Annotated in this window: 218 protein-coding genes, 2 tRNA genes and 1 riboswitch (1 of these 221 only partly in view); of the genes, 171 read left to right on the forward strand and 49 right to left on the reverse strand. The window is 67.7% G+C overall.

Annotated elements, in window-relative coordinates; genetic code table 11:
• Positions 1–187 precede the first annotated feature (187 nt).
• The 5 genes from ABV606_RS07665 (at position 188) to ABV606_RS07685 (ending at position 4,590) form a co-directional block, all read left to right on the forward strand.
• Positions 188–1,348, forward strand: coding sequence for an ABC transporter substrate-binding protein (locus ABV606_RS07665; RefSeq protein WP_353987281.1), 1,161 nt, complete (start codon positions 188–190; stop codon positions 1,346–1,348).
• A gap of 74 nt (positions 1,349–1,422) precedes the next feature.
• The gene (locus ABV606_RS07670; RefSeq protein WP_353987282.1) at positions 1,423–2,217 is read left to right on the forward strand and encodes an ABC transporter permease; all 795 of its coding nucleotides are present in this window, start codon (positions 1,423–1,425) and stop codon (positions 2,215–2,217) included.
• Positions 2,214–3,035 carry an ABC transporter permease gene (locus ABV606_RS07675; RefSeq protein ID WP_353987283.1) on the forward strand — a complete coding sequence of 274 codons (822 nt, stop codon included), beginning with the start codon at positions 2,214–2,216 and terminating at the stop codon, positions 3,033–3,035. The genes ABV606_RS07670 and ABV606_RS07675 overlap by 4 nt, the downstream gene beginning before the upstream one ends.
• A complete protein-coding gene (locus tag ABV606_RS07680; protein WP_353987284.1) occupies positions 3,014–3,838 on the forward strand; it encodes an ABC transporter ATP-binding protein in 825 nt (274 codons plus the stop codon). Before ABV606_RS07675 ends, ABV606_RS07680 begins: the two co-directional genes overlap by 22 nt.
• On the forward strand, positions 3,835–4,590 hold the full coding sequence (locus ABV606_RS07685; protein WP_353987285.1) for an SDR family NAD(P)-dependent oxidoreductase: 756 nt from the start codon (positions 3,835–3,837) through the stop codon (positions 4,588–4,590). Before ABV606_RS07680 ends, ABV606_RS07685 begins: the two co-directional genes overlap by 4 nt.
• A 104-nt stretch (positions 4,591–4,694) precedes the next feature.
• Here the strand turns inward: ABV606_RS07685 and ABV606_RS07690 are convergent, their stop codons facing one another.
• Together ABV606_RS07690 and ABV606_RS07695 are read right to left on the reverse strand one after the other, a co-directional pair.
• On the reverse strand, positions 4,695–6,032 hold the full coding sequence (locus ABV606_RS07690; RefSeq protein WP_353987286.1) for an alcohol dehydrogenase catalytic domain-containing protein: 1,338 nt from the start codon (positions 6,030–6,032) through the stop codon (positions 4,695–4,697).
• Positions 6,033–6,275: 243 nt separating this feature from the next.
• Positions 6,276–7,691: an MFS transporter gene (locus tag ABV606_RS07695; RefSeq protein ID WP_353987287.1), complete on the reverse strand. Its 1,416-nt coding sequence runs from the start codon at positions 7,689–7,691 to the stop codon at positions 6,276–6,278.
• A 400-nt stretch (positions 7,692–8,091) separates the two neighbouring features.
• Here ABV606_RS07695 and ABV606_RS07700 point away from each other — a divergent pair, with 400 nt between their 5' ends.
• The 57 genes from ABV606_RS07700 to rplQ all read left to right on the forward strand — a co-directional run bounded on the left by ABV606_RS07700 (position 8,092) and on the right by rplQ (position 61,167).
• Complete coding sequence (locus ABV606_RS07700) at positions 8,092–8,388, forward strand: WXG100 family type VII secretion target (RefSeq protein ID WP_353987288.1); 297 nt, start codon at positions 8,092–8,094, stop codon at positions 8,386–8,388.
• A gap of 70 nt (positions 8,389–8,458) precedes the next feature.
• Entirely contained in the window at positions 8,459–8,785 is a 327-nt protein-coding gene (locus ABV606_RS07705; protein WP_353987289.1) for a hypothetical protein, read from the forward strand.
• Positions 8,786–8,837: 52 nt separating this feature from the next.
• Entirely contained in the window at positions 8,838–10,154 is a 1,317-nt protein-coding gene (locus ABV606_RS07710) for a hypothetical protein (protein ID WP_353987290.1), read from the forward strand.
• The gene (locus ABV606_RS07715; protein WP_353987291.1) at positions 10,151–10,783 is read left to right on the forward strand and encodes a hypothetical protein; all 633 of its coding nucleotides are present in this window, start codon (positions 10,151–10,153) and stop codon (positions 10,781–10,783) included. The genes ABV606_RS07710 and ABV606_RS07715 overlap by 4 nt, the downstream gene beginning before the upstream one ends.
• Positions 10,780–11,433 (forward strand): hypothetical protein, encoded by a 654-nt coding sequence (locus ABV606_RS07720; protein ID WP_353987292.1) that lies wholly within the window; start codon positions 10,780–10,782, stop codon positions 11,431–11,433. The genes ABV606_RS07715 and ABV606_RS07720 overlap by 4 nt, the downstream gene beginning before the upstream one ends.
• Positions 11,430–12,326 carry a hypothetical protein gene (locus tag ABV606_RS07725; RefSeq protein ID WP_353987293.1) on the forward strand — a complete coding sequence of 299 codons (897 nt, stop codon included), beginning with the start codon at positions 11,430–11,432 and terminating at the stop codon, positions 12,324–12,326. Before ABV606_RS07720 ends, ABV606_RS07725 begins: the two co-directional genes overlap by 4 nt.
• A 219-nt stretch (positions 12,327–12,545) precedes the next feature.
• The gene (locus tag ABV606_RS07730; protein ID WP_353987294.1) at positions 12,546–13,679 is read left to right on the forward strand and encodes a serine/threonine-protein kinase; all 1,134 of its coding nucleotides are present in this window, start codon (positions 12,546–12,548) and stop codon (positions 13,677–13,679) included.
• A complete protein-coding gene (locus tag ABV606_RS07735) occupies positions 13,676–19,924 on the forward strand; it encodes an Ig-like domain-containing protein (RefSeq protein WP_353987295.1) in 6,249 nt (2,082 codons plus the stop codon). Before ABV606_RS07730 ends, ABV606_RS07735 begins: the two co-directional genes overlap by 4 nt.
• 103 nt (positions 19,925–20,027) lie before the next feature.
• Positions 20,028–20,993 carry an AAA family ATPase gene (locus ABV606_RS07740; protein ID WP_281488596.1) on the forward strand — a complete coding sequence of 322 codons (966 nt, stop codon included), beginning with the start codon at positions 20,028–20,030 and terminating at the stop codon, positions 20,991–20,993.
• The gene (locus ABV606_RS07745) at positions 20,990–22,372 is read left to right on the forward strand and encodes a DUF58 domain-containing protein (RefSeq protein WP_281488330.1); all 1,383 of its coding nucleotides are present in this window, start codon (positions 20,990–20,992) and stop codon (positions 22,370–22,372) included. The genes ABV606_RS07740 and ABV606_RS07745 overlap by 4 nt, the downstream gene beginning before the upstream one ends.
• The gene (locus ABV606_RS07750; protein WP_353987296.1) at positions 22,369–25,062 is read left to right on the forward strand and encodes a transglutaminase-like domain-containing protein; all 2,694 of its coding nucleotides are present in this window, start codon (positions 22,369–22,371) and stop codon (positions 25,060–25,062) included. The genes ABV606_RS07745 and ABV606_RS07750 overlap by 4 nt, the downstream gene beginning before the upstream one ends.
• A 36-nt stretch (positions 25,063–25,098) precedes the next feature.
• Positions 25,099–26,358, forward strand: a complete 1,260-nt coding sequence (locus tag ABV606_RS07755; protein ID WP_353987297.1) for a DUF5684 domain-containing protein — start codon at positions 25,099–25,101, stop codon at positions 26,356–26,358.
• 189 nt (positions 26,359–26,547) lie between these two features.
• Entirely contained in the window at positions 26,548–28,212 is a 1,665-nt protein-coding gene (locus ABV606_RS07760) for a GspE/PulE family protein (protein ID WP_353987298.1), read from the forward strand.
• Positions 28,213–28,648: 436 nt separating this feature from the next.
• On the forward strand, positions 28,649–29,872 hold the full coding sequence (locus ABV606_RS07765; protein WP_353987299.1) for a type IV pilus twitching motility protein PilT: 1,224 nt from the start codon (positions 28,649–28,651) through the stop codon (positions 29,870–29,872).
• A gap of 1 nt (position 29,873) precedes the next feature.
• Positions 29,874–31,103, forward strand: a complete 1,230-nt coding sequence (locus tag ABV606_RS07770; protein WP_281488335.1) for a type II secretion system F family protein — start codon at positions 29,874–29,876, stop codon at positions 31,101–31,103.
• A 136-nt stretch (positions 31,104–31,239) separates the two neighbouring features.
• Positions 31,240–31,653: a type IV pilin protein gene (locus tag ABV606_RS07775; protein WP_281488336.1), complete on the forward strand. Its 414-nt coding sequence runs from the start codon at positions 31,240–31,242 to the stop codon at positions 31,651–31,653.
• Positions 31,654–31,758: 105 nt separating this feature from the next.
• A complete protein-coding gene (locus ABV606_RS07780; protein WP_353987300.1) occupies positions 31,759–32,172 on the forward strand; it encodes a hypothetical protein in 414 nt (137 codons plus the stop codon).
• Complete coding sequence (locus ABV606_RS07785; protein ID WP_353987301.1) at positions 32,172–32,828, forward strand: PilW family protein; 657 nt, start codon at positions 32,172–32,174, stop codon at positions 32,826–32,828. Before ABV606_RS07780 ends, ABV606_RS07785 begins: the two co-directional genes overlap by 1 nt.
• Complete coding sequence (locus ABV606_RS07790) at positions 32,819–34,294, forward strand: hypothetical protein (RefSeq protein ID WP_353987302.1); 1,476 nt, start codon at positions 32,819–32,821, stop codon at positions 34,292–34,294. The genes ABV606_RS07785 and ABV606_RS07790 overlap by 10 nt, the downstream gene beginning before the upstream one ends.
• A complete protein-coding gene (locus tag ABV606_RS07795; protein WP_353987303.1) occupies positions 34,294–35,097 on the forward strand; it encodes a prepilin peptidase in 804 nt (267 codons plus the stop codon). Before ABV606_RS07790 ends, ABV606_RS07795 begins: the two co-directional genes overlap by 1 nt.
• A 95-nt stretch (positions 35,098–35,192) precedes the next feature.
• Positions 35,193–36,239 carry a type IV pilus assembly protein PilM gene (pilM, locus tag ABV606_RS07800; RefSeq protein WP_353987304.1) on the forward strand — a complete coding sequence of 349 codons (1,047 nt, stop codon included), beginning with the start codon at positions 35,193–35,195 and terminating at the stop codon, positions 36,237–36,239.
• Positions 36,239–36,907 carry a hypothetical protein gene (locus ABV606_RS07805; RefSeq protein WP_353987305.1) on the forward strand — a complete coding sequence of 223 codons (669 nt, stop codon included), beginning with the start codon at positions 36,239–36,241 and terminating at the stop codon, positions 36,905–36,907. The genes pilM and ABV606_RS07805 overlap by 1 nt, the downstream gene beginning before the upstream one ends.
• A complete protein-coding gene (locus ABV606_RS07810; protein ID WP_281488343.1) occupies positions 36,904–37,602 on the forward strand; it encodes a hypothetical protein in 699 nt (232 codons plus the stop codon). Before ABV606_RS07805 ends, ABV606_RS07810 begins: the two co-directional genes overlap by 4 nt.
• A gap of 171 nt (positions 37,603–37,773) precedes the next feature.
• Positions 37,774–39,039, forward strand: coding sequence for a hypothetical protein (locus tag ABV606_RS07815; protein WP_353987306.1), 1,266 nt, complete (start codon positions 37,774–37,776; stop codon positions 39,037–39,039).
• Positions 39,040–39,449: 410 nt separating this feature from the next.
• Complete coding sequence (rpsL, locus tag ABV606_RS07820) at positions 39,450–39,824, forward strand: 30S ribosomal protein S12 (protein ID WP_353987307.1); 375 nt, start codon at positions 39,450–39,452, stop codon at positions 39,822–39,824.
• Positions 39,824–40,294: a 30S ribosomal protein S7 gene (rpsG, locus tag ABV606_RS07825; protein ID WP_281488346.1), complete on the forward strand. Its 471-nt coding sequence runs from the start codon at positions 39,824–39,826 to the stop codon at positions 40,292–40,294. The genes rpsL and rpsG overlap by 1 nt, the downstream gene beginning before the upstream one ends.
• A gap of 90 nt (positions 40,295–40,384) precedes the next feature.
• A complete protein-coding gene (gene fusA / locus ABV606_RS07830) occupies positions 40,385–42,499 on the forward strand; it encodes an elongation factor G (protein WP_353987308.1) in 2,115 nt (704 codons plus the stop codon).
• A gap of 113 nt (positions 42,500–42,612) precedes the next feature.
• Positions 42,613–43,806 (forward strand): elongation factor Tu, encoded by a 1,194-nt coding sequence (gene tuf / locus ABV606_RS07835; protein WP_353987309.1) that lies wholly within the window; start codon positions 42,613–42,615, stop codon positions 43,804–43,806.
• A gap of 1,647 nt (positions 43,807–45,453) precedes the next feature.
• Positions 45,454–45,762 carry a 30S ribosomal protein S10 gene (rpsJ, locus tag ABV606_RS07840; RefSeq protein WP_027479364.1) on the forward strand — a complete coding sequence of 103 codons (309 nt, stop codon included), beginning with the start codon at positions 45,454–45,456 and terminating at the stop codon, positions 45,760–45,762.
• A 10-nt stretch (positions 45,763–45,772) separates the two neighbouring features.
• Positions 45,773–46,426: a 50S ribosomal protein L3 gene (rplC, locus tag ABV606_RS07845; RefSeq protein ID WP_281488349.1), complete on the forward strand. Its 654-nt coding sequence runs from the start codon at positions 45,773–45,775 to the stop codon at positions 46,424–46,426.
• 5 nt (positions 46,427–46,431) lie between these two features.
• Positions 46,432–47,079, forward strand: a complete 648-nt coding sequence (rplD, locus tag ABV606_RS07850) for a 50S ribosomal protein L4 (RefSeq protein WP_281488350.1) — start codon at positions 46,432–46,434, stop codon at positions 47,077–47,079.
• A complete protein-coding gene (rplW, locus tag ABV606_RS07855; RefSeq protein ID WP_281488351.1) occupies positions 47,079–47,378 on the forward strand; it encodes a 50S ribosomal protein L23 in 300 nt (99 codons plus the stop codon). Before rplD ends, rplW begins: the two co-directional genes overlap by 1 nt.
• Positions 47,379–47,397: 19 nt before the next feature.
• Complete coding sequence (gene rplB / locus ABV606_RS07860; RefSeq protein ID WP_281488352.1) at positions 47,398–48,237, forward strand: 50S ribosomal protein L2; 840 nt, start codon at positions 47,398–47,400, stop codon at positions 48,235–48,237.
• Between the two features lie 12 nt (positions 48,238–48,249).
• Complete coding sequence (gene rpsS / locus ABV606_RS07865) at positions 48,250–48,531, forward strand: 30S ribosomal protein S19 (protein ID WP_281488353.1); 282 nt, start codon at positions 48,250–48,252, stop codon at positions 48,529–48,531.
• A gap of 26 nt (positions 48,532–48,557) precedes the next feature.
• The gene (rplV, locus tag ABV606_RS07870; RefSeq protein ID WP_281488354.1) at positions 48,558–48,923 is read left to right on the forward strand and encodes a 50S ribosomal protein L22; all 366 of its coding nucleotides are present in this window, start codon (positions 48,558–48,560) and stop codon (positions 48,921–48,923) included.
• Positions 48,924–49,673, forward strand: coding sequence for a 30S ribosomal protein S3 (gene rpsC / locus ABV606_RS07875; RefSeq protein ID WP_281488355.1), 750 nt, complete (start codon positions 48,924–48,926; stop codon positions 49,671–49,673).
• Positions 49,674–49,675: 2 nt separating this feature from the next.
• On the forward strand, positions 49,676–50,095 hold the full coding sequence (gene rplP / locus ABV606_RS07880; RefSeq protein ID WP_281488356.1) for a 50S ribosomal protein L16: 420 nt from the start codon (positions 49,676–49,678) through the stop codon (positions 50,093–50,095).
• Entirely contained in the window at positions 50,095–50,424 is a 330-nt protein-coding gene (gene rpmC, locus ABV606_RS07885) for a 50S ribosomal protein L29 (RefSeq protein WP_281488357.1), read from the forward strand. Before rplP ends, rpmC begins: the two co-directional genes overlap by 1 nt.
• The gene (rpsQ, locus tag ABV606_RS07890) at positions 50,424–50,714 is read left to right on the forward strand and encodes a 30S ribosomal protein S17 (protein WP_281488358.1); all 291 of its coding nucleotides are present in this window, start codon (positions 50,424–50,426) and stop codon (positions 50,712–50,714) included. The genes rpmC and rpsQ overlap by 1 nt, the downstream gene beginning before the upstream one ends.
• A 34-nt stretch (positions 50,715–50,748) precedes the next feature.
• Positions 50,749–51,117: a 50S ribosomal protein L14 gene (gene rplN, locus ABV606_RS07895; RefSeq protein ID WP_281488359.1), complete on the forward strand. Its 369-nt coding sequence runs from the start codon at positions 50,749–50,751 to the stop codon at positions 51,115–51,117.
• Between the two features lie 2 nt (positions 51,118–51,119).
• Entirely contained in the window at positions 51,120–51,479 is a 360-nt protein-coding gene (gene rplX / locus ABV606_RS07900) for a 50S ribosomal protein L24 (protein ID WP_281488360.1), read from the forward strand.
• Positions 51,479–52,063 (forward strand): 50S ribosomal protein L5, encoded by a 585-nt coding sequence (rplE, locus tag ABV606_RS07905; RefSeq protein ID WP_281488361.1) that lies wholly within the window; start codon positions 51,479–51,481, stop codon positions 52,061–52,063. The genes rplX and rplE overlap by 1 nt, the downstream gene beginning before the upstream one ends.
• A gap of 83 nt (positions 52,064–52,146) precedes the next feature.
• Positions 52,147–52,545 carry a 30S ribosomal protein S8 gene (gene rpsH, locus ABV606_RS07910; protein ID WP_281488362.1) on the forward strand — a complete coding sequence of 133 codons (399 nt, stop codon included), beginning with the start codon at positions 52,147–52,149 and terminating at the stop codon, positions 52,543–52,545.
• A gap of 6 nt (positions 52,546–52,551) precedes the next feature.
• The gene (gene rplF / locus ABV606_RS07915) at positions 52,552–53,088 is read left to right on the forward strand and encodes a 50S ribosomal protein L6 (RefSeq protein WP_281488363.1); all 537 of its coding nucleotides are present in this window, start codon (positions 52,552–52,554) and stop codon (positions 53,086–53,088) included.
• Complete coding sequence (gene rplR / locus ABV606_RS07920; protein ID WP_281488364.1) at positions 53,088–53,459, forward strand: 50S ribosomal protein L18; 372 nt, start codon at positions 53,088–53,090, stop codon at positions 53,457–53,459. The genes rplF and rplR overlap by 1 nt, the downstream gene beginning before the upstream one ends.
• Complete coding sequence (rpsE, locus tag ABV606_RS07925; RefSeq protein ID WP_281488365.1) at positions 53,456–54,127, forward strand: 30S ribosomal protein S5; 672 nt, start codon at positions 53,456–53,458, stop codon at positions 54,125–54,127. The genes rplR and rpsE overlap by 4 nt, the downstream gene beginning before the upstream one ends.
• Complete coding sequence (rpmD, locus tag ABV606_RS07930; protein WP_281488366.1) at positions 54,127–54,312, forward strand: 50S ribosomal protein L30; 186 nt, start codon at positions 54,127–54,129, stop codon at positions 54,310–54,312. The genes rpsE and rpmD overlap by 1 nt, the downstream gene beginning before the upstream one ends.
• A complete protein-coding gene (gene rplO / locus ABV606_RS07935; RefSeq protein ID WP_281488367.1) occupies positions 54,312–54,926 on the forward strand; it encodes a 50S ribosomal protein L15 in 615 nt (204 codons plus the stop codon). The genes rpmD and rplO overlap by 1 nt, the downstream gene beginning before the upstream one ends.
• Positions 54,927–54,992: 66 nt before the next feature.
• Complete coding sequence (gene secY / locus ABV606_RS07940) at positions 54,993–56,315, forward strand: preprotein translocase subunit SecY (protein WP_281488368.1); 1,323 nt, start codon at positions 54,993–54,995, stop codon at positions 56,313–56,315.
• Positions 56,312–56,929 carry an adenylate kinase gene (locus ABV606_RS07945; protein ID WP_281488369.1) on the forward strand — a complete coding sequence of 206 codons (618 nt, stop codon included), beginning with the start codon at positions 56,312–56,314 and terminating at the stop codon, positions 56,927–56,929. Before secY ends, ABV606_RS07945 begins: the two co-directional genes overlap by 4 nt.
• A complete protein-coding gene (map, locus tag ABV606_RS07950) occupies positions 56,929–57,765 on the forward strand; it encodes a type I methionyl aminopeptidase (protein ID WP_353987310.1) in 837 nt (278 codons plus the stop codon). Before ABV606_RS07945 ends, map begins: the two co-directional genes overlap by 1 nt.
• A gap of 186 nt (positions 57,766–57,951) precedes the next feature.
• A complete protein-coding gene (gene infA, locus ABV606_RS07955) occupies positions 57,952–58,173 on the forward strand; it encodes a translation initiation factor IF-1 (RefSeq protein WP_017885509.1) in 222 nt (73 codons plus the stop codon).
• A gap of 67 nt (positions 58,174–58,240) precedes the next feature.
• On the forward strand, positions 58,241–58,354 hold the full coding sequence (rpmJ, locus tag ABV606_RS07960; RefSeq protein WP_047561540.1) for a 50S ribosomal protein L36: 114 nt from the start codon (positions 58,241–58,243) through the stop codon (positions 58,352–58,354).
• A 201-nt stretch (positions 58,355–58,555) separates the two neighbouring features.
• Positions 58,556–58,930 carry a 30S ribosomal protein S13 gene (rpsM, locus tag ABV606_RS07965; protein ID WP_281488371.1) on the forward strand — a complete coding sequence of 125 codons (375 nt, stop codon included), beginning with the start codon at positions 58,556–58,558 and terminating at the stop codon, positions 58,928–58,930.
• Between the two features lie 43 nt (positions 58,931–58,973).
• Positions 58,974–59,372: a 30S ribosomal protein S11 gene (rpsK, locus tag ABV606_RS07970; RefSeq protein ID WP_281488372.1), complete on the forward strand. Its 399-nt coding sequence runs from the start codon at positions 58,974–58,976 to the stop codon at positions 59,370–59,372.
• Between the two features lie 153 nt (positions 59,373–59,525).
• Positions 59,526–60,515 (forward strand): DNA-directed RNA polymerase subunit alpha, encoded by a 990-nt coding sequence (locus ABV606_RS07975; RefSeq protein WP_281488373.1) that lies wholly within the window; start codon positions 59,526–59,528, stop codon positions 60,513–60,515.
• Positions 60,516–60,564: 49 nt separating this feature from the next.
• Positions 60,565–61,167: a 50S ribosomal protein L17 gene (gene rplQ / locus ABV606_RS07980; protein ID WP_353987311.1), complete on the forward strand. Its 603-nt coding sequence runs from the start codon at positions 60,565–60,567 to the stop codon at positions 61,165–61,167.
• Between the two features lie 128 nt (positions 61,168–61,295).
• Here the strand turns inward: rplQ and ABV606_RS07985 are convergent, their stop codons facing one another.
• Entirely contained in the window at positions 61,296–63,263 is a 1,968-nt protein-coding gene (locus ABV606_RS07985; RefSeq protein WP_353987312.1) for an acyltransferase family protein, read from the reverse strand.
• A gap of 92 nt (positions 63,264–63,355) precedes the next feature.
• Here ABV606_RS07985 and truA point away from each other — a divergent pair, with 92 nt between their 5' ends.
• The 5 genes from truA (at position 63,356) to ABV606_RS08010 (ending at position 67,235) form a co-directional block, all read left to right on the forward strand.
• On the forward strand, positions 63,356–64,252 hold the full coding sequence (truA, locus tag ABV606_RS07990; protein ID WP_353987313.1) for a tRNA pseudouridine(38-40) synthase TruA: 897 nt from the start codon (positions 63,356–63,358) through the stop codon (positions 64,250–64,252).
• A gap of 244 nt (positions 64,253–64,496) precedes the next feature.
• On the forward strand, positions 64,497–64,943 hold the full coding sequence (gene rplM / locus ABV606_RS07995) for a 50S ribosomal protein L13 (RefSeq protein WP_281488377.1): 447 nt from the start codon (positions 64,497–64,499) through the stop codon (positions 64,941–64,943).
• Between the two features lie 29 nt (positions 64,944–64,972).
• Positions 64,973–65,458: a 30S ribosomal protein S9 gene (gene rpsI, locus ABV606_RS08000; protein WP_281488378.1), complete on the forward strand. Its 486-nt coding sequence runs from the start codon at positions 64,973–64,975 to the stop codon at positions 65,456–65,458.
• Between the two features lie 24 nt (positions 65,459–65,482).
• Complete coding sequence (glmM, locus tag ABV606_RS08005; RefSeq protein WP_281488379.1) at positions 65,483–66,844, forward strand: phosphoglucosamine mutase; 1,362 nt, start codon at positions 65,483–65,485, stop codon at positions 66,842–66,844.
• Between the two features lie 94 nt (positions 66,845–66,938).
• Positions 66,939–67,235 (forward strand): 4a-hydroxytetrahydrobiopterin dehydratase, encoded by a 297-nt coding sequence (locus ABV606_RS08010; protein WP_281488380.1) that lies wholly within the window; start codon positions 66,939–66,941, stop codon positions 67,233–67,235.
• 101 nt (positions 67,236–67,336) lie between these two features.
• Here ABV606_RS08010 and ABV606_RS08015 read toward each other — a convergent pair whose 3' ends face one another.
• Positions 67,337–68,371, reverse strand: coding sequence for an alcohol dehydrogenase catalytic domain-containing protein (locus ABV606_RS08015; protein WP_281488381.1), 1,035 nt, complete (start codon positions 68,369–68,371; stop codon positions 67,337–67,339).
• Positions 68,368–68,769, reverse strand: coding sequence for a VOC family protein (locus ABV606_RS08020; RefSeq protein ID WP_281488382.1), 402 nt, complete (start codon positions 68,767–68,769; stop codon positions 68,368–68,370). Before ABV606_RS08020 ends, ABV606_RS08015 begins: the two co-directional genes overlap by 4 nt.
• Before the next feature lie 148 nt (positions 68,770–68,917).
• On the opposite strand from ABV606_RS08020, the gene ABV606_RS08025 reads away from it, so the two are divergent.
• The 16 genes from ABV606_RS08025 to ABV606_RS08100 all read left to right on the forward strand — a co-directional run bounded on the left by ABV606_RS08025 (position 68,918) and on the right by ABV606_RS08100 (position 84,566).
• Positions 68,918–69,340, forward strand: coding sequence for a hypothetical protein (locus ABV606_RS08025; RefSeq protein WP_353987314.1), 423 nt, complete (start codon positions 68,918–68,920; stop codon positions 69,338–69,340).
• Between the two features lie 135 nt (positions 69,341–69,475).
• The gene (gene pldA / locus ABV606_RS08030) at positions 69,476–70,234 is read left to right on the forward strand and encodes a 4-pyridoxolactonase (protein WP_353987315.1); all 759 of its coding nucleotides are present in this window, start codon (positions 69,476–69,478) and stop codon (positions 70,232–70,234) included.
• Between the two features lie 65 nt (positions 70,235–70,299).
• The gene (pldH, locus tag ABV606_RS08035; RefSeq protein WP_281488385.1) at positions 70,300–71,043 is read left to right on the forward strand and encodes a pyridoxal 4-dehydrogenase, SDR-type; all 744 of its coding nucleotides are present in this window, start codon (positions 70,300–70,302) and stop codon (positions 71,041–71,043) included.
• 185 nt (positions 71,044–71,228) lie between these two features.
• Positions 71,229–72,356: an NAD(P)/FAD-dependent oxidoreductase gene (locus ABV606_RS08040; RefSeq protein WP_353987316.1), complete on the forward strand. Its 1,128-nt coding sequence runs from the start codon at positions 71,229–71,231 to the stop codon at positions 72,354–72,356.
• On the forward strand, positions 72,346–72,939 hold the full coding sequence (locus ABV606_RS08045) for an amino acid synthesis family protein (protein ID WP_281488387.1): 594 nt from the start codon (positions 72,346–72,348) through the stop codon (positions 72,937–72,939). Before ABV606_RS08040 ends, ABV606_RS08045 begins: the two co-directional genes overlap by 11 nt.
• A 44-nt stretch (positions 72,940–72,983) precedes the next feature.
• On the forward strand, positions 72,984–73,733 hold the full coding sequence (locus tag ABV606_RS08050; RefSeq protein ID WP_281488388.1) for a class II aldolase/adducin family protein: 750 nt from the start codon (positions 72,984–72,986) through the stop codon (positions 73,731–73,733).
• Positions 73,734–73,771: 38 nt separating this feature from the next.
• Entirely contained in the window at positions 73,772–74,713 is a 942-nt protein-coding gene (locus tag ABV606_RS08055; protein WP_281488389.1) for a 3-hydroxyacyl-CoA dehydrogenase NAD-binding domain-containing protein, read from the forward strand.
• Positions 74,714–74,720: 7 nt separating this feature from the next.
• The gene (locus tag ABV606_RS08060; protein ID WP_281488390.1) at positions 74,721–75,584 is read left to right on the forward strand and encodes an alpha/beta fold hydrolase; all 864 of its coding nucleotides are present in this window, start codon (positions 74,721–74,723) and stop codon (positions 75,582–75,584) included.
• A gap of 22 nt (positions 75,585–75,606) precedes the next feature.
• Positions 75,607–76,062, forward strand: a complete 456-nt coding sequence (locus ABV606_RS08065; protein ID WP_281488391.1) for a YbhB/YbcL family Raf kinase inhibitor-like protein — start codon at positions 75,607–75,609, stop codon at positions 76,060–76,062.
• 55 nt (positions 76,063–76,117) lie between these two features.
• Positions 76,118–76,939, forward strand: a complete 822-nt coding sequence (locus ABV606_RS08070; protein WP_353987317.1) for an IclR family transcriptional regulator — start codon at positions 76,118–76,120, stop codon at positions 76,937–76,939.
• Positions 76,940–77,274: 335 nt separating this feature from the next.
• A complete protein-coding gene (locus ABV606_RS08075) occupies positions 77,275–78,366 on the forward strand; it encodes a putative B6 ABC transporter substrate-binding protein (RefSeq protein WP_353987318.1) in 1,092 nt (363 codons plus the stop codon).
• 188 nt (positions 78,367–78,554) lie between these two features.
• A complete protein-coding gene (locus ABV606_RS08080) occupies positions 78,555–80,189 on the forward strand; it encodes a putative B6 ABC transporter ATP-binding protein (protein ID WP_353987319.1) in 1,635 nt (544 codons plus the stop codon).
• A gap of 21 nt (positions 80,190–80,210) precedes the next feature.
• The gene (locus ABV606_RS08085; RefSeq protein ID WP_353987320.1) at positions 80,211–81,389 is read left to right on the forward strand and encodes a putative B6 ABC transporter permease subunit 2; all 1,179 of its coding nucleotides are present in this window, start codon (positions 80,211–80,213) and stop codon (positions 81,387–81,389) included.
• Entirely contained in the window at positions 81,386–82,309 is a 924-nt protein-coding gene (locus tag ABV606_RS08090) for an ABC transporter permease (protein ID WP_281488396.1), read from the forward strand. The genes ABV606_RS08085 and ABV606_RS08090 overlap by 4 nt, the downstream gene beginning before the upstream one ends.
• 38 nt (positions 82,310–82,347) lie before the next feature.
• Positions 82,348–83,526 carry a pyridoxal-phosphate-dependent aminotransferase family protein gene (locus tag ABV606_RS08095; protein ID WP_353987321.1) on the forward strand — a complete coding sequence of 393 codons (1,179 nt, stop codon included), beginning with the start codon at positions 82,348–82,350 and terminating at the stop codon, positions 83,524–83,526.
• A 227-nt stretch (positions 83,527–83,753) separates the two neighbouring features.
• A complete protein-coding gene (locus ABV606_RS08100) occupies positions 83,754–84,566 on the forward strand; it encodes an HpcH/HpaI aldolase/citrate lyase family protein (protein ID WP_353987322.1) in 813 nt (270 codons plus the stop codon).
• A gap of 18 nt (positions 84,567–84,584) precedes the next feature.
• Here the strand turns inward: ABV606_RS08100 and coaA are convergent, their stop codons facing one another.
• A complete protein-coding gene (coaA, locus tag ABV606_RS08105) occupies positions 84,585–85,532 on the reverse strand; it encodes a type I pantothenate kinase (protein WP_281488399.1) in 948 nt (315 codons plus the stop codon).
• A 175-nt stretch (positions 85,533–85,707) separates the two neighbouring features.
• Between coaA and glmS the strand changes: the two genes are divergently transcribed.
• From glmS to ABV606_RS08155, 10 genes are all read left to right on the forward strand, one after another.
• Positions 85,708–87,555 (forward strand): glutamine--fructose-6-phosphate transaminase (isomerizing), encoded by a 1,848-nt coding sequence (glmS, locus tag ABV606_RS08110; protein WP_281488400.1) that lies wholly within the window; start codon positions 85,708–85,710, stop codon positions 87,553–87,555.
• A 93-nt stretch (positions 87,556–87,648) separates the two neighbouring features.
• The gene (locus ABV606_RS08115; protein WP_281488597.1) at positions 87,649–87,999 is read left to right on the forward strand and encodes a holo-ACP synthase; all 351 of its coding nucleotides are present in this window, start codon (positions 87,649–87,651) and stop codon (positions 87,997–87,999) included.
• Positions 87,996–89,102 carry an alanine racemase gene (gene alr, locus ABV606_RS08120; protein ID WP_281488401.1) on the forward strand — a complete coding sequence of 369 codons (1,107 nt, stop codon included), beginning with the start codon at positions 87,996–87,998 and terminating at the stop codon, positions 89,100–89,102. Before ABV606_RS08115 ends, alr begins: the two co-directional genes overlap by 4 nt.
• Positions 89,099–89,845: a tRNA (adenosine(37)-N6)-threonylcarbamoyltransferase complex ATPase subunit type 1 TsaE gene (gene tsaE, locus ABV606_RS12145; protein WP_435414869.1), complete on the forward strand. Its 747-nt coding sequence runs from the start codon at positions 89,099–89,101 to the stop codon at positions 89,843–89,845. Before alr ends, tsaE begins: the two co-directional genes overlap by 4 nt.
• 10 nt (positions 89,846–89,855) lie before the next feature.
• Positions 89,856–90,491: a tRNA (adenosine(37)-N6)-threonylcarbamoyltransferase complex dimerization subunit type 1 TsaB gene (gene tsaB / locus ABV606_RS08130; RefSeq protein WP_353987323.1), complete on the forward strand. Its 636-nt coding sequence runs from the start codon at positions 89,856–89,858 to the stop codon at positions 90,489–90,491.
• A complete protein-coding gene (locus ABV606_RS08135) occupies positions 90,488–91,135 on the forward strand; it encodes a GNAT family N-acetyltransferase (protein WP_353987324.1) in 648 nt (215 codons plus the stop codon). Before tsaB ends, ABV606_RS08135 begins: the two co-directional genes overlap by 4 nt.
• Positions 91,132–92,196 carry a tRNA (adenosine(37)-N6)-threonylcarbamoyltransferase complex transferase subunit TsaD gene (gene tsaD / locus ABV606_RS08140; protein ID WP_353987325.1) on the forward strand — a complete coding sequence of 355 codons (1,065 nt, stop codon included), beginning with the start codon at positions 91,132–91,134 and terminating at the stop codon, positions 92,194–92,196. Before ABV606_RS08135 ends, tsaD begins: the two co-directional genes overlap by 4 nt.
• A gap of 462 nt (positions 92,197–92,658) precedes the next feature.
• Positions 92,659–93,660, forward strand: a complete 1,002-nt coding sequence (locus tag ABV606_RS08145; protein WP_353987326.1) for a hypothetical protein — start codon at positions 92,659–92,661, stop codon at positions 93,658–93,660.
• 309 nt (positions 93,661–93,969) lie between these two features.
• Positions 93,970–94,260: a DUF4190 domain-containing protein gene (locus ABV606_RS08150; RefSeq protein WP_353987327.1), complete on the forward strand. Its 291-nt coding sequence runs from the start codon at positions 93,970–93,972 to the stop codon at positions 94,258–94,260.
• A gap of 25 nt (positions 94,261–94,285) precedes the next feature.
• Complete coding sequence (locus tag ABV606_RS08155; protein ID WP_353987328.1) at positions 94,286–94,915, forward strand: DUF4190 domain-containing protein; 630 nt, start codon at positions 94,286–94,288, stop codon at positions 94,913–94,915.
• Positions 94,916–95,070: 155 nt separating this feature from the next.
• Here ABV606_RS08155 and ABV606_RS08160 read toward each other — a convergent pair whose 3' ends face one another.
• The gene (locus tag ABV606_RS08160; RefSeq protein ID WP_353987329.1) at positions 95,071–96,249 is read right to left on the reverse strand and encodes a class I SAM-dependent methyltransferase; all 1,179 of its coding nucleotides are present in this window, start codon (positions 96,247–96,249) and stop codon (positions 95,071–95,073) included.
• Between the two features lie 166 nt (positions 96,250–96,415).
• Here ABV606_RS08160 and groES point away from each other — a divergent pair, with 166 nt between their 5' ends.
• The 8 genes from groES to guaA all read left to right on the forward strand — a co-directional run bounded on the left by groES (position 96,416) and on the right by guaA (position 105,884).
• A complete protein-coding gene (gene groES / locus ABV606_RS08165; protein ID WP_173183376.1) occupies positions 96,416–96,712 on the forward strand; it encodes a co-chaperone GroES in 297 nt (98 codons plus the stop codon).
• 345 nt (positions 96,713–97,057) lie between these two features.
• Positions 97,058–97,714 carry a hypothetical protein gene (locus tag ABV606_RS08170; RefSeq protein WP_353987330.1) on the forward strand — a complete coding sequence of 219 codons (657 nt, stop codon included), beginning with the start codon at positions 97,058–97,060 and terminating at the stop codon, positions 97,712–97,714.
• A gap of 139 nt (positions 97,715–97,853) precedes the next feature.
• On the forward strand, positions 97,854–99,356 hold the full coding sequence (gene guaB / locus ABV606_RS08175; RefSeq protein WP_353987331.1) for an IMP dehydrogenase: 1,503 nt from the start codon (positions 97,854–97,856) through the stop codon (positions 99,354–99,356).
• Between the two features lie 222 nt (positions 99,357–99,578).
• Positions 99,579–100,697, forward strand: coding sequence for a GuaB3 family IMP dehydrogenase-related protein (locus tag ABV606_RS08180; RefSeq protein ID WP_353987332.1), 1,119 nt, complete (start codon positions 99,579–99,581; stop codon positions 100,695–100,697).
• A gap of 66 nt (positions 100,698–100,763) precedes the next feature.
• Positions 100,764–102,494, forward strand: coding sequence for a glycerol-3-phosphate dehydrogenase/oxidase (locus ABV606_RS08185; RefSeq protein ID WP_281488412.1), 1,731 nt, complete (start codon positions 100,764–100,766; stop codon positions 102,492–102,494).
• A gap of 333 nt (positions 102,495–102,827) precedes the next feature.
• Entirely contained in the window at positions 102,828–103,694 is an 867-nt protein-coding gene (locus ABV606_RS08190) for an SURF1 family cytochrome oxidase biogenesis protein (RefSeq protein WP_353987333.1), read from the forward strand.
• A gap of 5 nt (positions 103,695–103,699) precedes the next feature.
• Positions 103,700–104,131 (forward strand): DUF3817 domain-containing protein, encoded by a 432-nt coding sequence (locus tag ABV606_RS08195; protein WP_281488414.1) that lies wholly within the window; start codon positions 103,700–103,702, stop codon positions 104,129–104,131.
• Between the two features lie 202 nt (positions 104,132–104,333).
• Entirely contained in the window at positions 104,334–105,884 is a 1,551-nt protein-coding gene (gene guaA / locus ABV606_RS08200; protein WP_353988799.1) for a glutamine-hydrolyzing GMP synthase, read from the forward strand.
• A gap of 416 nt (positions 105,885–106,300) precedes the next feature.
• On the opposite strand, the gene ABV606_RS08205 is transcribed toward guaA, so the two are convergent.
• From ABV606_RS08205 to ABV606_RS08215, 3 genes are all read right to left on the reverse strand, one after another.
• The gene (locus ABV606_RS08205) at positions 106,301–106,594 is read right to left on the reverse strand and encodes a cupin domain-containing protein (protein WP_281488415.1); all 294 of its coding nucleotides are present in this window, start codon (positions 106,592–106,594) and stop codon (positions 106,301–106,303) included.
• Between the two features lie 196 nt (positions 106,595–106,790).
• A complete protein-coding gene (locus tag ABV606_RS08210) occupies positions 106,791–107,621 on the reverse strand; it encodes a Bax inhibitor-1/YccA family protein (RefSeq protein WP_353987334.1) in 831 nt (276 codons plus the stop codon).
• A 44-nt stretch (positions 107,622–107,665) separates the two neighbouring features.
• Complete coding sequence (locus ABV606_RS08215) at positions 107,666–108,166, reverse strand: hypothetical protein (RefSeq protein WP_281488417.1); 501 nt, start codon at positions 108,164–108,166, stop codon at positions 107,666–107,668.
• Positions 108,167–108,321: 155 nt separating this feature from the next.
• Here ABV606_RS08215 and ABV606_RS08220 point away from each other — a divergent pair, with 155 nt between their 5' ends.
• The 9 genes from ABV606_RS08220 (at position 108,322) to ABV606_RS08260 (ending at position 121,913) form a co-directional block, all read left to right on the forward strand.
• Positions 108,322–109,449, forward strand: coding sequence for a glycerophosphodiester phosphodiesterase family protein (locus ABV606_RS08220; RefSeq protein ID WP_353987335.1), 1,128 nt, complete (start codon positions 108,322–108,324; stop codon positions 109,447–109,449).
• 117 nt (positions 109,450–109,566) lie between these two features.
• Positions 109,567–111,939 (forward strand): ATP-dependent helicase, encoded by a 2,373-nt coding sequence (locus tag ABV606_RS08225; RefSeq protein ID WP_353987336.1) that lies wholly within the window; start codon positions 109,567–109,569, stop codon positions 111,937–111,939.
• Positions 111,940–112,110: 171 nt separating this feature from the next.
• Positions 112,111–113,280: an ADP-forming succinate--CoA ligase subunit beta gene (gene sucC / locus ABV606_RS08230; RefSeq protein WP_353987337.1), complete on the forward strand. Its 1,170-nt coding sequence runs from the start codon at positions 112,111–112,113 to the stop codon at positions 113,278–113,280.
• Between the two features lie 22 nt (positions 113,281–113,302).
• The gene (gene sucD, locus ABV606_RS08235; protein WP_353987338.1) at positions 113,303–114,190 is read left to right on the forward strand and encodes a succinate--CoA ligase subunit alpha; all 888 of its coding nucleotides are present in this window, start codon (positions 113,303–113,305) and stop codon (positions 114,188–114,190) included.
• 268 nt (positions 114,191–114,458) lie between these two features.
• Positions 114,459–115,691, forward strand: coding sequence for a cell division protein PerM (locus tag ABV606_RS08240; protein ID WP_353987339.1), 1,233 nt, complete (start codon positions 114,459–114,461; stop codon positions 115,689–115,691).
• A gap of 4 nt (positions 115,692–115,695) precedes the next feature.
• Entirely contained in the window at positions 115,696–116,289 is a 594-nt protein-coding gene (gene purN / locus ABV606_RS08245; RefSeq protein ID WP_353987340.1) for a phosphoribosylglycinamide formyltransferase, read from the forward strand.
• Entirely contained in the window at positions 116,286–117,938 is a 1,653-nt protein-coding gene (gene purH / locus ABV606_RS08250; RefSeq protein ID WP_353987341.1) for a bifunctional phosphoribosylaminoimidazolecarboxamide formyltransferase/IMP cyclohydrolase, read from the forward strand. The genes purN and purH overlap by 4 nt, the downstream gene beginning before the upstream one ends.
• A 325-nt stretch (positions 117,939–118,263) precedes the next feature.
• Positions 118,264–120,111: an ABC transporter ATP-binding protein gene (locus ABV606_RS08255; RefSeq protein WP_435415546.1), complete on the forward strand. Its 1,848-nt coding sequence runs from the start codon at positions 118,264–118,266 to the stop codon at positions 120,109–120,111.
• On the forward strand, positions 120,108–121,913 hold the full coding sequence (locus ABV606_RS08260) for an ABC transporter ATP-binding protein (protein ID WP_353987343.1): 1,806 nt from the start codon (positions 120,108–120,110) through the stop codon (positions 121,911–121,913). Before ABV606_RS08255 ends, ABV606_RS08260 begins: the two co-directional genes overlap by 4 nt.
• Positions 121,914–122,004: 91 nt before the next feature.
• On the opposite strand, the gene fgd is transcribed toward ABV606_RS08260, so the two are convergent.
• The 4 genes from fgd to ABV606_RS08280 all read right to left on the reverse strand — a co-directional run bounded on the left by fgd (position 122,005) and on the right by ABV606_RS08280 (position 124,775).
• Positions 122,005–123,009, reverse strand: a complete 1,005-nt coding sequence (gene fgd, locus ABV606_RS08265) for a glucose-6-phosphate dehydrogenase (coenzyme-F420) (RefSeq protein ID WP_281488427.1) — start codon at positions 123,007–123,009, stop codon at positions 122,005–122,007.
• A gap of 198 nt (positions 123,010–123,207) precedes the next feature.
• Complete coding sequence (locus tag ABV606_RS08270) at positions 123,208–123,570, reverse strand: MGMT family protein (protein ID WP_353987344.1); 363 nt, start codon at positions 123,568–123,570, stop codon at positions 123,208–123,210.
• Positions 123,539–124,306 (reverse strand): hypothetical protein, encoded by a 768-nt coding sequence (locus ABV606_RS08275; protein WP_353987345.1) that lies wholly within the window; start codon positions 124,304–124,306, stop codon positions 123,539–123,541. Before ABV606_RS08275 ends, ABV606_RS08270 begins: the two co-directional genes overlap by 32 nt.
• 13 nt (positions 124,307–124,319) lie before the next feature.
• On the reverse strand, positions 124,320–124,775 hold the full coding sequence (locus ABV606_RS08280) for a GNAT family N-acetyltransferase (RefSeq protein WP_281488437.1): 456 nt from the start codon (positions 124,773–124,775) through the stop codon (positions 124,320–124,322).
• A gap of 151 nt (positions 124,776–124,926) precedes the next feature.
• On the opposite strand from ABV606_RS08280, the gene ABV606_RS08285 reads away from it, so the two are divergent.
• Together ABV606_RS08285 and ABV606_RS08290 are read left to right on the forward strand one after the other, a co-directional pair.
• Positions 124,927–126,141 (forward strand): NADP-dependent isocitrate dehydrogenase, encoded by a 1,215-nt coding sequence (locus ABV606_RS08285; RefSeq protein WP_353987346.1) that lies wholly within the window; start codon positions 124,927–124,929, stop codon positions 126,139–126,141.
• A 145-nt stretch (positions 126,142–126,286) separates the two neighbouring features.
• Positions 126,287–128,218, forward strand: coding sequence for a heavy metal translocating P-type ATPase (locus ABV606_RS08290; protein ID WP_353987347.1), 1,932 nt, complete (start codon positions 126,287–126,289; stop codon positions 128,216–128,218).
• On the opposite strand, the gene ABV606_RS08295 is transcribed toward ABV606_RS08290, so the two are convergent.
• Positions 128,215–130,839 carry a cation-translocating P-type ATPase gene (locus ABV606_RS08295; protein ID WP_353987348.1) on the reverse strand — a complete coding sequence of 875 codons (2,625 nt, stop codon included), beginning with the start codon at positions 130,837–130,839 and terminating at the stop codon, positions 128,215–128,217. The two genes, ABV606_RS08290 and ABV606_RS08295, sit on opposite strands and share 4 nt — an antisense overlap.
• A 200-nt stretch (positions 130,840–131,039) precedes the next feature.
• On the opposite strand from ABV606_RS08295, the gene ABV606_RS08300 reads away from it, so the two are divergent.
• Together ABV606_RS08300 and ABV606_RS08305 are read left to right on the forward strand one after the other, a co-directional pair.
• Positions 131,040–132,773 (forward strand): ABC transporter ATP-binding protein, encoded by a 1,734-nt coding sequence (locus tag ABV606_RS08300; RefSeq protein WP_353987349.1) that lies wholly within the window; start codon positions 131,040–131,042, stop codon positions 132,771–132,773.
• A gap of 145 nt (positions 132,774–132,918) precedes the next feature.
• Entirely contained in the window at positions 132,919–134,877 is a 1,959-nt protein-coding gene (locus ABV606_RS08305; protein WP_353988800.1) for an ABC transporter ATP-binding protein, read from the forward strand.
• Between the two features lie 78 nt (positions 134,878–134,955).
• Here the strand turns inward: ABV606_RS08305 and purU are convergent, their stop codons facing one another.
• A complete protein-coding gene (purU, locus tag ABV606_RS08310; protein ID WP_435414881.1) occupies positions 134,956–135,846 on the reverse strand; it encodes a formyltetrahydrofolate deformylase in 891 nt (296 codons plus the stop codon).
• Between the two features lie 171 nt (positions 135,847–136,017).
• On the opposite strand from purU, the gene ABV606_RS08315 reads away from it, so the two are divergent.
• The 6 genes from ABV606_RS08315 to ABV606_RS08340 are packed head-to-tail and all read left to right on the forward strand — an operon-like array spanning position 136,018 to position 141,400.
• Positions 136,018–136,371 carry a cupin domain-containing protein gene (locus tag ABV606_RS08315; protein WP_353987350.1) on the forward strand — a complete coding sequence of 118 codons (354 nt, stop codon included), beginning with the start codon at positions 136,018–136,020 and terminating at the stop codon, positions 136,369–136,371.
• Entirely contained in the window at positions 136,368–137,081 is a 714-nt protein-coding gene (locus tag ABV606_RS08320; protein ID WP_353987351.1) for a glycosyltransferase family A protein, read from the forward strand. Before ABV606_RS08315 ends, ABV606_RS08320 begins: the two co-directional genes overlap by 4 nt.
• Positions 137,065–138,417 carry a hypothetical protein gene (locus tag ABV606_RS08325; RefSeq protein WP_353987352.1) on the forward strand — a complete coding sequence of 451 codons (1,353 nt, stop codon included), beginning with the start codon at positions 137,065–137,067 and terminating at the stop codon, positions 138,415–138,417. Before ABV606_RS08320 ends, ABV606_RS08325 begins: the two co-directional genes overlap by 17 nt.
• The gene (locus ABV606_RS08330; RefSeq protein WP_353987353.1) at positions 138,414–139,730 is read left to right on the forward strand and encodes an aspartate aminotransferase family protein; all 1,317 of its coding nucleotides are present in this window, start codon (positions 138,414–138,416) and stop codon (positions 139,728–139,730) included. The genes ABV606_RS08325 and ABV606_RS08330 overlap by 4 nt, the downstream gene beginning before the upstream one ends.
• Positions 139,727–140,605, forward strand: a complete 879-nt coding sequence (locus ABV606_RS08335) for an NAD(P)-dependent oxidoreductase (protein WP_353987354.1) — start codon at positions 139,727–139,729, stop codon at positions 140,603–140,605. The genes ABV606_RS08330 and ABV606_RS08335 overlap by 4 nt, the downstream gene beginning before the upstream one ends.
• Before the next feature lie 24 nt (positions 140,606–140,629).
• Positions 140,630–141,400 carry an HAD family hydrolase gene (locus ABV606_RS08340; RefSeq protein WP_353987355.1) on the forward strand — a complete coding sequence of 257 codons (771 nt, stop codon included), beginning with the start codon at positions 140,630–140,632 and terminating at the stop codon, positions 141,398–141,400.
• A 14-nt stretch (positions 141,401–141,414) separates the two neighbouring features.
• On the opposite strand, the gene ABV606_RS08345 is transcribed toward ABV606_RS08340, so the two are convergent.
• On the reverse strand, positions 141,415–142,290 hold the full coding sequence (locus ABV606_RS08345; RefSeq protein WP_281488448.1) for a MurR/RpiR family transcriptional regulator: 876 nt from the start codon (positions 142,288–142,290) through the stop codon (positions 141,415–141,417).
• Complete coding sequence (locus ABV606_RS08350) at positions 142,287–144,005, reverse strand: ABC transporter ATP-binding protein (protein WP_353987356.1); 1,719 nt, start codon at positions 144,003–144,005, stop codon at positions 142,287–142,289. Before ABV606_RS08350 ends, ABV606_RS08345 begins: the two co-directional genes overlap by 4 nt.
• A gap of 192 nt (positions 144,006–144,197) precedes the next feature.
• On the opposite strand from ABV606_RS08350, the gene ABV606_RS08355 reads away from it, so the two are divergent.
• The 10 genes from ABV606_RS08355 (at position 144,198) to ABV606_RS08400 (ending at position 157,462) form a co-directional block, all read left to right on the forward strand.
• Entirely contained in the window at positions 144,198–145,751 is a 1,554-nt protein-coding gene (locus ABV606_RS08355) for an ABC transporter substrate-binding protein (RefSeq protein ID WP_281488450.1), read from the forward strand.
• Positions 145,752–145,821: 70 nt separating this feature from the next.
• Positions 145,822–146,790, forward strand: a complete 969-nt coding sequence (locus tag ABV606_RS08360; protein ID WP_281488451.1) for an ABC transporter permease — start codon at positions 145,822–145,824, stop codon at positions 146,788–146,790.
• On the forward strand, positions 146,787–147,680 hold the full coding sequence (locus ABV606_RS08365) for an ABC transporter permease (protein WP_281488452.1): 894 nt from the start codon (positions 146,787–146,789) through the stop codon (positions 147,678–147,680). Before ABV606_RS08360 ends, ABV606_RS08365 begins: the two co-directional genes overlap by 4 nt.
• Positions 147,677–148,603, forward strand: coding sequence for an N-acetylmuramic acid 6-phosphate etherase (gene murQ / locus ABV606_RS08370; protein ID WP_353987357.1), 927 nt, complete (start codon positions 147,677–147,679; stop codon positions 148,601–148,603). The genes ABV606_RS08365 and murQ overlap by 4 nt, the downstream gene beginning before the upstream one ends.
• Positions 148,600–149,766, forward strand: coding sequence for an anhydro-N-acetylmuramic acid kinase (locus tag ABV606_RS08375; protein WP_353987358.1), 1,167 nt, complete (start codon positions 148,600–148,602; stop codon positions 149,764–149,766). The genes murQ and ABV606_RS08375 overlap by 4 nt, the downstream gene beginning before the upstream one ends.
• Positions 149,767–149,831: 65 nt before the next feature.
• Positions 149,832–150,950, forward strand: a complete 1,119-nt coding sequence (locus ABV606_RS08380; protein ID WP_353987359.1) for a serine hydrolase domain-containing protein — start codon at positions 149,832–149,834, stop codon at positions 150,948–150,950.
• Positions 150,947–152,290 carry a hypothetical protein gene (locus ABV606_RS08385; protein ID WP_353987360.1) on the forward strand — a complete coding sequence of 448 codons (1,344 nt, stop codon included), beginning with the start codon at positions 150,947–150,949 and terminating at the stop codon, positions 152,288–152,290. The genes ABV606_RS08380 and ABV606_RS08385 overlap by 4 nt, the downstream gene beginning before the upstream one ends.
• Positions 152,287–155,316 carry an FAD-binding and (Fe-S)-binding domain-containing protein gene (locus ABV606_RS08390; protein ID WP_353987361.1) on the forward strand — a complete coding sequence of 1,010 codons (3,030 nt, stop codon included), beginning with the start codon at positions 152,287–152,289 and terminating at the stop codon, positions 155,314–155,316. The genes ABV606_RS08385 and ABV606_RS08390 overlap by 4 nt, the downstream gene beginning before the upstream one ends.
• A gap of 6 nt (positions 155,317–155,322) precedes the next feature.
• Positions 155,323–156,114: a glucosamine-6-phosphate deaminase gene (gene nagB / locus ABV606_RS08395; RefSeq protein WP_353987362.1), complete on the forward strand. Its 792-nt coding sequence runs from the start codon at positions 155,323–155,325 to the stop codon at positions 156,112–156,114.
• A gap of 151 nt (positions 156,115–156,265) precedes the next feature.
• Positions 156,266–157,462 carry an MFS transporter gene (locus tag ABV606_RS08400; protein ID WP_353987363.1) on the forward strand — a complete coding sequence of 399 codons (1,197 nt, stop codon included), beginning with the start codon at positions 156,266–156,268 and terminating at the stop codon, positions 157,460–157,462.
• 69 nt (positions 157,463–157,531) lie between these two features.
• Here ABV606_RS08400 and nagA read toward each other — a convergent pair whose 3' ends face one another.
• Positions 157,532–158,689 carry an N-acetylglucosamine-6-phosphate deacetylase gene (nagA, locus tag ABV606_RS08405; RefSeq protein ID WP_353987364.1) on the reverse strand — a complete coding sequence of 386 codons (1,158 nt, stop codon included), beginning with the start codon at positions 158,687–158,689 and terminating at the stop codon, positions 157,532–157,534.
• Positions 158,690–158,737: 48 nt separating this feature from the next.
• Positions 158,738–158,818, forward strand: a riboswitch (ZMP/ZTP riboswitch).
• Between the two features lie 14 nt (positions 158,819–158,832).
• Here nagA and glyA point away from each other — a divergent pair.
• Positions 158,833–160,137 (forward strand): serine hydroxymethyltransferase, encoded by a 1,305-nt coding sequence (glyA, locus tag ABV606_RS08410; RefSeq protein WP_353987365.1) that lies wholly within the window; start codon positions 158,833–158,835, stop codon positions 160,135–160,137.
• A gap of 22 nt (positions 160,138–160,159) precedes the next feature.
• Positions 160,160–161,047, forward strand: coding sequence for a bifunctional methylenetetrahydrofolate dehydrogenase/methenyltetrahydrofolate cyclohydrolase (locus ABV606_RS08415; protein ID WP_353987366.1), 888 nt, complete (start codon positions 160,160–160,162; stop codon positions 161,045–161,047).
• A 285-nt stretch (positions 161,048–161,332) separates the two neighbouring features.
• On the opposite strand, the gene ABV606_RS08420 is transcribed toward ABV606_RS08415, so the two are convergent.
• From ABV606_RS08420 to ABV606_RS08430, 3 genes are read right to left on the reverse strand one after another with little or no spacing between them, the layout of a single operon-like run.
• Complete coding sequence (locus ABV606_RS08420; protein WP_353987367.1) at positions 161,333–162,019, reverse strand: GntR family transcriptional regulator; 687 nt, start codon at positions 162,017–162,019, stop codon at positions 161,333–161,335.
• Positions 162,016–163,299 (reverse strand): M20/M25/M40 family metallo-hydrolase, encoded by a 1,284-nt coding sequence (locus ABV606_RS08425; RefSeq protein WP_353987368.1) that lies wholly within the window; start codon positions 163,297–163,299, stop codon positions 162,016–162,018. Before ABV606_RS08425 ends, ABV606_RS08420 begins: the two co-directional genes overlap by 4 nt.
• Complete coding sequence (locus tag ABV606_RS08430; protein ID WP_353987369.1) at positions 163,296–164,738, reverse strand: gamma-glutamyltransferase; 1,443 nt, start codon at positions 164,736–164,738, stop codon at positions 163,296–163,298. The genes ABV606_RS08425 and ABV606_RS08430 overlap by 4 nt, the downstream gene beginning before the upstream one ends.
• A 137-nt stretch (positions 164,739–164,875) precedes the next feature.
• Here ABV606_RS08430 and ABV606_RS08435 point away from each other — a divergent pair, with 137 nt between their 5' ends.
• The 14 genes from ABV606_RS08435 (at position 164,876) to ABV606_RS08500 (ending at position 175,986) form a co-directional block, all read left to right on the forward strand.
• Positions 164,876–165,814, forward strand: a complete 939-nt coding sequence (locus tag ABV606_RS08435) for a substrate-binding periplasmic protein (protein ID WP_353987370.1) — start codon at positions 164,876–164,878, stop codon at positions 165,812–165,814.
• 13 nt (positions 165,815–165,827) lie between these two features.
• Entirely contained in the window at positions 165,828–166,496 is a 669-nt protein-coding gene (locus ABV606_RS08440; RefSeq protein WP_353987371.1) for an amino acid ABC transporter permease, read from the forward strand.
• A complete protein-coding gene (locus ABV606_RS08445) occupies positions 166,489–167,286 on the forward strand; it encodes an amino acid ABC transporter ATP-binding protein (RefSeq protein WP_353987372.1) in 798 nt (265 codons plus the stop codon). Before ABV606_RS08440 ends, ABV606_RS08445 begins: the two co-directional genes overlap by 8 nt.
• 80 nt (positions 167,287–167,366) lie before the next feature.
• A complete protein-coding gene (locus tag ABV606_RS08450; protein WP_353987373.1) occupies positions 167,367–168,374 on the forward strand; it encodes a thiamine pyrophosphate-dependent dehydrogenase E1 component subunit alpha in 1,008 nt (335 codons plus the stop codon).
• Positions 168,371–169,393, forward strand: coding sequence for an alpha-ketoacid dehydrogenase subunit beta (locus ABV606_RS08455; protein WP_353987374.1), 1,023 nt, complete (start codon positions 168,371–168,373; stop codon positions 169,391–169,393). The genes ABV606_RS08450 and ABV606_RS08455 overlap by 4 nt, the downstream gene beginning before the upstream one ends.
• A gap of 11 nt (positions 169,394–169,404) precedes the next feature.
• On the forward strand, positions 169,405–169,632 hold the full coding sequence (locus ABV606_RS08460) for a lipoyl domain-containing protein (protein WP_353987375.1): 228 nt from the start codon (positions 169,405–169,407) through the stop codon (positions 169,630–169,632).
• Positions 169,629–170,099 (forward strand): GlcG/HbpS family heme-binding protein, encoded by a 471-nt coding sequence (locus ABV606_RS08465; RefSeq protein ID WP_353987376.1) that lies wholly within the window; start codon positions 169,629–169,631, stop codon positions 170,097–170,099. The genes ABV606_RS08460 and ABV606_RS08465 overlap by 4 nt, the downstream gene beginning before the upstream one ends.
• Positions 170,096–170,839, forward strand: coding sequence for an SDR family NAD(P)-dependent oxidoreductase (locus ABV606_RS08470; protein ID WP_353987377.1), 744 nt, complete (start codon positions 170,096–170,098; stop codon positions 170,837–170,839). The genes ABV606_RS08465 and ABV606_RS08470 overlap by 4 nt, the downstream gene beginning before the upstream one ends.
• Positions 170,840–170,895: 56 nt before the next feature.
• On the forward strand, positions 170,896–172,071 hold the full coding sequence (locus ABV606_RS08475) for a diaminopropionate ammonia-lyase (RefSeq protein ID WP_353987378.1): 1,176 nt from the start codon (positions 170,896–170,898) through the stop codon (positions 172,069–172,071).
• Between the two features lie 75 nt (positions 172,072–172,146).
• Positions 172,147–173,568, forward strand: a complete 1,422-nt coding sequence (locus tag ABV606_RS08480) for a purine-cytosine permease family protein (RefSeq protein WP_353987379.1) — start codon at positions 172,147–172,149, stop codon at positions 173,566–173,568.
• Positions 173,565–174,422 (forward strand): N-acyl homoserine lactonase family protein, encoded by an 858-nt coding sequence (locus ABV606_RS08485; RefSeq protein WP_353987380.1) that lies wholly within the window; start codon positions 173,565–173,567, stop codon positions 174,420–174,422. The genes ABV606_RS08480 and ABV606_RS08485 overlap by 4 nt, the downstream gene beginning before the upstream one ends.
• On the forward strand, positions 174,419–175,219 hold the full coding sequence (locus ABV606_RS08490) for an SDR family NAD(P)-dependent oxidoreductase (protein ID WP_353987381.1): 801 nt from the start codon (positions 174,419–174,421) through the stop codon (positions 175,217–175,219). Before ABV606_RS08485 ends, ABV606_RS08490 begins: the two co-directional genes overlap by 4 nt.
• 75 nt (positions 175,220–175,294) lie before the next feature.
• Positions 175,295–175,675, forward strand: a complete 381-nt coding sequence (locus tag ABV606_RS08495; RefSeq protein WP_353987382.1) for a DMT family transporter — start codon at positions 175,295–175,297, stop codon at positions 175,673–175,675.
• A complete protein-coding gene (locus tag ABV606_RS08500) occupies positions 175,672–175,986 on the forward strand; it encodes a DMT family transporter (protein ID WP_353987383.1) in 315 nt (104 codons plus the stop codon). Before ABV606_RS08495 ends, ABV606_RS08500 begins: the two co-directional genes overlap by 4 nt.
• A 33-nt stretch (positions 175,987–176,019) precedes the next feature.
• On the opposite strand, the gene ABV606_RS08505 is transcribed toward ABV606_RS08500, so the two are convergent.
• Positions 176,020–176,826: a TetR/AcrR family transcriptional regulator gene (locus ABV606_RS08505; RefSeq protein ID WP_353987384.1), complete on the reverse strand. Its 807-nt coding sequence runs from the start codon at positions 176,824–176,826 to the stop codon at positions 176,020–176,022.
• An 87-nt stretch (positions 176,827–176,913) separates the two neighbouring features.
• Between ABV606_RS08505 and ABV606_RS08510 the strand changes: the two genes are divergently transcribed.
• On the forward strand, positions 176,914–177,903 hold the full coding sequence (locus tag ABV606_RS08510) for an ABC transporter ATP-binding protein (protein ID WP_353987385.1): 990 nt from the start codon (positions 176,914–176,916) through the stop codon (positions 177,901–177,903).
• Positions 177,896–178,693: an ABC transporter permease gene (locus ABV606_RS08515; RefSeq protein WP_353987386.1), complete on the forward strand. Its 798-nt coding sequence runs from the start codon at positions 177,896–177,898 to the stop codon at positions 178,691–178,693. Before ABV606_RS08510 ends, ABV606_RS08515 begins: the two co-directional genes overlap by 8 nt.
• A gap of 62 nt (positions 178,694–178,755) precedes the next feature.
• On the opposite strand, the gene ABV606_RS08520 is transcribed toward ABV606_RS08515, so the two are convergent.
• A complete protein-coding gene (locus ABV606_RS08520; protein ID WP_353987387.1) occupies positions 178,756–179,136 on the reverse strand; it encodes an RNA-binding S4 domain-containing protein in 381 nt (126 codons plus the stop codon).
• Between the two features lie 128 nt (positions 179,137–179,264).
• Between ABV606_RS08520 and ABV606_RS08525 the strand changes: the two genes are divergently transcribed.
• Positions 179,265–179,903 (forward strand): DNA alkylation repair protein, encoded by a 639-nt coding sequence (locus tag ABV606_RS08525; protein WP_353988802.1) that lies wholly within the window; start codon positions 179,265–179,267, stop codon positions 179,901–179,903.
• A 338-nt stretch (positions 179,904–180,241) separates the two neighbouring features.
• Here ABV606_RS08525 and ABV606_RS08530 read toward each other — a convergent pair.
• Positions 180,242–180,317, reverse strand: a tRNA-Lys gene (locus tag ABV606_RS08530).
• Between the two features lie 149 nt (positions 180,318–180,466).
• Between ABV606_RS08530 and ABV606_RS08535 the strand changes: the two genes are divergently transcribed.
• Entirely contained in the window at positions 180,467–180,838 is a 372-nt protein-coding gene (locus tag ABV606_RS08535) for a PH domain-containing protein (RefSeq protein WP_353987388.1), read from the forward strand.
• 50 nt (positions 180,839–180,888) lie between these two features.
• A complete protein-coding gene (locus tag ABV606_RS08540; RefSeq protein ID WP_353987389.1) occupies positions 180,889–181,518 on the forward strand; it encodes a DNA-directed RNA polymerase subunit beta in 630 nt (209 codons plus the stop codon).
• Positions 181,519–181,957: 439 nt separating this feature from the next.
• Here the strand turns inward: ABV606_RS08540 and pstB are convergent, their stop codons facing one another.
• From pstB to ABV606_RS08570, 6 genes are all read right to left on the reverse strand, one after another.
• Positions 181,958–182,737: a phosphate ABC transporter ATP-binding protein PstB gene (pstB, locus tag ABV606_RS08545; protein WP_281488493.1), complete on the reverse strand. Its 780-nt coding sequence runs from the start codon at positions 182,735–182,737 to the stop codon at positions 181,958–181,960.
• A gap of 63 nt (positions 182,738–182,800) precedes the next feature.
• Complete coding sequence (pstA, locus tag ABV606_RS08550; protein ID WP_422785371.1) at positions 182,801–183,913, reverse strand: phosphate ABC transporter permease PstA; 1,113 nt, start codon at positions 183,911–183,913, stop codon at positions 182,801–182,803.
• Entirely contained in the window at positions 183,910–184,863 is a 954-nt protein-coding gene (gene pstC, locus ABV606_RS08555) for a phosphate ABC transporter permease subunit PstC (RefSeq protein WP_281488495.1), read from the reverse strand. The genes pstA and pstC overlap by 4 nt, the downstream gene beginning before the upstream one ends.
• A gap of 139 nt (positions 184,864–185,002) precedes the next feature.
• A complete protein-coding gene (locus ABV606_RS08560; RefSeq protein WP_353987390.1) occupies positions 185,003–186,103 on the reverse strand; it encodes a phosphate ABC transporter substrate-binding protein PstS in 1,101 nt (366 codons plus the stop codon).
• A 314-nt stretch (positions 186,104–186,417) separates the two neighbouring features.
• A complete protein-coding gene (locus ABV606_RS08565) occupies positions 186,418–187,491 on the reverse strand; it encodes a phosphate ABC transporter substrate-binding protein PstS (RefSeq protein WP_353987391.1) in 1,074 nt (357 codons plus the stop codon).
• A gap of 10 nt (positions 187,492–187,501) precedes the next feature.
• The gene (locus ABV606_RS08570) at positions 187,502–188,302 is read right to left on the reverse strand and encodes an IclR family transcriptional regulator (protein WP_353987392.1); all 801 of its coding nucleotides are present in this window, start codon (positions 188,300–188,302) and stop codon (positions 187,502–187,504) included.
• A 119-nt stretch (positions 188,303–188,421) separates the two neighbouring features.
• On the opposite strand from ABV606_RS08570, the gene hutH reads away from it, so the two are divergent.
• From hutH to hutI, 3 genes are read left to right on the forward strand one after another with little or no spacing between them, the layout of a single operon-like run.
• A complete protein-coding gene (gene hutH, locus ABV606_RS08575; RefSeq protein ID WP_353987393.1) occupies positions 188,422–190,002 on the forward strand; it encodes a histidine ammonia-lyase in 1,581 nt (526 codons plus the stop codon).
• Positions 189,999–191,723 carry a urocanate hydratase gene (hutU, locus tag ABV606_RS08580; protein ID WP_353987394.1) on the forward strand — a complete coding sequence of 575 codons (1,725 nt, stop codon included), beginning with the start codon at positions 189,999–190,001 and terminating at the stop codon, positions 191,721–191,723. Before hutH ends, hutU begins: the two co-directional genes overlap by 4 nt.
• Positions 191,716–192,987: an imidazolonepropionase gene (gene hutI, locus ABV606_RS08585; RefSeq protein WP_353987395.1), complete on the forward strand. Its 1,272-nt coding sequence runs from the start codon at positions 191,716–191,718 to the stop codon at positions 192,985–192,987. Before hutU ends, hutI begins: the two co-directional genes overlap by 8 nt.
• A gap of 34 nt (positions 192,988–193,021) precedes the next feature.
• Here hutI and ABV606_RS08590 read toward each other — a convergent pair whose 3' ends face one another.
• From ABV606_RS08590 to ABV606_RS08620, 7 genes are all read right to left on the reverse strand, one after another.
• Complete coding sequence (locus ABV606_RS08590; protein ID WP_353988803.1) at positions 193,022–193,972, reverse strand: arginase family protein; 951 nt, start codon at positions 193,970–193,972, stop codon at positions 193,022–193,024.
• Between the two features lie 69 nt (positions 193,973–194,041).
• Positions 194,042–195,751: an ABC transporter ATP-binding protein gene (locus tag ABV606_RS08595; RefSeq protein ID WP_281488503.1), complete on the reverse strand. Its 1,710-nt coding sequence runs from the start codon at positions 195,749–195,751 to the stop codon at positions 194,042–194,044.
• A 5-nt stretch (positions 195,752–195,756) separates the two neighbouring features.
• Positions 195,757–196,551 carry an ABC transporter permease gene (locus ABV606_RS08600; RefSeq protein WP_281488504.1) on the reverse strand — a complete coding sequence of 265 codons (795 nt, stop codon included), beginning with the start codon at positions 196,549–196,551 and terminating at the stop codon, positions 195,757–195,759.
• A 14-nt stretch (positions 196,552–196,565) separates the two neighbouring features.
• Complete coding sequence (locus ABV606_RS08605; protein WP_281488505.1) at positions 196,566–197,570, reverse strand: ABC transporter permease; 1,005 nt, start codon at positions 197,568–197,570, stop codon at positions 196,566–196,568.
• A 5-nt stretch (positions 197,571–197,575) separates the two neighbouring features.
• On the reverse strand, positions 197,576–199,138 hold the full coding sequence (locus ABV606_RS08610; protein WP_281488506.1) for an ABC transporter substrate-binding protein: 1,563 nt from the start codon (positions 199,136–199,138) through the stop codon (positions 197,576–197,578).
• Between the two features lie 93 nt (positions 199,139–199,231).
• Positions 199,232–199,660 (reverse strand): hypothetical protein, encoded by a 429-nt coding sequence (locus ABV606_RS08615; RefSeq protein ID WP_281488507.1) that lies wholly within the window; start codon positions 199,658–199,660, stop codon positions 199,232–199,234.
• 40 nt (positions 199,661–199,700) lie between these two features.
• A complete protein-coding gene (locus ABV606_RS08620; protein WP_281488508.1) occupies positions 199,701–200,264 on the reverse strand; it encodes a hypothetical protein in 564 nt (187 codons plus the stop codon).
• A gap of 98 nt (positions 200,265–200,362) precedes the next feature.
• Here ABV606_RS08620 and ABV606_RS08625 point away from each other — a divergent pair, with 98 nt between their 5' ends.
• Positions 200,363–201,031: an IclR family transcriptional regulator gene (locus tag ABV606_RS08625; protein WP_353987396.1), complete on the forward strand. Its 669-nt coding sequence runs from the start codon at positions 200,363–200,365 to the stop codon at positions 201,029–201,031.
• 56 nt (positions 201,032–201,087) lie between these two features.
• On the opposite strand, the gene ABV606_RS08630 is transcribed toward ABV606_RS08625, so the two are convergent.
• The 5 genes from ABV606_RS08630 to ABV606_RS08650 are packed head-to-tail and all read right to left on the reverse strand — an operon-like array spanning position 201,088 to position 206,556.
• The gene (locus ABV606_RS08630; RefSeq protein WP_281488510.1) at positions 201,088–202,068 is read right to left on the reverse strand and encodes an NUDIX hydrolase; all 981 of its coding nucleotides are present in this window, start codon (positions 202,066–202,068) and stop codon (positions 201,088–201,090) included.
• Positions 202,065–204,272, reverse strand: a complete 2,208-nt coding sequence (locus ABV606_RS08635) for an RNA degradosome polyphosphate kinase (RefSeq protein ID WP_353987397.1) — start codon at positions 204,270–204,272, stop codon at positions 202,065–202,067. Before ABV606_RS08635 ends, ABV606_RS08630 begins: the two co-directional genes overlap by 4 nt.
• A 47-nt stretch (positions 204,273–204,319) precedes the next feature.
• Positions 204,320–205,237, reverse strand: a complete 918-nt coding sequence (mshD, locus tag ABV606_RS08640) for a mycothiol synthase (protein ID WP_353987398.1) — start codon at positions 205,235–205,237, stop codon at positions 204,320–204,322.
• A complete protein-coding gene (locus tag ABV606_RS08645; RefSeq protein WP_281488513.1) occupies positions 205,218–205,910 on the reverse strand; it encodes a winged helix-turn-helix domain-containing protein in 693 nt (230 codons plus the stop codon). The genes mshD and ABV606_RS08645 overlap by 20 nt, the downstream gene beginning before the upstream one ends.
• 31 nt (positions 205,911–205,941) lie before the next feature.
• Positions 205,942–206,556, reverse strand: a complete 615-nt coding sequence (locus ABV606_RS08650) for a TetR/AcrR family transcriptional regulator (protein ID WP_353987399.1) — start codon at positions 206,554–206,556, stop codon at positions 205,942–205,944.
• 207 nt (positions 206,557–206,763) lie between these two features.
• Between ABV606_RS08650 and ABV606_RS08655 the strand changes: the two genes are divergently transcribed.
• The 5 genes from ABV606_RS08655 (at position 206,764) to ABV606_RS08675 (ending at position 211,246) form a co-directional block, all read left to right on the forward strand.
• Positions 206,764–208,329 carry an MFS transporter gene (locus tag ABV606_RS08655; protein WP_353987400.1) on the forward strand — a complete coding sequence of 522 codons (1,566 nt, stop codon included), beginning with the start codon at positions 206,764–206,766 and terminating at the stop codon, positions 208,327–208,329.
• A gap of 23 nt (positions 208,330–208,352) precedes the next feature.
• Positions 208,353–208,619 (forward strand): hypothetical protein, encoded by a 267-nt coding sequence (locus ABV606_RS08660; RefSeq protein ID WP_281488516.1) that lies wholly within the window; start codon positions 208,353–208,355, stop codon positions 208,617–208,619.
• 127 nt (positions 208,620–208,746) lie between these two features.
• Complete coding sequence (locus ABV606_RS08665; RefSeq protein WP_353987401.1) at positions 208,747–209,343, forward strand: FABP family protein; 597 nt, start codon at positions 208,747–208,749, stop codon at positions 209,341–209,343.
• 5 nt (positions 209,344–209,348) lie between these two features.
• On the forward strand, positions 209,349–210,389 hold the full coding sequence (locus ABV606_RS08670) for a CAF17-like 4Fe-4S cluster assembly/insertion protein YgfZ (RefSeq protein ID WP_353987402.1): 1,041 nt from the start codon (positions 209,349–209,351) through the stop codon (positions 210,387–210,389).
• Positions 210,390–210,502: 113 nt separating this feature from the next.
• A complete protein-coding gene (locus ABV606_RS08675) occupies positions 210,503–211,246 on the forward strand; it encodes a phosphoglyceromutase (protein WP_281488519.1) in 744 nt (247 codons plus the stop codon).
• An 85-nt stretch (positions 211,247–211,331) separates the two neighbouring features.
• Here the strand turns inward: ABV606_RS08675 and phoU are convergent, their stop codons facing one another.
• Positions 211,332–211,991: a phosphate signaling complex protein PhoU gene (gene phoU / locus ABV606_RS08680; protein WP_281488520.1), complete on the reverse strand. Its 660-nt coding sequence runs from the start codon at positions 211,989–211,991 to the stop codon at positions 211,332–211,334.
• A 165-nt stretch (positions 211,992–212,156) separates the two neighbouring features.
• Here phoU and ABV606_RS08685 point away from each other — a divergent pair, with 165 nt between their 5' ends.
• Positions 212,157–213,314 carry a sensor histidine kinase gene (locus ABV606_RS08685; RefSeq protein ID WP_353987403.1) on the forward strand — a complete coding sequence of 386 codons (1,158 nt, stop codon included), beginning with the start codon at positions 212,157–212,159 and terminating at the stop codon, positions 213,312–213,314.
• Positions 213,311–213,994, forward strand: coding sequence for a response regulator transcription factor (locus tag ABV606_RS08690; protein ID WP_353987404.1), 684 nt, complete (start codon positions 213,311–213,313; stop codon positions 213,992–213,994). The genes ABV606_RS08685 and ABV606_RS08690 overlap by 4 nt, the downstream gene beginning before the upstream one ends.
• 114 nt (positions 213,995–214,108) lie before the next feature.
• Here ABV606_RS08690 and ABV606_RS08695 read toward each other — a convergent pair whose 3' ends face one another.
• Positions 214,109–214,597 carry a hypothetical protein gene (locus ABV606_RS08695; protein ID WP_353987405.1) on the reverse strand — a complete coding sequence of 163 codons (489 nt, stop codon included), beginning with the start codon at positions 214,595–214,597 and terminating at the stop codon, positions 214,109–214,111.
• A 143-nt stretch (positions 214,598–214,740) separates the two neighbouring features.
• Between ABV606_RS08695 and ABV606_RS08700 the strand changes: the two genes are divergently transcribed.
• From ABV606_RS08700 to rlmB, 4 genes are all read left to right on the forward strand, one after another.
• Complete coding sequence (locus ABV606_RS08700; protein WP_281488524.1) at positions 214,741–215,223, forward strand: CarD family transcriptional regulator; 483 nt, start codon at positions 214,741–214,743, stop codon at positions 215,221–215,223.
• 83 nt (positions 215,224–215,306) lie between these two features.
• On the forward strand, positions 215,307–216,527 hold the full coding sequence (gene ispD, locus ABV606_RS08705; RefSeq protein WP_353987406.1) for a 2-C-methyl-D-erythritol 4-phosphate cytidylyltransferase: 1,221 nt from the start codon (positions 215,307–215,309) through the stop codon (positions 216,525–216,527).
• Between the two features lie 146 nt (positions 216,528–216,673).
• Entirely contained in the window at positions 216,674–218,092 is a 1,419-nt protein-coding gene (gene cysS / locus ABV606_RS08710; protein ID WP_353987407.1) for a cysteine--tRNA ligase, read from the forward strand.
• Positions 218,085–219,080: a 23S rRNA (guanosine(2251)-2'-O)-methyltransferase RlmB gene (rlmB, locus tag ABV606_RS08715; RefSeq protein WP_353987408.1), complete on the forward strand. Its 996-nt coding sequence runs from the start codon at positions 218,085–218,087 to the stop codon at positions 219,078–219,080. Before cysS ends, rlmB begins: the two co-directional genes overlap by 8 nt.
• Positions 219,081–219,168: 88 nt before the next feature.
• Here rlmB and ABV606_RS08720 read toward each other — a convergent pair whose 3' ends face one another.
• Both ABV606_RS08720 and ABV606_RS08725 read right to left on the reverse strand, forming a co-directional pair.
• Positions 219,169–220,452: a DUF4032 domain-containing protein gene (locus ABV606_RS08720; RefSeq protein WP_353987409.1), complete on the reverse strand. Its 1,284-nt coding sequence runs from the start codon at positions 220,450–220,452 to the stop codon at positions 219,169–219,171.
• Positions 220,453–220,506: 54 nt separating this feature from the next.
• A complete protein-coding gene (locus ABV606_RS08725; protein WP_281488529.1) occupies positions 220,507–221,598 on the reverse strand; it encodes an ABC transporter ATP-binding protein in 1,092 nt (363 codons plus the stop codon).
• A gap of 295 nt (positions 221,599–221,893) precedes the next feature.
• Here ABV606_RS08725 and ABV606_RS08730 point away from each other — a divergent pair, with 295 nt between their 5' ends.
• On the forward strand, positions 221,894–222,805 hold the full coding sequence (locus tag ABV606_RS08730; protein ID WP_281488530.1) for a DsbA family protein: 912 nt from the start codon (positions 221,894–221,896) through the stop codon (positions 222,803–222,805).
• A gap of 76 nt (positions 222,806–222,881) precedes the next feature.
• Here the strand turns inward: ABV606_RS08730 and ABV606_RS08735 are convergent.
• Positions 222,882–222,955 (reverse strand) — tRNA-Thr (locus ABV606_RS08735).
• A 138-nt stretch (positions 222,956–223,093) separates the two neighbouring features.
• On the opposite strand from ABV606_RS08735, the gene ABV606_RS08740 reads away from it, so the two are divergent.
• Positions 223,094–224,050 carry a DMT family transporter gene (locus tag ABV606_RS08740; RefSeq protein ID WP_281488531.1) on the forward strand — a complete coding sequence of 319 codons (957 nt, stop codon included), beginning with the start codon at positions 223,094–223,096 and terminating at the stop codon, positions 224,048–224,050.
• A 79-nt stretch (positions 224,051–224,129) separates the two neighbouring features.
• On the opposite strand, the gene msrB is transcribed toward ABV606_RS08740, so the two are convergent.
• Positions 224,130–224,531: a peptide-methionine (R)-S-oxide reductase MsrB gene (gene msrB, locus ABV606_RS08745; RefSeq protein ID WP_281488532.1), complete on the reverse strand. Its 402-nt coding sequence runs from the start codon at positions 224,529–224,531 to the stop codon at positions 224,130–224,132.
• Between the two features lie 230 nt (positions 224,532–224,761).
• Between msrB and ABV606_RS08750 the strand changes: the two genes are divergently transcribed.
• The 3 genes from ABV606_RS08750 to ABV606_RS08760 form a co-directional block, all read left to right on the forward strand.
• A complete protein-coding gene (locus tag ABV606_RS08750; protein ID WP_353987410.1) occupies positions 224,762–227,386 on the forward strand; it encodes an HtaA domain-containing protein in 2,625 nt (874 codons plus the stop codon).
• Positions 227,387–227,473: 87 nt separating this feature from the next.
• A complete protein-coding gene (locus ABV606_RS08755) occupies positions 227,474–228,667 on the forward strand; it encodes a heme/hemin ABC transporter substrate-binding protein (protein WP_281488534.1) in 1,194 nt (397 codons plus the stop codon).
• A 49-nt stretch (positions 228,668–228,716) separates the two neighbouring features.
• A protein-coding gene (locus ABV606_RS08760) for a DUF3263 domain-containing protein (RefSeq protein ID WP_340309591.1) crosses the window boundary here: on the forward strand, positions 228,717–228,910 show its 5' portion. Its footprint extends 94 nt past the window's final position; 194 of the gene's 288 nt are visible here — the first part of the coding sequence; the start codon lies at positions 228,717–228,719; its stop codon lies beyond the right edge, outside the window.

Raw genomic sequence — 228,910 nt, forward strand, 5'->3', positions numbered from 1 at the left:
GTGCAGCCTGTCGCGCGTGGCGACGTTGAGATCGTCCCTTTGCGCATTCCCACGGATCCTACTCGATCGTGCTTTTCGCATGGCCTCGGTGACCCGGCCGAGTTCTGCCGGTCAGCCAGGTCCAGTGAATGGCTCCGTACGGAATCGCTCTGGTCGCTTCGGTGACCCGCACACGTGAGACTGCGCAGTGTCGTACCTGTCTTCGGCCGGGACCATTGCCTTGCGCGCGCGGGTTGGGGTGTTCTTGTTGCGCGGTCTCCAGTACGGAGAGCGACAGGAGTGTCTACAGCTGGTTCGGTTCCAAGCCGAACCGATTGCCCCAAAGGAGTGGCTGATGCGAAAGAAGAGTGTCTTTCGGTCCGGATCGATCGCTGCGGCGACGGTAGCTGCGTTGTTTCTCAGCGCATGCGCGCAGAGCGGGCCGGCAAATGATCCCCCGGGCGCGGAGGGGGAGCCGGCAGCGGTCGGCGATCCCACGGCACCTGAGCAGTCAGAGGTTCTCGCGTCCATTTACGCGGGAACGATCGCAGCAGCAGTGTCGGAAGCGAAGCCGGTCGCGGCTGATGAATACGGTCTAGAGCTCACCACGGAATGGATCACCGACCCGGTCGCCGCTCGATCGCAGCTTGTAGCGGGCGGAATCACATTCCTTGCGAGCAACGGCGCAGCAGTCTATGACCTGCATCAGGGCGGCGTTGACGTTCGCATCGTTGCAGGGTCGCATTACCAAACTGACGGAACCGTCACGCTCGAGGTGCTTGACGACCTTGATCTTGCCAGTCTCACCGGTAAGAAGGTCGGCTCTGTCACGATCACCGGCATGTACATCAACCGCATGAAGCTCGCCATCGATGAGGCAGGCGGCGACCACACGCAGGTCGAGTTCATCCAGCTGCCATACGGCGAGCTCGCTGCAGCGCTGCAGAACGGCATTGTGGATGCCGCGCTCGTTCAGGGCCTTTCCCAAGCCCAGGCGAAGGACCTCGGGTCAACGACGATCTTCGATATCGGAGGGGGAAAATTCTCGGAGCGCCTTGAAAACGCGTGGCTCGCCACAGCCGACTTCGTGAAGAATAATCCGAACACGGTGGCAGCGTTCCAGTGCGCGCTCGAGCAGGGCGCAAAGACGGCGTCGGATCGCAAGGTCGTCGAAGCCTTCCTCAGCGATGCGCTGGGCTGGAGCGACGAAGTGATCGACTCTTCACCGTCGGTGACGTTCGACACCGGAACCGTTGACCCAGCCGCGTTGGACTTGGACCACGGTGACCGTGTAACGACGGGTGAACTGCCTGAGGGCTCCGAGATCAACTTCGCGGACTTCATCGTTCCCATGCCCAACTCCTGCTGAACGGCTTCGCACAGACCATGACGATTCAGAGTCGTACCGACGCCTCGGGGACCGCCGTGTCCCTGAGGCGTCGGGTGAAGAAAAAGCCCTCCCTGCGCCGCCGGCGCGTGCAGGATGCCGTGTTACCAGTGGTCGGCATTGCTGCGCTCGCCGTCACGCTAGAGGTGGTGAGTACCTCAGGTGTAGTGGACTCCCGATTCCTGCCATCGTTCAGCCAGACCGTAGCCGCTTCGGTCCAGCTGCTCTTTGACCCGGTCTTTCTCGTTGACTTAGGGACGACGGTGGCCACCTTCGTCCTCGGCCTGCTGCTTGCATGCGTAGTGGGTATCGGCGTCGGAGTGCTGGTCGGGCTCTCCGAAACCGCGTACCGTGCAATGCGCCCGGTTGTCGAACTCGTGCGCCCGGTCCCGCCGGTCGCCCTGATCCCGTTGGCGATTCTCGTGCTGGGAGTCGACCTAGAGATGAAGGTCGCAGTCGCGCTGTTCGCGGCGGTGTGGCCGGTGCTTTTCAACACCATGTACGGCGTGCACGGCGTCGATCCGCTCTCCCGCGATATGGCTTTGAGCTTCGGGCGCAGCAATGCCGACATCATTCGAACCGTGGTCATCCCGGCGGCGGGTCCGCAGATCTGGACGGGCGTCCGGATGTCGACGACCATCTCGCTGCTGGTGATCATCACGCTGGAGTTGATCGCCGGGTCGAACTCGGGCATCGGCGCGTTCATCGCCGAGGCACGGTCTGCCAGTGAAACGCACGCAGTTTATGCGGCCTTAGTGGTGTCCGGGTTCCTCGGGCTCGCGATCAACCAGTTGATGATGCTCCTGGAGCGGGTGCTGTTCCGCTGGAGCCTGACGGAGGAGCGTGGATGAGCGCCGTGACATCGACTAGGTCTCGCACCAAGACGGGCGGGATCGTCAGAAACGCGGGCATCAACTACGGGTTGCTCATTGCTCTGCTGGTGGCGTGGCAGATCGTGACCATGGCTGCACCATCCCCGTTCTTCCCTACCCCCTTGACGATCGCCGAACGATTTTGGGCGATGTTCATGGTGGCGCCAACTGGGGAGGTGCTGCTCACGCAGCCGGTGACACAAGATCTCATCCCGACTGTGGTTCGGATGCTCCTCGGCTTTCTAGTTGGATCGTTCGTCGGCGTCCTGATGGGCGTCTGGTCAGGGATGTCACGGGTATTCCGCGGTCTCACCAACTGGATCGTCGAGTTCGTGCGTGCTATCCCAGCGACCGCCACGCTGCCGTTGTTCATCCTGTTAGTGGGGGGCACGGACGGCATGAAAGTGGCCTTCATCGCTTACGGCATCACCTGGTATGTGATGCTCAACACCGCGCAAGGCGTACGCGCAATCGAGCCAACGATGCTCCTCATGGGCAGGGCCTATCGCAAGACCCGGAGTCAGCAAATGCTCACGATCGTGCTCCCCGCGACACTGCCGCACATCTTTACGAGTCTCCGGCTGGCGACCGCGGGCAGCATCATCCTCGCTATCGCGTCAGAGTTCCTCGCCTCGACGAACGGCATTGGATACCAGCTGCAGATTCAGACAGCTCTCTTCAATATGCCCGCTATGTGGAGCTGGATGGTCTTTCTTGCTCTCTTCGGGCTCATGGTCAATGTCCTACTTGAACTTCTGGAAAGGAAACTCCTCGCATGGCACAGAATGTCTCACTAGAAGTGCCCGAGACCGTGCAGCTCGACGCGACCCCGCAGTTGCGCGTTTCTGCCGTCGAGCACACGTACGGCGAAGGCGAGAAGGCGCATCGCGCTATCCGTGACTTGAGCTTTGACATCGGTGCCGGGCAATTCGTTTCGATCGTCGGTCCCTCTGGGGCCGGCAAGACGACGCTGCTGCGCATCCTCTCGGGCCTCCTCCAGCCCACCAAGGGGCAGGTGGAATTCGAAGGGACGCCAATCAGCGGTGTGCCATCGGGCATGGCGATGGTGTTCCAGGACTACAGCCGTTCGCTTCTGCCCTGGCTCACGGCGGAGAAGAACGTCGCGTATGTCTTGCGCGGCAAGGTTAAGGACCGCGACGAAGTACACCGAATCGTTGATGAGAGTTTGACCGCGGTCGGACTCGAAGGCCGCGGCAGCCGGTACCCGTGGCAGATGTCCGGAGGCATGCAGCAGCGCGTCGCAATCGCGCGTGCACTGGCCTACCGGCCCAAGCTCCTGCTGATGGACGAGCCGTTTGCCTCTGTCGATGCCCAGACCCGGTCTGATCTGGAAGACCTCGTACTGCAGTTGCGACAGCGGTACGCGATGACCACCGTATTCGTGACCCACGACATCGATGAGAGCGTGTATCTCTCCGATCGAGTTCTCGTTCTTTCAAGTGCACCCGCCACGCTCGTGGAAGACGTGGCTGTAGACCTCGGCACCGAGCGCGATCAGATCACCACGAAGGAGTGTGAGGAGTTTGTGCATCTTCGCAGCCGTGTCGCTCGCTTGATCAAGAATGTGGAGGCGAAGTGACGAGCCTTGAGGGGCGCGTAGCGCTGGTGACGGGAGCGGCCCGAGGTATCGGGGCCGCGCACGTGAGGGCGCTGCACGATGCCGGTGCCAACGTGATGATCGCCGACATCCTCGAGGAAGAAGGCAATCGCCTCGCGGATGAGCTTGGTCGAGATCGAACAGCCTTCCTCCGGCTGGACGCGGCGTCATGGGAGCAGTGGCAGCAGGCCATTGCCCAAGTGAAGTCGCTGTGGGGTCGCCTCGACATCCTCGTCAACAACGCTGGCATCACCCGGCCCAAGCTCATCAGCGAAATGTCGCCCGACGAGTGGTCCCAGATCATGTCTGTGAATCTGGACGGCACATTCATGGGCATCAAGGCGGCGGCGGGGCTGATGGTCGAGTCTGGTGGCGGGGCCATCGTCAATACGTCGTCGATGATGGCGCACCAGCCGGCCGACGGCATGGGCCCGTACTCAGCCTCGAAGTCAGGTGTCATCGCTCTGACCCGGGTGGCGGCGCTCGAACTTGCACGGCACGGCATTCGAGTGAACTCGCTGCACCCCGGGATGATCGAGACGCCCATGACGGCCGGATCCGATCGCGATGAAGTTCATCCACGGATTCCGATGAGACGATACGGAACGCCGGAGGAAGTCGCTGCGACGATGCTCTTCATCGTGCGTGACGCGACCTACGCGACGGGCTCGGAGTTCCACGTCAACGGAGGCATCCTCGCCGGCCGAGAACGGTCTCTATCTCCCGCGCAATGACAGGCATGTCTACCGGCAAGATTTGCCCGTGATATTCAAATCACCGGAACGGCGCCTCCACGATCGTGGGAGGCGCCGTTCTTCGCCTGGTTGGGTGCCTGGGCTCAGAGCGCCAGCGTCACGGAGATGACACGACGAGACAGTGCCGTTCGCGCAGCGTCGGGAACCTGATCCAAAGTGAACACTGTGGGTTCCAGAATGCTGAGGTCGAACACCCCTCGTTCCGCGACGGTGTGGTAGCGATACATATCCTGGAGAATGTTCACGCCGCCAGCTTGGGCCGCGTGCACCGTGCGGCCGAGGATGGCAAACGCTGTCGCTGGGAACGAGACGTCCCCCTGCTGGTTGATACCCAGCGTGATGACATGCCCCCCGGCCCGACACATCTCCCATGCCTGTCGTAGCGGGAGGATTCCGGTGGGGTCCGGGCCGGTCACCGTATCGGGCGCAACCACGTCGCCGCCGACCGCCTCGATCACTACGTCGGCCCCGCGGTTCAACGCCGTGAGCGGCCCCCAGTCGCGCCCACCGGAACGGCGGTCATCGTTCGGTCCCTTGCACAGTTCTTTGATCGCATTCACGAGCTCATCGGAGGGCATGCCCCTCATCCCTCCGTCGCCGCGAGCGTACGTATTGGGATCCAGAACGACATGGGCGCCCGCCTTCAGTGCGAGCTCCTTGCGATACGCGATCGGCTCGACCGAGATGATCTGGCCGGCCCCGCTTGCCCGCGCGCTCTGGATCGCGCCCAGCCCGACCGGCCCGGCGCCGAGCACGACCACGTTGTCGCCGATCTGCACTCGATGAGGCTTGTCAGCGGCGGCGAACCCTAGTCCCGCTGTGTCGGCCACGAGAATCACGTCGCTGTCGGAAAGGCTCGTGTGGAGCGGCTGCACGTAGTCCTCGTGGAGAATCATCTTTTCGGCCGTTCCACCGAGTCCCGCTTCTGAATACACGGGGGTGCCGTCGCTGAGTTCAGCGATCGGCAGCCTGGCGCCGAGGGCCATCGGCAGCATTTCGCACCACTCCGCTCGTCCTCGAACGCAGTTGTAGCAGGTGCCGCACTGTGGCGTTCCATTGCCGAGTACCCGGTCGCCGACCTTGCAGCGGCGGACTTCACTCCCGATCTCTTCCACTATGCCGACGCCGACATGGCCGGGAATCTCGGCCTCTGCGAAGTCGCGAGGAGCGAGCACCCGCTTGGACGTCGTGTAGCACATCGAGGTGGTGGTGAGTTTGATCACGACTTCATTGGGGCGAATCGGAAGCTGCTTGACCGTTTGGACTCCGGCCTGGTCTCCTTGACGCACGAACGCACGGAACGTCGACGTAGCTGACGGCGGACGTCGCGCGCCGCTCGTCGCTGTAGCCGGCTGTCCATCCTCGGAATTGCGCAGGGGGTGAACCGACAGGTCCGCTGGCGATTCGTGGTTGAGGTGCAAGATGATCTCCTTACGGCAGTTGTGTGATCCGTCGATGCCGGAGACCGCGCCGGCGTTCCCTCGAGTGCGCTCCTCAGCGGTAGCGGTAGCGGTAGCGGGAACGGGAAGTGTGTCAGGCCCCGGCGTATTGCAGGTATCGCAGGTTGTTCTTTCGGTCACGCTAGCGACGTCCGGGTGGGGTCTACAGGGCAGAACCACCTATACGCCTACCCACATCCGGCATGGTGGAACACATCGTCCTGGCTAGCGATCGATGCTGCGCTTACGTGGAATGCTCAGCGCTAGAGCTCCCCCGATCAGCATCGCGAGACCCGACACCACATACGCCAGTTCTAGCCCGGAGCGGTCGGGCTGCACTGTTCCGTTGAACACCAACGTGAACGTCGACAGGATGACGCCGTAGACCGCCGATCCGGTCGCGCTGCCGACGGAGCGAACCAACGAGTTGAGCCCGTTTGCGGCTGCGGTATGTGACGGGGGAACTGCGCTCATGATCAGCGTAGGGATGGCGCCGAAAGTGAACCCGAATCCGATACCGAGGGTCAAGCTCACCAGGCCGAGGAGAATCAGGGAGTCCATCGCCACCGGCGCAGCGAGATATCCGGCGGCGATGACTGTCGACCCCGCGGCGAGGCTCCATTTGGCGCCGAATCGGAGAGAAACTCGCGCACCGATTGGTGAGAATGTCAGCATCATCAGCCCCGCGGGCATCAGACATAAGCCCGCGATGATGACAGATGCGCCGAGCCCGACGCCGCTCTCGGGTGGGAGCTGCACCACGATCGGCGTGATCACCTGAAACCCGAAAACGGAGAACCCCAGAGCTGCGCCGGCGAGATTGGTGAGCAGGACGGTTGGGCGAACCGAGAGCCGGATGTCGACAAGAGGTGATCTGTGTCGCAGCTCCCAGAACAGCCACGCGATAAGAAGGATGATCCCAGTCCCGAGGCAGGTCATTGTGATGGGCGAGATCAGCCCCCACTCGGGGCCACGTGAGATGGCCAGCAGGATGCAGACAACGCTGAGTGATAGGACGAGGGCGCCGAGGTAATCGAATGACCCGTGCGCAGTGATCGCGGTCGCCGGGATGATGAAGTACAGCGCCGCCAGCAGAACGATCATCAAGATGACCGCGGTCCAATAGAGCGCCTGCCAACCGAGGTGCTGGTAGATGACCGCTGACAGCGGAAAGCCCAGCGCACCACCCACTCCGAGTGACGAGCTGACCAACCCGACCGCCCCGGTGAGCCGGTCTCGCGGAAGGATGTCACGCAAAATGCTGATTCCGAGGGGTATGACACCCACAAGCGCGCCTTGCAGGGCACGGCCGACGATCATGATCGAGAGGTTCGGTGAAAGCGCCGCGACAACCGAACCCGCAAGCACTGTCGTCACGATCAGTAGGAGCACCCGACGTTTGCCGTACAGGTCTCCGAGTCTCCCGGCGACCGGCGTGACAATCGCACCACTGACAAGCGTTGCGGTGAGAATCCACGACGATTCCCCCTGGGTGACCGAAAAGATGGTCGGAATGTCGGCGAGGAGAGGGATGACGAGGGATTGAAGGAACGACGCGAACGTCGCACCGATCGCCAACGTGCCGATGACGACACCCTGCGGCGCGCGTGAGAGAGGGGAGTAGCGTCGCGCAGATGGCACGGCTCGCGAGCGCGTTCTGAGGGTCGGCACCTTCAGTCGCGCCCGCATGAGCCGTCGGTTACCAACGCAGTCACGGTAGTCGGAATCGTCATGGCTCTCCCTGGCAATACTGCACGGCGCAACAGGCGCGCATCTTCGCGAGCGGTGCTGAGCGCTCTCAGCCTAGGTTTGGTGTTTCGGGCGGCGTAGCGTAGTCCCACCCCAACGGCTACTTGCGTCTGCGTGCGGTGCGAATGGCGCTCGTGAACGACGACCTCTTTGCCCCCTGCGAGGCAGCGGACTCTGATGGCTGACTACAGCCCATGGGGAGTCCTCCCCATGGGCTGTTTACCGCAACGCCGCTAGCGTGGAGGACGATCGGCCGGGTCAGGGGGCCTGCCGCGAAGCGAAGGAGTCGCATATGGCGAACATGAATGTCACCTACTCGGAGATGAACGACGCCGCTGGTCGCCTCACCACCGGCAAGGAAGAGCTCACCTCGAAGCTCAACGAGCTGCAGGTGCTCATCAACAACCTCGTGAACGCCGGCTTCGTGACCGATGCCGCGTCGGGCGCGTTCCAGAGCTCGTACGAGCAGTTCACCAAGGGCGCGACCGAGACCGTCAGCGGGCTCGACGGCATGTCGCAGTTCCTCATCAAGGCCGCCGAGGCGCTCAAGAACGTCGACGAGGAGCTCGGCCGCGCCATCAGCGGCTGACCGGCCAGTCTCGCGTAGCGGTCCCGGTCAGCGCACCGGGGCCGGCGTGCTGTCACACGAAGGGAGAGCCATGGCCGATCTGCAGGTGCAGACCACCTTGCTGCAGCAGCTTGAAGACGATCTGCTCGCCATCGCGACCGAGTATGAGAGCGCCGACGACTTCAGCGCGGCCGTGGCGAACGCGGTCGGCGACGACGCGCTTGAAGACCGAGTGCGCGAGTTCTCCACGAAGTGGAACGACCGGCGCAAGAACATGACCGAGCAGGTCGAGGCGCTCTATGAGCAGGTGAAGGCGATCCGCGAGAACCTCGACGCGGTCGACCAGGAACTCGTGCGAGCGCTCGAGGAGGCCGCGGCCGACACTGCGGCGAATGCGCCGCACGCCGTGCCGGTGTGAGCAGGCAGGCGACAATGGAATGCGGCGCGAGGGGCGCGCGAGAGGCGGGGGAGTGAGCAACAGAGACTACGAGGGCCAGCCGCTGACCGGCGACGCCGCCCTCGTGCGCACCAAAGCGCAGCACTACCAGGAGATCGGCCACGCGATCACTCGGTCGCTCAACACGATCGACCGACTGGCAGACGCCGACGACCAGCGAAGCAAGGCCGTCGAGGCGCTGCGCGGCTCGCTCAGCGATGTATCGCGCGACATCGGCAAAGCACAGCAGCGCTATGCCCTCACCGCAACCGCCCTGCTCGACTACTCCACCAAGCTCAAGCAGGCCCAAGACGACGCCGACACGGCCATCTCCGAGATCAACGCCGCGCGCTCAGCGCTCGACACCGCCGAGTCGACGCAGCGCCGTGCCGACCGGGCCGCCGACGAGCCCGACGCGGATGCCGCGGCGCAGACCGCCGCTCAGACCGCCGCCGACGAGGTCAGTCGCAAGCGCACCGCCGTCAGCACCGCGGTGCAGAAGTGGCACGCCGCGAAGGGCGACAAAGACAGCGCGGCGCAGGCCGCGAGCCGAGACATCAACGATGTCGTCAACGGCAAGGTCGGCGACCAGCTCAATGACAGCTGGTGGGACGACATCGGCAAGATCCGCGACGTGCTCAAGATCATCTGCGAGATCGCCGGGGTGCTTGCGATCTTCCTCTCGTGGGTGCCGATCCTGGGCGCCGTGCTCGTGGGGCTCGCGATCCTCGGCGCGATCATGGCGATGATCGACGCGGTCGTGAAACTCACACGCGGTGAGGGCGGCATCATGGATGTCGTGTTCGCAGCCGTCGGTCTGGTGCTCGCCGCATTCGGCGGCAAGATCTTCAGCTACCTCGGCAAGCTGGCGAAGTTCAAGGCCATGAACAAGGTCATGACGAAGGGCGACGACTTCTTGAACTCGAAGGCGTTCAAGAAGGTCTTCGGCGCCTCGAAGAACTCGTTCAAGAGCGGCGAGTACCGCAACCTGTTCAAGAACGGCAACAGCTTCAAGACGTTCCTCAGCGATGGGCTCAACCCCTTCAAGCTCGGGCTCGGCAAGGGCAGCACGTTCAGCGCTCGCTTCTCTGACGGATTCGCCACCGGCTGGCAGAACTTCCGCGGCAACCCGCTCGGCCTGAAGACCCTCGATCTCGACCTGACCGGCGACGCGTGGAAGGCCCTGTCGCGAGGCGGCCAGGTCACGCTCATGCTCGTCGACGGACGCAAGGTGCTGGGCACAGGGCAGACCCTCATCAACACGCTCACGCCGCTCGAGGTCTCGCTCAAGCCCGACTCGATCCTCAAGGACATCAGCGTCGGCATCGAGAACCGGATCACAGAACGGTGACCCCCGGCCGCCTCGAGATCCTCGACTTCGACTTCGATGTGCCGGAGGACTATTACCCGATCCCGCTGTTCGGTCACGACGACCTTGACTCCGAGCGCTGGGCGCGCGCGGTCATCGACGATGTGCGCGAGCGGGCGGATGCCGGGGCCACAGGCCAGATCATCGAGTCGCTCGCCGAGCTCCGCGACCGGCTGCTGAGCCGCGCGAACCCGCTGTTCACGGCCGTCGTTTCGGTGCGACCGCAGTTCACCATGACGATCGGGTGCCTCATCACGGTGCAGCAGCTCGAACTCGAACCGGATGACGGGCCTGACGAGCTGGAGCGTGCGCTCGCCGAGTCGGTCGAGACCATGCCGCTCGGCACGCGTTCGCGCGAGGCCGACTTCTGGCGCCTGCGCGGTGATAATCGCGAGGTGGTGGGCATGCTGCAGCGCCTCGAATACCTCGAGCCCGGTCAGGCGGAAGGGCATCTCGAGCAGCGCACGGTCTTCGGCGTCTTCCCCGACGGCGCCTCAGACATGCTTCACTTCACGTTCACCGTCTCCGACCTCGCGACGTTCGGCGACATGCGCGCCGAGACGCAGGCGATCGTCGACACGGTGACCTTCCGGCTCGGGGCGCTCGAATGACGCGAGCGGTGACGGTGGGGCAAGCCGATTTCACGATCGTGCTGCCCGGCACCTGGGTGAGCATTCCCCTCCACGACGCCGAGGCGGCCGATCGCGCGGTCGTCGCGCTCGTGAAGCAACGGGTCGGCCGCGACGATCGTCTCGCCACGGCGAGGAGACACGCTCGCGACCAGTTGCGCGACGTCGTGCAGCGGGCCCGCGCCGACGGTGCGATGCAGCTGGCACTGTCGCTCGAGATCCTGCCCGATGTGCCGTTCCCGGCATCCATGATCATGAAGTTCGTCCCGTGGTCGGATGCCGTCTCACCCGACGACCGGGTGAGCGATGCGCTGCGCAAGCAACTGCCGGGCGCCGAGGTGCTCGAACTCGAGCCCGGCCCGACTGCGCGCACCTGGCGTTCGGTGCAATTGCGCCCCGGCTCGGAGCCCGTGCCCGACCTCAAGCTCGAGTACCTGCTGCCCACTGCCGACGGCACGCAGTTGCTGCAGTTGGTCGCCGATGTGCCGGTCGAGTGCGACCCAGAACTGCTCGTGGCGCTCTTCGACGCCATCGTCGACTCGATCCGCTGGTACCGAGCGGATGCCGCGCCCAGTTCAGCGCCCGGCCGAAACGCCGCGCCCGAAGCCCAGCCCGAACCGGTCGAACGATGAGCGAGGCCAAGCGCCGTCGCGAGCAGATCGAGGCACGGTCGAAGCAGGCGCAACGTCGCAAGCAGCGAAGCGGTGCCGCGACCCTGCCGAAGCCAGGCCCGTTCATCTGGGGTGGGATCGCACTGCTGGCACTCGGAACGGTGGCCCTCATCATCGCGGCATTCGCCGGACTCCGAGGCGATGCGCTCACCACCGGCGATGCGTCGAAGCTCCTCAACAACGCCATCGCACTGCCCGGCGTGCTCTTCCTGCTGGGCGGAGTGCTGCTGTTCCTCGGCATCATGTTCCGTCGCGCCGCGTGGCAACTGCACCTCGAGCGAGGTTTCTTCGAAGGCGGCTCAGTGTCGTTCGAGTTGCGTCCGGTTCCGCTGACCGTGCACCTCGTCGGGCTCATCGTGCCGGTCGGCGTGTGGTCGCTCGTCGTGCTCGCGCCGGTGCTGGGCGCGCTCGCCGACGGCGGGCCGGCGGCGTGGGTGGCCGACGCCTCAGACGACTTCTGGGTGCTCTCCGCGTTCTACGGCTTCGTCGCAGCCGGATCACTCGGCGTCATGCTGGCATCGCTGCTGAAGAAGCTCGGATACGCCCTGTTCGCGCGGGACCGTTCGCCGCGTCAGCACGCAACGCCCGATCGACCGGCATCCGCTCAGCGATTCTGGCGGCTCGTGTCGGCACAATTCCGAGCCGAGAGCTGGCTGGGCTTCGCGGGGCTCGGGTTCGCAGGTGCGCTCCCGTTGCTCTGGCGCGACGCGGATGCCTCGGGTCAGCCGCTCGACGACACCGCCGTGCTCGTGTTCGCCCTCGTCGCGGTGCTCGCGACCGTCGCTGCCGCGATCGTCGCGCTCAACTCGTGGCGCTCCGGCGCCGAGCTCGGTTACGCCGAGTCCGTCGCCTGAGCATCTGGCACGGCGCACGCCTGTACCCCGCATTGGGGGACCGGCGCTCTCCACCTCCCCCTGCCGCCTCAGGCAGCGAAAGTTAGGCTCGAACAAGGCCGAATTCGCCACGCAGTCAGCGCGCGATCAGCACCCGTGCCGGCGCTCGAGTGGCATCGAACCGCAACGCACACCGCAGACGGTCGACGAGTATTTCCGGGGGGTCTCGTGGCGAGTCGTATGCCGTCGGCGCCGCCCGTGCTCTCCGGCTTCAGCTACGTGCGGCCGCTCGGCACCGGCGGCTTCGCCGACGTGTTCCTGTTCGAGCAGAACATGCCCAGGCGATCGGTCGCGGTCAAGGTGCTGTTGCGCGAAGTGGTCGATGACGACGTCATCCGCATGTTCAACTCCGAGGCGGATGTGATGGCGCGGCTCAGCGCTCACCCCTCGATCGTCACGGTGCACGCGGCGAGCATCTCAGCCGACGGTCGTCCGTACCTGGTCATGGAGTACTGCCCCGGTTCCGCCGCAGCCCGGTACCGCCAGGAACGGATGCCGCCGGCTGCCGCGCTGCATCTCGGCGTGAAGATCGCGAGCGCGCTCGAGACCGCTCACCGGGCCGGGCTGCTGCACCGCGATATCAAGCCGTCGAACATCCTCACCACGGAGTTCGGCGCCCCCGTGCTCGCCGACTTCGGCATCGCCACGTCGCTCGCCGGCGGGCGATCGGAGCAGCTCATCGCCATGTCGCTCCCGTGGAGCGCACCAGAGGTCGTCGACGAGCGCACGAGCGGCACCGTCGCGAGCGAGGTCTGGGGTTTCGGGGCGACCCTGTACTCGCTCATCGCCGGGCGGACGCCATTCGAAGCCCCCGGGGTCAAGCTGTCGCGCGATCAGCTTCGGGCGCGCATCCTCCGCGCGCGGTACCAACCGATCGACGGGGCCGCTGTCCCCGAGTCGCTCGACGCCCTGCTGCGCCGGATGCTTCAGCGAGACGCAGCAGCCCGGCCCGGAAGCATGTTGGAGGTCGCGCACGCCCTGCAGCTCGTGCAGTACGAGCTCGGCATCGCACCGACTCCTCTCGAGATCGCATCCGAGCAGTGGGCTGCGACCGCGGCACCCATTGATTTCGATGACACCGTGATGCGCGGCGCGACCATCTCCGAGGTCGAAGTCGATTCGGCGCGACGGCCCCGGTCGCAGCGGGCGTCGGCGCGGCGTGATCGCGGAGACGTCGACGAGAGCGGCACCGGCGGTGAGCCCGGTCGCAGTGGCCGACGCCGACGCGCGACGGTGGCGGGCTACGCCGCAGCCGGGCTGCTGCTCGCGGGAGCGGTCGGCACCGGCATCGCCCTCGTCACCGGGGGCGGATGATGCCCGGAGACCGTCTTCCGCCTGGGGGCGGAGCTCGTCTGGGCGGCGCCCCTCCCCGCCGCGGTGCCCTCGGTCGGCTCCTGCGACACCGCCTCACCGCGCCGGTCGCCGCCGCCACGGCCGTGCTCGTCGCCACGGGCGCAGCGGTGTTCGCGACCGGCTACGACGTGAAGAAGACCCCGCTCGAAGACGGCAGCGTGTGGGTGCTGCAGAGCGGTGACGGCAACCGCTACGCGCGAGTCAACACGGCGCTCGGCGAGCTCGATGCGGTGAAGACGGCGCCACGGCCGACAGCGCTCGCCCAGCATGCCGGTGCGGCGCTGCTCTTCGCCCAGAACAACGAACGCGTGGCGCGCATCGACCCGGCCAGGCCGGCCGATCTCAACGACGACGACGCCGCCTTCGCCGGCACACCGTCCGGCACGACGTCCATCAGCGCCGAGGGCGAATGGATCGGATACCTCACCGCTGAGGGTCAGGTCTTCGCCGGCCGCATCGATGGATCGGCGGATGCTGCGGCATCCGTCGACCCGGGCACAGGGATCGCGGCCACCGACGAACCGCAGCAGCCGACGGAGCAGTACCGCGCCGCAGCGATCGCCGTGACCGAGAACGGCAGGCTGTTCAGCTACTCGCCCGGTTCCGGCGCCGTGCTCGAGTACGACATCGCCGAGGAGCGGGTCGTCGCCGAGCACGCGGTGCCCGACGCTCCGGGGGCGATCCCCGGGTCCGACGCGGCTGAAGGCACGGACGACGGAGGTGCCGCAGACCCGACGGGCCAGAGCGGCTTGCAGCTCTCTGTAGCGGGCGACCGGTGGTTGCTGCTCGACAGTGCGACCGCCAGGCTGTGGGCGTCGACGTTGCCTCAACCGATCGAGACCGGCCTCGGCGTCGGTGCGATGCTGCAAGACGCCTCGCCCGATCGAGCACGGGCGCTTGTCGCCGACACCGCCTCGCTCCTCGAAGTGCAACTCGACAGCGGCACCCTGACGACCGTGTTCGGCGGCGCTGGGCGCCTGGGCGCCCCTGCTGCCCCCATCGTGGTCGGGGCCGAGCGGTATGCGGCATGGCTGCCCATGGCAGGCGCCGGCGGTGTCCTCTGGTCGAGCGTCGCCGGCCCGAGCACAGGCGACACGCAAGGCCGGCCCACTGCGAGCGAGGGTGGAACGGGAGCCGAACGGCGGCTCGACTACGCGGGTGCCACCCCGCCCCTCGAGCCGACGCCGGTGTTCCAGCGGAACGGCGGCACCGTCGTGCTCAACGATGTGCGCTCCGGCTGGACTTGGACCGTTCCAGACGGAAGGCTCGTCGCCGGTTCGCAGCGCTGGTCGCTCGACAACGATCAGCGTGAGGAGCGCGCCGACGACGCCGAGCAGGTCGCCGAGATCACCGATCCGCGACCGCCCGTCGCAGAGCCCGATGTCTTCGGGGCGCGACCGGGGCGTCTGACGCTGCTCCCGGTCCTCCTCAACGATCACGACGCCAACGGCGATGTGCTCGCCATCGCCGCCGACTCGCTCACCGGATTGCCCGCCGAGTTCGGCGAAGTGAGCCTCGTGGCCGACCAGCAGGCTGTGGCCCTCAGGCTCGCACCAGGCGCTCAGGGGAGTGCGACGTTCAGCTACTCCGTCACCGACGGCACGCGCGCCGATGGCCTTCGATCGGAGCCGGCCACTGTCACGGTGCACGCGCGCGGCGACGAGGAGAACGGCGCTCCGCAGTGGTGCGGAGTCGACGGCGCATCGGCCGAGGCATCGGGTGCAGCGGGAGTCGCGGAGTGCCTGCTCGACTGGCCTGAGCCGCAACTCCGCGCCGGGGGCACCGTGCGCGTTCCCGTACTGCACGGCTGGGTCGACCCCGACGGCGACCCGGTGTACCTGCACTCCGCGGTGAACCAGAGCGGGGTCGGCTCGGTGACGACGACCCCGGATGGGCGCGTCGTCTATCAGCATCCTGACCCTTCGGCATCCGACCCGATCTCGGTGACCATCGTCGTGCGGGTGTCCGACTCGCGAGGAGCGATCGCCGAGCGGCCGCTCGTGATGCAGGTGAGCCCGGTGCCCGAGCTGACGGCCGAGCCCTTCGCCCTCGCCTCGGTGGTCGGTCGCACCCTCACCGTCGACCCCATGCCCCACATCAGCGGAGAGTCCGGTCCGGTGGCGATCGCTTCCGCGAGCGTGCCCGACAGCGCTGCCGCGGCGGCATCCGTCACCGTCAACAGGGGCAGCCGCACCTTCGACTTCACCGCCCGCGAACCAGGCTCGTACCTGGTGAGCTACGTGGTCGGCGACGGCGTGAGCGAACTGGTCGCGCAGGCCCGGATCACGGTCGATGCGGATGCCGGTGCCCTCACGACGGCGCCCGTCACCGTCTTCGTGCGCCCGAAGACCGACACGAGCGTCGATGTGTTCTCCGCAGTGTCGAACCCCGCCGGGCGCGTGCTGCTGCTCAGCCAGGCGGTCACCGAAACCGCGTCCGGGGCGTCCCTCGATGTCGACGTGGTCGGCCAAGCGATGCTGCGCGTGCGAGGCAGCACCGCCGACGGTCAGCCGGGGCTGCTCGGCGTCGTGCGCTATACCGTCTCCGACGGGTCAGGTGACGCAGCGTTCACGACTGAGGGCGAGGCGACCGTCGTGCTGCTGCCGGCTCCGGTGCCACAGGCCCCCATCGCGGTCGAAGACGCCGTCACCGTGCGTGCGGGTGCCCAGGTCGATATCCGAGTGCTCGCGAATGACGTCGCGCCCGACGGAAACGTGCTGGTGCTGCACCCCGAGTCGATCGAGCGCGTCGGGGCAGACGGTTCCGGCAGCAGTGGCTCGGGCGATCCGGAATCGGCGGGGCTCGCCTTCGCCGCCGGCGAGACGCTGCGGTACCTGGCCCCTTCCGAGCCCGGCACCTACACCTTGCGATATGGCGTCTCTGTCGCCGGAGCCCCGCACCTCGCCGACACCGCCGATGTCACCGTGACGGTGCTGCCGCATGGCGAGAACCGCGCACCACGGCCGCGCACGCTGGTCGGCCGAGTGCTGGCCGGCGAGACCGTCGAGCTGCCGTTCTCGGCGTTCGGCGTCGACCCCGACGGCGACTCGGTGAAGCTCGATCGCATCATCTCCCAGCCGGATGCCGGCACAGCCACCATCTCTCCGACCGCGACCTCGATCAGGTACACGAGCGTGCGGGGCCAGCGCGGCGAGGTGCAGTTCGAGTACCGGGTGCGCGACCGGCACGGGGCGACCGGCGTGGCCGTCGCCCGCATCGGCGTGCTCGACGAGCAATCCGACCCGAGCCCGGTCACATTCAGCGACTACTACGAAGTCGTTGCGGGCGAGGGCAACCGGGTCGTCGTCGAACCCACGGCGAACGACCTCGACCCGACGGGTGGAGAGCTCACGCTGCTCAGCGTCGTCCCAGATGCGGCGATGGGCACCGACGAGTATCAGCAGGCGCTCGCGCAACTCGGGACGATCGACGAGGGCCGCGTCGAGCTGCTCGCGGGCGAGACGCCCGGCATCCGCAGTTTCGTCTACACCGCCGAGAACGAGCGGGGCGATGTGGCTGCTGGGCTCATCGTGCTGCGCGCGGTGCGTGAGGCGGTGCCCCAGTACCCGATCGTGGCCGACACGGTGGTCTCCTTCGAGCAGCGAGGCGATTTCGCCGGCGGCATCGATGTCGTGAGCGGCAAGGTGTCGTGGTCGGCGGGTGGCCTGACCGAACTGCGGCTGCGAGTGCTCGACACCGCCGCGGGCGACGCGGCCGGTGTCGCAGTCGACGGCTGGCGAATCAGCGGCACGGCACCCGACGAGGGCCTGCTGCTGCCGTTCGCCGTCACCGGCACGGCCTTCGACGGCACCGAGATGACGACGTACGGGTTCCTGCGCATCGCCGCCACCTCGGAGATCGTGCTGGCGCTCAAGTCAGACTTCGCCCCGCTCACGGTCGACGAGGGCGAATCGCTCGTCTTCGACATGGCCGATCTCGTCGCCTACCCGGCTGGCGAGCGGCTGGAGCTCGCGCGCGACGGCGTGCGCCCGTCAGGGCAGCGAGCCGGCGCGAGGTGTGCGGGGAGCAGCGGCACGCGTGTGGAGTACCGAGCCGGCCAAGGCGCTCCCTGGAGCGACAGCTGCACGGTGCCGGTGCGGCTCGACGGGCAGACCGAGTACACCGACCTGGTCGTGCCGCTCGCGGTCGTCCCGCCCGAGCCGCAGCCCGAGCTTCGACCCGCGTCGCTCACGCACAGCCCCGCCGCAACCCCGATCGAGTACGACCTGCGGCAGATGGTGGAGTGGAACGGGCGCGAGGACTGGCAATCGCTGCGGTTCATCGCCGAGTACTCGGGCGACCAGTTCACTGTCGAGCAGCGCGGGGCGACACTCGTGCTCTCGGCGCTCGACACGGCGTCGCCCGGTCGTGAGAACACCGTCGCGGTGCGGCTGCCGAGTCATCCGGCCGCGGCGCCCGCACTCATCACGCTCAAGGTCGGGCCGGCACCCACAGAGCTCCCCAAGGGCGGGACGACTGCCCGTGAGTGCAGGGCCTCGGAGGGCACGAGTTGCCTCATCGACGTCATCGGCGCCCCGGGCGAGGCGAACCTCTACCGCTCGACGCCGCTGCAGCTCGCGTCGGTGGAACCCGGCACATGCCCCGGCGTCACCTTCTCGGTCGCCGACAGCCGCCGGGTGAAGGCGACGTGGATGCCGGGAGCCCCGGGCGCGACCTGCGAGACGTCGTTCGTCGTGCGCGACGCACAGGGCAAGGTGAGCGCTGGCGAGCGGAACGGCTCGGTCACAGTCGACCTGCTCGGCTACCCGAAGGCACCGGCATCCGTCAGCCAGGTCGGGTTCGATGCCTCGACCGTGACACTCGCTGTCGCGCCGGGCGAAGCGTCTGCCGCGTACCCGGCTCTGCAGGGCTTCGCGATCTACAACGGATCGCGTCAGGTGGGCACCTGCAGCACCTCGGGCAATTGCGATCCGATTCCCGGCGAGCGGTACGACAACAGGCAGCGCTACACGGCCCGTGCAGTGAACGCGATCGGTGAGTCGCAGGCGACGGGCGCGATCGAAGCCTGGACGTATGTCGCACCCGCGGTCGGCGCGGTCGCTGCCGAATCCCGCTACGACTCCTCGGCGACCACGGCGTCGTCGGGCGCGGTCGAGCTCAGGATCGGCCAATCGGAGCCGCGCGCTGACCGCTACGCCATCAGTGGTGCGGCGGGCGCCCCTGCCGAAGTGCGCGCCGAGCGCCGCGGCGAGACGACCGTGCGCTTCACCCTCACGCCCGGCTCGCACGAGCTGACGGTGACCCCACTGAGCGACTTCCCCCTGCCGCCGGGGCGTGCACCATCGGCGTCGACCGCGACCGTCACCGTCCGGGCAGTCGGATCGCCCCTGATCGACGCCGCCGGCGTCTCGTTCTCGACCACCGAGAACTCGATCACGGTTCGAGGTGTGACCTTCGGCCGCAACAGCAGCGACCGGCCCGACGAGGTGCGCTACATCGCCACGCAATCGGGGATCGCCAGTTGTACGGTCGGGCGCGATGGGACCGGGCTGCAGGCGACGGCAGCCGGGCAGGTCTCGACCTCGCCAACGATCGGGTCGCTGGCGAAGCACCGCAGCTACACGGTGATCGCCTGCTACTCGAACGGGTACGGCGTCGCGCAGCAGACGCTCGGCACCGCAACGACGTGGGTGGCGCCCCCGGCGCCGGGCGACGGCACGTACCGGTACACCGTGACCGATCGAGGCGACCGCTACACCATCGATCAACCGACCGCCGCGACCGCGCCGCCGCAGGGGTTCGACGCGGTCTTCGAGAACTACGACGGCGGCTCGACCGTCTGGGGTCGTGACCCCGGCATCCGGGTCAAGTACTGCCTCGAAGGCGACCTCACCCGCTGCGGGCCGGCGTCGGCCGTCACCCCCGTGCAGGCGGACCGCGCATGGCAGGTGCGGATGCCGCAGGTCGACGTCACCTGTCGCGTCAGCGCCCCAGCCGGCATCGCCCTGAGTCTCACGGGCGGCGAGGCATCGCTCGCGGCCGCGACGCTCACCGCGTTCGAGGCGTACGTGCCCGACGCCGAGGGCGGTGGAGCGTGGGTCGCGGGAACCGACGAGTCGACCTGGCCCGCGGGCGCCACGCGAGTGCGGAACGTCCAGTGGAACCTGGCCTGGACCGCAGCCGCTGTTCAGGGCCTCGATGCCAAGGCGGGCACGATCGCAGCGGAGGTCGCATGCGCACCATGACCTCCATGGCCGGCCCGCCCGTCGCCTCTCACCTCCTGACGGCATGCACCCGCATCGCCCATCCCACCGAGAAAGCACCCACACGATGACCATCACCAGTCCGATGACGATCACGAACGAGCAGTCCTCCTGGTTCGAGTCGACGTTCGACGCGATGGCGAGCAACGTCGAACGGGCGGTGCTCGGCAAGCGGCACGTCATCGAACTCGCGTTCACGGCCATGGTCAGCGAGGGCCACCTGCTGCTCGAAGACTTTCCAGGCACCGGCAAGACTTCGCTCGCGCGCGCGATGTCGCAGACCGTGCAGGGCACCAGCAGCCGCATCCAGTTCACGCCCGATCTGCTGCCGGGCGACGTCACGGGCATCACGGTCTACGACCAGAAGCGCGGGGAGTTCGAGTTCCACCCCGGGCCGGTGTTCGCGAACATCGTCCTCGCCGATGAGATCAACCGGGCGAGCCCCAAGACCCAGTCGGCGCTGCTCGAGGCCATGGAGGAGGGTCGCGTCACGGTCGACGGCGTCACGCGGTCAACCGGGTCGCCGTTCCTCGTCATCGCCACGCAGAACCCCATCGAGCAGGCGGGAACGTACAGGTTGCCCGAGGCGCAACTCGACCGGTTCATGATGAAGACGTCGCTCGGGTACCCCGACCTCGCCTCGACGATCCGCATCCTCGAAGGCACCAGCGATATCCGTCACGACCTCGAACCAGTGATCACGCCCCAGGGCCTCCTCACGCTTTCCGAGCTCGCCCGGGCTGTGTACGTGCACCCGCTCGTGTACGACTACATCGCTCGCCTGATCGAGGCCACGCGCACGGCGCGACAGGTGCGCATGGGGTCGAGCGTGCGCGGGGCGCGAGCGCTCACCAAGGCGTCGAAGACCTGGGCCGCCGCGCACGGCCGGGTCTTCGTGACGCCCGACGACGTGAAGCGACTGGCCGAGCACGTGCTCGCCCACCGGATCGTGCTCGACCCCGAGGCGGAGTTCGACGGCGTCACGGCCGGCGCTGTGATCGGGCAGATCCTCATGGACACGGTGCCCCCCAGTCGGAGCGACATCGGGTGAGCCCCCGCACCGACAGCGACCTCGGCCGCACCGCCTCATCGACGACCTCGACGTCGACCTCGACCTCGACGGGCGGCTCGACGCGCACGCATTACGCGACCACGCGAGCCGGCGCGTTCGTCGAGACGGCGGTGCGGGGCGTGCGCACGTGGCAGCGTCTGCGTGACGCCGCGGGCGCTGCGCGGCGCTGGGTGGCGGGCACGGTGACGCCTATCGGCTGGTTGGCGCTGTCGGGAGCGTTCGTGCTCCTGCCGCTCGGGCTCGGGCTCGGCTGGACCGAGCTCGTGGTCGCCGGCGCCATCGGCGCTGCCCTCGTGCTGTTCGCCCTGCCGTTCCTCGCGGGAGGGCGCGCCTATGACATCCGCTTCGAGCTGCGGGCGGCGCGCGTGGTGGCGGGCGATGCCGCCGTCGGCGATCTCACGGTCACCAATGCATCGCGCACCGCTCAATTGCCGGGAACCGTCGAGATCCCGATCGGTGACGCCCTGACGGATGTCGCGGTGCCGTTCCTGCGAGCAGGCAACGCGCACAGCGATGAAGTGGTCGTGCCCACCGAGCGGCGCGGCGTGATCATGGTCGGGCCGGCGACCTCGGTGCGCAGCGATCCACTCGGCGTCTTCCGACGCGAGGTCGACTGGGCCGAGCCGCAGCGGCTGCACGTGCATCCGGTGACGACCGCGCTTGCGAGCACGAGCGCGGGCGTCATCCGTGACCTCGAGGGCAATCCGACGCGCCGCATCGTCGACTCCGATCTCTCGTTCCACGCGATTCGCGAGTACGCCACCGGCGATGGCCAGCGGCACATCCACTGGAAGTCGACGGCCAAGACCGGAACCCTCATGGTCCGGCAGTTCGAAGAGAGCCGGCGCTCGCGGATCGTCGTGATGCTCGCCATGAACGATGCGGAGTTCGGCGCCGACGAGGAGTACGAGCTCGCGGTGAGCGTCGCGGGGTCGCTGGGCGCCCGGGCCCTGCGCGACGGTCGGGAGCTCGCGGTGCTCGCGGGCGATGAGGTCCCCGAGTTCGCGCGCGCCAGCATCCGCTCGGTCCGCTCCCTCACAGTGCGCACGCCCGATCTGCTGCTCGACGAGCTGAGCACGGTCGAGCGCTCGCCGCTCGCCATGCCCCTCGCCGACGCGTGCGCGCTGGCCTCGCGCATCGCACCCGACATGTCGATCGTCTTCATCGTCTGCGGATCGGGGGTCAGCCCGAGGCAGTTGCGGTCGCTATCGCTCGCCTTCCCCGCCGATGCGGCCGTGGTCGCGGTGCTGTGCGATCCCGATCGTGAACCCTCGTTCCGCGAGCTCGCCGGCACCGGTGTCTTCACCATCGCCCTGCTCGATGATCTGCGGGCGCTGCTCGGCAGGAGGGCGCGATGAGCGAGCGGATGCCGCACGCTGCGACCTCCGCGGGTGCGGGGGAGCCGCCCGCGTTCCCCGAGGCGGCAGCCGGTGCTCGGCCGAGACGCTCTGCGAGTGGACGCGGCGCAGCGGTCGCACGAGCGCTCATCGCGACCGTGTTCGTCATTGCGCTCGCCGTCATCGCGCTCGCCACGGTGTGGCCGATCTACCGCACCGTGTGGCTCGTCGTCACGGCGGGAGGCGCGATGCTCGCCGGCGCAGCCATCGCCCTGACTGCCGTGCTGAGGCGCTGGCGCTGGCCCGCGGTGCTGCTCGCGATCCTCGTCGGGTACTTCGCGCTCGGCCTGCCGCTGGCCATGCCGCGCTCGCTGAGTTCGCCAGAGGAATCGCTGCGCGGGCTGGTCGAACTCGCTGCAGCGCCCGTGACCGCGTGGAAGCAGTTGGTCACGGTCTCGATGCCGGTGGGCTCGTACCACGCCTTGCTCGTTCCCGCGTTCATCCTGTTCCTCGCGGCGTCGGTCGTGAGCTTCCGCTCCGCCTGGCGCGGAAGGCTCCCGCTGCTGGTGGTCGTGCCCTGGCTGGTCGCGCAGATGTTCGGCATCGCGTTCGGAACGAGTGCGAGCAGCGAGTCGCTGCGGCTGGGTGCACTGGCGCTCCACGCCCCTCGGGAGGCGGCGCTCGGTGCGGCGGGGTTCGCGGTCGCGATCTGGTACCTCGCCTGGCACGCCCGTGACAGCCGACGCCGCGCGCTCGGCCGGGGTGCACGCCCGGCCGCACCCGGGCTTCCGGCCTCGGCTCCGGCTGTGAGAGTGCGCAAGCCTCGTGCCCCGCTCGGCGCCCGCCTTCGCCGCACCGCGCTCGCCGGGGTCGTGCTGCTGACCGCGATCGCGGTAGCGGTGCCCACCGCATCCGCCCTCAGCGCCTCCGCCACGCGTGATGTGCTTCGCACCGCGGTCGACCCCGCTGAGCATCTGGCGCAGCAGCCCAGCCCGCTCGCGGCGTACCGCGGTTCGTTCACCGATGACTGGTTCGATCGCGAGCTGTTCCGGGTGACCGGTGAAGGCGAGGTCGACAGGCTGCGCCTCGCGGTGCTGGGAGGGTACGACGGCACGCGAGCGTCCGTGGGTCTCTCGGCCGTCTCAGCCGGCCCGGACTCTCCGGACGCTCCGGCGAGCGAAGACCCGGGGATCCCCGCGCTCTCGGGGCAGTCATCCGTGTTCGAGCGCGTGCCCACTCATCAACGACCGGGTGACGGTGCACGGGCGACCCTCGACATCGAGATCCTCGGCTACGAGGGCGTGTGGATGCCGTCCGCCGGGCGACTGCTCGATGTGCGCTTCTCGGGCGACCGCCGCGACGCGCTCAGCGACGGCTTCTTTTACGATCACGCCGCCTCCGCAGCGGTGCAACTCGAACGCCTGCGTCAGGGCGACCGGTATCTGCTCGATGTCGAGCAGGCTTCCGAACCCGTGCGCCTGGAGGCTCTCAGCAATCCTCGGGCGCCGATGGGGGCCCTGGCCGAAGTGGTCCCGGAGTCGCTGAAGGAGTGGGTCTCCTCGCAACGGCTCGGAGACGACGCCGCCGCGCTCGCCGAGCTGATCTCGCGGCTGCGCGAGCGCGGCTACCGGAGCCACGCGCTCGAGCTTCCCGCCTCGGGCGCCGAATGGGCGCGCGCGCTACCCGGCTATCGGTTCGAGCCGAGTCTCGCCGGCCACTCCTCAGATCGAATCGATGCGCTGTTCACGGCGCTCATCGAGAAGCAGCGAAGCACAGAGGCGGTGTCGAATGAGCGCTTGGTCGCGGCCGTCGGCGACGATGAGCAATTCGCGGTGGCGGCGGCACTCATCGCGCGGCAGCTCGGTTTCGACGCGCGTGTGGTGCTCGGGTTCGTGCTCGACGGCACTGCGCGCACCGCGACCGGGGCGCCGGGCATTCCTGCGTGCGAAGACGGCGTGTGTCGCGGCGGCAACCTCACCGCTTGGGTCGAGGTCGGTGGTGCCGGTGGCGAGTGGGCAGCCGTCGACGCGACGCCGCAGGCCCGGCATCCGCTCGCACCCGACGACGACACGCTGCGCGACCCCCGCCTCGACACCGAGGTGGTTCCCGAGAACGCGAGGGAGCAGCGCCCGCCCCAGCTCGAGCCGAGCGGAGGGGATGAGCGCTCGCCGGATGCCGTCGACCCCGGGCTCGACCTGTCGTGGCTGTGGCCGGCGCTCACCGTCGCCGGCTGGACGCTCCTCGCGCTCGCGGTGCTCAGCGCGCCGTTCCTCAGCGTGATCGCCGCCAAGGTGCGCCGTCGACGCAGGCGGCGACGCGCGCCCGACGCTGCCTCGCGGGTCACCGGCGCCTGGGACGAGTACGTCGATCTCGCGGTCGACCACTCGCGAGCACGGCAGGGGGCGCTCACGAGGGAGGAGCTCGCGGTGCTGCACTCCAGCCCGCGAGCCGTGCAGATCGCCCGGCATGCCGACGCAGCCGCGTTCGCTCCGCCGGGCGCGGTCGGTCACGACCCTGCAGCGGTGTGGGCGCTGGTCGATGCTGAACGCGCCGAGCTGGCCGCATCCGCGGGAGCACGCGGAAGGCTGCGCGCGGCGATCTCACTGCGTTCACTGCCGCGCGGTCTGCGCAGAACCGGCTCGCACCGGCCTGTGCGGCGCTCGCTGCGTGCCGCTCGAACGAGCAGCCGTCGGCGACGCAGGGGAGCGTGAGCACGCCGGGTCGCCGAAACCCGGTACCGTACCGGGGTGCCTGACTACGGAATCGACTTGCGGTTGGTCTTCGGCTGGGTGCTGATCACGCTGGGCGTGCTCATCGCGCTGTACGTGTGGTCGTCGTTGGCGCTCTCTCGCCTCTTCGCGAAGCTCGGCGAGCCAGGCTGGAAGGCGTGGGTGCCGTTCCTCAACACCGCGGTGCTCTTCCAGCTCGGCGGCTTCTCGTGGCTCTGGGTGCTCACGCAGGTCTTCCCGCTGGTGAACCTGGTCGGCCTCGTGGTGTTGGCCATCGCGGTGCATCGCGTCAACGGCCGTTTCGGCAAGGGAGCGGGGCACACCGTGCTCGCGCTGCTGCTCTTCCCCGTGTGGGCGAGCGTGCTGGGGTTCGGCGGAGCGTCGCCGACCGGAGCTCTGCGCGCTCGCGAGGGGCAAGCCACCCAGGTGCGCATCGTCGGCGGATTCCAGGGCGCGTCAATGGATGCCGCTCGCTCGCCGTTCGAGCTGCGCCCCGTCGCGCCGTCTAGTGCTGCATCGCCGGCGGCCACGGCCACGGCGGCCGGGCACGGCTCGCCGACACTCGGGATGCTGCCCTCGACCGCGGCGCCCGGCATGCCGCAGCCCTCGCTGCCGCCTCGCCCTCCTGTGCAGCCGCCGAGCCGGACGGCGAACCCGTGGGCTCCGCCCGCCTCACCGGTGCTGCCCTCGCCTGCGCAGCCGTCTCAGAGTGCCCCGCAGGTCATCGAAGTGCCACTGAAGAGCCCTGTTGTCGAGCAGTCCTCCCCGTTCGAACAGCCCTCCGTCGCGGAGCAGTCCTCCCGAACAAGCGCCGCGACGGCAGCGCCTGTCCCGTCCGGTGCCCCCGACGGAGGCCTCGAACTCGACGATGAGGCGACCATCATCGTGGGACGAGCGGCTCCGGCATCCGTTGATGACGACTTCGACGCGACGGTCGTCGTGCCCCGGCGTTCGCTGTGGTCGCTCGAGACTGCGGATGGCACGCGCGTCGACCTCGAGAAGCCGGTGGTGCTGCTCGGTCGCAACCCCACCGCCGGTGAATCGAGCGACGCGCAGACCATCGCGCTCGACGACCACGACAAGACGGTGTCGAAGACGCACGCGCGCCTCGAGCTTCGCGCCGGCCGCTGGTACGTGGTCGATCTGCATTCGACGAACGGCGTCGCGCTCGTCGCGGAAGACGGCAGCGAGGTGCCGGTCGAGGTGAACGTGCCGACCGAGGTGACCGGTTCGTTCCGTCTCGGCGACTTCGAGGTGGCGATCCACCGGGCTCGCTGACGACGCGAACCGCCTACCATCGGCACGGTTGATCGGCGGAAGCCCGCGCCCACGGCAGTATTGAGTCATCCCCGTATTGGGGGTGCATCAGTCCGTGGGGCGCTGCTTGACTTGCTTTTCTGGAGTTCGTGTCCTGCCGCGGCGACTTTGGGGGAAGACGCCGCACCCGAGGTGAGGAGACCACACACCATGACATCCCTCACTGAAATTTTGATTCTGAGAGGCCTTGTGCCGATCGAGAGTCTCGATGAACTCACCGGCGACCGTTTCGCCGATGAGACCGCAGCGCTGCGCCTCGTCGAGAACGGCACCATCACTCCGGTGCAGTTCGCCTCGGCCCGCGCCGCGCAGCTGAACCTGCCCTTCGTCGAACTCGTCGACTACCCGGTCGAGACCGGCGCCATCGCCCTCGTGTCGAGTTCACTCTGCCGCCGCCACGAGGTCATGCCGCTTGCCATCGATGGCGATGAGCTCGTGGTCGCCATGGTCGACCCGGGCGACGTCATCGCCATCGACGATGTGCGCGCGGCATCCCGCATGAGCATGCGACCCGTGGTCGTCGAACGCGAAGACCTGCTCGCCGCGATCGACAAGTACTACCGAGCCGACGACGAACTCAGCGACCTCACCTCGGTGCTGCAGGAGGAGAACGCCGAAGACGAGGGCGAGGGTCCCGACGATCTCGACGACGACGCACCCATCGTGCGCTTCGTCAACCTGCTCATCGGCCAGGCGATCGCAGACCGCGCGTCCGACATCCACATCGAACCGGCTGAGAACGACGTGCGTGTCAGGTACCGCATCGACGGCGTGCTCCACGAGATGCAGCGCGCACCAAAGGCCATCCAGAACGGCGTGATCTCGCGGCTCAAGATCATGAGCGAGATCAACATCGCCGAGCGGCGCATCCCGCAGGACGGCCGCATGTCGGTTCGCCATTCAGGACGCACAATCGACCTCCGGGTGGCGACGCTGCCGACGGTGTGGGGCGAGAAGGTCGTCATGCGAATCCTCGACTCGTCGAGCACCTCGCTGCAATTGCAGGAGCTCGCCCTGCTCGAGCACAACTACGAGGCGTTCCGTCGGGCATACACCAAGCCGTACGGCATGATCCTCGTCACCGGCCCGACCGGTTCGGGCAAGTCCACGACCCTGTACACGACGCTCAACACGGTCGCGCGGCCTGAGATCAACGTCATCACGGTCGAAGACCCGGTGGAATACCGGATGCCGGGAATCAACCAGGTGCAGGTGAACCCCAAGGCGGGGCTCACCTTCGCCAGCGCCCTCCGATCGATTCTCCGCTCCGACCCGGATGTCGTGCTGGTCGGTGAGATCCGCGACCAGGAGACTGCGCAGATCGCCATCGAGGCCGCGCTCACCGGCCACCTGGTGCTCTCGACCCTGCACACCAACGACGCGCCGAGTGCAATAACGCGGCTCGTCGAGATGGAGATCGAGCCGTTCCTCGTGGGCTCCTCCGTCGACTGCGTCGTCGCGCAGCGCCTCGCGAGGCGACTGTGCGATCGCTGCAAGGAGGGCTACCAGCCGACTCCCACTGACCTGCTCCGCATGGGCTTCGCCGAGGGCGGTACAGCCACCGAGTTGGGCGAGTTCTTCCGCCCTGTGGGCTGCAGCCACTGCTCCAACACCGGGTTCAGGGGCCGCGTCGCGGTGCACGAGGTGATGACGGTGACCGAGGAGATCGAGCGGCTCGCGGTCGAGCGTGCGTCGGCGATGGAGATCGGCCGCATGGCGGTCAGCCAGGGGATGCTGACGCTGCGGCAAGACGGACTGGCGAAGGCCATGCTCGGCCTCACGAGTCTCGACGAGGTGCTCCGAGTCGTGGCGTAGAGCCGGCTCGGACGAGGAACGAACAGCAATGATGGGGGACGCGATGGATCAGCCGTTCGGCGAGCAGCCAGGGGGCTTCGCCTCACGCCGTGATGCTCGGCAGCGCAGCGATGAGTGGCAGGGCGGCGACGCAAGCGCAGGTGCCGGGTCAGCCGGATCGCCGTCCTCGCCCCCGCCGCCGCCGGCGTCGTACGTCGCGCCCTCGGCCCCGGTGCAAGACGCGCCATTCCTGACATCGCCGCTGCCCCGGATGCCGGCGGCGCAGCCCTCGCCGACATCGCCGTCCGAGCAGGTTGCGCAGCAGGCCCCGCCGTCCCCGCCCGTCAGCGTCCCGGGCCACGGCGTTTCGGCGAAGGCAGCGCCCGGGTACGGCTCGCAGCCGCCAGCCGCTCCGACAGCATCCCCTCAGCCCGTCGTGCAGCCGGCCGTGCCTGTGATGCCCGCCACCCCAGATCTCTCGGCAGCGCCCCCGCCCGCCTACAAGGCGGTCGAGATCGGCAGCGAATGGGACGAGGTGCGCAGCACCACCGAACCGTCGCTGCTCGAGGCGCTCGAGAAGGTGCTGCACGAGGGCGGTTCCGACCTGCACGTGAGCGCCAAGTCACCGCCCATGCTGCGCATCGACGGGTCACTTCGTCCGATCCCCGGCTCGTCGCCGTGGACTCGTGAAGAGACCGAGCGTGCCCTCCGCTCCATCGTCACCAACGAGCAGTGGAAGACGTTCCAGCGCGAACTGGAGCTCGACTTCGCCTACTCGATCTCGCCCAACGCGCGCTTCCGTGTGAACCTGTACCAGCAGCGCTCGGGCTACGGTGCGGCGTTCCGTCTCATCCCGACGACGATCAAGCCGCTCACCGAGCTCGGAGTGCCCGCAGAGATCTCAAGATTCGCCGGCCTCCCTCGCGGGCTCGTGCTCGTCACCGGTCCCACCGGTTCCGGCAAGTCGACCACGCTCGCGGCGCTCATCGATCTGGTCAACCGGCAACGCGCCGACCACATCATGACGGTCGAAGACCCCATCGAGTTCCTGCACAGCAACCACAAGTCGCTCGTGAACCAGCGCGAGGTGGGCGGCGACACGCACTCCTTTGCCGAGGCGCTCAAGCACGTGCTGCGGCAAGACCCTGACGTGATCCTCATCGGCGAGCTCCGTGACCTCGAGACCATTTCCGTGGCGCTGACCGCTGCTGAGACCGGGCACCTCGTCTTCGCGACGCTCCACACTCAGAGCGCCGCCCAGACGGTCGACCGCATCATCGACGTGTTCCCGCCGCACCAGCAGGGTCAGGTACGCAGTCAGCTCGCGTCGACGCTGCAGGGGATCGTCTGTCAGACGCTGCTGCCCCGAGCGTCGGGCAAGGGGCGCGCGGTCGGCACCGAGGTCCTCTTCGTCACGCCGGCCATCTCGAACCTTATCCGCGAGGGCAAGACCTACCAGATCGGGTCTGCCATGCAGGCAGGGCGCGAGCTCGGCATGCGCACCATGGACCAGCACCTCGCCGACCTCGTCAACGCCGGAACGGTCACCAAGGCCGCGGCACTCGACAAGGCCCACGACGTCGACACCCTGCAGCAACTCATCACGCGCATGGACGCCTCGGGCGACGGCAGCCCTCGCTTCGCCGACCCGTTCGAGCGGCACACGATGGGCGGCCACTGAGATGTCGACCCTGCTGACCTTCAGCTACACCGGCCGCAACGCCACCGGCAAAGTCGTCAAGGGGCGAGTGGATGCCGCGAGTGAGGCCGCCGTCGTCGCGCGGCTGCGCACCATGGGCCTCACCCCGATCGCGATCTCCGAGGCGGCATCCGGCGGTCTCAACCGAGAGATCACGCTTGGCGGCCTCTTCGAGAAGCGTGTCGATCTCAAAGATGTGGCAGTCATGAGCCGGCAGATGGCCACCATGGTCGCCTCGGGTCTTTCCCTGCTGCGCACGCTCACGATCCTTGCCGAGCAGACCGAGAGCAAGCCGCTCGCCGAGACTCTCGGCAAGGTGCGCGACGACGTGGAGTCGGGTGCTTCGCTCTCGCAGGCCATGGCCAAGCACGAGACCGTGTTCCCGCCAATCATGCTCAACCTCGTGCGTGCGGGTGAGACGGGCGGGTTCCTCGACTCGTCGCTCAACTCGTCGGCCGAGAACTTCGAGGCCGAGCTCAAGTTGCGGCAGACCATCAAGTCGGCGCTGACTTACCCGACGGTGGTGTTCTTCATGGCGATCGCCGCGACCTTCGCCATGCTGATCTTCATCGTGCCGGTGTTCGAGAAGATGTTCGCCGGCCTCGGCGGATCGCTGCCGCTGCCGACCCAGATCCTGGTGTGGCTCTCGCCCGTCGCCGTGTGGTCGGTGCCGTTCCTTGTCGTGGGCGGGCTCGTGTTCGCCGTGTGGTGGGGCAAGAACAAGCACACCGAAGCGGTCCGCAAGCGCGTCGACCCCGTGAAGCTCAAGCTCCCAGTGTTCGGGATGCTGTTCCGCAAGGTCGCGATCGCACGCTTCACGCGCAACCTGTCCACGATGATCGGCGCCGGGGTGCCGATTCTGCAGTCGCTTGCCATCGTCGGTCAAACCTCGGGCAACTGGGTGATCGAGCAGACCATGCTTCGTGTGCAGGAGGCGGTGCGGCAGGGGCGGTCGATTGCGGAACCGCTCGCGAAAGAGCCGACGATCCCGCCCATGGTCACGCAGATGATCGCGGTCGGTGAAGACTCTGGTTCGCTCGAGACGATGCTCGGCAAGGTGTCCGACTTCTACGACGCCGAGGTGCAGTCGACGACCGAGCAGCTCACCGCGCTCATCGAGCCGCTCATGATCGCGCTCATCGGTGTGCTCGTCGGAGGAATGATCGTCGCGCTCTACCTGCCGATGTTCAGCATGTTCGAGCTCGTGCGCTAGCAGAGCTGGCTGCGAAGGCGCCCCCGAATGCGGGTATTGCGAATACCGCTCAAAATATCGACCATCATGTAAGGGGGGCTTGTGTTCATTGGGGGGCTCCCTGTCATTCCATTACCCAGATAGACAGGACAATCACATGTTCACCAGCATCAACTCGGCCCTCGCCAAGAAGCGCAGCGAACTCGAAGAGCGCGAAGAGGGCTTCACCCTTATCGAGCTCCTCGTCGTGGTGCTCATCATCGGCATCCTCACCGCCATCGCGGTGCCCGTGTTCCTCGGTCAGCAGGACCAGGCGAAGGATGCAGCTGCGAAGTCAGACCTCGGAATCGCCAAGGTGGCGTACGTATCGGCGGTGACCAAGTATGAGGCCGTGCCGACCCTGGCACAGCTTCAGGAGTTCGGCTATGTGCAGTCTGATGGTGTGAGCCAAGTCGCGATCGGTGCGGCGAGCAACACCTCGACCTTCTGCCTCTCCGCAACCTCTGACTCGTCCGCCACGCCGACTTTCAAGATCACGGAGTCGACCGGCGCTGAACTCGGCACCTGCTAGTTCGTCGCCCGCGACGCGCAGGGGGTCGCTGATCCCGACCCCCTGCGCTCCTTCCTTTCTGAGGAATCCCGCACCACCCTGGCACCCGACCCGAAGGGAGCTGAGATGGGCATCACACGACTCGACCGCGATGAATCCGGTATCGGCCTCATCGAGATCGTGGTGTCGATCTTCCTGCTCGGCCTGCTCGCGATCTCCGCGTTGCCGCTCATCATCAACGGCATGACGACATCGCAGCGCACCGCGACGCTCAGCACAGCGAGCCAGCTCGTCAGCAGCGAGCTCGAGCGCGTGCGCGCGCTTGGTGCTCCATTGGCGTGCGGTACCGTGACCGCGCTCGCTGGGTCTGCTCCCGTCGTCACTGACACTCGCGGTGTGCAGTACCAGCCCACTGTCTCGGTGGGGGCGTGCCCTGGGTCATACCCGGGCACTATTGCGGTCTCCGTGCGGGTCACCGATGCGTCGAACGGCGACGAACTCGCACGCGCCGCAACCAGCGTGCTCGTGGAGCAGCCGTGATGCCGCCCGGCGGAGTCATCTCCGGCGCTGTTCGTCGTTCGACCCGCGCCAGCTTCAGGGCGGGGGAGAGCGGGTTCACCCTCATCGAGCTGCTCGTCTACATGCTGCTCTCGCTGGTCGTGCTGACCATCGCCGGCGGGCTGCTGATCAACTCACTCATCACGCAGCGCACGGTCGCTGACTCCGCCGAATCCACGAACTCTGGGCAACTCGTCGCCCGCGCGGTGACCGCGGCAGTGCGTGACGCCGCAGCGGTGCGCGCGGTCTCGGGCGACCCGGCGATCCTTCTGGTGCAGGTGGTCGACGACGCCCGAGCGACTCCGCCCACCGCTCACTGCGAGGCATTCCTCGTGGGCTCCGGCGAAGTGCGCACGACGCGCTACGCGGGCGGCAGCGCCCCGGCCGACGACGCGAGCGTCGCCGGCTGGCTCACCTCTGCCGCGGGCACGGCCGACACCTGGTCGCTGCTCGCAACCGGCGCGCAGCCGCACACCGGCCCGAGCGGCATCCCGGCCCCGGTATTCACCGCTTCGGCACCCGATGCCGCCGCGATCGTGCTCGACGTCGCGAACGGCGACGGCGTCACGGTGCTCATCGATACTTCGGCCACTAGCCGGCAGCCCGCCCTGACAGGAGTGACTCCGACATGCTTCTGAACCGCATCGACCTCTCGGCGCAGCACCCCGGCAGTCACTCCCGCCGGCGATGGTCTCGCATTCGGCGCACGGCGCATGACGACGGAGGCGGCGCCATGATCGCCGTCATCGGTGTCATGGCGGTACTCGCCATCGTGACAGCGACGGTCACGGTCGTGACTACGCAGGCGATCGGCGTTTCGTCCAGTTCGCGCGCAGCGGTGCAAGCGCGAGCCGCCGCCGAGGCCGGCGTCGACGTCGCCACCGCCGCGCTGATGAGCCCGGGCGCATGCATCGACGTGATCGACTCGCCGGCAGGCAGCGTGCCGCGCTACTCGGTCGTCATCCAACACGATGATGGCGGGGGTTGGGTCGCTGGCTGCCCAAGCACCACGTCGAGCGAAGTGCGCATCCTGTCCACAGGCTTCGCCGAGTCGAAAGGTGTCGCGGGTGTCTCAGGTGGCGATCAGCTGACGATCGAAACCGTGCACTCGTACGACCCGATCATCACCCACGTGCCAGTTGCCGGTTCGGCGGTTTATGCCTACGACATGGTCGGTGTGCTGAGGAGCTTCGAGTTGAACTCGCCCGACCAGAGCCTCGCGACCTCAGTAACCGTGAAACAAGGCGACGTGAAGTGCTCGAATAACGCCAACGTTGGAGGCGACCTCATCGTCGGCGACGGGAATGCGGATCTCGACAACTGCAACGTCACTGGATCGGTGTACGTGAACGGCAACACGAGCATCTACCGCGGCACCATTGGGGGAGTAGTGCGGGGAACGGGTACGGGCTCCGTGACCAACGCCACCATCGTCGGATCGCCGCCCACGCAGTTCGGCGCGGGCGTGTCGATCCCTTCCATTCCTGAGTGGGTCGATGTCCCCGGCGACCACGCGCACTGGGCCTCGCACGGCTACAACATCGTCGAGTGGACGGGCCCCTGCACGATCAATAAGTTCACCGCCGGATGGAACAACATGGTGAACTACACGACGCCCACCGTGATCGATTTCCGCACGCAGTGCCCCACCACCAAAGTCACGACCGAGAGCAACCTCGATCCGGTGACGATCAATACCGACATCGTGCTGCTTGCGCACGAGTTCCTGTTCGACAAGCTGTACTTCAACGCCACTCAAGACCGCAAGCTCCACTTCATCGTGCCGGACGACGTCGCGGGCGACGGGCCCACGTGCGCTCCGCCACCCGGTCTCACGGGGAACATCTATCACGCTGATGAGACGGTGTTCGGCACGCACGTCGCGGCCATCGCGTACACGCCTTGCAAGGTGAAGAGCGACCGCAAGGGCTTCCAGGGCCAGTTCTACGGCGGGGAGGTCGAATTCAATCAGCAAGCCGAGATCACCTTCGTGCCGGTGGGCATCCCTGGCGTCGATCTCACCGACGGCATGACGCAGCCAGTCCAGACGGGGGCGACCCTCGGTGCGAGGCTGAGCTATCGCGACGTGCCGGCGGGCGGCTGATGGTCGCCACGCTCAGCGCAGTCTTCGGGCTGCTCATCGGTTCATTCCTGAACGTCGTGGTGCATCGCGTGCCCGCCCGGCGCTCGATCGTGAGCCCGCCCAGCGCGTGCACCCACTGCGGCAATCGCATCCGGGCCATCGACAACATCCCGGTGGTCTCGTGGATCGCGCTCCGCGGCAGGTGTCGGCACTGCGCCGCGCCGATCTCCATGCGATACCCGCTCGTCGAGGCCGGCACCGCGCTCGCCTTCGGCCTCGTCGCGTGGTGGTCGCTCGCGCAGACCACTGAGGCTCCGGCCGCATCGCGCTACATCGAACTCGGCGCGTACCTCTATCTCGCCGCGGTGAGCATCGCGCTGGCGCTCATCGACCTCGACACCCACACGCTCCCGAACCGCATCGTGCTGCCCTCCTACCTGGTTGCCGGGGCTGCGCTCTCCGCCGCAGCGCTCATCGCGGGCACCCCCGAGGTGCTCGTGCGAGCCGCCATCGGCGCCGGCATCCTGTTCGCCGCCTACCTGCTGCTCGCGCTCATCGTGCCGCGCGGAATGGGCATGGGCGATGTGAAGCTCGCGGGCGTGCTCGGGCTGTATCTTGCGTATCAGGGATGGGGGCAGCTCACGGTGGGAGCGTTCGCGGCCTTCGTGCTCGGGGGAGTGTTCGGGGTGGCGCTGCTGCTCGCTCGCAAGGCGAAGCGCGGCAGCGGAATCCCGTTCGGGCCGTGGATGATCGCAGGCGCGTGGCTGGGCCTCGTCATCGGGGAGCCCATCGCCAGTGGCTACCTCGCACTGATCGGCCTCTGACCCACGCGAACAGTTCTCGACGACCCAGCAGCAGCCCACAAGCACTGACCGACCCAGCACCACTCACTTCGAACAACAGCACACCAGGGGGGACCATGGCCACGCGAATCGTCGGCCTCGACATCGGTGATGGCAGCATCCGCGCCGCCGAAGTCACCGCTGCGACCTCGTCGCGCCCGGCGCTCACCAAGCTGCGCCACATGCCGCTGCCCCACGGGGCGGTGCGCGGAGGTGAGGTGATCGAGCACAACACGGTTGTCACCGCCCTCAAGCAGTTGTGGGCCGATGGCAAGTTCAAGAGCCGTCGGGTCGTGCTCGGCATGGGCAACCAGAAGGTGATGGTGCGCGAGCTCACCGTGCAGCGCGCCCCGCTCGAGCAGATCAAGCAGGGCCTGCCCTTTCACGTGCAGGAGATGCTGCCCGTGCCGGTCGACGATGCGCTGCTCGACTTCTACCCCGCTACCGAGGCGCAGGGCGAGCACGGGCCCGTCGTTAACGGTCTGCTCATCGCCGCGGTGAAAGAAGCTGTCGTGGCGAACGTCAAGGCGGTGGAGGCAGCGGGACTGACCCCTGCCGGCGTCGATCTCATCCCGTTCGCGCTGTATCGCGCGCTCGTGCCCAACCCGACCGAGGGCGAGATCGTCGCGGTCATCGACGTCGGCTCGACCACCACCAACGTCGTCATCGCGCGCGGGCACGTGCCGCTGTTCGTGCGCATCGTGCCCATGGGCGGCGACGATGTGACCAAGGCGCTGGTGCGCCGACTCGAGCTCGATGCGGAGGATGCTGACACGCTGAAGCGCCGGCTCGGACTCGCGCTCGAAGGGGTCGCGCCCGAAGACGTGCACGCCGTCGAGGTGATCCGCGAGGCGACCAACGAACTGCTGCGCAGCATCTCGAACACGCTCGCCTACTTCTCCCACCAGCAGAAGGGCGCGGCGATCGACCGGATGTTCCTGGTCGGAGGCGGCGCCCAGTTGTCCGGGTTCAGCGAAGCTCTGATGGAGCTGACGCGCGCTGAGGTGCGCGACGGCGATGTCTTCGTCGACCTGAAGGTCCCCGACACTGTGCGAGAGAGTGTCCCCGCCGAGCGGAGCCATTCGTTCGCGACGGCACTCGGCCTCGTGAGAGGAGCCCGCTGATGGCACGCAACAACGGCTTGATCATCGGCCCTCCGGCACGTGCCGATCTCATGCCTCCCGAGGTCGGCCAGCGTGCCAAAGCTCGCACGACGCGCGGCCTCATGATGCTTGCGGTGGTCGCCGCGGTCGGCGTCGTCGTCGCGGGGTACCTCGTTGCCATGCGCTACAGCGACATCACCCGGGGCGCGCTCGAGCAGGCGCAGAACCGCACGATCGAGCTCCTCGGCGAACAGGCGAAGTACAGCGAGGCGAGCATTCTCGAGACCCAGATCGACCAGCTTCAGACCGCTCGAGAGTTCGGCATGAGAACCGAGGTGCTGTGGGCCGAGGTGCTCGCACCAGCGCGAAAGCAGCTTCCGCCCGGCGCGAGGCTGGTGGCGCTCGACCTGCTTACTGATGTGCCTTGGGCTGCTCCCATGGGTCCCTCCGGTCCTCTTCGTCAGCCGCGCGTAGCGAGCGTTGCCTTTCAGGTCGCCACGCCGGACTTGCCGACGATGACAGATTGGTCGAGAGCCGTCGGCGAGATGAAGGGCGTCGCCGACGTGACCATTGACGCTTCCGTTTGGGAGAAGGAGCGGAATGCCTACGTCACCGTCATCACCATGAACGTCGACGGAGAGTGGCTCGCAGAACGCTTCGCGGCTGACGAAGAGGAGGACGACCAATGACCGCAACGAGGATGTGGGTCATCGGTGGTGCTGTCGTCGCGGCACTCGTCATCGTTCTGGGCTGGTTCCTGGCGGTGATGCCCGTGCTCGGCACTGCTACTGCGGCGACAGAGGAGCGTCGCACGGTCGAGGCGCTGAATGTCGCCCACGAGGCTCGCCTTGTCGAGATGCGGACGCAGCACGATAACCTCAGCGTCATTCGCGCGAAGGTCGATACGCTCCGCGAGACGCTTCCCGCGTCCTGGCAATACGAAGATCTCGTGGATTACCTCGCGAATGCCGCGGGCAACAACGCGACGCACATCGTCTCGTTCTTATTCGAAGAGGGCGAGGCGCCTGAAGCCGAGGCCGTCCCCGCCCCGGCGACGGCTGCTCCTCAAGAGCCAAATGCAGGCGAAGGCTCCGCCAGCGAAGGGTCGACTAACGACGGAGGGGCTGCAGCGCAGCCCAACGCGGTTCCGGTGCAGGTGTCGGTTCCTGAAGGGTTGCACTCTATTCCGTTCACCATGACGGTCGATGCCGATGAGGAAGGCTTCATCGGCTTCTTGAACGCGCTGCAGTCGTCGGACAGGCTCGTACTCGCAACGTCGACGTCATGGTCGCTCGAAGGCGGCTCCGACGGTGGCCCAGGCGGCACGGTCGCGGGTTTCCTGTACGTGGTACCCGATGCTCAAGCGATCGCTGGGGCAGGCTAGTTCGCCGACAGAGCTCATCGGTGCCCACGTCGACCTCTTTCGGGAACGGAAGGTCGCCGCAGAACCGACGCTTCGCAGCCGGTGGCGAGGCCCACTCACGTTGCTAAAGTGCAAACATCGCGACGGTTCGCCGCTGATGGCACCGTCTTTGCGCACAGGGTAGGAGCCAACATGAGCAACGAGACCCCGCACCGCGACGAGCCGTCGCGCGACCCCGAATTCGGTGGAGACGAAATCATCCGCCCAGCCGACGAATCCGGTCGCACACCATCTGATGACCCGCTTCGCGACGCCGCCGAGGCTCCCTCGGAAGACGACGCGTTGCGTGCCGCCGCCGAGCACGACGCGCGTCGAACGGAGGCTGAGCGCATGGCCGCGCGCGACGAGGCCGAGCGCGAGGCCGGGTTCGAGTCGGCGATGAACCGTGACAACGAAGGCCTAGGCGCTGAACCGGGCGTCGCCCATGGCGCGACTCCCGTGTCCGACGAAAGCGGCCGCCGCGCCGACCGCGGCGATGACGAGGTGCGCGATGCGCACGAGTTCCACCGCGACGATGCGCGCGACGATCGCGACGTGAGCCGCGACCGCGGCGAGCCGACGCCGCTCATCGAACCGGAGTCTCGGCCGGCGTACACGCCGGCGCCAGCCCCGCCGGCGCCCGCCGCCCCTGTTGCGCCCGGTGCTGCCGGTGTCGCCGACGAGCGCGATTGGGATGTCGGCACCCCGGCGACCGTCCAGGCCTCCTCTGAGACGGTGGCTCCGACCACCGCGGAGCCCGTCGCGAGCGCGCCCGCGTCCGCACCGGAGGCGGCCACGGCCGCGTACCCCGCGGCGGCCGCCACCACCGCGTACCCCTCGGCCCCCGCTGAGCCCGTGCAGCCGCAGGTGGTCTATGTCACCCAGCCGAACCCGCCCCGTGACCGGGGGAACCGCGGCATCGGAGCGCTGCTCGCCATCGCCGCCGCCATCATCTTCGCGCTGCTCTACGCCGGGGCTGCCATGCTGCTGATCACCGTCGCGAACCAGGGCGTGTTCGAGGTCGACTCCGTCACCTCGTTCTTCCTGAACGCGGCGTTCTGGGCACCGGTCGCCGTGTTCGCCGTCACCTATGTGCTGCTGGCGGTGCTCGTCAACAGGGCCGGTTGGTGGGCACACGCGCTCGGTGGCCTCGTGGTCGCGCTCCTCACGTACTTCTCGTTCGTGGCGGTCGCGGTCTGGAGCGCCGGCGGCACGGTCGACGACTTCCGCCGCCTCGACCTCTGGTTCCACCCGCTCGCAGTGTCGGTATTCGTGCTGGCGCGGGAGGTTCCCATCTGGTTCGGCGCGGCGATCGGAGCGCGCGGCCGACGCGTCCGTGCCCGCAACATCGAGGCGCGAGAGCAGTACGAGCGCGAGCAGGCCGCAGCGCGAGCCGAGGCGAACATCACCTACCGCTGATCGCACCGCTGGCCGCACAGCAGGCCGCAGCGACTCTCGTGGCGACTCTGGCGCAACGTGCCGCGAGGCGCTGTGGCGGCCCGCGCCGCCACGGTCGCGCGGGCGGGCGAGCACCGGTGCTCACGGCATCCGTTCACAGTGAATACGCGGCTGGAAGCATTTGACCGGCTTGCCTGCCCGCGACTATTCTTGCTCGGGTGTGTGCTTCGGCACCCGTTCGTGCGTGCCTGAAAACGATACGCGAGAACAGCGGAGGCCGCACCGAAGTCGGGTTGCGTCACGGGTTCATCCCCGCGAGCTGCCCCCACGGCATACTCACCGCGAGATCCGCGACGCTCGTCGCGGACGGTGGGTCTGATGACGAACATCGAACCGCTGTCACCGTGCAGCACCAACAAGGAGCAATTTCAGTGCCAACTATTCAGCAGTTGGTCCGAAAGGGTCGCACGCCCAAGGTCGCGAAGACCAAGGCGCCCGCCCTGAAGGCCAACCCCCAGCAGCGCGGCGTGTGCACGCGTGTGTACACCACCACCCCGAAGAAGCCGAACTCGGCCCTTCGCAAGGTCGCCCGCGTGAAGCTCTCCAACGGCACCGAGGTCACCGCCTACATCCCCGGCGAGGGCCACAACCTGCAGGAGCACTCGATGGTGCTCGTGCGCGGCGGTCGTGTGAAGGACCTCCCCGGCGTGCGCTACAAGATCGTGCGCGGTGCGCTCGACACCCAGGCCGTGAAGAACCGCAAGCAGGCCCGCAGCCGCTACGGCGCGAAGATGGAGAAGAAGTAATGCCTCGCAAGGGACCTGCTCCGAAGCGCCCGGTCGTCGCCGACCCGGTCTACAACGCACCCATCGTCAGCCAGCTGGTGAACAAGATCCTGCTCGACGGCAAGAAGGGCCTCGCAGAGCGCATCGTCTACGGCGCGCTCGAGAACGTGGCCAACAAGTCGGGCCAGGATGCCGTGACCGTGCTCAAGAAGGCGCTCGACAACGTGCGCCCCACCCTCGAGGTCCGCAGCCGCCGCGTCGGCGGCTCGACCTACCAGGTGCCGGTCGAGGTCAAGCCTCACCGTGCGAACACGCTCGCCCTCCGCTGGCTCACGAGCTACGCCAAGGCTCGTCGTGAGAAGACGATGACCGACCGCCTCACCAACGAGATCCTCGACGCTTCGAACGGCCTCGGCGCCGCGGTCAAGCGCCGTGAGGACACTCACAAGATGGCCGAGTCCAACAAGGCGTTCGCGCACTACCGCTGGTAAGAACCAGTGCCGGATGCCGCGGCCACCGCACAACGGAGGCTCGCGGCATCCGGTAACGAAATCGCTCCAACCCCACAACGGAGGAACCCCGTGGCACTCGACGTGCTCACCGACCTGAAGAAGGTCCGCAACATCGGCATCATGGCGCACATCGATGCCGGAAAGACCACCACCACCGAGCGCATCCTGTTCTACACGGGTGTGAACCACAAGATCGGTGAGTCGCACGACGGTGCCGCGACCATGGACTGGATGGCGCAGGAGCAGGAGCGCGGCATCACGATCACGTCGGCCGCCACGACCTGCTTCTGGAACGGCACCCAGATCAACATCATCGACACGCCGGGCCACGTCGACTTCACCGTCGAGGTGGAGCGCTCGCTTCGCGTGCTCGATGGCGCCGTCGCCGTGTTCGACGGCAAGGAAGGTGTCGAGCCGCAGTCCGAGACGGTGTGGCGCCAGGCCGACAAGTACAACGTTCCGCGCATCTGCTTCGTCAACAAGATGGACAAGCTCGGCGCCGACTTCTACTTCACGGTCGACACCATCATCAAGCGCCTCGGCGCGAAGCCGCTCGTGCTGCAGCTGCCCATCGGCTCGGAGAGCGACTTCGTGGGCGTGGTCGATCTGGTCGAGATGAAGGCCCTCGTGTGGCCCGGCGACGCCAAGGGCGATGTGACCATGGGCGCCTCGTACGAGACGACCGAGATCCCCGCCGAGCTCAAGGAGAAGGCTGAGGAGTACCACCAGCAGCTCCTCGAGACCGTCGCCGAGACCGACGACGCGCTCCTGGAGAAGTTCTTCGGCGGCGAAGAGATCACCATCCCCGAGATCAAGGCTGCGATTCGCAAGCTCGTGATCAACAGCGAGATCTACCCGGTGCTCTGCGGCTCGGCGTTCAAGAACCGCGGCGTGCAGCCTATGCTCGACGCGGTCGTCGACTACCTCCCCAGCCCGCTCGACGTCGAGGCCGTCGAGGCCCACGACGTGCGCGACGAGGAGAAGGTCGTCGAGCGCCGTCCCGACGCGAACGAGCCCTTCGCGGCACTCGCGTTCAAGGTCGCCGTGCACCCGTTCTTCGGCCGCCTCACCTATGTGCGCGTCTACTCGGGTCGTGCCGACTCCGGCGCCCAGGTCGTCAACTCGACCAAGGGCAAGAAGGAGCGCATCGGCAAGATCTTCCAGATGCACGCCAACAAGGAGAACCCGGTCGACAGCATCACCGCCGGGCACATCTACGCGGTCATCGGCCTCAAGGACACCACCACTGGTGACACCCTCTGCGACCCGAACGCCCAGGTCGTGCTCGAGTCGATGACGTTCCCGGAGCCGGTGATCGAGGTCGCCATCGAGCCGAACACCAAGGCCGACCAGGAGAAGCTCGGCACCGCGATCCAGAAGCTCGCTGAAGAAGACCCGACGTTCCGCGTCGAGCTCAACCCCGAGACCGGCCAGACCGTCATCAAGGGCATGGGTGAGCTGCACCTCGACATCCTCGTCGACCGCATGAAGCGCGAGTTCAAGGTCGAGGCGAACGTCGGCAAGCCGCAGGTCGCATACCGCGAGACCCTCAAGAAGACGGTCGAGAAGTACGACTACACCCACAAGAAGCAGACTGGTGGCTCCGGTCAGTTCGCGAAGGTCCAGATCTCTCTCGAGCCCATGGCGGTCGAGGGCGACAAGATCTACGAGTTCGAGAGCCAGGTCACGGGTGGCCGCGTGCCTCGCGAGTACATTCCTTCGGTGGATGCCGGCATCCGCGACGCCATGAACACCGGCGTGCTTGCGGGCTTCCCGACCGTGGGTGTGAAGGCCATCCTGGTGGATGGTGCTTACCACGACGTCGACTCCTCGGAGATGGCGTTCAAGATCGCCGGTTCGATGGCCTACAAGGAGGCCGCTCGGAAGGCGAACCCGGTTCTGCTCGAGCCGTTGATGGCCGTCGAGGTGCGCACCCCTGAGGAGTACATGGGTGACGTCATCGGCGACCTGAACTCGCGGCGCGGTCAGATCCAGTCGATGGAGGACGCCACCGGCGTCAAGGTGGTGCGTGCGAGCGTGCCGCTGTCGGAGATGTTCGGATACGTGGGCGACCTTCGGTCGAAGACCTCGGGTCGCGCCGTGTACTCGATGAGCTTCGAGTCCTACGCGGAGGTCCCGAAGGCTGTCGCCGACGAGATCGTCCAGAAGCACAAGGGCGAATAGCCCACCGCGCGAGGGCTCGCCGAGCCCGAGTAACATAAATACACACCAACCAGTGAACGCCTCGACCATCCAGGCCGGGCGCCGACACGAGAGAGTCCTGAGGAGGACCCACAGTGGCTAAGGCCAAGTTCGAGCGGACCAAGCCGCACGTCAACATCGGAACGATCGGTCACGTCGACCACGGCAAGACCACGCTGTCTGCCGCGATCTCGAAGGTGCTTGCTGACAAGTACCCGTCGGCGACCAACGTTCAGCGCGACTTCGCGACGATCGACTCCGCTCCTGAAGAGCGCCAGCGTGGTATCACCATCAACATCTCGCACATCGAGTACGAGACGCCGAAGCGCCACTACGCGCACGTTGACGCCCCGGGTCACGCCGACTACATCAAGAACATGATCACCGGTGCCGCTCAGATGGACGGCGCGATCCTCGTGGTCGCGGCGACCGACGGCCCGATGGCTCAGACCCGTGAGCACGTGCTGCTCGCGAAGCAGGTCGGCGTTCCGTACCTCATGGTGGCCCTCAACAAGTCCGACATGGTCGACGACGAGGAGATCCTGGAGCTCGTCGAGCTCGAGGTTCGCGAGCTGCTGTCGAGCCAGGGCTTCCCCGGCGACGACGCTCCGGTCGTTCGCGTCTCGGCGCTCAAGGCGCTCGAGGGCGACGAGAAGTGGACGCAGTCGATCCTCGACCTCATGCAGGCCGCTGACGACAACATCCCCGACCCGGTGCGTGACCGCGACAAGCCGTTCCTCATGCCGATCGAAGACGTCTTCACGATCACCGGTCGTGGCACCGTCGTCACCGGTCGTGCCGAGCGCGGCACCCTCGCCATCAACTCCGAGGTCGAGATCGTCGGCATCCGCCCGACGCAGAAGACCACCGTCACCGGTATCGAGATGTTCCACAAGCAGCTCGACGAGGCATGGGCCGGCGAGAACTGTGGTCTGCTCCTCCGCGGCACCAAGCGCGAGGACGTCGAGCGCGGCCAGGTCGTCGTGAAGCCGGGTTCGGTCACCCCTCACACGCAGTTCGAGGGCACCGCCTACATCCTGTCGAAGGATGAGGGTGGCCGTCACAACCCGTTCTACGGCAACTACCGCCCGCAGTTCTACTTCCGTACCACCGACGTCACCGGCGTCATCACGCTGCCCGAGGGCACCGAGATGGTCATGCCCGGCGACACCACCGACATGACGGTCGAGCTCATCCAGCCGATCGCCATGGAGGAGGGCCTCGGCTTCGCCATCCGTGAGGGTGGCCGCACCGTGGGCGCCGGTACGGTGACCAAGATCATCAAGTAGCACTCGCTCAAGTAGCACTCGCTGCAACGTCAGGGGTCGGACCTTCGGGTCCGGCCCCTTTCGCTTTCCCGCCTGCACATGCACCCGTCTGGCTGCCCACGGCCTCCTCCTGCTGTCGCGAGGATTGGTGCACCCGCGCGGGTTCCAACCCCCGCGACTGCAGCAAACCCTCGCGAGAGCGCGCGACTGCGGCAAAGCCCGCGCGCGCCCGCCGGGTACGTGCTCACGCGGCCCATATCGCCTCTTGGGCCACAGGCATCCAGTGCCATCGTTTCCGCCCGCTGTCGCGAGGGTTCAGTGCACCCGCGCGGGTTCCAACCCCCGCGCGTGCAGCAAACCCGAGCGCACCCGCGGGTTCCACCACCCGCGACTGCAGCAAACCCTTGCGGGAGCGCGCGACGGCAGCAAAGCCCGCGCGCCCCCGCCGGCTAAGTGCTCACGCGGTCCACATCGCTTTGGGCCACAGGCATCCGGTGCCGCGGTTCCACTCGCTGTCGCGAAGGTTTGCTGCACCCGCGGGTTCCACCACCCGCGACTGCAGCAAACCCTTGCGAGAGCGCGCGACGGCAGCAAAGCCCGCGCGCACCCGTCGGGGTGCGTATCGACGAGGCCCACATCCGTCTTCGGCATTCGTCTTCGGAGCAGACCCGAGCGCACCCGCCGGGGTGCGGAGGCCCACATCCGTCTTCGGCATCCGTCTTCGGCCACAGGCATCCGGTTCCACAACCTCCACCCGCTGTCGCGAGGGTTCAGGGCACCCGCGCGGGTTCCAACCCCCGCGCGTGCAGCAAACCCGAGCGCACCCGCGGGTTCCACCACCCGCGACTGCAGCAAGCCCTCGCGAGAGCGCGCGACGGCAGCAAGAGCCCGCGCGCACCCGCCGGCTAGGTGCTCACGCGGTCCACATCGCTTTGGGCCACAGGCATCCGATGCCGCGGTTCCACTCGCTGTCGCGAGGGTTTGCCGCACCCGCGCGGGTTCCAACACTCGCGACTGCAGCAAACCCTTGCGAGAGCGCGCGACGGCAGCAAAGCCGCGCGCACCCGTCGGGGTGCGTATCGACGAGGCCCACATCCGTCTTCGGCATCCGTCTTCGGCCACAGGCATCCGGTTGCACAACCTCCACCCGCTGTCGCGAGGGTTTAGTGCGCCCGCGCGGGTTCCAACACCCGCGACTGCAGCAAACCGTCGCGACAGGGCGAGCGAGGTCCGAAACTGCCCGAAAACCAACAGGCTGCGAGGATGCGGTGAACCCCGCCCCGCAGCATCCGTGCCCCGCCCGCGACTTCCGCACGATTCCGCGGAACCGCGCGCGACACGCCCGGGTTTGCGGCAATGCGAACCATGCCGCTAAACTCGTCTAGTTCAACATTCCGCGCGCTACGCGTGGATCACTGTCAGGGCAGTGCATAGACCCGCGCCTCAGGCGCGCTGAGTCTAGGCCGCGGGCAGCAGAACACGACTTGAATCGACTTCCTCCGTTCATCGGGGAGACGTGTGTGCCCGGCACCAGCTGGGCGCGTGCGCGCCGGGGGCGGAGTCGGTGAGATTTGACAGAAAAACAGTGGTGCGACAGCAGTAGTGCTACTACGGCGTCCAATGCAGCCCCCGGGATGTACGACGCCTTGACAGGAGAGAGAGTCAGAGATGGCGGGACAGAAGATCCGCATTCGACTGAAGTCGTATGACCATGAGGTCATCGACACCTCGGCGCGCAAGATCGTCGACACGGTGACCCGTGCAGGCGCGACCGTTGTAGGCCCGGTGCCCCTTCCCACTGAGAAGAACGTGGTCGTCGTGATCCGTTCGCCTCACAAGTACAAGGACAGCCGAGAGCACTTCGAGAAGCGCACCCACAAGCGCCTCATCGACATCATCGACCCGACGCCCAAGGCTGTCGACTCGCTGATGCGCCTCGACCTGCCCGCAGACGTCAACATCGAGATCAAGCTCTAAGGAGGAACCAGTGTCTGCTGCGAAGAAGACCACCAAGGGCCTCCTTGGCAAGAAGCTCGGCATGACCCAGGTCTGGGACGAGAACAACAAGCTCGTGCCCGTGACCGTGGTCGAGATCAGCCCCAACGTCGTCACCCAGATCCGCTCGGAAGAGGTCGACGGCTACAGCGCGGTTCAGATCGCTGCCGGTCAAATCGACCCCCGCAAGGTCAACAAGCCCGCCACCGGCCACTTCACCAAGGCCGGCGTGACCCCTCGCCGTCACCTCACGGAGCTCCGCACGTCGGATGCCGCTGAGTACTCGGTCGGCCAGGAGCTCACTGTCGACATCTTCGAGGCCGGTCAGCTGGTCGACGTCGTCGGCACCAGCAAGGGCAAGGGCTTCGCCGGTGTGATGAAGCGCCACAACTTTGCCGGTGTGAGCGCCTCGCACGGTGCTCACCGCAACCACCGCAAGCCCGGTTCGATCGGCGCCTCGGCCACCCCCGGCCGCGTGTTCAAGGGCCAGCGCATGGCGGGCCGCATGGGCGGCGACCGCGTGACGGTGCTCAACCTCAAGGTGCACTCGGTCGACGCCGAGAAGGGCCTGCTGCTGGTCAAGGGCGCCGTTCCCGGCGCGCGCGGCCGGCTCGTGTTCGTTCGCAACGCCGTGAAGGGAGCGTAGTTCTCATGGCTACCTCGATCGACGTCCTCGACGCCAACGGCAAGAAGGCCGGCTCCGTCGAGCTGCCCGCCGAGCTGTTCGACGTCCAGACCAACGTCCCGCTCATCCACCAGGTCGTCGTGGCGCAGCTCGCCGCAGCGCGCCAGGGCACTCACAAGACCAAGCGTCGTGGTGAGGTCTCCGGCGCCGGCCGCAAGCCGTTCAAGCAGAAGGGCACCGGCCGCGCCCGCCAGGGTTCGATCCGTGCCCCGCAGATGACCGGCGGTGGCGTGGTGCACGGCCCGCAGCCGCGCGACTACTCGCAGCGCACCCCCAAGAAGATGATCGCCGCCGCACTGCTCGGCGCGCTGTCCGACCGCGCTCGCGGTGGACGCGTGCACGTGGTCGAGGCGATCACCCCCGAGGGTCCTTCGACCAAGGGCGCGCTCTCGCTCCTGTCGAATGTCGCCCAGTCGAAGCACGTGCTCATCGTGCTCGAGCGCGACGACGACAACGCGTACCTCAGCGTGCGCAACCTGCCCACCGTGCACGTGCTGCCGGCCGACCAGCTGAACGCCTACGACGTGCTCGTGAGCGACGACATCGTCTTCACCAAGGCTGCGTTCGAAGCGTTCGTCGCGTCGAAGACCAAGAAGGAAGAGGTCAGCGCATAATGGCCGCTCTCAACAAGGACCCCCGCGAGATCATCATCGCCCCGGTCGTCAGCGAGAAGAGCTACGGCCTGATCGACGAGGGCAAGTACACGTTCATCGTGGACCCGCGCTCGAACAAGACCGAGATCAAGCTCGCGGTCGAGAAGATCTTCGGCGTGAAGGTCGCCTCGGTGAACACGCTGAACCGCGCCGGCAAGACCCGCCGCACCCGCTTCGGCATCGGCAAGCGCAAGGACACCAAGCGCGCCATCGTGACCCTGAAGTCGGGCTCCATCGACATCTTCACGGCTGTCGGATAAGGGACCAGAGGAACAAGACATGTCTATTCGCAAGTACAAGCCCACGACCCCTGGTCGTCGCGGTTCGTCGGTCGCGGACTTCGCCGAGGTCACCCGTTCGACCCCCGAGAAGTCGCTGCTGCGCCCGCTCGCCAAGACCGGTGGCCGCAACAACCAGGGCCGCATCACCACGCGTCACATCGGTGGCGGCCACAAGCGTCAGTACCGCGTCATCGACTTCCGTCGCAATGACAAGGACGGCGTGAACGCCAAGGTCGCGCACATCGAGTACGACCCGAACCGCACTGCGCGCATCGCGCTGCTGCACTTCGTGGACGGCACCAAGCGCTACATCATCGCGCCGAACAAGCTCAAGCAGGGCGACATCGTCGAGTCGGGTCCGTCGGCTGACATCAAGCCCGGCAACAACCTGCCGCTGAAGAACATCCCGGTCGGTACGGTCGTTCACGCGATCGAGCTGAAGCCCGGTGGCGGTGCCAAGATCGCGCGTTCCGCCGGGGCATCCGTTCGTCTCGTGGCGAAGGAAGGCCCGTACGCCCAGCTGCGCATGCCCTCGGGCGAGATCCGCAACGTCGACGCGCGCTGCCGCGCGACCGTCGGCGAGGTCGGCAACGCCGAGCAGGCGAACATCAACTGGGGCAAGGCCGGCCGTATGCGCTGGAAGGGCGTCCGCCCGACCGTCCGCGGTGTCGCGATGAACCCGATCGACCACCCGCACGGTGGTGGTGAGGGCAAGACCTCCGGTGGTCGCCACCCGGTCAGCCCGTGGGGTCAGCCTGAGGGCCGCACCCGCAAGCCGAACCTCGAGAGCGACAAGCTCATCGTTCGTCGTCGCACCGTCGGTAAGAAGCGCAAGTAGGAGTTGTAGAAGATGCCACGCAGTCTGAAGAAGGGCCCCTTCGTCGACGAGCACCTGCTTCGCAAGGTCGTCACGCAGAACGAGGCCAACACCAAGAACGTCATCAAGACCTGGTCGCGCCGGTCGATGATCGTGCCGTCGATGCTCGGTCACACCATCGCCGTGCACGACGGTCGCAAGCACATCCCGGTGTTCGTCACCGAGACCATGGTCGGGCACAAGCTCGGCGAGTTCGCGCCCACCCGCACCTTCCGTGGACACGTGAAGGACGACAAGAAGGGCCGTCGCCGCTGACGCGGTGACGTGAGGAGGAAAGAAACATGGTGGAGTCGATCGCACGCGTGCGACACATCCGCGTTACGCCTCAGAAGGCCCGCCGCGTCGTCAACATGATCCGCGGCAAGCAGGCCTCCGAGGCCCTGGCCATCCTGAAGTTCGCCCCCCAGGGCGCGAGCGAGCCCGTGTACAAGCTGGTCGCCTCGGCGATCGCCAACGCACGGGTCAAGGCGGATGCCGCCGGCGCCTACCTGGACGAGCAAGACCTGTACATCGCGAAGGCATTCGTCGACGAGGGCACCACCCTCAAGCGTTTCCAGCCGCGCGCGCAGGGTCGTGCCTTCCGTATCAACAAGCGCACCAGCCACATCACTGTTGTGCTCGCCACGCCTGAGGAGGGTACGAAGTAAATGGGCCAGAAAGTAAACCCGTACGGCTTCCGGCTCGGTATCACCACCGACCACGTGTCGCGGTGGTTCTCCGACAGCACCAAGGCCGGCCAGCGCTACGCCGACTACGTTGAGGAAGACGTCAGGATCCGCCGGATGCTGACGAAGGACCTCGACCGCGCGGGCGTGTCCCGCATCGAGATCGAGCGCACCCGTGACCGTGTGCGTGTGGACATCCACACCGCTCGCCCGGGTATCGTCATCGGCCGCCGCGGCGCCGAGGCCGAGCGCATCCGCGCCGACCTCGAGAAGCTCACCGGCAAGCAGATCCAGCTCAACATCCTCGAGGTGAAGAACCCCGAGGCCGACGCACAGCTGGTCGCCCAGGGCATCGCCGAGCAGCTCAGCGCCCGCGTGGCCTTCCGCCGCGCGATGCGCAAGGGTCTGCAGGGCGCGCAGCGCGCCGGCGCCAAGGGTGTCCGCATCCAGGTGTCGGGTCGTCTCGGCGGCGCCGAGATGAGCCGTTCGGAGTTCTACCGCGAGGGCCGGGTGCCGCTGCACACGCTCCGCGCGAACATCGACTACGGCTTCTACGAGGCCCGCACCACCTTCGGCCGCATCGGCGTGAAGGTCTGGATCTACAAGGGCGACATCACCAACAAGGAACTTGCCCGCGAGCAGGCCAACCAGAAGCCTTCGCGCGAGCGTCGTGATGGCGGACGCCGTGGCCCCCGCGCCGAGCAGCCCGCCGCTGCAGGAGTTGAGGCGTAACCATGCTTATTCCCCGTCGAGTCAAGTACCGCAAGCAGCACCACCCGGGCCGCAGCGGTCAGGCCTCGGGTGGCACCAAGGTCACGTTCGGTGACTTCGGCATCCAGGCCCTCACCCCCGCCTACGTGACCAACCGTCAGATCGAGGCCGCTCGTATCGCGATGACCCGTCACATAAAGCGTGGTGGAAAGGTGTGGATCAACATCTACCCCGACCGTCCGCTGACCAAGAAGCCCGCCGAGACCCGCATGGGTTCGGGTAAGGGCTCGCCCGAGTGGTGGGTCGCGAACGTCAAGCCGGGTCGCGTCCTGTTCGAGGTCGCCGGTGTGAACGAGGAGCTCGCTCGCGAGGCCCTGACCCGTGCTATCCACAAGCTGCCCCTCAAGGCACGCATCATCAAGCGCGAGGAGGGCGACGCGTAATGGCGATCGGTTCCAAGGAGTTCGCACCCGCCGAGCTCGACACGTTCGAAGACGACCGGCTGGCTGACGCCCTGAAGAAGTCGAGGGAAGAGCTCTTCAACCTTCGCTTTCAGGCGGCGACCGGCCAGCTCGAGAACCACGGCCGCCTCCGTGCGGTCAAGCGCGACATCGCTCGCATCTACACGGTGATCCGTGAGCGCGAGCTCGGTATTCGTGCCACCCCCGCCCCGGTCGAGGCTCCCGCCAAGGCCGAGAAGAAGAGCAAGGCCAAGAAGGATGCCGCTGAGTCGGCCGCTCCCGAGGCCGCTGAGACCGAGGAGACCAAGTGATGGCTGAGGCCGAGAAGAAGGTCGCCGCCGAGGATCTCGTGCGCGGCTACCGCAAGACGCAGCGCGGCTACGTCGTCAGCGACAAGATGGACAAGACCATCGTCGTCGAGGTCGAGGACCGCAAGAAGCACCCGCTGTACGGCAAGGTCATGCGTCGTACGTCGAAGCGCAATGTGCACGACGAGAACAACACCGCCGGCATCGGCGACCTCGTGGTCATCGCTGAGACCCGTCCCTTGAGCGCTACCAAGCGCTGGCGCCTGGTCGAGATCGTCGAGAAGGCCAAGTAAGCCCCTGGGCTTGCTTCGATAAGGAGTTCAGAACGTGATTCAGCAGGAATCCAGGCTCAAGGTCGCCGACAACACCGGCGCGAAGGAGCTGCTGACCATCCGTGTGCTCGGAGGGTCTGGCCGCCGCTACGCCGGCCTCGGCGACATCATCGTGGCGACCGTGAAGGATGCCATCCCCGGCGGCAACGTCAAGAAGGGCGATGTCGTCAAGGCGGTCATCGTGCGGTCCAAGAAGAACACCCGCCGTCCCGACGGGTCGTACATCAAGTTCGACGAGAACGCCGCCGTGATCCTGAAGAACGACGGGGAGCCGCGCGGCACCCGCATCTTCGGACCGGTCGGCCGTGAGCTTCGCGACAAGAAGTTCATGAAGATCGTCTCGCTGGCCCCGGAGGTCATTTAGTCATGGCAAACATCAAGAAGGGTGACCTCGTGCAGGTCATCAGCGGAGCCACGCAGGCCCGCGGCGGTGACCGTGGCAAGCAGGGTCGCGTCATCTCGGTGATCCCCGAGAAGAACCGCGTGGTCGTTGAGGGCATCAACCTCGTCACCAAGCACGTTCGCGTGGGCCAGACCCAGCGCGGCACCAAGACCGGTGGCATCGAGACGCACGAGGCGCCGATCCACGTGTCGAACGTTGCGCTGGTCGACCCCAAGACCAAGAAGCCGACCCGCGTGGGCTTCCGTACCGAGACGGTGGAGAAGAACGGTGTCACCAAGACCGTTCGCGTCCGCTACTCCAAGAAGTCAGGTGAGACCCTCTGATGAGCAACACTGCCGCTGTGGCTGGCAAAATCCAGCCGCGCCTCAAGCAGAAGTACCGCAGCGAGATCATCGCGCAGCTGACTGAGCAGTTCGGCTACTCGAACGTGAACCAGGTGCCGGGTCTTGTGAAGATCGTCGTCAACACCGGTGTCGGTGAGGCGGCTCGTGACAGCAAGGTGATCGAGGGCGCCGTGCGCGACCTCGCCGCGATCACCGGCCAGAAGCCGCAGGTGACCAAGGCCCGCAAGTCGATCGCGCAGTTCAAGCTGCGTGACGGCATGCCGATCGGCGCGCACACCACCCTTCGCGGTGACCGCGCGTGGGAGTTCCTCGACCGCCTGCTCTCGCTGGCCCTGCCTCGCATCCGCGACTTCCGCGGCCTGTCGCCGAAGCAGTTCGACGGCAACGGCAACTACACCTTCGGCTTGCAGGAGCAGTCGGTGTTCCACGAGATCGACCAGGACAAGATCGACCGCGTGCGCGGCTTCGACATCACGGTCGTGACCACTGCCAAGACGGACGAAGAAGGTCGTGCGCTCCTCCGGGCGCTCGGATTCCCCTTCAAGGCCGACGACGCGAGCTGAGCACTACAACCGAATAGCAATCCGCCCAGGTCGGCATCCGCGGAACGGGTGTCGATACCAGACGAGAGAGAGAACCTTCCCTCATGACCATGACAGATCCGGTCGCAGACATGCTGACCAGACTGCGCAACGCGAACTCGGCTCACCACGAGTCGGTGTCGCTTCCCAGCAGCAAGCTGAAGTCCAACATCGCCCAGATCCTCAAGCGTGAGGGATACATCGCCGACTGGAAGGTCGAAGACGCCCGCGTCGGTCAGACCCTGACGTTGGACCTCAAGTACGGCCAGAACCGTGAGCGCTCGATCTCGGGCATCAAGCGCGTGTCGAAGCCCGGCCTCCGCGTGTACGCGCGCTCGACCGAGATCCCCACCGTCATGGGTGGCCTCGGCATCGCCATCCTGTCGACCTCCTCGGGGCTCCTCACCGACCGCGAGGCGAGCAAGAAGGGCGTGGGTGGGGAAGTCCTCGCCTACGTGTGGTGATCGGCCATGTCACGTATTGGACGTCTTCCCATTCCCGTCCCCGCCGGCGTCACCATCTCGGTCGACGGCTCGGACGTCACCGTCAAGGGCCCGAAGGGTGAGCTGAAGCTCGCCGTCGCCAGCCCTATCGAGGTCAAGGTCGAAGAGGGCCAGGTGCTCGTCACCCGTCCCGACGACGAGCGCGAGTCGCGCTCGCTGCACGGCCTGACCCGCACGCTCATCAACAACCAGATCATCGGTGTGACCGAGGGCTACTCCAAGGGCCTCGAGGTCGTCGGCACCGGCTACCGCGTGCAGCAGAAGGGTGCGGCCATCGAGTTCGCGCTCGGCTTCTCGCACCCGGTCACGGTTGAGCCGCCGGCGGGCATCACGTTCGCCGTCGAGGGCAACAACAAGATCACCGTCAGCGGCATCGACAAGCAGGCCGTCGGTGAGGTTGCAGCGAACATCCGCAAGATCCGCAAGCCCGAGCCGTACAAGGGCAAGGGCGTGCGCTACGCCGGCGAGGTCGTGCGCCGCAAGGCCGGAAAGGCTGGTAAGTAATGGCAATCGGAACGCGAGGCAAGAGCAAGTCCGCCGCGAAGGACCGTCGCCACGCGCGTCTGCGCAAGAAGATCGCAGGTTCGGCCGAGCGTCCGCGCCTGGTCGTCACCCGCTCGTCGCGGCACGTGTTCGTGCAGGTCGTCGACGACACCAAGGGTGTGACGCTGGCGTCGGCTTCGACCATGGAAGCCGACCTGCGCGCACTCGACGGCGACAAGACCGCCAAGGCCCGCCGTGTCGGTGAGCTGGTGGCCGGTCGTGCGAAGGATGCCGGCATCGAATCGGTCGTCTTCGACCGTGGAGGCAGCCGCTACGCGGGTCGCGTGGCCGCGGTCGCCGAGGGAGCTCGAGAGGGTGGACTGAACCTGTGAGCGAGAACAACAAGGAGCAAGAAGTGGTTGCAGAGGCACCCGTGGAGACGGCAGCGTCTTCCGAGCCGACCAACGAGCCTCGTGAGGCCCGTCGTGGCAGCCGCGAGCGCAACCCCAACCGTGAGCGCGGCAGCCGCGACGCCGAGAAGAGCCAGTTCCTCGAGCGCGTCGTCACGATCAACCGCGTGTCGAAGGTCGTGAAGGGCGGTCGTCGCTTCAGCTTCACCGCGCTGGTCGTCGTGGGCGATGGCAACGGTCTCGTCGGCGTCGGTTACGGCAAGGCCCGTGAGGTGCCGACGGCGATCTCGAAGGGCGTCGAAGAGGCGAAGAAGAACTTCTTCCGCGTGCCTCGCGTGCGTGCCACCATCCCTCACCCCGTGCAGGGCGAGGCGGCGGCGGGCGTGGTGCTGCTGCGCCCCGCAGCCGCCGGTACCGGTGTTATCGCCGGCGGTCCGGTGCGCGCGGTGCTCGAGTGCGCCGGCATCCACGATGTGCTGAGCAAGTCGCTCGGTTCGTCGAACACCATCAACATCGTTCACGCGACTGTTGAGGCCCTCAAGCAGCTCGAGGAGCCCCGCGCGGTCGCAGCGCGCCGCGGCCTCGAGTTCGACGAGGTCGCCCCGGCCCGCCTGGTGCGCGCCGAGGCCGAAGCGAAGGCAGGTGCATGATGGCCGCTCGCCTCAAGATCACGCAGATCAAGGGCAAGATCAGTGAGAAGCAGTACCAGCGCGACACGCTGCGCAGCCTTGGGCTGAAGCGCATCGGCGATGTGGTGGTACGCGAGGACAACGCACAGAACCGTGGGTATGTGCGCACCGTCGCTCACCTGGTGAAGGTCGAGGAGATTGACTGATGGCTGACGAAGAAGCCAAGAAGAAGGCCCCGGCCGAGAAGGCCGCCAAGGCCCCGGCTGAGAAGGCCACCGCCGAGAAGAAGGCGCCCGCCAAGAAGGCCGACGCTGCCAAGGCAGACGAGACCAAGAAGGCTCCTGCGAAGAAGGCTGAGAAGACGGATGCCGTCGAGCCTCGCCCGCAGGTGCTGAAGGTGCACCACCTTCGCCCCGCCGCGGGCGCGAAGAAGGAGCGCACCCGCGTTGGTCGCGGTGAGGGCTCGAAGGGTAAGACCGCGGGTCGCGGCACCAAGGGCACCAAGGCCCGCTACCAGGTGAAGCCCGGCTTCCAGGGCGGCCAGCTCAACATGGTGATGCGCGCTCCCAAGCTGCGCGGGTTCAAGAACCCGTTCCGCGTGGAGTACCAGGCGGTCAACCTCGAGAAGCTCGCTGAGCTCTACCCCAACGGTGGCGACGTCACCATCGGCGACCTGATCGCCAAGGGCGTCGTTCGCAAGAACGAGAAGGTCAAGGTTCTCGGCCAGGGCGACATTACGGTTAAGCTGAATGTTGCTGTCGACAAGGTCTCCAGCTCGGCTGAGCAGAAGATCGTCGCGGCCGGCGGCACCGTCAAGTAGTCGTTCCGTGGGGGCGGCTCACATCTGAGCCGCCCCCATAACGACGTTCGCCACCCTGGAGGCCCCGTGTTTCGTGCTGTAGCGCGGATTTTCCGCACTCCCGACCTTCGCAGGAAGATCGGGTTCACGCTCGGCATCGTCGCCCTCTTCCGGCTCGGCTCGTTCATCCCCGCGCCGTTCGTCGACTATGCGAACGTTCAGACCTGTCTTGCCGGCAACGCCGGCACCTCCGGGCTCTATGAGCTCGTCAATCTCTTCAGCGGTGGCGCGCTCCTCCAGCTCTCGGTGTTCGCGCTCGGCATCATGCCGTACATCACCGCGTCGATCATCGTGCAGCTGCTGCGCGTGGTCATCCCTCACTTCGAGACCCTCTACAAGGAGGGTCAGGCCGGTCAGGCCAAGCTGACGCAGTACACGCGCTACCTCACCATCGCGCTCGGCGTGCTGCAGTCGACCACGCTCATCACGGTGACGCGCAGCGGCGCCCTGTTCGGCGCCTCGGGCGTCGCCGAGTGCAGCCAGCTCATCAGCGACCCGTCGTGGTACGCGACCCTGCTCATGGTCATCACCATGACCGCGGGCACCGGCCTCATCATGTGGATGGGCGAGCTCATCACCGAGCGCGGCATCGGCAACGGCATGTCGCTGCTCATCTTCACCTCGATCGCAGCGACCTTCCCGAGCGCGCTCTGGTCGATCGCCGTGGCCGAGTCGTTCGAGATCTTCCTCGTCGTGATCGCGATCGGGCTTGTCATCATGACCGCGGTCGTGTTCGTGGAGCAGTCGCAGCGCCGCGTTCCCGTGCAGTACGCGAAGCGGATGGTCGGGCGTCGCACTTACGGCGGCAACAACACCTACATCCCCATCAAGGTCAACATGGCCGGCGTCATCCCGGTCATCTTCGCCTCGTCGCTGCTGTACCTGCCTGCGCTGATCGCCCAGTTCAATCAGCCCGCGTCAGGGCAGAGCCCTGCCGAGTGGGTCGTCTGGATCCAGAACAACTTCACCTCGGGCGACAACCCGCTCTACATGGCGGTCTACTTCCTGCTCATCATCGGCTTCACGTACTTCTACGTCGCGATCACCTTCAACCCCGAAGAGGTCGCCGAGAACATGAAGAAGTACGGCGGCTTCATCCCCGGCATCCGCGCCGGCCGTCCCACGGCCGAGTACCTCGACTACGTGCTCACGCGCGTGACGCTGCCGGGCTCCATCTACCTCGGCATCGTGGCGCTGATCCCGCTGATCGCGCTCGCCACCGTCGGGGCGAACCAGAACTTCCCGTTCGGCGGCGCAAGCATCCTGATCATCGTCGGCGTAGGCCTCGAGACGGTGAAGCAGATCGACGCGCAGCTGCAGCAGCGACACTACGAAGGGCTCCTCCGATGACCGACGCACACCCCTCAAGCGCCTCCGGCGTGCGCCTGCTCATCATCGGTCCTCCTGGGGCAGGCAAGGGCACGCAGGCCGCGCGGCTCAGCGAGTCGTTCGGCATCCCGGCGATCTCGACCGGCGACATCTTCCGCGCGAATGTCAGCGCCCAGACACCCCTCGGCATCGAGGCGAAGTCGTACATGGATCGCGGCGAGTACGTGCCCGATTCACTCACGAACGCGATCGTCGCCGACCGGCTCACCTGGGATGACGCTGCGAGCGGCTTCCTGCTCGACGGGTACCCCCGCACGCTCGACCAGGTGGTCGAGCTCGACCGCATCCTTGAAGCCGAGGGCGCCCAGCTCGACGCGGTAGTGCTGCTGACCGCCGACACCGACGAGGTCGTCGCGCGACTCCTCAAGCGCGCGGTCGAGCAGGGGCGCGCCGACGACACCGAAGACGTGATCCGTCGTCGCCTCGAGGTGTACGCCGAGCAGACGGCGCCGCTCATCGAGGTCTACGCGAAGCGCGGACTCGTCGGCGAGGTCGACGGCCTGGGCAGTGTCGAAGACGTCACGGCTCGCATTCTCGAAGCCCTCGCTGCCCGGGGCATCGCCGTCACCGCCTGATGGTTCGTTTCCGAGGTCGGGGCATCTACAAGACGCCCGACGAGTTGCGGGCCATGGTGCGTCCGGGCGAGGTCACGGCCGCGTCGCTCGCCGCGGTGCGCGAGGCGATCCGGCCGGGCGTCACCACGCTCGAGCTCGACCGCATTGCCGAGCAGACGATCCGCTCGCTGGGCGGCCAACCCAACTTCGCGCTCGTTCCCGGCTACTCGCACACGGTGTGCGCTTCGGTCAATGAGGCGGTCGTGCACGGCATCCCCGACGAGCGCCGCCTCGAGCCCGGCGACATCATCTCCATCGACAGCGGCGCCCTCGTCGATGGCTGGAACGGCGACTCGGCCATCACGGTCGTGCTCCCGGATGCCGACCGCCCCGCGCTCGTCGAGGAGCGGCAGCGGCTCTCGAAGGTCACCGAGCATTCACTCTGGGCCGGTATCGCGGCACTGGCGAGCGCCAAGCATCTGAATGAGGTTGGCGCCGCGATCGAGGCCGACATCCGACGCGAGGGCCAGTACGGCATCCTCGAGGAGTACATCGGGCACGGCATCGGGCGCTCCATGCACGAAGATCCGCCCGTGTTCAACTACGCCGTGAGCGGCAAGGGCCCCGCCGTCAAGCCGGGTCTCGTCGTCGCGATCGAGCCCATGGTCACGCTCGGCGGAATCGACACCCGGGTGCTCGACGACGAGTGGACGGTCGTGACCGCCGACGGTTCGGCGAGCTCGCACTGGGAGCACTCGGTCGCCGTGCACGCGGACGGCATCTGGGTGCTCACCGCCGAAGACGGGGGAGCGGCCGGGCTCGCCGAGTTCGGCGTCGCACCTGTGCCGATCCCCTGAGCGACTCCCGCTCCGACACCCCGACGCCCCGCGCGCCGGGGAGGCGCGGGCGGGGAAGTATAGCCCGCAAGTGGCGATTGCGTGGGAAATCACGTAAGCTTGAGCGTTGGTGTCGGGCGTGGCGTGAGCCTTGCCAAAACACCGAACGCATGACCAGCAGTACGAATTCTTAGCGACAGTGAGGCTATGGCCAAAAAAGACGGCGTCATCGAGATCGAGGGGTCGGTGCTCGAAGCACTTCCCAACGCGATGTTCCGGGTGGAACTGACCAACGGGCACAAGGTGCTCGCTCACATCTCGGGCAAGATGCGCCAGCACTACATCCGCATCCTTCCTGAGGATCGGGTCATCGTCGAACTGAGCCCCTACGACCTCACCCGCGGTCGCATCGTCTACCGCTACAAGTAATCGTCTGCTGGAAAGGAACGGCCCAGGCCACCGTCTGGGTACGAGGCCAGCGATCCAAGGAACCAATATGAAGGTCAACCCCAGCGTCAAGCCGATCTGCGACAAGTGCAAGGTGATCCGTCGCCACGGCAACGTCATGGTGATCTGCGAGAACCCCCGCCACAAGCAGCGTCAGGGCTGATCGGACGGGCCTCGACGGCCCGACGACCGGCATCTGCCGCGCAGCGGACGCACTGCGCTCGCGCAGAGACTCACAACTCAATAGCAACCAGGCAACACCACAAAGCGAGGGCGTCCGCGGACGCTCGCGTGGACACCCCGGGGCGGAGGCCCGGGCACCGGTGCTGTCCCATACCTCCACTCACTCCCAGGAGAAGCCAATATGGCACGTCTTGCCGGCGTCGACATCCCGCGCGAGAAGCGCGTGGAAGTCGCACTGACGTATATCTACGGTGTCGGCCGTACCCGCTCGCTGAAGACCCTCGCTGACACCGGGATCGACGGCAACACCCGCGTGAAGGATCTGTCTGACGATCAGCTCGTCGCCCTTCGCGATTACATCGAAGGCAACTTCAAGGTCGAGGGTGATCTCCGCCGCGAGGTCGCCGCCGACATCCGCCGCAAGGTCGAGATCGGCAGCTACGAGGGCCTCCGCCATCGCAAGGGCCTGCCCGTGCGTGGTCAGCGCACCAAGACCAACGCGCGTACCCGCAAGGGCCCGAAGCGCACCGTCGCCGGCAAGAAGAAGGCGCGCTAGGCCCCGGCCCGCGCTCCAAGGATTCCAGGAGTAGAAGACACCTATGGCAACACCGAAGTCGGCCGCGCGCAAGCCCCGCCGCAAGGACAAGAAGAACGTCGCGATGGGCCAGGCGCACATCAAGAGCACGTTCAACAACACCATCGTCTCGATCACCGACCCGAGCGGCGCAGTCATCAGCTGGGCATCGTCGGGCGGCGTGGGCTTCAAGGGCTCGCGCAAGTCGACGCCCTACGCCGCGCAGATGGCCGCCGAGTCGGCCGCGCGTCAGGCGCAGGAGCACGGTATGAAGAAGGTCGACGTCTTCGTGAAGGGCCCGGGCTCGGGCCGCGAGACCGCCATCCGCTCGCTGCAGGCAGCGGGCCTCGAGGTCGGCTCGATCAACGACGTCACCCCGCAGGCGCACAACGGATGCCGCCCGCCCAAGCGCCGTCGCGTCTGAGCATCAGTCTCCCGTGATGCACGGTGGCCGGAGCGGCAACGACTCCGGCCACCGTGCGTCGCGATACAACTCAACACAACCGACCGGCTCGTCGCCCGGCAAACCCTCCTCACAGGTGTCATATAGCGGACACCTTGCCGAAAGGAACAAGTAGTGCTCATTGCACAGCGCCCCACTCTCACGGAAGAGAACATCTCGGAGTTCCGCTCGCGGTTCGTCATCGAGCCGCTCGAGCCGGGCTTCGGCTACACCCTCGGCAACTCGCTGCGTCGCACGCTGCTCTCGTCCATCCCGGGCGCGGCAGTCACCAGCATCCGCATCGATGGCGTGCTCCACGAGTTCACGACCGTCGAGGGTGTGAAGGAAGACGTCACCGAGATCATCCTGAACATCAAGCAGCTGGTCGTCTCCAGCGAGCACGACGAGCCGATCACCGCCTACCTGCGCAAGCAGGGTGCCGGCCAGGTGACCGCCGCCGACATCTCGGCTCCCGCCGGTGTGGAGATCCACAACCCTGAGCTCGTCATCGCGACGCTCAACGACAAGGCCAAGTTCGAGCTCGAGCTGACCATCGAGCGTGGTCGCGGCTATGTGTCGGCGACCCAGAACCGCAGCGAGTTCAGCGAGGCCGGTCAGATTCCGGTCGACTCGATCTACTCGCCGGTCCTCAAGGTCACCTACAAGGTCGAGGCCACTCGTGCCGGTGAGCGCACCGACTTCGACCGCCTCGTCGTCGACGTCGAGACCAAGCCCGCGATCAGCCCGCGCGACGCGATCGCGTCGGCCGGCAAGACGCTGGTGGAGCTCTTCGGCCTCGCCCGCGAGCTGAACACTGCTGCTGAGGGCATCGAGATCGGGCCTGCTCCGGTCGACGTCGTCATGTCGAACGAGCTCAGCATGCCGATCGAAGACCTCGACCTCTCGGTGCGCAGCTACAACTGCCTGAAGCGTGAGGGCATCAACTCGGTGAGCGAGCTCGTCGCCCTCTCGGAGGCCCAGCTGATGAACATCCGCAACTTCGGGCAGAAGTCGGTGGATGAGGTCAAGGACAAGCTTGTCGAGCTCGGCCTGTCGCTGAAGGATGCGGTTCCCGGTTTCGACGGGGCCCACTTCTACGGCGGCTACGACGACGAGAACAACTGATCACGTCGTCGTGACGCTGACGACTTTCTGACAACGGAGAAACCAAGAAATGCCTAAGCCCAACAAGGGACCCCGCCTCGGTGGCGGACCGGCGCACGAGCGCCTGCTGCTGGCGAACCTCGCCGCGCAGCTCTTCACCCACAAGAGCATCAAGACCACCGAGACCAAGGCGAAGCGGCTGCGCCCCTACGCCGAGCGCCTCATCACCTTCGCCAAGCGCGGCGACCTGCACTCGCGCCGTCGTGTGCTCCAGGTGATCACCGACAAGAGCGTCGTGCACGAGCTGTTCACGCAGATCGCGCCGCTGGTCGAAGAGCGTGAGGGCGGCTACACCCGCATCACCAAGCTCGGCTTCCGCAAGGGCGACAACGCTTCGATGGCGCAGATCGAGCTCGTGCTCGAGCCGGTCGTGAAGAAGAAGGCCTCGGCGAAGAAGGCTGACGCGCCTGCTGCTGAGGCGCCTGCCGCCGACGAGCCGGTTGCCGACGAGACCGTAGTTGAGGAAGCGGCCGACGAGACCGCTGCTGACGCGACGGAGACCGAGACGACGGATGCCGCTGACGCGCCCGCCGCTGACGCGCCTGCTGCTGAGGCGCCTGCCGCTGAGGAAGCTCCGGCCGACGCCGAAGAAGGCGCCGACGAGGCCAAGTAGCCCAGCGCCCCGCAGCACTGCAGAAGGCCCCGCCCCTGATGGAGCGGGGCCTTTCGCTGCTCTGGGCACTGATGTCGGCGCGCAGTGCCGCTCCCGGAGTTCGCCGCCTCGTGCGCGTGCTGATTCGCCTACTGCGGCAGGTCGCCGAGCCAGTAGTCGTGCCGGTCGAGTACCGGCGGCAGCAGCGCGAGGCGCTGCAGCGCGTCGCGGAGCGCCGACGCGTACACGGCGCCCGCGGCATCCCCTCCCGCATGGATCTGATCGCGCGCGAGGAGATCGAGCCTGGGGGCGATCGCATCACGCCAGTTGGCGAGCTCCACGTTGCGATAGCGCTGCGCGAACTCGCTGAGCGCGGCGTTCACCTCGGGCGTCCAGCCTCGCGGCGCCTGCACATTGACGAGCACGATGCGCCGCTCCGGGCCGGCGATCTCTCGCACCCGCTCGAGCGTGTCCATACCGATCGAGCCGTTCGTGCCGAGACCGACGACGATCGTGTCGCGGAGGGTGCCGGCGTCCTTCTCCTGCTGCAACAGCTCCGGTGCCTGTCGCATCTGGCGTGAGACGACGGCGTCGACCCGGATGCCGGGGAACTGCGCCTGCAGTTGAGGCACGACCGCCAGCATGACCGAATCGCCGATGGCGGTGATCTGGTCGCCGCTCGGGAGCGCCGCTGAATCCGCACGGTCCGCCGGAGAGGCCGAGCCGGCCCCGGCTTCGCCAGCCCCTGCTTCTGACCCATCGCCCTGCTGGCCGCCACCGCGCGGCTCCGAGGATGCCGTGTCGTCGAGCGCAGCTTGACCGCGCGCGATCTGCGATTGCGCACTGCTCGTGCCCGGATCGAGCGCGATCGCCACGACGGTTGCAGTCCCCGCGGTTGCCACCACCGCCGTGATGGCGGCCGCGGCGATGCGACTGCGCGGGGCATCCCAGGCTCGCCGGTACGCGCTGAGCGTCGCGCGGAAGCCCAGGCGCCGCACCGGCTGCTCGACGAAGCGATACGACAGTTCGGCGGCCACCACCGTGATGGCGAGTGACAGCGCAGCGAGCGGCCACATGAACTCCGCTCCCTGCCAGGTGGGCAGCGCGTCGAGCAGCAGCACGTACACAGGCCAATGCCAGAGGTAGAGGCCGTAGCTCCGCGTGCCGATCCAGCGGAACGGCGCCCACTCGAGCGCTCGGCCGAGAGCGGAGCCGGGTGCGACGGCGGCGGCCAGCACGAGGGCGGTGAGCAGCGACACCGCAACAAGCCCACCGCGATAGGCGAAGAGGGCGTCACCGTCGAGCCATACGAATGCCGCGACGATTCCCATCATCGCGACCGACGCGGCGGGCATGAGCAGCGGGCGCACGGCGCGCGGCCAGCGCCCGACGGCATCCGGCCAGCCTCCCATCAGCAGCGCCACGATGATGCCGATGGTGAGCCCGAAGCTGTGGGTGTCGGTGCCGAAATAGACCCGGGTCGGGTCGGCCGGGTTCACGAGCAGCCCCATGGTGACGGCGGATGCTGCCGCTGCAGCGGCGACGAGCGCCACCCGAACCCAGCGTCGGCGAACCACCAGCAGCGCGAGCAGCACCAGCGGCCATACCAGGTAGAACTGCTCCTCCACAGCGAGCGACCAGAGGTTGCGGAGCAGTTCCGGCGAGGTGGAGTCGAAGTACGAGTTGCCGTCGGCGATCGAGAGCCAGTTGTAGCTGAACGTCGCAGTGCCGAGCACCTGCCAGCCGAGCTTGTGCAGCGCGTCGCCGCCGATGGCGAGCGCCGCACTCGCCGTGACGACGACGAGGAGCCCGATCGCCGGCAGCAGGCGGCGGGCGCGGCGCCGCCAGAAATCGACGAGGTCGATGCGCCCCGAGCGCGCGTGCTCGCGCAGCAGCAGCGTGGTGATCAGGAACCCGCTGATGACGAAGAACAGGTCGACGCCCAGGAACCCGCCCGGCAGCACCCCGGGCAGCAGATGGAACGCCAGCACTGCGGTGACGGCAACGGCGCGCATACCGTCCAGTCCCAGCAGCCGCCCGGCGTTTCGAGCGGTCGACGGTCCAGCCGTCTGAGCGGCGTTGAGGTTGGGAGACTGGGCGGCGTGGACTTCGGGCATGGCAGACCTGGGCTCGAGCGAGGCGGCAACCAGCCTAGGCGGGCGTCGCTGAGAACCGCCGCTGGGCCGCGCGCGTTCTAGACTTCGGGACGATGAACGGTCAGGAAGGCGAGACGGCGAACGCGACGCTCGGCGAGGTGCGCCTGCGCCTCTCCGTCGCCTACGACGGCACCGACTTCGCCGGCTGGGCCAGGCAGCCCCGCCTGCGTACCGTGCAGGGCGAGTTGGAGCGCGCGCTCGACACGGTGCTTCCTGGACGCCACCACCGCTTGACGGTCGCAGGGCGGACGGATGCCGGGGTGCACGCAACCGGGCAGCTCGCGCACCTCGACCTGACACCTGATGAGCTCGCGGTGCTCGCCAAGCAGCGCAGCCGCTCGCACGCGCGCCCGCTCGCTCCCGAGGAGGCGCTCCGTCGCAGGATCAACGGGCTCGCCGGTCACGCTGACGACCTCATCGTCTCGACCATCGACCGCGCGCCAGAGGGGTTCGACGCGCGGTTCTCGGCGGTGTGGCGGCGGTACCAGTACCGCGTGGCGGATGATCTCGGCATCCGTGATCCCCTCCAGCGCCATTCCACCGTCTGGGTCAGCGGTCGGCTCGATGTGGAAGCCATGGATGCCGCAGCCAGGTCGCTGCTCGGCCTGCACGATTTCGCGAGCTTCTGCAAGCCGCGCGACGGCGCGACGACGATCCGCACGCTGCAGTCGTTCGGCTGGCACCGCGACGCAGCGGGGGTGCTCGTCGCCGAGGTGCAGGCCGACGCGTTCTGCCACAGCATGGTGCGCGCGCTGGTCGGCGCGTGCGTCGCGGTGGGGGAGGGGCGCATCGGCCTGGACGAAGTGCCGGGCATCCTGCAGGCACGCGAGCGCACGAACCGATTCCATGTGATGCCGGCGAAGGGTCTGACGCTCACCCAGGTGGGGTACCCGCCCGACGACCAGCTGGCCGCTCGCGCAGAGCAGACGCGCGCGCGGCGTTCGGAGTGAACTCGGCGCTCCGGGCCCGCTGGCGCTGACCCGGGCCTCGGTGCTGAAGCAAGACCGGGCGCGCTGTAGGGGTCGGCACCGGCGCGGTATTGCCAGTGCTGCGGGAATGCTAGACTTTCCCGTTGGTGTCTGCCGTCGGCAGGCATCCGGTTGAGCCCTCCACCCGAGCGTTCACAGCGATCCGCTGCAGAACGCCCGACCGGAGCGGGATTCACGAACACCTCGACAAGAAAGCCGTAGCACTGTGACGCGCACGTTCACCCCCACGCCCGCTGACATCCAGCGCGACTGGGTCGTCATCGACGCCACCGACGTTGTGCTCGGTCGTCTCGCAAGCCACACCGCAGCCCTGCTGCGTGGCAAGCACAAGGCGACCTTCGCCCCGCACATCGACATGGGCGACTTCGTCATCATCATCAACGCCGAGAAGGTCGCCCTGACCGGCGCCAAGCTCGAGAAGAAGAAGGCGTACCGCCACTCGGGTTACCCGGGCGGCCTCACCGCCACCACCTACGCGGAGCTGCTCGAGAAGCACCCCGTTCGCGCCGTCGAGAAGGCTGTGCGCGGCATGCTCCCGAAGAACTCGCTGGGCCGCGCTCAGATCAAGAAGCTGAAGGTGTACGCGGGTGCCGAGCACCCTCACGCCGCGCAGCAGCCCACGCCGTACACCCTTGACCAGGTCGCCCAGTAAGCGCGCCGGATAGGACCAGAGAGACTCCCATGGCGAAGATCGCAGACTCCATCGACCAGGCTCCCGAGAGCTTCACGACCGAGACGCCGGCCGCTGCCGCCGCCTCGACCCCCCGCCCCGTGCTCAACGTGTCGGGTGCCGCAGTGGGCCGCCGCAAGGAGGCCATCGCTCGCGTGCGCCTCGTGCCGGGCAGCGGCAAGGCCACGGTCAACGGCCGTGCGCTCGAAGAGTACTTCCCCAACAAGCTCCACCAGCAGCTGATCAACGACCCCTTCAAGGTGCTCGACCTGCTCGGCAGCTACGACCTCACCGCGCGCATCACCGGCGGCGGCCCCTCGGGCCAGGCCGGCGCGCTGCGCCTCGCCGTTGCCCGTGCGCTCAACGAGATCGACCGTGAGAACAACCGCCCGACCCTCAAGAAGGCCGGCTTCCTCACGCGCGACGCACGCATCATCGAGCGCAAGAAGGCCGGTCTGAAGAAGGCCCGCAAGGCCTCGCAGTTCTCGAAGCGCTGATCGTCCCGCGCATCCAGGGACGTCATGCCTCGACTATTCGGCACTGACGGGGTCCGGGGCCTGGCCAACGGTGCACTCACCGCTGACCTGGCCCTGGGCCTCGCCCAGGCGGCCGCGGTCGTCCTGACCCAGGGACGGCACGCTGCCGAACGCCGGCGCTACGGGCGTCGGCCCGTCGCCGTGCTCGCGCGCGACCCTCGCGTGTCGGGGGAGTTCATCTCCTCGGCGGTCGCCGCAGGGCTCGCGAGCTCCGGCATCGACGTGCTCGACGCTGGCGTCATCCCGACCCCGGCCGCTGCGTTCCTCATCGCCGACATCGACGCCGACTTCGGTGTGATGGTGTCGGCATCCCACAACCCCGCGCCTGACAACGGCATCAAGTTCTTCGCGCGCGGTGGTCAGAAGCTTCCTGATGAGGTTGAAGACCGCATCGAAGCCGCGCTCGCGGCGCCGAAGCTCGCACCCACCGGCGCAGGCGTCGGCCGCATCCGCCGCTTCGCGGATGCCGAAGACCGCTACGTCGTGCACCTGCTCGGCACGCTCCCCAACCGGCTCGGCGGCATCAAGGTCGTGCTCGACTGCGCCCACGGAGCCGCAGCGGGCGTATCGCCACAGGCATTCGCGGATGCCGGCGCCGATGTCACGGTCATCGGTGCAGATCCCGACGGCCTCAACATCAACGACGGCGTCGGTTCGACGCACCTCGACAAGCTCGCAGAAGCGGTCGTCTCGCTGGGCGCCGACGTGGGAATCGCCCATGATGGCGACGCCGACCGGTGCCTCGCCGTCGATCGCGACGGCAAGATCATCGATGGCGACCAGATCATGGCGATCCTCGCGCTCTCAATGGCCGAACGCGGCAAGCTCGCCGAACAGACTCTCGCGGTCACCGTCATGAGCAATCTCGGCCTGCGCCGGGCCATGGCAGCTCATGGCATCTCGCTCGTCGAGACGAAGGTGGGCGACCGCTATGTGCTCGAGGCGCTCAACGAGCGCGGTCTCTCGCTGGGCGGTGAGCAGTCGGGTCACGTGATCATGACCGAGTTCGCCACGACTGGCGATGGCGTGCTCACAGGCCTGCACCTCGTCGCCGAGATGGCTCGCACCGGCAAGTCGATCGCCGAACTTGCCTCGGTCATGACGGTCATGCCGCAGGTGCTCGTCAATGTGCGCGGCGTCGACCATCTGCGGATGAGCGAAGACGAGGGCATCGCCGAAGCTGTTCGAGCCGCAGAGGCCCGGCTCGGCGACACAGGACGCGTGCTGCTGCGCCCGTCGGGAACCGAGCCCATGGTGCGTGTCATGGTCGAAGCCGCGGATCAGGCCACGGCCCAGCAGACCGCCGACGGGCTCGCGGATGTCGTCCGGGAGCGCCTCGCCGTCTAACGGCCAGACGGCGATGCTTGTCGCCGGGCACCAGCAGACGTACCCTCCGAGGCGAGTCTCGGCATCCGCCGTGACCGGTTCGAAGGAGCACCTGGTGACGAGCACGCTCGATTCCGGCGCAACGTCCGACGCCTTGGAGGGCACCGCCTTCACCCACGAGGGCGATGCGCTGGTCGCGCATTTCGACACCAAGGACTTCGCCGGTGCGATGCGACTGCTGAACGCGGTCGCGGATTCCGCCGAATCCCTCAACCATCACCCCGACGTCGAGCTGGGCTACGGCCGTCTCGACCTGCGGCTCACCTCGCACGAGGCCGGCGGCGTGACCGACCTCGATCTCGAACTGGCCCGGCACGTCCAGGCCGCTGCCCGCGAACTCGGATACGCCTGAACAGCCGTGCGGGCGTCATCGCCCTGGCACGCTCCGGCGCCGAAAAGCGGTGCGCCGGCGAGACAGTCCTCGCCGGCGCAACGCCTCACCGCATGTGGTGATCAAGCCGTGGTCAGAACGACCTTCGTCATCTCCTTGGCGTCGAACGCGCGGTATGCCTCCTGCGCCTCGTCGAGCGGCATGGAGTGCGTGAGCACCGGCGAGGGGTCGATCGATCCGGCCTGGATGCCGGCGAGCAAGCGCTCTCGGTCGCGCGACGGGTCACCGACCGAGAACACGAGCGTCAACTCCTTCTCGAACATGGTGCCGTTGTTCAGGGGGAAGTCGGGCTCGAAGTGGGCGCCGATGACCGACACCACTCCCTGAGGCCGCGCGAGATCGAACGCGCCCTTCATGGCCGGGACGCTGCCCGACGCCTCGATGACGACATCCGCGCCGAGCCCAGCGGTCGCCCGCTCGACGGCGGCTGGCGCGTCATCCGGTGACACGGCGGTCGCGCCCAGCTGCTCGGCGAGTTCGCGTCGCTCAGCGACACCATCGACGGCGATCACCGTGCGTGCGGTGCCCGCAGAGCTGATGATCGACATGAGCCCCACCGGTCCGCAGCCCAGCACGACCACGACGTCGCCGAAGCCGACGCCCGCACGCCGCACACCGGCGAACCCGGTCGGCAGGATGTCGGCGATGAACACCGCCTGCTCGTTCGTGACCCCTTCGGGAACCTCGAAGAGCGAACGGTTGGCGAACGGCACACGCACGAGTTCAGCCTGCCCGCCGTCCAGGCGAGGGTAGACGCCGGAGTATCCGAACAGTGACCGGTTCTCGCACTGGGTCGGGCGGCCCGCCCGGCAGTGTCGGCACGTGCCGTCGGAGGTCATGCTCGTGTTCACCACGCGCATACCCGGCTTCACCGCGGTCACCCGATCGCCGACCGCCACGATCTCACCGACGAACTCGTGGCCGGGGATGGTGCCGAACTCGAATCCCGGCGTGTAGCCGTGGTACGGGAGCAGATCGGCGCCGCAGATCGCGCTGTGGGTGACGCGGACGATGGCGTCGTCATCCGATTGCAGTTGCGCGTCGGGTGCATCCTCGACCCGGATCTGCTCTTTGCCGACGAGGCGGACGACCTTCATGCCAGGGTCTCCAATTCGATGAGGTTTCCTTCAGGATCGGTCAAGAAGAAGCGTGCGCCGCCCCACGGCGGGCGGAACACCTCCGAGCGAACCTCCACGCCGGCCGAGCGGAGCTGCTCGTACGCGGCGTCGCAGTCATCGACCTCGAGCACGAGGCAGTGATTCGGGGTCGGCCCCTGAGGCAGCACTGTCATGGTGAAGCCGGGGAGATCGTTCGCCGGGTGGCCCTGCTCGGCGAGCGAGAGGCGGGTGGCACCGTTGACGAGCGTCGTGTATGCGGGGCTCTCGTACTGCGCCTCGACCGTGAAGCCGAGGTGGGTGGTGTAGAAATCAGTCAGCGCGGCGACATCGTCTACCGCGAGAATGACGCCGGCGCGGTTCGCTGAGATTGGCGGCATGGGTCTGTGCTCCCTGTTCCTCGTCGTTGAGGCAGGCGTGAACGCCCGCTCACTAAAGTATGTCGGAATCGTACATGGCGCGAAAGCTGGATCAGATGGTGCGAATATGAGCCAAGTTATTGCCCGCAGGAGTCCTTGCCGATCGGGCGTGCGGCAGAGCGCGGCCTTCCGCGCGTTTGCGGTCGCCGTTGCCGTGGCAGGGCTGCTCTCGGCGTGCTCAGCACCCTCGGCGCCGGCTCGCGCGATCGACGACCTCGGCGCCGATGACCAGCGGATGCTGTCGCAGATCGCCCCGATCGCTGCGCGCGACGCGTCGGCCGAGCATCCGCGATTCGTGGACTGCTGGGTGCCGTCCGAGCACGCCATCGACGGAGAGCCCAGCCGCTTCAAAGTGCTCTGCAGGATCGCGTTCGACGAGGCAGGAGAGCAGCGTCAGCGCGACATGATCTGCATCGGCGCCTTCGATGGTGACCCGCCGCTCGATTACTGCTATGACTGGGCGTACTACACCGATATGCCGTCGTTCGACGATTCGGATGCCGTCAGGCTCGACCTCTCGAACCAGGGTTGACACTCCGCTCCGGTTTCTCATAGAGTGCGATCAATCTCAGATCATCTAAGAAGATGGTTCTAGAGCTGCGCTGGGCCGCCAGCGCGAGCGCCACACCCGCCACGTGCCGCATCGATACTCAAGGAGGAGTAGTCAATGACCGATCCCAAGGTGTACCTGCTTGATGGAGGGAGCCTGGTCATCGACCGCTCCCAGGTCTTCTGGCACCACGACATCGGGACGCCGGTTCGCTTCCCCGTCTACAGCGTGCTCGTCGAGCACAAAGACGGTCTGCTCATGTACGACACCGGTTACGACCTCGAGCACACCCAGCGGGTCCTTCCCTTCGAACTGCCGGAGCAGACTCCCGAGCAGAGCATCCCGGCGCAGCTCGAGCTGTGCGGCTACAAGCCTGAAGACGTCGACATCGTCATCAACTCGCACTTCCACTTCGATCACGTCGGCGGCAACAAGTACCTCAAGAACGCGCGCGTGCTCGTGCACAAGGAGGAACTGCGCCACGCCCGTGTCCCCGAGCCCTTCGAGCGTCTGGGTTACTCCGACCTCTCCTTCGACTACGAAGGCGTGAAGTACGAGATGATCTCGGGCGACCACGAGATCGTTCCTGGGATCTGGATCTATGAGACGCCCGGGCACACAGCGGGGCACTACTCGCTCTTCGTCGAGATGCAGAACGAAAAGTCGATGCTGTTCTGCGGCGACGCCGCATACACCTACGAGAGCATCGAGCGCGAGGTCATCGGTGGCTTCCACCTCGACCCGGTCGACTCGGTGGATTCGCTGCGCCGCCTGCGGTACCTGGCCCGCGCGAAGAACGCCGACCTCTACCCGTCGCACGAAATGGAGCCGTTCCTCACTTGGAAGAAGGCCCCCGAGTACTACGGCGGCAACTAGTCCGCCGCATTCAGCACGCCGCGGCATCCGTCGCGGCGATCGAACCATACGAAGGAGTGTGAGCAATGGGAAACGCTGAGCAGGCTGCACAGCGCGTCGCCATCGTGACGGGAGCTGCCCAGGGGATCGGCGCGGCTATCGCCCGCCGGATCGCGAAGGACGGTGTCACCGTCGTCGTCGCCGACATCAACATCGACAAGGCCAACGAGGTTGCAGCATCCATCGGGGGCTACGCCCACAAGGTCGACGTGAGTAACGAGCAGTCCGTCAAGGAACTCGTGGATGCGGTGATGGAGAAGTACGGCCGTGTCGACATCCTCGTGAACGACGCAGCCCTCGTGCCGCAGGTCGCTTGGGAGGACATCACCTTCGACGAGTGGCGTCGCGTGATGGCGGTCAACATGGACGGCCTGTTCCTCATGACCAAGGCCGTGTCGAACCAGATGCAGGAGGCCGGGTACGGCCGCATCGTGAACATCGCCTCGAACACGTTCGTCGCAGGCACGCCGAACTGCGCCCACTATGTCGCCACCAAGGGTGCGTCGATCGGCTTCACGCGCGCGCTCGCGGGCGAGCTCGGAAAGTACGGAATCACGATCAACGCCATCGCCCCCGGCTTGACCGCCAGCGAAGGCGTCATGGCAGGCCCCCACGCTTCGGGCTTCGATTATGTGGTCCCGATGCAGGCGTTCAACCGCAAGGGCCAGCCCGACGACATCGCGCCCGCGGTGGCCTTCCTCGTCTCCGAGGAGGCCGGCTGGGTCACGGGCCAGACGCTCGTGGTCGACGGCGGTCACACTCGCAACTGACCCACAGGCGTGCGTCGCGCGGGTGATTCGCCCGGAACCGCCCGCGCGACGCGCAATCATCCGCCCGTCACGACACTCACGTGATGCTGTGACGGGCATTCTCTTGCCAATTCACTTCAATTATTAGAAGCTAATACGAGAGTCTCGCTATGCGAGATTTAGGACAAAGGATTCCGGAGGACCAGATGAGCGAATCGAATGGTCGCCACGCAGAGGTGGCCGGCGGCGGTTTCGCCGGCCTCACCGTGGCCACCGCGCTCGCACAACGTGGCTGGAGCGTCACGCTCCACGAGAAGGGCGACGAACTGCGTGCGTTCGGCGCGGGCATCGTGCTGTGGCACAACAGCCTTGAGGTGCTCAAGGCCATCGGCGCATACGAGCCGCTCCTGCCGAAGTCGATGGTGCCGCCGTTCTACGAGACGCGCATGCACAATGTGACGCAGTCGAAGGAGGACTTCTGGGGTCTCGAGTGGCGCACGATGACGCGCCAGGACCTGCATGAGACCCTCGTCGATGCCGCTCGCAACAGCGGTGTCGACATCCGCGTCGCCTCGGAGGTCGTCTCGGCCGATCCGGCCGGCTCGGTGACCCTCGCCTCTGGCGAAGTGCGCAAGGCCGATCTGGTCATCGGCGCTGACGGCGTGGCATCGAAGGTGCGCGACTCGAACCAATTCGAACTCGAGCGCACGAAGTCCCGCGACGGCATCACCCGCCTCATCGTCCCGCGCCGCAAGGAAGACCTCGGCCCCGGCGAGTGGGACAACGTCATCGACTTCTGGAACCTCGAGCCGCGCGTGCTCCGCGTGCTCTACGTGCCGTGCAACGACGACGAGTTGTACCTGGCGCTCATGGCACCGATCGAAGACAAGGAAGGGTCGGCCGTGCCGATCAACTACGACGTCTGGGTCGAGAGCCACCCCTACCTCGCCCCGGTGCTCGAGGAGGCCGCGAAGATCCACGGCCGTTACGACGGGTACCAGACCACCGTGCTGAAGCAGTGGACGAAGGGTCGCATCGCGCTCATCGGCGACGCCGGCCACGCCATGTGCCCGGCGCTGGCGCAGGGTGCCGGCACAGCGATGTCGAACGCGTACACCGTCGCAGTCGCAGCGACCGAGGCGGCCAATGCTGACCTGCCCCAGGCGCTCGTCGACTGGGAGGCCCGCGAACGCCAGATCACCGATGAGTGCCAGGAGCGCTCGGCGTGGTTCGCCGAGACCCGCAGCATGGCCAAGGGAAACCAGTTCACACCGCAGATGCTGGAGACAGCGCGGTACGACCCCACGACGAGGGAGATGATCAGTGTCGGTTGAGTCGCTGCCGGGCTATGAGGTCCGCACCTGGTACTCGGCGGTCGAGGAGATCGTTCGAGAGGCGGGGAACGAGCTCGAACAGCCCCTCGTCAAGGCCGCCGTCGGCGTCGCCATCCGCAACCCCTTCGCCGGGAAGCCGTTCCAGCAGGATCTGAGCTCGCTCACCGATCCGAGTCGCGAACTCGGCATCCAGCTCGGCAAGCGCGCCGCGGCGCTGCTCGGCGGGCGTCCCGTCGAGGGCTACGGCAAGGGCGGAGTCGCGGGGATCAACGGCGAGCAGGAGCACGTTGTGGCCTGCGTCACCACGGTGTTCGGCAACGGATTCCGGGATGCCGTCGGCGGCGGTCGCGCCTGGATCTCCTCGGTGACCAAGGTCGCCGCCCCGGGCGTCTCCATCGACATCCCGCTCGCGTTCAAGGACGAGGTCTACGTACGCGACTACTACGACGGCATCACGCTGCACATCCCCGACGGCCCGCGCCCGGATGAGCTCCTCATCTGCGTCGCAGTGGCGAGCGGCCCACGCCCGCACGCGCGGGTCGGCGGCATGACGAAGCAAGAGGCGCTCGCTCAGTTCTCCTGAGCACCGACTTCACCAGCATCCTGATTGAAAGGAATCCACGACCTATGAAGAAGCCTGGACCTCTGAACGCTCCGCCCGAGATCATGTCGGTGCTCGACGATCTGTCGCGCTCGCACCGCATCCTCGAGATGGAGGGGCACGGTGACATGTCCATGGGGCACTTGTCGTACCGCGACCCGGAAGGCCGCGGACTGTGGCTCAAGCGCGGCAACCTGGCGCTGAGCGAGGTGCAGCCCGACGACTACATCCTGATCGACTTCGACGGGAACGTGCTGCAGGGCGAGGGGCTGCGCCACCTCGAGTGGCCGCTGCACGCCGAGATCATGAAGGCGCGCGATGACGTCAACTTCGTCGGCCACTCGCACGCTCACTTCGCGACGGTCTACGGAGCAGGCAAGGGCACACTCGGCCCGGTGAACAACCACGGCGTGTGGTTCGCGAACGGCGGGGTTCCCCGCTTCGACGAGACCAGCCACATCATCACCACGGTTGAACTCGGCAAGGCGGTCGCCCGCACGCTCGGTGACGCCGAAGCCGTGCTGCTCGCCAACCACGGCATCGCATTCGTCGGCTCCGACGTGAAGTCGCTCACGCTGTGCGGCATCTTCCTCGAGTGGTCGGCCAAGTTCCAGATCGATCTCGAGGCCAGCGGCAACGACTTCGAGTTCCCGGATGCCGACGAGACGGTCGAGAAGAACCGGCGCATTTACCCCGAAGCCGCCCGCAACAACTACTGGTGGTACTTCAACCGCAAGCTCGACCGCCTCGAGGGGCGCGAGCCCCAGCCGATGTAGTTCGAGAAACCCACCCTGATCATTCGAAGGAGAATGCCATGTCGATCCCAGCAGTAGTCACGGTCGTAGGTTCGGGCACGATGGGCCCGGGCATCGCGGCCGTCTTCGCTCGCGCCGGTGCGCAGGTGCGCGTCTACGACGTCGTCGCCGAAGCCCTGACCCGTGCCGAGCAGGCCGTCGCGATGTGCGAGGGCGTGCTCGACAACCTCGGCAGCAACAAGGTGGATGGCGGCAGCGTGTCGTACACGACCGACATCGCCGAGGCCCTGCGCGGCACCGAGTTCGTGCTCGAGGCCGTTCCCGAGCGCGAGGACCTCAAGAAGAGCGTGCTCGCCCAGATCGAGGCCGAGGTGAGCGACGAGACGATCATCGCGTCGAACACGTCCGGCATCCCGATCACCAAACTCGGCGAGGCGCTCAACGCGCCTGCGCGCTTCATCGGCATGCACTGGTCGAACCCGCCGCACCTGATCCCCATGATCGAGGTCGTGCCGGGCGAGCAGACCTCGGACGCCGTGCGCGACCGTCTCATCGAGATCGTCAACGCGTTCGGCTACGAGGCGGTGCTCGAGCGCGAGGTGCCCGGCTTCGTCGAGAACCGGGTCCTGTACGCGATCATGCGCGAGTGCCTCGCGCTCGTCGACGAAGGCGTCATCTCTGAGCGCGACCTCGACACCGCGGTGCGCTGGGGGATCGGGTACAAGCTCGCGGTCGTCGGACCGATGCGCCTGCTCGACATGGCGGGGCTCGATATCTACACGAGCGTCGCGGGCTACCTCAACCGCGACCTGTCGAACACCGACGGGGTGCCCGCCTTCATCAGCGACCGCGTTGCGTCCGGCAAGCTGGGCTTCAAGTCGGGCGGCGGCATCTTCGAGTACGGCGAGGGCGATGTAGCTGCGCTGCGCGGCGAGATCGTGCGCCAGCTCACTGCCGTTCGTAAGGCCATGCCGGCCCCTCTGAGCGACAACCCGGTCTGATCCGTCGATGGCTGTCGAATCGCAAGACATGCAGCAAGGCGTGCAGGCAGGCGGGTTCGAGGATCGCCGGGTCAACACCGGTGACATCGAGCTGCAGGTGCGCGTGCGTGGAACAGGCGACACCACGGTGTTCCTGTTCCACGGCGTCACCGCCAACCTTGACGTGTGGCGCCCGATCGCCGAGGATCTCGCAGCGCAATTCACCGTGGTGGCGGTCGATCAGCGCGGGCACGGGCGAAGCGACAAGCCTGCCAGTGGATACACGCATACCGACTACAGCAACGATGTCATCGCTCTGGTCGAGCAATTGGGCGGCAATGGCGGCAAGGACGTCGTAGTCGGCCACTCGCTCGGGTCGCGCAACGCGACGGTCGCGACCGCCCGGCGCCCAGATCTCATCGACGGCTTCGTCGGCATCGACTTCACGCCGTTCATCGAGACAGAGGTCTTCGATTCTCTCGAGGCCAGGGTCAACGGTGGAGACCAGCACTTCGCTGATCGCGATGCGGTCATCGAGTACTTGCAGAACCGGTACCAGAAGATCCCGCGCGAGGCGATCGTGCGCCGCGCTGACTATGGCTACGTGCGCGACGGTGATGGACTCCGCCCGCTCGCCTCGCCCGAAGCCATGGCGCAGACTGTCACGGGGCTCCGAGCAGACCTCGCACCATTCACCGAAGACGTCGCCCGGCCCGCGCTGTACATCCGCGGCGCGGAGAGCACGCTGGTCACCCAGGCCGCGTTCGAAGCCACCAGGCGCCTGCGTCCCGACCTCGGCTACCAGCTGGTCGACGACGCTGACCACTATGTTCCAGAGGAGCAACCGCGAGCGATCGCGGACAGCATCCGTTCGTTCATCGCCGGGCTCTGACCGGCCGAAAGGAAGGCACGACATGCCACTCAACATCAAGGACCTCAAGGTCACCAGCCCCGACATCGGAACGCTCGAGAAGATCGACGACCGGTTCGCAGCCGAGACGGGCAACCAGGTGCCGCGGGTGCAGATCTCGGGTGCGCCGGCCGAGGCCGTGGAGCTCGCGCTGATCCTGCACGACCCCGACGCGCCGCTGGCGAACGGGTTCACGCACTGGACGGTATACGGCATCGACCCGTCCACCACCGAACTCGGCGGTGACGCTGCCGTGGGGCGCACCGGACCGAACGGCATCGGCGAGAAGGCGTACACCGGACCGCAGCCGCCGCACGGTCACGGCACCCACCACTACTACTTCTGGGTGTACGCGCTCGACACGAAGGTGGAAGGCGAGCCGACTCGCGAGGAGTTCCTGGCTAAGTACGCGGACAATATCATCGAGCAGAACCGCACGGTCGGCACGTACGAGCGCTGATCAGCCCGATTGGCGAGGGCGGCCGATAGCGGTCCGGCAAAGGAGAGAGTTGGCGATGCAGTCGACGTCGACGCAGGGCAACACGACGCAGGGCAACACGACGCAGGGCGCGGGCGCTGCGGCGCAGAACAAGACGAAGGGCGTCGACAGCGCACGCCGCGTGCTGCAGATCCTGCTGCAATTCGGCGAGTCGAAGCCCGAAGTCACGATCGAAGAGGTCGCCGCGCAGCACAACATCTCGATCCCCAGCGCATACCGCTATATCGCGCTGTTGCGCGAGCTGTATCTCGTCGAGGAGCGCAACCGTGGCACCTACGTGCTGTCGCCGCAGGTGCTGCGGCTGACTGCCGCTGCGGAGGCCAGCATCGACGTGGCAGCGGCCGCCCAGCCCGTGGTCGACCGACTCGTCGCGCAGACGGGTGAGACCGCGCTGGCCATGCGCCGCATCGGCGACAGTGCGGTCTGCGTGGTCTCGTCGCAGCCCGACCTGACGCTCGGCATCTCGTTTCGGCCCGGCCACCTCATGCCTCTGCATCGAGGCGCCGGGCCGAAGGTGCTGCTCGCGTCGATGCCGCGATCGCGACGCGAGTCGTATCTGAGCCGGGTCATGCACGAGTCCAGCCCCGCGCGGATCGACGGGTTCCGCGATGAACTGCGAGCCATTGCGAAGGCCGGCCTCGCGATCTCCGACTCCGAGGTGGACGACGGTATCTGGGCTGTGGCCGCGGCCGTGAACGTCGAGAACACCGTCGTGGCGACGATCAGCATCGCCGGCCCGTCGTTCCGCATCGGCGAGGCGCGGCGCGAAGAACTCGTCGCGACGGTGCAGGCCGCTGCTCGTGAGATAGAGGCCGCTATTCGACGCGAAGAGGCGTGATCGCGTAACGACCCGACCAGTCAGCGATCAGTCCGGCTCCTCTTGGTCACGGTCCGGAAACGAACTCCGAGCCGCCCAGAGTACTGCCCTGAACCGGCAGTACGCTGCCGCGTGAGGCGCCCTTCGAACGAGGTGCACACGCGGCTTTCCGTCGTGCTCGCGCATCGGTCCGCGCCCCACGAAAAGGGGCACGAAAACCGGCATTCAAACTTGTTGACACCCCGGCGCTGCTCTTATATGTTGACACTCTAACTGCAGGCTTTGAGAAAAAGTCCGCAGTTGCGGCGCGACGAGGGAGTCGCGACGTCCTTGACACGAAGGGATACTTCCGCGTTATGTCACGTTCCACAGTTCTTCCCAGGAGGCTCGCCAAGGTCGGTCTCGCCGCGGTGCTGGGAGCAGCTCTTCTCGCTACGGCGGGCTGCACTGCTCGAGGCGGTGACACCGGTGATACCGGTGACAACGGCAAGGCCGAAGGCACGAAGGTCGAGCAGTTCGCCATCGTCACGCCCGAGAAGGAATCCGACCACGGTTGGAACCAGCAGGGCATTTGGGCTGCTCAGCAGGTCGCCGACGAACTCGGCATCAAGCTCGATGACAACTCGAACGTCGGTTACGACAACACCGAGACGATCCTGAGCCAGGTGGCCGAGAAGGGCAACGACTTCATCATCGCCCACGCCAGCGGGTTCAACACCGCCGGTGCCCGCGTCGGACAGAGCACCGGTGTGCCCGTGCTCGTGGTCGACTACGACCAGAACGTTCCCGGCAAGGTCGCGACCGTCATGACCGAGGCGCAGGAGGGCGCATACCTCGCCGGTGTCGCCGCTGCGATGAGCACCACGACCAAGACGGTCGGCGTCGTGGTCTCGGCGGAGGACCTCAACTGGTTCACCATGTCGGGTGGCTTCGCCCAGGGCGTCTACAGCGTCGACCCGTCGATCAACGTCGTGCTCGCCTACATCGGCCCCGCTGAGTACGGCGACTCGGCCGGTGGACGCAACGTGGCCGCTCAGGTGATCGCGGCCGGCGCCGACGTCATCTTCGGCATGGGCGACGGCGCGACCGTCGGCTACCTGCAGGCGATCGAGACCGCCAACACCGGCTACCCGGTGCGCTACATCGCCACCATCGGCGACGTTACCGAGGCCGTGACCGACCCGAGCATCGTGCTCACCTCGGTGCTCTGGAACTTCGCCGACGCGTACAAGCAGGCGATCGCCGACATCGAGGCCGGCACCTTCGGTGAGAAGTCGTACTCGCTCACGGTCGAGAACGGTGGTCTCACGCTGCAGGAGAGCGACCAGCTCACCGACGAGGTCCTCGCCGCGGTGGAAGAGGCCAAGAAGGGCATCATCGACGGCTCCGTCAAGGTCGAGAAGACCACGACGAAGGACGCGGTCCAGGCCGTCATCGACGCCCACTGATCCATCGAGTGCGGCCGGCTCGCGCCGATCGACACCGATTGATCGGCGCGAAGCCGCTCGCGCACAGCAACACTCGACACCGGGTCGTCCCGGGGCGGGCGCTCAGACGCCTCCCCGGGACGCCGCCCGACATCAGGAGACGACGTCGTTTCCGAACAGGGACGCGGCTCCAGAGAGAGAAGCAAGTCATGAATCGTGCAGACCTTCACGCTCCGGTGGAAGGCGCGCAGAACGAGGTCCTCGTCAGGCTCGAGGGCATCGGCAAGGTGTTCCCAGGGGTCGTCGCGAACGACGACATCAGCCTGGAGGTGCGCCGCGGGCAGGTGCACTGCCTGCTCGGCGAGAACGGCGCGGGCAAGTCGACGCTCATCAGCATCCTGGCCGGCATGCAGCAACCCGACAGCGGCCACATCGAGATCAACGGCGCGCGCGTCGCGATCAGCTCTCCGCGCGTCGCCATGGACCACGGCATCGGGGTCGTCTATCAGCACACGACCCTCATCCCCACCCTCACGGTGCTCGAGAATCTGATGCTCGGCGACACCGGCAGACTCCCGCTGGATCGCAAGGGCGCGATGAAGCGGCTCAAGGATGTCAGCGCCAAGCTCGGCGCCGACATCAACCCCAATGCGCTCGCCGGCGACCTCGGTCTCGGGCAGCAGCAGCAGGTCGAGATCGCCAAGGCGATGTGGCAAGGATCGAAGGTGCTCATCCTCGACGAGCCCACCTCGATGTTGACACCCCAGGCGATCGCCGAGCTCGAAGAGAGCGTCAACCGCCTCAAGGCCGAGGGGCTCGCCGTGATCTTCATCACGCACAAGCTGCGCGAGGCATACGCGATCGGCGACTGCGTGACTGTGCTTCGTGGCGGCCGCATGGCCGCGTACATCAGTCCTGAAGAGTTGAGCCAGTACGACGAAGAGGCCGCGAAGAAGCGCATCCTCGAGGCGATGTTCGGCGACGACATCGACAACGTCAGCGCCGACCAGGCGGAGGAGCTCGCCGGTGCGACGCGCGCCGGTCAGGACCACGACGCGGATGCCGCGGCATCCCGCCCTCTCGTCCTCGAACTCCGCGGAGTATCGAGCCACGCCGGACGCATGGAGATCGGCATCGACGACGTCTCCATCGCCGTGCACGCGGGCGAAGTGCTCGGCATCGCAGGCATCGACGGCCACGGCCAGAGCGCGCTCGCCGAGACCATCGCAGGTCAGCGCTCGGCGCAGAAGGGCGCCGTGCTCTTCGAGGGCCGCGAGGTGACCAAGCTCGGCGTTCGCGCCCGCCAGCGGCTCGGGCTGCGGTACGTCACCGACGACCGGCTCCACGAGGGCATCGTGGGCGACCTCTCGGTCGCGGTGAATCTCGTGCTCAAGCGCATCGGCCAAGCACCGTTCTGGAAGCGCGGGCAGATCAACCGCTCGGCGGTTCAGGCCGAAGCGGCCGAGCGGATCGCGGAGTACGAGATCCGCACGCCGGGCGCAGACACGCGCGCCGGTACGCTCTCCGGCGGAAACATCCAGAAGATCCTGCTCGCGCGCGAGCTGTCGCACGACCCGAAGGTCGTCGTGTTCCACAAGCCGACGTACGGTCTCGACCTCAAGACCGTGCACCGTGTTCGCGAGGCCGTGCGCCGCTTCGCAGCGGAAGGCGGGGCCGCGCTCCTCATCTCGACCGACCTCGACGAGCTCGTGGAGCTCTCCGACCGCATCGCCGTCATCTCGAAGGGCCGCATCGTCGGAGAGGTCGCGAACGACTCGTCGGGAACGAGCGAGCGAGTCGGCGAGCTCATGACCGGTTCGACCCGCGAGCCCTCGCTCGCCTGAGTCCGCGACCCAAGGACCACCATGACCACGAATATGCAACTCGCACCCTCCACCGGTGCGCCGCAACCCGCTCCCTCCACGGACGCGGTCCCGCAGCCCAAGCAACGAGGCCGAGGCCGCGCCGCAGTCGACGTGCTCGTACGCACCATCACCCCAGTGGTGCTCGCGCTGCTCGCCGGTGCACTGGTGCTGCTCATGCTGGGCAAGGACCCGCTGCAGTTCTACGGCGACATCGTGTACTACGGCCTCGCCGGCAACGGTTGGCAGAACAGCATGATCGCGATGGCGCCGCTGCTGCTCATCGCACTGGGCCTCATCATCGCCTTCCGCGGCAAGCTGTGGAACCTCGGCTACAACGGCCAGTACCTGCTCGGCGCGGCGATCGTCGCGGGCTTCGGTCCCGACATCCTGGTCTCGTTCCCGCTGGCAATCGGCATCCCGCTGCTCGCCATCATGGCCATCGTCGTGGGCGCCGCGTGGACGATCATCCCCGCGCTGCTCAAAGCGAAGTACGGCACGAACGAGATCATCACTACGCTGATGATGTCGTTCATTGGCGTCTCGGTCACCAACATCCTGGTGAAGGGGCCGTTCCAAGACGCGAGTGTGGCGGTGCCGCAGACGCGTGAACTGCCGTTCGACGGCATGCTGCCGTACATCCCCGGCACGAAGGTGCACATCGGGTTCATCATCGCGATCCTGATGGTGCTCGCCTTCCACTTCATCCTCAAGCGCACCTCGTTCGGCCTGCGGCTCGACGTGTTCGGCGCGAGCACGAAGTCGGCGAAGCACGTGGGCATCGACGCGCGCAAGATGACGATCGTCATCTTCGTGCTCAGCGGCGCGATGATCGCGCTCGCCGCGGCCATCGACATCATGGGCCTGTGGGGCTACCTGCGCACCAACTGGAACCCTGCGTACGGCGACAAGATCCTGCCGTTCGTGTTCCTCGCCCGGCTCAACCCTCTCGCATCGATCCCGCTCGTCGCGTTCTACGCGGTGCTGGCCACCGGTGGAACGATCGCCGCGCAGGCGAGCAACTTGTCAGTCGACTTCCTCTTGGTGATCGTCGCGCTGATCCTGATGTTCATGACGATCATCGAGTACATCGGCATGAAGCGCGATCTCGGCCAGAGCTACCTGCCACAGGGGCTCCGCCAGTCGCTTCGTCTGGGCTCGGTTGGAAGGAAGAAGCAATGACCGAGGCGATCCTCGTCGCATTCCTCATCGGCACGATCGCCGCCGGCATGCCGCTCATGCTCGCGGCGCTGGGCGAGACGATCGGCGAGCAGTCTGGCGTGCTGAACCTCGGTATCGAGGGAATCATGCTCATCGGAGGCTACTTCGGCTTCGTCGCAGTGCTCATGACGCAGTCGTTCTGGCTCGGTCTCCTTGTGGGTACGCTCGCCGGCGTGGCGAGCTCGCTCATCATGCTCGTGCTGAGCGTGTGGCTGGGGCTGAACCAGATCGTGGTCGGTATCGCGATCACGCTCGCGGGATCCGGCATCACGAGCGTGCTGCACACCCAGAACTACGGCTCGACGAACCCGCGACTCGGTCTCGACACGCCCTGGAAGATCCCGTTCCTCAGCGACATCCCCGTCGTGGGCCCGAGCATCTTCTCGCAACCGGGCATGTTCACCGTGGCGCTGCTCATCGCGGCGGCGGTCGCCTGGTGGCTGCACAAGACGAACCCCGGACTCCGGCTCCGAGCGGCCGGACAGAAACCCGCCTCCCTGGATGCCGCCGGCGGAAGCGTGCTGCGAACCCGCTCGCTCGCGGTGCTGGCAGGCGGAGCCTTCTCCGGTCTCGGTGGCGCGTATCTCGCGCTGCTCTCGACCGGGGCGTTCACGCCCTTCATGACGCACGGACTGGGGTACATCGCGATCGTCGTCACGATGCTCGCCCGCGGTCGCATCTCCTGGGTGGTCGTGGCCTCGCTCGTCTACGGGGCCTCGGTCGCAGTGGGCACAGCCATCCAGTTGACGAACATCAACCTGCCGAACGACGTCATCAAGATGCTGCCGTTCATCATCGTGATGATCACGCTCATCGTGTTCGCCCGCAGCGCGTACATCCCGCCGGCGCTGGCGGTTCCGTACACTCGAGGCGCTCGCTGAGCCACCCCGGCATCGAAGCACCGATTTAAGGAGTCACTGTGTCGACAGCACCACTCGATTTCACCCTCTCAGCCGGCCCCACGATGGCGACGCCGCGAACGCTTGCGGCGCTCGGGTCGCCGATCGTGTACCACTACGACCCCGAATTCATCGCCACCTTCCACCGTGCGGAGGAGAAAGCCGCGAAGGTCTTCAAGACGACCAACGACATCGTGCTCATGCAGGGCGAGGCGATCGTCGGTCTCGAAGCCGCAGCGCGCGCGATGACCCGTCCCGGGATGAAAGTCCTGAACCTGGCGCAGGGCGTCTTCGGCAAGGGCATGGGCTACTGGCTCACGAGCTTCGGCGCCGAACTGCATGAGATCGAGGTGCCCTACAACGAGGCCGTCTCGCCCGAAGCGGTGGAGGAATACCTTCAGCAGAACCCGGGTATCGAACTCGTGACCGCGGTGCACTCCGAGACGCCATCGGGTACCGTCACCGACTGCTCGAAGATCGGCCCGATCGCTGCCAAGTACGGCGCAATGACCCTGATCGATGCGGTGTCGTCGATCGGCGGGCTCGAGTTCGAGACCGATGAGTGGCAGATCGACGTGGTCGTCACCGGTGCTCAGAAATGCCTCGGAGGCCCTCCAGGGATCGCACTGCTCGCGATCAGCGATCGGGCTTGGGAGCGCATCCTCGATAACCCGAACTCCCCGCGCGACTCGTACGTCTCCCTGGTCGACTGGAAGCTCAAGTGGAAGCAGAACGAGGCTTTCCCGTACACGCCCTCGGTCTCTGATGTGCACGGCGTCGAGTCGGTGCTCGACCAGGTGCTCGAAGAAGGGCTCGAGCAGGCGATCGCCCGCCATGCCGCCGCTGCGCGTGCCACGCGGGCGGGGGTGCGCGCGATGGGGCTGGAGCTGTGGGCGGCATCCGACGAGATCGCGGCCGACTGCGTCACGTCGGTGAGGCTGCCCGACTCTGTCGACCATGTCGAGGCGCGCACGCACATCCGCAACAACTACGGCGTCATGCTCTCGAGCGGCCAAGGTGCCGGCAACCTGCTGCGTCTGGCGCACATGGGCCCCTCGGCGCGGGGCATGTACCCGATCGTCGGCCTTGCGGCGATGGGGCAGGGGCTGCGGGATCTCGGCATGCAGGTCGACATCGGGGCAGGCATCGACGCGGCCCTCACTGAGATCGCCGCGACCCGGCAGGCCGCGGCGGTCTGAGGCTCCCGGGTGCCGGCTGACTCCGTGGCGCCCTGATGACTGCTCGTGCGTGCGCCATGCGCGACTGACGCGCGCACGAGCGCACCCCGCTGCTCGGCTCGTCGAGGCGGCTCGGGCTCGGCTTGTCGAGGCTGCTCCACTCGTCGAGCCCGCTCCGCTGGTCGAGCCCGCTCCGCTCGTCGAGCGACCGGCCTGATCGTCGGTCGGGGCGGCGCTAGGCTCGCAGCGTGTCGTTCTCCATGGGGCCAGCGCTGCTCTTCTGCCCGGCCGATCGACCGGATCGCTACGAGAAGGCGGCCGCGCGGGCCGATGCGGTGATCCTCGACCTCGAGGATGCCGTCGCCCCGGCCGACAAGCCCGCGGCTCGCGATGCGGTTCTCCGGCATCCGCTCGATCCAGACCGCACCATCGTGCGCGTCAACGGCGGCAGCAGCGGCGCGTTCGAAGCCGACCTGGAACTGCTCGCGCAGACCGCCTACCGCACCGTCATGCTCGCCAAGGCCGAGTCGGTCGAGCAGGTGGCGTGGCTCTCGGAGTATGCCGTCATCGCGATGTGCGAGACGGCGCGAGGGGTGCTCGCTGCGCCGGAACTCGCGGCGGTGCACAACACTGTCGCGCTTGCTTGGGGAGCCGAGGATCTCGTGGCGACCGCCGGCGGCACCTCGAGCCGTCGAGTTGACGGGCGCTACCGCGACGTGGCGCGGCACGCGCGGTCGACGGTGCTGCTCGCTGCGGCGGCGCACAGTCGTGCCGCGATCGACGCCGTGTACGTCGACCTCGCGGATCTGGGCGGGCTCGCGGCAGAAGCGGAGGATGCCGCGGCGTCGGGCTTCGCGGCGTCGGCGTGCATCCACCCGAGCCAGGTCCCGGTGATCAGGCAGGCGTATCGGCCCGCTGCGCACGAGGTCGAGTGGGCGCGGGCCGTGCTGGTCGCGGCAGAGGGGGAGCCGGGCGCCTTCCGCTTCCGCGACGCAATGGTCGACGCCCCGGTGCTCGCCCACGCGAACCGCATCCTCGCGCGGGCCGACGCCCCGCACTGAAGCGCGGCGAGGGCGCCGCTAGATCTTGCGAAGCAAGACGCTCGACACGGTGTGATCGCTCGCCTTGCGCAGCACGAGTGAGGCGCGTGCTCGTGTCGGCAGCACGTTCTGCAGCAGGTTCGGCTCGTTGATCTCGGTCCAGAACCGCTTGGCGCGCGCTCGCGCCTCCTCTTCTGTGAGCGTGGCATACCGGTGGAAGTACGACTTCGGATCGGCGAAGGCTCCGCGCTGAAGCTTCAAGAACCGGCGCGTGTACCACTCGGCGATGTCGCCCGTTCGCGCATCGACGTACACGGTGAAGTCGAACAGGTCGCTCACCGCGAGTCGCGCTCCTGGGGTGGGCGGCTGCAGCACGTTGAGCCCCTCCACGATCAGGATGTCGGGGCGGCGCACCACGACCTCGGCATCCGGAACGATGTCGTAGCTCAAATGCGAGTAGAACGGGGCACGCACCTCTGGCGCGCCACTCTTCACCTGCGACACGAACCGCAGCAGCGCCCGCCGGTTGTAGCTCTCCGGGAACCCCTTGCGCTCCATCAGCCCCCGCCGTTCGAGTTCGGCGTTCGGGTACAGGAACCCGTCGGTCGTCACGAGCTCGACGCGAGGGGTGTCATCCCAGCGCGCGAGGAGTTCGCGCAACAGGCGCGCGATGGTCGACTTGCCCACCGCCACCGATCCGGCGACGCCGATCACGAACGGCGTGGTGCCGGCCTTCTCGCCGAGGAACGCGCTGACGTCGCGGTGCAGGCGACGCGCGCCGGCGGCGTACAGGTTCAACAGCCGACTGAGCGGGATGTAGACCTCTTCGACCTCGCGCATGTCGATGACATCGCCGAGGCCTTGCAGCTGCACGAGCTCGTACTCCGTGAGCGGCATCGCGGCGGCGGGCGCGAGTTCGGACCAGCGATCACGCCCGATCTCGACGAACGGGGTGAGCTGGCCGTTCGAGGCGTTCGCGGAACCCATTCCAGTCAGCGTAGTTAATACGAGAAGAACTTCGGATGCCGCGATCCGCGGTGCGGTCCCGGCACACGGCGCCGCGGTGACGCGAACCGCCCCAGGGCCGGGCCATGCGGCGGAGCGCCGCCGCCCCGGCATCCGCTCGGAAACAGCACGGAAAGCGCCCCCTAGAATCGAGCGCATGTGTGGAATCGTGGGCTATGTCGGCAGTGACCGGAGCATCGAAGTGCTCATGGGCGGCCTGCGCCGGCTCGAGTACCGTGGCTACGACTCGGCGGGAGTCGCGGTCATCGACGGCGACGGCGACCTCGGTTCCCGCAAGCGGTCGGGCAAGCTCAAGGTGCTTGCCGACGACCTCAAGCGCCACCCCCTCGACAACGGCGGAACCGGGATCGGTCATACCCGCTGGGCGACCCACGGCGGTCCGACCGATGAGAACGCGCACCCGCACCTCGGCGACGACGGCAAGCTCGCCCTCATCCACAACGGCATCATCGAGAACTTCGCCGCGCTCAAGCAGGAGTTGCTCGACGCGGGCGAGACCTTCACCAGCGAGACCGACAGCGAAGTCGCTGCGCTGCTGGTAGGCCGCGCCTATCGCGAGACGGGCGACCTCACCGCCGCAATGCAGCAGGTGGTGAACCGGCTCGACGGCGCCTTCACGCTGCTCGCGATCCACCGCGACCAGCCGGGCGTCGTCGTGGGTGCCCGCCGCAACTCTCCGCTCATCGTCGGCCTGGGAGAGGGCGAGAACTTCCTCGGCTCCGATGTCGCGGCCTTCATCGAGCACACTCGCCGGGCCGTCGCGATCGGCCAGGACCAGCTCGTGACCATCCGCCCCGACGAGGTCACCATCACCGACTTCCACGGCAACGTGGCCGAGTTCGAGCCCTTCGAGGTCGCGTGGGACGCCTCCGCATCCGAAAAGGGCGGCTGGCCGAACTTCATGTCGAAGGAGATCAGCGAGGAGCCCGAAGCGGTCGCGAACACGCTGCTCGGTCGCGTGACCGACGGGCTCGTGCAACTCGACGAGCTCGCCGAACTCGATCAGACGCTGCGCGATATCGACCGCGTGACCATCGTCGCCTGCGGAACCGCCGCCTATGCCGGCATGGTCGGCAAGTACGCCGTCGAGCAGTGGGCGCGGGTGCCAGTCGAGGTCGAGCTCGCCCACGAGTTCCGCTACCGCGAGCCGGTGCTGAGCGAACGCACTCTCGTCGTGTCGATCAGCCAGTCCGGCGAGACCATGGACACCCTCATGGCGGTGAAGTACGCGGCCGAGCACGGTGCGAAGACGCTGTCGATCTGCAACACGCAGGGTGCCACGATTCCCCGCGAGTCGGATGCCGTGCTCTACACGCACGCCGGCCCTGAAGTCGCAGTCGCCTCGACGAAGGCCTTCGTCGCGCAGATCACCGCGCTGTACCTCTTCGGTCTGCACCTCGCACGGCTCCGCGCTTCGCTCGACGAACGTGCCCACCGCGACCTGGTGACCGAGCTGACGGACGTTCCGGCGAAGATCGATCTCGTGCTCGATACGAGCGAGCGCATCAGCGAGCTCGCGCACTGGATGGCAGACACCCGATCGGTGCTCTTCCTCGGTCGCCACGTCGGGTACCCGGTCGCTCTTGAAGGCGCGCTGAAGCTCAAGGAGCTGGCGTACATCCATGCAGAGGGATTCGCCGCGGGCGAGCTGAAGCATGGCCCGATCGCGCTCATCGAGCCCGGTCAGATCGTCTTCGTGGTCGTGCCGAGCCCGCGTGACGAGCGATCGCTGCACGCCAAGGTCGTCTCGAACATCCAGGAGATCCGCGCACGCGGTGCGCGCGTGATCGCGATCGCCGAGCAGGGGGATGCCGCCGTGCTCCCGTTCGCCGACGAGGTCATCCAGATCCCGCTCGCCGGACCGTTCTTCGAGCCGATGCTGGCCGTCGTGCCGTTGCACATCTTCGCTCGCGACCTCGCGACCGCGAAGGGCCTCGACGTCGACCAGCCTCGCAACCTGGCGAAGTCGGTCACTGTCGAGTAGTCCGTTCCGGGCCCCGGCCCGTCAGACTGGGTTGTGATGGATGAGGCCGGGAAGAGACCCCGTGAAGAAGGCTGCAGTGGAGAGAGCGCGCGCGTGATCGTGGGAGTCGGTGTCGACATCGTCGACCTCGCGCGATTCGAGCGCGCGACGAGCCGTACTCCGGGCCTCGTGGAGAGGCTGTTCGCTGAGAGCGAACGCACGCTCCCGTTGCGCTCACTGGCGGCCCGCTTCGCCGCGAAAGAGGCGCTCATGAAGGCGCTGGGGGAGACCGACGGCATCCGCTGGCACGACATGCGGGTCGTCTCGGATGCCGAGCGCAACCCGGGGCTCGAGCTCAGCGGGCGCGCGGCCGAGATCGCCAAAGACCGCGGCATCCGCGCGACGCACCTCTCCATGGCGCATGACGCCGGTGTGGCCATCGCCTACGTGGTGGCGGAGTCGTGAGCCTTCGCGAGGCGCGCATCGACCTCGGGTCGATCAGCGCGAACACGAGCGCGATGCGGCAGCGCGTCGGTGCCGACCACGTGATGGCCGTGGTCAAGGCGCAGGCGTACGGGCACGGCGCGATCCAGAGCGCCCGGGCGGCGATCGACGGCGGCGCGGACTGGCTCGGCGTGGTCGATCTCGACGAGGCGTTCGAACTGCGCGACGCGGGGCTGCGGCATCCGGTGCTCACCTGGCTGCACGCGCCGGACGTGAACTTCACGCCGGCGATCGAGGCGGGCATCGATCTCGGCATCAACTCGCTCGACCAGCTCGAGCAGGCGGCCGCCGCGGGGACCGCGCGCGCTGTCGCGAACGTTCACCTGAAGGTCGACACCGGTCTCGGTCGCAACGGCATTCCTGCCGAACGCGCCGAGCGGGTGTTCTCGCGCGCCGCCGAGCTCGAGCGACTCGGCCGCCTGCGTGTGCGGGGCTTGTTCAGCCACCTGTCGGGCACGAGCGACGCCGATGACGCCGACCAGGCCGCTCGGTTCTCCAAGCATCTCGCCGCCGCGCGCTCGTTCGGCCTCGATCCCGAGCTCGTGCATCTGCACGCCTCCGCGGGTGCGCTGCGCATGCCGCTCGGCGAGTGCACCATGGTGCGCCTCGGCATCACGATCTACGGGCTCTCGCCGCTGGAAGGCGTGACCTCGGCGGAGCTCGGACTCCGACCGGCCATGCGGCTCTCAGCAGAGGTCGTCGCGACGAAGACCGTGCCCGCCGGTCACGGTGTCTCGTACGGCTACAGCTATCGCACCCAGCAGCCGACGACTCTCGCGCTGGTACCGCTCGGGTACGCCGACGGCATCCCGAGGGCAGCCGGCAATCGCGCGCCGGTATCGATCAACGGCTACCGCGCAACCATCTCCGGGATGGTTGCGATGGACCAGTTCGTCGTCGATATGGGTGATCACCCCGTGCGCGTCGGGGATCGCGCCGTGCTGTTCGGCGACCAGAACGCGGGCGACCCACCGGTCGAGGAATGGGCGGAGGCTTGCGAGACCATCAACTACGAGATCGTCACCCGCATCGGCGGTCGCACCCGGCGGAGCTTCGTGCAGTGACGGGCGAAGCGGTGATCACGCGTTTCACGGTCGAGACGCCCGAGCGCATGCAGCAGCTCGGCGCCGCACTCGCGCGTCGATTGCGGGCAGGCGACCTGGTGGCGCTGAACGGCGAGCTCGGCGCTGGCAAGACCACGCTCACCCGGGGGCTCGGTGCCGCACTCGGAGTGCGTGGCACCGTCACGAGCCCGACGTTCGTGCTCGCGCGCACCCACCCGCGAGGCGACGGCGGCCCTCCGCTCGTGCATGTCGACGCGTATCGATTGAGCAGCGCGGTCGAACTCGACGACCTCGACATCGACTTCGAATCATCGATCGTCGTGGTCGAGTGGGGCGCCGGCATGCTCGACGGCATCAGCGACTCCTGGCTCGAACTCGACATCGTGCGGCCGATGGGCGGTGCGGATGCCGGGGATAGCCGCCGTGGTGAGGCCGTCGAAGCCTCGCTCGAACTCGACAGCAATGCGCGCTGGGGCGATGCCGCCGCAGGCGAGGCCGCCGACGAGCAGGACGAAGACGACGAAGATGCCTTGGTGGGCGACCCGGACGCCCACGAGCGCCCCGCTGAGCGCCCCGCTGATCGTTCGGGGCCCGAGATGCCACCTGGGCTCGTGAACAGGCCGATGAGCGATGAGGGCGAGCTCGACGCTCCGCGGCCGAGGGTCGTCACCGTCACCGGCCACGGCCCACGCTGGCGCGATCTCGGTTTCCTGGCCGAATTCGGCGGCCGCAGCCGCGCGTAGGCTGAATGCCGTGCTGCTGGCCATCGACACCTCCATAGGAACGAGCGTCGCAGTGGTCGATCGCGACCGCGGCGTGCTCGCCGAACGCGCGACTTCGGACACTCGCTCGCACGCCGAAGTGATCGGCGCGTACATCGACGAGTGCCTCGGCGAAGCGCAGGTGGCGGCATCCGCTCTCTCAGCCGTCGCGATCGGCATGGGGCCCGGACCCTTCACGGGGCTGCGGGTCGGCATCGCCGCCGCCAACGCCTTCGCCTTCGGCATCGGCCGCCCGGTCGTGCGCGTCGTGAGCCACGACGCGGTCGCGTTCGCCGAGCTCCGAGCGGGCCGGCGCGATCCGGTGCTGGTCGTGAGCGACGCGCGTCGGCGCGAGGTGTACTGGTCGACCTATGCCGCGCCCGATTCCGAAGGTCTTCCGAAGCGTGTGCAAGGTCCGGCACTGACCCGTCCCGATGGCCTCGAAGACGCCGTCACCCGGCTCGACGAGTACCGCCGAGTCGACGCATCCGAGGTGTCAGCGGGTGCGCTCGGCATGCTCGCCGAGACGATGCACCTGCACGGCCGAGAGTTCGCGGCATCCGAGCCGCTGTACCTGCGCTCACCCGACGTGACGCTCGCCAAGGCCCCAAAGCGGGTGACCGGATGACGGAGCACACCGACGCCGGGTCGCCGCGCGCCCGCGGACCTTGGCTGCTGCGCCGCGCCTCGGTCGACGATCTCGACGCCATCATGGGCATCGAGCAGCGCACCTTCCCGACCGATGCATGGTCGCGCGAGGGCATGCACGCCGAGCTCGTGGGAGCGCACCGCTACTACTTGGTCGCCATCGCGACGGATGCCGGCGGCACTCCCGCCACGAGCGAGACCAACGCCTCCGCCGAGCCCCGAGCCTCGACCGAGGTCGTCGACGCCTACGCGGGTCTGCTCGCACCACCCGGTGCGGCGCAGGGCGACATCCAGACCATCGCGGTCGAGGAGCGCGCGCGGGGCAAGGGGCTGGGACGGCTGCTCATGCACGCGCTCATCGCTGAAGCGCGCAGGCGCGGCATCCGCGAGCTCTTCCTCGAGGTGCGCGCTGACAATCCGCCGGCCCGCCACCTGTATGACGCGCTGGGCTTCGCGCAGGTCGGCGTTCGTCCGCGCTACTACCAGCCCGACGGCGTCGACGCGATCGTCATGCGCCTCGACCTTCCCGAGGCGCGCATGGAGTTCACAGACCGCAGTGCCGCCGTTGATGCCGCGAGTGATCGCGCGCAACAAGACCCCCGAGCTGGGAGGAGCGAGGCATGACCGAGGCAGCCCCACTCGTGCTCGGCATCGAGACGAGTTGCGACGAGACCGGAGTGGGCGTCGTCCGCGGCACGAGACTGCTTGCGAACGTGATCGCCAGCTCGATGGAGCAGCACGCGCGGTACGGCGGCGTAGTGCCCGAGGTCGCGGCTCGCGCGCATCTCGAAGCGCTCACGCCGACGTTGACGACGGCGCTCGACGAGGCTGGCGTGACGCTCGACGAGCTGGATGCGATCGCGGTGACGAGCGGACCGGGACTCTCGGGCGCGCTCATGGTGGGCGTGGGAGCTGCGAAAGCGCTCGCCGTCGCCACCGGCAAGCCCCTTTACGCCGTGAACCACCTGGTCGGACATGTGGGCGCGGATGTGCTGAGCACGGGCGACGATGGCGGCGCGCAGGTCGAGTATCCGACCATCGCCCTGCTGGTGTCAGGAGGGCACACCTCGCTGCTGCTCGTGCGCGACCTCATCTCCCATGTCGAGTTGCTCGGCGAGACCATCGACGACGCTGCCGGCGAGGCATTCGACAAGGTGGCTCGGCTGCTCGGGCTGCCGTACCCGGGCGGTCCGCAGATCGACGCGGCCGCGGCATCCGGAGACCCCACCGCGATCCGCTTCCCGCGCGGGCTCAGCCTGCCGAAGGACATGGCGGAGCACCGCTACGACTTCTCGTTCTCAGGACTCAAGACCGCCGTCGCGAGGTGGGTCGAGCAGCGACAGGATGCCGGTGAACCGGTGCCCGTGGCCGATGTCGCCGCGAGCTTCCGCGAAGCGGTCGCCGACGTGCTGGTCACCAAGGCCATCGCCGCTTGCAACGATCTCGGAGTGCCGAGGCTGCTGCTCGGCGGCGGGGTGGTGGCCAACGCTCGAGTGCGAGCGCTCGCGGAGCAACGAGCGGATGCCGCCGGCATCGCGCTGCGGATTCCGCCCCTGTCGCTCTGCACCGACAACGGCGCCATGATCGCCGCGCTCGGCGCCCAGCTTGTGGCGGCAGGCCGCCCGCCGTCAGGCCTCGGTTTCGCCGCCGACTCCACCCTGCCGGTCACCGACATCCAGGCCTGACCGCAACCGGCGGTCGTCGCCCACCGCCGCCTGTTCCCCTGCCTCTCGCCGCCCCTCTACCGCTCAGGCCGGACCTCACCCGTCTCCGGTGACCGTTACCCGCCTCGGCCAGAGTTGCTGCTCTGGCCGGCGTGGCCAACTCTCGCCGCAGTGGATGAACCCCGTCGCGCAGTCGGCTCTTCGTCGGTTCGGGATGCTGTTGTCCGCCTGGGCCAGAGTTGTTGCTCTGGCCAGCGTCGCGAACTCTGGCCCGCGCGGCCAGCCGGGCCCGGGCCGCGAAGCCGAGCCTGCGCGGGAACCCGGGCCCGGCGTGGCTGACTCTCTCCGGTGGGTGGAACCGGGCGGCCCGAGGTGGCGCTCGCGAAACCGCGCGGTTCCTTCACAGGTGGGCCATGCCGAGGATCGGCCTCAGGGTGCGACCCCTCGGCGGTTTCGACTCGCCTTCACATGGTCGGATGCGGCATGACTCACGATGCGATCGCACTCACAGCGCTGCTCACGGCGGGCCGTGGGCTCACCACCACGCGCCGGCTTCACGACTTCGGCTTGACCGACCGCGACATCGAACGCTGCGTGGCCAACAAGGTGCTGGCCAGGGTGCGCAGAGGCGTCTTCGCCGACTTCGCGACGTTCTCGCAGCTCGACTCGCGCGAGCGCCACGTCCTGCGCTTCCGGGCGGAAGCTCTGTCGATGAGGTCGGCCCCGGTCGCTTCGCACCTCACTGCGGCGGCGCTGCACGGACCTCCAATCATCGACGGGTGGCCCGATGCTGTGCATGTGGCCGACTTCGGCGCCCGCGGAGGCAGTGGATGGCCCGGCCGGGTCACGCACCGAGCGGGCGAAGAAGTCGAACCCGTTGACATCGACGGGATGCTCGCAACGCCGCTGTCACGAACAGTGGTCGACCTCGCACGGATTCTGCCATTCGCGTCGGCGCTCGCCGTGGTCGACGCGGCGCTCCGGGGCGATCGCGGCAACAGTGCTCGCGGCGTGCTCGCGGGTGCCGCGCCGCCGCGGAGACCGGTTTCCCGCGCGGAGCTTCTGGCCGAGCTTGCGACCTCGTCACGGAGATTGGGAACTCAGCGTGCTCTGCGCGCTGTCGAAGCCGGGGACCCGCTGGCCGAGAGCGCCGGTGAATCGCTGAGCCGCGGTCGAATGATCGAACTGGGGTTCGTCATACCGCAGCTGCAGGTGCGCTTCGGCGACATCGAGGGCGGAAGCGCGATCGTGGACTTCTACTGGGAGGGCCTCCGTGCGATCGGCGAGTTCGACGGGATGGTCAAGTACTCGCGCTCGCTGGAACTCGAGGGGAGAACCGCCGCTGACGTGGTGGTGCGGGAGAAGCGGCGGGAAGACGCGCTGCGACGCCGAGTCGCCGCGTTCCACCGCTGGACCTGGGCTGATGCCATCGCGGCGCCGAAGTTCGCAAGGCTGCTTGCTGAGTTCGGCATCCCGTTGAGGTGACCGCCCTCCCTCTCCAGTGCTAGGGACGAGGCACTCGAACACCTTGCGGTGTTCTACCCGGGCCACAGCTCGGCATTTCTCGCCAGGCCGGCCGGCAGCCACCCCGGGTTGCGGCTCCCGCCGACGCGCCCACTCCCGGTTCGCCACCCCGGCCAGAGTTCCTGCTGTCTCCGGGGAGGGAAACCCGCTCCGAGGCGGCGTCCTGGTGACCGGCCGACCTTCGATGCTGATTGACACCTGAAAGCAGCACTGGTTGCATTGCCCTTGCCGACTTCGGCTCAATAATCCCCGGAAGGACCCATTCCTCGTATGACCACGCCTGCCCCGCAGCCCACGCCGTACTACTCGGCTCCTGCGCAGCAACAGAAGACGAACGTGCTCGCGATCGTCTCCCTCGTCACCTCGATCATCGGCATGTCGCTGATCGGCATCATCACCGGTCACATCGCGCTCTCCCAGATCAAGCGCACTGGCGAGAACGGCCGTGGCCTCGCGCTGGCGGGCACCATCATCGGGTATGCAGGCATCGTGCTCAGCGTCATCCTGGTACTGGCGTTCCTGCCGTTCATCCTGGCCGGTGCGGCCATGTCTAGCTACTGAGCCCATCACCGAGGAGGCCACACTCATGTCGAACGTTCCCCCGCCGCTCACACCGGATCCCGACGAGCGGCCGCAGCAGGCGGGCTCCGACGCGCCGACCTCGCCCGAGGCCCAGGCCGCTGCACAGCCCGACGTCCCCGGCGCGCCGGTTCCGCCTCCGGCTCCCGAGCCGCCCGCAGCTCCGAGCGCCCCTCCCGGGGCGACCATGCCGCCTCCCGGCCCTGGCGCTCAGTCGTACGGGGCTCCGCAGAATCCGTACGGAGCGCCGGGCGCCTCGCCGTACACCGCGCCTCCGGCCGGTCCGGGCGGTCCCGCCGGGCCGACCACCCCGTACTCCTACTCGCAGCCGGGCACGGGCACGAAAGCGCCGGTGCTGAGCATCATCTCGCTCATCGCCGGAATCGTCGGCGTCATCGGCTCGCTCGCTGTCGTCTGGATTCCGATCATCGGTGGCATCCTGCAGCTGTTCATCCCGGCTGCCGCCGTCGTGCTCGGCTTCCTGGGCAAGAAGCGCGAGCCCTGGGCGTCGAAGGGCCTCTGGCTCACCGGCATCATCCTGGGCTTCGTCGGCATCGCGATCGGCCTGATCTCGATCATCGCGTGGATCGCCCTGTTCGCCGCCTTCGGCAACTCGGGATACACCTACAACTACTGATGCCCTGAGCGCCGGCGTGAAGCCCGACACGGGCATTCGCTCCGGGCCTGGCCTTCCGTTGTCGTCGCGAGGTGAATGCCACGCGCTCGGACGGTTCCGTCGCCCCCGTCTCACCAGGCGGGGGCGACGTCGCGTTCCGGCGAGGCGACGGTCGTTCAGACGCGCTCGGCGAGCAGCGCGAGACGGCGCTCGCCGACCCGCGTGAGGATCAGCGTGGCGGCCGCAACGCCGCGCAGCCCGAGCTTCGTGCGAAGCGCTGCCGGGTCGACGTCCACGCCGCGCTTCTTGATCTCGAGTGAGCCGATGCCCCGGGCGGCGAGCTCGCGCTTCAATGAGCGGATGTCGAGCGCGAGCGTCGCCGTGATGCGGAACGCCTGCGCGAACGGCGTCGGCACGAGACGATCCGCGGTCACGTACGCGATCGTGGGATGCAGCATCCGCGCATCCAGGCTCCGCGCCAGGTCGCCGATGAGCCGGGCTCTGATCACAGCGCCATCCGGCTCGTAGAGATACTCGCCGAGCCCGCCAGGCGGCTCGTCTTCGCTGTCGGCGGCGCCGTCGAGGCGCGCGGCTCCGTGCTTGCCGAGCACCAGCGCCGATCGTCGCACGCCCTCCCGAGCGGCCGCGCCGAACCACGCCCCGAGTTCGACCACCTCGCGGTCGACCGACACCCACTGCGCCTCGCAGTCAGCGGGAATCAACTCGCGGTCGATACCTGGGCCGAGTTTCACACCACCGGATGCCGTGGCTCGCGCCAGTCCGAACGCCACATCGAGCGAGGGCGACCAGTCGGCCGCGTCATTGAGACGGCGCGAGCCCGACCGGCGTGCGGGGTCGAGATACACGCCGTCGAATCCGGCGAGGTCGAAGCCCTCCGCCTCGCCCTGGCGAACGGTGGCGTTCGAGAAGGGAGCGAGGTTGAAGCCCGCGATCGCGGCCGTCACCTCGTCGCGATCGACGGCGACCACGTCGAGTCCTAGGCTCGCGAAGGCCAGGGCGTCCGCGCCGATGCCGCAGCCCAGGTCGGCGACGCGCGTCGCACCCGCGTCCGCGAAACGACCGGCGTGGAGTGCGGCGACCTGCAGTCGAGTGGCCTGCTCGAGACCCGCTTCGGTGAACAGCATCCGTTCCGCGAACTCGCCGAACTTCGCGCGGGCACGGGCCCGGAGCTTGCGCTGCGAGAGCACGGCCGCCACGAGCGCGGGGGAGTGCCCCTGTCGACGCAGGCCGGCGACCGCAGTGACGACATCCTCCTTCGACTCGGCCGGCGGCAGCTCATCAAGCAACCGCAGCCCGTCGAGTGAGAGCAACTCGCGCAGTTCGCCCGCATCCATCGTTCAATCTTGGCCCACCGGGGCGCGCGTTCCGGAGAGGGGGTTAGGGGCCGAACTGCGTTGGCACTCGGATTGCGTGAGTGCCAGGCCGCCCCTACACTGTGTTTTGGCACACTCCAGCGGAGAGTGCTAACCCCTGGATCTTGTCAGAAAGAAGAGGACAACCGTGTCGGTCTCCATCAAGCCGCTCGAGGATCGCATCGTCATCAAGCAGGTCGAGGCAGAGCAGACGACTGCTTCCGGTCTCGTCATTCCCGACACCGCCAAGGAGAAGCCGCAGGAGGGTGAGGTCGTGGCGGTCGGCCCCGGTCGCATCGACGACAACGGCAACCGCATCCCGCTCGACGTTGCTGTCGGCGACAAGGTCATCTACTCGAAGTACGGCGGCACCGAGGTCAAGTACGGCGGCGAGGACCTCCTCGTGCTCTCGGCCCGCGACGTGCTCGCGGTGGTCGTGCGCTGAGCTGACGGTCAGCACCACTTCTCGAACGGCCCGGAGCTTCGCCTCCGGGCCGTTCGCCGTCTCTGCGCGATCTTGAGCACCTGCGCGCGCTTGAGCACGGGCGCGCGGCCGTCTCTGACACACCGCATCGCGTGCTGGGCTCGTCGGCCGCACCGCGGACAACCCGGCATCCGTCACGATCCCGATGAGCCCGTTTCGCTGCCCGCCTCAGGCATGAGCTGGCGATAGCGTCGTTTCGTCCGTGTTCCCCGACCGTCCGAATGCCGGTCGATGGCCACCGCCCGGCGCCCCCTCGTGAACCAGCACGAACGGCGTGCCGCGGCGGGCTCGACGAGAGAGAACTGCATGTCGCGCGCTCGCACCTCCGCCGCAATCGGCCTCGCCGCCTTCATCGCGCTCGCCGCGGTGGGCTGCGCGCCCGAGACTCCAGCCGAGCCGGAGCCCACGGCCGCCCCCGCGATCGAGGTCGAACCGAGCGGTGACGGGGTTCTCGTGATCGGCACGGTGACGGATGCCGCAGCCGGCGGCGCCGCGATCGTTGCCGGGGTCGAGCTCGCCGTGCGCGAGATCAACCAGGCGGGCAGCATCGGCGACGGGCCGGTCCAGGTCTACCACCGGGCGGCGAGCAACCCATCGGCCGTCGATGAACTGGTTGCTCGCGGTGCCGACGTCGTCATCGCGCCGGCATCCGTCGTGCTCGAGGCGCGCGAGGGTCTTCCGGTCATCGTCGTGACCCCGTCGACCGCGCCGAGCGAGCAGATGCTCGCCGTGCTGCAGCAGCTCGAGCCGGCGCTCGCCGACTTCACCGGAGCCACCGAGGCCTACGCGGCGGCGGTCGAAGCGGCCCTCGCCGCCGTGCTCGCCGAGGACGACGGCGGAGCTTCCATCGAGGCGCAACTGGCGAAGGTGTCTGCGGGAGACGCCGAGTGCTTCAGCTTCGGGGAGTGCCTCAGCGCTCGGGCCGCCGGGTTCGAGATGGCGTTCGCCGGGCCCTCGCGCTGACCGTTCGCCGCCTGTTCAGCACTGACGGCATCCATCGGCCGAGCGCACTCGGAATACCTGGCGCGCCCGTCGGTTAACATCGAGTACCGGGTTCGGCGCGGCATCCGGGACCCTGATTCGTTCCGAGCCCAGGAGAACAATGGAACAGCCAGACCCCTTCGGTTTCGTCGGCCTCACGTATGACGATGTGATGCTGCTGCCCGGGGCGACGGATGTCATCCCGAGCGAGGTCGACACCTCGACGCGTCTGACCCGCCGCATCCGCGTCAATGCCCCGCTGCTCTCGAGCGCGATGGACACCGTGACCGAGACCCGCATGGCGGTCGCCATGGCGCGTCAGGGCGGAATCGGCATCATCCACCGCAACCTCTCGATCGAAGACCAGGCGAACCACGTCGACAAGGTCAAGCGCAGCGAATCGGGCATGATCACGAACCCCGTGACCACGACCGCCGACGCCTCGGTGGCCGAGGTCGACGAGCTCTGCGGCAAGTTCCGGGTCTCGGGGCTGCCTGTCGTCGAGCCCGACGGCAAGCTCGTGGGCATCATCACCAACCGCGACATGCGCTTCGTGCGGCCGGCCGCCAAGGCCACCACGAAGGTGCACGAGGTGATGACGAGGATGCCGCTCATCACCGCACCGACCGGCATCACCGCTGACGACGCGATGCAGATCCTCGCCGAGCACAAGATCGAGAAGCTGCCCCTTGTCGATGGCGACGGGAAGCTCACCGGACTCATCACGGTGAAGGACTACGACAAGACCGAGCAGTACCCGCTCGCCACCAAGGACGAAGACGGGCGACTGCGCGTGGGCGCCGCGATCGGTTTCTTCGGCGACGCCTGGCAGCGCGCCGGCACGCTCGTCGACGCGGGTGTCGACGTGCTCGTGGTCGACACCGCGAACGGCGAGTCGGCCGGTGAGATCAACATCATCAAGCGCATCAAGGCCGATCCCGCGTTCAAGGACGTCGACGTGATCGGCGGCAACATCGCCACGCGCTCGGGCGCTCAGGCCCTCATCGATGCCGGTGCGGATGCCGTCAAGGTCGGCGTCGGCCCCGGCTCCATCTGCACCACCCGAGTGGTCGCAGGCGTGGGCGTGCCCCAGGTCACCGCCGTGTACGAGGCGTCGCTCGCGGCGCGCGAGGCGGGCGTTCCGATCATCGCCGACGGCGGACTGCAGTACTCGGGCGACATCGCCAAGGCGCTCGTGGCTGGAGCCGAGTCGGTCATGCTCGGCTCGCTGCTCGCCGGCACCGACGAGAGCCCCGGCGACCTCATCTTCGTGAACGGCAAGCAGTACAAGACGTATCGCGGCATGGGCTCGCTCGGCGCGATGCAGGCGCGCGGCAAGAAGACCTCGTACTCGCGCGACCGCTACTTCCAAGCTGATGTGCCGAGCGACGATGAGCTGATCGCCGAGGGCATCGAGGGCAAGGTCGCGTACCGCGGCGCAGTCGGCACGGTCGTGTACCAGCTGCTCGGCGGACTTCGGCAGTCGATGTTCTACGTGGGTGCTCGGTCGATCGAGGAGCTGCGCTCCAAGGGCAAGTTCGTGCGCATCACCGCCGCGGGTCTCAAGGAGTCGCACCCCCACGACATCCAGATGGTCGCGGAGGCGCCGAACTACCGCCGCTGACCTAAGGCGCCCATACTGCTCCAAGCGCCAGCGTGCGCGCCAACTTGAGACGGTTGCGCCTGAACGCGCTGGCGCGATTGTCTCCATCTGGCGCTGAAGCTGGTCACTGCCGGGGTGAATGTTGACCCGATGGCCGAGACGGCCATCGGCGCTGGCGCCGCGGCCAAGGCCCGAAAGGGCCTTCGCTCCAAGCTCCAGCGCGCGCGCAGATAGGCTGGTTTCGTGAATGAGCTCGAGATCGGCCGCGCGAAGCGTGCCCGCCAGGTGTTCGCCTTCGACGATGTGGCCGTCGTGCCGAGCCGTCGGACTCGTGACCCGCGCGACGTGTCGGTGAGCTGGTCGATCGACGCCTTCCAGTTCGACACGCCGATCATCGCGGCTCCCATGGACTCCGTCGTCTCGCCTGAGACGGCGATCCAGATGGGCCGCCTGGGCGGTCTCGGAGTGCTCGACCTCGAGGGCGTCTGGACTCGCTACGAGGATGCCGATGAGGTGCTCGCCGAGATCCGCCAGTTGCCGCACGACACGGCCACCGAGCGCATGCAGGAGCTGTACTCCGAGCCCATCAAGCCGGAGCTGATCACGCAGCGCCTCGAGCAGATCCGCGCGGCGGGTGTACCGGTCGCCGGCTCGCTGAGCCCGCAGCGCACGCAGGAGTTCCACGAGACCGTCATCGGGGCCGGTGTCGACCTCTTCGTGATCCGCGGAACCACGGTGAGCGCGGAGCACGTGTCGAAGAACGTCGAGCCGCTGAACCTCAAGAAGTTCATCTACGAACTCGATGTGCCGGTCATCGTCGGCGGCGCCGCCACCTACACGGCGGCGCTGCACCTCATGCGCACCGGCGCGGCTGGCGTGCTGGTCGGCTTCGGCGGGGGAGCGGCGTCGACCACGCGCACCTCACTCGGCATCCATGCGCCGATGGCGACGGCGGTCGCGGATGTCGCCGGCGCTCGCCGCGACTACCTCGACGAATCGGGCGGACGCTACGTGCATGTCATCGCCGATGGCGGGTTGAACACCAGCGGCGACATCGTCAAGGCGATCGCCTGCGGTGCCGACGCGGTCATGCTCGGCACCGCGCTCGCGCGCGCCGAGGAGGCGCCGGGCGGAGGCTGGCACTGGGGCGCCGAGGCGCACCACGCCGAGTTGCCGCGCGGCCACCGTGTCGAGGTGGGCACCATCGCGTCGCTCGAGCAGGTGCTGTTCGGGCCCTCGCGCACCTCTGATGGGCGTGCCAACCTGGTCGGAGCCCTTCGGCGGTCGATGGCCACCACGGGCTACTCCGACCTCAAGGAGTTCCAACGGGTCGAGGTCGTCGTCGGGTCGTTCCGACGCTGACACCAGCCGCGCGGATGCCGAGGGCTCCCGGCGGCGTGAGGGAGACGAGCGCATGACGGAGGACGAATGGCGGTCAATCAGCGTACGGTGAGCCGGTCGTCGAAGCTGGGACCGGACGAGCGGGCCGCCGCGATCGATGCGCTCCGCACGAAGGAACTCGACATCCTCGTGATCGGCGGCGGCGTCGTAGGCACGGGCGCGGCGCTCGATGCGGTGACGCGCGGCCTCAGAGTCGGCATCGTCGAGGCGCGCGACTGGGGCAGCGGCACCTCGAGCCGCTCGTCGAAGCTCGTGCATGGCGGCATCCGGTATCTCGAACAGCTCGACTTCAGGCTTGTGCGAGAGGCGCTCATCGAACGCGGTCTGCTGCTGCAGCGCATCGCACCCCACCTGGTGAAGCCGGTGCGCTTCTTGTACCCGCTGACCAAGCCGATCTTCGAGCGGCTGTACATCGGCGCCGGGATGCTGCTGTACGACCTCTTCAGCTACACGGGCGGTCGTCCGCCGGGCGTGCCGTGGCATCGACACTTGACGAAGCGGCAGATCCGGCGTGCGGCTCCGAGCCTCGCGGGTGACGCGTTCATCGGAGGCATCAGCTACTACGACGGCCAGGTCGACGACGCGCGGTTCGTCGCGAGCCTCGCCCGCACGGCATCCTTCTACGGCGCGCACGCTGCCAACCGCGTGCGAGTCGAAGAGTTCCTCAAAGTCGGCCAGCGGGTCGTCGGGGTGGTCGCGCACGACCTGGAGACGGGCGAGCGCTTCGAGATCCGCGCCAAGCAGATCGTGAACGCGACCGGGGTCTGGACCGACGACACCCAGGCGATGGTCGGCGAGCGCGGCCAGTTCAAGGTGCGAGCCTCGAAGGGCGTGCACCTCGTCGTGCCTCGTGACCGGTTCCACTCGAAGCTCGGGCTGCTGCTGCGCACCGAGAAGAGCGTGCTGTTCGTCATCCCCTGGGGAAGGCATTGGCTGATCGGCACGACTGACACCGATTGGAACCTCGACAAGGCGCATCCCGCCGCGACCGCGGCCGATATCGACTATCTGCTCGAGCGAGTGAACGAGGTGCTCGCCGTGCCGCTCACCCGTGAAGACGTGGAGGGCGTCTACGCGGGCTTGCGCCCATTGCTCGCCGGCGAGAGCGAGGAGACGTCGAAGCTCAGCCGCGAGCACGTGGTCGCGCACACGGTGCCCGGTCTGGTCGTGGTCGCCGGCGGCAAGTTCACCACCTACCGCGTCATGGCGAAGGACGCGATCGACGAGGCGGCTGCCGCCCTCGACGGCAACATCCCGCCCAGTTGCACTCAAGACATCGGGCTGCTGGGCGCCGAGGGCTATCGCGCCGCGTGGAACAAGCGCGCCAAGATCGCGCGAGCCTTCGGAGTGCACACCGCGCGGATCGAGCACCTGCTCAATCGCCACGGCGTACTCACCGACGAACTGCTCGATCTGATCCGCGCGCGGCCCGAGCTCGCCGAGCCCCTGCCCGGCGCCGACGATTACCTGCAGGCCGAGGTGGTGTACGCGGCGACCCACGAGGGCGCGCTGCACCTCGATGACGTGCTCGCCCGTCGCACGCACGTCTCGATCGAGGCGTGGGACCGCGGGGTCTCGGCGGCGCCGATCGCCGCTCGGCTGATGGGCGAGACGCTCGGCTGGGATGCCGCTCGAATCGACCGCGAGATCGAGCACTACCTGAAGCGGGTCGCCGCCGAGCGCGCCAGCCAGGAGCAGCCCGACGACGAGTCGGCCGATCGAGTGCGGCTCTCGGCGCCCGACATCGCGTCGCGGTAGCCGCTGCCCTCCTCCTCGCGACCGCGCACCCGGACCGCCGTCGTCGCGCGCTCGCCCGGCTTCCCTTCGTCGCGCGCGCTGCGGCTGCGCCCTTCGTGGCGCGGTGACCCCGCTTCCCTTCGTCGCGCAGTCACCCGCTTCCCTTCGTGGCGCGCTCGCCCGGCGGCATCCCTTCGTCGAGATGACAAGAAGTGCTGCGAATAGGCCGCCGCAAGCGCATTTCTTGTCATCTCGACGGCTGGGCTCGGCGGAGTCCGCAGGGGGAGCAGAAGGGCGGATGCCGAGCCTCGGCTGTGAGGCAGGGCGCAGCGGCGCGAACTAGGCTTGTCGCCCGTGTGGAGAGTTGCCCGACGGCCCAAGTGGATCGGCGTGCTGGTCGCGTGTCTGGCCGTCGCCGCGGCGTTCGCCCTGCTCGGCCAATGGCAGCTCGAGCGCAGCTTCGACCAGGCCGTGGTGATCGAGCGCGACACTGAGACCCCGCATCCGATCGAGGCGGTCACCGCTCCCCAGCAGCCCGTCTCCGAGACGCTCGCTGGCCTGGTGGTCACGGTCGAGGGGTCATTCGTCGCCGGCGATTTCGTGACGCTCACCGAGCGGTTGCAGCACGGCGAGCCGGGCGATTGGCTGGTCGGCCACTTCCTCACCACGGAGGGCGCGAGCCTGGCCGTCGCGGTCGGATGGCAAGCCGACGATGAGGGCTTCGACTCGGCCGCCGACGAGCTCGTCGCACTCGGGACCATCGAGATCGAAGGACGCTACCTGCCGAGCGATTCTCCGACCCAGTCGGAGTACGAGGAGGGCCAGCAGTCGGCGCTCGCAGTCGCCCAGCTGATCAATGAGTGGGACGAGGTCGACGGTGTGTACAGCGGCTACGTCGTCTCGCACACCGACCTCGGTGTCTCGGCATCCGGTATGGAGGCCATCGACTCGCCCAAGCCGGATTCCGAATTCGAGCTCAACTGGCTCAACATCTTCTACGCCATCGAGTGGGCGCTCTTCGCCGTGTTCGCCGTGTACCTCTGGTACCGACTGGTGAAGGATGCCTGGGAGCGCGAGGTCGAACTCGCCGAGCTCGAGGCCGCAGAGGCCGAAGCGAACGCCGCGGCAGGCGGCGCCGCGCAGGCCACCACAGCGACCTCAAACGGTTCTGGTGCGGCCTCCGGCGCTCAGGAGTCGCTGCACCGTGCGTCGGTAGAATGACCGGCATGGCCCTTGCTCCCCGCCTCGAGACGTTTCCGCAGATCCGGGGCAGCCTGAAGTTCTACCAGGTGACCGCCTACATCACCGGTGTGATGCTGCTGCTCCTGTGCGTCGAGATGGTGCTGAAGTACGCGTTCGGCACCGAGATCGAGTTCGGCGGGGCATACGGTCTCATCGCGTTCGTGCCCTCGGGTACGGTGCAGGCCGTCAACCTGAGCATCGGCATCCTGATCGCCCACGGCTGGCTCTATGTTGTGTACCTGATCGCCTGCTTCCGTCTCTGGACGTTCATGCGCTGGCCGTTCCTGCAGCTCGTGCTGCTCGCCACCGGCGGCGTCGTGCCATTCCTGTCGTTCATCGTCGAGGTCAATGTGACCCGGCGCATCAAGCGCTATCTCGCCAGCCGAGAAGCCGAGCTCGTGGAGGTTGCTGATTAGCGCCGCAGACCGCTCCGAACAGCCCTCCGACGGGGCTCCAGGCGACGCCGTCGCAGCCTCGATCGATACCGGCGAGAGCGACACCGACCTCGTCGACACCGCACTTTCCGTTGAGACGGATGCGGGGGCGGATGCCGAGGCATCCGGTGCCGCGAACACTCCCGACGCGACCGTCGACGCCCCTGGCACCGCGGCGCGGCCCGTGCTCGTCGTCGACTTCGGTGCGCAGTACGCGCAACTGATCGCGCGGCGCGTGCGCGAGGCGAACGTGTACTCGGAGATCGTGCCGCACACGATCAGCGCGGCGGAGGTCGCGGCGAAGAACCCGGCCGGCATCGTGCTCAGCGGTGGCCCGTCGAGTGTGTACGAGACCGGTGCGCCCGCGCTCGATCCGGGCATCGTCGAGCTCGGTGTGCCGATGCTCGGCATCTGCTACGGATTCCAGGTCATGGCGAAGCAACTCGGCGGCGAGGTCGCGAAGACCGGCCAGCGCGAGTACGGAGCGACTCCTGTCGCGGTGAGCGGCGACGGCGGCGACCTGCTGGCCGGGCAGCCCGCGACCCAGACCACCTGGATGAGCCACGGCGACTCGGTCGTGCGCGCGCCTGAAGGGTTCTCGGTGCTGGCGTCGACGGCATCGACGCCGGTCGCCGCATTCGCCCACGACCAGCGAAAGCTCTACGGCGTGCAGTGGCACCCCGAGGTGAAGCACTCCGAGTTCGGCCAGCGCGTCATCGAGAACTTCCTGCACCGAGCGGCCGGCATCCCGGCCGATTGGAACGCGGGCAATGTCATCGCCGAGCAGGTCGAGCGCATCCGCGCCCAGATCGGTGACGGGAAGGTCATCTGCGGACTCTCCGGTGGCGTCGATTCGGCGGTGGCCGCAGCGCTCGTGCACAAGGCGGTCGGCGACCAGCTCGTCTGCGTGTTCGTCGACCACGGGCTGCTGCGCAAGGATGAGCGCCGCCAGGTGCAAGAGGACTACGTCAAGGCGACGGGCGTGCGCCTGGTGACGGTCGACGCGGAGCAGCAGTTCCTCGACGCACTGGTCGGGGTGAGCGACCCCGAGCAGAAGCGCAAGATCATCGGCCGCGAGTTCATCCGCACGTTCGAGCAGGCCGAGCGCGAGCTTCTGGCCGAAGCGGCGTCTGAGGGGGAGCCGATCCGCTTCCTCGTGCAGGGCACGTTGTATCCCGACGTCGTCGAGTCGGGCGGCGGCAGCGGCACGGCGAACATCAAGAGCCACCACAATGTCGGCGGGCTGCCCGAAGACCTGCAGTTCGAGCTCGTCGAGCCGCTGCGCACGCTGTTCAAGGACGAGGTGCGCGCGATCGGCCGCGAGCTGGGACTGCCCGAGGACATCGTCAACCGTCAGCCGTTCCCGGGCCCCGGCCTCGGCATCCGCATCGTCGGCGAGGTGACGAAGGACCGTCTGGAACTGCTGCGGGATGCCGACGCGATCGTGCGCGAGGAGCTCACCGCGGCGGGGCTCGACACCGAGATCTGGCAGTGCCCGGTCGTGCTGCTCGCCGATGTGCGCTCGGTGGGCGTGCAGGGCGATGGACGCACCTACGGTCACCCCATCGTGCTGCGTCCGGTCTCATCTGAAGACGCGATGACCGCCGACTGGACGCGGTTGCCCTACGACGTGCTCGCGCGCATCTCGAACCGCATCACCAACGAAGTGCGCGACGTCAACCGCGTCGTGCTCGACGTCACCTCAAAGCCCCCCGGCACCATCGAGTGGGAATGACGGCGCGTTCATGAGGGCCCTTTCGGGCCCTCATGCGCCGTCATTCCCGGTTCGACGTCTCGGCGAACCGTCGCGGCTTCAACCTCGCAAACCGCACGCCTGCCAGGTCTAACCCCACGACTTGGCGGGCCCTAGGGATCGCCGAGTCCGCGTGTTCATTCCCGGTCGGGCGTCTCGCCCGACCGTCGCGGCCGCAGGCACTCGCGACAGCACGCCTGCCAGGTGTAGCCGAGCTGGCCAGGCGAACCCTGGCTCAAGCCCTTTCGGGCCCTCATGCGCTGTCCCGGCGCCCGACCGACGCGGCCTCACGCCCTCGCGAGCCCGGCGAGGGTTCGACGCGCCGGCCCCGGTTGCAACCACCGCCGCTGCATCGAACCCCCGCCGAGTTCGAGCGGCTGCACCGGCAGAGGAGCCGGCTAGCGCTTCACCTCGACCTCGACGAACACCACTTCGGCATCCGATTCGTTGACGATGTTGTGCTCAGTGCCCGGTGTGCGGGTGTACGACGCTCCGGCCGCCAGGGTGAACGACCGCGAGTCCGCACCCCGCTCGTTGAGCACGAGCGCGCCGTCCGTCACGGGCACGACGACGTAGTCGAGCTCGTGCGTGTGCCACCCGGTCTCGGTGCCGGGTGCGAAGCGCCACCGCGTGACGCGCACTGTGTCGTCGTCGAGCTGCACTTCAGCATCCGCCTGCCGTCGCTCTGTCATGAATCAATCCTCCCTGAACGGGAGAAGGCCCGGCCGAAGCCGAGCCTTCTCTCTTGAACCATCGAGAACCTTGCACCAGTCCGGTTGAACCTGGCAGGCGTGCGGTCGCGAGTGCTTGCGGCCGCGACGGTCGGTCGAGACGACCGACCGAGTGATCAAGCGCGACGGCCAGAAATGGCCCTCGCTGGGAGCTTGATCACTCAGACCCGCGCAGGATCGCGATGAGGCGCAGGATCTCGAGGTACAGCCACACCACGGTGACCAGGATGCCGAAGGCCGCCTGCCAGCCGTAGACGCGGGGCACGCTGCGCTCGACGCCCGTCTTGATGTTCTCGAAGTCCATCACGAGCGAGTACGCCGCGAGCAGCACGACGAGCACGCCGAGCCACGCGCCAAGGGGCAGACCGAGGAACTCGACACTGCGCAGGCCGAACATGCCGTCGGTCACGCCGAAGATCATGAGGCCGAAGTTCACGAGCGAGAACGCCGCGTAACCGATCATCGCGACGAGGAAGATGCGCGTGAGCTTCGGAGTGGCGCGCACCTTGCCGCTCGCGAAGAGCGCGAGGGTCACACCGACGACCGCGAGGGTTCCCAGCAGCGCCTGCGTGACGATGCCTTCCCACATGGTCGAGAAGAGGTACGAGATGCCGCCGACGAAGACGCCCTCGACAGCCGCATAGGCGAGGATCAGTCCGCGCGAGGGCTGCTTCTTGAAGACGTTGACGAAGCCGAGCACGAGCCCGACGAGCGCAGCGGGAAGCGCTAGCACAGGCACGAACCAGCCCACCGCAGCGCCGAGCAGCAGCACACCGAAGCTGATGACGATCTTCATGATCGTGTCTTCGTACGTCATGCGCTCCGCCTCGGGCAGCACGGGGGCTGCGGGCGCGAGCGGTGCAGTGCCGGCGGGGCGGTCCTGGTCGGTCGCCGAGGGGCGGCCGTAGAGCTCGTTGAGCTGCTCCACGGTCATGCTCGGCGCCTTGCCGCTGAAGGCGGGCGAGTTGCTGAATGCAGGGTTGGCCATGGCGAGGGGTCTCCTTCGATCGCCGTGCGAGTCTTCATGACAATCTATCGGAACGATGGTGTCCGGTGGCTGTGGATTCGCCTCACTCCCGCGATTTTCCGCGCAACCAGGGCCGATCCCGCGATGACCGCCATCGCCCCGGCGAGGGCGGGGAGCAGTTGCGAGTACTCGGAGAAGACGGATGCCGCGAACACTCCGTACGCGATGACGAACAGCCCCGTCACGTAGCTGCGCAGCGGGCGATGGCGCACGAGCAGCCACGCGAGGTAGGGCACGATCAGCGTCCACATCGACTGCGGTCCGGTGAGGATCAACCAGATCTGCACGCCGCAGGGAAACACGACGACGTGGCGCCGCCATCCCGCAGCCGGCATGATCCACCAGCCCACGACGTGCGCCACGGTCCCGGTGATCAACGGCAGCAGGAAGGTCGTACTGGCCGCTTGCAGCCCGATCATGCCCCCCACGATGAGCGCCGCACCCGCGATCGAGCGGCCCTGCCAGGTGCCCCAGCGCAGCGGAAGGGCCATGGTGGGCTCTGCCATCTGCCCGCCGCCGCGGGGTGGCTCGTCGGCGACTTGCTTCGGGGCACGGCGCGGCATCGCGCGTCGCCTGGTGGCGCCGCGTCTCATCCCGCCCGGTTCCGAGCTGCCCATCCCGCTCCCAGTTCTCGCGAACGCCGCCAGTTTAGGGTTCTGGTGTGCGCGCACTCGGAACCCCGCTCGTCATCGGTCACCGTGGCGCGAGCGGATACCGGCCCGAGCACACGCGCACGGCCTACCGTCTTGCCTTCGCGCTCGGGGCCGACGCCGTCGAGCCTGACATCGTCGCAACGCGCGACGGCGTGCTCGTGCTGCGCCATGAGAACGAGATATCGCAGACGACCGACGTCGCCACGCGTCGTGAATTCGCCGACCGCCGCACCACCAAGTCGATCGACGGCGAGTCGGTGACCGGCTGGTTCACCGAGGACTTCACCTGGCCCGAGCTCGCGACGCTCCGTGCGGTGGAGCGCCTGCCCGGCATCCGCAGCTCGAACGCCACCTTCGACGGGCTCGACCCGATCATGCGGTTGAGCGATCTCCTGCCACTCATCGATGAGGCGTCGGATGCCGCCGGCCGGCCGTTGCGACTCGTCGCCGAGCTCAAGCACGCGACCTATTTCGAGTCGATCGGCCTGCCCCTCGATGAGCTCTTCGCGACGGAGGTCGCAGGTTGGGTCCGTGACGAGACGCTGATCACCGAATCGTTCGAGCAGTCAGTGCTCGACAAGCTCATCATTCGAGGAGTGCCCGGCAAGAAGATCTACCTGCACGAAGCGACGGGGGCCGCCGCCGACCTCGTCGCGCGCGACGGTCGCTCGGCCCGCACGTACGAGCAGCAGCGCAGCGAGATCGACCTCGCCGAGCTGGCACGGAACGGCATCCATGGCATCAGCGTCGACAAGGCGGTGCTGCTCGCGGATGCCGCATCCCGGCAGCCGCGAGGCCGTGGCTCCGGCGAGCCGGCATGTTCAACAAGGCTCGGCGGCCTCACCCGAGAGCCCCTCACCGGTCGCGCCCTGGTGGAACGAGCGCACGATCACGGGCTCGAGGTGTACACCTGGACGCTTCGCCCCGAGAACCGCTTCCTCCTGAAACGGCACCGCGGCAAGGGCAGTGCGGCCGACTGGGGCGATTGGCGCGCGGAGTTCGAGGCCGTGCTCAGCACCGGCGTCGACGGCGTCTTCGCCGACCACCCCGACCTGGTGCTCGATGCGATGGAGCGTTCGCGGCTGTCGCGCGACGAGCGGCTCAGTCGCACGAGTCGGGAGCGAACCGGAGACTGAGCACCGACAAGGCGACCGGTGCAGGCGGAGGCAGGGAGCGGACGGATCTTCCCGCAGCCGACCTCAGGCGGCCAGTCGGGCTCATTGTCGGCAGGGGTACCTAGACTTGACCGCGCAATGACCTTCATCCTCGACGGCGTCACCACCCCCGAAGAACGCCTCCTCAGCGGCTTGAACCCGCAGCAGCGCGAGGCCGTGCTCTACCGCGGCGAGGCGCTGCTCATCGTCGCCGGCGCCGGTTCGGGCAAGACCAGCGTGCTCACTCGTCGGATCGCCGGGCTCCTCCAGGCCCGTGAAGCGTGGCCGAGCCAGATCCTCGCCATCACCTTCACCAACAAGGCCGCGAACGAGATGCGCGAGCGGGTCGAGGCGATCGTCGGGCGCGAGGCCGCCGACGGCATGTGGATCTCTACCTTCCACTCGGCGTGCGTGCGCATCCTGCGTCGCGAGGCCGAGACGATCGGCTACACCAAGACATTTACCATCTACGACTCGGCCGACTCTCGCGCGCTCATCAAGCGCATTCTCAAGGAGACGGATGCCGACACGATGGGGTTCACGCCTGGAAGCGTGGCGGCCCGCATCTCGAAGCTCAAGAACGAGCTCGCCGACGTCGACAGCTTCGCCCGACAGGCGAACTTCAACGATCCGAAAGAGGCGCTCTTCGTCGAGATCTTCCGGCGCTACAGCTCGGAGCTCGAGCGCGCGAAGGCGTTCGACTTCGACGACCTCATCGCGCAGACGGTCTACCTGTTCCGTGCGTTCCCGAAGGTCGCGGCGCTCTACCAGCGTCGCTTCCGGCATGTGCTGGTCGACGAGTACCAAGACACCAACCACGCTCAGTACTCGTTGATCAGAGAGCTGACCCGACCGGTCGAAGGGCATGTCGCAGCAGAGCTGGAAGCTGAGCAGGGCTACTCCTCGAGCCAGCGCGCGGCCGACGGCGCCATCCCAGCGGCGTCGCTCACCGTGGTCGGTGACTCCGACCAGTCGATCTACGCCTTCCGTGGTGCCGACATCCGCAACATCGTCGAGTTCGAGCGCGATTTCCCAGGCGCCAAGGTCATCCTGCTCGAGCAGAACTACCGCTCGACGCAGAACATCCTCGACGCCGCCAACGCGGTGATCTCGAACAACTTCGACCGCAAAGACAAGAAGCTGTTCACGACGGTCGGCGGGGGCGACAAGATCGTCGGCTACACCGGCTACTCGGGGCACGACGAGGCGCAGTTCGTCGCCGACGAGATCACGGCGCTGCACGACAGCGGTGTCGACTACCGCGACATCGCGGTGTTCTACCGCACGAACTCCCAGACGCGCGCGCTGGAGGAGATCTTCATCCGCTCGGCGATCCCGTATCGGGTGCTCGGCGGCACGAAGTTCTACGAGCGGGCCGAGATCAAAGACGCGATGGCGTATCTGATCACCGTGGCGAACCCCGACGACCCGATGGCGCTGCGCCGCATCATGAATGTGCCCAAGCGGGGCATCGGGCCCGCCACCGAGGCGGCCCTGCAACTGCACGCCGACACCCGCGGCATCACACTGCGCGAGGCGATGCGCGAGGCAGACCAGCTCGGGCTCGGGCCGAAGGTCACCGGTGCGTTGCGAGAGCTGGCAACCCTGCTCGACGAAGAGATGGAGCGCGCGCCGCGCACGCCCGTTCCCGACACGCTCAAGGCGCTGCTCGAGCGCAGCGGCTACCTCGAAGCTCTTCGCAACTCACGCGACCCGCAAGACGAGGCGCGCGCAGAGAACGTCGAGGAACTGGTCGCGGTGACGCGAGAGTTCCAACGCAGCACCCCCGATGGCACGCTGCTCGACTTCCTCACCGAGGTATCGCTCGTCGCGGCCGCCGACGAACTCGATGACTCCAGTGGCACCGTCTCGCTCATGACGCTGCACACCGCGAAGGGGCTCGAGTTCGACGCGGTCTTCATCACGGGCGTCGAGGAAGACCTCCTCCCGCACCGGATGTCGGCCTCGGAGCCCGGCGGCCCCTCCGAGGAGCGAAGGCTCTTCTACGTAGGCATCACCCGCGCCCGCAAGAAGCTCTACCTGTCTCTTGCGATGACCCGGGCGCAGTTCGGCGACGTGACTGTGGCGATGCCCAGCCGCTACCTGCAGGAGATCCCCGCCGAGCTCATCCAGTGGAAGCAGTCGCCCGGCATGGCGAACTCGCGCGGCGGCAGCCAGCCCAGGGCGCTCAACGCGCGGCGCGAGCGCGGCTTCAACCTTCGCGACTCGCTGCCGCCCGCGCCCTCGAAGCCGCGCGTGAAGACCGAGTGGACCAACCAGGTCACGGGCAAGATGCGCGACAACGGCGACCTCACGCTCGCAGCGGGCGACCGCATCCGCCACACCGACTTCGGCGAAGGCCGCGTCACCTCCGTGAGCGGGCAGGGCGCGAAGTCGATCGCCGAAGTGCAGTTCGACCAGGTCGGCCGCAAGCGACTGCTCATCAAGATCGCGCCGATCGAGAAGCTCTAGGCGTCCAGTTCGTCAATCCGGGCGGGGTGGACGGGCCTCCACCGTCACGGGCCGTGGCGCGCTCAGCGGCGGGGGTAAACTGGCCCGCGGCCCATTTGTCTCGATATCGAACTATCTCGAGGTCAAGACACTGGAAGATCATCGCCCTCGACGGAGCATTGGAAGAGCACTGTGGATCTTTTCGAGTACCAGGCCAGGGACCTCTTTGAGTCCTACGGCGTGCCAGTACTGCCCGGCCTGGTGGCCGACACCCCCGACGAAGCGAAGGCTGCGGCCGAGAAGCTCGGCGGCACGGTCGTCGTCAAGGCGCAGGTGAAGACCGGCGGCCGCGGCAAGGCCGGCGGTGTGAAGGTCGTGCACAACCCCGATGACGCGTATGCCGCGGCCGAGCAGATTCTCGGGCTCGACATCAAGGGACACGTGGTCAACCGCGTCATGATCGCGGCGGGCGCGCGCATCGCCAAGGAGTTCTACTTCTCGGTGCTGCTCGACCGGGCGAACCGCTCCTACCTCTCGCTCTGCAGTGTCGAGGGCGGCATGGAGATCGAGCAGCTCGCGGTGGAGCGTCCTGACGCGCTCGCCCGCATCGAGGTCGACCCGCTCACCGGCATCGACAAGGCCAAGGCTCTCGAGATCGCCAAGGCTGCTCGCTTCGATGACGACCTCGTCGAGAAGGTCGCGGATGTCTTCGTGAAGCTCTACGAGGTGTACAAGGGCGAAGACGCCACCCTCGTCGAGGTGAACCCGCTCGTGCTCACCGAAGACGGCGAGCTCATCGCGCTCGACGGCAAGGTCACCCTCGACGACAACGCCGAGTTCCGCCACCCGAAGCACGAGCAGCTCGAAGACAAGTCGGCTGCCGACCCGCTCGAGGCGAAGGCCAAGGAGCAGGACCTCAACTACGTGAAGCTCGACGGTGAGGTGGGCGTCATCGGCAACGGCGCCGGCCTGGTGATGAGCACCCTCGACGTCGTCGCCTACGCGGGCGAGAACCACGGCGGTGTGAAGCCGGCGAACTTCCTCGACATCGGCGGCGGAGCGTCAGCAGAGGTCATGGCTGCGGGCCTCGACGTGATCCTCGGCGACCCGCAGGTGAAGAGCGTCTTCGTGAACGTCTTCGGCGGCATCACCGCCTGCGACGCGGTTGCGAAGGGCATCGTCGGTGCGCTCGCCGAACTGGGCTCGACCGCCAACAAGCCGCTGGTCGTGCGACTCGACGGCAACAACGTCGAGGAGGGCCGCCGCATCCTCACCGCGGCGAACCACCCGCTGGTCACCCTCGCCGCGACCATGGACGAGGGCGCCGACAAGGCTGCCGAGCTCGCCCACAACGCTGCCTGAACGAGAAACGGACTCCGGAACAATGTCAATCTTCCTCAACAAGGACTCCAAGGTCATCGTCCAGGGCATCACGGGCGGTGAGGGCACCAAGCACACGGCGCTCATGCTGAAGGCCGGCACCAACATCGTCGGCGGCGTCAACGCCCGCAAGGCCGGCACCACGGTGCTGCACGGTGACAAGGAACTGCCGGTGTACGCGAGCGTCGCCGAAGCGATGGAGAAGACCGGCGCCGACGTGTCGATCGCGTTCGTGCCGCCGGCATTCACCAAGGACGCGATGATCGAAGCCATCGACGCTGAGATCCCGCTGCTCGTCGTGATCACCGAGGGTGTGCCCGTCGGCGACACCGCTGAGGCATGGGCACACGCGAAGGCCAAGGGCAACAAGACGCGCATCATCGGCCCCAACTGCCCGGGCATCATCACGCCCGACGAGGCGCTCGTCGGCATCACCCCGGCGAACATCACGGGCAAGGGCCCCATCGGCCTGGTGTCGAAGTCGGGCACCCTGACCTACCAGATGATGTACGAGCTGCGTGACTTCGGCTTCTCGACCGCCATCGGCATCGGCGGCGACCCGGTGATCGGCACGACGCACATCGACGCACTCAAGGCGTTCGAGGCCGACCCCGAGACCAAGGCGATCGTCATGATCGGCGAGATCGGCGGCGACGCCGAGGAGCGCGCGGCCGAGTTCATCAAGGCCAATGTGACCAAGCCCGTGGTGGGCTACGTCGCCGGCTTCACCGCGCCCGAGGGTAAGACCATGGGCCACGCCGGCGCCATCGTCAGCGGCTCCGCCGGCACCGCCCAGGCGAAGAAGGAAGCGCTCGAGGCCGCAGGCGTGAAGGTCGGCAAGACGCCGTCCGAGACCGCGCAGCTGATGCGCGAGATCCTGCAGTCGCTCTAAGCGCACACAGGGTCGGGTTCACCGACTGTCGACCGGATGCCGGGGCCGCGAGTCCGCGCCCCGGCATCCGTCATTTCCGCCCAGACCGGACTCGCCATCGAGATGCCACGAAGTGCACACGATCCGCAGCATTCGTTGCAGTTCCTGTCATCTCGTCGCGTCGTCTCCCGGCTGGACGCCGCGGAGCAACGGTGAGGCGACAGCGGCACCGGGTGTCACCGCGCGCCGCGCGGGAAGGGCACCGCGCGGAGGTTAGGGTCGAGCGCGTATGAACCGCCGCTTCACCATGCTTCTGGCCGCGTTCGAGACCGCGGTCGTGGTCGCCGTCGGGGTGGCGATCCCGCTCGCGGTCACCACGGTGCTCTGGGGCTTCCACTTTCAGCTCGCCCTCGGCTGGGACGTCTTCTGGCGGGCCGCCGTCGATCTCTGGCTGGTCGGCCACGGCGTGGACGTGCTCGTCCGAGTCGATCCGGAACTCGCCGCGTCGATGGGGATCGCGGAGGTGGATGCCGCCTTCGTCGTGACCATCGCGGCGCTCGGCTTCGCGCTGCTCACGGTATTGCTCGCGCTCCGAACGGGCCGGCGCATCGCCGAGACCCCGCACCGGTTCATCGGAGAATCGGTGGCGCTGGGCACGTTCGCCCTCTTGTCGCTGCTGCTGACGGTGAGTGCCGACTTCCCGGCGGTCAGCCCCTCGCTCTGGCAAGGTCCGCTGCTGCCCACGGTGGTGTTCGCGATCGGCCTGTTCATCGGGTCGACGCGAGAGCGGCTGCGCAACCCGGCCGAGCAGCACGGCAGCAGCATCCGCGATTGGATCGACGACTGGCCGCCCACGGTGAGGGACGTCGCGGCATCCGCTCTTCGCACCGGCGCCGCCGCCGCGGCCACCGTGGTCGGGGTGGCCGCTGTCGCTCTGGGAGTGCAGATCGTCACGCACTACGCCGAGATCATCCGTCTCTACGAGGCCGGACAGACCGGCATGCTCGGGGGCGCGGTGGTGACCTTCGCCCAGCTCGCGCTCCTTCCGAACCTCGTCATCTGGACGGCTGCCTGGTTCATCGGCCCCGGGTTCGCCATCGGTGCGGGATCATCGGTCGGTCCGCTCGGCACAGCGCTCGGCCCGCTGCCGACAGTGCCGGTGCTCGGAGCGCTGCCGACCGGCGAACTCGAGTGGGGTGTGCTGGGACTCTTAGTGCCCGTGGTGGCCGGGTTCCTCGCAGGGGCGCTCACTGTCGTGACGTCGCGTGATCGTGCTCCGCTCATGCACCTGGCCGGGGGAGCGGGAGCGGGCATCGTGGCGGGTCTCTCGCTGGGTCTGCTCGCCTGGGCGTCCGCTGGTTCTGCGGGGCCCGGACGGCTCGCCACGGTCGGCCCCGACCCGCTCGCGGTCGCGCTGTGGGCGGCCTTGGAGATCGGCGTGGCCGCCGCGCTGGGGAGCCTCGCGACCGGGTTCGCGCGTGATCGCCGCCGCATGAGCAGCGAGGCCGTGCCGCTAGGCTAGAACGGTGTTGCGCCTGGTCGTCCTGATCTCTGGCGGCGGGTCGAACCTCCGCGCGTTGCTCGACTCCGCAGCGGATGCCGGGTTCCCCGCGCGCATCGTCGCGGTGGGCGCCGACCGAGACGCAGGCGGGCTCGCGCACGCCGAGGAGCTCGGCATCCCGACCTTCGTGGTCGCGCCATCCGGCTTTCCGACCCGCGAGGCCTGGGGCGAGGAACTGCTCGAGCAGATCCAGCGATGGCAGCCTGATCTCGTCGTGCTCAGCGGCTTCATGCGGTTGCTGCCCGAACGGATGGTCGCGGCTCTCAGCCCGGCGCTCATCAACACCCATCCCGCCTACCTGCCCGAGTTCCCCGGCGCGCACGGCGTTCGCGACGCGCTGGCCGCCGGAGTGGTCGAGACGGGCGCATCCGTGATCGTCGTCGACAACGGAGTCGATACGGGGCCGATCATCGCCCAGCAGCGCGTGCCAGTGCTGCCGGGCGACACGGAAGCCACCCTGCACGACCGCATCAAGCCCGTCGAGCGCGAACTGCTTCGGCAGGTCATCCTCGACATCGCCACCGGCCGTCTCGAATTGAAGGAGCTCGCACGATCATGAGCGCGCCTCGTAGCCAGGATCCAAGCCTCTACCGCGACCGCGACGTCGTGCCGGTCAAGCGAGCGCTGATCTCCGTGAGCGACAAGACCGGTCTCGCCGACTTCGCGGTCGAGCTCGCGAAGGCCGGCGTCGAGCTGGTGTCGACCGGCTCCACCGCCGCCACCATGCGTGAGGCCGGCGTGGACGTTCGCGATGTGGCCGAGCTCACCGGGTTCCCGGAGTCGCTCGACGGCCGTGTCAAGACGCTGCACCCCGCCGTGCACGCCGGCATCCTCGCCGATCTGCGGCTCGAAGATCACGAGCGCCAACTGGGCGAGCTCGGAATCGCGCCGTTCGAGCTCGTCGTGGTCAACCTGTACCCCTTCACCGAGACGGTGATGAGCGGGGCCGCCGCCGCCGACGTCATCGAGAACATCGACATCGGAGGCCCGACGCTCGTGCGCGCGGCAGCGAAGAACCACGCGAACGTCGCGATCGTGGTCGACCCCGAGGACTACGCCGAAGTGCTCGATGCCGTGCGTCAGGGCGGAACCCCGCTCGGCCTGCGTCGGCAGCTCGCCTCGATCGCCTTCGATCACACCGCCTCGTACGACGCCGCCGTCGCGAGCTGGTTCGCCGCGAACGTGTACGACCCGTGGGAAGAGCTCGACGAGGTATTCGAAGACGCCGACCTCGAAGCGGACGTCGAGGGCGAAGAGTCCGACGACGCCGGGTGGGGCGACGGCATCGGCCTCGACGCGGAGCTTGGTCAGGTGCTGCGCTACGGCGAGAACTCCCACCAGTCAGCCGCCCTCTACGTGGGCGACGGCGCGGCCGGGATCGCCCAGGCGGTGCAGCTGCACGGCAAGGAGATGTCGTACAACAACTACGTGGATGCGGATGCCGCGCTGCGCGCAGCGTACGACCACACCCAGCCGGCGGTCGCCATCATCAAGCACGCCAATCCCTGCGGCATCGCGATCGGCGACACGATCGCGGCGGCTCACCGGCTCGCGCACGAGTGCGATCCCGTATCGGCCTTCGGTGGAGTGATCGCCGCGAACCGCACCATCACGCGTGAGGCGGCGGAGTCGATCAAGGACATCTTCACCGAGGTCATCGTCGCCCCGGGGTTCGAGCCGGGAGCGCTCGAACTGCTCACGCAGAAGAAGAACCTGCGCCTGCTGCAGCTTCCCGACGACTACGAGCGCGACGAGCTCGAGCTGCGTCAGATCTCGGGCGGGCTGCTCGTGCAGGAGCCCGACGACCACTTCGCCCCGGCCTCCGAGTGGACGTTGGCGACCGGTCGACCGGCGGATGACGCAACCCTCGCCGATCTCGAGTTCGCGTGGCGAGCGGTGCGCGCGGTGAAGTCGAACGCGATCCTGCTTGCCTCGGGCGGAGCGTCGGTCGGTGTCGGCATGGGCCAAGTGAACCGGGTCGACTCCTGCCACCTCGCGGTGCAGCGCGCCGGCGCTCGCGCGGCGGGCAGTGTCGCGGCATCCGACGCGTTCTTCCCGTTCGCCGACGGACTCCAGGTGCTCATCGACGCGGGTGTGAAGGCTGTGGTGCAGCCCGGTGGGTCGGTGCGTGACGCCGAAGTGATCGAGGCCGCCGAGAAGGCTGGCGTGACCATGTACTTCACGGGCGAGCGCCACTTCTTCCACTGAGCGCGGCGCTGAGCGCGGCACTGCGCGCTGCACTGCGCTCGGCGCCGAGCGCTGCCGAGCGCCGCACTGAGCCCGGCACCGAGCGCTGCCGAACGCTGCACTGAGCGGGGCTTGTCGGCACCCCTGAGGAGTCGATAGGCTGATCGGCTGCTGCCGCGCGTCCGCGACCGAAGGACGCCCGTCGGCAGGCGGGATCATCGCGAGCGGTGCAGGGGCTATGACGCCTCGCGCCGACGCCGTGGGAGCCCGCAGCATCCGCCAATCCGGCAGGCCGCACGATGGTCCGCCGCAGCCGCGTCACACCACGACGCTCTCAGGAAGCATGATGTCGCCCCGACCGCACTCGACCGACCGCCACAAGTCACGTGACCGCCGCAAGCCACGTGACCCCCGCCAGTCACGCCCCTCAACGGCGCGCGCCATCGCGCGTCTCTACCCCTGGGCGCGACCGGCGCTGCCGCGCATCGTGCTGGGCGCCGTCGCCGCCCTCACGGGCGCGGTGGTGGCGCTGCTGATCCCGCAGGTGCTGCGCTCACTCGTCGACGGCGGCCTATCGGATGGCGACCCCGCCGCGATCTGGCCCGCTGTCGGACTGGTGACCGCACTCGGTGTGCTCGAAGCCGGCATGGTCGCTCTCCGACGGTGGTTCGTGCTCGTTCCGGGCACGCGGGTCGAAGCGGCCATGCGCCAGGACTTCTACGCGAAGCTGCAGGACCTGCCCGTCTCGTTCCATGATCGATGGCCAAGCGGTCAGCTGCTCTCGCGTGTGGTGAGCGACCTGAACCTGATCCGCCGATGGCTCTCGTTCGGCATCGTGCTGCTTGTGGTGAACACCGTCACCATCCTCATCGGAATGCTGCTGCTCTGGCAGCTCAGCTGGCAGCTCGCGGTGCTGTTCCTCATCTGCTCCGTGCCGCTCTGGGTGTACGGCTACCGCTTCGAGAACAAGTACTCGGCCGTCGCCCGCCGCAGCCAAGACCAGGCGGGCGACCTGGCCACCACGGTCGAGGAGTCGGTGCACGGCATCCGGGTGCTCAAGGCGTTCGGCCGCGGGCATCACGCGCTGGAGCGCTTCTCGCAGCAGGCCGAGGAGCTCCGCACCACCGAGATGGAGAAGGCGCGTGCCATCGCGGGCATCTGGCTGTGGCTGCTGCTCGTGCCGGATGTCACCTTCGCGCTCTCGCTCTTCGGCGGCGCGCTGCTGGCAGTCGCCGGCGAGGTGTCGGTCGGCGCGCTGGTCGCCTTCTTCGCGACCGCGACCGTCTTGCGGTGGCCGGTCGAGTCCATCGGATTCCTGCTGTCGATGACCTTCGATACCCGCACGGCCGTCGACAGGTTCTTCGAGGTGATGGACGAGCGAAACACGATCGTCGACCCCGTTGCGCCCTCGACAGTGGCGCGTCCGCAGGGACGTCTGACGTTCGAGGACGTGCACTTCCGTTACCACGACGCCCCGGCGGGCCAGCGCGATCTGCTCGACGGCATCGACCTCGACATCCGGCCCGGCGAGACGATCGCCCTTGTGGGCCTTACCGGTTCGGGTAAGTCGACCGTCACCGCGCTGACGACGCGGCTCTACGACGTGACAGGCGGGCGCATCCTCCTCGACGGCATCGACATCCGCGACCTCACCCGTGAAGAACTTCGCAGCCACATCGCGATGGCGTTCGAAGACGCGACGCTGTTCTCGGCATCCGTGCGCGACAACGTGCTGCTGGGGAATCCGGATGCCGACGACGACGCGTTGCGCGAGGCGCTCGAGATCGCGCAAGCCGGCTTCGTGTACGAGCTGCCCGAAGGGGTCGACACCATGGTCGGCGAGGAGGGCCTGAGCCTCTCGGGCGGGCAGCGCCAGCGCCTCGCCCTGGCTCGAGCGGTCGCGGCGAAGCCCAGCGTGCTGGTGCTCGACGACCCGCTCTCGGCGCTCGACGTCGACACCGAAGCGCTCGTGGAGCAGGCGCTTCGCCAAGTGCTCGCCTCGACGACCGCGGTCATCGTTGCGCACCGGCCCTCCACGGTGATGCTCGCGGATCGCGTCGCGCTGCTGGAGCACGGGCGGGTCACGGCCGTCGGCACGCACTCCGAGCTGCTCGCCGGCAATGACCACTACCGCTTCGTGCTCAGTTCGCTCGAGCACGAGACACGACCCGAGCGAGAGGAGGCCCGCGCATGAGCGTCATCGGCGTAGAAGGCGAAGACCGCGAGCACCTGTCGAAGGAGGAGCGGCGTCACCTCAGGCGGCGCTCATTCGCGCTGCTCCGCTCACTGCTGCACCCCGTACGCGGCACCGTCGCCCTCACGGCTGCCGTCGTGGTGATCAGCTCCGCGGCGCAGGTCGCCGGCCCTGCCTTGATCGCCTATGGCATCGATGCAGGACTGCCCGCGCTGCTGCGCAATGATCGGCTGCCACTCGGGCTTGCCGTCGGCGCGTACATCGCGACGGGCGTACTGGGCGCGGTGCTCATCGCGTGGTACACCGTGCTGACGGCGCGCGTGAGCCAGGCGATCCTGATCGATCTGCGTCGTCGCATCTTCCTGCACACGCAGAAGCTGAGCCTCGAGTTCCATGAGAACTACACCTCAGGTCGAATCATCGCGCGTCAGACCAGCGACCTCGACGCCATCAAGGAGCTGCTGAACTCCGGGCTCAACCAGCTCGTGCAGGGCGGGCTCTACATGCTCTTCGTCGGCGTGGCGATGTTCATCGTCGATTGGGTGAGCGGCCTGGTGCTGCTCGCATCGATCGTGCCGTTGGCCGTGCTCACGCGGTGGTTCCAGCTCAAGAGCGAGCGGCTGTTCCGGAGAACCCGGGTGGCGTCGGCGCGATTGATCGTGCACTTCGTCGAGACCATGACCGGCATCCGAGCCGTCAAGGCGTTCCGGAAGGAGCGGCGCAACGACGATGAGTTCGCCGAGCAGGTCGAGGAGTATCGCTCCGCGAACGCGAAGGTGATCGGTGCCTTCGGCACCTACGAACCCGGACTCATCCTCATCGGCAATCTCGCGCTCGCCGCGGTGCTGCTGATCGGCGGGTTCCGTGTCGTCGACGGCTCGCTCGCGATCGGCGTGCTGCTCGCTGCGCTGCTGTACACCCGCAACTTCTACGCCCCGGCCGAAGACATGGCGATGTTCTACAACTCGTACCAGTCGGCATCGGCCGCGCTCGAGAAGATCTCCGGCGTGCTCGAAGAGCTGCCGGGCGTGCCCGACCCGGCCGATTCGGAACCGCTGGGTCATCCCGCGGGGCATCTCGAGTTCGACGCGGTCACGTTCGCCTACACACCGGCGCGGGTGGTGCTGCCGCAGTTCTCGCTCGACATCCCGGCCGGGCAGACCATCGCCCTGGTCGGCACGACCGGTGCCGGCAAGTCGACGCTCGCCAAACTCATCTCGCGCTTCTACGACCCGAGCGACGGCGCCGTCAGGCTCGACGGCGTCGACCTGCGTCGACTGAAGCCGGATGACCTTCGCCGCGCCATCGTGATGGTGACGCAGGAGGCGTATCTCTTCAGCGGCTCGGTGGCCGACAACATCGCTCTCGGGAAGCCGGGCGCGAGCATGGCTGAGATCACGGATGCCGCCAAAGCGGTGGGCGCGCACGACTTCATCGTCGCGTTGCCCGACGGCTATGACACCGACGTGAACAAGCGCGGCGGGCGTGTGTCGTCGGGCCAGCGACAATTGCTGTCGTTCGCACGGGCGTTCCTGGCTGATCCGGCCGTGCTGATCCTCGACGAGGCGACGGCGTCGCTCGACATCCCGAGCGAACGGCTCGTGCAGCGCGGGCTCCAGACCCTGCTCGCCGACCGGACGGCGATCATCATCGCGCACCGTCTCTCGACCGTCGCGATCGCCGACCGTGTGCTCGTGATGGAGCACGGCCGCATCGTCGAAGACGGCGCTCCTGACGACCTCATCGCCGGTGACGGCCGCTTCGCTCGGCTCCACAGCGCCTGGCGCGACTCGCTGGTCTGAGTCGTCGCGTGGCGTGATTGCCGCAGACATGCGCTTGCCCTGCGGCTCACCTCCGAAGGGGCGAGCCGCAGGGTAAGCGGTCACGCGACGCTCAGGAGAGCGCGCGGAGGCGCGGTGCGAGGTCGCGGCGGAAGAGTTCGAGGAACCGCTTCTGGTCGTGACCGGGGTTGTGGAACACCAGGTGGTTCAGACCGGCGTCGATGTACTGCTTGATCTGCTCCACGGCCTCGTCGGGGTCGGAGGCGACGATCCACCGCTTGGCGACCTGCTCGATCGGCAGCGCGTCGGCGGCGGCCTCCATCTCGATCGGGTCCTCGATGGAGTGCTTCTGCTCGGCGGTCAGCGAGAGCGGTGCCCAGAAGCGGGTGTTCTCCAGCGCGGCATCCGCGTCGGTGTCGTACGAGATCTTGATCTCGATCATCCGGTCGAGGTCTTCGAGCTCGCGGCCCGACTTCGCGGCGCCCTCCGCGACGGCGGGCATGAGCTGCTCGGTGTAGAGCTCCATGCCCTTGCCCGACGTGCAGATGAAGCCGTCGCCGGCACGGCCGGCGTAGCGGGCGACCATCGGCCCGCCGGCAGCGATGTACACCGGGATGCCGCCCTCTGGCACGTCGTAGATCGAGGCGCCGTCGGTCTTGTAGTACTCGCCGTCGAAGCTGACCCGGTCGCCGACCCACAGCTCGCGCATCAGGTCGACGGCTTCACGGAGCCTCGCGAAGCGCTCCTTGAACTCGGGCCACTCGCCGGCGAAGCCGGTGGCGATCTCGTTCAGCGCCTCGCCGGTGCCGACTCCGAGCATCACCCGTCCCGGGTACAGGCACCCCATGGTCGCGAACGCCTGCGCGACGACGGCCGGGTTGTACCTGAACGTCGGCGTCATCACCGACGTGCCGATCATGACGCGCTTGGTGCGCTCACCCACCGCCGTCATCCACGAGATCGAGAACGGTGCGTGCCCGCCGTTGTGCCTCCAGGGCTGGAAATGGTCGCTCGCGGTCACGCTGTCGAGGCCGTACTCCTCGGCCATCACTCCGAGTTCGACGAGTTCGCGCGGTGCGAATTGCTCAGCGGATGCCTTGAGTCCCAGTTTCAGCACAGATCTCTCCTTGGTCGGCGGCGTTGCCGGTGGTGGGCGGAAGCGGCGGCAACGCCCGGCTACCAGTATCGCGCTTCGACGCCGCAATGGCGAGCATAGTGAACCGACGGATCGAACAGTGAACCGGCCCGGAGTTTCTGCCGCAAAGGCGACTCCCGCACAATCGGCTCGCGCTCGCGCCGCGTGGCCCCGGCGAAGTCAGGGGCGGTGGCGCGCCGAACGGAGGTCGATGCGAGGGCGCTCGCCCCGGCGCGTCAACGGGGTGCCCTCAGCGAGGTAGTGCTCAAGAGCCTCACCCTCGTGGCATGCCGGGGGCTCGCCCGATGCGCGAACCACGCGCCACCAGGGGAGTCCATCCCCGTGCCAGGCCATGATCTGTCCGACGCGACGTGCCGCGTTCGATCCAAGCGCAGCGGCGATGTCGCCGTAGCTCATCACCCGCCCCGCGGGGATCGCCGCAACGATCTCGAGCACGGCAGCCGTGAACGCGTCTCCCGTCGGCGCACCGCCGGCCGGAGAAGGGAGCCGATCAGCGCGACTCGCCGTTGTTCCGTTCGTCATCGCCGCGAAGCAGAGCGTCGAACGAGAACTCGGCTGCAGCAGGCACGGGCCTGGGCTGCGCCGCGGCATCCTGAGCGCTCTGCTGAGCGGCCGACACCGGGGGAGCGACATCCGCCTGCGGAGCGCTCGGCACCGACTCCACATCGGCGTCGAGCGTCATGACCTGCGTGGGTGCGTCACCCGGGGCCGAGGGCGCGGACGGCGCCGACGGCGCCGATTCGGGCGACGGAGGCGAGGCAGGGGAGTCGGGGGATGAGACGGATGCAGCGGCATCCGTCGCGATGTCCTCAGCGACCGCGTCGGCACCCGTGCCGGCCGCGAACGAGGCGTTCTGCGCTGCGGCCGCTGCCGAGACAGGCTGGACGGCCGGCGCGGCCAGGTCGATCGGGGCCGCGACGGCTTCGATCGTGTCGACCACAGTGGGTTCCGGGCTGGCGGCGCGAAGATCCACCGCGAAACCGAAGTCGGAGCTCGAGGGGATGATCGGCGTGCGCTCCGTCAGGTAGCGCTCGAGCGCACGGCCGGGGGCCTCGTCTCCGAAGAGCGGCGAACCGTCGTCGCCCGTGATGCGCCACCACGGCAGGCCTTCTTCGCGGTGCGCGTTGAGCACGTGGCGAATGGCGTCGGCGTCGGACTCAGCGAGGTCGGCGACCTTCGAGATCGCGAGCGCGCGACCAACCGGGATCGAGACGACGATCTCGACGACCCGGATCGTGAAACCCGTGGATTCGATCATTCGTCCAGCTTACTTATAGCTCGAGGGCCCCGATGTTCTCGCCGTATGCGGTTTCACCGATGACCTTGAAGCCGACGCTCTTGAAGAACTGCTCCGGTCCCTTGTCGCCAGGCTCCCAGATCACGGTGAGCCGCTTGAAGCCCCGCGAACGCGCCTCGTCGGCGAGCGCGAGCACGGCGAATCTGCCGACGCCGAGCCCCTGCTGGTCGGCCGCGACGTGGATGCGCCAGATGCAACTGCGGAAGTACTCCTGCTCGGCATCCGGGTCGAAATTGCCGCGGATGAACCCGACGACGTGGTCGTCGCCGTCGACCACCACGCGCGGCCAGGAGGTCACCGGGTTGATGTAGGCGTCTGCGATCGCGTACGAAGGCGGCGAGATGAACTGCTCCTGCCCCGGGCGCAGCGTGAGGCTGTTCGCCGCGACGATGTTCTTCGCCGACAGTTCTTCCAGTCGCAGCTCGGTCATGGCCACAGGGTAATGCTTCCGCCCATCTTCGCGGTGGATCTCTGTGGTCCTCGAGGTGAAGGAGCAGCCACGTCCCGAAAAAATATCTCGATATCGAGATACCCGACCGGGTCGCGTAACATGGTCGGCGGTCAAAGGAGAGGACTTGCCCGTGGAAAAGATCAAGGTCGAAGGCACCGTCGTCGAGCTCGACGGCGACGAGATGACGCGCATCATCTGGCAGAAGATCAAGGACTCGCTCATCCACCCGTATCTCGACCTCAACCTCGAGTACTACGACCTCGGCATCGAGCACCGTGACGCCACCGACGACCAGGTGACCATCGACGCCGCACACGCGATCCAGAAGCACGGCGTGGGCGTCAAGTGCGCCACCATCACCCCCGATGAGGCGCGGGTCGAGGAGTTCGGCCTCAAGAAGATGTGGAAGAGCCCGAACGGCACGATCCGCAACATCCTCGGCGGCGTGATCTTCCGCGAGCCGATCATCATTTCGAACATCCCGCGCCTGGTGCCGGGATGGAACAAGCCCATCATCATCGGGCGCCACGCCTTCGGCGACCAGTACCGCGCGACCGACTTCCGCTTCCAGGGCGAGGGCACGCTGACCGTCGAGTTCACTCCGAAGGATGGCTCGGAGCCGCAGAAGTTCGAGGTGTACCAGTCGCCCGGCGACGGCATCGCGCAGGTGCAGTACAACCTCGACGCGTCGATCCGCGACTTCGCTCGCGCGTCGCTCAACTACGGCCTCAGCCGCAAGTACCCGGTGTACCTGTCGACGAAGAACACGATCCTCAAGGCGTACGACGGCCGGTTCAAAGACATCTTCCAGGAGATCTACGACACCGAGTTCAAGGATCAGTTCGAGGCTGAGGGGCTCACCTACGAGCACCGACTCATCGACGACATGGTCGCGTCGGCCATGAAGTGGGAGGGCGGCTACGTCTGGGCCTGCAAGAACTACGACGGCGATGTGCAGTCCGACACGGTGGCGCAGGGCTTCGGCTCGCTCGGTCTCATGACCTCTGTGCTCAGCACTCCTGACGGCAAGGTCGTCGAGGCGGAGGCCGCGCACGGCACCGTCACCCGTCACTACCGCCAGCACCAGCAGGGCAAGCCCACCTCGACGAACCCGATCGCCTCGATCTTCGCCTGGACCCGTGGCCTGCAGCACCGCGGCAAGCTCGACGGCAACCAGGCCCTGATCGACTTCGCCCTGACCCTCGAAGACGTCGTCATCAAGACCGTCGAGTCGGGTGCGATGACGAAGGACCTCGCCCTGCTCGTCGGCCCCGAGCAGCAGTGGCAGACCACCGAGGAGTTCCTCGCGACCCTCGACGAGAACCTCAAGGCGCGACTCGCCTGAGCCGAGCGCGCACTGCCGAGAACGGCGCCCCCTCCTTCGCGAGGTGGGCGCCGTTCTTGTCTTGGGGCTGCGCTTTTAGCTCCAGCGCGCTGAGGCAAGCCTGCACTTGCTGGAACTCGGCGACGGGTGCGCGTAGAACTGAGTCATGCGGTGGCTCGGGCAGGCAGTGCGTCACTACCCCGTAGTGGCGATCACCCTCGCCATCGGCGCGGTGTCGCTCGTGCTGACGCAGACGGATGCTGCCGCCGCTGTGCCCTGGATCGTCAGCATCTACACCCTCGCCATTGCCGCCCGCGAGGGCTGGAGCATGGTCCGCTCGCTGCTCTCGGGCCAGATCGGGCTCGACCTCTTGGCCGTGACCGCGATCATCGCGACCGTGGCCGTGGGCGAGTACTGGGCGAGCCTCGTCATCGTTTTGATGCTCTCGGGCGGCGAGGCGCTCGAAGACTACGCCGCTGGCAGGGCGAAGCGAGAGCTCAACGCCCTGCTCGAGCGAGTGCCGCAGCAGGCGCATCTGATCGTCGACGGAGACGAGACGCGCGTTCGCGACATCCTCGTCGGCGATGTCGAACCCGACGACGAGTTGCTGATCCGGCCCTCCGAGATCGTTCCGGTCGACTGCGAGTTGGTCAGCGCCGAGGCGACCGTCGATGAGTCGTCGCTGACGGGGGAGAGCCTGCCGGTGGAGCGACGCCAGGGCGAACTGCTGCTGAGCGGCTCGGTCAACGGTTCTTCGGCGATTCGAGTGCGCGCCGCCGCCTCTGCGGCCGACAGCCAGTACCAGCGGATCATCGACCTGGTGCGCGAGGCATCCGAGAGCAAGGCTCCGATCGTGCGGCTCGCCGACCGGTACGCGCTCCCGTTCACGCTGGTCGCGTACGCGATCGCCGGTGTCGCCTGGCTGGTCTCGGGCGACCCGGTGCGATTCGCCGAAGTGCTCGTCGTCGCGACTCCGTGCCCACTCCTCATCGCCGCACCGGTGGCGTTCATGGCGGGGATGAGCCGCTCGGCGAAGGCGGGCGTCGTCGTCAAGAACGCGGGCACGTTGGAGCGACTCGCCAGGGCTCGAACCGTCGCATTCGATAAGACCGGGACCCTCACTCACGGGCGGCCCGAAGTGGTCTCGATCCGGCCGGCGCCCGGCACAGGGCTCGGTGACGCGGAGCTCCTCCGGCTTGTCGCCTCGGCCGAACAGTACTCGTCGCACGTGCTCGCCGAGTCGCTCATGCGCGCGGCGAACGAGCGCGGTCTCACCCTGATCGCGGCGGAGTCCGCGAGCGAGGTCGCGACCAACGGCGTGGCCGCCGTGCTCGACGGTCGTCGAGTGGTGATCGGAAAGCCGCGGTTCGTGGCCGAGAACACCGGCGGGTTTGACCGGGTCGAACTCGGCGCCGGTGAACTCGCCGTCTACGTCGGCGTCGATGGCCGCTACGCGGGCGCGGTCGTGCTGCGCGACCGCCTCCGCGACGAGGCGCACGACACGCTCGATGTGCTCAGCCGGTTCGGCGTGACCGAAACGCTCATGCTGACCGGCGACACCGAGGCGACCGCCAAGCAGATCGCCGCCCAGATCGGCATCACCGAGGTAGCAGCCGACCTGCTGCCCGAGGACAAGGTGCGCATTGTCAGGGAGGCGACACCGAAACCCGTGGTCATGGTCGGCGACGGGGTGAACGACGCACCCGTGCTCGCCGTCTCGGATGTCGGAATCGCCATGGGTGCCCGCGGCTCGACGGCGGCGAGCGAATCGGCAGACGTGGTCGTGCTCATCGACGACCTCAGCCGTGTTGCGACCGCCGTGGCCATCGGGCACCGCACGGTAGCGATCGCGCTGCAGAGCATCTGGATCGGGATCGCATTGAGCGTCGTGCTGATGGTCGTGGCAGCCTTCGGGCTGCTGCCCGCGATCGTCGGCGCCACGCTGCAAGAGGTCATCGACCTGGTGACCATCGTCGCCGCTCTTCGGGCCCTCGCTCCGGGTCGCGATCGCCGGCTCGAGGGTTTGCGCCACGGCGCGGCGCCGGAGAGGACGCGAGACCAGGTCAGGCAGGGCATCGACCGGGCACTCGAGCGCTAGCGGGATGCGCCGCGCACGTGGCGCGCGAGCTTCTCAAGCTCGACGATGATCAGCACAGTCGATGCGACCGCTCCAGCACCGAGCCATTCGGCCCACGACAGCTGAGTGAGCCCGAGCAGCTCTGCTGAGACGGGCCAGCTCATCACTGCCCAGAGCAGCACGACGGCCCCCACCGCCGTTGCGAGCAGCACCTTGTTGCGGAAGGGGCTGAGCGCGAACAACGACTTGTATTCCGCGCGGGCGCTGCCGACTTGAAAGAAGTTGAAGAGCACGAACGTCACCATCGCGAGGCTTCGAGCTCGCTGGTCGTCGTAGCCCTGGTGCAGTGCCCACCCGTACACGAGCACGACGAAGGCGCCCATCCACACTCCCGTGACGAAGGTGCGGATCCACAGCGTTCGCGAGAGCACGCCCTCGGTTCGCGAACGGGGTGGCCGATGCAACTCGCGGCCCTCCGCGGGTTCGAGCGCGAGCGCGATGTCCTGGATGCCGCAGGTGACGAGATTGATCCAGAGGATCTGCACCGGCAGGAAGATCAGCGGTTGATCGAGGATCAAGTTGATGGAGAGCGCGATGACACCGGCCACGGCGTTCGACAGCAGGAAGAACGTGGCCTTTCGGATCGCTGCGAACGTGACCCGACCCTGCTCGATGGCGTGCACGATCGTGGTGAAGTTGTCGTCGGTGAGCACGAGATCGGATGCCTCCCGGGCCACGTCGGTGCCCGACCGCCCCATGGAGACCCCGATCGCCGCGGCCCTGAGGGCGGGCGCATCGTTCACGCCGTCGCCGGTCACGGCCACGGTGTCCGGGCCGTCCTCGAGGACGCGCACGATGCGCAGTTTGTCTTGCGGCGAGACGCGCGCTGCGACATTGGTCTTCGTCAAGCGAGCAGCGAGTTCGTCATCGCTGAGCATGGCGATCTCGGCGCCGGTGAGGGGCGGGCTGGATGTCTCGATGCCCAGGCGCCGGGCGATGGCCTCTGCCGTGATCGGATGATCCCCGGTGATCATCTTCACAGCGACGCCCGCACGACGGCAGTCGGCGATGGCGGCTGCGACATCCGGCCGAGGAGGGTCGGCCATGCCCTCCATGCCGAGCAAGGTCAGCCCGGCAGGGTCGGCGAGCGCGGCCGTCGCGTCCTCATGAGGCTCCAGAACCCGGAACCCCACCGCAATGACGCGCAACCCCTCCTGCGCCATCGTCTCGTTCGCCTCGAGCACCCTGCCGGGCGAGTACCCCTCTTCCTCGCCCCAGAGCGATGTGCTCATCGCTGCCAGGGTCTCAGGCGACCCCTTGACGTAGAGCACGGATCGGCCGTCGGCTCGTCGTCGCACCGTCTGGGAGTAGCGCAATTGCGGTTCGTATGGAGTGTGAGCGACAGGATCGGCCGCGCGCTCGGTCTCATGAACGGCGCCCGTGGCGAGCGCCGCCTCCGCCATGGCCACGTCGACAGCATCCCCGTGGAGCGTTCCGTCGTGACCGCGCTGGGCTTCGTTCGTGAGCGCGCCGCCACGCAGAGTCTGCAGCGCGAGGTCGCTGAGCGGCCCCGTGGGCGACTCGAAGCCGTGCGCGGTCCAGAGCTGCTCCACCGTCAATCGATTCTCGGTGAGCGTGCCAGTCTTGTCAGACGCGATGACCGTGGTCGACCCCAGCGTCTCGACCGAGGGAAGAGTGCGCACGATGGCCCCGCGTCTCGCCATCCGGGAGACCCCGACGCTCATCGCGACCGTGAGGATGATGGGCAGCGACTCCGGAATCGTCGCGACGGCCAGCGCCACCGCAGTGCGGAACATCTCGTCGACGGCGTATCCGCTCAACAACCCGACGCCGAACACGAAGACGATCGTGGCGAGCACGATCAGTCCGATACGGCGCTCCAGTGCATGAGTGAGCTTCTGCAGGGGCGTCTTGCTCGCGCGGCCGACGACGAGGCCGCTGATCGCGCCCAATTGCGTCTCGGCGCCAGTCGCCACCACGATCCCGGTGCCGCGGCCCGAGGTGACGAACGTCCCGCTGAACGCCAGGCTGAGGCGGTCGCCCGTCGCCGCATCGGCGGCTACCGGGTCGGCCCCTTTGACGGCTGCGATGGACTCACCGGTGAGCATCGATTCATCGATGCTCAGGCCGTTGACCCCGATCAGTCTGAGATCGGCGGGCACCTGAGCGCCGCTCTCGAGCTTCACGAGGTCCCCAGGCACGAGCGCCGCCGACTCGATGACGTGCTCGACCCCATCGCGGAGCACCAGCGCATTGGTGCTCGCCAGCGATTGAAGAGCGCGTACGTCGTGCTCCGCCTTCCGCTCCTGCGCGAAGCCGAGCGCGGCATTCAGGGCGAGCACCATCCCGATCGCCGCGGTATCGACCCAGTGCTGCTGAGCGGCGGTGATGGCTGCGGCGATCGCCAGGATGGCGATGAGAGGGCTGACGAACTGTCGAGCCAGCACGCGCCACCATGGGGTCGGCGGGGCGACCGGCAGCGCGTTCGCCCCGTAGTCGCTGAGTCGTTCTTCGGCCTCCACCGCTGTCAAACCGCTATCGGGCGTGCGCAGCAGTTCCCGCACGCGCTCGGCGTCGAGCGCATGCCATTCGGGCCGTTGCGAAGTGAGCGGTTGCGGCACCGGAGACCAACCTCCACAGCGTCTGGGGAGCGCTTGCTACGAGAGTAGAGAGATCAGTGTGAGCGCGCTCGGAATCCGAGCCTTGCGCTCGGTTCCGCAGTAGTGTTATTGGGCCGCACGGCCGCGCGGCCTCCAATGCGCGGTCCCCGCACACCCCATCACCAGCGCTGCGCTCTCGCGCTCACTCTCGAGGAACACTCTTGGCACTGCTCTCGTTGACCTTGCGTGCCGCGCGCCCGTACGCCGCGTGGATCGCAGCGGTCGTGGTCCTTCAACTCATCGCGACGATCGCCGCGCTCTATCTGCCCAGCTTGAACGCTCAGATCATCGACAAGGGCATCGCTTCCGGCGACCTCGAGTTCATCTGGAACACGGGGATGCTGATGCTCACCGTGTGTCTCGTGCAGGCCGCCGCAGCGATCACCGCCATCTACTTCGGCGCTCGCACGGCCATGGCTGTCGGGCGCGACCTTCGCCGTTGGGTGTACCGAAAGGTCGATTCCCTCAGCGCGCTCGAAGTGAACCGGTTCGGCGCCGCAACGCTGATCACCCGTGGCACGAATGATGTGCAACAGGTGCAGATGCTGGTGCTGATGACGCTCAACTTCATGGTGTCGACCCCGATCATGTGCATCGGCGGCATCATCATGGCGCTGCGCGAAGACCTCGGCCTGTCGTGGCTCGTGTGGGTGTCGGTGCCGACGCTCGCCCTCGTGGTCGGCGTGCTCGTCTACTTCTTGATGCCGCTGTTCCGGCTCATGCAAGACCGCATCGACGGCATCAACGGCGTGCTGCGCGAGCAGATCACCGGCATCCGCGTCGTGCGGGCGTTCGTGCGAGAGCCGTTCGAGTCGGATCGCTACCGCCGTGCGAACAAGGCGATCACCGATGTGTCGGTGAAAGTCGGCAACCTGTTCGTGCTGATGTTCCCGGCGATCATGATGATCCTGCACCTCGCCACCGCAGCGGTGCTGTGGTTCGGCGGCGAGCGGGTGGATGCCGGCGAGATGCAGGTTGGCGCCCTGACCGCGTTCCTGCAGTACCTGCTGCAGATCCTGATGGCGGTCATGATGGGCGTCTTCATGGTGATGATGATTCCGCGCGCCGTCGTCTGCGCCGAGCGGATCGACGAGGTGCTGCGTACCGAGACGCACCAGGTCGTTCCTGAGACGGAACGGGTGCCGAGCCCCACCGAGGGACGGGTCGAGTTCCGCAACGTCACCTTCGGCTACCCGGGCGCCGAACGCCCCGTGCTCGATGACGTCAGCTTCGTGGCGGAACCCGGCCGCACCACGGCCATCATCGGTTCGACCGGCGCGGGCAAGACCACGCTGGTCGCGCTCGTGCCCCGCCTCTACGATCCCCAGCAGGGCGAGGTGACCATCGGTGGCGTGCCCGTCGCCGAGCTCACCCGCAGGCAACTGGCCGACACGGTGGCCCTGGTGCCTCAGAAGCCGTATCTCTTCTCGGGCACGGTGGCGTCGAATCTGCGCGTGGGCGATGAGCACGCCTCGGATGACGACCTCTGGGAGGCGCTGCACGTGGCGCAGGCCGAGGACTTCGTGCGCGATATGCCGAAGGGGCTCGACTCGCCGATCGCCCAGGGCGGCTCGAACGTCTCCGGCGGCCAGCGCCAGCGGCTGTCGATCGCTCGTGCCCTGCTCGCGAAGCCCAAGGTCTACCTGTTCGACGACTCGTTCTCGGCCCTCGACGTGACCACCGACGCGCGTCTGCGTGAAGCGCTCGGTCGTGTGACCGGCGAGGCCGCACTGATCGTGGTGGCGCAGCGGGTCTCGACGATCGTCGATGCCGACCGAATCATCGTGCTCGACGGCGGCGTCATCGTCGGCTCAGGCACTCACGAGGAACTGCTCGCCGACAACCCGACGTACCAGGAGATTGTCGAGTCGCAGCTGAGCGCGGAGGTGGTGTGACATGGCCAGGCGCATGCGCAACGGCGGCCGTCGCTCAAGCGTGGGCGGCGAGACGGTGATCGACGAGACCGAGAAGGATGCGGCATCCGACGGTGCCGGTGAGGAGTTCGCGGAGGAGTTCGTGCCGACCGAGGCCGACGGCGACATGTTCGGCGGCACTCCGCCGAAGAAGCCGAAGCACTTCTGGCCCTCGGCGAAGCGTCTGTTCGGCCTGCTGCGCGCCGAGCGCGCGGCGATGCTGGTCGTGGTCGCGCTGGTCGCGATCTCCGTGGTGCTCACGGTCATCGCGCCGAAGATCCTCGGCATGGCGATGGACACCATCTTCAACGGCATCATCGGAGCTCAACTGCCCGCCGGCCTGACTCTCGACCAGGTCATCGAGCAGGCGCGCGCGAACGGCAACGGCCAGTTCGCCGACATGCTGCAGGGCACATCGGTCGTGCCCGGCGAGGGCATCGATTTCGCGGTACTCGGCCGGCTCATCATCGTCGTGCTCGGCATGTACACGGTCGCGTCGGTGCTCATGTGGTTGCAGGGCTACCTGCTCAACGGACTCGTGATGCGCGCCGTCTACGGCTTGCGGCAGGACATCGAGGAGAAGCTGAACCGGCTGCCGCTGAGCTACTTCGACACCCGACAGCGCGGCGACCTCATGTCGCGCGTGACGAATGACGTCGACAACATCCAGGCCGCGCTGCAGCAGGCGTTCTCGCAGCTCGTGCAATCGGTGCTCATGGTCGTCGGCATCGCCGCGATGATGTTCATCGTCTCGTGGCAATTGGCGCTGATCGCGCTGATCGCCCTACCGCTCTCCGGCATCATCGCCGGTGTGATCGGGGTGCGCTCGCAGAAGCTGTTCACCGCGCAATGGAAGAACACGGGAGCGCTCAACGGTCATATCGAGGAATCGTTCTCCGGGCAGGACATCGTTCGCGCCTTCGGCCGTGACCGCGAGATGCTCGAGGAGTTCGACCGCCGCAACGAGTCGCTCTTCAAGGCGTCGTTCGGGGCCCAGTTCGTGTCGGGCATGATCATGCCGTCGATGACCTTCGTCTCCTACCTGTCGTATGTGCTGATCGCCGTGGTCGGCGGGCTGCGGGTGGCCTCGGGGCAGATGACGCTCGGCGACGCGACCGCGTTCATCCAGTACTCGCGCGAGTTCTCGCAGCCGATCGGTCAGATGGCGGGCATGGCGAACATGCTGCAGTCGGGTGTCGCCTCGGCCGAGCGCACCTTCGAGCTGCTGGATGCCGATGAGCAGCAGCCCGAGACCGCCACCGCGACGCTGCCCGCCCGCACCGACGGCCGCGTCGAGTTCCAGCACGTGACGTTCTCGTACGACCCCGAGCATCCGCTCATCGAAGACCTCTCGTTCTCGGCGGAGCCGGGGCACACCATCGCGATCGTCGGGCCGACCGGGGCCGGCAAGACGACCCTGGTCAACCTCGTCATGCGCTTCTACGAGCTCACCGGCGGGCGGATCCTGCTCGACGGCGTCGACATCACCGACCTCTCGCGGCATGACCTGCGCTCGCGCATCGGCATGGTGCTGCAGGACGCCTGGCTCTTCGGCGGCACGATCCGCGAGAACATCCGCTACGGCCGCCTCGACGCGACCGATGAGGAAGTCGTCGAAGCGGCAGAGGCCACCATGGTCGACCGCTTCGTGCGGCAGCTGCCCGAGGGGTACGACACGATCATCGACGCCGAGGGAGGCAGCGTGTCGGCCGGCGAGCGCCAGCTCATCACGATCGCGCGCGCATTCCTCGCGAATCCGTCGCTGCTGATCCTCGACGAGGCCACCTCCTCGGTCGACACCCGTACGGAACTGCTCGTGCAGCACGCCATGGCCGCGCTGCGCACCGATCGCACCTCGTTCGTGATCGCCCACCGCTTGTCGACGATCCGCGACGCCGACACGATCCTGGTGATGCAGCAGGGTCGCATCGTCGAGCAGGGTGACCACGAGACGCTGCTGGAGCGCCGCGGTGCGTACTACGACCTCTACATGTCGCAGTTCCGCGGCGGTGAAGAAGCCGACACGGGCGCGGGCGCGCCCACCGGCGCCGTGCCGACGCTGACGGGGACCACCTCGCAGACCTGAGCGAGGGCGGATGCCGGGGGCTCGGCCTCCGGCATCCGCCGCTCACAGCTCGGCCGTGGCGCGCCAGTCGTAGACGCGCTACTTGAAGATGATGGTGCGGTGGCGGTCGAGCAGCACGCGGTGCTCGGCGAACCAGCGCACCGCCTGCGTCAGCGTGCGGCTCTCTTCGTCCTGCCCGATCGAGATGAGTTCGGCGGGACTCTGCGAGTGGTCGACCCTCACGACGTTCTGCTCGATGATCGGGCCCTCGTCGAGGTCGCTGGTCACGAAGTGGGCGGTCGCGCCGATGAGCTTCACGCCGCGGGCGTGGGCCTGCCGGTACGGGTTCGCGCCCTTGAAGCCGGGCAGGAACGAGTGGTGGATGTTGATGGCGCGGCCCTCGAGCGCATCGCACAGCTCCGGGGAGAGGATCTGCATGTAGCGGGCCAGCACGACGAGCTCGATGTCGTGCTGGTCGGCGACCTCGAGGATGCGTCGCTCGAACGCGGCCTTCTGTGAGGCATCGGTCACTGGCGCCGATTCGAACGGCACTCCGTAGAACGCCGCGAGCTCGCCGAGGTCTGGATGGTTGCTCATGACGAGCGGGATTTCGACCGGCAGTTGGCCGGCACGCTGTCGGAAGAGCAGGTCGTTGAGGCAGTGCCCCGCCTTGGAGACCAGCACGAGCGTGCGGAGTGGACGCCCGACGACGTCGAGTGCCCAAGTCATGTCGTAGCGCTCCGTCACCGGCCGAAGCGCCTGTTCGAAGTGCTCGCGGTCGGTCGAAGACTCCACCTGCAAGCGCATGAAGAAGCGCCCGGTGTCTTCACTGGAGAACTGCTGCGACTCCGTGATGTTGCCCTCGGCCTGCACGATGGCCCCGCTGATGGCGTGGACGATTCCCGGCTGGTCGTCGCAGACGAGAGTGAGGATCCAGTGATTGGGCCAAGGCGCTGCGGCGGCGGCCGCGTGAGGGGCAGTCGAGGTCACCCCTCAAGGGTATTGGCTCGAAGGGGCGGCCGAGGCCTCGATGGTGAATCATTGCCCTGCTAGGGTTTCTGCTGGTACAAAAAATACCTAGGGTCTTCGGCAACGGTCACGGAAGTCGCTTCCGGCAACGTTCCAACAGCGGGGTCCAGTCACAGTTCGAGGGGGAACTTCATGGCCACGATTCTCAATGTCGGCGAAAGCATCGCGCAGTCGCCGCCCACTGCGCTTCCCGCGTGGACGAACGCGCTCATCGGGCATCTCAACACCGGCACCGTCATCCACAGCGGGGGCGGGGAGCTCGATGGAGCCTGGCACTCGCAGGACAGCGACGAACTGCTCGTGGTGATCGAGGGCGCCTGCACTGTCGACACGGTCGACGGCCCCACCACGCTCCGCAGCGGCGATGTGGCGCTCATCAGCGCAGGGGAGGCGCACCGGGTGAGCACGCAGGCGGGAACCAGGCTCGTGGCGGTCGAAGCGGCATCCGCTCGTCGTACACCGCTCAGCGACCCCACCTTCGTATGACGCCGCGCCTCGTCGCGCTCCTGCCCGTCTTCAACGACGCTCGCTACCTCGCCGGTTGGTTCGACCGCGTCGGCTCGCAGGTCGACGCCGTGGTGGCGCTCGACGACGGCAGCACCGACGCCTCACGAGAGCTGCTGCGGGCAGCGCCGTGCGTCACGCGCTTGCTCACCGTCGGCCCGGCCGAGAAGCTCGGCTGGAACGAGCCCCTCAATCGCGAGCGCCTGGTGCGAGCGGGCCAGGAGCTCGAGGGCGAGTGGTTCATCGCCTTCGACGCCGACGAGCGGCCTGAACGACGACTCTGGGAGCGGATGCCGCAACTGCTCGCCGACGCCGACCGGGACGGCATCGACGTGCTCGACTTCGCCCTGCGCGAGGTGTGGGATGAGCCCGATCATTACCGCAGCGACGGACTCTGGGGTCTCAAGCGCAAGGCGGCCGTGTTCCGGAATCTCGGCGACGACCACGAGTTCGACCCCGCGCAGTGGCACGGCGAGTGGTATCCGATGCAGTGCCACGGCACCGACCGCATCCAGAAGGTCGACTTCGACCTCTACCACCTGAAGATGCTGCATGCCGATGACCGCCGCGCACGCATGGAGCGCTACCAGACCGTCGACCCGGATGCCGAGTACCAATCCGTCGGCTACGACTACCTCTGCGACGAGTCGGGCCTGCAATTGACGAAGATCACCCGTGAACGCGCCTACTGAGTCGCACGAACCGGAGCCGGTGTCCCGCGACGCGCAGGAGCGGGCTGTGCCGGGTTCGCCGACCTCCGATCTCGTGCCGTCACGAGACATCAAGGGCCCGGCGGTCGGCGACCATGGGCATCGGGCCAGCTTCGCGGCCCTCTTCGCCGGCATGGCGATCGCGGTACCCGGCAGCGCTCATCTGATGCTCGTATGGGGAACGTCTGCGCCGCTCGCGGGCACGGCCCTCGCCGCATCGACGCTCGCGGGAGTCGCGGGTGCGCCCCTATGGGGCCGCATGGACGATCGGGCCCCCGGGCTGGGGATGCGCGTCGCGGGATTCCTCGCCGCGGGCGCTTGCGCCGCGCTGGCCGTCATCGCAACGGCACCCGCCGCGACCGCATCGAGTCCCGTGGAACACGTGGTTCCGCTGCTCTTCGCGAGCGTCCTGGTCGTCTTCGGCTTCTCGGCCGGTGGAGTGGAGCCCTTGCTGTCGGCGCGGCTCCAGCGGGCTCGACGTCTCGCGGGTTACTCCGGCATCCGAGCCTTCGGTTCGATCGGCTGGATCGCCGGCCTCGCCATGGCGACGATCGCCTTCGGCATGACGGCGCCCGCGGCAGCGTTCGCCGTAGCCGCCGCCTGCTTCGCCGCGCTCGCGCTCTCCGGCACCGCCGCCACCACAGCTGCGCGCCGCGCAACAGTGCCGCCCGGCGGGCGCATCGTGATGTTCGTCATCATCGGGTTGCCTGTGCCGGTCTCGGCGTTCGTGCTGACGCTGTTCTCGTCGACGGCCGCCGCTGAGCTCGGGCTCGTGCTGCCATCGATGCCGTTCGTCACCTTGATGGCGCTCGCCGTCTTCGAGGTGCCCGCCTTCCTCATCGTTCACGCGCTGCGCAGTCGGCTCATGCCGATCGGTGCGTATGCGGCGTCACTCACGGCCCTCGTCGCCGCCTGGATGCTGATCATCGTCTCCTCCGAGCCGCTGATGCGCGGCGCAGGCATCGCCGTCTACGCCCTCGCCGTCGCGTTCTGGGCGAGCGCGCAAGTGACCATGGTCGCCTCGCTCTCGTCAGAGGCGGTGGCGGCGCTCCGCCAGGCGACGGCGGCATCGCTCGCCAAAGCCTTGAGCGCAACGCTCGGCGGGCCCGTCATCGGGGCGCTCATCGATGCGGCCGGTGCCGGCGCTGCGGCCTGGTCGCTCGGCTGCGCCGGTCTCGTCTCGCTCGCCGCGCTCGCGGTCGTAGCCGCGACCGGCTCCGACGGCCGACTCGCGACCCACGTGCAGCGCAACGCGACCCAAGACCTCAATCGAACGACCACTGACCGACCAGTCACAGATGAGAAAGGTGCACGATGACCACCGTGCTCGACGATGTCCACGCGCTCGACGGAATCTCACGACGGCTCGCAGATCGCGACCGCCGTTTCGTCGCGAGACCGACCACCCGCATCCCTCTTGCCGTGCGAAGCGGAGAGGGCGCGCACCTGATCGATGAGGACGGCCGGCGTGTGCTCGACCTGACCTCTGGCTGGAACGTCGCGAATGCGGGCTGGAATCACCCCCGCATCGTCGCCGCGGTCGTGGAACAGGCGAAGGAGCTGGCGTTCGCGCCGCCGTGGTGCACGCACGACGGCCGCTCGCGCGTCGCCGAACGCCTCAGCGGCATGCTCGCGACCGCGTCCGGCATCGGCGGCGAGTTCAAGGCCCTGAGCGGCGCGACCGGCAGCGAGGCCGTCGAAGCGGCGCTCAAGGTCGCTCGTCGCGCCACCGGCCGGCAGGCGACCGTCGGGTTCACCGAGGCCTATCACGGCGGCACGCTCGGCGCGCTGCAGGCGGGCGGTGTGCCCCAGGTGCAGGGGGTCGATGTGCCGACCTCCCAGTTCCACCGGCACGCGCCGATTCCCGACATGCTGCGCGCGAACGGCCGCGACTACGCTGCCCTGGTGCGCGAGACGCTGCTCAGCGGCCCGCCGCCCGCGGCGATCCTGCTCGAACCTGCCTTCACCAACCCCGGAGTGATCCACGGTGATCGCGAGTTCTACCAGGCCGTGCAAGCGGCGGCGCGCGAGGCTGGGGCGCTGCTGATCATCGACGAGGTCGGTACCGGCTTCGGCCGCATGGGCCACACCTTCGGGTTCGAGCACTGGGGGCTGCAACCGGACATCGTGGTCGTCGCCAAAGCGCTCACCTCAGGAGCCGTTCCCATGGCCGGAGCGCTCATGCGGAGCGAACTCGCCGACGCCGTGTCGGGCCCCGGGTTCTCGTCGACCTTCGGCTGGGTGCCGCTCGCCTGCGCCGCCGCCACTGCCTCGCTCGACGTGCTGGAGGACGAGCAGCTCGCAGAGCGAGCTCGTCGCCTCGGTGAGCTGGCGCTGGAGCGCCTGCGACCCCTCGTCGACGCGCACTCGAACGTTGCGGCCGTGCGCGGTATCGGGCTCGAACTCGGCATCGAGTTCACCGACGCGGCGGGCGATCCGCTGCCGCGGCCACCGATGGAGACTCTCACTCGCCGGCTGCTGCAGCGCGGCATCTTCGCCGAGCCGTCCGCGTACACCTCGACCCTGCTTCTCATGCCGCCGCTCGTGATCGACGAGGCCGAGTGGCTCGGCGCGCTCGACGCCATCGCCGAGCAGATCGGGGAGATGGCCGAGGCTGGTGAGTTCGCATGATCGCCGGGCGTATCGGCGTCGTAGGCCTCGGCGCGATGGGCGGCGGCGTCGCCCGCTTCCTGTTCGAGAGCGGGCGCGACACCACCGAGTACGACGCGCTCGAGTCGACGCGCGCGCGAGCTCGGGATGCCGGGCGTCCCGTTGCGGCATCCATCTCGGAGCTGTGCACCGCCGCCGACTGGGTGTTCCTGTTCCTGCCCGGACCCGCCGAAGTGCGCCAGGCCGTCGACGCGATCCTCGCCGCTGACGCTACTGTGCGCGGCGTCCTCGATTTCACGACGAGCGACCCGACCGTGAGCAGAAGCGTCGCCGCCGAGCTCGCGGCATCCGGAATCGACTACGCGGATGCCGGTGTGCTCGGCAACCCGCCCCTGGCACGCACCGGCTCGCTGCTCCTGCTGCTCGGCTGCCCCCGAGGCAGCGACCTTGCCGAGGTCGCCGAACTCGTGAGCAAGCGCTGCTTCTTCCTCGGTGAGACCGGCTCGGGACACGCGGCGAAGCTCGCGGCGAATGAATTGTTCACGGCACAGGTCGCAGCCATGGCCGAGGCGATGACGCTGCTGCACCGCCTCGGGGTCGACCAGGAGGTGTTCCTCGAGGCGCTCGGCGCGACCGGCGGCCGAGGCGTCGGGCTGGCCGATATCGGCCGCACCATGCTCCAGCCGCCCGAGGAGGCGGGCTTCGCCCTGCGTCTGGCGGCGAAGGACCTCGCGCTGCTGTCGGCGCTCAATGAGCAGGCCGAGGCGGGGCTGGCCGTAGCGCCCGCGCTCGCCGGGTTGTTCGCGCGCGCGGCGAAGCACGATCCGGATGCCGACTACACGGCCGTATACGGCGAGCTCGTGCGCTCTGCCGGCGCCGTGCCTGCCGAGGCGTGAGGCGACACGGTGTCGGGAGTCGCGATGCGTGAGCGTGCGGATGAGGGACAGGGACTGCTTCCCGTCTCTGCCGTGCACGAGGAGGAGATGCACGGGGGCGGGCTCGCGGAGGTGGCGGGGCTCGAGGCGATCGACGCGATCGTGTTCGACATGGACGGCGTGCTCGTCGACACCCCGTCGGTGCACCGTGGCGTGTGGCTCGACTTCGTGCGCGATGCGCCGTGGGATGAGCTGCGCGCCTTCGCGCCAGGGGCGACGGGGCGGCGCTCGCGAGATGTGCTGGGCGAAGTGCTGGGGCACCGTCTGCCCCCGGCCGAGATCGACGCGATCGTCGCCGGACTGCACGAGCGCTTCCTCGAGCGCAGCAGAGGCGCCGACCTCGTCTTCCCGCAATTGCGTCCAGTGCTCGACGACCTCTCCGCGGCGCTGCCGTTGGCGGTGGCGACGAGTGCGCCGCCGCATGTGGTCGATGCGCTGCTCGGCCCGCTCGCTCACACGTTCGCCGGCATCATCACGGGTGCGGACTGCACGCACGGCAAGCCTCACCCCGAGGTGTATCGGCGTGCGGTGTCACTGCTCAGGCATCCTGCCGACCGCGTGCTGGCGATCGAAGACACCGTTGTGGGCGTCACGGCGGCGGTCGCTGCCGGATGCCGGGTGTGGGCGGTCGACCATCAGGGCGCCGGCGGGTTCACCGAGGCCGGGGCCGAGGCGGTCGCCGGAAGCGCTGGGGAGCTCGCGGTGATGCTGCGAGCGATTCTCGATGCACCACGGCATGGAGGTTCCGGCCGCTGAGAGGCCCTTGGTGCTCAGGCGTCGAGCTTGCGGCTCTGCACCGCGCGGTAGGTGCGGTGCAGAGCCGAGAGCGACTCGTCGTACGCGCGCTGGGCGACGCCGATGAAGAGGCAGTCGACCACCATGAGTTGCGCGATGCGGCTGCCGAGCGCTCCCGAGCGGAACTGCGTCTCGCGAGCGGCTGTCGTCAGCAGGATGTCGGCCTCCTCGCCGAGCGTCGACCCGCCGAAGTTCGTGATGGCGATGGTGGTCGCGCCGGACTCCTTTGCGATGCGGAGTGCATTCACAGTGTCGATCGTGGTTCCCGAGTGCGAGATGGCGATGCAGACGGCCTTGTCATCCAGCAGTGAGGCCGCGGTCCACGCGGAGTGCGCATCGCGCCAGGCGAACGCCGCGAAGCCGATCCGGATGAGCTTCTGCTGCAGGTCGGCGGCCACGAACGCGCTCGCGCCCACGCCGACGATATCGATGCGCGAGGCGCCGGCCAACGCACTGATGGCGGTTTCGAGCGCTACGACATCGATCGCCTGCGCGGTGTCGCCGATTGAGAGCGTCTCGTTCATCGCCACTTTCGCGATGATGTCGGGCAGCGTGTCGGTGCGGTTGATGTCGCTGGACATCTCGGGCGGCGCATTGCGCTCGAGGGTCTCGCGAGTCGATTCACGCGTGAGGTCGATGCGCAGCTCGCGGTAGTGGTCGTACCCGAGCCTCTTCGTGAAGCGCACGACGGTCGTCGTCGACGTCGAGCACGCCTCCGCGAGATCGGTGATCGAGAGCGACGCGGCCTGCTCGGGATGCTCGAGAACGAACTCGGCGATACGCCGTTCGGATGGGCGCAGCGAGGGCACCGCAGCGCGGATCCGCACGAACAGGGTGCGGGAATCGGTCACGGTGCGAGCACCAGCCTTTCTCGGCGCATTCGCTGCTCGACCGGGTCGGGTACCGGGGCAGATGCGATCAGGCGACGAGTGTATTCCTCTTCGGGGGCGCGCAGGATCTCCTGCGTCGTTCCGAGCTCGACGAGTCGACCGCTGCGCATGACGGCGATGCGGTCCGCGAGCAGTTCCACCACCGCGAGGTCGTGCGTGATGAACAGGCACGAGAAGCGCAGTTCGCTCTGCAGCTCACGGATGAGGTCGAGCACCGAAGCCTGCACCGAGACATCGAGCGCGGAGGTCGGCTCATCGGCCACCAGGAGCTTCGGCTTGAGCGCGAGGGCTCGCGCGATGCCGATCCGCTGGCGCTGGCCGCCCGACAGCTCGTGCGGGTAGCGGTTGCGCCAAGCCGCGGGGATGCGCACGCGATCGAGCAGTTGCGCGACCCGTCGTTCCAGTTCGGCACCGCGAGCGGTGCGGTGCACCCGCATGGGTTCGGCGATACTGTCGCCGATCGAGCGCCGCGGGTCGAGCGAGGAGCCCGGATCCTGGAACACCATGGCGATATCGCGGCGCAGCGGCCGGAACTTCGCGGGCGAGAGCGCGGTCACATCCGTGCCGTGCAGCAGGATCCTGCCGGATGCCGCCGGCACCAGCCCGACGGCGCAATTGCCGAGCGTCGACTTGCCCGACCCCGACTCGCCGACGAGTCCCACCACTTCGCCGGCGGCGACCGTGAGCGACACGTCATCGATCGCTCGGAACGGTTCCTTGCCGCGTGACCCCGGATACTCGACCACGATGTTCTCGAGCACGAGCGCCGGCTCGGTCGCCGCATCGCGGGATTCGGCGCCGGCATCCGGAGAGGCGTCGCGCTCGTTCGTCTGCAGGGTCTGGCCCAGGTGGGGAACCGCCGCGAGCAGCGCCCGCGTGTACTCGTGCTGGGGCGCTTCGAACAGTCGGTGCACCTCGGCCTCTTCGACCACTTCGCCGTTGCGCATGACCACGACCCGATCGGCGAGGTCGGCGACGACCCCCATGTCGTGCGTGATGAGCAGGATCGCCATGTCGAGCCGCTCGCGCAGTGAGCGAAGGAGCTCGAGGATCTCGGCCTGCACGGTCACGTCGAGCGCGGTGGTCGGCTCATCGGCGATCAGCAGCTTCGGCTCGCACGAGATCGCCATGGCGATCATGGCGCGCTGGCGCTGTCCGCCTGAGAGCTGGTGGGGATAGTGGTCGACACGAGTCTCGGGGGAGGGGATGCCGACCATGCCGAGCAGCTCGATCGCCCGCTTGCGGGCCTCGGCCTTCGACAGCGGCCGGTGCAGTCTCAGCGTTTCGATGATCTGTGCGCCGACGGTGTGCACCGGGTTCAGCGCGGTCATCGGCTCCTGGAAGATCATCGCGATCTCCTCGCCGCGCAGCGAACGCAGCTCGCTCTCCTTGGAGCCCAGCAGGTCGCGTCCGCGCCACCGGATGCTGCCGTTCGCCCGCGCGTTGGAGGCCAGAAGGCCGAGCACCGAGAGCGAGGTCACCGATTTTCCCGAGCCCGATTCGCCGACGACGGCGACGACCTCACCCGGGTGGACCTCGAGCCCGACCTCGCGGATGGCCGATGCCGTCGAGCCGCCCATCGCGAACTCCACGCTCAGGTCGTCGATGGTCAGCAGCGGACCCGCGGCGCCGAGCGCTGTGCTCTTGGCGGTCGTGTCTTGCGTGGTCGACGTCATCGGCGGCCCTTATCTCTCTTCAGTCGCGTGAACGTGTCACTCGGGACGGTCACCCAAGGATAGGAAAAAGAATTACAAGAAAACAGTAGATCGGGAAAATTTTTTGCGCTAACGTGCCTTTCAGTTCGGTACTGCCGCCTTGCACCGTACCGATGTCGTTCTGCGACGAACCATTCGATAGCGGAGGTAACAATGACGTTTCGCCCATCCCGGAAGCGAGCTGGTCTCGCCATTCTCGCGGGCCCGGCAGCGCTCGCGCTGATGGTCACCGGGTGTTCCAGCGCAAATGAGCCTGACCCCCAGTCGACGAGCGGCTCCGGCACGCTGGTCGCCGCGATCACGGCCGACCCCGACACGCTCTTCCCCTGGAAGGCCACGCAGTTCCAGGCCGTCAATGTGCTCGAGAACATCTACGGCACCCTCACCCAGTTCGACGATGAGCTCAACGTCGTGCCCGGCCTTGCCGAGAAGTGGGAGCCGTCGGAAGACGGGACCCAGGTGACGCTCACGCTGCGCGACGGCGTGACCTTCCACGACGGCAGCGAGTTCGACGCCGACGATGTGAAGCACTCGCTCGACCTCATCCGCGACGAGGCGACCGCCGCGGTGGCAGCGGCGAGCATCGGCTCGGTGACCGACGTGGAGGTCGTCGACCCGCTCACGGTGACGCTGACCCTGTCGGCGCCGGATGCCGGTCTGATGGCGAATCTCGCCAACGTCAACGTGGCGATGCTCTCCTCCGACGACACCGAGGAGGACCTCAACACCGAGCCGAACGGCACCGGCGCGTTCGTGTACGTCGACCGCACGCCCAACCAGTCGATCAAGCTCGAGGCCAACGAGGACTACTGGGGCGACGCCGCATCGCTCTCCTCGCTGGAGTTCCGCATCATCGCCGACGAGACGTCGATCGTGTCGGCGCTGCAGTCGGGTGATGTGCAGTTCGCGGTGCTCAACGACCCGCTCGTCGCGAAGACCGCGGAGGGCTCGGGGATCTCGGTCGTCGGAACCCCGCAGCTGAGCTACCACGCGCTGCAGCTCAACGCGACGAAGGGTGCGCTCACCGATGTGAACGTGCGCCTCGCGATGCAGTGCGCGATCGATCGGCAGCAGGTGCTCGACACCGCCGCCCTCGGCGAAGGCGAAGTGACCGGCCCCATCACGTCACCCGCGTTCAAGTCCGACCCCGAGGCGCGCCCGTGCCCCGAACGCGACCTCGACAAGGCCAAGGAGTACCTCGCGAAGGCGGGCATGGCTGACGGCGTCACCGTGAAGACCATCGTGTCGCAGGGCTCGTACGCCACCTCGGTGAACGAGGCGCAGAACCTGCAGGCGCAGCTCGCGGAGGCCGGCATCACCCTCGACCTCGAGGTGCTCGAGGCGGGCGCGTACGTCGACCGTTGGATCGCGGCCGACTTCGAGGCCGCTGTCGCGCTCAACGGCGGGCGTCCTGACCCCGACGGCATGTACGGCCGCTACTTCCCGAGCACGGGCAACCTCAACCAGGTCGCCGGCTACAACTCGCCGGAGCTCGACGCGCTCTTCGCTGAGGGCAAGGCGACCATGGACGCCGACGAGCGCAAGTCGATCTACGACGAGATCTCGCAGCACCTCGAGGACAACGCGGCGTGGATCTGGCTGTTCACCAGCTACACCTACACCGCGACGACCGACACGGTCGACGGCTTCACGCCGATGGCCAACGGGTCGCTGCAGAACCTCCGCTCCACCACGGTCAGCAACTGACCCGAGATCCGGCGAACCCGGTGCCGTCTGACGACTCCACAGACGGCACCGGGGAGCCCCGGTTGGAACCATGAGAACCATCACCCGCCACCCCATCGCCCGAAAGCTGGCAGAAGCGGCGCTCACCCTTCTCGGGGTGGCCGTGCTCGTCTTCGTCATGCTGCGCGCGACTCGCGGCGACCAGATCAGCGCCACGCTGGGCATCGAGGCCGCCGCGTTGACTCCCGCCCAGCGAGCGGCGCTCGAGGCGTACTACGGCCTGGATCAACCGCTCGTCGTGCAGTTCTTCTCGTGGCTGGGCAATGTCGTGACGGGCAACCTCGGCTACTCGTCACGGTCGCGCCAGTCGGTGCTCGAGATGACGGCCGACTCGTTGCCGATCACCTTCGAGCTGGCCGTGCTCTCGATCATCATCGGCCTGCTCATCGGCGTGCCGCTCGGCATGCTCTCGGCCTCGCGCGCCAACTCGCTCCGTGACGCGTTCGGTCAGACGGTCGGCCTCGCCGGCCTGTCGATCCCGGCATTCCTGCTCGGCTCGACCATGCTCGCGCTCTCGGCGTCCATGCTCGGCTACAACCCCAACGCTCGCGGGTTCGCGAGCTTCGCCGAAGATCCGTGGCTGAACCTGCAGCAGATGCTGATGCCGGCCCTCGTGCTCGGCTTCGGCCTGGCGGCGCCCATCATGCGCACCGCTCGCTCAGCCCTGCTCGAGGTGCGCTCCATGGACTTCGTCCGTACAGCGCGCAGCAAGGGCGCGGGTCCGGTCCGTGTGCAGTTGAAGCACGTGCTGCACAACGCGCTCGTGCCGATCGTGACGATGACCGGTCTGCAGTTCGGCTACCTGCTCGGGGGCGCGGTCGTCGTGGAGCAGATCTTCTCCATTCCCGGCATCGGCCGGCAGGTGCTCATCGGCATCCAGCAGAAGGAGTACGCCGTGGTACAGAGCACCGTGCTCGTCATCGCACTCAGCTTCGTGATCATCAACCTGCTCACCGACCTGCTCTACCGGGTCATCGACCCCAGGGTGCGTGCGCAATGAGCGCCGAGGTCACCGTCGACACCACGGCGCTGCAGGCGCCCGCGAAGGGCCGGGGCTCGGTGCTCGCCGGCATCCTTCGCAGCCCCAGCGGGCTGATCGGACTGCTGCTCACCGGAGCGGTCGTGACGCTCGGGCTGCTCTCCGTCTTCAACCTGCTTCCGTTCGACCCCATCGCGCAGCGCCCTGAAGTGCGCCTGCAGGGCCCGTCGGGCGAGCACTGGTTCGGCACCGATCAGTTCGGCCGCGACATCCTCTCGCGCACGGCGTCGGGCGTCGCCAACTCTTTGCTGATCTCAGTCGTGGCGGTCGCATTCGCCGCCATCATCGGCACTGCGGGCGGGCTCATCGCCGGGTTCTTCCGCGGCTGGTCGGACCGCTCGATCAGCGGTGTGACCAATGTGCTGTTCGCATTCCCGCCGCTGCTGCTTGCGCTCTCGCTCGCCTCGGCGTTCGACCGCACCTGGTTCACGATCGCGGTGGCGATCGCGATCGTCTACGCGCCGATCTTCGTGCGCGTGGCCAGGGGCCCGGTGCTTTCGCTCCGCGAAGCCGACTTCGTGCGCTCCGCGACCGTGGTCGGCATGCGTCGCTTCGCGATCATCTGGCAGCACATCCTTCCCAACATCGGCGCCATCGTCATCGTGCAGATCACGCTCTCGCTGTCGTGGGCGGTGCTCACCGAGGCGTCGCTCAGCTTCCTCGGGCTCGGCACGCCGCCGCCCGCGGCATCGCTCGGCGCCATGATCTTCGAGGCCCGCACACTCGTCAATTTCGCGCCGTGGACCATGTTCGCGCCAGGCGCCGTCATCATCCTGCTCGTCGTCGGGCTCAACCTGCTCGGCGACGGCCTGCGCGATGCGCTCGACCCGAGGAACAGAGGAACCAAATGACCCAGGCCGTCTCCGGTCTCGACACCCTCGTCACCGAGCTCGCCGACCCGCGTTTCGCTCGCATCGACGAACTCACGGTGCTCGAGCTGACCGCGCTGATGAACGAGCTCGACGCCGAGGTCGCGACCGCGGTGAAGCGAGCCGTGCCCGACATCGCCGCGGCGATCGAGGAGGTCGTCGCCCGCATGCGCCAGGGAGGCCGGCTCATCTATGTGGGTGCCGGGACCCCCGGACGCATCGGCGTGCTCGACGCATCCGAGTGCCCGCCCACGTTCGGCACCGACCCCGATCAGGTCATCACGCTCATCGCCGGTGGCGCGACCGCGATCGTCTCAGCCGTCGAGGGCGCGGAAGACGACGCAGACGAAGGCGCGGCCGCGGTCGATGCGGCAGGGGTCGGGCCGCTCGACAGCGTGATCGGCATCGCCTCGAGCGGGCGCACCCCGTACGTGATCGCGGCGGTGCGTCGCGCCCGAGAGCTCGGCGCCTTCACCGCCGGGCTGTCCTGCAATACCGACACCGAACTCGGCGCGGTCGCGGAGCGGTCCATCGAAGTCATCGTCGGACCGGAGCTCGTGGCCGGTTCGACCCGGCTGAAGGCCGGTACCGCCCAGAAGATGGTGCTCAACATGTTCTCGACCATCAGCATGGTCGGGCTCGGCAAGACGTATGGCAACCTCATGGTCGACCTCGTCGCGACCAACTCGAAGCTGCGCGAGCGAAGCGTGCGCATCATCACCTCCATCACCGGCAGCACTCGTGACCGCGCGCTCAACGCGCTCGCCGAGTGCGGCGGAAGCGTGAAGCTCGCCGTGCTCATGCTCGAGCTCCGCGTCGATGCGAAGCAGGCGGCTCAACTCCTCGACGCGGCCGGTGGAAGGTTGAAAGCCGCCATCGCGAGCGGTCAGGAGGCAAGCGCGTGAGGGTTCTCGGTCTGATCTCCGGCACGTCCCATGACGGCATCGATGCCGCGATCGTCGATTTCCGGCTCGAGGGAGACACGCTGCACGGCACCGTCGAGCACACGTCCAGCACGCCCTACGCGGGCGATCTGCGCCGCCGGATCATCGACGCGCTGCCGCCCGCGCAGACGACCATGCGCGAAGTGTGCGAACTCGACACGCTCATCGGCCAGGCGTTCGCAGCAGCAGCGGAGAGCGCGATCGAGGGAGCAGCCGGCGCGGTCGACCTCATCTGCTCGCACGGCCAGACGATGTACCACTGGGTCGACGGCGATCGGGCGCTGGGCACACTCCAGCTCGGTCAGCCCGCGTGGATCGCGGAGCGCACTGGTATCTCGGTGCTCGCTGATGTGCGCATCCGCGACATCACCGCCGGTGGGCACGGGGCACCGCTGGTCTCGTACCTCGACACCCTGCTGCTCGGTGGACTGGGCGAGCCGGCGGCCGCGCTGAACCTCGGCGGCATCTCGAACATGACGGTGATCGCTCCGGATGCCGAGCCGTACGCGTACGACATCGGACCCGCGAACGCGCTGATCGACGCCGTTGTCACTGCGAACGGGATCGACGACGGTTTCGACCGCGACGGCGCCATCGCGGCATCCGGCACCATCGATGAAGCCCTCCTCGAGCAACTGCTCGAAGAGCCCTACTACCGCCTGCCGGTTCCGAAGAGCACCGGCAAGGAGCTCTTCAGCCCCGACTACATCGACACCGCGCTCGAGCGGTACGGACGACCGGTGCCCTTCGCCGATCTCGTCGCCACCCTCACGGAACTCACTGCGCGAACCGTCGCAGCCGATGTGCGGCGCGCCGGAGTCACCACGCTCGTGGCCTCTGGTGGCGGCTGCGCCAACCCGCACCTCATGAAGCGGCTCGAGCATGCGCTGCCGGGCGTGACGATTCGGCGCACCGACGAGTTCGGTGCTCCGGCCGGAGAGAAGGAGGCGATCGCCTTCTCCCTGCTCGGCTGGGCGTCACTGCACGCTGTGCCGGCGATCGTCCCCAGCTGCACCGGGGCGGGCCGTGCGAGCGTGCTGGGCGCGCTCACCCCTGGACGCGAGGGGTTCGTGGTGCCCGCGGCAGCGATCGCGCCTGCGGCGCTGGTGCTGCGGGCGCACTGAGCGAGTCTGAATTGAACCCGGCGATATCGGAACCGGCGGCCCTGGCCGAAGCCATCGCTTCGGGCATGCCCATCGGAACTCGTGGGCCGGCCGGCGCCGTGGTCGGGGTGGCGAACAGCGCCGGCTCGGCCGTCGTCGCGCGTGGCACGCGCTTGCCTTCCGGCAGTGGTCAGGAACCTGGCGGCGAGGGTTACGGCAAGGGTGGTGACGACCCGATCGGCGGGGGCGCACCGCCGATGCTCGACGTCACTCCATTCGATCTGGCATCCGTCACAAAGGTTGTGACCACCGCCGCAGTGATGACGCTTGCCGGCGAGGGGCTGCTGCACCTCGACCGCCCGGTGCGCAGCATCCTGCCTCAGTTTCGAGGGGCAGGCAAAGACGACATCACCCCGCGCCTGCTGCTTCAGCATCGAGCGGGAATGTGGGAGTGGTGGCCGCTGTACTGCGAGGCGCGCGAACCGCGGCACGCCGTGCTGCAACTGCCTCTGCGCTATGAGCCGGGCCGCGAGCATCGGTACTCCGATCTCGGCTTCATGGTGCTCGGCATGGTCATCGAGCAGGTGACGGGCGACGGTCTGCCGCAAGCGCTCGACGCGCTCGTGCTGCGACCGCTGGGCATGACCGGCACGGCGTTCGTGCTCGATGAGATGAGACGGGATGCGGCTGCCAGTGCGTTCGGCGACGCCGCCGAGCAGACGATGCTTCGCACCCGGAACCCTTACCCCGTGCCGTACGACGACACGTCGTTCGGCGGGTGGCGTGGGCGGCTGCTCGTGGGCGAGGCAAACGACGGGAACGCCTTCCACGCCTTCGGGGGCGCTGCCGGCCACGCCGGTCTATTCGCGCCGATCAGCGACCTGCTGACGCTCGGCCGGGAGTTGCTGCACGAAGACCCGTGGTGCGGCGCGACGGTGCGTGACGCCTTCTTCAGCGCTGGGCCCGACGAGACGCAAGCCCTAGGGCTGCGTCGGCGGACCATCGACGAGACAGGCGTCGAGGTGCTCTGGCATCCGGGGTTCACGGGCACGAGTCTGACCTTGGTGCCCTCGCTGCACCTCGTCGTGGCGGTCGGCACAAACCGGCTGCTCCACGCCCCCGAAGTGGAGCCGCTCAGCCATGACGAGCTCTGGCGGCCAGTGGGCCGCGCCCTCGCCACGACGCATGCGGAGGCCGTGCGATGAGTGCACACCGACGAGACGAGCTCGACGAAGAGCAGGCCGAATCGCGCACGCCCACCGGGGCAAGCCCGGCGGTGAGCGCCGATGCCGTGCCACCGCGGGTCTCGACGGCCGCGGTCTTCCTCGCGTTCGCCGGGCTCGGCGGCACTGCCGCCTCGGTGCCGGCAGTGCTGCCCGCGCTCGCGGCTGCCGCGGCCACGCCGATCGATGCCTATCTGCCTGCTGTGCCTGCGCTATTCGGAGGCCTGCTGCTCGGCGTGCTGCTCACGACGGTGATCGCGTCACGACTGACGCCGCTTCGCACGCTGGCGCTCGGTGCGGGGCTGCAAGCAGTGGCACTGGCGACGATGGCCGCCGCCAGTCAGCCGCCGTTCTTCATCACGGCTGCCGCCGTCGCGGGCGTCGGTTTCGGCCTCGGCGAGGCCGGCGGCAGCATCGTCGCCAAGCGCATCGCGGATGCCGGCACCGCCCGGTTGCTGACGGCGCTCACCGCGACCGTCGCCGCCGTCGCCGCGCTTGGCCCTCTCATCGTCGTGTTCGCCCCGTTCGACGCCCGTGCCCTCCTGCTGGCAGCCGTGGCCGCTGTGCACGTCGCGGCGGGGCTCATCGCGATGCGTGCCACGGTGCACTCGCACGGCCGAACCGCCCGCGGAGCAGGCCTCGACGCTGCAACCCAGCCGCCCGCCCCTGCATCGCCCGCTGTCGCTGGCCGGGGAGGCCGGGGACTGGCCATCGCGCTCGCGTCGGTCGCAGTCGCCCTGGCGCTCTACGTCGGCATCGAGACGATCGTCTCAGGATGGTCGGCTGTGCTCGCGTCCGAGCTTCTCGAGCTCACTCCCGCCCACGCCGCGCTCGGCACTTCGGCGTTCTGGGCGCTCATGGCCCTCGGTCGCGGCATCGCATGGCTGCTGCTGCGGGCGGCCCGCGACCCGCGGCGCTACGCCGCTGCGAACCTCGGGATCGTGGCGGTGCTCATGGCGGCAGCCGCGTTCAGCGTCGTCGAGGAACCGATCATCGCGGTGCTGCTCATCGGCGCCGCCATCCTGGCGTTGGCCCCGTGCTACGCCGTGATCCTCGGCGTGGGCCTCGCCGCGGTCAGCGATGCCCAGGCGGAACGGATAACCGGATTGCTCGTCGCGTGCGGAGCCGGCGGGGGAGCGCTGCTCCCGGTCGCAGCGATCGCGCTCGTGCCCGGCTCAGTGGGCACCGGCCTGTTCGTGCTCACCGCGGTCGGTGCCACGCTCGCTTGTGTGCTCGTGCTCCTCGCTCCGGCATCCGCGCCGACGACTTCTTCGTCCACCGCAGCCGCTCGCTCCGCCTCGAAAGGCCCAGGACCACAGTGACACTCGCCGCCTCCGACCCAGCTCTGCTCGACCGGCTCGAAGCCGCCGCGCCCGGGCGCGTGCGCAGCCGCGCGACCGATCGACTCGCGCTCGCGCACGACGCCTCGCACTACCTGCTCACCCCGCAAGCGGTGGTGAGCGCGTCGACCATCGAGGAGGTCGCACGCCTGCTCAGCGAGGCGACCGCCGATGCCCCGATCACGTTCCGGTCGGGCGGCACAAGCCTCAGCGGGCAGGCGGTCACCGACGGCGTGCTCATCGACACCCGCCGGTACTTCCGCCGCATCGAAGTGCTCGACGACGGTCGGCGGGTGCGAGTGCAGCCAGGGGCCACCGTGCGACAGGCCAACGCCTGGCTGGCACGGCACGGCCGAAAGCTGGGTCCCGATCCTGCCAGCGAGGCCGCCTGCACCATCGGCGGCGTCATCGCCAACAACTCCAGCGGCATGGCGTGCGGGATCCGCGACAACGCCTACCGCACGCTCGAGTCCGCAACGCTCGTGCTGCCGAGCGGCACGGTAATCGACACGAGCAGACCGGATGCCGACGAGCAGTTGCGCGAGCAGGAGCCCGAGCTCTACAGGGGGCTGCTCGGCATCCGCGAGACACTGCTCAGCGATCCCGCGCTCGCCGAGTCGGTGCGAACGCAGTTCGCCCGAAAGAACACCATGGGCTACGGCCTCAACGCCCTTCTCGACCACGAGACACCGGCGCAGATGCTCGCGCACGTCGTCGTGGGCAGCGAAGGCACCCTCGCCTTCGTCGCCGAAGCGACCATGCGCACCATTCCGCTGCTGCCGCATGCGGCGACGGGGCTGCTGTACTTCGATGACCTGGAGTCGGCCACCTCGGCACTGCCGGCGCTCATCGAGGCCGGTTTCGCGACGATCGAACTGCTCGACGCCGCTTCGCTCAGGGTGGCCCAGCTCGATGCGCTCGCCGAGGAAGGACTGCGCAGGTTCACCGTCGCCGACCACGCCGCCCTGCTGGTGGAGTTCCAAGCCGCCACCGACGGTGAACTCGACGCGCTCGTGGCCGCGGGGCAGCCGGTGCTCGACGCGCTGCCCCTGACGGTGCCCGCCCGGCTCACGCGCGACGTATCGTCGCGAGCCGCGCTCTGGCACATCCGCAAGGGCCTCTATGCGGCGGTCGCCGGGTCGCGCCCGCAGGGCACCACCGCGCTGCTCGAAGACATCGCCGTGCCGCCCGAGGCGCTCGCCCGCACCTGCCGCGAGCTCAGCGTGCTGTTCGACCGTCACGGGTACCGCGACAGCGTGATCTTCGGTCACGCGAAAGACGGCAACATCCACTTCATGCTCACCGAGCGGTTCGGAGACCGTGAGGGGCTCGACCGCTACCCGGCGTTCACCGACGAACTGGTCGCGCTGGTGCTGGCGGAAGGCGGCACGCTGAAGGCCGAGCACGGAACGGGTCGCATGATGGCGCCGTTCGTGCGGGAGCAGTACGGCGACGAGCTGTACGCGCTCATGGTCGAGCTCAAGCGGCTCTGCGACCCTCGCGGAGTACTCAACCCCGGTGTCATCATCACTGGGCACGCCGACGCGCATGTGCGCGACCTGAAGTCGGCGTTGCCGGTGGAGGAGGAAGTCGACCGCTGCGTCGAGTGCGGCTACTGCGAGCCCGTGTGCCCGAGCCGTGACCTCACGCTGACCCCACGGCAGCGCATCGTGCTCAGGCGCGAACTGGCAGCCGCGGAGCACCGCGGTGATGAGCGCCTCGTTCGGCAGCTCGAGCGCGAGTACGAGTACGACGGCGAGCAGACCTGCGCCGCCGATGGCATGTGCCAGACCGCGTGCCCAGTCGCAATCGACACCGGCGCTCTCGTCAAGCGCCTGCGCGCCGAGCGGGTCGGAGGCCTCGAGCAGGCCGCGTGGTCGAGCGCCGCGCGCCGATGGGGAAGGGTTGCCCGTGCGGGTTCGGTCGCATTGACGGTCGCCGATCGGATGCCCGAACCGCTCGTGACTGGGGCCAGTCGCGCGGCGAGGGCGGTGCTGGGCGCTGAACGGGTTCCGGAATACCGTCGACCGATGCCCGCCGGCGGTCCCAGACGCTCGGCCCTGCAGGCCGAGAAGCCGGTGGCTGTGTTCTTCGCCGCGTGCATCGGCACCATGTTCGGCGCTGAGCAGGGGAGCGACGGCGAGCGGGGCATGGGGTCTGCGGGCGCGTTGATCGAGCTCTGTGAGCGGGCGGGCGTGCCGGTTCGTGTGCCCGACACGATCGAGGGCCTCTGCTGCGGCACGCCCTGGCGATCGAAAGGGTTCACACGCGGCTTCGAGTCCATGCGGAAGCGCGTGCGCGACGCTCTGTCCGAGGCGACCGAGGGCGGCGCGCTCCCGGTCGTGTGCGATGCGTCTTCGTGCACTGAAGGACTCATGGCGATGATCGCGTCGGATGCTGCGGGGCCTCCCGTCGCCGAGCAGCCCGCGAACGAAAGTGCCGGCGGCGTCGAACATTCGCTCGCAGGCGGCGCTTCGGGGCTGCAAGTGGTCGACGCGGTGTCGTTCGTCGCCGAGCACGTGCTGCCGAAGCTCGAGGTCACCGCGCCGATCGCATCGATGGTCGTGCATCCCACCTGCTCTTCGCATCGCCTCGGCACGACGTCGAGCACGGTTGCCATCGCCACCCGAATCGCCGACGAGGTCGAGGTGCCTGCCGATTGGGGGTGCTGCGGCTTCGCGGGCGACCGGGGCCTGCTGCATCCGGAGCTCACTGCCGCAGCCACGGCTCCCGAAGCCGCGACTGTCGCAGCGCAAGACTTCGAGGCCTATGCGTCGAGCAACCGCACCTGCGAGTTGGGAATGACCCGTGCGACGGGAAGGCCGTACCGGCACGTGCTGGAACTGCTCGAAGAGTCGACGCGCACGGTCGACGCGCGAGTGGACGCCGCGACGGTCGCTACGCTCTCGGCATCCGCGACACCTTCTGCGGCCCCTGATGTGGTCGGCGATGGCGTCAGGCCGGCTCAGGGCCCTGTCAGACCAATACGAACCGATCGGGGAAGATAGTTCGAAATGGAAATCGTCATCTGTGAGGATGCCGCCGAAATCGGTCGCATCGCCGCCAGCAAGATCATCGACCTCGTGCGGCGGAAGCCGACGGCCGCAATCGGCCTCGCGACCGGGTCCTCGCCCCTGGGCATCTACGCTGAGCTCGCCCACGCGGTGGCGAGAGGCGAGCTCGACATGTCGCGGGCGCACGGCTTCGCGCTCGACGAGTACGTCGGAATCGAGCTCGAGCACCCGCAGAGCTACTACAGCGTCATTCACCGTGAAGTCGTCGAGCGGCTGTCGATGGACCCCGCTCGCGTGCATGTGCCGGATGGCCGAGCGGCCGATCTCCACTCGGCGTGCGAGGCCTACGAAGAGGCGATCGAGCAGGCCGGAGGTGTCGACCTGCAGATCGTCGGCATCGGCAGCAACGGGCACATCGGCTTCAATGAGCCCACATCATCGTTCGGCTCCCGCACGCGCGTGAAGGCGCTCGCTCCCCAGACCCGTGCCGACAACGCCCGTTTCTTCGATTCGCTCGACCAGGTGCCGACCCTGTGCCTCACGCAGGGGCTCGGCACGATCATGGACGCACGCGAGGTCGTGCTGGTCGCCCAGGGCGAGCACAAGGCCGACGCGATCGCCGCGGCGGTGGAGGGCCCCATGGCAGCGGTCATGCCGGCATCCGTGCTGCAGGGCCACCGCTACGCCACGGTGATCATCGATGAGGCCGCCGCGAGCAAGCTGCAGTACACGGAGTACTACCGGCACGCGTGGAACACGAAGCCGGAGCGCGCGGTCAGCGCAGCGGTCTGAGAAGCACTCCGATGCAGCACTGAGCACTCGCCCGCAGGGGGCAGGCGCGCAGAGGACGGGCGAGCAGAGTCTTAAGCTGGAAGGGATGCTGCGCCTCGCGGCATCCCGCTTGAACGGCGACAACGTTCCCCTGTCCTCTGAAAGCAAGGCAATGTCCGCGCCTGTTCGTACCGGCGGCTTCCCCTGGCCGGCCCTTCTCGTGCTCGCTGGAGCGATCTTCAGCTGCACGGTGAGCGAGTTCCTGCCCACCGGCCTGCTGCCCGACATCGCTCGCGAGCTGAACGTGAGCCAGGCACAGGTCGGACTGCTCGTGACGATCTTCGCGGGAACCGTCGTGGTGAGCGCCGCGCCGCTCACCGCGCTCACCCGCCGGTACTCGCGCCGCGCCCTCATCGTGACCGTGCTGCTGCTCTTCGCCGCCTCGAACCTGGTCGCGGCGCTCGCGCCCGACTACACGGTGCTCGTCGTGGCCCGTGTCATCGCGGGGCTCGCGCACGGTGTCTTCTGGGCGGTCGCCGGCGCATACCCGGTGCAACTCGTGACCGGTGCGCAGCTCAACAAGGCCATCGCGGTAACCAACATGGGCAGCACGGCGGCATTCGTCATGGGCGTCCCGCTCGGCACGGCGCTCGGGCAGGCGCTCGGCTGGCGCCTCGCGTTCGCCTCGGTGGCGGTCACCGTCGCGGTGCTCGCGGTGCTCGTGCGCCTGCTGCTTCCTCCGGTGGAGCACCGAGTGCCGCTCCGCACCGGCGAGATCGCCATCCCGGTGCGCCGCGACCCGACGCTGCCCGCCGTCGTGGTCGTGTGCGTGCTGACGCTCCTGATCATGCTCGGCCAGCACTCGTTCTACACCTACATCGCGCCGTGGCTCATCGAGGTGCCAGCGTTGGATGCCGCGGCCGTGCCGACCGTGCTGCTGCTCTACGGGCTTGCCGGGGCCGTGGGGCTCCTGCTCGCGGGCACCATCGGCCGCCGGTACCCGAGCGGCACCTTCGTCGGGGCGATCATCGTCGCCGGTGGCGCGATCGTCTCGCTCGCGCTGACCGCCTCGTGGCAGTGGCCGGTGTTCGTGCTTGCGCTCGTGTGGGGCGCGACCATGGGCCTCTTGCCCACGCTGCTGCAGACGCGACTCTTGCGGGTGGCCTCGCCTCGGGTGCGCGACGTGTCGTCGGCCTTCCTCACGACCTCGTTCAACGTCGGAATCGGCACGGGGGCGCTCGCGGGAGCCGCGGTGCTGGAGGCCGGGGGAGCGATCGCCGTGCCGTGGCCCGCGGCGGTGCTGCTCGCGCTCAGCGCAGTGGTGGCCTTCATCACCGACCGTCGGGTGATGCGCGGCGCCCTGCGCTGAACCGAGAGCTGCGGCCGACCGGGGGCGTCCCGCCCAGCCGCGTGCGCGGAGCACGATGCGGCGCAGCACTCAGGCAGCCGGGGTGAGCTCCCGACCGTCTGCCCACACACGTCGAACGTTCCACTCGGCATCGAGCAGCAGCACGTCAGCAACGGAACCGGGGTCCAACCGACCGGCACGGTCGAGACCGATCGCGCGCGCCGGCGTCTCCGTCGCCGCGGCGACGGCGTCGGCCTCCGGCACCCCGGCCTCGATCGCGCGCCGAACCGCTGCATCCATGGTCAGTGTCGACCCTGCGATGGCGCCGCCGTCGCGGAGGCGTGCGACGCCCTCCCGCACCTGCACATCCAGCGAGCCGAGCACGTAGTCGCCATCGTGCGAGCCGGCTGCCGCCATGGCGTCGGTGACGAGCGCGATGCGGCCGGGCGCCCCGGCGAACGCGAGCCGCACGACTTCCGGTCGCACATGCACGCCGTCGTTGATGAGCTCGAGGGTCACACCCGGTGCCTCGGTTGCAGCGATCACCGGCCCGGGCTCGCGGTGATGGATGCCGCGCATGGCGTTGAACGCGTGCGTGAGGAGGGTCGCTCCCGACTCGAAGGCGGCACGCGCCTGCTTGAAATCGGCGCCCGTGTGACCGATCGCGACGCGAATGCCCGCCTCGCGGAACAGTGCGATGGCTTCGCTCGCACCGGGCAGTTCGGGGGCGAGGGTGACCTGGCGGATCACCCCGTGGCCCGCGTCGATGAGCCGCTGCACCGCGGCTGCGCTCGGAGCGCGCAGCTGGGCGGGGTCGTGCGCACCGCGGAACTCGTGCTCGATGAACGGACCTTCGAGATGCACCCCGACCACGAGCGGATCGTCGGCCATGACGGATGCCGCGGCATCCAGCCGCCGCTCCAGCACCTCGAGCGGGGCGGTCACGAATGAGAGCACGCTGCGGGTGGTGCCGTGCGCGCGGTGCAGCGAGAGCGCTTGGCGGATCGCGTCGGCGCCGTTGTCGAAGGAGGCGCCGCCCCCGCCATGGCAGTGGATGTCGACGAAACCAGCGGTGAGGGTCAACCCGCGAGCATCGACCACGACCGCATCGCCGACAGAGTGCTGCCGCCAGTCGTCGCCGCCTCCGAGCGCAATGATGCCTCGTTCGTCGAAGACGATCCACGCCTCCGGGTGCCGCTCGTCGCTGGAGGGGCGGATGAGGCGGCCGGAGTGGATGACGGTGCGCATCGTGAGCTTCACTCTACTGCTGCGCGTTCGCGGCATCCGGGCATAGAATCGTGTCGTCGCGACTGGCGTCGGATGGGTCACCATCGGGGAGCGACAGACACGGATCGGCCGCACGCCTGGGCCCGCACCCGACTAGTTTTGTCATGTCCGTGTCTGTGAAGGAGTACTCCGTGTCCGACCGCCTCCCCTCCACGTTCAACGAACCGCTCAGCGTCGTCGACCCGGAGATCGCCAAGGTCCTCGAGCAAGAGCTCGGCCGTCAGCGCGACTACCTCGAGATGATCGCCAGCGAGAACTTCGTGCCGCTCGCCGTGCTTGAGGCGCAGGGCTCGGTGCTCACCAACAAGTACGCCGAGGGCTACCCTGGACGCCGCTACTACGGCGGCTGCGAGTACGTCGACGTGGCCGAGAACCTGGCGATCGAGCGCGCGAAGTCGCTCTTCGGTGCCAAGTTCGCGAATGTGCAGCCGCACGCCGGCGCGCAGGCGAATGCCGCGGTGCTGCACGCCATCGCGAAGCCCGGCGACCGCATCCTCGGCCTGGAGCTCGCTCACGGTGGTCATCTCACGCACGGCATGCGCCTGAACTTCTCGGGCCGCCTCTACGAGGCGCACGCCTACGGCGTCGACCCCGAGACCATGCGCATCGACATGGACGTGGTGCGCGAGAAGGCGCTCGAGGTGCGCCCGCAGGTGCTCATCGCCGGCTGGTCTGCCTACCCTCGACAGCTCGACTTCGAGGCCTTCCGCTCGATCGCCGATGAAGTGGGCGCGACCCTGTGGGTCGACATGGCGCACTTCGCGGGACTGGTGGCGGCTGGGCTGCACCCTTCGCCGGTGCCGTACGCCGACGTGGTGAGCTCGACCGTGCACAAGACGATCGGCGGACCCCGTTCGGGCTTCATCCTGTCGAACGACGCCGACATCGCGAAGAAGCTCAATTCGGCGGTGTTCCCGGGGCAGCAGGGCGGCCCGCTCATGCATGTGATCGCGGCGAAGGCGGTCGCGTTCAAGCTCGCCGCCGAGCCCGAGTTCAAGGACCGTCAGGAGCGCACGCTGCGCGGCGCGAAGCTGCTCGCGGAGCGGCTCACGGCATCCGACTCGCGTGACGCCGGCATCGACGTGCTCACGGGTGGCACCGATGTGCACCTCGTGCTCGCCGATCTTCGCGAGTCGGCGATCGACGGCAAGCAGGCCGAAGACCTGCTGCATCAGGTCGGCATCACCGTGAACCGCAACTCGGTGCCCTTCGACCCCCGCCCGCCGATGGTCACCTCGGGTGTTCGCATCGGCACCCCGGCGCTCGCCACTCGCGGCTTCGACGATGCGGAGTTCGCCGAGGTCGCCGATGTGATCGCGTCGGTGTTGATGCCTGGCGCCGACATCGATTCGGCGCGCGCACGGGTGAAGGCGCTCGCCGACGCGTTCCCCCTGTACCAGGGGCTCTGATCGAGTGCAGGAGGCTGAGCCGATGACCGCGATCACGCTCGACGGCGTCGCCACCGCGTCGGCCGTGAAGTCGGAGCTGGCGTCGCGCATCGCGGCCCTGCGGGCGCGCGGTGTCGTGCCAGGCCTCGGCACGCTTCTCGTGGGCGACGACCCTGGATCGCGTTCGTATGTCGCCGGCAAGCACCGCGACTGCGCCGAAGTCGGCATCGAATCGATCCGCGTCGATCTGCCGGCCACGGCGACGGATGCCGATGTGCGTGCCGCGATCGACCGGCTCAACAGCGACCCGGCCGTCACCGGCTACATCGTGCAGCTTCCGCTGCCGCGCGGCCTCGACGAGCACGCCGCGCTCGAGGCGATGGACCCGGCGAAGGATGCCGACGGCCTCCACCCGACCAACCTCGGCCGCCTCGTGCTCGGCGTCGCCGGCGAGCTCGACTCGCCGCTACCGTGCACGCCCGCTGGCATCGTCGAGCTGCTGCAGCGCTACGACGTGCCGATCGCGGGTCGGCATGTGGTGGTCGTCGGTCGAGGCATCACGGTCGGACGTCCGCTCGGCCTGCTGCTGACCCGCAAGGGCCTCGACGCCACAGTGACGCTGACGCACTCGCGCACGGTCGATCTCGCCGCAGAAGTGCGCCGGGCCGACATCGTCGTCGCAGCGGTGGGAGTGCCGCACCTCATCAAGCCCGACTGGGTGAAGCCCGGCGCCGCGGTGCTCGACGTGGGAATCACGCGCGTCGAAGATTCCGCCACCGGCAAGGGCAAGCTGACCGGCGACGTCGACCCCTCCGTCGCATCCGTCGCCGGGCACCTGTCGCCCAACCCGCGTGGCGTGGGGCCCATGACGCGCGCCATGCTGCTCGCCAACGTCGTGAAGGCTGCCGAGCTGCAGCAACCAGCCGCATAGGCCGAGCCGGCACCTCAGCCGCGACGGCGCAAAGTACGCGGAGCGGGCGCTGTTACGCTCGATCGGACGATCCGGCGGTATGCCGCCGGGCACACCCGCGAGAGGAAGTCAGCATGTGTCAGCCAGTCACCTGCAACCGCTGCGGCAAAGTGACGTGGGCCGGCTGCGGTGAGCACATCGAAGAGGCGAAGGCGCAAGTGCCCGCCTCTGAGTGGTGCGGCCACCAGGACTGATCGGTCCGGGCCCGGGCCCCTCCCGCTGCGCTGGTCGGGATAGCTCGTCGAGTCAGGCTCGCTCCTCGAGTAACCGCTGAACCGCCGCTCCCGTGGCGAGCACATGCTCGCGCTGGCACTCGGCCGCAGCCGCGCTCGATTGGTTCGCGATATGTGCGGCCAACTGCTCCTCGACGTGCACCCAATCCGATCCGAACCGATCCGCGATCATCGAGAAGTAGAACCGCGCACGCTTCTCGAGCGAGAGCGACACCGCGGCGAGCACACTGTTGCCGGCGGCAGATCGAATCGCGGCGTTGAACGCGACGCTTGCTCGCCCGAGCTCCAGCGCGTCACCCGCGGACGCCGCAGACCGTGCCCGTTCGATCGCCTGGCCGAAGAGCGTCAGATCGGAGTCGTCTCGGCGGCGTGCAGCGAGCGACGCGAGCTCCGCCTCGATCACCGCGCGTGCTTCGAACAATTCGCGCAGCTCGACCTCCGAATGCTCACGCACATAGACGCCGCTACGAGGCCGGATCTCGACCCACCCCGCCTCTTGGAGGGACCTGAGCGCTTCGCGCACGGGGATACGGCTGACGCCGTAGTGCGCAGCGAGCTCGTCGGCCCGCAACCTCGATCCGGGCGCGATATCGCCTTGAATGATCGCTTCTTCGAGATACTCGTGAATCTGGGCCGGCAGCGTGGCTGTTCCGAATGCGGGCAGCGATGCGAGTGGTGTGTCGGGCGCTGAGACGGTCATTTCGTCATCTCCGGGAGTGAGAATTCATCCAATAGTAGAGGTGACAGTTGTTCGCTCGCCTGCAAGAAGGCGAGTGCAGTGAGCGTGTAGAGTTCGGCGCATCGCAGCACCTCGTCTTCTTCGGCGTAGTCGTCGATGCCTGCCGAGAGCGTGGGCTGCGGGCCGTAGCACAAAGCTGGAACGCTCAGGCGGCGCCAGCGGCTGGCGTCGCTTGCCGGAAGTCGAATGGCCGGCGAAGACGTTCGCCCCGTCACAAGACGGTGCGCCTGTTCCCATGCCGCTCCGATTTCCGATCGCATGGCGGTCCAGTTCGGGTCCCAAGCCTTGATGCGGCCGACGATGACGTCGGCGGTGTCACTCGACGCGGCCAGAATGTCACGCACACGCCGCTCAACGGCATCCGCGGTCGTGCCAGGTGGGAGCCGGAAGTCGATCTCGGCCACGGCTTCCGTTGCAATCTGGCCGATGAAGGTGCCGGCGCTCACCAGTCCCACGTTTGCGGTCAGCACACTGCCCGACGGGTCGAGGCTGTCCTCATGTATCGCGAGATCAGGGGGAAGCGGAACGACCTCGCCATTCAAGCGGTCGATGGCAAGCACGGCGGCCGCGATGATCGCGCTGGCCGAGGAACCACGCGTCACGGCCGAAGAGTGCCCTCCCCGAGCTTGGGCAGCAAGGCGGAGCCAGAGAACACCCTTCTCAGCAATGCTGAGCCGGCGGAACCCGGGCCCTTCTCCGCACAGCATGGCGTCCCCAGCGATATCGGGTACCGTCGCGAGCAAGTGTGCGGCACCGTGCTCGCCGAAGACGACTTCGTCGCTCACCGCGGTGAAGGTCACCCTGCCGCTCCAGTGCCCGCGATGCTCGTGAAGCAGCCGCGCAGTCTGCACCATCGCGGCTACCGCACCCTTCATGTTTCCCATGCCGAGGCCGTACAGCCGACCGTCGCGGCGCGTCAGCTGCCATGGTGAGACACTCCATGCCGCCTCGTCGCCAGGCGGCATGGTGTCGAGGTGCACGTTGAGCACGAGGTGAGGCCCGGGCCGTCCTGAGTCCAGCTCGGCGACCACGCACGGCATGCTTTCGACTGACCGGACCAGGCGAGAACGGATGCCGGCATCCCCGAGCGCCTGCTGGACGACCGCCGCAGCCGACCTGGTGTCGCCGGGTGGGTTCACGCTGCGCGCGGCGACTAGTCGGCCGCAGAGCGCCACCATCTCCTCCCGCCTGATCTCCACGGTACGACGGATGCTCTCGGCGAGCGTCGTGCTGAAGCTCATCGCTTCCCCCTCTTCACTTGGCGCCGCCAATCGGCCTCGGCGAACGGTCCCTCATCGTCGAAGCCGGCAGCCACCACCGCCCCGAACACCCCGTCGCCGGGTTCCCTCACGGTGCACGGATGGCCCTGCTCAGTGAGCGCATCGAGTCGCGGGTGGCCGGCTTCGATGAGCAGCAGGCCGTTCTCGCTGCGCCAGCGGGGCGCCGCGATCGCCTCGGCCAGACTCTGGCCCAGGAATCTCATGCGGCACATGACCTGCAGGAGTGTCTGCACCTGCCCGTCGGCTCCCGGCGTAGCGAGAGCGGTCGTGCGGCCGGTTGCGTCGGTGATCAGAGCCGGCGCCAGGGTGTGCACGGGCCGGGCGTTCGGCCGGGGAGCATTCGAGCCCTGTGTGAAGCCGGCTGCTCTGTTGTTCAGTGAGATTCCGAGTTCGGGAACGAAGACGGCCGAGCCGAAGTCGTCGAAGACGCTCACGAGCGACGACACCGCGTAACCGTCGCTGTCGACCACTGCGACGCCCGCCGTGTGCAGATACGCGCGCGGGCCGCCTCGCCGAGCAGCTGTTGTCTCGTCGACTTCGAGCGTCTCATCGAAGAGCGCGCTCCCTCGCCCCGCATTGTCGCGATGCGCGAACACCGCCTCGGTGACCTCGACGAGCAGGTGGTCGAGAGCCTCGTCGGGAACCACTCCGCGTTGTTCGAACCAGCGGGCCGCCATGGCCAGGAGCACACCCTGCGAGTTGGGCGGTTGCACGGCGAGTCGGCCGCCTCGCCACGCAGTGGTCACCGGCGGAGTGACGTCGATGCTGTGCCGAGCGAGATCTGTCTCGTCGAGACTGCCGCCGTGTGCGCTTACTGACTCGGCCACCGCGCGAGCAGCAGAACCCTGGTAGAACGCGGTCGACCCTTCTTTGCCGATCGCTTCGATGAGCGAGGCGAGCTCCGGCTGCCGCCAAAGGTCGCCCGGTTCCAGGTGCAGCAGTCCCCAGTCACCGCCACCGAATCGCTCGAGTCTGCGGCGCTGGTCCTGGGCGCTGCGATGGAGAATCGCATCGACGCGATAGCCCTCCTTTGCGGCACGCAGCGCCGGCTCGAGCACAGCCGACAACGGAAGTCGGCCCCATCGTCGCTGCGCGACTTCCCATCCCGACACGACGCCCGGAACAGTGACCGACGTTCCTCCGTCGGATGATGGGGGAGACGGCATGGATCGGGCGCTGCGCCCAGTCGCGTTGAGCGAGTGCTCTGACCCGGTGGGCAGTCGCACGGTTTGCAGCAGATCGCCGCCGAGCCCGGCCGAGTGCGGCATCACCGCGCAGATCACTGCTTGCGCAGCGGTGGCGGCGTCTATCGCGCATCCGCCCGCCTCGAGCATGTCGAGCGCCGCTTCTACTGCGAGGGGATGGGCGGCGGAGACCGCTCCTCGAGTTCCAGCGTGCATCAGCGCCCCCGTCTGTCATCGTTGACTGTGAATCACTTATAGCGTATATCTGATATCTAATCCGGCAGAACAGGCCGAGCTGCTCCGCAGCGATGTTCTTTCAAGCAAGCCAGCAACGACGAAGTTGGAGGCAAGGGATGAAGCACAGATTTTTCGGCGCCGCCGCGGCCATGGCCGCAGCCGCGCTGCTGACCGGCTGCGCGATAGGCGCTGGTGGCGGGGCATCCGCAGGCCCGAACGCCGAGGGCGAAGATCGCCCCGGGGCACCCCTCGTCGAGGGATTCGAGTCGACCGTGCTCAAGGCGTGCGCGGCGGAGGCCTCAGAGACGGTCGCCAAGATCCAGGAGCGCGGCACGCTGCACTGGGGCATCGGTGTCTCGCCGCCATTCGGATTCAAGGGCGGCGACGGCAACTGGCAGGGCGTCGAGGCGGACAATGCGCGAGAGCTTGCAGCCCTGCTCGGCGTTGAAGTCCAGATCCAGGACTACGACTACGGGATCATGACGGCATCGCTGCAGTCCGGCAAGGCCGACATCGTGGGTGCTCAGCTCTTCATCACCGCCGAACGCGCAGCCGCCATCGACTTCAGCGACTACTACTACCTGTCAGGGCAACTCTTCTATGTGCTGGAGGACAGCCCCTATCAGACCATCGCCGACCTCGATCAAGCCGGCGTTCGCTTCGTGTATGGCACCGGCAACGCTCAGAAGGCGATCGCAGAGAAGTACATCCCGCAGGCGACCATCTCCGATGCGCCGCTGCGTGGGCAATTGCTGCTCTACGAGTTCCTCGCAACGGGACAAGCCGATGCGTCGATGGTCGAGGCTGCGCCGATGCCGGTGCTGCTGTCGAAGTACACCGACCCGCAGTTGGCCGCGATCGGCCTTGAGGGGCGCGTGACGACGCCCACGGCATCCGAGTCGGAGATCATCGACCCATTCGAAGTGGCCTTCGGACTGCCGAAGGGCGATGACGGCTGGAAGTCGTGCATCGACGCTTGGGTAGCCGAGGCGCGAGAGTCGAACCGGATGCAGGAGCGCATTCAGTACTGGCTCGACCAGAACATCGCGGGCTGATCGGAGCGAGACGATGCTGCAGCAGTACTCTTTCGACTTCTCCTGGTTGCCGGGCGCCCTGCCGATCTTCATGCAGGCAGCGTTCCTGACCATCCAGATCCTTGTATGGTCGGCGGTGATCTCGCTCGCCATCGGGCTGGTCACGGGGCAGTTGCTGACCAGCACTAGGGGTTGGCTGCGCGTTCCCGCGCGGGTGTATGTCGACTTCTTCAGGCTCACGCCGCTGCTGTTCCAGATCGTCGTCGTCTTCTTTCTCATCCCGATCGCGTTCGATGTGACGCTGAGCGCGTTCACCAGCGGGGTGATCGCGCTCAGCCTCAACTACGGCGCCTTCTTCGCGGAGGTGTTCAGAGCGGGCGTCCAAAGCATCGACAAGGGGCAGTGGGAGGCGTCGCAGGCGATGGGGATCCCTCGCCTGCGCACCCTGCGCCGCATCATCTACCCGCAGGCGATACGGCGCATGCTGCCGCCGATCGGCAGCATGCTCATCAGCCTTACGAAAGACACGAGCCTCATCTCGGTGATCGGCGTCGCCGAACTGTTCAACACTGCGCAGAACGTGGGAGCCGGCACCTTCCGCCAGATCGAGGTGCTGCTGCTCGTCTCGCTCTTCTACCTGGTGCTGAACCTGCCGCTCGCCCTCAACACCGAGCGGCTGAACAGGAAGCTGAACCTTGCCTGATCTCGATCTCGACCTCACGACCTCGCGCCCCCACCGGGCGGCCACGCCGGTGATCTCGGCCAAGGAGCTGTGCAAGAGCTACGGCGACAATGTCGTGCTTCGAGGCGTCGATCTCGACGTGCACGAGGGAGAAGTGGTCTGCATCATCGGGCCGAGCGGCTCCGGAAAAAGCACCTTGCTGCGCTGCCTCAACAACCTTGAGCAGCCCACGGACGGCACAGTCAGTGTCTTCGGTCAGGTGCTTGACGCTCGCAAGCCCAAAGAGCTCCTTCGCGCTCGCCGGCACATCGGCATGGTGTTCCAGCAGTTCAATCTCTTCCCCCACATGGACGTGCTCGGCAATGTGATGGAAGGACAACGCTCCGCGCTGGGTCGCTCCAAGGCGGATGCCGCCGCCGCAGCGATGTCTGCGCTCGCCGAAGTCGGCCTCGCCGAACGCGCGGACGCGCGGCCCTCTCAGCTCTCCGGCGGACAGCAGCAGCGCGTGGCGATCGCCAGAAGCCTCGCGATGGATCCGAAGGTCATGCTCTTCGACGAACCGACCTCGGCGCTCGATCCGGAACTGCGAGCCGAGGTGCTCGACACCATGCGGGCGCTCGCTGCCGAGCACCGCACCATGGTCATCGTCACGCACGAGATGGGATTCGCCAAGCGTGTGGCCGATCGGGTCGTGTTCATCGACGGTGGCGTGATCGTGGAACAGGGCGACCCTCGAGAGGTCCTCTCGTATCCCAAGACCGAACGTCTGCAGCGCTTCTTGAACCTCGTTCTCTGGGGAGAGGACGCTTGATGGCCCCCAACGCGCCGGGCGAGACCTCGGGCTCCGATGGTTCGCGCGCGACGACCTCGAATCTGAAGAAAGGAACCGATGTGACCAGTACCGCACTCGCCTCCCGCCCCGCGGAGGAGGCACGGTCGATGCTGCGCCAGATGGTGCGCATCCGCCGCTTCGAAGAGAAGCTGGCCGTGCTGTTCAAGCGCGGCCGGCTTCCCGGTTTCGTGCACCTGTACCTCGGCGAGGAGGCGGTCGCCGTCGGCGTCTGCGCCGCGCTGCGTGAAGACGACCGCATCACGTCGACCCACCGCGGCCATGGCCACCTCATCGCCAAGGGTGCCGAGGTGGACCGGATGATGGCCGAGCTCTTCGGGCGCGTCGACGGCTACTGCCGAGGCAAGGGCGGGTCGATGCACATCGTCAGCTTCGAACTCGGCATCATGGGCACGAACGGCATCGTGGGCGGCGGTATCCCGATCGGCACCGGCTCGGCGCTCGGGGACCAGCACCTGGGCCGCGATTCCGTGACGGTCGTGTTCTTCGGTGATGGCGCGTCGAACCAGGGTGTGTTCTTCGAGTCGATGAATCTCGCCGCGATCTGGAAGCTGCCGGTGATCTTCGTCTGCGAGAACAACGGCTACACCGAGTGGACCCCTACCGAAGAGCTCACCGCCGGGTTGATCGCCGACCGCGGCAAGCCCATGGGCATCCCAGGCGTGCAGATCGACGGCAATGACGTCGAGGCAGTGCGTGCTGCGGCTGAAGAAGCGATCGACCGCGCCCGGCGGGGCGAGGGGCCCACCGTGATCGAAGCGCGCACCTATCGCTGGCACGGACACAACGAAGGCGAGGAAGCTTTCGCTGGCGACTACCGCCCGGCGGAAGAGCAGCAGAGCTGGCGCGACCGTGACCCGATCTCCACTTACGTCGAGCGCCTGGTCGACTCTGGCGTGATCGCGCGCGACGAGTACGAACTCATCGACCGCGAAGAGACGGATGCCGTCGACCGCGCCGTCGAGTTCGCTGAAGCGAGCCCCTTCCCCGACCCCGAAGAAGCGCTCGAGCACCTCTTCGCCACCGCCACGACAGGAGATGCGAAATGACTCAGGCCACTGCCGCGCCCGCGCAGGCCGCGAAGCCGCAGGCGCAGGAGCGCCAGGTCTACTTCATCAATGCGATGAAAGAGGGTCTACAGGCCGCGATGCGCGAAGACGAGACGGTGATGGTGCTCGGCGAAGACGTGCAACGTTCAGTGATCGGTGCCACTCGCGGTCTTGTCGAGGAGTTCGGCGAACCGCGGGTGCGGAACACGCCGATTTCGGAGGCCACCTTCGTCGGCGCCTGTGTGGGCGCGGCAGCGGCCGGCGTGCGTCCGGTGGTGGACCTCATGGTGGGCTCGTTCTTCTACGTAGCCATGGACCAGCTCGCGAACCAGGCGGCCAAACTGCGCTACATGTCGGGTGGGCAGGTCGAGCTGCCGATCGTGTACTTCACGGCCACCGGGCCGAGCGGTTCAGGTGCCGCACAGCACTCGGAGAACCCGCATCCGATGCTCATGAACGTCGCTGGCCTGAAAATCGTGATGCCGTCGACGCCATATGACGCCAAGGGCCTGATGCTGTCGGCGATCCGCGACCCGAATCCGGTCGTGTACCTGCAGGACTTCGTGCTCGGCGGCACCAAGGGCCACGTGCCCGAGGAGGCCTACACAGTGCCCATCGGTGTCGCCGACGTCAAGCGGCGGGGTACGGATGTGACCGTCGTGGCTATCGGCGCCACGGTCCCTCGCGCGCTCCGCGTCGCGCGCAAGCTGGAGGGCGAGGGCATTTCGGTCGAGGTCGTCGACCCGCGCACCCTCGCACCGCTCGACCTCGACACGATCCTTGAGTCGGTGGCTCGTACCGGCCGTCTCGTGGTCGTGGACAGCGCCAGGCTGACCTGTTCCGCGGCCAGCGAGATCGTCGCATCTGTCGTGGAGACGGCCTACGACGTGCTCAACGCCGCGCCGCAGCGCGTGGCGTGGGAAGACGTGCCCGTGCCCTTCACGCCGCCGCTGGAGCAGCGGGTGCTGGTGGACGACGACGACATCGAGCGTGCGATCCGCACGACACTCGCGAACTGAAAGGACCGGAAATGGATGTGATTCTGCCCAAGTGGGGAATGTCGATGCAAGAAGGCGTCATCGCCGAGTGGCTGGTCACTGTCGGCGATGCCGTCACCGAGGGCCAGGCGTTGGTGATGATCGAGACCGAGAAGGTCGAGACCGAAGTGGAATCACCCGGCAGCGGCACGATCGCTGAGATCCTTGTGCCGGCCGGTGAAACCGCCGAGGTCGGCTCGGTCATCGCGCGGCTGTCGTGAGCACCGGTCCCGTCGCAGCGGTGATCTCGAAGCCGCTGGTGAACAAGCCCGACATGTCTCTGGACCTGGCGCTAGTACTGCTCGCCGGAGTGCGGGAGCAGTGCTCGACACGCGGCATCGCCCTCGCCGCGGCCGTGGTCGATCGCGGCGGAAACCTCGTGTCGTCAGCGCGGATGGACGGTGCTCAGCTCGGCGCCTTGTCCATCGCGACCGACAAAGCGTTCACTGCTGCCGCGTTCGGACATCCGACCAGCGCATGGACCGCGAGCTCAGCTCCTGGAGGCGGGGACTGGGGCCTGGCGCACGCGCTGGGGGGCCGAGCGATCGTGTTCCCCGGCGGCGTCCCCATCTTCGACGGCGGCGAGCTGATCGGGGCGCTCGGCGTGAGCGGCGCCGCTTCCACCGTCGACGAGGAGTGCGCGCTCGCTGCCGCAGCAGCCGCCGGAGTCGAAGCGGCAGCAGCATGACATCGGTGCTCGTCGCTGGCGGCGCGACCGGCATCGGTGCCGCCGTCGTGCGGAGCTTCCGTGGTGCCGGCGCGACAGTCACGCTCGCGGACCGGAACGTCGACGCAGGCGGCGCATTGGTCGCGGAACCCGGCCCGGGGGCAGCGCGCTTCATCGAGTGCGATCTGTCTGACACGGCCGCCCCCGCGGAGGCTGTCGCCGCCGCTGTCGAGTTCGGTGGCGGTGTAGACGTCGTGTTCTACAACGCTGGCGTGCTCCAAGCGCGCGCCCTCGCCGACTGGACCGTCGAGGACTGGGATCTTGCCGCGGCCGTGAACCTTCGCGGTCCCTTCCTGATGGCGCAGGCGGCACAGGCAGCGCTCTCGGCATCCGAGCATGGCCGCTTCATCGTGACTGCCTCGACGGGCGCCCTCCGTGGGCACGCGGGCATGCCCGCGTATCACGCGACCAAGTCGGGCGTCCTCGGACTCGTGCGTGCGCTAGCTGACGAATTCGGGCCAGCTGGTGTGACGGTGAACGCCGTGTGCCCGGGCTGGGTCGACACCACGTTCAACGACGGGTTCTGGTCGCACCAGGACGATCCGGATGCTGCGCTCCAGCGCTTGGTCGACAGCATTCCGCTGCGCCGCCAGGCGGTGCCCGATGACGTGTCCGGCCTCGTGCTCTTTCTCGCAACACCCGCCGCGTCGTACATCACCGGCCAAGCGCTCGTCGTCGACGGCGGCTATACCGCCGTGTGAACGGTCGCCGCCGATCCACACCCAACCACCTCGCAACAACCAGAAGGAGCCGTCAGATGACGCACCAGGTCTTCGTCAATCCTCGCGCCGCCGAGCGGCTGGCCCCCGCGCCCTCCATCGCGCCTATGCCGATCGACTTCCATCGAACGATGCCCGGCTACGAGCCCACACCCCTGCGCGAGCTTCCTGCCCTCGCCCAGCGGCTCGGAGTGGCGCGCGTCTATGTGAAGGATGAGTCGTCGCGCATGGGATTGCCCTCGTTCAAGCTCCTCGGCGCCTCATGGGCCTCGTCACGAGCCGTGGCGCGCGAGTGGATCGGTACCGATGAACTGCTCTCACCCGAGCAGATCCGCGAGCGCATCCCCCAGCCGCACGCACACCGTCTCGTTGCGGCCACCGACGGAAACCACGGCCGGGGTATCGCGTACATGTCGAGACTGTTCGGGGTTGCCTGCACGATCTATGTGCCGGCGGGCACGGCCGACTCCCGCATCCGCGATATCGAGTCCGAGGGCGCGACCGTGGTCGTGGTCGATGGTACCTACGACGACGCGATCGCGCGCTCGGCCGAAGATGCCGATGACCGCACGCTCGTTGTCTCCGACACCTCCTGGGAGGGGTACATGGAGATCCCCGCCTCCGTCATCGACGGCTACTCGACCTTGTTCGCCGAGGTCGACGACGCGGTGTCGAGTCGGGGTCTTCCCGAACCGACCGTGGTGGCGATGCAAGCGGGAGTCGGCGCCTTCGCCGCCGCCGCGCTCCGGCACTACCGAGCCTCGACGCGCGAGAACGCGCCCCGCACCGTGATCGTCGAGCCCACCAGCGCGAACTCATTGCTGGTCTCTGCCCAGCACGGCGAGCCGACCGAGGTGCCAGGCCCGCACCCGTCGACCATGGCGGGTCTGAACTGCGGTCTGCCGTCGATCCTCGCGTGGAACGACATCGTCGTCGCCGCCGACACGTTCGTTGCCGTCGAAGACGCCGCGGCCGAAGAGGCCATGAGGGCGCTCGCCGGAGCCGGTGTCGTATCGGGTGAATCCGGCGCTGCGGGCCTTGCCGGGCTCATCGAGATCGCCGAGCACGGCACCGCGCAAGAGCGAAGCGCGGTCGGCCTCCACCCCGACGCCGTCGTGCTCCTGGTCAACACCGAGGGCGCAACCGACCCGGAGAACTATGAGCGCGTGGTCGGTCGGCGACCCGAGACGCTCGCCGCCACCGCCGCTGTCTGACACCTGAGCCGTCGGCATGCGGCGAAACTTCAACGCACCGCAATCACCAGTCACTCCAACGAAAGGAAACTCGACATGTCAGAGACGACGAAGTCCTCGACGATCGAGGTACAGCACGTCGATGTGATCGACCCGGCGAACAGGCACGGGCGCGCCCGTGACCTGTTCCCGGTCTGGTTCTCGGCGAATCTCAACGTCGGCAATGCGTTCTTCGGTGCGCTCGCGGTCGTGGTCGGCAACAACTTCTTCTGGGCTCTCGTCGCCGTGCTGCTCGGCAACATCGCCGGTGGAGTGTTCATGGCGCTGCACTCGATCCAAGGCGCCAAACTGGGCGTGCCACAACTCATTCAGAGCCGCGGCCAGTTCGGTTTCTACGGCGCCATGCTGCCCGTTGCACTGGCCGCGTTCCTCTATCTCGGCTTCTTCGCCACGACGGCGGTCATCGGAGGCCAGGCGCTCACAGCGGCAGCACCCGGCATCGACCTCAGTCTCGCCATCATCATCGTCGCGCTCTTGAGCCTGGGACTGTCGCTGATCGGCTACCGGGCGATCCACGTCGCGGCACGCTGGGCGATGTGGCCCCTCGCGATCACAGTCGTCGTGGTGACCGCCGCCTCGGCACTGCACGGCGGCATCGAGTTCACGATTGCGGACTTCGCACCGGGACCGTTCTTCACCGCGTTCGGCTTGATCGCGACCTTCCTTCTCACCTATGCCCCGTACGTCTCCGACTACTCGCGGTACCTCCCAGTCGAGACCAAGGCGACCGCTGCGTTCAACTGGACCTTCGCGGGCGCGTTTCTCGGCACCTTCTGGACGCAGCTGCTCGGAGTGGCCCTCGCGATTCAGTTCGACCCGAACGACACCATGGCCTCCATCGGTGATCTGTTCGGCGGTGGGTGGGTGGTCGCCCTGATCCTGGTCGTCACCGCGGTCGCGATCGGCGGTAACAACGCGCTGAACCTCTACGGCGGCATGCTGAATCTGATCACGGCGGCCACCTCGTTCGTGAAGGTTGCGGCGTCGAAGAAGGTGCGCATTCTGATGCTGCTGCCGACGTTCGCCCTCGGCATCCTGATCGCCCTCACCGCATCCGCGGACTTCTCGGCGAATGTGAGCAACTTCCTTTCGTTCCTGCTGCTCGGCTTCGTGCCATGGGGCGCGATCAACCTCATCGACTACTACTGGGTACGGGAGGGACGCTACGACGTGGCGGCGTTCTTCGAACCACGCGGTGCGTACTACAACGACCCCGCCACGTGGACGCGCAACGGGTTCAACTGGCAGGCGTTGCTGTCGTACTTCATCGGGTTCGCCGCCGCGTTGCCGTTCGTGAACAACGGTTGGTTCCAGGGGTTCGCCGCCCCCCTGCTCGGGCATGCCGACCTCTCGTGGATCCCCGGCCTGATCGTCACCGGCGTCGTCTACCTGCTGATCACGCGCCGCAATCCCCGGCGTGCGGGAACAGCGGAGCATGTCGCCGAGGTGAGCCGTTGACCAGGACCGCTGACCGGCTCTTCGTCGTGCAGTTCGGCGCCGAGCGGGTATCGAAGAATCTCTCGCTCGCAGGAGGACCCCATCACCTCTACTGGGAACCGCTCTACGGCGTGATCGTGGAGACCGGCGAGGGGCGAGTCCTGTTCGACACGGGGATGTCACGGGCCTCGCACCATTCGGCTGAGAACACGGCTGCCTACAGGGCTGGGGGAGTCGGAGCCTCGAACCTCGACGTGCCGTGGCACCTGTATCCGGAGCCGCCCCGGACCGACGACTGGAACTGGGGACTGCCCGGCGACCCATTGGTTGCCGGGTTGGCCCAGGTCGGACTCGAGCCTTCAGACATCTCGCTCGCGGTGATCAGTCACATGCACGTCGATCACTCGGGCGGTATCGGCACGCTGACGGCAGCGGGTGTCCCCATCGCGATCCAACGCCGTGAACTCGAGTTCGTACAGAGCGGCGCGGTCGGGATCGCCGAGGGCTTCAATGCGCTCGATTGGACTGCGCCGGGTACGCAATGGCGAGTGATCGACGGCGACGAGGAGCTCGCGCCTGGAGTTCGAGCGGTGTCGACACCGGGGCACACACCCGGGCACCAATCTCTCTTGGTCGATCTGCCCGAGAGCGGCAGCTGGTTGTTTGCCGGTGACGCCGCCGATCTCGCGCAGAACTTCCTCGACCACACGCCGTGCGGGTCCTGCGCGGGCGGCACCGATGAAGACGCGCAGAACGCGGCAGAATCGATCGATCGGTTGCTTGCTCTTGCGCGGGAGCGTCAAGCGCGACTGATCCCGGGCCATGACCAGGTTGTGGTGAACGCGGTGAGGCACCCGAGGGGAGGACATCGGTGAACACGACACGGTCTGGGCTCCTGACGGGCAAGTGCGCCGTGATTACCGGCGGTGCAGGCGCCATCGGCGTCGCGATCGCTCGCCGATTCGCTGAGCACGGCGCCTCGATCGCGCTGATCGACCTCGACGAGAGCGCGACTGCGCGGATTGTTTCGGCCTTGGAGGACGAGTACGGAGCGTCGGCGATAGGCCTCGCAGCAGACGTCGGCGACACATCGTCGATGGAGACCGCGGCGGACCGCATCGCAGCCGCGATCGGACCGGTTGACACAGTCATCGCCAACGCCGGCGTGCTCGTGCTCAAGCCGGCGCTCCAACTCACCAAGGATGAGTGGAACCGCGTCATCGGGGTGAACCTGGGCGGAGCGTTCACCACGGCCACGGTGTTTGCCCGTCGGATGCGCCAGGCCGGCCAGCCAGGCAGTGTGATCTTCACCTCGTCGCTCTTCGGAGTGCGGGGCGGGCAAGGCAATGCCGCGTACTCTGCGTCCAAGTTCGGCGTCCTCGGCCTTGCTCAGTCAATGGCGGCGGAGCTCGCGCCCCACCGCATCCGGGTCAATTCCGTGTGTCCCGGGCAGATCGAGTCACGGATGCTAGACGAGTTGTTCGAGCGCCGTGCGGAGAGATCTGGGCGAACGGCGGGGGAAGAACGTGCTGTGTTCGAATCGCGAATCCCAATCGGCCGTCTTGGTTCCGCGGAGGAGGTGGCCGACACGTTCATGTACCTCGCGAGCGATCTCAGTCGCTACGTCACGGGCCAGCACCTTGTCGTCGACGGAGGGTGGCAGGTGGGCTAACGCGGGATCGCAGCGATGACGGCCCCGGCTGTAGTCTCGCGTCGTGGACGTGCAACTACAGTCGGGGCGGTCTCATTGAAGCGCTGGCTGCTGCTGTCGGCCGCGATCCTCACCGAGGTTGTGGGCACGCTCGCGTTGAGGGCCACGGTCGATGACGCCGTCTGGATGCCGGTCGTGATCGTCACCTATGCGGCCGCGTTCGTGCTGCTGGGGCTCGCGCTTCGCGCCGGAATGCCGGTGGGCATCGCCTACGGCATCTGGGGCGCCTGCGGTGTGGCGCTCACGGCGGTGCTCGCCGCGGTGCTCTTCGACGAATTGTTGAGCGGGCCGGCGATTGTCGGCATCCTGCTCATCATCGTGGGAGTCGTTGTCGTCGAGATGGGGTCGCGCCCGCTGCGTCGAACCTCTACGCCGGGGACAGAACCGGCAGTCGAGCCAGAAGAGGGCGCTGCATGAGCTGGTTCTGGCTCTCGCTCGCGATCGTCACGGAGGTGGCGGCGACGCTGAGCCTTCGTGCTTCGGACGGGCTCCGCAAGCGCTGGTGGCTCGTGCCGGTCGTCGTCGGCTATGTCGCCTCGTTCTTCTTCCTGGCCTTCACCCTCGAAGCGGGAATGCCGGTGGGCATCGCCTACGGCGTCTGGAGCGCGATCGGCATCGTCGCTGTTGCGGTGCTGGCTCGCGCCATCTGGAAGGAACCGTTGACCAAGCGGATGGTGCTCGGCATCGTCATCATCATCGCCGGCGTTGTGCTCGTCGAGCTCGGCTGAGCCGCGAGGCGATCCCGGCAGGCGGCCGATGAGTCAGGTGTTGGGCGACTCGTTCTCCATCATGGTGCGCACGCGGTCGACATCGAGCAGCGGCGACGATTGATCGCGCTCGGGCGCGGGAGCGGATGCGGCGGCGCCGGGGTCGAGCAGGCGCTGGAGTCCGACGCGCACCAGGCCGCCATCGATGGACGTGATCCCACTGAGGGAGAGCACTGAAACCCCTTGATCCAACGCGGCCATCAGCTTCGCGGCATCCTCGGCAGGCAACGCGTCGTCAGCAGGCCGATTGGCCCTCGCAAGGTCGGTGTAGACGTCGATCATCACCTGCACCCGCTCCCGGAGTGCCTCAGTGAGAGCTTCATCTCGCGCGGCAGCCGCGATGAACTCGAGGGTCGCGAGGCCGAAGCCGCGCACGAGTTCCTCTGGGCTCGTGTCGGCACCGCCCATGCCGAGGCTGTCAGGGGAGCCCGTCGCAGAAGACTCGGGATCAGCATCGTGCTGAGCACGCGCCCCACCGTTGCCTGACTCCGGCGCCGGCGCCGACCCCGCGGCGAAGGGGTCCCAGCCCCGGCTCCGCAGGGCACCCATCGTGAAGTCCATCGTCGCGAGGAACAGTTGCGCTTTGTTCGCGAAGTTCGAGTAGACGGCGCCCTTCGAGAACCCTGCTTCAGCAGCGATCGTGTCGAGACTGGCAGCGTGGTAGCCCACCCGGGTGAACGCATCGAGCGCCGCCATGACCAACGCTTCGCGCGTCTCCTGCTGCCGGGCCGACCTGCTGCCCGCGGTCCGCGCACGGGTGGGCCCTGCGCTCCCATCCGCATTCGAGGACGTCGACTCCATACGCCGATCATACGGACTTGACATACCGAGCGTATGTCAAATACCGTCAGTACTTGAAATAACGACGGTATCTGAAAGAGGGTCGGTATGGAGAGAGCAGTTCTGGAGGTCGAGGCGCTGACCAAGCGCTTCGGGGCACTGGTGGCGAACGATGCGATCGACTTGACGGTGCAGCCCGGCCAGGTAGTCGGGCTGCTTGGGCATAACGGTGCCGGAAAGACCACCCTGGTCTCACAGGTCGTCGGCCTGTCCAAGCCAGACAGCGGCGCCGTTCGGGTGGCCGGCATCAATGCGATCGCCGATCCGGCCGCCGCTCGCAGGTGCGTCGCGCTGCAGGCGCAGAGCCAGGCGCCGCTCGACGGCCTCACTCCTCGCGCGGCCATCGAGATCGCAGGTCGCATCAGAGGGATGTCTCGCAATGACGCACGGCGGGCGGCGCGCGAGCTCGCCGACGAACTCGACATCGGCGAGTGGCTCGACCGTCGCGCGATGCCGGACGGTGGCGGGCTCTCAGGAGGGGTGCGGCGGCTCACAGCGTTTGCGATGGCCGCTGTCGCGCGGGTGCCGCTCATCATCCTCGACGAGCCCACGAACGACGTCGACGCCGCGCGACGACGCCTTCTCTGGTCCTCAGTGCGCCGGCTCGGAGACGAAGGCGCCGGGGTGCTGCTGGTCACGCACAACGTGGTGGAGGCCGAGCGCGTCGTCGACGACCTCGTCGTGCTCGACCGCGGTGCCGTGGTCGCTGCGGGCTCCCCGAGCCGACTTCGTGGTGACCGAGACAACGAACTCCGCCTCGAGCTCTCGTTGACGCCGGAAGGCGAAGACCCGACGCTGCCATCGACCGGTGTTCCGATGCCGGTGACACGTCGAGTGCGAGTCGGGCGACGTGTGCTGCTCACAATCGCGCCGGATGCCGCTGAGTCGGCGGTCAGGTGGGCTGCGGCGCTGCGCGGTCAGGGCCGCGTGGAAGGGTACGCGCTCGCCCCGGCGACGCTCGAGGACGCATACCTGGCGGTCACCGCCAACACCAGTTCGAACGAAGAAGACCGTTCTGAGGAGACCATCGATGCCTGACACGCTCACCGCAATGCAGCCCACCGCACGTGCACTCCCGGTTCCAGCACGAGTGAGTCCGTGGACGGGCTACGCCATGCTCCTGCGCTGGAATCTCGCGCAGATCGGCGCCATGCTGCCGCTCATCGTGGTCGTGCAGGCGCTGCTGGGAGCCGGCATCATCATCGGCTTCGGCTTTCTGATTCCGGGCATCGATGTCGAGTCGGCGAAGTTCCTCTCGACAGGTGCGCCGACCGTGCTGCTGATGGTCATGGGGCTGGTGATGGTGTCGCAAGGCGTGGCGCAAGCCCGCACGACCGGCACCTTCACCTATCTGCGTGCGCTCCCGGTTCCCCGCCCGCTGCTGCTCTTCGCCGACCTCACCGTGTGGTTGGCCGTCTCGCTGCCGAGCGTGGCGGTAGCGCTGCTCGTCGCGCACTGGCGGTACGGCTTCGATTTCAGCTTCGACTGGCCCGTGCTGCTCCTCGCGTCGATGCTCACGGCTGTGACAGCATCCGCGGTGGGATACGCGCTGGCGCTTGCACTGCCTCCCATGCTCACGCAGCTCGTCACCCAGGTGCTCGTGTTCTTCGTGATGCTCTTCTCGCCGATCACCTTCCATGCCAGCCAATTGCCCGAATGGTTCCAGTCGGTGCACGACGTGCTGCCGTTCCGGCCGGCGGCGGATCTGCTGCGCGCGGGCATGCTGTCTGACAGCTACAACGCGTCGGCCTGGGATCTCGCGGTGCTTGGTGCCTGGTGCGTGGTCGGCTTCGCCGTGAGCCTTCGAGCGGTCATCCGGCGCGCCTGAGTCGGAGTCGATGGGCGGTTCCCCGTTCGTGCCGGCGGACGGGGAACCGCCGGCTTCATCGCTCAGTGAGACGGTCCGCCACGGCCGCGCAGTCGCTCGATCTCGCGTCGGTCGCGCTTCGTCGGGCGCCCTGCGCCCCGGTCGCGCTGAGGTACCAGCTCGCGCTCCGCGGCGGGCGGCGGGGGAGGAGTGAGGTCGATCATGCATGTTGCCGCGACGGATGCCGAGACCCTCTTGCTGATGGTCTGCTGCACCACCGCGATCCGCTCGACCCCGGCGACGCGCACGCGCACCTCGTCGCCCGAGCGCACCCGCTGAGCCGGCTTCGCCCGTTCGCCGTTGATACGCACGTGGCCTGCCCGACATGCCTCTGTAGCAGCCGAGCGGGTCTTCGCGAACCGCACCGCCCAGATCCACGCATCGACGCGGGCAGAGTCAGCCATGCGAAGAGTCTAGGCAGTGGCCACTCAAGCAGGCTTGGCGAGTAGCCTGGCTGAATCGCGGGCACTTGGCAGCTGAGGAGACGCGTGTGACTGAGACAGCGCTGGCCGCTTCGACGGTCGACGATCTGATGGCCGAACTCGCCGCGCTCGAAGACTCGCGGATGCGGGCGGTGAATGAGCGCCACGGCGATGACCACGGAGTGAACCTCAGCGCGTTGCGCGCCATCGCCAAGCGACTCAAGGCGCAGCCCGAGTTGGCTCGAGCGCTCTGGCAGACGAATGACACCGCCGCTCGACTGCTCGCGATTCTCGTCAGTCGGCCCAAGACGTTCGAGCGCGGCGAACTCGACGCCATGCTCCGCGAGGCCCGCGCTCCCAAAGTGCACGACTGGCTCGTGAACTACATCGTGAAGAAGAGCCCTCACGCCGAGGAGTTGCGCCTCGCTTGGTTCGCCGACTCAGACCCGGTGGTGGCGAGCGCCGGCTGGGCGCTGACATCGGAGCGAGTGGTCAAGAAGTCGGATGGTCTTGATCTGCCCGGCCTGCTCGACACGATCGAGGCGGAGATGAAGGACGCGCCCGAGCGTCTGCAGTGGGCCATGAACACCTGCCTGGCCCAGATCGGCATCGAACATCCCGGGTTGCGCGACCGAGCGATCGGGATCGGCGAACGCCTCGAGGTGCTCAAGGACTACCCGACCCCGCCGAACTGCACCTCCCCGTACGCACCGACGTGGATCGCCGAGATGGTGCGCCGAAAGGGCTGATACCGGCAGGCGTGGTCACGCGACGCGTGTCGAGCGGGCTATGGGGCATCCGTGCGGGCCGGGACGTGCACGGCGAACTTTCATGCATGCACCGGTTGCGGGCGGCATAGTTGAGGGATCATCATGCGAAGTGGCGGGCACGGCCTGGTTGCGGGTAAGCACCCGGCCCTCCCCGCCGTTCGGGGAGGCCCGGCCTGTGCACGAATTCGGGTTACGTCGACGGGGTCGGGTCTCCCCTCCGGGGCGCTTGCGCTGTTCCACTGTGGAGCCGAGCAGGGGCGTCTGCCATCAGTCTCGTGTCTCTGAGACGACTCCAGCGCACGCGGTGGTCGCTCACATGGTGGGCCCGGCGGGGCTCGAACCCGCGACCCGCGGATTAAAAGTCCGCTGCTCTGCCAGCTGAGCTACAGGCCCGCCGCAAGTTTAGTCGCAAGTCGATCCCGTCAACCTGCGGTCGGCACGCCGATGCAGGCGATCACTCGCGCGCGCGTCGGCAATATTGCGGAGGCCGCACCCCAACTTGGGGGCCGCGCGACAGAAAGCGACCTTGGGATCATCGACGGATGGAAACCGCACCCCTGCTGACCTGGACCCTCCAGCAAGAGATCCCGATCCCCGCCGATGTCAACGACCTCCTCCTTCAGGGAGAGACCGCCGTTGCCGCATTCAAGACGTTCCGTGACTCGGCAACGTTCACCACGAAGCGGCTGATCGTGCGCGATGCCCAGGGCATCACGGGCAAGAAGGTGGAGATCTACTCACTGCCATACAGCGCGATCAACATGTGGTCGTCGGAGAACGCCGGCACTCTCGACTGGAACGCCGAGATCGAGCTCTGGACGCGCGCAGGTCACATCAAGGTGAAGCTGGGCAAGGGGGCAGATGTCCGTCGCCTCGACAGCCTGATTGCGTGGGCAGTCCTCCAGGCTGGCTGAATCGCCCCCAGACCCAGCGGGCACGGAGCGTACGCGCCTACCCTTGAACGGTGAGCGAGCGATTCCACCGGCCGACGAAGCTGCCAGGCGACCGCTTCGAGGCGTACCAGGGCGCGGAAGACCCCGCGGAGACGCTGCGCGTCGCGCACGACACGGCGAACGCCTTGCTCGAGCGTGTGCGTAACGGCGCAGATCCGGCGATCATCGATCGCGTCGTCGCCTACACCGACGAGCACGGGATCGACGCGCTCGCCGAGCTGTGGGCTCGCACGAGTGCCACGACGTTGCCCGGCGCCTTGTGGCGGCTGTACCTGTTGCGAGCCGCGGTTCGCCAAGACCCGGAGCACGCGAGCGTGCAGTTCCAGCGGGGCACCGAAGTGCTCGGCACCATCGACGCGGCGGTCGCCGGAGCGCAGCAGCCCACCGGACCGGCTGAGATCGCAGAGCTCGCCGACCGCATCCTCCGGGGAGTGTTCACCGGCGACTTCGGGGTGGCGCTGGACCGGGCGGTGTCGTTCTGCCGGCTGATGAGCGCCGGCGCCACGAGCATGGCCGACGACCAGGAACTGGTGAACCCTCAGCGGGCGAGCGCGCTCACGCAGCGCGGCCTGCGGTACTCGTCGACCGCGCTCGAGTTGGCAGATTGCGCACGGCTCTGGCGCAAGGGCAGCCTGGACTGACGGCTGCCATCGCAGGGTGGCGGTGGCTGCACGGCGTCGGGTTGCACCCATGGTGCCGCCATAACCAGTTGGTGACTCGAGCGAAGCGGGCCCAAGGGAGCAGCGCCTGAGCATCCGCTCTGAGGGGGGGCCCACGGCATCCATGCGACTTGAGGCACTGAGAAGCGGCGCGTACACTCGACGGGTCCGGCCGCAGTAACCCCGGGCTCCAAAACTAGCCGCTTCGAGCGGCCTCGCGCCGAGAGGCGTTCTGCGGTCGGGCACAGACTTCATCCGAGCGGATGCCGTCGGTCAGCGACGACTCGACGTTCCGCTTCCGTGGCCGGGGGTTCTCACGAGGGCTGCTCGCGGAGCGCCGCTGAACGAAGCCATGAGGCCGTGAGTCGAGCGCAGCCAAGCAGGCTCAACGCCGATCCGACCAGTGAGCCCGGGGCCGGGCCTACCCGAACTTGCCGGAGACGTAGTCCTCCGTCGCCTGCACCTTCGGGTTCGAGAAGATCACGTCGGTGTCGTCGAACTCGATGAGCTTGCCCGGCTTACCGGTGCCCGCGATGTTGAAGAACGCGGTGCGGTCCGAGACGCGCGACGCCTGCTGCATATTGTGGGTGACGATCACGATCGTGTAGTCGTTCTTCAGCTGCTCGATGAGGTCTTCGATCGCGAGCGTCGAGATCGGGTCGAGGGCCGAGCACGGCTCGTCCATCAGCAGCACGTCGGGCGACACTGCGATCGCGCGCGCGATGCACAGGCGCTGCTGCTGCCCGCCCGAGAGCCCCGAGCCCGGACGGTCGAGGCGATCCTTGACCTCGTTCCACAGGTTCGCGCCCTGCAGCGACTTCTCGACGAGGTCGTCAGCCTCCGACTTGGCCATCTTGCGGTTGTTGAGCCGCACGCCGGCGAGCACGTTCTCGCGGATCGACATCGTGGGGAAGGGGTTCGGCCGCTGGAACACCATGCCCACCTGCCGGCGCACGAGCACCGGGTCGACCCCGGGACCGTACAGGTTGCTGCCGTCGATCAGCACCTCACCATCGACGCGCGCTCCGGGGATCACCTCATGCATGCGATTGAGGGTGCGCAGGAACGTCGACTTCCCGCATCCGGACGGGCCGATGAACGCGGTCACACTGCGGGGCTCGACCGTCAGGGTCACGCCCTCGACGGCCTTGAAGTCGCCGTAGTAGACGTCGAGGTCGTTCACTTCGATGCGCTTTGACAACAGGGTTCCTTTGCTTGCGTTCAGCACCGCGCGGGCATTGGCCGTCGCGGTGACGAGGTCAGGCTATCTGCCCTTCTTGGGCGAGAAGATCTTGGCGATGAGGCGCGCCAGCAGGTTGAGCGCCATCACGATGAGGATGAGGGTCAGCGCGCCGGCCCAGGCTCGGTCGAGGTAGGCCTGCGCGTCGGTGCCCTGGGCGATGTACGAGTTGTACACGAACAGTGGCAGGCTCTGCATCCGACCGTCGAAGAGGTCGTAGTTGAGGTTGGCGGTGAAGCCGGCCGCCACCAGCAGCGGCGCGCTCTCGCCGATCACGCGCGCGATCGCGAGCATGACACCGGTGGTGATACCGGCCATCGCGGTCGGCAGCACGATCTTCAGCACGGTGAGCCATTTCGGCACACCGAGCGCGTATGAAGCCTCACGCAGTTCATTCGGCACGAGCTTGAGCATGTCTTCACTGGAGCGCACGACGACCGGGATCATGAGCACCGCCAGCGCGATCGCGCCTGCTATTCCCAGTCGGATGCCGGGACCGAAGATCAGCGCGAACACCGCGTACGCGAACAGACCGGCGACGATCGACGGGATGCCGGTCATCACGTCGACGAAGAAGTTGATGGCGCGAGACAACGGGCCGCCGCGGCTGTACTCGACGAGGTAGATCGAAGTCATCAGGCCGATGGGCACCGAGATGACAGCAGCGGTGAGCGTCATGAGCAGAGTGCCCACGATGGCGTGCACGGCGCCGCCGCCTTCGCCGACGACGCTGCGCATCGACCAGGTGAAGAACTCGACGTCGAAACGGGGCAGGCCGTTCACGACCACCGTGTAGAGCAACGAGATCAGTGGCAGGAGCGCGATGATGAAGGCGGTGGTGACGAGCGCGGTCACCAGACGGTCCTTCGCCTGCCGCATGCCCTCCACCAGCAACGAGGTGATGAAGATCACCACGCCGTAGCCGAGCGCTCCCACCATGATCGCCCCGACGATGTTGAATCCGTCGGTGCTGCCGGCCGCGGCGAGCAGCGCGAACGCCACGATCGAGAGCAGCATGGTGGCGCCGAGCACCAGCCACGGCACTCGTCTGCCGAGGCGGCCGTGGGCGTACGCGTTCTCGAGCCCGTTCCCAGAGCTGTGGGCGGCATCCGTCCGGGTCTGCGTCGTCGTCATCAGTTCGCTCCCGAGAATTCCTTGCGCCGGTTCACGACCCAGCGGGCGATCGAGTTCACGACGAGCGTGATCGCGAAGAGCATGAGGCCGGTGGCGATCAGCACGTTCACGTTCAGCCCGTATGCCTCGGGGAAGCTCAGCGCGATGTTGGCAGCGATCGTGCTCGGGTTGGTGGAGGTGAGCACCTGGAACGTGACGACTCCGGCGGAGGAGAGCACCATCGCGACCGCCATCGTCTCGCCCAACGCCCGGCCGAGGCCGAGCATGGTCGCCGAGATGATGCCCGAGCGCCCGAACGGCAGCACGGTCATGCGGATCATCTCCCACCGGGTCGCGCCGAGGGCCAGCGCGGCCTCTTCGTGCAGCACTGGCGTCTGCATGAAGATCTCACGGCAGAGCGCGGTGATGATCGGGAGGACCATGACCGCCAGCACGATGGACGCTGTCAGGATCGTGCGCCCTGTTCCTGACACCTGGCCGCTGAACAGCGGGAACCACCCGAGGTTGTCGTTGAGCCACGTGTAGAACGGCTGCACGGCGGGCGCGAGGGTGTTGGCGCCCCACAGGCCGAATACGACCGAGGGCACCGCGGCGAGCAGATCGATGATGTAGCCGAGTCCCTGTGCGATGCGGCGCGGCGCGTAGTGCGAGATGAAGAGCGCGATGCCGATCGAGAGCGGCACCGCCATGAGGAGTGCGAGTGCGGCCGACCAAAGCGTGCCGAAGATCAGAGGCCAGACGTAGGTCCAGAAGTTCTCGTGGCCGGCGAGGATCGACATGTCGCGCGGGTCGGCAGTGACCGCGGGCACGCCCTGCAGCACGAGGAAGCTCGCCACGGCGGCGAGCATGGCGAGAATGAGCGCTCCCGCAGTGGTCGCACCGCCCGAGAAGAGGCGGTCGCCGAGACGCTTCTTCGCCGTGATGCGGGCTGGTCTGGCCGGTGCGGAAGTCATCTGAGGGGCGATTCCTTGATGCGGTGGGGGAATGGGGCTCTGAACGGGGTGATGACATCGGCCACCACCTCAGTCTGCCCGGGGCCTTGCCGCTCACACAAGCGAGCTCGGTCCCGGGCAGAGCTGTGGTGCAAAGGTGTTACTTGATGGCTGCGACCGCGGCCGACGCCTTCTCGAAGAGCGTCTTCGAGATGGGGGCCGAACCGGCCTTCTCAGCGGCGAGCTGCTGGCCCTCGTCGCTGATGATGTACTCGAGGTACGCCTTGGTGAGCTCGGCCTGAGCGGCGTCCTCGTACTCGTTGCACGCGATCAGGTAGCTGATGAGCACGATCGGGTAGACGCCCGACTCGGTGCTGGCGCGGTCGAGCTCGATGGCGAGGTCGCCCTCACCGCGGCCCTCGACCAGGGGCGATGCGTCGACGGTGGCCGCGGCAGCCTCGGCGGAGTACGGCACGTACTCGTCGCCGACCTTGACTGCGACGGTGCCGAGGTCACCTGCGCGCGAGGCGTCGGCGTAGCCGATCGTGCCCGTGCCGTTGGTGACGGCGTCGATCACGCCCGAGGTCTGGGGAGCAGCCTCGCCGTGCTCGATCGGCCACACACCGTCGGCCTCCCACGTCCACACCGAGGGTGCGGCCGCAGCGAGGTAGTCGGTGAGGTTCTCGGTGGTGCCCGAGTCGTCTGCGCGGTGCACGGCGGTGATCGCGAGGTCGGGCAGCTCGACGCCCTCGTTCTGCGAGACGATCGCGGGGTCGTTCCACTTGGTGATGTTGCCCGCGAAGATGTTCGCCACGGTGTCGGCGTCGAGGTTCAGCGTCGCGATGCCGTCGAGGTTGAAGATGATCGCGATGGGCGAGATGTAGGCGGGAAGCTCCACGATGCCGGTGCCCGGCACGCACGAGGCGAAGTTGTCCTCGGCGATCTCCTCGTCCTTGAACGCGCGGTCGGAGCCCGCGAACGAGCTCGCGCCGGCGATGAAGGTGTCGCGGCCCGCGCCGGAACCGGCCGGGTCGTACTCGACGGTCACGTCGGGGTTCGCGGTCTGGAACGCAGCGACCCATGCCTCCTGGGCCGACTGCTGCGACGACGCGCCCGCGCCGACGAGGGTGCCCGAGAGCGTCGACGGGGTGCCCTCGCCGGCGTTCGACCCGGTGTTGCCCTCGTTCGAAGCGCACGAGGCGAGCAGCAGGCTGCCCGCGACAGCGATGGCAGCGACGCTGCCGTAACGCTTGAAGTTCACGGTGTTCCTTTCGGGGGAATGTGATGTTCCGTTCGGACCGTTGCGGCCCTCGGTCGAGGCTAGGAACGTCGGTTAACAAGCGTGGCCACGTTCGGTGAACGGCTGGTGAACAGGATGTGAGCGCGTGGCTGCATTGCTGGCGGCGTGGCGGCGCAGTACGTCTGCGCGGCCAGCACGCGGACGCTTGTCAGAGGGAATAGAGGCGGCGCCGCTTGGCGGCCTGCCGGCGCGACTGCGCCCGGGATTGCCAGCGCGGTCCCGTGAGCGCGGTCCTGCGGCGCGGCGATGCCCGACGGCATCCGGAATGGCAGCCGTCAGTGGATCGTAGCGACCGCTTCGGCGGCACGCTGCTGCAGGCTCGCCGACATCGGCGCGGAGCCCGCATGCTCCTGGGCGGCGCGCTGGGCCTCGTCGCTGATCACGTACTCGAAGAAGCCCCGGGTGAGTTCACCGATGGCTGGTTCCCGGTATTCCTGGCAGGCGATGAGGTAGCTGATGAGCACGATCGGATAGACGCCGGATGCTGAAGGCGTGCGGTCGAGATCGAACGCGAGGTCTGCGGGTCCGCGGCCCGGCTCCACCTTCGAGACGTCGACCACCGCGGCCGCTGCCTCGGCCGAGTACGGCACGAACTCGTCAGCGACCTTCACTGCCACTGCGCCGAGCCCCTGGGCCCGTGAGGCGTCGACGTAGCCGATGGTGCCCACGCCGTTCCGCACGGCCGCGACCATGCCGGAGGTCTGCGGTGCCGCCTCGCCGTTCGTGATGGGCCAGACGCCGTCGGGCTCGTGGGGCCAGGCGTCCGGAGCCGCCACCGAGAGGTACTCGGTGAAGTTCTCGGTGACGCCCGAGTCGTCGGCGCGGTGCACTGGGGTGATTGCGAGATCGGGAAGGTCGACACCTGGATTGCTCGCGGCGATCGGTTCGGCGTTCCACCGCGTGATCTCCCCGGAGAAGATGCGGGCGATCGTGGTGGCGTCGAGATCGAGGCGGTCGATGCCCTCGAGCGTGAACACGACCGCGATGGGGGAGATGTACGCGGGAACCTCGACGATGCCGCTTCCCTCGGCGCACGCGGCGAAATGCGATGATTCGATCTCGTCGATATGGAGCGCCCGGTCGGAGCCGGCGAACATGCTGCCGCCCGCGATGAAGCTGTCGCGGCCGGCGCCCGATCCTGAGGGGTCGTACTCGATGGTCGCATCGGCGTTGGCCGATTGGAACCCCGCGATCCAAGCCTCCTGCGCGGCTTGTTGCGACGAAGCACCGCTTCCGACGAGCGTGCCGTGGTACTCGCCCTTGCCCTCGAGCCCGAGCTCATTCACCGCGCAACCGCCGAGGGGGAGCACGAGGATCATGGCGGTCGTGACGAGAAGGGCGCGACGCATGCTGAACAGCCTATGGCCGGTTGGTGACGTCTCGGTGAAGGGGGCGTGCTGGGACGCCTCCGATGCGCCTTGAGAGCTCCTGCGAGGCCGGCCGGATCTCATCAGCGACCTCGTCCAGCGCTCGGCCATCGGCTTCTGGGAAGGTCAGCGCTATCGCAGCGGTCGGCCAGCCCAGATGATCGAGCACCGGTAGGCCCACCGAGACTAGGCCCTGCGTGACCTCGCTCACCTCAGTGGCGTACCCTCGGGCGCGCGCGGTTCGCAGCCAGTCGCGCAACTCCGCCACCGTCCGGGGGCCGCGGCCCGTGCGCTCGACCAGCATCTCGCGATCGGGGTACAGCGCCCAGAACTGTTCGGTGGGCATGGCGCTGAGCATTGCCCTTCCGCTCGCCGTCAGGTGGGCCGGCAGGCGTACCCCCAGCCCTGACACCAGCCGCGGCGCTCGGCGCGGCCGCTCTTCGACGATGTACAGCACGTCGGTGCCGTGCATGACCGCCAGGTGGGCGTTCGCCCCGGTAGTGCGGGCGAGAGTCTCCACGAGCGGCCGTCCGAGCTGGGCCAGCGGTTCCTGGCGCGCGTAACCGGTGCCGAGCTCGAGTGCTGATACGCCCAGTCCGTAGCGGCGTCGCTCGCTCAGGTGTGTCACGAATCCCTGGCGAATCAGCACCGACAGCAGATGGTAGGTGGTGGAGCGGGGGACGGCGAGGGCGTTCGCAATCGCCGCAGCGGTCACGGGGCCTCGCTGGCGCGCCATGTAGCTCAGGATGCCGAGCGCCTGCTCAGCAGCGGGTACCGCGCTCGAATCTCCCACGATGCTCCCTCGTGCGGCGCCGACAAACCGCCGTCGATTTCGGGGCCACGTCTGGTATCCCAGACACATCCGATCGCTTTCGACTATACGCGGCACAGCGGGTGCGCTGGGATGCAAACATGACATCGAAGTCCGGGCAGCTTGAAGCAGAGGTCGGCGAGGTCATAGTCGACTCGCGTCCTGTGCCGGTTGAGCAGGTCGTGGCCGTCGCGCGCGGAAGAGCGAGAGTGGTACTCGACCCCGACTCACTGGCCGGGGTGGAAGCAAGCCGGGCCCTCGTCGCCGAGTTAGCCGACACCGGTCGTGCGCACTACGGCATCTCGACGGGGTTCGGGGCGCTGGCCACGACTTACATCGCACCCGACCGTCGCGCCCAGCTGCAGCGCAGTCTCATCCGCTCGCATGCGGCAGGCACGGGCGCTGAGATCGAGACAGAGATCGTCCGCGGCCTCATGCTGCTGCGGCTGTCCACGCTGATGACCGGCCGTACCGGTGTGCGGCCAGTCGTCGCTCAGACGTATGCCGACCTGCTGAACGCCGGCATCGTGCCGATCGTGCGCGAGTACGGGTCGCTCGGCTGCTCCGGCGACCTCGCACCCCTCGCCCACGTCGCGCTCGCAGCAATGGGCGAGGGCGAAGTGCGGGATGCTTCGGGAGCGCGCATGCCGGCCGCACGCGCGCTCGCCGCATCCGGCATCGAGCCGCTCCAGCTGATCGAAAAAGAGGGGCTGGCTCTCATCAATGGCACAGACGGGATGCTGGCGCATCTCTCACTGGCGTTGCACGACCTCGACGTGCTGCTCGCCACCGCCGATATCGCGGCAGCGATCAGCGTGGAGTCGCAACTCGGTACGGATGCGGTGTTCGCTGCGGATCTGCAAGCGCTCCGACCTCAGGAGGGACAAGCGGCTTCCGCGAGGAATATGCGCGCCGTGCTCGCGGGGTCGCCGATGGTCGCTAGTCACCGCGGTCCTGAAGACACAAGAGTGCAGGACGCGTACTCTCTGCGGTGCTCACCCCAAGTGCACGGCGCAGCCCGCGACACACTCGAGCACGCGCGCACCATCGCCCAGCGAGAGCTTGCCAGTGCGATCGACAACCCGGTGATCACGGTCGACGGGCGCATTGAGTCGAACGGCAACTTCCATGGCGCCCCCGTCGCGTATGTGCTTGATTTCCTGGCCATCGCTATCGCCGACGTGGCGAGCATTTCGGAGCGTCGCACCGATCGTGCGCTGGATCCCGCGCGCAGTCACGGGCTGCCGGCGTTTCTCGCTCATGAGCCGGGAGTCGATTCAGGGCTCATGATCGCGCAGTACTCCGCTGCGGGCATCGTGTCTGAGCTGAAGCGGTTGGCCGTGCCCGCGTCCGTCGATTCGATCCCGTCCTCGGCGATGCAGGAGGACCACGTCTCGATGGGCTGGGCGGCTGCCCGCAAGCTCCGGCGCGCCATCGATGGTCTTGCTCGGGTGCTCGCCATCGAGTTGCTGTGCGGTGTGCGCGCGCTCGACCTGCGAGCGCCGCTGCAGCCCGCGCCCGCAACCTCGGCGGTGCGAGATCTTGTCGCCGAAGTGACGGGCGAGCCCGCGCACGACCGCTTCCTCTCGCCCGAGATCGAATCGATCACCGCCCTGGTGCTCGAAGGGCGGGTGGTGGAGGCCGCTATGTCGTCGCCTGTTTTCGAGAAGGAGGAACGATGATCGACAGTTCACCTCTGGCAGAGACGCCGCAGCAGACCGAACGTGCGCCGGTGCGCGCCGCGCGCGGCACGGCGCTCTCCGCGAAGTCGTGGCAGACCGAGGCACCGCTGCGCATGCTCATGAACAATCTCGACCCCGAGGTGGCGGAGCATCCGGACCAGCTGGTGGTGTACGGGGGCAGCGGCAAGGCCGCGCGAGACTGGAAGTCGTTCGACGCCATTGTCGAAGCGCTGCGCGACCTTGAGCGCGATGAGACGCTGCTGGTGCAGTCGGGCAAGCCGGTGGGCGTGTTCCGCACCCACGAGTGGGCGCCGCGCGTGCTCATCGCGAACTCGAACCTGGTCGGCGACTGGGCGACGTGGCCCGAGTTCCGTCGGCTCGAGGCCCTGGGCCTCACGATGTACGGGCAGATGACGGCGGGTTCTTGGATCTACATCGGAACTCAGGGCATTCTGCAGGGCACGTACGAGACCTTCGCGGCGGTCGCGCGGTCACTCGCGGTGAAACGCGGTGGGGATCTCGCCTCCGCTTCGCTGCAGGGCACGCTGACTCTCACCGCGGGGTGCGGCGGCATGGGTGGGGCCCAACCGCTGGCGGTGACGATGAACGGGGGCGCTGTGCTCATCGCGGACGTCGACGAGTCGAGGCTCGCTCGGCGCGCCGAGCGCGGTTACCTCGATGAGTACAGCCGCGATCTCGACGCGGCACTTGGGCGGGCGCTTGCCGCGCGTGACGCCGGTGAGGCGCGCTCGGTCGGAGTGGTTGGCAACGCGGCGACCGTCTACACCGAACTGCTCGATCGTGGCATCCGGTTCGACGCGGTGACCGATCAGACCAGCGCGCATGATCCGCTGTCGTATCTGCCCGAAGGCATCGAGGTCTCAGAGTGGCGGGCCGCCGCCGAGCGCGACCCCGACGGGTTCATTCTGCGAGCGCGTGCATCGATGGCGAAGCAGGTGCGTGCGATGGTGGGGTTCCAGGATGCCGGAGCCGAAGTGTTCGACTACGGCAACTCGATCCGTGCCGAAGCTCAACTCGGTGGGTTTGATCGGGCGTTCGCGTTCCCTGGGTTCGTCCCGGCCTATATCCGGCCTCAGTTCGCCGAGGGGCGGGGGCCCTTCCGCTGGGCCGCTCTGTCCGGTGACCCGCACGACATCGAGGTGACCGACAGAGCGGTGATGGAGCTTTTTCCCGGCGACGCCGGACTCCGTCGCTGGCTCGCCCAGGCCGGCGAGAAGGTGCACTTCGAGGGGCTGCCCGCCAGGATCTGCTGGCTCGGATACAAGGAACGCCACCTCGCCGGCTTGCGATTCAACGAACTTGTCGCCTCGGGCGCGCTGAGAGCGCCGATCGTGATCGGTCGTGACCACCTCGACTCGGGATCGGTCGCGTCGCCATATCGCGAAACGGAGGCCATGGCCGACGGCTCGGATGCGATCGCCGACTGGCCGTTGCTGAACGCGCTGCTCAACACGGCCTCTGGCGCGACGTGGGTTTCGATCCACCACGGCGGCGGGGTCGGTATCGGCCGAAGCATCCACGCTGGCCAGGTGGTCGTCGCCGATGGCACACCGCTGGCAGCGCAGAAGCTGGAGCGCGTGCTGATCAATGACCCGGGCACCGGGGTCATGCGACACGCGGATGCCGGCTACGAGCGCGCGGTCGAGGTGGCCCGCGAGCGCGGCCTTCGCCTGCCGATGATCGACGGTGCCGATGGCTGACGTGATCGCCGAGCACGATGGCGACCAGCTCGCCGCACCAGCTACGGCCGCCGACGCCGCCGAGCGCACGCTCCTCATCACTGGCATCGGGGAACTCGTCACCAACGACGCGACCCTTGACGCGACGGTTCCGAAGGGTCGATCCGACGCAGACGGTGCGGTTGGCGTGCTCCGCGACGCCGCTGTGCTCATCGAAGGAGAGTGCATCGCCTGGGTAGGCCCCGCTCATCGAGCGCCGGAGGGCGCCGATGCGGTCGTCGATGCGGACGGCGCCGCCATGATCCCAGGCTTCGTCGACAGCCACACGCACCTCGTGTTCGGCGGTGATCGATCCGCTGAGTTCGCTGCGCGCATGTCTGGCCATCGCTACGAGGCGGGCGGCATTCGCTCGACGGTCGCCGCGACGCGCGCCGCCGGCGAGGAGGTGCTGCGCACGAGCCTGCGGCGCCTCGTCGATGAACTGCGTGCCCAAGGAACGACCACGTTCGAGGTGAAGAGCGGTTACGGACTGGATGCTGCGACCGAAGCGATTTCAGTGAGGCTTGCGCGCGAGGTGACGCCCGAGGTGACGTTCCTCGGCGCTCACGTCGTGCCCCCGGAGTTCGAGGGCCGTGCCGACGAGTATGTCGACCTCGTCTGTGGCGAGATGCTCGATGCCTGCGCTCCACATGCGCGATGGATCGACGCCTTCTGCGAGACCGGCGCGTTCACCGTGGAGCAATCGAGACGCGTGCTCGAGGCTGGTTCGATGAGAGGCCTCATGCCCCGTGTGCATGGAAACCAGCTTGGCGCCGGAGGGGGAGTGGCACTCGCGGTCGAGCTCTCAGCGGCATCCGTCGACCACTGCACGTTTCTCAGTGACGCGGATGTCGCGGCGCTCGCCGGGTCTGAGACAGTGGCCACGCTTCTTCCGGGCGTGGAGTTCTCGACCAAGCAGCCGTATCCCGACGCCCGCAGGCTCCTGGACGCCGGGGTGACGGTCGCGCTCGCTTCTGATTGCAATCCCGGTTCTTCATTCACCTCCTCGATGCCGCTGATGGTGGCGCTCGCCGTGCGTGAGATGGGTATGACGACCGGTGAGGCCGTGTGGGCGGCGACAGCCGGCGGTGCGAGGGCACTGCGACGGGACGACATCGGTGTGATCGCCCCCGGTCGGCGTGCCGACCTGGTGGTGCTCCGCGGCCCTTCGCACGCCTACCTGGCGTATCGGCCCGGAGTGCCGCTGATCGAGCGCATGTGGATGGGCGGCGTCGAGCACTGCTGAGCGCGCCTGGCTAGCCGCAAGCCGCCCGAATCGTTCAGGATTCGCGAGCATGCCCAACGGGCGACTCAACTGGCCGCTCCAGCACTCCGGTGAGCAACTCGAGCACGGTGAGGGCGGCGAGCCGCACAGTGCGCCCGTCGGGAGCGTCGGCGCTCGCGTCGATCTCCACGATGTCCGCGGAGCGGAGCCGGGGGTCGCGGGCAGCGGATCGGGCGGCGCGGCGGAGTTCCCATGCCGAAATACCGCCGGGAACGCTCGCGGGGCAGGCGGGGGCGACGGAACGGTCGCATACGTCCACGTCGATATCCAGGTGCACCGGGCCTCCCGCGGCACCAGCGACGTCGAGCGCTTCTTTCATCACGTCGGCCACGTCGCGGCCCACCAGCTCGTCGCGGTGCACGACCGTGATACCGAGTTCGCGTGCACGGCGCGCATACTCAGCGGAGTTCGCGAAGTCTGCGATACCGATCTGAACGATCCGAGAGGGATCGAGCCCCGCTTCGATCAGGCGGCGCACCGGCGAGCCGTTGGAGATGCCCTCCCGCAGGTCGAAATGCGCGTCGAGTGTGACCAACCCAGCGCGGTGGAGCTGGTCTCCGAAAACACCCATCGCCGTCGCTACCGTGATGGAGTTGTCGCCCCCGAGCGCGACCACGAGCTCGGCTTGAGCAGCGCTCCGAGCGACCAGCGCAATGGTGCGCCGTTCACCGCCATCGCCGTCGGGGTCAGCCACATCACCCACATCGATGACTCGCGCGGACCTTGCTTGGCCTTCCGTCACGCCACCGCTCGGGGCACCGAGCGACATCGCCCAGGGACTGTACCGCCGCAAGGCGTCGCGGATCTCCCTCGGCGTCAAGTGGGCGTTGGTCGGCGACAGCGACGTGAGGTGCGCTGGTACCCCGAGCACTGCAAGGTCTACCGGGCCTCCCGCGGGGTCAGTATCCGCGGCCCACCCGCCGGCACGCGGCCATAGCGGATCCATCGGAAGCTGCACGCTTGTCACGAGCGTTCGCCTCCGCCTCGGTGGTGAACGAGCTGCCCGGTCATGCAACTACCCTGACACCCGAGGCAGGCCCGATGCCGGGTCAGCCGGCACGTGGACCGCTCGCGTCGTGTGGTACGCCGCGGGACCGCCGGCGTGGGCCGACTCCCGGTCCATGCGTTCGTCGGCGATCGTGCGATTGAGGGCGAGCAACCGCTTGGAATACTCGGCGCGCGGATGCTCGAGGACCTGCTGCACCGGGCCCTGCTCGACGCAGGACCCCTCTTTCAACACCATCACGCGGTCGGCGATCGATGAGACGAGTGCCAAGTCATGCGTGATGAACAGCATGGACAGCTGTTCCTCGCGCTGCAGGCGCTGCAGCAGCGCCACGATCTCTGCTTGTACCGACACATCGAGCGACGATGTCACTTCGTCGCAAACCAGGAGCGTGGGGCGAGCGAGCAGCGCGCGTGCAAGCGCGACCCGCTGACGCTGGCCGCCTGACAGCTCTCGCGGCATCCGATCGAAGTGCTCCGTCTGAAGGCCCACCCGCTCGAGCATGTGACGTGCTTCGGCCGCTGCCGCCTTGGCTGGCAGACCTCCCGAGAGTCTCGCACCCGCAGCGAGGCTCGCACCGACGGATCGCCTCGGGTTGAGCGCCGAAAACGGGTTCTGCGACACGTACTGGACACCGGCGAGCTGCTCCGGAGTGCGGCGGCCGACTCGAGCGGACAGCCGTTCCCCGTTCCAGTGCACTTCGCCTTTGAACTCGTGGTGGAACCCGGCGACGCAGCGCGCGAGAGTGGTCTTACCGCTCCCTGATTCGCCGACCAGCGCAAGGCACGTGCCCCACGCGAGGTCGAACTCGATCGAGTGCGTAATCTCTATCCCGCTGTAGCTGGCTCGAAGCTGGCGCACTTCGAGCGCATTGGCCGCAACCGCCCCGCTCCCACTCTCTCGTCGTGAGCGATGCGCCAGCGGATCAGGGAGCGCCGCCAGCAGCCGCCGCGTATAGGCGTGCGTCGCTTCGCGCTCAAGCGCTGAACTCGCCGCGTCATCGACAATGCGACCCTCGCACATGACGATCATGCGGTCGGTGAACGCCATCAGCATCCGAAGGTCATGGCTGATCACCACGACGCTCGCGCCGACGCTCTCGCTCAGTTCGCGCACAAGTGCCATCACCGCGAGCTTCGTCGGCGAGTCAAGACCGGTCGTCGGCTCGTCCATCACAACCACCGATGGCTCGAGCGCGAACCCGATGGCGATCGCAAGGCGCTGCTGCTGTCCGCCCGAGAGCTCGTGCGGGTAGCGTTTGAGGAACGCTTGATCGTGCGGCAGTCCCACTTTTTGGAGCAGCCGGACCAGGCGGGCGTCAGCATCGGCGGTGGCCAGCTGATGCGCTCCAGCCGCCTCACTGAATGCCTCTCGCACCCGGAGTGCGGGGTTCAGCGCCATCACCGGGTCTTGCGGCACATAGGCGATCTCATTCCCGCGGAGGCGGCGCAGAGCGCCCATGCTCAGCAAAGCAAGGTCGTGTCCGGAAACGACCACAGATCCGCTGCTGCGGCGCAGACCCGGTCGATAGTGACCCATCATGGCGAGCCCGAGCGTCGACTTGCCGGAGCCAGTCTCTCCTGCCAGACCGAGCACCTGGCCCCTGGGTACGGTCAGATCGATGGCGTGGAGGATCGGCCGACCGTCGTAGGTCGAGACCTCGAGGCCCTGGATCTCCACGGCGAGCGCCCTCGCGCCGGTCTCCGTGTCCGTCGCCATGTCGCTCACGCTCCCTTCGCCAGTGCGCGAGAGAGGCCGTCGCGGAATAGATTCGCGCCGACCAAGAAGCAGCCGAGCGCCGCGACGGGAGCCAGAACGGCGAGAGGCTGGATCGTGAGACCGCCCTGGTTCTGGTGGATCATGCTTCCCCAGTCGTCGGCGGTCGCGCCAAAGCCCAGATACGAGAGTGTCGCGAGCACGACCGAAGAGATCGCCAGGCGGATGCTGAGTTCGATAACGACGACGCCGGTGATGTTCGGCATGATCTCGCGCCAGAACAGCCACCCCCACCGAGCGCCGAACCCGCGGGCAGCTTCGAAGTAGCCCTCTGAGGTCACCCGCTGCACCGCCACGCGAACCACCCTCGCCGACTGGGGAACATGTGCGAACGCGATGACAGCGATGAGCGTGAACGGCGACGAGCCGAGTCGGGTCAGCACGAGCAGGGCGATGATGATCTGGGGCAGCACGATGAGGGCGTCGTTGAACGACAGTGCGATGTCGGCCGGCTTACGAGGCAGCGTCGCGAGCACGGTCCCCGCGAGTACGCCCAGTCCGACCCCGATGATCGTGGCCGCCACTGCCTCGGCGAGGAAGAGCAGTCCTCCGCTGAGCAAGCTCGACAGCACATCGCGCCCGAGCACATCCAGTCCGAGCGGATGTGCACTGTCGGGCGATTGGAAGGGTCTGCCGACGAATGCGCCGGGATCGTGCGGCGCAACGAGCGGTCCGACCAGCGCCAGCAGCACGACGGCCAGAGCCAGCGCGCCGCCCGTGAGGCCACGCGCGTCGTGGCGCATTCTCCTCAGGGTGTTCACGACGCCAGCGCCGATCGAAGCTTGGGAGTGAGCAGGATGCCGCAGACGTCGGCGACGAGATAGATGATGAGCGCCACCGCGGCCATCAGCATGGTGATCGTCTGCACGGTTGGGAGGTCTCTATTGGCGACGGCCGCGGTGAGTGCAGCGCCGATCCCGGGGAACGCGAAGACACTCTCGACTGCCACGATGCCGCCCGTGAGATACACGAGCGTTGTTCCGGCGACCTGAAGCGCGGGACCGATGCCGTTCGGCAAGGCGTATCGCCAGAGCACTCGACGCTCCCGGATGCCGGTGAGACGCGCCCAGGTCACGTACTCGCTCATGAGCTCCTCGCGCAGGGTCGTCCGGATCGATTCGGTGAAGTAGGGAAGGCCTCCGATCACGAGAGCGAGTACCGGCAGTACCAGGAGGTCGGTCTGCGCGAAGAGCGGCTGCGATGAATCGATGATCGATGTCGGCGGGAAGAGCTTCACGACGTTGGTCGCCAGGATGACGATCACGAGAATGGCGATGATGAACTCGGGGAGTGCGATGACCAGGAGTATCAGCACTGTGACGATGCCGTCGATGATCCCGCGCGGGCGTGCGGCCGCGGTCGCGCCCATCGCGAGCGCGAGGGGGAACAGAATCGCCACGGTGACGCCGACGAGTACCGCACTGTTCGCTACCCGAGGGGCAATTGCCTCGGCGACCGGCAGCCCCGAGGTGAGCGAGCGGCCGAGCTCGCCGGTGAACAGGCCGCCTACCCAGTCGAAGTACTGGACGACGACCGGGCGATCGAGCCCCAACTGCTCTCGCAGAGATGCGATCTGGTCAGGCGTCGCGCTCTGTCCGAGCACCTGTCGGGCAACATCGCCTGGCAGCGCCTGCGTGAAGAAGAAGATTGCAACGGAGACGAACGCCAGCATGACGACGCCGACGATCAGCCGCTTCACGACGTAGCGTGCGATCGGGTGTTCTCCGGCCGCGCGTCGCAGGGCTATCGCCGACGTCGTCATCGACATCACTCCTTGACGGTCATGTCCTTGAAGTTATATCCGCTGGGTCCGTCCGCGTTGGGATACGGCTGGTAGCCGCTGACCTTCGCGGAGTAGGCGCTGATGTTGTCGACGAAGATCGCAACGACGTAGGCGCCCCGTTCGTATTCGATGCGCTGCATCTGATGCACCAGGTCTATGCGCTCGTCATCGTCGACGGTGCGCACTGCCTGCTCGTAGAGCGAGTTGTACTCGTCATCCTGCCACTTGGTCGCGTTGTACGGAGCGTCGTTCACGATCGTGAACGCGGCCTGGTCGAAGATGCTCAACTGGCCCCAGAACGAGAGCGACAGTGGGTAGGTGCCGTAGGCGTCGCCGTAGTACGTAGCGGCATCGACCTTGTTGAACGTAATGCGGAATCCTGCTTCTGCCGCCTGTTGCACGAGCACCTCGTTCTGGCGGTCTGCGGTCGGCTGGATCGGCGCGGCCGTCAACTCCACGTCGACGCCGTCCGGGTAGCCGGCTTCAGCGAGCAACGACTTGGCCTGCTCGATGTCACGCTCTCGTTGGGGCAAACCGTCGTCGTAGCCCTCGTCGAACGGCGAGAAGATATCGTTCCCGAGCGTGGCGTAGCCGTCGTAGACCTGGTCGATGATCTGCTGCCGGTCAACGGCCAGTCGAAGCGCTTGTCGAACCTTCACGTCGTCGAACGGCTTCTGGGCGACATTCATCTGCCAGGTGAGCGTGCCGCTCGTCGGATAGTTGAACACCTTGTAGCCATCGCCGCCGGCCTCGACGACCGGCACGAGGCTGGGGTCCATCGAAGAGGCGACGTCGATCTGGCCTCCAACCAGAGCGTTGACCATGGCGTTGCTGTCGGGGAACGAGATGAACTCCAGTGTGTCCACGCCGGGCTGGCCGTCCTGGAAGTACTCGTCGTTGGCGTCGAAGCTCACCCGCGAACCAGGATCATGGTTCGCCAAGACGAACGGCCCGGAGCCGATCGGCTTCTCCGGGTCGAAACCCTCCGGCACGATCGCCATGGTCGGCGAGGTGAGAGCGTCCGGAAGAACGACAGTGGGGTATTCCAGGTTGAATCGGACCGTGGTGTCGTCGACTTTCTCGACGCCATCTGCCGTGAGGAACGGCAGTGAGTTCGCAGGGGGCAGCTCTTCGTCGAAGAAGCGCTTGAAGGTGTACACGACGTCGTCGGCGGTGACGTCCTCCCCGTCCGACCACTTGGCATCTTTCAGGGTCAGGGTCCAGGTGTCGGCGGAATCGCCGGGTTCGAGCGACTCGGCAAGCCGGTTCGTCACCTTGCCGTCGGTGCCGTATTCCACCAGCGTGTCGAACAATTGCCGCGCGATCGCATACCCGCCGACCGTGGTCGCCTTGGCGGGATCAAGAGAGTCCGACGTGGACAGTGAGACCAACCCGACGCGCAGGCGCGTGGGTTGGTCTTCGGAAGGTTGGTCGGAGGCGCACGCGCTCAGCATGAGCGTGGCGCCGGCGAGGAGGGCGAGAACGGACTTGCCACCGCGGCGAGGCGCCGAGGCACGACCGGAAGGGGTGGTGCGCGAGGTGTGCATGTTGACTCCATTGGCAAGGATGCAAGCGGTATTCAGTTGTAGTGGCGCGGATGCCGGCCGCAAGTGCCGGCATCCGTCACGCGGCAGCGGAGGTCACTCCTCGAGGAGTGTCATCCACACACGCGTTCCAGGCTCGAGCCAGGTCTTGATGCCGATGAGTTCGAGCTTGTCAGCGCCTTCTACCACCCAGCCGATCGCTGAGACCGGGAGCGGTTCCGGTGGAATGTCATTGCCGTACATGATCGAGATCTGCTGCCGGGGGCCGTAGTACGACACGGCTCCGCGGATCTCGGTGTTCTTCTCCGCCACTTCAGCGGCGAGATCTTCGGGGTAGAAGATGTTCTCCCAGTCGGCAAGGATCTTCGTCTGCATCAGAAGCAGATCCCCGGTGAGCTTGCCGTGCTGAAGGTAGGTGGCGAAGGGCAGCGCGTCCTTGATCTTCGCCGCGAGCTCGGGCACCTTGTCTTCCCAGATCTCGATCACGGCGACGTCTTCGCCGGCGAGGTTGAAACCGATTCTCATGACTGCTCCTTCGCGTCCGTTCTCGTCGTATGCCTGTGGGTCACTGCTTCTCGGCCGCGTCGATGATCTTCTGCAGCGGGTTCACGCGCTTGAATCCATCGACCAGGCCCCACGGGAACACGATGTCGACCCAGCCGTGCAAGCGGTTGAAGTACGTCATCGCAGACTCGGTGAGCCTCGCGAACTCGTCTGCGTTCTGCGCGATGCGGATGCCGCCGACGTACACCTTGAGAATCTCTCCGCCCTCAGGCAGGCCGACATAGTCGTTCATGTTCGCCTTGTACTGCGCGATCTCGTCCATGTAGGTCACGAGCGTTCGAAGGTCGATGTCCGGGTGCCGGGTCGCTGTGGCCCAGGCGAACCACAGGATCTCGTCCGTCAACGTGCGCAGTTCGTTCTCGGCGAAGATCAGCGTCGACAAGTAGTTGTTCTTCGCGCCTGTCCCGCGCGGCACATGCCCCGTGCCGAGAGCCAGCACTTCCGCGGGTGGCTTCTCCCAGATGGCTTCGCGTGCCGCATCGATGATCGCGATCGCTGCTTCGACTGACTCGACTTCGGTTCGTATCTCGGCCTGCGCGACGGCTGCCGTCCCTTGTGCGACCACTGCAACTCCTCCTTGAGTGTCTGGTGTATCGTGCAGCATATGAATGCTTGCCACTAGACGCAACAGGTTTTCACGTGGTGGCAAATGGAGGGATTGCGATGGCGGGAGACGACGGCGGCGGGGGTGCAACGCGCTCGGTTGACCGGGCGATGCGAGTGCTCAAGGCGGTGGTCGAAGCGCCCGAGGCCGCGACGCTGTCAGAGATCGCGCGCGAAGTGGAGCTTTCGCCGAGCACCACTCTTCGGTTGCTGGGCACTCTCGCTCACCATGACTTCATCCGGCGTGACGACAGCGGCCGATATCACGCCGGGATCGGAATGAAGCAGCTCGCTGCGTCCGCCTTGCGCGACGACCCTGTTTACGACCTTTCGGGCCACTTCCTTGACGAGCTGGTCTCTGCAACCGGTGAGACAGCGAGCCTCGGGGTTCCCATGGGCTCAGACGAAGTGCTCTACCTTCGGCAGATCCCCTCCACTCGAGAGGTGCAGAGCATTGTGTGGACCGGACGAGTGATCCCGCGCAGGGGCACTGCGCTTGGTCGCGCTCTTGACGCCCAGGTCGCACCCCACGGGTACGTCGTCTCACACCGTTCCGACAGCGATGTGGTTGCGGCTGCTGTGCCGGTCTTCGGCCCGACCGGCTCCATCGTCGGGGCGCTCAGCATCAACGCCCCTGCGTATCGCACCGGGCGTGACGATGTCGAACGGTTCGGCCGGGAGCTGGTCAAGCAGGGCGAGGCGCTCTCACGCGCACTTGGCGCGCCCTGAGGAACGTCGAAACGGCCGGACGCGAATCGGATCGGTGAAGGCTGATCCGACCAGCCCTACACCGTCGGCTGGTGCGTCTCCACCGCGACCAAACGATGGTTCGGTGCTCCCACCGAGACGTGCATTGCGCAGAAGTCGCCAGTTCCAAGTGAGGAAGCGTGCCGAAGCTCATCCCCGAGCGCCGCGCCGGTGCGCGTGACCACATCGTGGACGATCTCGGGCAGCACCGGGCCGTGGCTGCACAGCACCGCCGACTCCTCGCGGTCGAACACGCGCCGCACGATATGCGGTACCCGTCCATTGCCATCGGCCCAGGCATCCTGGCTGAGCCCCGCCTTCTCCTTGGCGTCGAGGCCGACAAGCCGGGCGAGCGGCGCGATGGTCGCCACGCAGCGCGTCGCATCCGAAGTGACCAGGCGCTTGGGTCTGAACGCAGCGATGCCGTGAGCGACGCTGGCGGCCTGGTCGGCGCCCTTCTGGAGCAGTGGGCGGGTCGAGTCGGGGCCGTCCCACGCGTCTCGGGAGACGGCTTTGCCGTGCCTGAGCACGATGATGGCGAACGTGCGGTTGGTGCCGGCCTCGACACGATCGGCGAAGCGATCGAGCAGGTCGATGTCGTGCTCGTAGCTCAGGGATTCCCGGGCGAGGTCGATCGGCATCCACTCGAGTGATTCGATCTCGTCGTTCGAGACGAACGTCGAATTGCCGATCGCCGCTTCGCCGACCTCTGCGAGCCAGTAGTAGACGATCTTGGGCCGGCCGCTCGGCAGCGTGTACTCGATGGTGCCGAGTGGCGCGCCGAGCCCCACACACAGCCCGGTCTCTTCGGCGATCTCTCGAACCGCGCACTCGGGCAGCGTCTCGCCCGGCTCCAGCTTGCCCTTCGGGAACGAGACATCGCGATGCTGGGTGCGGCGCACGACGAGCACTTGCACCTCGTCTCCGACCGCCTTCCAGCACAACGCGCCCGCCGCGAGCACGGGCACGCCCGCGGCACCCGCGACCTCGGCACCGAGGCCGTCGCGAGAATCGCTCACCAGTGGTTCCCCCCGTGGCGGCGACTGCCGCCACCGCCTGAGGAAGGCCGCCGCAGCGATCGGCGTCGCATCAGCACGTCCTGCATATCGTCGAGAGTATCGCCGCTCGGGCCCCGGTTCTTGCGCGTCCAGGCGCCTTCCGAGTCGAGCCACCACGAAGCCGTGGTGTCGGCCATCGCCAGGTCGAACAGCGCGTCGATCTCGGCGAGGTGCTCCGGGGCGCTGAGGCGTACGAGCACTTCGACGCGGCGGTCGAGGTTCCGGTGCATCATGTCGGCGCTCCCGATGAACACCGCGGGATTGCCGTCGTTCTCGAACGAGAAGACCCGGGAGTGCTCGAGGTAGCGACCGAGCACCGAACGCACTCGAATGGTCTCGCTCAAACCTCGCACCCCCGGCTTGAGCGAGCAGATGCCACGCACCCACACGTCGATGGGCACGCCCGCCTGACTCGCGCGATACAGCGCGTCGATGATCGCCTCATCGACCATCGAGTTCACCTTGATGCGGATGCCGCTCGGCTTGCCCTCCCGCGCGTTCTGCTCCTCGGCGCGGATGCGTTTGAGCAGCCCGTTGCGAAGGTGCAGCGGCGCCACGAGCAGCCGTTTGAACTTCTTCTCGATGGCGTAGCCGCTCAGCTGATTGAACAGCCGCGTAACGTCTTTCCCCACTTGCGGGTCGGCGGTGAAGAGGCCGATGTCCTCGTACACCCGACTCGTCTTCGGGTTGTAGTTGCCGGTGCCGATGTGGCTGTAGTGCCGCAGTTCGTCGCCTTCGCGTCTGATGACGAGCGCGAGCTTGCAGTGCGTCTTGAGCCCGACGAGCCCGTACACCACGTGCACGCCGGCCTTCTCGAGCTTCCGCGCCCACCCGATGTTGTTGACCTCATCGAACCGCGCCTTCACCTCGACCAGCGCAAGCACGGCTTTGCCGGCCTCCGCGGCAGCGATCAGGGCATCGACGATGGGGCTGTCGCCGCTCGTGCGGTAGAGCGTCTGCTTGATGGCCAGCACGTCGGGGTCGGAGGCCGCTTGCTCGAGAAACGCCTGCACGCTCGTTGCGAATGATTCATACGGGTGGTGCACCAGGATGTCGCGTGAGCGGATCGCCGCGAAGACGTCGGCGCGCTCTGTCGGTTCGCCCGGAACGAGCTGCGCCGGGGTGACCGGCACGTGCTTCCGGTACTTCAGCGCCGGCCTGTCGATACGGCTGAGCTCGAAGAGCGCGCTCAAGTCGAGCGGTGCAGGAAGTCGGTAGACCTCCGCCTCTGTGACATCCAGCTCTTGCATGAGCAGCCGGAGGGTCACGTCATCCATGTCATCGGTGATCTCGAGGCGGATCGGCGGTCCGAACCGGCGCTTCAGAAGCTCTCGTTCGAGTGCCTGAATGAGGTTCTCCGACTCGTCCTCCTCGACCTCCACGTCTTCGTTCCGAGTGACGCGGAACTCGTGGTGCTCGAGGATCTCCATGCCGGGGAACAGCTCGTCGAGGTGGTTCGAGATGAAGTCCTCGAGTGCCAGGTAGCGCAACCGCCCGCTGCCGTCATCTGGAAGTCGTAGCAGCCGCGGCAGCACCGAGGGCACCTTCAACCGCGCGAACTCGACCTTGTCGCTGTTGGGGTTCCGCACCCGGACTGAGAGGTTGAGGCTGAGGCCCGAGATGTACGGGAACGGGTGCGCGGGGTCGACGGCAAGCGGCATGAGCACCGGGAAGATGCGGGTCGAGAAGACCTCGTCGAGCGCCGCGCGATCATCAGCATCGAGCTGCTGCCAGGTCTCGATCGCGATACCAGCTTCGGCAAGCTCGGGCACGAGCGCCCGGAACGCCGCCGCGTGGCGCTCCTGCAGCTCGTGCGCCTTGCGGCTGATGTCATCGAGCACCTGCCTCGGCGGGGTGCCGATATTCGTCGGAACCGCGATTCCGGTCATGATGCGGCGCTTCAGGCCCGCGACGCGCACCATGAAGAACTCGTCGAGGTTGCTTGCGAAGATCGCGAGGAAGTTCACCCGCTCGAGCAGTGGCACGGTCTCGTCCTCGGCCAATTCCAGCACGCGCTGATTGAACGCGAGCCAGCTCAACTCGCGGTCGAGGAACCGGTCGACCGGCAGGTCGTCGCCGTCGATCCAGGGCGGCAGCTCGTCGGTGTCGTCATCGAGACGATCGGTCGCAACCGATGGGTCGTCGAGGTTGCTCGTGCGCTCCATGCGCACATCCTGGCACCTTCAGGTTGCGAGACCGTTACGGGTTTCGCTCAGCGATCGGCATCGCGACGGTAGAGCACGTCCACGGTGTGATCGCGATACCCGAAGGCTCGGTACAGCCGCAGCGCAGGCTCGTTATCGGCCTCCACATACAGGTTCGAGCGGCGGATGCCGCGAGCCCGAAGCCGCGCCAAGCCGGCCTCCAGCAGGGCACGTCCCAGACCCCGTCCGCTTTCGCCAGGATCGACGCCGATCACATAGACCTCGCCGACCTCGCCCTGGTCGTCGCTGCCAAGCTTCAGCCAGCAGTAGCCGCGCATCCGGCCGCCGGCATCCCTGGCCACCAGGAAGTCGTCGGCGCCGTTCTCAGCGAGTCTCGGCGCGAGCGTCTCGACCGTGATGCGGCCCTGTTCGGGGTGGTCCGCGAACACCCGAGCGTTGAGGGCGACCCACTCCGCCTCGTCCTCGCCCTCGCGGAACAGATCGAACAGATACCCCTCCGGCGCCCGAGCGACGTTGGCTCCGACAACCTCTCGCTCACCAACGCGATCCGCGTCGTCGCGCTCCATCAGGTCGGCCATGAGCTGCAGCAGCACGCGGTCACGACGGAGGCCGTACCGCTCAGCGAGGGCGCGCGCGCCTGGATGGTCGCCGTGCGCCCAAGCAGAGAACGGTGTCTCGAGGATCGCATCGAGCAGTGCGGCGCCGTATCCCTTCTCGCGCTCTCGCGGGTCCACGGCGAACTCCGCCTCGAGCGCACCCGCCGCATCGCGACGCAGCATGGCCGCACCCACGGTTCGCCCGTCGGCCGAGAACCGTTCCACCTCGCTGATCTCGAGCATGCTCGCCTCGTTGAACGGTGCGGCGCCATCCGCGTCGGCCGCGCGGCGAGCGAGGTCGAGCAGCCATTGCTCGACCGTCGGGTCCGATCGCTGAAGCGTCTCGCGCTCAACCCGTTGCTGAGCCATCTGCTCCTCCTTCAGGGGCGACCATCTCGGTGACATTGAACCGGTAGCCAACGTTCCGCACCGTACCGATCAGTGACTCGAGGTCGCCGAGCTTCGCGCGCAATCGGCGCACATGCACATCAACGGTCCGCGTTCCGCCGAAGTAGTCGTAGCCCCACACCTCGCTGAGCAGTTGCTCCCGAGTGAATACGCGCGAGGGATTCGCTGCGAGAAACCGCAGCAGCTCGAACTCCTTGAAGGTGAGGTCGAGCGGCTCGCCGCGCACCTTGGCCGAGTAGCTCGTCTCATCGATCACCACACCGGACGCTTGAATGGGTTGCTTTCCACGCTCATGCGCGCGCGCCACGGCGAGGCGCAGCCTGGCGTCGAGTTCCCCCGGGCTCGCGGTGGTGAGCACCAGGTCGTCGAACTGCCAGTCGACTTGCACGGCGGCGAGAGCCGCCTCGCCGAATACGGCGAGCACTGCGGATGCCGATGCGGCAGCGCCCGCGACCTTGCACAGCACTTTCGCCCGCGGAAGATCGGCGCGCGCGTCGATCACCACGACATCATGCTCGGCGGCGTGGGGGAGTGAAGCAGTGTCCGCCGGCAGCGTGCGCACGGCGTGACCGAGCAGTTCGAGCGAGGGCAGCGGCGAGTCCGTGGCGTTGCTGAGCACGAGCACACGCGCCACGCCGACCCTCCTGACTTCGCGGGTGCCCAGTCTATTCGGCGCGTCGGCGCCGTTCGGTCGCGTGACGCTTGAGCACCTCGACGATCTCGATCAGACGCTCGAGGTCGTGCGGCGGCGCGTTTACGGCTTCTTGTGCGGCATCCGCCGCGCCGGGTGTCTTGGAGGGGTCAAGGGCCGAGCCGGTGAGCACCGAGTTGTAATAGAGGCCATCTCCGAGCAGGAGGATCGCCCAAGCAGTGGCGGCGTCGCCGACTTCGTCGAGGATCGCCTCGTACCACTGCCGTTGGCAGTGCAGCATCGCATCCCGTGCCGTCTTGACGGAACCCTGGACCAGGCGAGCGGTGGCCACCAGGGTGCGGTCGAGAGGGGAGTCGTCCTCAGCGGAGCCTCGCACGTAGTGCACGGCCGCTCCCTCGGGCGCTCGCCGCATCTCGGCGGCATCCGCGTCGGCGAGTTCGCGAAGCCTCTCCGTCAGAGCGCTGACGAGTGCGTCTTTGCTCCTGAAGTGATAGAGCAGGCCGCCCTTGGAAACTCCCGCCCGGGCCGCGACCGCGTCGAGCGTGGCGGCGCGTTCGCCGTCGTCGATCAGCAACTGCTGAAAGGCGACGATGATCTGCTCGCGCACCGGCGTCTCTGATCGGGCCATCGACGTCACTGTACCGGCTCGCGTTCCTCTGATCGCCTGGCGGTTCGCCTACTGTACCGTCCAGACGGTAAAGTGATGAGCGGGTGCTGAACTTTTGGCCGCGAGCGCACCCGCATCGACCATCGCGGCCTGTAGTCAGCATCAGGAGTCCCCGTGCGAACCCGCACCCGCCCCCGCACGCCCTCTACCCGAACTGCGACTGCGAACATGCCCGCGCTGCGCCGACCGGCACGGCGGTGGGCAGCGCTCGTCGTCTTGATGCTTCCGGTGCTGCTCGTTGCGATCGACAACACTGTGCTGAGCTTCGCGGTGCCGGCGATCACCTCGGCGGTACGTCCGGATGCCGCCCAACTGCTCTGGATCATCGACGTCTACCCTCTCGTGCTGGCGGGGTTGCTGGTCCCCATGGGGGCGCTGGGCGATCGCTTCGGCCGTCGGCGGCTGCTGCTCGTCGGCAGTGCCGGGTTCGCTGTGGTCTCCGGGCTCGCCGCGTTCTCCCCGGATGCCGGTTGGCTCATCGCGGCCCGCGCCTTGCTCGGATTCTTCGGTGCCATGCTCATGCCGGCCACGCTGTCGCTGCTGCGCAACATCTTCACCGATGCGGGCGAACGTCGGCTTGCGATCGCGATCTGGGCTTCCGGGTTCTCCGGCGGCGCCGCGCTCGGGCCGATCATCGGCGGGGTGCTGCTCGAGCACTTCTGGTGGGGCTCGATCTTTCTGCTCGCGGTGCCCTTGCTGCTGCCGCTTCTGATCGCCGGACCGCTGCTGCTGCCCGAGTCGCGCGACTCGACACCTGGCCCGGTCGATGTGGTCGGCATCCTGCTCGTGATCGCCGCCATGCTGGCCCTGGTGTGGGGCATCAAGTCTCTGGCGCAAGCGGGAGCCGCGGTTCCCGGCGCGCTGGCCTTGGTCGCGGCCGCCGTGCTCGGCACCGCGTTCGTGCGCCGGCAACGCCGCCGCCCGGTGCCGATGCTCGATATGCGGCTCTTCGCTGACCCCGTGTTCAGTGGCGCGGTCGCGGCGAACCTGCTCAGCGTGTTCTCACTGGTCGGGTTCCTGCTCTTCGCCTCCCAACACCTGCAATTGGTGAGCGGCCACAATCCGATCACGGCGGCCCTCGTACTGCTGCCCGGCTTCGCTGCGACCGTGCTGGCGGGTCTCGCGGTCGTTCCGCTCGCTCGTCGCATCCGACCGGTCACGGCAGTGGTCACGGGACTGGCGCTCAACGCCGCGGGCTACGGCACTGTGATGCTCGCCGGCATCCTGCATTCGGATTTCGCGCTCATGGTCGCCTTCACCGTGCTCGGAGTCGGCATCGGGCTGGCCGAGACCGTCTCGAACGATTTGATCCTCTCGAGCGTGCCTCCCTCGAAGGCGGGTGCCGCTTCGGCTGTCTCTGAGACGGCGTATGAGGTCGGCGCGGTGCTCGGCACGGCGGTGCTGGGCAGCATCCTCGCCGCCACGTTCAAAGCCGGGTTGCAGGTGCCGCCCGGTCTTTCTGCGTGGCAGGCGGATGCCGCTCGCCAGACGCTGGGCGGCGCGCTGGAGCTCGCGAACTCGCTGCCCCCTGGGCCCGCGCAGGCGCTGGTCGCCTCCGCTCGCGCAGCGTTCGACTCCGGCGTGCTCGTCACCGCCGGCATCGGGGTGGCGCTTGCGCTCGCGGCGGCGCTGATCGCCGGCCGGGCTCTGCGTTCAGCGCAGTGGCGTCGAGTCGATGTCGCCGGCGAAGACAGTGCCGCTCCTGCCAACACTGCTGTCACGCACGGGTCATAGGTGCTCGCCGATAGCATGGGCCCATGTCGTGGCGTCCGCTGAGCATCGTGCCCGTGTGGGTCGCAGTGGCGGCTGCCGTCGTGATTTGGGCGGTGCTGGCGCCCGCTTCGCTCTACCCGCTCGCGATCGTGTTGACCCTCGGCATCTCGGTGCTCGTGGTGTTCGCGGCGCAGCTCGCGCTGCAGCAGCAGGAAGGCTTCGTGCGGCGCACCGCGTTGGCGATCAGCGGCTGCGTGGTGATGCTGGCGATCGCGAGCGCCGTGCTCCTGCCCGGCTCGGGTTTAGGATAGGCAGCATGCTTCTGGCTCTCGAGATCCTCTTCACCGGCCTTCTGCTCGTGGCGAGCCTTGCCATCGCGTTCACGGCCGGCGTCGTCGTGTGGAACCTCTACCGGGGTCAGCGCTGAGCTGAGCGATCGTGTTCGACCTCGACGCGAGCACCCCTCCGGAGCTCGTTCCGCTCTCTTGGCTCATCGGAGTGTGGGAGGGCACCGGAGTCCTCGACTACCGTGTCGGCGATGACACCGTCTCTCACGAGTTCGGTCAGCGCGTCTCCTTCAGCCACGATGGCGGTTCCTGGCTGAACTACTCGTCCATCAGCTGGCTGCTCGACGATCCGTCCCGCTCGCCGCTCACCGCCGAGGCCGGGTACTGGCGGCTCCGGTATGAGCCGGCCGCGAACGACGCGGGGCCCGGGATGCTGCCTGGGACCGGCGCACGTCGGTTCGGCTCCGCCGAGGCGGTCGAGACGCTGCGCACCGACAACGGCTTCGAGATCGAAGCCTCGATCGTCCACCCAGATGGCGTCGACGAGCTCTACATCGGCCACGTGAACGGCCCACGAATCGATCTCGTCACCGACGCCGTCATGCGCTCATCGACGGCGAAGGAGTACACGGCGGCCACGCGCCTCTACGGTCTCGTCGAAAGCCACCTGCTCTGGGCCTGGGACATCGCCGCCCTCGGTCAGGACCTCCGCTCTCACGCCTCAGCCCGACTGGCCCGCACGGAGTGACGAACATGCTCGAGATCGGCCGCGATCACTTCGGCAGCCCCACCATCGAACAGCGCGAACTGCTGGCCGGACGCGCCATCGTCCCGCTCAACGACCGCGCCGTGATCTCGCTCACCGGCCCCGACCGGCTGACCTGGCTCGACTCGGTGACGTCGCAACAGCTCATCGGCCTGCGGCCGGGCGACAGCGCCGAGACCCTCCTGCTCGACCCCAACGGCCGCATCGAGCACGCCATGCGCGTGGTCGAGGATGGTGTCTCGCTGTGGCTGCTGGTCGATTCGGAGCAGGCCGCGCCGCTCGAGCAATGGCTCGGGCGCATGAAGTTCATGGCGCAGGTCGAGATCGCCGACCGCACGGCCGAGTTCGCGACGGTCGCGGCATTCGCCGACGGCCTCATCGAACCCGCTGCGCCGAATGACGTCCCGCTCGTCTGGAACGACCCCTGGCGGGAGATCGTCTCCGGCGGTTGGCAGTACGCCTCCGCTCAAGAGCACCCCGGGCTCCACTGGACCTACCGCGAAGTGCTCGTCGAGCGCGACGCACTTTCGTCGATCCCCGCTGAGCGGCTCGCGGGAACTCTCGCGCTCGAGGCGCTTCGCATCGCTGCTTGGCGGCCTCGGCTCGCGACCGAGGGCGACGAGCGGTCGATTCCTCACGAGCTCGACTGGCTCCGCAGCGCCGTGCACCTGGCGAAGGGCTGCTACCGCGGGCAGGAGACCGTCGCCAAGGTCCACAACCTCGGCCGTCCGCCGCGACGATTGGTGCTGCTGCATCTCGACGGCTCGGATTCGGTGCTGCCGGTGCACGGCGACGAGGTGGAGCTCGACGACAAGGTCGTCGGTGCGGTGACGAGCGCCGCGATGCACCACGAGCTCGGGCCCATCGCCCTCGCGCTCGTGCGTAGGAACGTGCCGACGGATGCCGCGCTCGCCGTGCGCTCCGAAGGGATCGCGGTCGCCGCGGCACAAGAGGTCATCGTGCCGCCCACCGCCGGGGCGACAGCCGGTGTGCCGCGCTTGCCTCGCCTGGGCGGCGTGCAGCGCTGAGTCCGCTTCAGCGCCGCTGAGTTCGTTGCTGAGTTCGTTTCAGCGCCGCGTCGCAGCGGTCTCGGCTGGCCCGACCGGCACCCCCATAGCCCGGCTCGCAATAGGCTTGCAGCATGACGTCGACCCTCATCCTGTTGCGCCATGGGCAGTCCGATTGGAACGAGAAGAACCTGTTCACCGGTTGGGTCGATGTGCGACTCACCGAGCAGGGCGAGCGTGAGGCCCGCCGAGCGGGCGAGCTGCTCGCCGAGTCGGGGCTCAAGCCGCACGTGTCGTACACGAGCGTGCTGAGTCGAGCGATCCAGACGGCGAACCTTGCGCTCGACACCGCCGATCGGCTGTGGATTCCCGTCAAGCGCAGCTGGCGTCTCAACGAACGCCACTACGGGGCGCTCCAGGGCAAGGACAAGGCGCAGACCCTCGAGGAGTTCGGCGAGGAGCTCTTCATGACGTGGCGTCGTTCGTTCGACGTGCCGCCGCCGCCCCTCGCCGACGACTCCGAGTGGAGCCAGGTCGGCGACGAGCGCTACGACGGTCTCGGCGACGAGATGCCCCGCACTGAGAGCCTCAAGCTCGTCATCGACCGGCTGCTGCCGTACTGGCAGAGCGAGATCACGGCCGACTTGGCCGGCGGTCGCACCGTGCTGGTGACGGCACACGGGAACTCCCTGCGCGCGCTCGTCAAGCACTTGGACGGCATCTCCGACGAAGACATCGCGGGTCTGAACATCCCGACCGGCATTCCGCTCGTGTACGAACTGGGCGAGGACTTCATGCCCGTCAAACCGGGGGAGTACCTCGACCCCGAGGCCGCGGCAGCCGGTGCGGCAGCCGTGGCTGCGCAGGGCAAGCGCTAAGAGACGGATGCCTCGCGGGTGCCGAGACAGCACCCGGCGGTTGCGCTGCCGGCGACGGTCAAGAGCGACCGTCGCCGGCAGCGCGTCAGTCGTCGATCGTCTCGGGCACCCAATCGCCGGTCGCGAGGTAGAGCACCTTCTTCGCGATCGACACCGCGTGGTCGCCGAAGCGCTCGTGGTAGCGCGACGCGAGCGTCGTGTCGACCGTGACCGCGGCATCCTGGTCCCAGTCCTCTCCGAGCACCCGCTCGAACACGCTGTGGTGCAGTTCGTCGAGGCGGTCGTCCTCAGCTCGGATCGAGTCGGCCAGGCGCGGGTCGGTCGTGCGGAGCAGTTCCACGACCTGACGAGCGACCTCGATGTCGTGGGCCGCCATCTCGTCGAACGTCGGCCGCAGCTCGCGAGGCACGACCTTCTCAGGGAAGCGGAAGCGTGCGAGCTGTGCGATATGCGCCGCGATGTCGCCCATACGCTCGAGTGATGCAGAAATGCGGAGGGCGCTCACGACGATGCGGAGGTCACGCGCCACAGGCTGCTGACGCGCCAGGATGTTGATCGCCAACTCGTCGAGCGCGACCGTCAACTGGTCCAGCTTCTCGTCGTCGGCGATCACCTGCTCGGCAAGCGACACGTTCGACGTGCGGAACGCCTCGCTCGCGCGCGTGATCGCGCTCACCACCAGCTCAGCACTCTCGACGAGACGGTCTTGAACATCGTGCAGTTCCTGCTGGAACACTAGGCGCATATGGTGCTTCCCTCCTCCGAGCCGGTCGGCTCCCCACCGAACCTCAGCAACAGTGGCCGCGCTTGGTGAACTTGGCGTGTACCGCACGTGAACACCTCGTGACGGCCGCGCCAATGCGATCGTCCCCGGCCATTTCGCTTGGCTGTCAACACTACTCTTGTGGCTATGAGTCCCGCGCTCTTGGTGCCGTTGGCGCTGCTGTTCGGAATCCTCGTGGGCGCTGGATTCGTCATGATCGTCGTCGCCTCCGCCCGTCAGGGGCGTCATGCCGCCTCCGTGGTGAACTCGGTGGTGCCCGACGGCGTCGACCAGGTGCTCGACGTGCTCGAGTCGGTGGGAGTCGTCGTCGACGCGTCGAACACCGTCATCAAGGCCTCACCCGGAGCGCTCGCGCTGGGGCTGGTGTCGCATCAGAGCCTGAGCAACGCCGAGATCGTGCGCATGGTCGACGAGGTGAGGCGCTCGGGTGAGACGCAGACCCGCGAGCTCGAGGTGCCGCGAGGGCCGTTCAGTCAGGCGCACAGCTCTCTTCGCGTTCGAGTCGCGCGGCTTGGAACCCGCTACGTGCTCGTGCTCGCACAGGACCTGACCGATGCGATCCGCCTGGAAGAGGTGCGTCGCGACTTCGTTGCGAACATCAGTCACGAGCTGAAGACGCCCATCGGTGCGGTCACGGTGCTCGCTGACGCGATCGAGGCGGCACGGGACGACCCCGAGCAGGTCTCGCGCTTCGCACGCCGGCTGGGCAAGGAGTCTGAGCGCCTCGCACGGATCACCCGCGAGATCATCGACCTCTCGCGCCTGCAGGCCGGCGAGGCCCTCGCCGAACGAGTGCTGATCGAGGTCGACCACATCGTCGCGGTCGCGATCGATCAGAACCAGGTCGCTGCCGAGTCGCGCGGCATCCGCTTGATCAGCCGAGGGGATGCCGGGGCCGAAGTGTACGGCGACGAACCCGCGCTCGTGATGGCCGTGCAGAACCTGATCTCCAATGCGATCCAGCACTCGCCCGACCAGTCGCATGTCGGCATCGGCGTCTCGCTCCGTGAGGATGCGGTCGAGATCGCCGTCACCGACCAGGGTGTGGGCATCCCCGAGGAGGAGCGCGAGCGCGTGTTCGAGCGGTTCTACCGCGTCGACCCCGCCCGCAGCCGCAACACGGGCGGCACGGGCCTCGGGCTCAGCATCGTGAAGCACGTCGCACAGAACCACGGCGGCGAGGTGAAGGTGTGGTCGCAGCTCGGGCGCGGCTCGACCTTCACCATGCGACTGCCTCGGGCTGAGGCCGCCCCGGAGATCGAAATCGGAGAACGAACGGCATGACCCGCATCCTCATCGTCGAAGACGAGCCCTCGCTGAGCGAGCCGCTCGCGTACCTGCTGGAGCGCGAGGGCTACCAAACAGCGATCGCGGAGGATGGGCCGGCCGGGCTCGCGGAGTTCAATCGGGGCGGTGTCGACCTCGTGCTGCTCGATCTGATGCTGCCGGGGATGCCCGGCACCGACGTCTGCCGCGAGATCCGTGCGGTCTCGACCGTGCCGATCATCATGCTGACCGCGAAGGACAGCGAGGTCGATATCGTCGTCGGGCTCGAGCTGGGCGCCGACGACTACGTCACGAAGCCCTACTCGGCGCGCGAACTGCTCGCTCGCATCCGAGCGGTGCTGCGCCGGCACATCGACACCGACGATCTAGCGGAGCCCATTCTCGAAGCGGGCGATGTGCGGATGGATGTCGAGCGGCACAGCGTCTCCGTGAGGGGCGAGGAGATCGCCATGCCGCTCAAGGAGTTCGAGCTGCTGGAAGTGCTGCTGCGCAACGCGGGGCGCGTGCTCACGCGCGGGCAGCTCATCGATCGCGTCTGGGGCCCCGACTACTTCGGCGACACCAAGACGCTCGACGTGCACATCAAACGGTTGCGCTCGAAGATCGAGCGCACACCGTCGGAGCCCGAGCTGCTGGTCACGGTGCGAGGGCTGGGCTACCGCATCGAGGCGCTCTGACGGGCCCTCCGGCCCCAGGCGATATCCGCTGGTGAACGAAGAACGGCGCCCCTCGGGGCGCCGTTCTTCGTGATGCCTGGTGCTGCGGTGCGATCCGCGACCCGGCGGTTCGGATCAGGAGTTCGACTCGGGCAGGAAGGCCTCGTACTCGGGGAGGCTGCCGTCGAGCAGCGGAACCTGGAGCTCGGAGCCGCTCTCCTCGGAACCGTACTGCGCGTAGATGGGCACGATGCTTCCGAGTTTCGCGTCGACCCCGCTCATGACGAGGGTCTCGTCGATGCCGAGCCGCACCGACTGGCCGGGCGCGACGCGCACACTCTCGGTCACGGCAGGAGCGTCGACGGCCTGGAAGCGGACCGTCACGGCGCTGTCGCCGTCGTTGTAGACCGATCCCACCAGGGCGAGGTCGGTGCCGTCCGAGCTGAGCGCCAGGATGTTGAGCAGTCGCACATCGCCGACCGTGCCGTTCACGCCGTCGCTCGCGCTGTAGTTCTTGGTGGTGGCCTGGGGCGTGAGGAACCCGCATCCCGATAGGCCGATCGCCAGCACTCCTGCTGCGGCAATCGATGCTGCAGCGCGCTTGAACGTGGCACCGTGGCTCACTGTGACCTCCAGTAGCGAGTGGAAACGCGGGAAAAACCCAGTTGGAGACTAGCGTAACGGTGCCATCGGGCCGCCGTGGTTAGGGCAGCCTAAGTGAGAGTCCGCTGTGGTAAACTCGATCGTCTTCGAAAGGACTATAATCCATGCTTTTTGAGGTTGGCGAGACAGTTGTCTACCCACACCACGGTGCCGCGACGATCACAGAAGTCAAGACCAGGGTCATCAAAGGCGAGGAGAAGACCTACCTCAAGCTGAACGTCGCCCAGGGCGATCTGACGATCGAGGTGCCCGCTGAGAACGTCGACCTCGTGGGCGTGCGCGATGTGATCGGCAAGGAAGGGCTCGACAAGGTGTTCGAGGTGCTCCGCGCTCCGTTCACCGAAGAGCCTACCAACTGGTCGCGTCGGTACAAGGCGAACCTCGAGAAGCTCGCTTCGGGCGATGTCATCAAGGTCTCCGAGGTCGTGCGCGACCTCTGGCGCCGCGACCAGGATCGCGGATTGTCTGCTGGCGAGAAGCGCATGCTGGCGAAGGCGCGCCAGATCCTGATCTCCGAGCTCGCGCTGGCGGAGAAGACCGACGAAGAGCAGGCATCGACCGTGCTCGACCAGGTGCTCGCCTCCTGACGCTCCCGAGCTGAACGGCCCGTTTCGACCGGCGTGCTGATTCGGCGCGCCGGTGTCGGAGCGCGGTCGTTAGCATCGCAAGCATGGTCGACACCCGCGCCCGGCAGTCCCGGCATCCGGTCTCCGTCATCGTCGTCGCCGCGGGCAGCGGCACGCGGCTCGGAGCCGGCGTACCCAAGGCATTCGCCGAGGTCGCGGGCGAACCGATGCTCACCCGGGCGCTGCGCGCCATCACCGGCATGCGCGGTGAGGTGCGCACCGTCGTGGTCGTGCCGACGCAGCTCCTGCAGACCGCGGCGGATATCGCCCTGCGCGCCGGGCTGGATCGCGATTCCGTGGCGGTCGTCGAAGGAGGAGCAACGCGCCAGGCCTCCGTCGCGGCAGGGCTCTCCGCGGTCGACCCTGCAAGCGACGTCGTTCTCGTGCACGACGCTGCCAGGGCTCTCACGCCGGCCGTGGTGTTCGACCGCGTGGTCGCCGAGGTTCGCGCGAGCGGCGCGGGGGTCGTGCCTGCGCTTCCCGTGATCGACACGATCAAACGGGTCGATTCGGGCGGCAGCGTGCTCGGTCAGGTCGACCGGTCGCAACTGGCGGCCGCGCAGACTCCCCAGGGGTTCCCGCTCATGCCGCTCATCGAGGCCTACTCGACGGTCGATGGCGAGCACACCGATGACGCGTCGCTCTTCGCCGCGGCGGGGCGTCCGGTACGCACGGTGCAAGGCGACGCACTCGCCTTCAAGATCACGACCCCTGCCGACCTCGCCCGGGCCGAGCGTGTGGTCGCAGGGAACGGAGAGGAACGGATGCCGGAACTGCCGCGCACCGGGGTCGGCATCGACGTCCACGCCTACGACGAGGCGGCGCCTCTGTGGCTCGGCGCCCTGCACTGGCCGGGAGAGGTGGGTCTCGCCGGACACAGCGATGGAGACGCGATCTCGCATGCCATCTGCGATGCCCTGTTGAGCGCCGCGTCACTCGGTGATCTCGGCTCGGTGTTCGGCACTTCCGATCCAGCACTCGTCGGCGCTCACGGCGACGTGTTCATCGGCCGGACGATCGCCCTGCTCGCCGACGCCGGCTTCCGCGTGGGGAACGTGGCCGTGCAGGTGGTCGCGCGGCATCCGCGAGTCGGCAGTCGGCGCGAGGAACTGCAGGCCCGCCTCGGAGCACTGGTCGGCGCGCCTGTCAGCGTCTCGGCCACCACGAGTGACGGGCTCGGGTTCACGGGCCGGGGCGAGGGTGTGACTGCGGTCGCGACTGCGTTGATCGTGCGTGTGCCCGCCGTGCCCGCCGTGCCCGGCTGAGAGAGCGCCCACCCGGTCGACCTCGGCAGTGTCGCTACGTGCCGGGCACGGCCAGACGCACGCTCAGCGTCGCCGGGTGCCACCACCACGCTCGCCGCCATTCGCGGTCGCAGGTTCACCGCTCAGCGCCTCGGTACTCTTGGGGAGTGACCGTGCGACTCTACGACTCCAGGAGACAGGCGCTCGTCGACTTCGAACCGCGCGAGCCGGGCAAGGTCGGCATGTACGTCTGTGGTCCTACTGTGCAGTCGTCGCCTCACATCGGCCACCTCCGGAGCGCTCTCGTCTACGACCTCTGGCGTCGGTGGTTCACGCACCGCGGCCTCGAAGTCATGCTCGTGCGCAATGTCACCGACATCGACGACAAGATCCTGGTGAACGCCGAGGGCAGCACGGAGGAGTGGTTCGCGCTCGCATACCGCTTCGAGCTCGAGTTCACCGCCGGCTACAACAGGCTGCGCATCCAGCCGCCGACCTACGAGCCGCGCGCGACCGCCAGCATCCAGCAGATGCAGGAGATCATCCAGCGGCTCATCGACCGCGGTCACGCCTACGTCGCTGACGACGGCACCGGCGACGTCTACTTCGATGTAGGCACCTGGCCGCCGTACGGAGAGCTCACTCGGCAGCGTCCCGACGACATGGCGGCCTCACCGGATGCCGATACCCGTGGCAAGCGCGACCCCCGCGACTTCGCACTGTGGAAGGGGCACAAGCCGAACGAGCCTGAATCGGCGTCATGGGCGTCGCCATGGGGCGAGGGGCGACCGGGCTGGCATATCGAGTGCTCGGCGATGTCGCGCCGATACCTCGGTCCGGAATTCGACATCCACGGCGGCGGCCTCGACCTGCGCTTCCCGCATCATGAGAACGAGCTCGCGCAATCGACGGCGGCCGGCGACGCCTTCGCGCGCCACTGGGTGCATAACGGCCTGGTGAACGTGAACGGCCAGAAGATGTCGAAGTCCCTCGGGAATTCGATCTACGCCTCAGAGCTGCTGGACCTCGCACCGCCGATCGTCGTGCGCTACTTCCTCGGCGCTGCCCACTACCGGTCTACCGTCGACTACCACGACGGTGCCCTGCAAGAAGCGCGGGCGGCGCTCGAACGCATCGAAGTGTTCCTCACCCGGGCCGAGCGGCGCCTGACCGGCACGCGATTCGCGGCCGACACGGTGCTCGTCGTGCCAGACGAGTTCGCCGCCGCAATGGACGACGATCTTTCGGTGCCCGAGGCGCTCGCCGTGCTGCATGACCGGGTGCGCGCAGGAAACGCCGCACTCGACGACGAGGACCTCGTCGTCGCTGCCGCCGCGAGGGGCGAGGTGATCGCCATGACCGATGTGCTCGGCATCAACCCGCACGCACCGGAGTGGCAGGAGGCCGCGGGCAGCGATGGCGCCCGCGCGCTCGACGCCCTCGTGCAGCAACTGCTCGATGACCGGCAGCGCGCACGCGCGGCGAAGGATTTCGCAGCCGCAGACCGCATTCGCGACGCCCTCGCGGTCGCCGGCATCGCGATCGAAGACACCCCGACCGGATCGCACTGGAGAATCGATGGCTAAGCCAGGGCGCCCAGGCGCCAGCAAGAAGAAGCGCAAGGCCGTCGGCTCCGGCGGACAAGGCAAGCAGGCCCTCGAGGGCCGCGGCCCGACGCCGAAGGCCGAGGATCGCACTTGGCATCCCGCCGGCAAGCGAAAGGCCGCCCAGGAGCGGCTCGAGTCCGCCCGGGCACGGCACGGCAGGCAACCCGGGAGAGTGGATGCCGCGGCCAAGCCGCGCCCCAAGCGCTCGGCCGACGAGAGCGAGCTCATCACCGGCCGCAACTCGGTCGTCGAAGCGCTCCGCGCGCGGATTCCCGCGTCGACGCTGTATCTCGCATCGCGCCTGGAGATGGACGACCGCGTCAAGGAGATCATCGGCGCGGCGACGCAGCGCGGCATCCCGATCCTTGAGGTGATGCGTCCCGAACTCGACCGCATCACCGGGCCCGATTCAGTGCACCAGGGCATCGCGCTCAAGGTGCCGCCCTACGAGTACCAGCATCCGCTCGACCTGCTCGAGTCGGTCATCGCGCGCGGGGGCAAGCCGCTCTTCGTCGCGCTCGACGGCGTGACCGACCCGCGCAATGTCGGAGCGATCGTGCGTTCGACCGCCGCGTTCGGCGGACAGGGCGTGATCGTTCCCCAGCGACGCTCGGCGGGAATGACGGCCTCCGCGTGGAAGACGTCGGCGGGCGCCGCGGCGCGCATCCCGGTGGCGATGGCCTCGAACCTGACGCAGACGCTCAAGGCGTTCAAGGAGCGGGGCGTGTTCGTGCTCGGGCTGGACGCGGGTGGTGATGTCATGCTGCCCGGTCTCGAGTTCGCTGACCGGCCGGTGGTGCTCGTCGCCGGCAGCGAGGGCAAGGGCCTCTCTCGTCTCGTCACCGAGACCTGCGACGCCGTGGTCTCGATCCCGATCAGTTCGGCGACCGAGTCGCTGAACGCGGGGATCGCGGCATCCGTCGCCCTGTACGAGGTCTCGCGCCTGCGCGCCGAAGCAGCGGGGTAGAGACGCCGCCGCTGAGACGCGCGGGCTGAGCGGCCATCGTGACCCGACCCGCATCGCACAGTCAGTCGGGACGTCGGTCGCGAAGAGGTCAGACCTTCGAGCGCCAATCGGCATCGGGCTCGTCGACGATGTCGATCGGCAGGGTGATCGCGCCGGTCGGCGGGTTGTACATCGCCGCCTCATCGCGGCGGTGCCGCAGCACGCTGTCGAGATAGCTGGTCAGCGCCTCGGCGAGCGGCACGTCGCGGTCCTGCTGCTGCGAGAGGAACCAGCGATGGTCGAGCAGCTGGTGGAACAGCTCGGCGGGCTCGAGCTTGCCGCGCAGCTCGCGGGGCACCGCGTTCACCACGGGTTCGAACACCCGCTCAACCCACTCATGCGCAAGCTGCTCGGGGTCGTCGCCCGCAGCCGGATGCCGGGCGAGATACGCGTCGAGGTCGTTGAGCAGGCGGCGCGCCTGGTTCTCCTGGGCGTCGATCCCGGTCAACTGCAGCAACCGGCGAGAGTGATGGCCGGCGTCGACGACCTTGGGCTGGATGTGCACGGTGGAGCCCGACTCGTCGGTGTGGATCGACAGCTCCTCGATGTCGAATCCCAGCGCGTTCAGGCGCTGCACGCGGGCATTGATGCGCCACCGCTCCGACTGCTCGAACTGCTCAGGTCCCGTGAGCTCGTTCCACAGCGACCGGTACTGCGACACGATGCCGTGGCTGGTCTCGATCGGGTCGATGTCGTCGTCGAGCCTTCCACCCGCCTGCAGATCGAGCAGCTCACCGGCGATGTTGACCTGCGCGATCTCGAGATCGTGCTCTCGCTGCCCTGCGCTGAGGCCGTGCTCGTGGAACTCGCCGGTCTCGGCATCCACCAGGTACGCGGCGAACGCACCGGCGTCGCGACGGAACAGGGTGTTCGACAGCGACACGTCGCCCCAGAAGAACCCGACGATGTGCAGGCGCACGAGCAGCAGGGCCAGCGCGTCGACCAGGCGGACCGCGGTGTCGGGCCGGAGCGTGCGCGAGAACAGTGCGCGGTACGGCATCGAGAAGCGCAGATGCCGGGTGACCAGCACCGGCTCGAGCGCTTCGCCGTCGGATTGTGTGCGGCCGACGATCACCGCGACAGGATCGACGCAGGGGATGCCGAGCCGCTGCAGCGTGCGCAACAGCTCATACTCGCTGCGAGCGAGCTCGGCGAGCGTCTCCTTCACCGCCACGACCTCGCCGCCGAGGTGCACGAAGCGCACCAGGTGCCGAGAGATTCCCTTCGGCAGCGCGGCGATGGTGTCGTTCGGCCACAGTTCGAGCGGCACGTCCCAGGGGAGGTCGAGCAGGGCCGGATCGGGCGTGGCCGCGGTGACCGAGAGCGCGCTCATGGCTGCACGGGCCGCACTACGACGGATGCCGGCCGCTGCAAGACCTTGCCCACCTCAGTCGGTGATCGGGGGCACGAGTCGTTCGCCCGACTCGCGGTCGAAGACGTGCAGGTGGTGCGGCTCGGGCGTGATGTAGACGGTCTCGCCGGCATCCGGGTGATCACGGCCGTCGACGCGTGCGACGATATCGACCCGGTTGCCGTTCACCTCCGTGTGCCCGTAGAGGTAGCCATCAGCTCCGAGCTCTTCGACGACGTCGACATCGACCCGTAGGCCTTCACCGGTGCGCGACACGACCACGTCCTCCGGTCGCACACCGATCGTCACGCTATCGCCGGCATCCGCGAGCGATGCCCGCTCCACCGGCACCGTCATGCTGCCGAACCGCACTCCGCCGTCGGCGACGTCCGCCGGGAAGAGGTTCATCGCCGGTGAGCCGATGAACCCTGCGACGAACACGTTGGTGGGCGCTTCGTACAACTCGCGCGGCGTGCCCACCTGCTGCAGCACGCCGTCTTTCAGCACGGCGATGCGGTCGCCCATGGTGAGGGCTTCCGTCTGGTCGTGGGTGACGTAGACGGTCGTGATGCCGAGCCGGCGCTGCAGCGAGGCGATCTGCGTGCGCGTCTGCACGCGCAGCTTCGCGTCGAGGTTCGACAGGGGCTCATCCATGAGGAACACCTGCGGCTGGCGCACGATCGCGCGCCCCATCGCGACGCGCTGGCGCTGACCGCCTGACAACGCCTTCGGCTTTCTGGCGAGGTACGGCTCGAGATCGAGCATCTTCGCGGCCTCGAGCACGCGCTCGGCTCGCTCTTCCTTCGGGACGCCCGCGATCTTCAGGGCGAAGCCCATGTTCTCGGCGACCGTCATGTGCGGGTACAGCGCATAGTTCTGGAAGACCATGGCGATGTCTCGGTCTTTGGGCGGCACGTCGGTCACGTTGCGATCGCCGATGTGGATGCTCCCGCTCGTCACCTCTTCGAGGCCGGCGAGCATGCGCAGCGTGGTTGATTTGCCGCATCCGGAAGGGCCGACCAGCACGAGGAACTCGCCGTCTTCGATCGTGAGATCGATGGAATCGACGGCGGGCCGGCTCGACCCGGGGTACAGACGCGTCGCGTTCTCGAACGTGACAGTGGCCATGATCTTCTCCTTCACCGGCAGGTACGTGCCGGACGATCCGTAGTGAATGAGCAGGCGTTGACGCCTCTCGTCATTATGCCCCTCGCGCGAGCGCCCCTTGCTCAACGACGGTTCGGAGCGGGGAACAGCGGCAAAATGCGTGCAGCCCGCTCTCCGGCGTCGTTCGGGGAAGGACTGGCAGACTCCCAGACTGTGCGTTTAGCATTCTTGACGGCCGTTTCCGGAGCCCTCTTGCGCCCCAAGCGGCCAGTGGTTCCCGCACGGTGTCGACTGTCGCGTTTCGAATGAGGTTTGAGTGGAGAGCACCGGTTCCGGCGACGGGCCCTTGGTTCCGATCGAGCGACGTGAGCTCGCTCGAGACAAGGCCAAGCAGAGTCGCGAGCAGCGCCGCAAGCAGCAGCGGCGCAATCGCACGGTCTTTCGCAGCCTCATCGCGGTAGTGCTCGTCGCAGCGGTCGCCGGTGTGGCCTTCATGCTCACGAGTTCGGCGAAGCCGGCGCCATCGGGCCCGCGCAACATGCTCAGCGACGGCATCAAGATCGGCGAAGGGCTCCAGGCGGTTCCGACCCGGCCGCTCGCTGCGGAGCAGCAGCCGGTCCCGTCCGAGCCGATCGCTGACGACGTGATCGACATCCGTGTCTACGTCGACTACCTCTGCACGCACTGCGCAGAGTTCGATGAGGAGAACAACGAGCAGATCGCGGCCTGGATCCAAGAAGGCGCCGCGAGCCTCGAAGTGCACCCGCTCGCGCTCCTGGACAGTCAGTCGCAGGGCCACCAGTACTCCACCCGCGCCGCCAACGCGGCAGCCTGCGTGGCGAACTACGCGCCCGACAGCTTCTTCAGCTTCAACTCGGCGCTGCTCGCGGCCCAGCCGGACGGCGGGCAGGGGAGCCTCGACGATGAGGAGATCCTCGACGTCGCCAAACAGGTCGGTGCGGGAGGTACGCCGATCGCCGACTGCATCGCGAACCAGAAGTTCAAGTCGTGGGTCAAGGCAGCCACCGTGCGCGCGCTGAACGGGCCGATCCCCAATGCATCCATCGAGTCGGTGCGGGTGACTCCGACCATCCTGATCAACGGCGCCAAGTACAACTACGCGTACCCGTTCGACTCGAAAGACCTGGCACAGGTCATGACGCAGGCGATCGGATCGGTCTACAACAAGATGTCGACCCAGGAACCGACGCCCGCGCCTGAGCAGTAGATCGCCGAAGGCATCGCGGATGCCGAGAGGCGCGGCGCGAAGCGAACCCGCGCGCCTGCCACTGAAGCCGGAAGAGAGCCCCCTGTCGGATTCGAACCGACGACCCCCGCTTTACAAGAGCGGTGCTCTGGCCAACTGAGCTAAGGAGGCGAAGACTCCTCCATTCTAGAGGGTCGGTTCGACCGCGCCGGTGATCGTTCGGTGCGCGCGACGCGTGGTCGTTCGGCGCCTCGGGCGCGTGGTGGTGCTTGGCCCGGCACCGTGCGCGCTGGGAGTAGCGTTGGAGCGGTGAGCCAGAGCACCTCCCCGCGCTTGACCATCGTGCTCGTAGCGCTCGTCGTATTCGTCGTCGGCGCCATCATGGCGGCACAGGCTCGCGTGAACGGCGATCTCGCCGTCGCCACGGGCGATCCGCTCGCGGCCGCCAGCATCTCGTTCGGCAGCGGGCTCGTCATCCTGCTCGTCGTCGCGCTCGCCGCCCCGTCGAGCCGGCGCGGGTTCGGCAAGCTCGCCGGCGCGATCCGATCCGGCCGGATGCCCTGGTGGTACGCCTTGAGCGGGCTCTCGGGCGCGGTGTTCGTGCTGACCCAGAGCCTCACAGCGGCACCCCTTGGCGTCGCTCTCTTCACCGTGTCGGCGGTCTCGGGGCAGATCCTCGGTGGGCTCATCATCGACCGAGTCGGTCTCGGCAGCATGACCCCGAAGCGCATCACCATGTGGCGATTGATCGGGGCTGTGCTCGCACTCTTCGCCGTCGTGCTCGCGGTCTCCGACCGGCTGCGCACTGACGTGCCGCTCTGGATGCTGGTCCTACCGTTCGCGATCGGCATCATGCAGGGATGGCAGCAGGCGGCCAACGGCCAACTGCGCGAGCACGCGATGTCGGCCGTCACCGCAGCCACGGTGAGCTTCGCAGTCGGAATGCTGGCGCTCGCCGTCGCGACCGGCATCCATTGGGCGTTCGAGGCGCCGCCGACCTCGTTCCCGTCGGAGTGGTGGCTGTACACCGGCGGCGCGATGGGGGCCGTCTTCGTCACGGTGACAGCGCTCATCGTGCGCACGCTCGGCGTGCTGCTCATGGGTCTCTGCGTCGTCGCAGGTCAACTCGCCGGATCGCTCGTGCTCGACCTGTGGCTGCCGGCTCCCGGCACGGTCGTGCACATCACGACGCTCCTCGGCACGGCGCTCGTGTTCGTCGCCGTGCTAGTCGCCACGATCAGGCCGCGCCGCCGACGCGCTCGTTGACCGTCATCCGAGAGTCGGATCCGATCGCCGCCGGCAGCGCCCGGCAGAGTGCCCGGCAGACGGGCCAGGATGCCGGCTGTCAGCTGTTCGGGGTGAAGTCGAGCGAGAGCGAGTTCATGCAGTAGCGGTCGCCGGTCGGTGTGCCGAAGCCGTCAGGGAAGACGTGGCCGAGATGGCCGCCGCAGTTCGCGCACCGCACCTCGGTGCGCTGCATGCCGAGACTGTTGTCCTCGAGCAGTTCGACCGCCTCGGGCCGCACTGCCTCGTAGAAGCTCGGCCATCCGCAGCCCGAGTCGAACTTCGTGCCGCTCTTGAACAATTCGGCGCCGCATCCCGCGCAGGTGTAGACGCCGGCGCGCTCCTCATCGAGCAACTCGCCCGTCCAAGGCCGTTCCGTCGCGGCCTGGCGCAAGATCGCATAGCGTTCGGGGTCGAGCTCTTCGCGCCACTGCTCGTCGGTCTTGTTCACTTGGTACGTCATAGTTCCTCCGCCTGATCCTCGTTCTATTTAACGTCGTAGCGGCAGCCAATGTTCCGCCGTGCCTCAAGCCCGTCAAACGCCGCCGACCCGAGGTCTGCCATCGTGGAGCGTTAGCTTAGGCTCACCTACAGCGAGATAGGATCGCCTGCGGTTCACATCCCTGATCTCGCAGGAGTTCTTCCGTGTCAGCAGCCCCTGCTGCCAGCGCATCTATGCGTGGCGGCCTCGCGATGCTCGTCTCCATTCTCATCGCTGCGGGGGGTGCGCTGGGAACCGCCTTGCCGGCGCACGCCGACGACGCTTCGTCCGACCCTGCGGCTGAAGCGAGCACCCCCAGCGTGACGGTGTCGGCCACGAGCGACCTGCGCTCGGGCGATGTGGTCACGGTTCGCGGGACCGGCTTCGTGCCGGCGGCCGACGGCGCGACGAACGGAACAAGGCCGCCGCTGACCGGCAAGTTCGGCGGCGTCTACGTCGTCTTCGGCTCCTTCCTCGACACGTGGAGGCCGAGTGCCGACGCGCCGAGCAGTTCGCGCTCCGTTCTGCCTGCCTCTCAGAAGTGGGTCGTGGATGCCGCTGACGTGGCCACCATCGGGGGATCGGCGCGTGGCGCGGTCGCCATGGGTCCCGACGGCTCCTTCGAGGTGTCCATCGTCGTCGAAGAGGGCTTCGAGGGTGCCCTGGCAGGCGGCAACTATGGCATCTACACCTATCCCGGTTCGGGCGCCAAGTACGCACCATTCGAGACGTATACGCCGGTGTCGTTCGAAGCGCCGGCACCGGCTCCCGCCCCTCAGCCGACGGTGACCGTGTCGAAGACTGCAGGTTTGGCGTCGGGCGAGGTCGTGACCGTTCGGGGGACCGGGTTCGTGCCGGCCGCCGACGGCGCGACGAACGGTACTCGGCCGCCGCTCGCGGGCAGGTTCGGCGGCGTCTACGTCGCCTTCGGCTCGTTCCTCGAGGTATGGCAACCGAGCTCCGGTGCGCCGCGCACGGCCCGTGCGACCGCGGACGTGCACTGGCTGCTCGCTCCCGCCGAAGCGGCGCTCGTCGCCGACACCGTGCCGATGAACGCTGACGGCTCCTTCGAGGTCGAGGTCACAGTCGATGAGCTGTTCGAGGGCGCCCTCGCAGATGGCAGGTTCGGCATCTACACCTACCCCGGTGGCGGTGTGACTTATCCCGCGTTCGAGACCTTCACGCCCATCACGTTCGGGGCGCCTGCACCCGCGCCCGGCGAAGGCTCCAGTGACCCGGCGACCCCCGTGCCGCCAGTGACGTCGCCGGCCCCCGCTGCGCCGACCCCAAGCGCTCCCACTGTCGCCACTCCCGGCAGCCTGAGCTGGGGCATCAAGGCGAGCTTCCGCGACTATGTCACCTCGATCGCGCGAGGCGCCATCTCGACCTCGGGCGTGCGCACCGCCGGCTCGTCGTTCGTGTTCGCGCAGTCTGCGGGCGGCACGTTCGACCGCGCTGCTGCAACCGGCACGGCCGCATACTCGGGCACCGTGCGGTTCACGGGCCACGACGGGGTCCTCGACCTTGTCTTCACCGATCCTGTCGTCTCGGTGGAATCGGCCGCGCGGGGCAGCCTGTCCGTTCGTGTGGGCGGGCAGCGCATGACGGTCGCCACCTTGAACCTCGCCGCAGCGGCGCGCACGGTCAGCGCTGACGGGGCCATCACCTACCGCGCCGTCCCAGCGACGTTGACGCCGCAGGGTGTCGCGGCGTTCAACTCGTTCTATCCCGCGGGGACCGCGCTGGATCCGCTCAGCTTCGTGATCGGAGCTCCCGCGCCCGCGCAGGCGGCGCCGCGACACGTCGTGATCGCGCAGTACAAGCCGTCCAGAACGCCCGCTCCGACTCCGCCTGCGACGGCCGGAATCAGCATCGTCTCGGGTGCGCCCGACCTGCTGCAGGCCGGCAGCGAGATCACGATCGTGGCCGAGGGATTCCAGCCCGGCGAGACCGGCATCCTGGTTGTGCTCTACTCGACGCCAACCGTGCTCGACCACAACGCCACCGCCGACTCGAGCGGCAAGGTCACCTGGACAGGGGTGATCCCCGAAGGCTTCAGCGGCGAGCACACCCTCACACTCCAGGGCTCGGTCGAGCGCGGCTTGGTGCTGAGGCTCCCTGAAGCGATCGCCATCACGGCGCTCGCGACCGACACCTGCGCAGTGAGCGATGCAGCGCTCTCGTGGGGGTTCAAGGAGGCGTTCCGCGCGTATGTGAGCGGCACGATCGCTCGTGGCGAGTGGACGGTGGCAGACGGCGCGACGTATGAGACGCCCGCGTTCGGCTGGGCGAACGGCGCCGGCACTTACGACCCGGCCGCGCGTAAGGGCGAGATCTCGTTCACTGGATCAGTCACCTTCACCGGGCACGGCGGAGTGCTCAACACGACGGTCGGCAACCCGGCGATCCGCTTCGATGGCGGTGACAAGGCCACCCTGCTGCTCGACGTATCGGGCGAGACGCGCGAGGGAGAATCGGTCGACAGCGCACAGGTGGAGTTCGCTGAACTCGACCTCAGCGACGTGGGCACGCCCGAAGGCGACCGCATCCAACTGAAGGATGTGCCCGCCACACTCACCGCCGCCGGTTCCGATGCGTTCGGCACCTACGAGGCGGGTACCGAGCTCGACCCGATCTCGCTGAGCTTCAATGTCGATCCAGGGTGCAGTTCGGCCACGGATGCCGGCGCTTCGCCGAGCGATGAGAAGACCGCCGCGCCGGTCGCCGACACCGGCGCCTCAGCCGTCGACTGGCTCCCGTGGACGCTCGTTGCGCTCCTGGCGCTCGGGCTCGTCGGCACGGGTGTGGTGGCCTTGCGCAAGCGGCGCGCTTCGTGAGCGCTCGAAGGGAGGAATCAGCGACGTTCCGACTCCGCGTCCACGTTCCCACCAAGCATCCGGCCGCAACCCGACAGACTTGAGACGATGATCACACCCGAGCGCACCGGCGAACGACGCCCGCGAGCACGCCACAAGGGCGCGGTCGCGGCCAGCGTCGCCGTGCGCAACTTGCGCGGCCGGCGCGTGCGCCGCCTGGCCGCAGTCGGAGTGGTCGCTGCGCTGCTCACCGGGTGCACCTCCCCGTCGACGGGAGCGCAGAACGGCGCTTCGACCGGCGGCGTCGCACCCCGCGTGCCTCTGAGCGAGTTGCAGGTGCTCGACGACCCGCGCGCGTACGAGGGGGGCAGCACGGCAGTGCTGGCGGATGCCGACATCGAGCCCATCGATCCCGCCCCCGAGCAGCAGCTTCCCGTGCGCGTCGTCTCTCACGACCTCGCCGGCGATGTCGAAGTGACGGTGACCAGCACCGATCGCATCATCGGGTTCGACATGGCGGGATCGATCAATGCGACCCTTGCCGGGCTGGGCTTCGCCGACCGACTCGTGGGCCGAGACATCTCGTCGACCTTCCCCGAAGTCGAAGAGCTCCCGATCGTGACCTCCAGTGCGCACACCATCAACATCGAAGCGGTGCTCTCGCTGCGCCCCACGCTCGTCATCACTGACGGAAGCATCGGACCGATCGACGTCGTGCTCCAGTTGCGCGACGCGGGCGTGCCAGTCGTCTTCGTCGAGCGCGACCCGAGCATCGAAGGCATTCTCGAACTGGCCAGGCAGGTCGCCGCTGCCGTGGGTGCGCCCGCGGCAGGAGAGGCGCTCGCGCAGCAGCTCTCACAGCAGATCGATGCGAAGATCGCCGAGATCGCCGAGATCGCACCGGATGCCGACGAGCAGAAGCTTCGCGTCGTGTTCCTGTACCTGCGGGGCACCTCGGGCATCTACTACCTGTTCGGCGACGAGTCGGGCGCCGACGTCCTGATCACCTCGCTCGGCGCGCGCGATGTCGCTGCCGAGATCGGCTGGGACGGCATGAAACCGGTCACCGACGAGGCGATGGTCGCGGCGAACCCCGATCTGGTGCTCGTCATGACGCACGGCCTTGAGAGCGTCGGAGGAATCGACGGCCTTCTCGAGGACCGGCCCGCGCTCGCGCTGACGAACGCCGGGCAGCACCGGCGGTTCGTCGATATGGCCGACGGTGACATTCTCGGTTTCGGGCCTCGATTCCCTGATGTGCTCGATGCGCTTGCGCGCGCGTTTTACGCGCCCGAGGGATGACGCGGCGAGGCATCCCGGAAGCCGCTCCCTCGCTCGTTAGCATTTGCCTGTGAACTCCGATCATGCGGGCTCGGAGACGGAGCGGCGCGCGGCTTCGGGGCTGCTTCCGCTCCACGAGCGCGTGCTGCGCTTCGAGGCGGTGCCCAGAATCAGCGCGGGATCGAAGGATGCCGCTATTCGTGAGGAGTTCGGCTTCAGTCCTGCCCGCTACTATCAGGTGCTGAATTCGCTCATCGATGAGCC

It is taken from the genome of Ruicaihuangia caeni, from assembly GCF_040536845.1.
In the GTDB taxonomy this organism is placed as follows: Bacteria; Actinomycetota; Actinomycetes; order Actinomycetales; family Microbacteriaceae; genus Ruicaihuangia; species Ruicaihuangia caeni.

Coding starts and splice junctions, on each gene's coding strand:
- rpsM (WP_281488371.1), top strand. CDS start 58,556: ATGGCACGTCTTGCCGGCGTCGACATCCCGCGCGAGAAGCGCGTGGAA.
- ABV606_RS08525 (WP_353988802.1), top strand. CDS start 179,265: ATGGCCGAACTCGCCGCGCTCGAAGACTCGCGGATGCGGGCGGTGAAT.
- ABV606_RS08380 (WP_353987359.1), top strand. CDS start 149,832: ATGCCCATCGGAACTCGTGGGCCGGCCGGCGCCGTGGTCGGGGTGGCG.
- ABV606_RS08260 (WP_353987343.1), top strand. CDS start 120,108: ATGAGCGTCATCGGCGTAGAAGGCGAAGACCGCGAGCACCTGTCGAAG.
- rlmB (WP_353987408.1), top strand. CDS start 218,085: ATGGCTAAGCCAGGGCGCCCAGGCGCCAGCAAGAAGAAGCGCAAGGCC.
- ABV606_RS08455 (WP_353987374.1), top strand. CDS start 168,371: ATGACTCAGGCCACTGCCGCGCCCGCGCAGGCCGCGAAGCCGCAGGCG.
- ABV606_RS07815 (WP_353987306.1), top strand. CDS start 37,774: ATGAGCAACGAGACCCCGCACCGCGACGAGCCGTCGCGCGACCCCGAA.
- ABV606_RS08090 (WP_281488396.1), top strand. CDS start 81,386: ATGACCGAGGCGATCCTCGTCGCATTCCTCATCGGCACGATCGCCGCC.
- ABV606_RS07750 (WP_353987296.1), top strand. CDS start 22,369: ATGAGCGAGCGGATGCCGCACGCTGCGACCTCCGCGGGTGCGGGGGAG.
- truA (WP_353987313.1), top strand. CDS start 63,356: ATGAACGGTCAGGAAGGCGAGACGGCGAACGCGACGCTCGGCGAGGTG.
- ABV606_RS07785 (WP_353987301.1), top strand. CDS start 32,172: ATGCCGCCCGGCGGAGTCATCTCCGGCGCTGTTCGTCGTTCGACCCGC.
- ABV606_RS08400 (WP_353987363.1), top strand. CDS start 156,266: ATGTCCGCGCCTGTTCGTACCGGCGGCTTCCCCTGGCCGGCCCTTCTC.
- hutU (WP_353987394.1), top strand. CDS start 189,999: ATGATCGACAGTTCACCTCTGGCAGAGACGCCGCAGCAGACCGAACGT.
- rpmD (WP_281488366.1), top strand. CDS start 54,127: ATGGCCGCTCGCCTCAAGATCACGCAGATCAAGGGCAAGATCAGTGAG.
- ABV606_RS08270 (WP_353987344.1), bottom strand. CDS start 123,570: ATGACGAACGGAACAACGGCGAGTCGCGCTGATCGGCTCCCTTCTCCG.
- glmM (WP_281488379.1), top strand. CDS start 65,483: ATGCCTCGACTATTCGGCACTGACGGGGTCCGGGGCCTGGCCAACGGT.
- ABV606_RS08635 (WP_353987397.1), bottom strand. CDS start 204,272: ATGGAGCGCACGAGCAACCTCGACGACCCATCGGTTGCGACCGATCGT.
- rpmC (WP_281488357.1), top strand. CDS start 50,095: ATGGCGATCGGTTCCAAGGAGTTCGCACCCGCCGAGCTCGACACGTTC.
- rpsC (WP_281488355.1), top strand. CDS start 48,924: ATGGGCCAGAAAGTAAACCCGTACGGCTTCCGGCTCGGTATCACCACC.
- pilM (WP_353987304.1), top strand. CDS start 35,193: ATGGCCACGCGAATCGTCGGCCTCGACATCGGTGATGGCAGCATCCGC.
- ABV606_RS08320 (WP_353987351.1), top strand. CDS start 136,368: ATGACGCCGCGCCTCGTCGCGCTCCTGCCCGTCTTCAACGACGCTCGC.
- rplP (WP_281488356.1), top strand. CDS start 49,676: ATGCTTATTCCCCGTCGAGTCAAGTACCGCAAGCAGCACCACCCGGGC.
- pldH (WP_281488385.1), top strand. CDS start 70,300: ATGGGAAACGCTGAGCAGGCTGCACAGCGCGTCGCCATCGTGACGGGA.
- mshD (WP_353987398.1), bottom strand. CDS start 205,237: ATGGCTCAGCAACGGGTTGAGCGCGAGACGCTTCAGCGATCGGACCCG.
- ABV606_RS08565 (WP_353987391.1), bottom strand. CDS start 187,491: ATGCGTCGCGCCCTTCTCGTCACGACCGCCATGATCCTCGTGCTCCCC.
- glmS (WP_281488400.1), top strand. CDS start 85,708: ATGTGTGGAATCGTGGGCTATGTCGGCAGTGACCGGAGCATCGAAGTG.
- ABV606_RS08415 (WP_353987366.1), top strand. CDS start 160,160: ATGACCGCGATCACGCTCGACGGCGTCGCCACCGCGTCGGCCGTGAAG.
- ABV606_RS08330 (WP_353987353.1), top strand. CDS start 138,414: ATGACCACCGTGCTCGACGATGTCCACGCGCTCGACGGAATCTCACGA.
- ABV606_RS08305 (WP_353988800.1), top strand. CDS start 132,919: ATGTTCGGCGGCACTCCGCCGAAGAAGCCGAAGCACTTCTGGCCCTCG.
- ABV606_RS08700 (WP_281488524.1), top strand. CDS start 214,741: ATGCTTTTTGAGGTTGGCGAGACAGTTGTCTACCCACACCACGGTGCC.
- ABV606_RS08195 (WP_281488414.1), top strand. CDS start 103,700: ATGGCCCTTGCTCCCCGCCTCGAGACGTTTCCGCAGATCCGGGGCAGC.
- rplR (WP_281488364.1), top strand. CDS start 53,088: ATGGCAATCGGAACGCGAGGCAAGAGCAAGTCCGCCGCGAAGGACCGT.
- ABV606_RS08145 (WP_353987326.1), top strand. CDS start 92,659: ATGACTCACGATGCGATCGCACTCACAGCGCTGCTCACGGCGGGCCGT.
- ABV606_RS08365 (WP_281488452.1), top strand. CDS start 146,787: ATGAGCGCCGAGGTCACCGTCGACACCACGGCGCTGCAGGCGCCCGCG.
- ABV606_RS08385 (WP_353987360.1), top strand. CDS start 150,947: ATGAGTGCACACCGACGAGACGAGCTCGACGAAGAGCAGGCCGAATCG.
- hutH (WP_353987393.1), top strand. CDS start 188,422: ATGACATCGAAGTCCGGGCAGCTTGAAGCAGAGGTCGGCGAGGTCATA.
- ABV606_RS07775 (WP_281488336.1), top strand. CDS start 31,240: ATGTTCACCAGCATCAACTCGGCCCTCGCCAAGAAGCGCAGCGAACTC.
- ABV606_RS08655 (WP_353987400.1), top strand. CDS start 206,764: ATGCCCGCGCTGCGCCGACCGGCACGGCGGTGGGCAGCGCTCGTCGTC.
- ABV606_RS08625 (WP_353987396.1), top strand. CDS start 200,363: ATGGCGGGAGACGACGGCGGCGGGGGTGCAACGCGCTCGGTTGACCGG.
- ABV606_RS08650 (WP_353987399.1), bottom strand. CDS start 206,556: ATGGCCCGATCAGAGACGCCGGTGCGCGAGCAGATCATCGTCGCCTTT.
- ABV606_RS08675 (WP_281488519.1), top strand. CDS start 210,503: ATGACGTCGACCCTCATCCTGTTGCGCCATGGGCAGTCCGATTGGAAC.
- rplQ (WP_353987311.1), top strand. CDS start 60,565: ATGCCTAAGCCCAACAAGGGACCCCGCCTCGGTGGCGGACCGGCGCAC.
- ABV606_RS08685 (WP_353987403.1), top strand. CDS start 212,157: ATGAGTCCCGCGCTCTTGGTGCCGTTGGCGCTGCTGTTCGGAATCCTC.
- ABV606_RS07805 (WP_353987305.1), top strand. CDS start 36,239: ATGGCACGCAACAACGGCTTGATCATCGGCCCTCCGGCACGTGCCGAT.
- ABV606_RS07945 (WP_281488369.1), top strand. CDS start 56,312: ATGACCGACGCACACCCCTCAAGCGCCTCCGGCGTGCGCCTGCTCATC.
- rpsI (WP_281488378.1), top strand. CDS start 64,973: ATGGCGAAGATCGCAGACTCCATCGACCAGGCTCCCGAGAGCTTCACG.
- ABV606_RS07700 (WP_353987288.1), top strand. CDS start 8,092: ATGGCGAACATGAATGTCACCTACTCGGAGATGAACGACGCCGCTGGT.
- guaB (WP_353987331.1), top strand. CDS start 97,854: ATGGAACAGCCAGACCCCTTCGGTTTCGTCGGCCTCACGTATGACGAT.
- ABV606_RS07735 (WP_353987295.1), top strand. CDS start 13,676: ATGATGCCCGGAGACCGTCTTCCGCCTGGGGGCGGAGCTCGTCTGGGC.
- ABV606_RS08070 (WP_353987317.1), top strand. CDS start 76,118: ATGCAGTCGACGTCGACGCAGGGCAACACGACGCAGGGCAACACGACG.
- ABV606_RS08425 (WP_353987368.1), bottom strand. CDS start 163,299: ATGAGCTTCAGCACGACGCTCGCCGAGAGCATCCGTCGTACCGTGGAG.
- ABV606_RS08335 (WP_353987354.1), top strand. CDS start 139,727: ATGATCGCCGGGCGTATCGGCGTCGTAGGCCTCGGCGCGATGGGCGGC.
- ABV606_RS08430 (WP_353987369.1), bottom strand. CDS start 164,738: ATGCACGCTGGAACTCGAGGAGCGGTCTCCGCCGCCCATCCCCTCGCA.
- ispD (WP_353987406.1), top strand. CDS start 215,307: ATGGTCGACACCCGCGCCCGGCAGTCCCGGCATCCGGTCTCCGTCATC.
- ABV606_RS08615 (WP_281488507.1), bottom strand. CDS start 199,660: ATGAGAATCGGTTTCAACCTCGCCGGCGAAGACGTCGCCGTGATCGAG.
- ABV606_RS08510 (WP_353987385.1), top strand. CDS start 176,914: ATGGAGAGAGCAGTTCTGGAGGTCGAGGCGCTGACCAAGCGCTTCGGG.
- ABV606_RS08015 (WP_281488381.1), bottom strand. CDS start 68,371: ATGAAGGTCGTCCGCCTCGTCGGCAAAGAGCAGATCCGGGTCGAGGAT.
- rplX (WP_281488360.1), top strand. CDS start 51,120: ATGGCAAACATCAAGAAGGGTGACCTCGTGCAGGTCATCAGCGGAGCC.
- ABV606_RS08505 (WP_353987384.1), bottom strand. CDS start 176,826: ATGGAGTCGACGTCCTCGAATGCGGATGGGAGCGCAGGGCCCACCCGT.
- coaA (WP_281488399.1), bottom strand. CDS start 85,532: ATGGGTTCCGCGAACGCCTCGAACGGCCAGCTCACCCCGTTCGTCGAG.
- phoU (WP_281488520.1), bottom strand. CDS start 211,991: ATGCGCCTAGTGTTCCAGCAGGAACTGCACGATGTTCAAGACCGTCTC.
- rplV (WP_281488354.1), top strand. CDS start 48,558: ATGGTGGAGTCGATCGCACGCGTGCGACACATCCGCGTTACGCCTCAG.
- ABV606_RS08610 (WP_281488506.1), bottom strand. CDS start 199,138: ATGCACACCTCGCGCACCACCCCTTCCGGTCGTGCCTCGGCGCCTCGC.
- rplW (WP_281488351.1), top strand. CDS start 47,079: ATGGCCGCTCTCAACAAGGACCCCCGCGAGATCATCATCGCCCCGGTC.
- murQ (WP_353987357.1), top strand. CDS start 147,677: ATGACCCAGGCCGTCTCCGGTCTCGACACCCTCGTCACCGAGCTCGCC.
- ABV606_RS08160 (WP_353987329.1), bottom strand. CDS start 96,249: ATGGATGCGGGCGAACTGCGCGAGTTGCTCTCACTCGACGGGCTGCGG.
- ABV606_RS08725 (WP_281488529.1), bottom strand. CDS start 221,598: ATGGCCACTGTCACGTTCGAGAACGCGACGCGTCTGTACCCCGGGTCG.
- ABV606_RS07725 (WP_353987293.1), top strand. CDS start 11,430: ATGAGCGAGGCCAAGCGCCGTCGCGAGCAGATCGAGGCACGGTCGAAG.
- ABV606_RS08050 (WP_281488388.1), top strand. CDS start 72,984: ATGAAGAAGCCTGGACCTCTGAACGCTCCGCCCGAGATCATGTCGGTG.
- ABV606_RS08690 (WP_353987404.1), top strand. CDS start 213,311: ATGACCCGCATCCTCATCGTCGAAGACGAGCCCTCGCTGAGCGAGCCG.
- ABV606_RS07675 (WP_353987283.1), top strand. CDS start 2,214: ATGAGCGCCGTGACATCGACTAGGTCTCGCACCAAGACGGGCGGGATC.
- ABV606_RS07720 (WP_353987292.1), top strand. CDS start 10,780: ATGACGCGAGCGGTGACGGTGGGGCAAGCCGATTTCACGATCGTGCTG.
- rpsG (WP_281488346.1), top strand. CDS start 39,824: ATGCCTCGCAAGGGACCTGCTCCGAAGCGCCCGGTCGTCGCCGACCCG.
- ABV606_RS08075 (WP_353987318.1), top strand. CDS start 77,275: ATGTCACGTTCCACAGTTCTTCCCAGGAGGCTCGCCAAGGTCGGTCTC.
- infA (WP_017885509.1), top strand. CDS start 57,952: ATGGCCAAAAAAGACGGCGTCATCGAGATCGAGGGGTCGGTGCTCGAA.
- ABV606_RS08755 (WP_281488534.1), top strand. CDS start 227,474: ATGATCACACCCGAGCGCACCGGCGAACGACGCCCGCGAGCACGCCAC.
- ABV606_RS08135 (WP_353987324.1), top strand. CDS start 90,488: ATGACGGAGCACACCGACGCCGGGTCGCCGCGCGCCCGCGGACCTTGG.
- ABV606_RS08205 (WP_281488415.1), bottom strand. CDS start 106,594: ATGACAGAGCGACGGCAGGCGGATGCTGAAGTGCAGCTCGACGACGAC.
- nagB (WP_353987362.1), top strand. CDS start 155,323: ATGGAAATCGTCATCTGTGAGGATGCCGCCGAAATCGGTCGCATCGCC.
- rpsJ (WP_027479364.1), top strand. CDS start 45,454: ATGGCGGGACAGAAGATCCGCATTCGACTGAAGTCGTATGACCATGAG.
- ABV606_RS08590 (WP_353988803.1), bottom strand. CDS start 193,972: ATGGATCCGCTATGGCCGCGTGCCGGCGGGTGGGCCGCGGATACTGAC.
- ABV606_RS07680 (WP_353987284.1), top strand. CDS start 3,014: ATGGCACAGAATGTCTCACTAGAAGTGCCCGAGACCGTGCAGCTCGAC.
- ABV606_RS08185 (WP_281488412.1), top strand. CDS start 100,764: ATGGCGGTCAATCAGCGTACGGTGAGCCGGTCGTCGAAGCTGGGACCG.
- rpsS (WP_281488353.1), top strand. CDS start 48,250: ATGCCACGCAGTCTGAAGAAGGGCCCCTTCGTCGACGAGCACCTGCTT.
- ABV606_RS08500 (WP_353987383.1), top strand. CDS start 175,672: ATGAGCTGGTTCTGGCTCTCGCTCGCGATCGTCACGGAGGTGGCGGCG.
- ABV606_RS08040 (WP_353987316.1), top strand. CDS start 71,229: ATGAGCGAATCGAATGGTCGCCACGCAGAGGTGGCCGGCGGCGGTTTC.
- ABV606_RS08595 (WP_281488503.1), bottom strand. CDS start 195,751: ATGGCGACGGACACGGAGACCGGCGCGAGGGCGCTCGCCGTGGAGATC.
- ABV606_RS08085 (WP_353987320.1), top strand. CDS start 80,211: ATGACCACGAATATGCAACTCGCACCCTCCACCGGTGCGCCGCAACCC.
- ABV606_RS08290 (WP_353987347.1), top strand. CDS start 126,287: ATGCGGTGGCTCGGGCAGGCAGTGCGTCACTACCCCGTAGTGGCGATC.
- pldA (WP_353987315.1), top strand. CDS start 69,476: ATGACCGATCCCAAGGTGTACCTGCTTGATGGAGGGAGCCTGGTCATC.
- ABV606_RS08210 (WP_353987334.1), bottom strand. CDS start 107,621: ATGGCCAACCCTGCATTCAGCAACTCGCCCGCCTTCAGCGGCAAGGCG.
- ABV606_RS08600 (WP_281488504.1), bottom strand. CDS start 196,551: ATGCGCCACGACGCGCGTGGCCTCACGGGCGGCGCGCTGGCTCTGGCC.
- rplB (WP_281488352.1), top strand. CDS start 47,398: ATGTCTATTCGCAAGTACAAGCCCACGACCCCTGGTCGTCGCGGTTCG.
- rpsH (WP_281488362.1), top strand. CDS start 52,147: ATGACCATGACAGATCCGGTCGCAGACATGCTGACCAGACTGCGCAAC.
- ABV606_RS08475 (WP_353987378.1), top strand. CDS start 170,896: ATGACGCACCAGGTCTTCGTCAATCCTCGCGCCGCCGAGCGGCTGGCC.
- ABV606_RS08275 (WP_353987345.1), bottom strand. CDS start 124,306: ATGATCGAATCCACGGGTTTCACGATCCGGGTCGTCGAGATCGTCGTC.
- ABV606_RS08660 (WP_281488516.1), top strand. CDS start 208,353: ATGTCGTGGCGTCCGCTGAGCATCGTGCCCGTGTGGGTCGCAGTGGCG.
- hutI (WP_353987395.1), top strand. CDS start 191,716: ATGGCTGACGTGATCGCCGAGCACGATGGCGACCAGCTCGCCGCACCA.
- ABV606_RS08440 (WP_353987371.1), top strand. CDS start 165,828: ATGCTGCAGCAGTACTCTTTCGACTTCTCCTGGTTGCCGGGCGCCCTG.
- rplO (WP_281488367.1), top strand. CDS start 54,312: ATGGCTGACGAAGAAGCCAAGAAGAAGGCCCCGGCCGAGAAGGCCGCC.
- ABV606_RS08155 (WP_353987328.1), top strand. CDS start 94,286: ATGTCGAACGTTCCCCCGCCGCTCACACCGGATCCCGACGAGCGGCCG.
- rplE (WP_281488361.1), top strand. CDS start 51,479: ATGAGCAACACTGCCGCTGTGGCTGGCAAAATCCAGCCGCGCCTCAAG.
- ABV606_RS08460 (WP_353987375.1), top strand. CDS start 169,405: ATGGATGTGATTCTGCCCAAGTGGGGAATGTCGATGCAAGAAGGCGTC.
- ABV606_RS08520 (WP_353987387.1), bottom strand. CDS start 179,136: ATGGCTGACTCTGCCCGCGTCGATGCGTGGATCTGGGCGGTGCGGTTC.
- ABV606_RS08720 (WP_353987409.1), bottom strand. CDS start 220,452: ATGAGCGCGCTCTCGGTCACCGCGGCCACGCCCGATCCGGCCCTGCTC.
- nagA (WP_353987364.1), bottom strand. CDS start 158,689: ATGCGCACCGTCATCCACTCCGGCCGCCTCATCCGCCCCTCCAGCGAC.
- ABV606_RS08080 (WP_353987319.1), top strand. CDS start 78,555: ATGAATCGTGCAGACCTTCACGCTCCGGTGGAAGGCGCGCAGAACGAG.
- rpmJ (WP_047561540.1), top strand. CDS start 58,241: ATGAAGGTCAACCCCAGCGTCAAGCCGATCTGCGACAAGTGCAAGGTG.
- ABV606_RS08515 (WP_353987386.1), top strand. CDS start 177,896: ATGCCTGACACGCTCACCGCAATGCAGCCCACCGCACGTGCACTCCCG.
- rpsQ (WP_281488358.1), top strand. CDS start 50,424: ATGGCTGAGGCCGAGAAGAAGGTCGCCGCCGAGGATCTCGTGCGCGGC.
- tsaD (WP_353987325.1), top strand. CDS start 91,132: ATGACCGAGGCAGCCCCACTCGTGCTCGGCATCGAGACGAGTTGCGAC.
- rplF (WP_281488363.1), top strand. CDS start 52,552: ATGTCACGTATTGGACGTCTTCCCATTCCCGTCCCCGCCGGCGTCACC.
- ABV606_RS07705 (WP_353987289.1), top strand. CDS start 8,459: ATGGCCGATCTGCAGGTGCAGACCACCTTGCTGCAGCAGCTTGAAGAC.
- ABV606_RS07740 (WP_281488596.1), top strand. CDS start 20,028: ATGACGATCACGAACGAGCAGTCCTCCTGGTTCGAGTCGACGTTCGAC.
- ABV606_RS08350 (WP_353987356.1), bottom strand. CDS start 144,005: ATGACGTCGACCACGCAAGACACGACCGCCAAGAGCACAGCGCTCGGC.
- ABV606_RS08470 (WP_353987377.1), top strand. CDS start 170,096: ATGACATCGGTGCTCGTCGCTGGCGGCGCGACCGGCATCGGTGCCGCC.
- msrB (WP_281488532.1), bottom strand. CDS start 224,531: ATGACGTACCAAGTGAACAAGACCGACGAGCAGTGGCGCGAAGAGCTC.
- rplD (WP_281488350.1), top strand. CDS start 46,432: ATGGCTACCTCGATCGACGTCCTCGACGCCAACGGCAAGAAGGCCGGC.
- ABV606_RS08020 (WP_281488382.1), bottom strand. CDS start 68,769: ATGCCGCCAATCTCAGCGAACCGCGCCGGCGTCATTCTCGCGGTAGAC.
- ABV606_RS08060 (WP_281488390.1), top strand. CDS start 74,721: ATGGCTGTCGAATCGCAAGACATGCAGCAAGGCGTGCAGGCAGGCGGG.
- ABV606_RS08535 (WP_353987388.1), top strand. CDS start 180,467: ATGGAAACCGCACCCCTGCTGACCTGGACCCTCCAGCAAGAGATCCCG.
- ABV606_RS08435 (WP_353987370.1), top strand. CDS start 164,876: ATGAAGCACAGATTTTTCGGCGCCGCCGCGGCCATGGCCGCAGCCGCG.
- ABV606_RS08340 (WP_353987355.1), top strand. CDS start 140,630: ATGCGTGAGCGTGCGGATGAGGGACAGGGACTGCTTCCCGTCTCTGCC.
- pstC (WP_281488495.1), bottom strand. CDS start 184,863: ATGACTTCCGCACCGGCCAGACCAGCCCGCATCACGGCGAAGAAGCGT.
- ABV606_RS07810 (WP_281488343.1), top strand. CDS start 36,904: ATGACCGCAACGAGGATGTGGGTCATCGGTGGTGCTGTCGTCGCGGCA.
- ABV606_RS07985 (WP_353987312.1), bottom strand. CDS start 63,263: ATGCCCGAAGTCCACGCCGCCCAGTCTCCCAACCTCAACGCCGCTCAG.
- ABV606_RS08215 (WP_281488417.1), bottom strand. CDS start 108,166: ATGGCAGAGCCCACCATGGCCCTTCCGCTGCGCTGGGGCACCTGGCAG.
- ABV606_RS08750 (WP_353987410.1), top strand. CDS start 224,762: ATGCTCGTCTCCATTCTCATCGCTGCGGGGGGTGCGCTGGGAACCGCC.
- ABV606_RS08225 (WP_353987336.1), top strand. CDS start 109,567: ATGACCTTCATCCTCGACGGCGTCACCACCCCCGAAGAACGCCTCCTC.
- purH (WP_353987341.1), top strand. CDS start 116,286: ATGAGCGCGCCTCGTAGCCAGGATCCAAGCCTCTACCGCGACCGCGAC.
- ABV606_RS08420 (WP_353987367.1), bottom strand. CDS start 162,019: ATGACCGTCTCAGCGCCCGACACACCACTCGCATCGCTGCCCGCATTC.
- ABV606_RS08315 (WP_353987350.1), top strand. CDS start 136,018: ATGGCCACGATTCTCAATGTCGGCGAAAGCATCGCGCAGTCGCCGCCC.
- ABV606_RS07795 (WP_353987303.1), top strand. CDS start 34,294: ATGGTCGCCACGCTCAGCGCAGTCTTCGGGCTGCTCATCGGTTCATTC.
- glyA (WP_353987365.1), top strand. CDS start 158,833: ATGTCCGTGTCTGTGAAGGAGTACTCCGTGTCCGACCGCCTCCCCTCC.
- ABV606_RS08360 (WP_281488451.1), top strand. CDS start 145,822: ATGAGAACCATCACCCGCCACCCCATCGCCCGAAAGCTGGCAGAAGCG.
- map (WP_353987310.1), top strand. CDS start 56,929: ATGGTTCGTTTCCGAGGTCGGGGCATCTACAAGACGCCCGACGAGTTG.
- ABV606_RS08670 (WP_353987402.1), top strand. CDS start 209,349: ATGCTCGAGATCGGCCGCGATCACTTCGGCAGCCCCACCATCGAACAG.
- ABV606_RS07760 (WP_353987298.1), top strand. CDS start 26,548: ATGACATCCCTCACTGAAATTTTGATTCTGAGAGGCCTTGTGCCGATC.
- ABV606_RS08065 (WP_281488391.1), top strand. CDS start 75,607: ATGCCACTCAACATCAAGGACCTCAAGGTCACCAGCCCCGACATCGGA.
- ABV606_RS07770 (WP_281488335.1), top strand. CDS start 29,874: ATGTCGACCCTGCTGACCTTCAGCTACACCGGCCGCAACGCCACCGGC.
- ABV606_RS08240 (WP_353987339.1), top strand. CDS start 114,459: ATGAACCGCCGCTTCACCATGCTTCTGGCCGCGTTCGAGACCGCGGTC.
- ABV606_RS08150 (WP_353987327.1), top strand. CDS start 93,970: ATGACCACGCCTGCCCCGCAGCCCACGCCGTACTACTCGGCTCCTGCG.
- ABV606_RS08055 (WP_281488389.1), top strand. CDS start 73,772: ATGTCGATCCCAGCAGTAGTCACGGTCGTAGGTTCGGGCACGATGGGC.
- ABV606_RS08355 (WP_281488450.1), top strand. CDS start 144,198: ATGACGTTTCGCCCATCCCGGAAGCGAGCTGGTCTCGCCATTCTCGCG.
- ABV606_RS07730 (WP_353987294.1), top strand. CDS start 12,546: ATGCCGTCGGCGCCGCCCGTGCTCTCCGGCTTCAGCTACGTGCGGCCG.
- sucD (WP_353987338.1), top strand. CDS start 113,303: ATGTCAATCTTCCTCAACAAGGACTCCAAGGTCATCGTCCAGGGCATC.
- ABV606_RS08480 (WP_353987379.1), top strand. CDS start 172,147: ATGTCAGAGACGACGAAGTCCTCGACGATCGAGGTACAGCACGTCGAT.
- ABV606_RS08280 (WP_281488437.1), bottom strand. CDS start 124,775: ATGACCGAGCTGCGACTGGAAGAACTGTCGGCGAAGAACATCGTCGCG.
- ABV606_RS07765 (WP_353987299.1), top strand. CDS start 28,649: ATGCCCGCCACCCCAGATCTCTCGGCAGCGCCCCCGCCCGCCTACAAG.
- ABV606_RS07780 (WP_353987300.1), top strand. CDS start 31,759: ATGGGCATCACACGACTCGACCGCGATGAATCCGGTATCGGCCTCATC.
- ABV606_RS08605 (WP_281488505.1), bottom strand. CDS start 197,570: ATGACGACGTCGGCGATAGCCCTGCGACGCGCGGCCGGAGAACACCCG.
- ABV606_RS07790 (WP_353987302.1), top strand. CDS start 32,819: ATGCTTCTGAACCGCATCGACCTCTCGGCGCAGCACCCCGGCAGTCAC.
- rpsK (WP_281488372.1), top strand. CDS start 58,974: ATGGCAACACCGAAGTCGGCCGCGCGCAAGCCCCGCCGCAAGGACAAG.
- ABV606_RS08255 (WP_435415546.1), top strand. CDS start 118,264: ATGTCGCCCCGACCGCACTCGACCGACCGCCACAAGTCACGTGACCGC.
- ABV606_RS08170 (WP_353987330.1), top strand. CDS start 97,058: ATGTCGCGCGCTCGCACCTCCGCCGCAATCGGCCTCGCCGCCTTCATC.